Source organism: Pseudarthrobacter sp. GQ63, assembly GCF_059758765.1.
This window is the reverse complement of sequence record NZ_JCAXEF010000004.1, coordinates 1-230,686: the sequence shown is the minus strand read 5'-3', so window position 1 is coordinate 230,686 and position 230,686 is coordinate 1. Positions and strand designations below refer to the sequence as shown.

General features: G+C 66.7%; 186 protein-coding genes, 2 tRNA genes, 1 pseudogene and 1 riboswitch (1 of these 190 cut by a window edge). Of the genes and pseudogenes, 116 read left to right on the top strand and 73 right to left on the bottom strand.

Going from position 1 to position 230,686, the window contains the following annotated elements; all coding sequences use genetic code 11:
• Together AC6CHP_RS09925 and AC6CHP_RS09920 are read left to right on the top strand one after the other, a co-directional pair.
• Positions 1 to 2,107: the 3' portion of an NADP-dependent isocitrate dehydrogenase gene (locus AC6CHP_RS09925; RefSeq protein WP_498229510.1), read on the top strand. The gene continues 113 nt to the left of window position 1, outside the view; the window shows 2,107 of its 2,220 coding nt (coding positions 114-2,220); its start codon lies beyond the left edge, outside the window; it ends in the stop codon at positions 2,105 to 2,107.
• 166 nt (positions 2,108 to 2,273) lie between these two features.
• On the top strand, positions 2,274 to 4,496 hold the full coding sequence (locus tag AC6CHP_RS09920) for a catalase (protein ID WP_498229508.1): 2,223 nt from the start codon (positions 2,274 to 2,276) through the stop codon (positions 4,494 to 4,496).
• 127 nt (positions 4,497 to 4,623) lie between these two features.
• Here the strand turns inward: AC6CHP_RS09920 and AC6CHP_RS09915 are convergent, their stop codons facing one another.
• From AC6CHP_RS09915 to AC6CHP_RS09895, 5 genes are all read right to left on the bottom strand, one after another.
• Complete coding sequence (locus AC6CHP_RS09915; protein ID WP_229675350.1) at positions 4,624 to 5,130, bottom strand: hypothetical protein; 507 nt, start codon at positions 5,128 to 5,130, stop codon at positions 4,624 to 4,626.
• The gene (locus AC6CHP_RS09910) at positions 5,127 to 6,353 is read right to left on the bottom strand and encodes a serine/threonine-protein kinase (protein ID WP_498229506.1); all 1,227 of its coding nucleotides are present in this window, start codon (positions 6,351 to 6,353) and stop codon (positions 5,127 to 5,129) included. Before AC6CHP_RS09910 ends, AC6CHP_RS09915 begins: the two co-directional genes overlap by 4 nt.
• A gap of 281 nt (positions 6,354 to 6,634) precedes the next feature.
• Positions 6,635 to 8,107, bottom strand: a complete 1,473-nt coding sequence (locus tag AC6CHP_RS09905) for a beta strand repeat-containing protein (protein ID WP_498229504.1) — start codon at positions 8,105 to 8,107, stop codon at positions 6,635 to 6,637.
• Between the two features lie 85 nt (positions 8,108 to 8,192).
• Complete coding sequence (locus tag AC6CHP_RS09900) at positions 8,193 to 9,149, bottom strand: hypothetical protein (protein WP_377195091.1); 957 nt, start codon at positions 9,147 to 9,149, stop codon at positions 8,193 to 8,195.
• 186 nt (positions 9,150 to 9,335) lie between these two features.
• The gene (locus AC6CHP_RS09895; protein ID WP_377195092.1) at positions 9,336 to 10,406 is read right to left on the bottom strand and encodes a Gfo/Idh/MocA family protein; all 1,071 of its coding nucleotides are present in this window, start codon (positions 10,404 to 10,406) and stop codon (positions 9,336 to 9,338) included.
• 242 nt (positions 10,407 to 10,648) lie between these two features.
• Here AC6CHP_RS09895 and AC6CHP_RS09890 point away from each other — a divergent pair, with 242 nt between their 5' ends.
• Positions 10,649 to 12,163, top strand: a complete 1,515-nt coding sequence (locus AC6CHP_RS09890) for a pectate lyase family protein (RefSeq protein WP_498229501.1) — start codon at positions 10,649 to 10,651, stop codon at positions 12,161 to 12,163.
• 70 nt (positions 12,164 to 12,233) lie between these two features.
• Here the strand turns inward: AC6CHP_RS09890 and AC6CHP_RS09885 are convergent, their stop codons facing one another.
• The 4 genes from AC6CHP_RS09885 to AC6CHP_RS09870 form a co-directional block, all read right to left on the bottom strand.
• Positions 12,234 to 13,331, bottom strand: coding sequence for a substrate-binding domain-containing protein (locus tag AC6CHP_RS09885; protein WP_188730437.1), 1,098 nt, complete (start codon positions 13,329 to 13,331; stop codon positions 12,234 to 12,236).
• A gap of 50 nt (positions 13,332 to 13,381) precedes the next feature.
• Positions 13,382 to 14,662 carry a multiple monosaccharide ABC transporter permease gene (gene mmsB, locus AC6CHP_RS09880; protein WP_104185429.1) on the bottom strand — a complete coding sequence of 427 codons (1,281 nt, stop codon included), beginning with the start codon at positions 14,660 to 14,662 and terminating at the stop codon, positions 13,382 to 13,384.
• Between the two features lie 45 nt (positions 14,663 to 14,707).
• The gene (mmsA, locus tag AC6CHP_RS09875; RefSeq protein WP_377195094.1) at positions 14,708 to 16,270 is read right to left on the bottom strand and encodes a multiple monosaccharide ABC transporter ATP-binding protein; all 1,563 of its coding nucleotides are present in this window, start codon (positions 16,268 to 16,270) and stop codon (positions 14,708 to 14,710) included.
• A 131-nt stretch (positions 16,271 to 16,401) separates the two neighbouring features.
• Positions 16,402 to 17,592 carry an ROK family transcriptional regulator gene (locus tag AC6CHP_RS09870; protein WP_188730433.1) on the bottom strand — a complete coding sequence of 397 codons (1,191 nt, stop codon included), beginning with the start codon at positions 17,590 to 17,592 and terminating at the stop codon, positions 16,402 to 16,404.
• 202 nt (positions 17,593 to 17,794) lie between these two features.
• Here AC6CHP_RS09870 and AC6CHP_RS09865 point away from each other — a divergent pair, with 202 nt between their 5' ends.
• Positions 17,795 to 18,589, top strand: coding sequence for a nitrilase-related carbon-nitrogen hydrolase (locus tag AC6CHP_RS09865; protein WP_498229497.1), 795 nt, complete (start codon positions 17,795 to 17,797; stop codon positions 18,587 to 18,589).
• On the opposite strand, the gene AC6CHP_RS09860 is transcribed toward AC6CHP_RS09865, so the two are convergent.
• Positions 18,586 to 20,193, bottom strand: coding sequence for a PucR family transcriptional regulator (locus tag AC6CHP_RS09860; protein ID WP_498229495.1), 1,608 nt, complete (start codon positions 20,191 to 20,193; stop codon positions 18,586 to 18,588). The two genes, AC6CHP_RS09865 and AC6CHP_RS09860, sit on opposite strands and share 4 nt — an antisense overlap.
• Before the next feature lie 109 nt (positions 20,194 to 20,302).
• Here AC6CHP_RS09860 and AC6CHP_RS09855 point away from each other — a divergent pair, with 109 nt between their 5' ends.
• Positions 20,303 to 21,850: an amino acid permease gene (locus AC6CHP_RS09855; RefSeq protein WP_498229493.1), complete on the top strand. Its 1,548-nt coding sequence runs from the start codon at positions 20,303 to 20,305 to the stop codon at positions 21,848 to 21,850.
• A complete protein-coding gene (locus AC6CHP_RS09850; protein WP_498229491.1) occupies positions 21,847 to 23,580 on the top strand; it encodes a flavin monoamine oxidase family protein in 1,734 nt (577 codons plus the stop codon). Before AC6CHP_RS09855 ends, AC6CHP_RS09850 begins: the two co-directional genes overlap by 4 nt.
• Here AC6CHP_RS09850 and AC6CHP_RS09845 read toward each other — a convergent pair.
• Entirely contained in the window at positions 23,577 to 24,098 is a 522-nt protein-coding gene (locus tag AC6CHP_RS09845; RefSeq protein WP_188730423.1) for a gamma carbonic anhydrase family protein, read from the bottom strand. The two genes, AC6CHP_RS09850 and AC6CHP_RS09845, sit on opposite strands and share 4 nt — an antisense overlap.
• Before the next feature lie 105 nt (positions 24,099 to 24,203).
• Between AC6CHP_RS09845 and AC6CHP_RS09840 the strand changes: the two genes are divergently transcribed.
• Positions 24,204 to 24,782 (top strand): DUF2231 domain-containing protein, encoded by a 579-nt coding sequence (locus AC6CHP_RS09840; RefSeq protein ID WP_188730421.1) that lies wholly within the window; start codon positions 24,204 to 24,206, stop codon positions 24,780 to 24,782.
• 34 nt (positions 24,783 to 24,816) lie between these two features.
• On the opposite strand, the gene purU is transcribed toward AC6CHP_RS09840, so the two are convergent.
• Complete coding sequence (purU, locus tag AC6CHP_RS09835; protein WP_104185422.1) at positions 24,817 to 25,677, bottom strand: formyltetrahydrofolate deformylase; 861 nt, start codon at positions 25,675 to 25,677, stop codon at positions 24,817 to 24,819.
• Positions 25,678 to 25,720: 43 nt separating this feature from the next.
• A riboswitch (ZMP/ZTP riboswitch) is annotated at positions 25,721 to 25,806 on the top strand.
• A gap of 149 nt (positions 25,807 to 25,955) precedes the next feature.
• On the opposite strand from purU, the gene glyA reads away from it, so the two are divergent.
• From glyA to AC6CHP_RS09785, 10 genes are all read left to right on the top strand, one after another.
• On the top strand, positions 25,956 to 27,251 hold the full coding sequence (gene glyA, locus AC6CHP_RS09830) for a serine hydroxymethyltransferase (RefSeq protein WP_498229488.1): 1,296 nt from the start codon (positions 25,956 to 25,958) through the stop codon (positions 27,249 to 27,251).
• A 4-nt stretch (positions 27,252 to 27,255) separates the two neighbouring features.
• Positions 27,256 to 28,179, top strand: coding sequence for a bifunctional methylenetetrahydrofolate dehydrogenase/methenyltetrahydrofolate cyclohydrolase (locus AC6CHP_RS09825; RefSeq protein WP_427115366.1), 924 nt, complete (start codon positions 27,256 to 27,258; stop codon positions 28,177 to 28,179).
• A gap of 166 nt (positions 28,180 to 28,345) precedes the next feature.
• Positions 28,346 to 29,329, top strand: coding sequence for an ABC transporter ATP-binding protein (locus tag AC6CHP_RS09820; RefSeq protein ID WP_188730414.1), 984 nt, complete (start codon positions 28,346 to 28,348; stop codon positions 29,327 to 29,329).
• Positions 29,322 to 30,167 (top strand): ABC transporter permease, encoded by an 846-nt coding sequence (locus AC6CHP_RS09815; protein WP_498229485.1) that lies wholly within the window; start codon positions 29,322 to 29,324, stop codon positions 30,165 to 30,167. The genes AC6CHP_RS09820 and AC6CHP_RS09815 overlap by 8 nt, the downstream gene beginning before the upstream one ends.
• Positions 30,164 to 30,997 carry an ABC transporter permease gene (locus AC6CHP_RS09810; protein ID WP_188730412.1) on the top strand — a complete coding sequence of 278 codons (834 nt, stop codon included), beginning with the start codon at positions 30,164 to 30,166 and terminating at the stop codon, positions 30,995 to 30,997. The genes AC6CHP_RS09815 and AC6CHP_RS09810 overlap by 4 nt, the downstream gene beginning before the upstream one ends.
• 63 nt (positions 30,998 to 31,060) lie before the next feature.
• A complete protein-coding gene (locus AC6CHP_RS09805) occupies positions 31,061 to 31,621 on the top strand; it encodes a hypothetical protein (protein ID WP_104185417.1) in 561 nt (186 codons plus the stop codon).
• Between the two features lie 10 nt (positions 31,622 to 31,631).
• Positions 31,632 to 32,465: an exodeoxyribonuclease III gene (locus AC6CHP_RS09800; RefSeq protein ID WP_188730411.1), complete on the top strand. Its 834-nt coding sequence runs from the start codon at positions 31,632 to 31,634 to the stop codon at positions 32,463 to 32,465.
• A 21-nt stretch (positions 32,466 to 32,486) separates the two neighbouring features.
• The gene (gene trpS, locus AC6CHP_RS09795) at positions 32,487 to 33,530 is read left to right on the top strand and encodes a tryptophan--tRNA ligase (RefSeq protein ID WP_104185416.1); all 1,044 of its coding nucleotides are present in this window, start codon (positions 32,487 to 32,489) and stop codon (positions 33,528 to 33,530) included.
• 4 nt (positions 33,531 to 33,534) lie between these two features.
• Entirely contained in the window at positions 33,535 to 34,254 is a 720-nt protein-coding gene (locus tag AC6CHP_RS09790) for a 2'-5' RNA ligase family protein (protein ID WP_229675348.1), read from the top strand.
• A 37-nt stretch (positions 34,255 to 34,291) separates the two neighbouring features.
• The gene (locus AC6CHP_RS09785) at positions 34,292 to 35,377 is read left to right on the top strand and encodes a YihY/virulence factor BrkB family protein (protein WP_188730407.1); all 1,086 of its coding nucleotides are present in this window, start codon (positions 34,292 to 34,294) and stop codon (positions 35,375 to 35,377) included.
• Positions 35,378 to 35,459: 82 nt separating this feature from the next.
• Here AC6CHP_RS09785 and AC6CHP_RS09780 read toward each other — a convergent pair whose 3' ends face one another.
• Positions 35,460 to 37,736 carry a hypothetical protein gene (locus AC6CHP_RS09780; RefSeq protein WP_498229481.1) on the bottom strand — a complete coding sequence of 759 codons (2,277 nt, stop codon included), beginning with the start codon at positions 37,734 to 37,736 and terminating at the stop codon, positions 35,460 to 35,462.
• An 88-nt stretch (positions 37,737 to 37,824) separates the two neighbouring features.
• Here AC6CHP_RS09780 and AC6CHP_RS09775 point away from each other — a divergent pair, with 88 nt between their 5' ends.
• On the top strand, positions 37,825 to 39,126 hold the full coding sequence (locus AC6CHP_RS09775) for an ABC transporter substrate-binding protein (protein ID WP_188730405.1): 1,302 nt from the start codon (positions 37,825 to 37,827) through the stop codon (positions 39,124 to 39,126).
• A 38-nt stretch (positions 39,127 to 39,164) separates the two neighbouring features.
• Here the strand turns inward: AC6CHP_RS09775 and AC6CHP_RS09770 are convergent, their stop codons facing one another.
• The 5 genes from AC6CHP_RS09770 to sdhC all read right to left on the bottom strand — a co-directional run bounded on the left by AC6CHP_RS09770 (position 39,165) and on the right by sdhC (position 43,628).
• Positions 39,165 to 39,935, bottom strand: a complete 771-nt coding sequence (locus AC6CHP_RS09770; protein ID WP_188730403.1) for an alpha/beta hydrolase family protein — start codon at positions 39,933 to 39,935, stop codon at positions 39,165 to 39,167.
• 155 nt (positions 39,936 to 40,090) lie between these two features.
• Positions 40,091 to 40,873 (bottom strand): succinate dehydrogenase iron-sulfur subunit, encoded by a 783-nt coding sequence (locus AC6CHP_RS09765; protein ID WP_066274343.1) that lies wholly within the window; start codon positions 40,871 to 40,873, stop codon positions 40,091 to 40,093.
• Between the two features lies 1 nt (position 40,874).
• Complete coding sequence (gene sdhA, locus AC6CHP_RS09760; RefSeq protein ID WP_188730401.1) at positions 40,875 to 42,674, bottom strand: succinate dehydrogenase flavoprotein subunit; 1,800 nt, start codon at positions 42,672 to 42,674, stop codon at positions 40,875 to 40,877.
• 108 nt (positions 42,675 to 42,782) lie between these two features.
• The gene (locus tag AC6CHP_RS09755; protein ID WP_498229478.1) at positions 42,783 to 43,244 is read right to left on the bottom strand and encodes a succinate dehydrogenase hydrophobic membrane anchor subunit; all 462 of its coding nucleotides are present in this window, start codon (positions 43,242 to 43,244) and stop codon (positions 42,783 to 42,785) included.
• Positions 43,245 to 43,247: 3 nt separating this feature from the next.
• Positions 43,248 to 43,628 carry a succinate dehydrogenase, cytochrome b556 subunit gene (gene sdhC / locus AC6CHP_RS09750; RefSeq protein WP_074446982.1) on the bottom strand — a complete coding sequence of 127 codons (381 nt, stop codon included), beginning with the start codon at positions 43,626 to 43,628 and terminating at the stop codon, positions 43,248 to 43,250.
• Between the two features lie 297 nt (positions 43,629 to 43,925).
• On the opposite strand from sdhC, the gene AC6CHP_RS09745 reads away from it, so the two are divergent.
• The 24 genes from AC6CHP_RS09745 (at position 43,926) to AC6CHP_RS09630 (ending at position 68,905) form a co-directional block, all read left to right on the top strand.
• Entirely contained in the window at positions 43,926 to 45,059 is a 1,134-nt protein-coding gene (locus AC6CHP_RS09745; RefSeq protein WP_104185410.1) for a mannose-1-phosphate guanylyltransferase, read from the top strand.
• Between the two features lie 56 nt (positions 45,060 to 45,115).
• A complete protein-coding gene (locus AC6CHP_RS09740) occupies positions 45,116 to 46,315 on the top strand; it encodes an amidohydrolase (RefSeq protein ID WP_188730400.1) in 1,200 nt (399 codons plus the stop codon).
• Positions 46,316 to 46,415: 100 nt separating this feature from the next.
• Complete coding sequence (locus AC6CHP_RS09735; RefSeq protein WP_188730398.1) at positions 46,416 to 46,850, top strand: MarR family winged helix-turn-helix transcriptional regulator; 435 nt, start codon at positions 46,416 to 46,418, stop codon at positions 46,848 to 46,850.
• 49 nt (positions 46,851 to 46,899) lie between these two features.
• Positions 46,900 to 47,328 (top strand): organic hydroperoxide resistance protein, encoded by a 429-nt coding sequence (locus AC6CHP_RS09730; protein ID WP_188730396.1) that lies wholly within the window; start codon positions 46,900 to 46,902, stop codon positions 47,326 to 47,328.
• Positions 47,325 to 48,335, top strand: coding sequence for an NADP-dependent oxidoreductase (locus AC6CHP_RS09725; protein ID WP_498229474.1), 1,011 nt, complete (start codon positions 47,325 to 47,327; stop codon positions 48,333 to 48,335). The genes AC6CHP_RS09730 and AC6CHP_RS09725 overlap by 4 nt, the downstream gene beginning before the upstream one ends.
• A 254-nt stretch (positions 48,336 to 48,589) precedes the next feature.
• The gene (locus AC6CHP_RS09720; RefSeq protein ID WP_427115360.1) at positions 48,590 to 49,699 is read left to right on the top strand and encodes a BMP family lipoprotein; all 1,110 of its coding nucleotides are present in this window, start codon (positions 48,590 to 48,592) and stop codon (positions 49,697 to 49,699) included.
• 177 nt (positions 49,700 to 49,876) lie between these two features.
• Entirely contained in the window at positions 49,877 to 51,463 is a 1,587-nt protein-coding gene (locus AC6CHP_RS09715; protein ID WP_498229472.1) for an ABC transporter ATP-binding protein, read from the top strand.
• Positions 51,456 to 52,829 carry an ABC transporter permease gene (locus AC6CHP_RS09710; protein ID WP_498229470.1) on the top strand — a complete coding sequence of 458 codons (1,374 nt, stop codon included), beginning with the start codon at positions 51,456 to 51,458 and terminating at the stop codon, positions 52,827 to 52,829. Before AC6CHP_RS09715 ends, AC6CHP_RS09710 begins: the two co-directional genes overlap by 8 nt.
• A complete protein-coding gene (locus AC6CHP_RS09705) occupies positions 52,826 to 54,151 on the top strand; it encodes an ABC transporter permease (protein ID WP_498229468.1) in 1,326 nt (441 codons plus the stop codon). Before AC6CHP_RS09710 ends, AC6CHP_RS09705 begins: the two co-directional genes overlap by 4 nt.
• Positions 54,152 to 54,173: 22 nt before the next feature.
• Positions 54,174 to 54,599 carry a cytidine deaminase gene (locus tag AC6CHP_RS09700; RefSeq protein WP_498229706.1) on the top strand — a complete coding sequence of 142 codons (426 nt, stop codon included), beginning with the start codon at positions 54,174 to 54,176 and terminating at the stop codon, positions 54,597 to 54,599.
• Positions 54,596 to 55,939 carry a thymidine phosphorylase gene (locus tag AC6CHP_RS09695; protein ID WP_498229466.1) on the top strand — a complete coding sequence of 448 codons (1,344 nt, stop codon included), beginning with the start codon at positions 54,596 to 54,598 and terminating at the stop codon, positions 55,937 to 55,939. The genes AC6CHP_RS09700 and AC6CHP_RS09695 overlap by 4 nt, the downstream gene beginning before the upstream one ends.
• Before the next feature lie 6 nt (positions 55,940 to 55,945).
• Positions 55,946 to 56,575, top strand: a complete 630-nt coding sequence (locus tag AC6CHP_RS09690) for a DedA family protein (RefSeq protein ID WP_104185401.1) — start codon at positions 55,946 to 55,948, stop codon at positions 56,573 to 56,575.
• Positions 56,576 to 56,699: 124 nt separating this feature from the next.
• The gene (locus AC6CHP_RS09685) at positions 56,700 to 57,428 is read left to right on the top strand and encodes a DedA family protein (RefSeq protein ID WP_104185400.1); all 729 of its coding nucleotides are present in this window, start codon (positions 56,700 to 56,702) and stop codon (positions 57,426 to 57,428) included.
• 39 nt (positions 57,429 to 57,467) lie between these two features.
• Positions 57,468 to 58,598: an adenosine deaminase gene (locus tag AC6CHP_RS09680; RefSeq protein WP_188730387.1), complete on the top strand. Its 1,131-nt coding sequence runs from the start codon at positions 57,468 to 57,470 to the stop codon at positions 58,596 to 58,598.
• Complete coding sequence (locus AC6CHP_RS09675; RefSeq protein ID WP_498229463.1) at positions 58,591 to 59,316, top strand: MazG nucleotide pyrophosphohydrolase domain-containing protein; 726 nt, start codon at positions 58,591 to 58,593, stop codon at positions 59,314 to 59,316. The genes AC6CHP_RS09680 and AC6CHP_RS09675 overlap by 8 nt, the downstream gene beginning before the upstream one ends.
• 133 nt (positions 59,317 to 59,449) lie before the next feature.
• On the top strand, positions 59,450 to 60,730 hold the full coding sequence (gene eno, locus AC6CHP_RS09670) for a phosphopyruvate hydratase (protein ID WP_104185398.1): 1,281 nt from the start codon (positions 59,450 to 59,452) through the stop codon (positions 60,728 to 60,730).
• 140 nt (positions 60,731 to 60,870) lie between these two features.
• Positions 60,871 to 61,557 carry an FtsB family cell division protein gene (locus tag AC6CHP_RS09665; RefSeq protein WP_427115355.1) on the top strand — a complete coding sequence of 229 codons (687 nt, stop codon included), beginning with the start codon at positions 60,871 to 60,873 and terminating at the stop codon, positions 61,555 to 61,557.
• Between the two features lie 28 nt (positions 61,558 to 61,585).
• Positions 61,586 to 62,257: a DUF501 domain-containing protein gene (locus tag AC6CHP_RS09660; RefSeq protein ID WP_498229460.1), complete on the top strand. Its 672-nt coding sequence runs from the start codon at positions 61,586 to 61,588 to the stop codon at positions 62,255 to 62,257.
• Positions 62,254 to 63,201 carry a Ppx/GppA phosphatase family protein gene (locus tag AC6CHP_RS09655; RefSeq protein ID WP_498229458.1) on the top strand — a complete coding sequence of 316 codons (948 nt, stop codon included), beginning with the start codon at positions 62,254 to 62,256 and terminating at the stop codon, positions 63,199 to 63,201. Before AC6CHP_RS09660 ends, AC6CHP_RS09655 begins: the two co-directional genes overlap by 4 nt.
• 4 nt (positions 63,202 to 63,205) lie before the next feature.
• The gene (locus AC6CHP_RS09650; RefSeq protein WP_498229456.1) at positions 63,206 to 64,603 is read left to right on the top strand and encodes a S8 family serine peptidase; all 1,398 of its coding nucleotides are present in this window, start codon (positions 63,206 to 63,208) and stop codon (positions 64,601 to 64,603) included.
• Between the two features lie 59 nt (positions 64,604 to 64,662).
• Positions 64,663 to 66,144: an NAD(P)/FAD-dependent oxidoreductase gene (locus tag AC6CHP_RS09645; RefSeq protein ID WP_498229454.1), complete on the top strand. Its 1,482-nt coding sequence runs from the start codon at positions 64,663 to 64,665 to the stop codon at positions 66,142 to 66,144.
• 157 nt (positions 66,145 to 66,301) lie between these two features.
• A complete protein-coding gene (locus tag AC6CHP_RS09640) occupies positions 66,302 to 67,246 on the top strand; it encodes an N-acetyltransferase (RefSeq protein WP_498229452.1) in 945 nt (314 codons plus the stop codon).
• Between the two features lie 20 nt (positions 67,247 to 67,266).
• Positions 67,267 to 67,343: transfer RNA gene (locus AC6CHP_RS09635), tRNA-Leu, on the top strand.
• 206 nt (positions 67,344 to 67,549) lie between these two features.
• On the top strand, positions 67,550 to 68,905 hold the full coding sequence (locus AC6CHP_RS09630) for an ABC transporter substrate-binding protein (RefSeq protein WP_188730375.1): 1,356 nt from the start codon (positions 67,550 to 67,552) through the stop codon (positions 68,903 to 68,905).
• Between the two features lie 69 nt (positions 68,906 to 68,974).
• On the opposite strand, the gene AC6CHP_RS09625 is transcribed toward AC6CHP_RS09630, so the two are convergent.
• The 4 genes from AC6CHP_RS09625 to AC6CHP_RS09610 are packed head-to-tail and all read right to left on the bottom strand — an operon-like array spanning position 68,975 to position 73,106.
• Complete coding sequence (locus tag AC6CHP_RS09625) at positions 68,975 to 69,748, bottom strand: ABC transporter ATP-binding protein (RefSeq protein WP_498229450.1); 774 nt, start codon at positions 69,746 to 69,748, stop codon at positions 68,975 to 68,977.
• Positions 69,745 to 70,836, bottom strand: coding sequence for an ABC transporter ATP-binding protein (locus AC6CHP_RS09620; protein ID WP_498229448.1), 1,092 nt, complete (start codon positions 70,834 to 70,836; stop codon positions 69,745 to 69,747). Before AC6CHP_RS09620 ends, AC6CHP_RS09625 begins: the two co-directional genes overlap by 4 nt.
• The gene (locus tag AC6CHP_RS09615; protein ID WP_188730369.1) at positions 70,833 to 71,801 is read right to left on the bottom strand and encodes a branched-chain amino acid ABC transporter permease; all 969 of its coding nucleotides are present in this window, start codon (positions 71,799 to 71,801) and stop codon (positions 70,833 to 70,835) included. The genes AC6CHP_RS09620 and AC6CHP_RS09615 overlap by 4 nt, the downstream gene beginning before the upstream one ends.
• A 9-nt stretch (positions 71,802 to 71,810) precedes the next feature.
• Positions 71,811 to 73,106, bottom strand: a complete 1,296-nt coding sequence (locus AC6CHP_RS09610) for a branched-chain amino acid ABC transporter permease (protein WP_498229445.1) — start codon at positions 73,104 to 73,106, stop codon at positions 71,811 to 71,813.
• 347 nt (positions 73,107 to 73,453) lie between these two features.
• On the opposite strand from AC6CHP_RS09610, the gene AC6CHP_RS09605 reads away from it, so the two are divergent.
• Positions 73,454 to 74,353 (top strand): Bax inhibitor-1/YccA family protein, encoded by a 900-nt coding sequence (locus tag AC6CHP_RS09605; protein ID WP_188730367.1) that lies wholly within the window; start codon positions 73,454 to 73,456, stop codon positions 74,351 to 74,353.
• A 97-nt stretch (positions 74,354 to 74,450) separates the two neighbouring features.
• Here the strand turns inward: AC6CHP_RS09605 and galK are convergent, their stop codons facing one another.
• Positions 74,451 to 75,638 (bottom strand): galactokinase, encoded by a 1,188-nt coding sequence (gene galK, locus AC6CHP_RS09600; protein WP_498229443.1) that lies wholly within the window; start codon positions 75,636 to 75,638, stop codon positions 74,451 to 74,453.
• Positions 75,635 to 76,792 (bottom strand): galactose-1-phosphate uridylyltransferase, encoded by a 1,158-nt coding sequence (gene galT, locus AC6CHP_RS09595; protein ID WP_498229441.1) that lies wholly within the window; start codon positions 76,790 to 76,792, stop codon positions 75,635 to 75,637. The genes galK and galT overlap by 4 nt, the downstream gene beginning before the upstream one ends.
• Positions 76,793 to 76,892: 100 nt before the next feature.
• On the opposite strand from galT, the gene AC6CHP_RS09590 reads away from it, so the two are divergent.
• Genes AC6CHP_RS09590 through AC6CHP_RS09575 form a run of 4 tightly spaced genes read left to right on the top strand, consistent with a single transcriptional unit; the run spans position 76,893 to position 81,091 of the window.
• Positions 76,893 to 77,846 carry an aldose 1-epimerase family protein gene (locus tag AC6CHP_RS09590; RefSeq protein WP_498229439.1) on the top strand — a complete coding sequence of 318 codons (954 nt, stop codon included), beginning with the start codon at positions 76,893 to 76,895 and terminating at the stop codon, positions 77,844 to 77,846.
• Between the two features lie 39 nt (positions 77,847 to 77,885).
• Positions 77,886 to 79,220: an AI-2E family transporter gene (locus AC6CHP_RS09585; RefSeq protein ID WP_498229437.1), complete on the top strand. Its 1,335-nt coding sequence runs from the start codon at positions 77,886 to 77,888 to the stop codon at positions 79,218 to 79,220.
• A gap of 3 nt (positions 79,221 to 79,223) precedes the next feature.
• Complete coding sequence (gene ilvA, locus AC6CHP_RS09580) at positions 79,224 to 80,462, top strand: threonine ammonia-lyase (RefSeq protein ID WP_104185384.1); 1,239 nt, start codon at positions 79,224 to 79,226, stop codon at positions 80,460 to 80,462.
• Positions 80,463 to 80,470: 8 nt separating this feature from the next.
• Positions 80,471 to 81,091, top strand: coding sequence for a rhomboid family intramembrane serine protease (locus AC6CHP_RS09575; RefSeq protein WP_188730356.1), 621 nt, complete (start codon positions 80,471 to 80,473; stop codon positions 81,089 to 81,091).
• Positions 81,092 to 81,175: 84 nt separating this feature from the next.
• On the opposite strand, the gene greA is transcribed toward AC6CHP_RS09575, so the two are convergent.
• Together greA and AC6CHP_RS09565 are read right to left on the bottom strand one after the other, a co-directional pair.
• Positions 81,176 to 81,670: a transcription elongation factor GreA gene (gene greA / locus AC6CHP_RS09570; RefSeq protein ID WP_174175518.1), complete on the bottom strand. Its 495-nt coding sequence runs from the start codon at positions 81,668 to 81,670 to the stop codon at positions 81,176 to 81,178.
• 182 nt (positions 81,671 to 81,852) lie between these two features.
• Positions 81,853 to 82,305, bottom strand: a complete 453-nt coding sequence (locus AC6CHP_RS09565; protein WP_188730350.1) for a DUF4307 domain-containing protein — start codon at positions 82,303 to 82,305, stop codon at positions 81,853 to 81,855.
• A 118-nt stretch (positions 82,306 to 82,423) separates the two neighbouring features.
• Here AC6CHP_RS09565 and mca point away from each other — a divergent pair, with 118 nt between their 5' ends.
• On the top strand, positions 82,424 to 83,329 hold the full coding sequence (gene mca / locus AC6CHP_RS09560) for a mycothiol conjugate amidase Mca (RefSeq protein WP_498229434.1): 906 nt from the start codon (positions 82,424 to 82,426) through the stop codon (positions 83,327 to 83,329).
• 100 nt (positions 83,330 to 83,429) lie between these two features.
• The gene (locus tag AC6CHP_RS09555; protein ID WP_498229432.1) at positions 83,430 to 83,780 is read left to right on the top strand and encodes a hypothetical protein; all 351 of its coding nucleotides are present in this window, start codon (positions 83,430 to 83,432) and stop codon (positions 83,778 to 83,780) included.
• A gap of 64 nt (positions 83,781 to 83,844) precedes the next feature.
• Here AC6CHP_RS09555 and trhA read toward each other — a convergent pair whose 3' ends face one another.
• Positions 83,845 to 84,507, bottom strand: coding sequence for a PAQR family membrane homeostasis protein TrhA (trhA, locus tag AC6CHP_RS09550; RefSeq protein WP_498229704.1), 663 nt, complete (start codon positions 84,505 to 84,507; stop codon positions 83,845 to 83,847).
• Positions 84,508 to 84,741: 234 nt separating this feature from the next.
• Here trhA and AC6CHP_RS09545 point away from each other — a divergent pair, with 234 nt between their 5' ends.
• Together AC6CHP_RS09545 and phoH2 are read left to right on the top strand one after the other, a co-directional pair.
• Positions 84,742 to 85,503: an isoprenyl transferase gene (locus tag AC6CHP_RS09545; RefSeq protein WP_229675373.1), complete on the top strand. Its 762-nt coding sequence runs from the start codon at positions 84,742 to 84,744 to the stop codon at positions 85,501 to 85,503.
• 239 nt (positions 85,504 to 85,742) lie between these two features.
• Positions 85,743 to 87,161, top strand: a complete 1,419-nt coding sequence (gene phoH2, locus AC6CHP_RS09540; RefSeq protein ID WP_498229430.1) for an RNA 5'-3' helicase PhoH2 — start codon at positions 85,743 to 85,745, stop codon at positions 87,159 to 87,161.
• A gap of 97 nt (positions 87,162 to 87,258) precedes the next feature.
• On the opposite strand, the gene AC6CHP_RS09535 is transcribed toward phoH2, so the two are convergent.
• Together AC6CHP_RS09535 and AC6CHP_RS09530 are read right to left on the bottom strand one after the other, a co-directional pair.
• Positions 87,259 to 87,906 (bottom strand): GNAT family N-acetyltransferase, encoded by a 648-nt coding sequence (locus tag AC6CHP_RS09535; protein WP_498229428.1) that lies wholly within the window; start codon positions 87,904 to 87,906, stop codon positions 87,259 to 87,261.
• Positions 87,907 to 87,949: 43 nt separating this feature from the next.
• Complete coding sequence (locus tag AC6CHP_RS09530) at positions 87,950 to 88,744, bottom strand: hypothetical protein (RefSeq protein ID WP_498229426.1); 795 nt, start codon at positions 88,742 to 88,744, stop codon at positions 87,950 to 87,952.
• 58 nt (positions 88,745 to 88,802) lie between these two features.
• On the opposite strand from AC6CHP_RS09530, the gene AC6CHP_RS09525 reads away from it, so the two are divergent.
• Together AC6CHP_RS09525 and AC6CHP_RS09520 are read left to right on the top strand one after the other, a co-directional pair.
• The gene (locus tag AC6CHP_RS09525; RefSeq protein ID WP_188730337.1) at positions 88,803 to 89,351 is read left to right on the top strand and encodes a prepilin peptidase; all 549 of its coding nucleotides are present in this window, start codon (positions 88,803 to 88,805) and stop codon (positions 89,349 to 89,351) included.
• 67 nt (positions 89,352 to 89,418) lie between these two features.
• Positions 89,419 to 89,889 (top strand): NUDIX hydrolase, encoded by a 471-nt coding sequence (locus tag AC6CHP_RS09520; protein ID WP_498229424.1) that lies wholly within the window; start codon positions 89,419 to 89,421, stop codon positions 89,887 to 89,889.
• A 121-nt stretch (positions 89,890 to 90,010) separates the two neighbouring features.
• Here AC6CHP_RS09520 and AC6CHP_RS09515 read toward each other — a convergent pair whose 3' ends face one another.
• The 5 genes from AC6CHP_RS09515 to AC6CHP_RS09495 all read right to left on the bottom strand — a co-directional run bounded on the left by AC6CHP_RS09515 (position 90,011) and on the right by AC6CHP_RS09495 (position 95,345).
• Positions 90,011 to 91,714, bottom strand: a complete 1,704-nt coding sequence (locus tag AC6CHP_RS09515; protein ID WP_377195130.1) for an MDR family MFS transporter — start codon at positions 91,712 to 91,714, stop codon at positions 90,011 to 90,013.
• On the bottom strand, positions 91,711 to 92,376 hold the full coding sequence (locus tag AC6CHP_RS09510) for a TetR/AcrR family transcriptional regulator (protein ID WP_188730332.1): 666 nt from the start codon (positions 92,374 to 92,376) through the stop codon (positions 91,711 to 91,713). Before AC6CHP_RS09510 ends, AC6CHP_RS09515 begins: the two co-directional genes overlap by 4 nt.
• Before the next feature lie 149 nt (positions 92,377 to 92,525).
• Positions 92,526 to 93,953, bottom strand: a complete 1,428-nt coding sequence (locus AC6CHP_RS09505; protein WP_104185371.1) for a class II fumarate hydratase — start codon at positions 93,951 to 93,953, stop codon at positions 92,526 to 92,528.
• A gap of 87 nt (positions 93,954 to 94,040) precedes the next feature.
• Entirely contained in the window at positions 94,041 to 94,655 is a 615-nt protein-coding gene (locus AC6CHP_RS09500) for a carbonic anhydrase (protein ID WP_498229421.1), read from the bottom strand.
• Between the two features lie 9 nt (positions 94,656 to 94,664).
• Positions 94,665 to 95,345, bottom strand: coding sequence for a DUF4245 domain-containing protein (locus AC6CHP_RS09495; protein ID WP_498229702.1), 681 nt, complete (start codon positions 95,343 to 95,345; stop codon positions 94,665 to 94,667).
• Positions 95,346 to 95,569: 224 nt separating this feature from the next.
• Between AC6CHP_RS09495 and glpX the strand changes: the two genes are divergently transcribed.
• A complete protein-coding gene (glpX, locus tag AC6CHP_RS09490; protein WP_181038053.1) occupies positions 95,570 to 96,592 on the top strand; it encodes a class II fructose-bisphosphatase in 1,023 nt (340 codons plus the stop codon).
• A gap of 90 nt (positions 96,593 to 96,682) precedes the next feature.
• Positions 96,683 to 97,738, top strand: a complete 1,056-nt coding sequence (locus AC6CHP_RS09485) for a lipid II:glycine glycyltransferase FemX (RefSeq protein ID WP_188730330.1) — start codon at positions 96,683 to 96,685, stop codon at positions 97,736 to 97,738.
• 96 nt (positions 97,739 to 97,834) lie between these two features.
• On the opposite strand, the gene manA is transcribed toward AC6CHP_RS09485, so the two are convergent.
• From manA to AC6CHP_RS09465, 4 genes are read right to left on the bottom strand one after another with little or no spacing between them, the layout of a single operon-like run.
• A complete protein-coding gene (gene manA, locus AC6CHP_RS09480; RefSeq protein WP_498229418.1) occupies positions 97,835 to 99,085 on the bottom strand; it encodes a mannose-6-phosphate isomerase, class I in 1,251 nt (416 codons plus the stop codon).
• A gap of 41 nt (positions 99,086 to 99,126) precedes the next feature.
• The gene (locus tag AC6CHP_RS09475) at positions 99,127 to 100,776 is read right to left on the bottom strand and encodes an LCP family protein (protein ID WP_498229416.1); all 1,650 of its coding nucleotides are present in this window, start codon (positions 100,774 to 100,776) and stop codon (positions 99,127 to 99,129) included.
• A 9-nt stretch (positions 100,777 to 100,785) separates the two neighbouring features.
• Positions 100,786 to 101,370: a 5-(carboxyamino)imidazole ribonucleotide mutase gene (gene purE / locus AC6CHP_RS09470; RefSeq protein WP_188730323.1), complete on the bottom strand. Its 585-nt coding sequence runs from the start codon at positions 101,368 to 101,370 to the stop codon at positions 100,786 to 100,788.
• Complete coding sequence (locus tag AC6CHP_RS09465; protein ID WP_188730321.1) at positions 101,367 to 102,563, bottom strand: 5-(carboxyamino)imidazole ribonucleotide synthase; 1,197 nt, start codon at positions 102,561 to 102,563, stop codon at positions 101,367 to 101,369. The genes purE and AC6CHP_RS09465 overlap by 4 nt, the downstream gene beginning before the upstream one ends.
• A gap of 173 nt (positions 102,564 to 102,736) precedes the next feature.
• Between AC6CHP_RS09465 and AC6CHP_RS09460 the strand changes: the two genes are divergently transcribed.
• Positions 102,737 to 103,306, top strand: coding sequence for a GtrA family protein (locus tag AC6CHP_RS09460; RefSeq protein ID WP_104185362.1), 570 nt, complete (start codon positions 102,737 to 102,739; stop codon positions 103,304 to 103,306).
• Positions 103,307 to 103,349: 43 nt separating this feature from the next.
• On the opposite strand, the gene AC6CHP_RS09455 is transcribed toward AC6CHP_RS09460, so the two are convergent.
• Positions 103,350 to 104,048, bottom strand: a complete 699-nt coding sequence (locus AC6CHP_RS09455) for a TIGR03089 family protein (protein ID WP_188730319.1) — start codon at positions 104,046 to 104,048, stop codon at positions 103,350 to 103,352.
• 417 nt (positions 104,049 to 104,465) lie between these two features.
• Between AC6CHP_RS09455 and AC6CHP_RS09450 the strand changes: the two genes are divergently transcribed.
• Genes AC6CHP_RS09450 through AC6CHP_RS09440 form a run of 3 tightly spaced genes read left to right on the top strand, consistent with a single transcriptional unit; the run spans position 104,466 to position 110,093 of the window.
• Positions 104,466 to 104,999, top strand: a complete 534-nt coding sequence (locus tag AC6CHP_RS09450; protein ID WP_377195132.1) for a WhiB family transcriptional regulator — start codon at positions 104,466 to 104,468, stop codon at positions 104,997 to 104,999.
• Positions 105,000 to 105,028: 29 nt separating this feature from the next.
• Positions 105,029 to 108,406 carry a glycosyltransferase family 2 protein gene (locus AC6CHP_RS09445; protein ID WP_498229413.1) on the top strand — a complete coding sequence of 1,126 codons (3,378 nt, stop codon included), beginning with the start codon at positions 105,029 to 105,031 and terminating at the stop codon, positions 108,404 to 108,406.
• Positions 108,399 to 110,093: a DUF5719 family protein gene (locus AC6CHP_RS09440; RefSeq protein WP_498229411.1), complete on the top strand. Its 1,695-nt coding sequence runs from the start codon at positions 108,399 to 108,401 to the stop codon at positions 110,091 to 110,093. The genes AC6CHP_RS09445 and AC6CHP_RS09440 overlap by 8 nt, the downstream gene beginning before the upstream one ends.
• A 43-nt stretch (positions 110,094 to 110,136) precedes the next feature.
• On the opposite strand, the gene AC6CHP_RS09435 is transcribed toward AC6CHP_RS09440, so the two are convergent.
• Positions 110,137 to 110,649, bottom strand: coding sequence for a metallopeptidase family protein (locus tag AC6CHP_RS09435; RefSeq protein ID WP_082874355.1), 513 nt, complete (start codon positions 110,647 to 110,649; stop codon positions 110,137 to 110,139).
• Positions 110,650 to 110,767: 118 nt separating this feature from the next.
• Between AC6CHP_RS09435 and AC6CHP_RS09430 the strand changes: the two genes are divergently transcribed.
• From AC6CHP_RS09430 to AC6CHP_RS09415, 4 genes are all read left to right on the top strand, one after another.
• Positions 110,768 to 111,157 carry a DUF3499 domain-containing protein gene (locus AC6CHP_RS09430; RefSeq protein WP_188730308.1) on the top strand — a complete coding sequence of 130 codons (390 nt, stop codon included), beginning with the start codon at positions 110,768 to 110,770 and terminating at the stop codon, positions 111,155 to 111,157.
• A gap of 76 nt (positions 111,158 to 111,233) precedes the next feature.
• The gene (locus tag AC6CHP_RS09425; protein WP_188730305.1) at positions 111,234 to 111,470 is read left to right on the top strand and encodes a Trm112 family protein; all 237 of its coding nucleotides are present in this window, start codon (positions 111,234 to 111,236) and stop codon (positions 111,468 to 111,470) included.
• A gap of 101 nt (positions 111,471 to 111,571) precedes the next feature.
• Complete coding sequence (ahcY, locus tag AC6CHP_RS09420; RefSeq protein WP_498229408.1) at positions 111,572 to 113,050, top strand: adenosylhomocysteinase; 1,479 nt, start codon at positions 111,572 to 111,574, stop codon at positions 113,048 to 113,050.
• 63 nt (positions 113,051 to 113,113) lie between these two features.
• Entirely contained in the window at positions 113,114 to 114,352 is a 1,239-nt protein-coding gene (locus AC6CHP_RS09415; protein WP_377195081.1) for a L,D-transpeptidase, read from the top strand.
• A 2-nt stretch (positions 114,353 to 114,354) separates the two neighbouring features.
• Here the strand turns inward: AC6CHP_RS09415 and AC6CHP_RS09410 are convergent, their stop codons facing one another.
• A complete protein-coding gene (locus AC6CHP_RS09410) occupies positions 114,355 to 115,155 on the bottom strand; it encodes an RDD family protein (protein WP_498229406.1) in 801 nt (266 codons plus the stop codon).
• 72 nt (positions 115,156 to 115,227) lie between these two features.
• On the opposite strand from AC6CHP_RS09410, the gene AC6CHP_RS09405 reads away from it, so the two are divergent.
• Complete coding sequence (locus AC6CHP_RS09405) at positions 115,228 to 116,220, top strand: stage II sporulation protein M (RefSeq protein WP_377195079.1); 993 nt, start codon at positions 115,228 to 115,230, stop codon at positions 116,218 to 116,220.
• A 124-nt stretch (positions 116,221 to 116,344) separates the two neighbouring features.
• The gene (locus tag AC6CHP_RS09400) at positions 116,345 to 117,451 is read left to right on the top strand and encodes a TIGR01906 family membrane protein (RefSeq protein WP_436055557.1); all 1,107 of its coding nucleotides are present in this window, start codon (positions 116,345 to 116,347) and stop codon (positions 117,449 to 117,451) included.
• A 39-nt stretch (positions 117,452 to 117,490) separates the two neighbouring features.
• On the opposite strand, the gene AC6CHP_RS09395 is transcribed toward AC6CHP_RS09400, so the two are convergent.
• Together AC6CHP_RS09395 and AC6CHP_RS09390 are read right to left on the bottom strand one after the other, a co-directional pair.
• Positions 117,491 to 119,320, bottom strand: coding sequence for an AMP-dependent synthetase/ligase (locus tag AC6CHP_RS09395; protein WP_498229403.1), 1,830 nt, complete (start codon positions 119,318 to 119,320; stop codon positions 117,491 to 117,493).
• A gap of 66 nt (positions 119,321 to 119,386) precedes the next feature.
• Entirely contained in the window at positions 119,387 to 121,105 is a 1,719-nt protein-coding gene (locus AC6CHP_RS09390; RefSeq protein WP_498229401.1) for a dolichyl-phosphate-mannose--protein mannosyltransferase, read from the bottom strand.
• A gap of 54 nt (positions 121,106 to 121,159) precedes the next feature.
• On the opposite strand from AC6CHP_RS09390, the gene rsmI reads away from it, so the two are divergent.
• The gene (gene rsmI, locus AC6CHP_RS09385) at positions 121,160 to 122,035 is read left to right on the top strand and encodes a 16S rRNA (cytidine(1402)-2'-O)-methyltransferase (RefSeq protein WP_104185347.1); all 876 of its coding nucleotides are present in this window, start codon (positions 121,160 to 121,162) and stop codon (positions 122,033 to 122,035) included.
• A gap of 185 nt (positions 122,036 to 122,220) precedes the next feature.
• Positions 122,221 to 123,720: an NAD-dependent succinate-semialdehyde dehydrogenase gene (locus AC6CHP_RS09380; RefSeq protein ID WP_188730291.1), complete on the top strand. Its 1,500-nt coding sequence runs from the start codon at positions 122,221 to 122,223 to the stop codon at positions 123,718 to 123,720.
• 25 nt (positions 123,721 to 123,745) lie between these two features.
• Here AC6CHP_RS09380 and AC6CHP_RS09375 read toward each other — a convergent pair whose 3' ends face one another.
• The 3 genes from AC6CHP_RS09375 to AC6CHP_RS09365 are packed head-to-tail and all read right to left on the bottom strand — an operon-like array spanning position 123,746 to position 128,846.
• Positions 123,746 to 126,268 carry a transglutaminase TgpA family protein gene (locus AC6CHP_RS09375; RefSeq protein ID WP_498229398.1) on the bottom strand — a complete coding sequence of 841 codons (2,523 nt, stop codon included), beginning with the start codon at positions 126,266 to 126,268 and terminating at the stop codon, positions 123,746 to 123,748.
• Positions 126,265 to 127,710: a DUF58 domain-containing protein gene (locus AC6CHP_RS09370; protein ID WP_188730286.1), complete on the bottom strand. Its 1,446-nt coding sequence runs from the start codon at positions 127,708 to 127,710 to the stop codon at positions 126,265 to 126,267. The genes AC6CHP_RS09375 and AC6CHP_RS09370 overlap by 4 nt, the downstream gene beginning before the upstream one ends.
• An 8-nt stretch (positions 127,711 to 127,718) precedes the next feature.
• Positions 127,719 to 128,846 carry an AAA family ATPase gene (locus AC6CHP_RS09365; RefSeq protein ID WP_427115332.1) on the bottom strand — a complete coding sequence of 376 codons (1,128 nt, stop codon included), beginning with the start codon at positions 128,844 to 128,846 and terminating at the stop codon, positions 127,719 to 127,721.
• A gap of 164 nt (positions 128,847 to 129,010) precedes the next feature.
• Here AC6CHP_RS09365 and AC6CHP_RS09360 point away from each other — a divergent pair, with 164 nt between their 5' ends.
• From AC6CHP_RS09360 to AC6CHP_RS09340, 5 genes are all read left to right on the top strand, one after another.
• Positions 129,011 to 129,916, top strand: coding sequence for a TatD family hydrolase (locus tag AC6CHP_RS09360; RefSeq protein WP_427115331.1), 906 nt, complete (start codon positions 129,011 to 129,013; stop codon positions 129,914 to 129,916).
• Between the two features lie 280 nt (positions 129,917 to 130,196).
• Complete coding sequence (locus AC6CHP_RS09355) at positions 130,197 to 131,384, top strand: resuscitation-promoting factor (protein ID WP_188730281.1); 1,188 nt, start codon at positions 130,197 to 130,199, stop codon at positions 131,382 to 131,384.
• 138 nt (positions 131,385 to 131,522) lie between these two features.
• Entirely contained in the window at positions 131,523 to 132,392 is an 870-nt protein-coding gene (rsmA, locus tag AC6CHP_RS09350; RefSeq protein WP_188730279.1) for a 16S rRNA (adenine(1518)-N(6)/adenine(1519)-N(6))-dimethyltransferase RsmA, read from the top strand.
• Entirely contained in the window at positions 132,389 to 133,351 is a 963-nt protein-coding gene (locus AC6CHP_RS09345; RefSeq protein WP_188730277.1) for a 4-(cytidine 5'-diphospho)-2-C-methyl-D-erythritol kinase, read from the top strand. The genes rsmA and AC6CHP_RS09345 overlap by 4 nt, the downstream gene beginning before the upstream one ends.
• A 40-nt stretch (positions 133,352 to 133,391) precedes the next feature.
• Complete coding sequence (locus AC6CHP_RS09340) at positions 133,392 to 135,221, top strand: ABC-F family ATP-binding cassette domain-containing protein (RefSeq protein WP_188730275.1); 1,830 nt, start codon at positions 133,392 to 133,394, stop codon at positions 135,219 to 135,221.
• Positions 135,222 to 135,750: 529 nt separating this feature from the next.
• On the opposite strand, the gene AC6CHP_RS09335 is transcribed toward AC6CHP_RS09340, so the two are convergent.
• Positions 135,751 to 136,377, bottom strand: coding sequence for a TetR/AcrR family transcriptional regulator (locus AC6CHP_RS09335; protein WP_188809234.1), 627 nt, complete (start codon positions 136,375 to 136,377; stop codon positions 135,751 to 135,753).
• Between the two features lie 166 nt (positions 136,378 to 136,543).
• On the opposite strand from AC6CHP_RS09335, the gene AC6CHP_RS09330 reads away from it, so the two are divergent.
• From AC6CHP_RS09330 to AC6CHP_RS09280, 11 genes are all read left to right on the top strand, one after another.
• Positions 136,544 to 136,615 (top strand) — tRNA-Gln (locus AC6CHP_RS09330).
• A 100-nt stretch (positions 136,616 to 136,715) separates the two neighbouring features.
• Entirely contained in the window at positions 136,716 to 138,200 is a 1,485-nt protein-coding gene (gene glmU, locus AC6CHP_RS09325; RefSeq protein WP_377195071.1) for a bifunctional UDP-N-acetylglucosamine diphosphorylase/glucosamine-1-phosphate N-acetyltransferase GlmU, read from the top strand.
• Positions 138,197 to 139,177, top strand: a complete 981-nt coding sequence (locus AC6CHP_RS09320) for a ribose-phosphate diphosphokinase (protein ID WP_104185336.1) — start codon at positions 138,197 to 138,199, stop codon at positions 139,175 to 139,177. The genes glmU and AC6CHP_RS09320 overlap by 4 nt, the downstream gene beginning before the upstream one ends.
• A 244-nt stretch (positions 139,178 to 139,421) precedes the next feature.
• The gene (locus tag AC6CHP_RS09315) at positions 139,422 to 140,030 is read left to right on the top strand and encodes a 50S ribosomal protein L25/general stress protein Ctc (protein WP_188730270.1); all 609 of its coding nucleotides are present in this window, start codon (positions 139,422 to 139,424) and stop codon (positions 140,028 to 140,030) included.
• Between the two features lie 112 nt (positions 140,031 to 140,142).
• A complete protein-coding gene (gene pth, locus AC6CHP_RS09310; RefSeq protein WP_498229393.1) occupies positions 140,143 to 140,733 on the top strand; it encodes an aminoacyl-tRNA hydrolase in 591 nt (196 codons plus the stop codon).
• 123 nt (positions 140,734 to 140,856) lie between these two features.
• Positions 140,857 to 143,592, top strand: a complete 2,736-nt coding sequence (locus AC6CHP_RS09305; protein WP_498229391.1) for a LuxR C-terminal-related transcriptional regulator — start codon at positions 140,857 to 140,859, stop codon at positions 143,590 to 143,592.
• Between the two features lies 1 nt (position 143,593).
• A complete protein-coding gene (locus tag AC6CHP_RS09300; RefSeq protein ID WP_498229389.1) occupies positions 143,594 to 146,239 on the top strand; it encodes a helix-turn-helix transcriptional regulator in 2,646 nt (881 codons plus the stop codon).
• A 472-nt stretch (positions 146,240 to 146,711) separates the two neighbouring features.
• Entirely contained in the window at positions 146,712 to 148,037 is a 1,326-nt protein-coding gene (locus tag AC6CHP_RS09295) for a SufS family cysteine desulfurase (protein WP_498229387.1), read from the top strand.
• A 23-nt stretch (positions 148,038 to 148,060) separates the two neighbouring features.
• Positions 148,061 to 148,510 carry a Fe-S cluster assembly sulfur transfer protein SufU gene (gene sufU, locus AC6CHP_RS09290; protein ID WP_498229385.1) on the top strand — a complete coding sequence of 150 codons (450 nt, stop codon included), beginning with the start codon at positions 148,061 to 148,063 and terminating at the stop codon, positions 148,508 to 148,510.
• Positions 148,511 to 148,792: 282 nt separating this feature from the next.
• Positions 148,793 to 149,116: a helix-turn-helix domain-containing protein gene (locus AC6CHP_RS09285; protein WP_498229383.1), complete on the top strand. Its 324-nt coding sequence runs from the start codon at positions 148,793 to 148,795 to the stop codon at positions 149,114 to 149,116.
• On the top strand, positions 149,113 to 149,967 hold the full coding sequence (locus AC6CHP_RS09280; protein WP_498229381.1) for an IS3 family transposase: 855 nt from the start codon (positions 149,113 to 149,115) through the stop codon (positions 149,965 to 149,967). The genes AC6CHP_RS09285 and AC6CHP_RS09280 overlap by 4 nt, the downstream gene beginning before the upstream one ends.
• A 457-nt stretch (positions 149,968 to 150,424) precedes the next feature.
• Here the strand turns inward: AC6CHP_RS09280 and AC6CHP_RS09275 are convergent, their stop codons facing one another.
• The 3 genes from AC6CHP_RS09275 to AC6CHP_RS09265 are packed head-to-tail and all read right to left on the bottom strand — an operon-like array spanning position 150,425 to position 152,699.
• Positions 150,425 to 150,646 carry an SCO4848 family membrane protein gene (locus AC6CHP_RS09275; protein ID WP_188730261.1) on the bottom strand — a complete coding sequence of 74 codons (222 nt, stop codon included), beginning with the start codon at positions 150,644 to 150,646 and terminating at the stop codon, positions 150,425 to 150,427.
• Between the two features lie 3 nt (positions 150,647 to 150,649).
• Positions 150,650 to 151,147 carry a DUF2505 domain-containing protein gene (locus tag AC6CHP_RS09270; protein WP_498229379.1) on the bottom strand — a complete coding sequence of 166 codons (498 nt, stop codon included), beginning with the start codon at positions 151,145 to 151,147 and terminating at the stop codon, positions 150,650 to 150,652.
• A gap of 43 nt (positions 151,148 to 151,190) precedes the next feature.
• Positions 151,191 to 152,699 (bottom strand): SDR family oxidoreductase, encoded by a 1,509-nt coding sequence (locus tag AC6CHP_RS09265; protein ID WP_377195068.1) that lies wholly within the window; start codon positions 152,697 to 152,699, stop codon positions 151,191 to 151,193.
• Between the two features lie 269 nt (positions 152,700 to 152,968).
• Between AC6CHP_RS09265 and mfd the strand changes: the two genes are divergently transcribed.
• Together mfd and AC6CHP_RS09255 are read left to right on the top strand one after the other, a co-directional pair.
• Positions 152,969 to 156,649 carry a transcription-repair coupling factor gene (gene mfd / locus AC6CHP_RS09260; RefSeq protein ID WP_498229376.1) on the top strand — a complete coding sequence of 1,227 codons (3,681 nt, stop codon included), beginning with the start codon at positions 152,969 to 152,971 and terminating at the stop codon, positions 156,647 to 156,649.
• A 4-nt stretch (positions 156,650 to 156,653) separates the two neighbouring features.
• Complete coding sequence (locus AC6CHP_RS09255; RefSeq protein ID WP_188730253.1) at positions 156,654 to 157,469, top strand: metal-dependent hydrolase; 816 nt, start codon at positions 156,654 to 156,656, stop codon at positions 157,467 to 157,469.
• A gap of 127 nt (positions 157,470 to 157,596) precedes the next feature.
• On the opposite strand, the gene AC6CHP_RS09250 is transcribed toward AC6CHP_RS09255, so the two are convergent.
• From AC6CHP_RS09250 to nirB, 6 genes are all read right to left on the bottom strand, one after another.
• Complete coding sequence (locus tag AC6CHP_RS09250; RefSeq protein WP_188730251.1) at positions 157,597 to 157,860, bottom strand: hypothetical protein; 264 nt, start codon at positions 157,858 to 157,860, stop codon at positions 157,597 to 157,599.
• Positions 157,861 to 157,910: 50 nt separating this feature from the next.
• Positions 157,911 to 158,636, bottom strand: coding sequence for a deoxyribose-phosphate aldolase (gene deoC, locus AC6CHP_RS09245; protein ID WP_188730249.1), 726 nt, complete (start codon positions 158,634 to 158,636; stop codon positions 157,911 to 157,913).
• 112 nt (positions 158,637 to 158,748) lie between these two features.
• Complete coding sequence (locus AC6CHP_RS09240) at positions 158,749 to 159,618, bottom strand: FAD-dependent oxidoreductase (protein ID WP_498229373.1); 870 nt, start codon at positions 159,616 to 159,618, stop codon at positions 158,749 to 158,751.
• Positions 159,619 to 159,830: 212 nt separating this feature from the next.
• A complete protein-coding gene (locus AC6CHP_RS09235; protein ID WP_498229371.1) occupies positions 159,831 to 160,991 on the bottom strand; it encodes a uroporphyrinogen-III synthase in 1,161 nt (386 codons plus the stop codon).
• Positions 160,992 to 161,005: 14 nt separating this feature from the next.
• Positions 161,006 to 162,040: a uroporphyrinogen-III C-methyltransferase gene (gene cobA / locus AC6CHP_RS09230; protein WP_377195064.1), complete on the bottom strand. Its 1,035-nt coding sequence runs from the start codon at positions 162,038 to 162,040 to the stop codon at positions 161,006 to 161,008.
• Positions 162,041 to 162,042: 2 nt separating this feature from the next.
• The gene (gene nirB, locus AC6CHP_RS09225) at positions 162,043 to 164,673 is read right to left on the bottom strand and encodes a nitrite reductase large subunit NirB (RefSeq protein WP_377195063.1); all 2,631 of its coding nucleotides are present in this window, start codon (positions 164,671 to 164,673) and stop codon (positions 162,043 to 162,045) included.
• A gap of 270 nt (positions 164,674 to 164,943) precedes the next feature.
• Between nirB and nirD the strand changes: the two genes are divergently transcribed.
• Positions 164,944 to 165,330, top strand: a complete 387-nt coding sequence (gene nirD, locus AC6CHP_RS09220) for a nitrite reductase small subunit NirD (RefSeq protein WP_377195062.1) — start codon at positions 164,944 to 164,946, stop codon at positions 165,328 to 165,330.
• Between the two features lie 3 nt (positions 165,331 to 165,333).
• Here the strand turns inward: nirD and AC6CHP_RS09215 are convergent, their stop codons facing one another.
• Both AC6CHP_RS09215 and AC6CHP_RS09210 read right to left on the bottom strand, forming a co-directional pair.
• Positions 165,334 to 167,094 carry a phospho-sugar mutase gene (locus AC6CHP_RS09215; protein ID WP_377195061.1) on the bottom strand — a complete coding sequence of 587 codons (1,761 nt, stop codon included), beginning with the start codon at positions 167,092 to 167,094 and terminating at the stop codon, positions 165,334 to 165,336.
• A 93-nt stretch (positions 167,095 to 167,187) separates the two neighbouring features.
• Entirely contained in the window at positions 167,188 to 168,006 is an 819-nt protein-coding gene (locus tag AC6CHP_RS09210; RefSeq protein WP_377195060.1) for a purine-nucleoside phosphorylase, read from the bottom strand.
• Between the two features lie 106 nt (positions 168,007 to 168,112).
• On the opposite strand from AC6CHP_RS09210, the gene AC6CHP_RS09205 reads away from it, so the two are divergent.
• The 4 genes from AC6CHP_RS09205 (at position 168,113) to AC6CHP_RS09190 (ending at position 171,089) form a co-directional block, all read left to right on the top strand.
• A complete protein-coding gene (locus tag AC6CHP_RS09205) occupies positions 168,113 to 169,528 on the top strand; it encodes an NAD(P)H-quinone dehydrogenase (protein WP_174175643.1) in 1,416 nt (471 codons plus the stop codon).
• 152 nt (positions 169,529 to 169,680) lie between these two features.
• Positions 169,681 to 169,866, top strand: coding sequence for a PspC domain-containing protein (locus AC6CHP_RS09200; RefSeq protein ID WP_104185318.1), 186 nt, complete (start codon positions 169,681 to 169,683; stop codon positions 169,864 to 169,866).
• Positions 169,867 to 169,929: 63 nt separating this feature from the next.
• Complete coding sequence (locus AC6CHP_RS09195) at positions 169,930 to 170,481, top strand: flavodoxin domain-containing protein (RefSeq protein ID WP_498229366.1); 552 nt, start codon at positions 169,930 to 169,932, stop codon at positions 170,479 to 170,481.
• On the top strand, positions 170,478 to 171,089 hold the full coding sequence (locus AC6CHP_RS09190) for a hypothetical protein (RefSeq protein ID WP_498229364.1): 612 nt from the start codon (positions 170,478 to 170,480) through the stop codon (positions 171,087 to 171,089). The genes AC6CHP_RS09195 and AC6CHP_RS09190 overlap by 4 nt, the downstream gene beginning before the upstream one ends.
• Here the strand turns inward: AC6CHP_RS09190 and AC6CHP_RS09185 are convergent, their stop codons facing one another.
• The 3 genes from AC6CHP_RS09185 to AC6CHP_RS09175 are packed head-to-tail and all read right to left on the bottom strand — an operon-like array spanning position 171,090 to position 176,339.
• Entirely contained in the window at positions 171,090 to 172,649 is a 1,560-nt protein-coding gene (locus tag AC6CHP_RS09185; RefSeq protein ID WP_498229362.1) for an FAD-dependent oxidoreductase, read from the bottom strand.
• Positions 172,646 to 174,865: a molybdopterin oxidoreductase family protein gene (locus AC6CHP_RS09180; RefSeq protein WP_498229360.1), complete on the bottom strand. Its 2,220-nt coding sequence runs from the start codon at positions 174,863 to 174,865 to the stop codon at positions 172,646 to 172,648. Before AC6CHP_RS09180 ends, AC6CHP_RS09185 begins: the two co-directional genes overlap by 4 nt.
• 1 nt (position 174,866) lies before the next feature.
• Positions 174,867 to 176,339 (bottom strand): MFS transporter, encoded by a 1,473-nt coding sequence (locus AC6CHP_RS09175; RefSeq protein WP_188730228.1) that lies wholly within the window; start codon positions 176,337 to 176,339, stop codon positions 174,867 to 174,869.
• Between the two features lie 277 nt (positions 176,340 to 176,616).
• Here AC6CHP_RS09175 and AC6CHP_RS09170 point away from each other — a divergent pair, with 277 nt between their 5' ends.
• Positions 176,617 to 178,026, top strand: a complete 1,410-nt coding sequence (locus AC6CHP_RS09170; protein ID WP_174179494.1) for an MFS transporter — start codon at positions 176,617 to 176,619, stop codon at positions 178,024 to 178,026.
• Between the two features lie 151 nt (positions 178,027 to 178,177).
• Here AC6CHP_RS09170 and AC6CHP_RS09165 read toward each other — a convergent pair whose 3' ends face one another.
• The 6 genes from AC6CHP_RS09165 to AC6CHP_RS09140 form a co-directional block, all read right to left on the bottom strand.
• Positions 178,178 to 178,909: a glutamine amidotransferase gene (locus AC6CHP_RS09165; protein ID WP_498229357.1), complete on the bottom strand. Its 732-nt coding sequence runs from the start codon at positions 178,907 to 178,909 to the stop codon at positions 178,178 to 178,180.
• Between the two features lie 35 nt (positions 178,910 to 178,944).
• Positions 178,945 to 179,382, bottom strand: a complete 438-nt coding sequence (locus tag AC6CHP_RS09160) for a YybH family protein (RefSeq protein ID WP_104185311.1) — start codon at positions 179,380 to 179,382, stop codon at positions 178,945 to 178,947.
• A 15-nt stretch (positions 179,383 to 179,397) separates the two neighbouring features.
• Positions 179,398 to 181,212 (bottom strand): acetyl/propionyl/methylcrotonyl-CoA carboxylase subunit alpha, encoded by a 1,815-nt coding sequence (locus AC6CHP_RS09155; RefSeq protein WP_377195053.1) that lies wholly within the window; start codon positions 181,210 to 181,212, stop codon positions 179,398 to 179,400.
• A gap of 154 nt (positions 181,213 to 181,366) precedes the next feature.
• Entirely contained in the window at positions 181,367 to 182,011 is a 645-nt protein-coding gene (locus AC6CHP_RS09150) for a Maf family protein (protein ID WP_188730220.1), read from the bottom strand.
• A 9-nt stretch (positions 182,012 to 182,020) separates the two neighbouring features.
• Entirely contained in the window at positions 182,021 to 184,561 is a 2,541-nt protein-coding gene (locus AC6CHP_RS09145; RefSeq protein ID WP_498229354.1) for an MMPL family transporter, read from the bottom strand.
• Between the two features lie 18 nt (positions 184,562 to 184,579).
• Positions 184,580 to 185,296, bottom strand: coding sequence for a TetR/AcrR family transcriptional regulator (locus tag AC6CHP_RS09140; RefSeq protein WP_498229352.1), 717 nt, complete (start codon positions 185,294 to 185,296; stop codon positions 184,580 to 184,582).
• Between the two features lie 163 nt (positions 185,297 to 185,459).
• Here AC6CHP_RS09140 and AC6CHP_RS09135 point away from each other — a divergent pair, with 163 nt between their 5' ends.
• Entirely contained in the window at positions 185,460 to 186,017 is a 558-nt protein-coding gene (locus AC6CHP_RS09135) for a hypothetical protein (protein ID WP_498229350.1), read from the top strand.
• 123 nt (positions 186,018 to 186,140) lie between these two features.
• Here AC6CHP_RS09135 and AC6CHP_RS09130 read toward each other — a convergent pair whose 3' ends face one another.
• The 4 genes from AC6CHP_RS09130 to AC6CHP_RS09115 form a co-directional block, all read right to left on the bottom strand.
• Positions 186,141 to 187,580: a dicarboxylate/amino acid:cation symporter gene (locus tag AC6CHP_RS09130; protein ID WP_498229348.1), complete on the bottom strand. Its 1,440-nt coding sequence runs from the start codon at positions 187,578 to 187,580 to the stop codon at positions 186,141 to 186,143.
• A 252-nt stretch (positions 187,581 to 187,832) separates the two neighbouring features.
• A complete protein-coding gene (locus tag AC6CHP_RS09125) occupies positions 187,833 to 189,518 on the bottom strand; it encodes a DUF885 domain-containing protein (protein ID WP_498229346.1) in 1,686 nt (561 codons plus the stop codon).
• 69 nt (positions 189,519 to 189,587) lie between these two features.
• Positions 189,588 to 189,782, bottom strand: a complete 195-nt coding sequence (locus AC6CHP_RS09120; protein WP_104185522.1) for an acyl-CoA carboxylase subunit epsilon — start codon at positions 189,780 to 189,782, stop codon at positions 189,588 to 189,590.
• Between the two features lie 38 nt (positions 189,783 to 189,820).
• Positions 189,821 to 191,404 carry an acyl-CoA carboxylase subunit beta gene (locus tag AC6CHP_RS09115; protein WP_427115311.1) on the bottom strand — a complete coding sequence of 528 codons (1,584 nt, stop codon included), beginning with the start codon at positions 191,402 to 191,404 and terminating at the stop codon, positions 189,821 to 189,823.
• A gap of 221 nt (positions 191,405 to 191,625) precedes the next feature.
• On the opposite strand from AC6CHP_RS09115, the gene AC6CHP_RS09110 reads away from it, so the two are divergent.
• From AC6CHP_RS09110 to AC6CHP_RS09015, 20 genes and pseudogenes are all read left to right on the top strand, one after another.
• Positions 191,626 to 192,513, top strand: coding sequence for an SDR family oxidoreductase (locus AC6CHP_RS09110; protein ID WP_498229344.1), 888 nt, complete (start codon positions 191,626 to 191,628; stop codon positions 192,511 to 192,513).
• A gap of 76 nt (positions 192,514 to 192,589) precedes the next feature.
• Positions 192,590 to 193,498: a biotin--[acetyl-CoA-carboxylase] ligase gene (locus AC6CHP_RS09105; protein ID WP_188730202.1), complete on the top strand. Its 909-nt coding sequence runs from the start codon at positions 192,590 to 192,592 to the stop codon at positions 193,496 to 193,498.
• Entirely contained in the window at positions 193,491 to 194,090 is a 600-nt protein-coding gene (locus AC6CHP_RS09100; protein ID WP_498229341.1) for a PH domain-containing protein, read from the top strand. Before AC6CHP_RS09105 ends, AC6CHP_RS09100 begins: the two co-directional genes overlap by 8 nt.
• Positions 194,080 to 195,204, top strand: coding sequence for an adenylate/guanylate cyclase domain-containing protein (locus AC6CHP_RS09095; RefSeq protein WP_498229339.1), 1,125 nt, complete (start codon positions 194,080 to 194,082; stop codon positions 195,202 to 195,204). Before AC6CHP_RS09100 ends, AC6CHP_RS09095 begins: the two co-directional genes overlap by 11 nt.
• 318 nt (positions 195,205 to 195,522) lie before the next feature.
• The gene (locus AC6CHP_RS09090; protein WP_498229337.1) at positions 195,523 to 201,636 is read left to right on the top strand and encodes an Ig-like domain-containing protein; all 6,114 of its coding nucleotides are present in this window, start codon (positions 195,523 to 195,525) and stop codon (positions 201,634 to 201,636) included.
• Between the two features lie 38 nt (positions 201,637 to 201,674).
• Positions 201,675 to 202,646, top strand: a complete 972-nt coding sequence (locus tag AC6CHP_RS09085) for an AAA family ATPase (RefSeq protein WP_104185296.1) — start codon at positions 201,675 to 201,677, stop codon at positions 202,644 to 202,646.
• Between the two features lie 49 nt (positions 202,647 to 202,695).
• A complete protein-coding gene (locus tag AC6CHP_RS09080; RefSeq protein WP_377195041.1) occupies positions 202,696 to 204,027 on the top strand; it encodes a DUF58 domain-containing protein in 1,332 nt (443 codons plus the stop codon).
• On the top strand, positions 204,024 to 206,657 hold the full coding sequence (locus AC6CHP_RS09075; protein WP_498229334.1) for a transglutaminase TgpA family protein: 2,634 nt from the start codon (positions 204,024 to 204,026) through the stop codon (positions 206,655 to 206,657). Before AC6CHP_RS09080 ends, AC6CHP_RS09075 begins: the two co-directional genes overlap by 4 nt.
• Positions 206,654 to 206,734 (top strand): annotated as a pseudogene (locus AC6CHP_RS09070) (zinc-ribbon domain-containing protein); the annotation flags it as partial. The gene AC6CHP_RS09075 and the pseudogene AC6CHP_RS09070, both read left to right, overlap by 4 nt.
• 237 nt (positions 206,735 to 206,971) lie before the next feature.
• Complete coding sequence (locus AC6CHP_RS09065) at positions 206,972 to 208,222, top strand: RDD family protein (protein ID WP_498229699.1); 1,251 nt, start codon at positions 206,972 to 206,974, stop codon at positions 208,220 to 208,222.
• Positions 208,219 to 209,181, top strand: coding sequence for a PP2C family protein-serine/threonine phosphatase (locus AC6CHP_RS09060; protein ID WP_498229332.1), 963 nt, complete (start codon positions 208,219 to 208,221; stop codon positions 209,179 to 209,181). Before AC6CHP_RS09065 ends, AC6CHP_RS09060 begins: the two co-directional genes overlap by 4 nt.
• A complete protein-coding gene (locus tag AC6CHP_RS09055; protein ID WP_498229330.1) occupies positions 209,168 to 211,159 on the top strand; it encodes an FHA domain-containing protein in 1,992 nt (663 codons plus the stop codon). Before AC6CHP_RS09060 ends, AC6CHP_RS09055 begins: the two co-directional genes overlap by 14 nt.
• Complete coding sequence (locus AC6CHP_RS09050; RefSeq protein ID WP_498229329.1) at positions 211,156 to 212,904, top strand: serine/threonine-protein kinase; 1,749 nt, start codon at positions 211,156 to 211,158, stop codon at positions 212,902 to 212,904. Before AC6CHP_RS09055 ends, AC6CHP_RS09050 begins: the two co-directional genes overlap by 4 nt.
• A gap of 130 nt (positions 212,905 to 213,034) precedes the next feature.
• Positions 213,035 to 213,739, top strand: coding sequence for a hypothetical protein (locus AC6CHP_RS09045; RefSeq protein ID WP_498229328.1), 705 nt, complete (start codon positions 213,035 to 213,037; stop codon positions 213,737 to 213,739).
• Positions 213,736 to 218,181: a type VII secretion EssC family protein gene (locus tag AC6CHP_RS09040; RefSeq protein WP_498229326.1), complete on the top strand. Its 4,446-nt coding sequence runs from the start codon at positions 213,736 to 213,738 to the stop codon at positions 218,179 to 218,181. Before AC6CHP_RS09045 ends, AC6CHP_RS09040 begins: the two co-directional genes overlap by 4 nt.
• Positions 218,182 to 218,446: 265 nt before the next feature.
• Positions 218,447 to 218,914, top strand: coding sequence for a hypothetical protein (locus AC6CHP_RS09035; protein WP_498229324.1), 468 nt, complete (start codon positions 218,447 to 218,449; stop codon positions 218,912 to 218,914).
• A 24-nt stretch (positions 218,915 to 218,938) separates the two neighbouring features.
• Positions 218,939 to 221,287, top strand: a complete 2,349-nt coding sequence (gene ligA / locus AC6CHP_RS09030; protein WP_498229322.1) for an NAD-dependent DNA ligase LigA — start codon at positions 218,939 to 218,941, stop codon at positions 221,285 to 221,287.
• Entirely contained in the window at positions 221,284 to 222,093 is an 810-nt protein-coding gene (locus AC6CHP_RS09025; RefSeq protein ID WP_498229320.1) for an inositol monophosphatase family protein, read from the top strand. The genes ligA and AC6CHP_RS09025 overlap by 4 nt, the downstream gene beginning before the upstream one ends.
• Positions 222,094 to 222,157: 64 nt before the next feature.
• Complete coding sequence (locus tag AC6CHP_RS09020) at positions 222,158 to 222,661, top strand: GNAT family N-acetyltransferase (protein WP_188730179.1); 504 nt, start codon at positions 222,158 to 222,160, stop codon at positions 222,659 to 222,661.
• Positions 222,662 to 222,708: 47 nt separating this feature from the next.
• Positions 222,709 to 223,092 (top strand): RidA family protein, encoded by a 384-nt coding sequence (locus AC6CHP_RS09015; RefSeq protein ID WP_188730177.1) that lies wholly within the window; start codon positions 222,709 to 222,711, stop codon positions 223,090 to 223,092.
• Between the two features lie 10 nt (positions 223,093 to 223,102).
• Here the strand turns inward: AC6CHP_RS09015 and AC6CHP_RS09010 are convergent, their stop codons facing one another.
• Positions 223,103 to 223,765, bottom strand: a complete 663-nt coding sequence (locus AC6CHP_RS09010) for a response regulator (RefSeq protein ID WP_104185283.1) — start codon at positions 223,763 to 223,765, stop codon at positions 223,103 to 223,105.
• A complete protein-coding gene (locus tag AC6CHP_RS09005) occupies positions 223,758 to 225,485 on the bottom strand; it encodes a sensor histidine kinase (RefSeq protein WP_498229316.1) in 1,728 nt (575 codons plus the stop codon). The genes AC6CHP_RS09010 and AC6CHP_RS09005 overlap by 8 nt, the downstream gene beginning before the upstream one ends.
• 184 nt (positions 225,486 to 225,669) lie before the next feature.
• Here AC6CHP_RS09005 and AC6CHP_RS09000 point away from each other — a divergent pair, with 184 nt between their 5' ends.
• The 4 genes from AC6CHP_RS09000 to gatB all read left to right on the top strand — a co-directional run.
• On the top strand, positions 225,670 to 227,172 hold the full coding sequence (locus AC6CHP_RS09000; RefSeq protein ID WP_377195031.1) for a CitMHS family transporter: 1,503 nt from the start codon (positions 225,670 to 225,672) through the stop codon (positions 227,170 to 227,172).
• Between the two features lie 146 nt (positions 227,173 to 227,318).
• Complete coding sequence (gene gatC, locus AC6CHP_RS08995) at positions 227,319 to 227,615, top strand: Asp-tRNA(Asn)/Glu-tRNA(Gln) amidotransferase subunit GatC (protein WP_059319419.1); 297 nt, start codon at positions 227,319 to 227,321, stop codon at positions 227,613 to 227,615.
• A gap of 3 nt (positions 227,616 to 227,618) precedes the next feature.
• Positions 227,619 to 229,193 (top strand): Asp-tRNA(Asn)/Glu-tRNA(Gln) amidotransferase subunit GatA, encoded by a 1,575-nt coding sequence (gatA, locus tag AC6CHP_RS08990; RefSeq protein WP_498229313.1) that lies wholly within the window; start codon positions 227,619 to 227,621, stop codon positions 229,191 to 229,193.
• The coding region (gene gatB / locus AC6CHP_RS08985) for an Asp-tRNA(Asn)/Glu-tRNA(Gln) amidotransferase subunit GatB (protein ID WP_498229311.1) at positions 229,193 to 230,686 on the top strand (1,494 nt) is incomplete at its 3' end. The genes gatA and gatB, both read left to right, overlap by 1 nt.

Sequence of the window (230,686 nt, the reverse complement as noted above, 5' to 3'; positions counted from 1 at the left end):
CGACATTTCGCTCGCCGGCCGCATCATCGCCGTCTTCGGTGACTACCTGACCCCCGAGCAGCAGATCGGTGACGCCCTTGCTGAACTCGGTGAGCTGGCAAAGACGCCGGAAGCGAACATCATCAAGCTGCCCAACATCAGCGCTTCCATCCCGCAGCTGAAGGCCGCCATTGCCGAGCTGCAGGAACAGGGCTACGCCCTCCCGGACTACCCGGACAACCCCTCCTCGGACGAGGAGACGGCCATCCGCTCGCGCTACGACAAGATCAAGGGCTCCGCCGTGAACCCGGTCCTGCGTGAAGGCAACTCGGACCGCCGCGCACCGCTGTCCGTCAAGAACTACGCACGCCAGAACCCGCACTCCATGGGCGCCTGGACTGCTGATTCGAAGACCAACGTGGCCACCATGGGCCAGGACGACTTCCGTTCCAACGAGAAGTCCGTGGTTGTGGAGTCCGAGGGCACCATCGCCATCCAGCTGGTCCGCGAAGACGGCTCGGTCAAGGTCCTGAAGAAGGCCTTCCCGGTCCTGGCCGGTGAGGTCATCGACGGCACCGTGATGCGCGCCGCCGCCCTGGACGAATTCCTGAAGGCGCAGGTTGCCCGCGCCAAGGAAGAGGGCGTGTTGTTCTCCGCCCACCTCAAGGCCACCATGATGAAGGTCTCGGACCCCATCATCTTCGGCCACGTGGTCAAGGCCTACTTCTCCGAACTGTTCGAGACCTACGGCAAGCAGCTCTCCGCCGCCGGCATCAGCCCCAACAACGGCCTGGCCGCCATCCTGAGCAGCCTCGAGGACCTGCCCGAGGACGTGCGCGAAGGCGTGCAGAACCTCATCAAGAAGGGCCTCGAGGAAGGTCCCGCGCTGGCCATGGTGGACTCGGACAAGGGCATCACCACCCTGAACGTCCCCAGCGACGTCATCGTGGACGCCTCCATGCCCGCCATGATCCGCAGCTCCGGCCACATGTGGGGCCCGGACGGCAAGGAAGCCGACACCCTGGCCGTCCTGCCGGACAGCTCCTACGCCGGCATCTACCAGGTGGTCATCGATGACTGCCGTGCCAACGGCGCCTACGATCCCACCACCATGGGCACCGTGCCGAACGTCGGCCTCATGGCGCAGGCCGCCGAGGAATACGGCAGCCACGACAAGACCTTCGAAATCCAGGAAGCCGGAGCCGTCCAGATCGTGGACGGCTCCGGGAAGGTCCTGGTTGAACACCAGGTTTCCGAGGGCGACATCTGGCGCGCCTGCCAGACCAAGGACCTGCCCATCCGCGACTGGGTCAAGCTGGCCGTGACCCGCGCCCGCGCCTCCCAGACTCCGGCCGTGTTCTGGCTGGATGAGGAACGCGCCCACGACGCCAACCTCATCGCCAAGGTCAACGAGTACCTGAAGGAGCACGACACCGAGGGCCTGGACATCCAGATCATGTCCCCGGTCAAGGCGATCGCCTTCACCCTGGACCGCATCCGCAAGGGTGAGGACACCATCTCGGTGTCCGGCAACGTGCTCCGCGACTACCTCACGGACCTGTTCCCCATCCTTGAGCTGGGCACCAGCGCCAAGATGCTCTCTGTTGTTCCGCTGATGAACGGCGGCGGGCTGTTCGAAACCGGCGCAGGCGGGTCTGCCCCCAAGCACGTCCAGCAGCTTCTCAAGGAAAACCACCTGCGCTGGGACAGCCTGGGCGAGTTCCTGGCCCTGGCCGTCAGCTTCGAGCACCTGGCCACCACCACCAACAACGCCCGCGCGCAGGTCCTGGCCGACACCCTGGACCGCGCCACCGGGACGTTCCTGCTGGAGAACAAGTCGCCCAGCCGCCGTGCCGGCGAGCTGGACAACCGCGGCAGCCACTACTTCCTGGCCCGCTACTGGGCTGAGGAACTGGCCAAGCAGACGGACGACGCCGACCTGGCCGCCTCCTTCAGCTCCATCGCCGGTGAGCTTTCCGCCAAGGAAGAGGCGATCGTCGGCGAGCTGGCTGAGGTCCAGGGCTCGCCGGTGGATATCGGCGGCTACTACCGCCCGGACGATGCCAAGGCAACTGCGGTGATGCGTCCTTCGGCAACACTTAACAAGGTCATTGCAACCCTGAGCTAGGACTGCAGCAAAGCGGCGTTCCGGATGTCCGGAACGCCGCTTTTGTGTTTTCAGGGTAGGCGCAGAGCTTGTGGCCGCAGGAATCGTTGCTAGGGTACTAAGTACGCTTAGTATCTCGGTTTGCGCCGATGACTGCTGACGTTGCCGATCCTGAGGAGAAAAAATCGTGCCAGAAGACAGCAACATCCAGATTCCCGGCGTCCCCGCCAGCGAACCTGCCAGCCTCCAGGAACCTACCACCCCACGCGAGCCGCTGCCTCCGAAGCCGGACCAGCAGGCCCCTGAGGCTGTGTCGCCGACGGGAAGCCCCACCGGCGCGCCGGCTACTGCCCGTGCCCAGTCCGGCCAGTACCTGACCACCGCGCAGGGGCTTCGCCTTGGCGATACGGACCACTCGCTGAAGGCAGGTTCCCGCGGACCCATCCTGCTGCAGGACCATCACCTGCGCGAAAAGATCACCCACTTTGACCATGAGCGCATTCCCGAGCGTGTGGTTCACGCCCGCGGGGCGGGAGCCCACGGTGTGTTCCGCTCCTACGGGACCGGGTCCAACATCACCCGTGCGGGCTTCCTGGCCAAGGACGTGGAGACGCCCGTCTTTGTCCGTTTCTCAACCGTGCTCGGCTCCCGCGGCTCCGCGGACACGGTCCGCGACACCCGCGGCTTCTCCACCAAGTTCTACACGGACGAGGGCACGTATGACCTCGTCGGCAACAACATCCCGGTCTTCTTCATCCAGGACGGCATCAAGTTCCCGGACATCGTCCATGCCGCGAAGCCGCACCCGGACCGGGAGATCCCGCAGGCCCAGAGCGCCCATGACACCTTCTGGGACTTCGTTTCCCTGCACACCGAGGCGCAGGCCCACACCATGTGGAACATGTCCGACCGCGGCATCCCGCGTTCGTTCCGGACCATGGAAGGCTTCGGCGTGCACACGTTCAGGTTTGTGAACGCCGAGGGCAGGACCACCCTGGTGAAGTTCCACTGGAAGCCGAAGCAGGGCGTCCACTCGCTGGTGTGGGAGGAAGCGCAGATCATCAACGGCATGGATCCTGACTTCCACCGCCGGGACCTGGCCGACGCGATCGAGGCAGGCGCCTTCCCTGAGTGGGAACTCGGCGTCCAGACCTTTCCGGACACCGAGGACCAGATGTTCGAAGGCATCGACCTGCTGGATCCCACCAAGTTCGTCCCCGAGGAACTGGCCCCCGTCCAGCCCATCGGCATCATGACTCTCAACGCCAACCCCACCAACTACTTCGCCGAAACAGAACAGGTGGCCTTCCACCCCGGCCATCTGGTGCCCGGCATCGACGTCACGAACGATCCCCTGCTGCAGGTGCGGCTGTTCTCCTACCTGGACACCCAGATCTCCCGGCTGGGCGGGCCGAACTTCGCCCAGATCCCCATCAACCGCCCGCAGGCCCCGGTGAACGACATGCTGCGCGACGGCATGCACCAGCAGGCGGTCCATGGCGGAGCGGCCCCTTACCGGCCCAACTCGCTTGACGGCGGCTGCCCGTTCCTGGCCGGCCAGGATGTGGGGGCCTTCATCGACGTGCCGGAGGAGCTGGCCGCATCCATCAAGGAGCGGAAGAACCCGGCGTCCTTTGACGACCACTTCAGCCAGGCACGGCTCTTCTTCCGCAGCCTCAGCCCGGTGGAGCGGGACCACGTCATCCAGGCCTACACGTTCGAACTGGGCAAGTGCTACGAGAAGTCCATCCGCGAACGCCAGCTCGCGGCCCTCGCCAACGTGGACGCGGAACTGTGTGCCGCCGTCGCCAAGGGACTGGGCCTTCCCGCACCGGAGGCAACAGAACAGGTAGCGGACTCAGAGCCCAGCCCCGCGCTGTCCCAGATGGGCGGGACCTGGCCGGTCGCCGGCAGGGTTGTGGGCATCCTTGCGGACGCGGACAGCGACCTGGCAGCCGTGAACGCGGCTCGGAAGGCGCTGGATGCGGAAGGCATCGTCCCGCTGGTCATCGCCCCGGCGGGCGGCTTCCTTGGACCCGAGAACGACGGCGGGGTCCCCGTCCAGCGGACCTACCTCACCGCACGTTCCACCGAGTTCGACGCCGTCATCGTTGCGGCGGCCGCCCTGCCTGCCCCCGATGCTGCGCCCGGACTGGATGCCAAGGCCGGCGCTCCCGGCGGCGCCTCCGACCCGCGGGCAGTGCTGCTGCTCACGGAAGCGTACCGGCACGCAAAGGCAATCGGTACCTGGGATTCCGGCGCCGAAGCCCTGGCCGCAGCGGGCATCCCGAAGGACACCCCGGGCATCGTGTCCGCGGGCGACGCCGAGTCACTGGTCTCAGAGCTGACGGCCCTGCTGGCAGCCCACAGGGTGTGGGAGCGGTTCCCGGCATCACCGGCCCAATCCTGAGCGGTCGCGGCCGCTGACGCAACAGCCGGCTGACGCCTTTGGCTAACTCTGGCGCCGCCCGGTGATGCCACCGCCGGAGGGGAGCGCCGCCGTCGTCATGACGGGGTGCTCCCTTCCGCATGTGGCGTCAGTCGTTGCCTTTGCCCTTGCCCTCGTTGTCCTTCTTGTCGTCGTCCTTCTCACCTTCCGGCGCTGGCGCAGGGGCTGGCGCGGGGACCGGGACCTCGACGGCTGGCGGGGGAGTGGCCGCCGCGGCCTGCTCCTCAGCGATCCGTGCCTCTTCGGCCGCCTTGTCCGCCGCCGCTTTCTCCGCCGCAGCTATCGCTTCGGTGAGATCCGCCCGGACGGCCGTGGCGATCGTGGTGATGCTCCGGCGTCGTTCCTCGGAAATCTGGCCTTCAGACTGGGCGGCCTCCAGTTCGGCTTCAAGCCCCTCCAGCGCCCGCAGTGCGGCGGCGGGGTTGTTCTCCGACGACGCCTGTGTCACCTCGAGGACTCGTGCCTGCAGCTGCCGTGCCGCCTCGCGCTCAAGGCCGGCCTCCGCAGCCGCGCAGCCGCTCAGCAGCGCGGCCGCCACGAAGGCACCGGACCATGCGAGCACGGACGCGCGTCCAGCGGCAAAGCTCAGCCTCACGGTTCCACGCTCTTCTGGAGTTCCTCGAGGTGCTCGCCCAGGACACCGGTCACCGTGGGGTAAGGCACGACGTCGGGCGGCGACTGGGCTGACAGGGTCATCAGCGCTGCAGCCACCGCGGCCGCCACCACCACGAGGGCCAGGACCGCCGCGAGCCAGAACCGCTTTGTCCGCTTCTTACTGTCCTTCGCCCGGTCCTGGTTCAGGGCTTCGTGCGCGGTTCCCGGAACTTGCCCAACAGCGGGGGAAGCATTCGGGCCTGCCGCTTCCCGCAGCTCATCTACGGATTCCTCGGCGGTGATGGACGGCGGGTGGAAGGGCATCGCGGGCAGCACCCGGGTGGTCTCCGGGGCAAGTTCACCCGGCGTGGAGGCTGGTGAAACCAACGCCTGCCGCAACGCCGTTTCGATGTCCGCGGCGGCGGGCCGTTCGAGTGGTTCGATGGCGGTCATGGAGCGGATGAGGTCAGCCCATTCGGCGGGCAGGTCCTCGGGGATTTCCGGTGCGCGGTGCAGGCGCGCCACCGCAGATTCCACCGCGCTGCCCGGGTATTCCACGGTGCCTTTGATGCATTCGAGCAGCACCAGGCCGAGCGAGTAGATGTCGGTGGAGGGGCCGAGTGGCTTGCCGAGCGCCTGCTCGGGACTGAGGTAGGCAGCTGTGCCCACCATGGTTCCCGTTGCGGTCAACCGGGTTGCGTCCACGATCCGGGCGATGCCAAAGTCCGTGAGCTTGGGCCGCAGCGGTTCACCGGGGCGGATCTGGACCAGCAGGATATTGCCGGGCTTGATGTCACGGTGGATGACGCCGAGGCCGTGGACGTACGCCAGGGCGTCGGCGATGCCGGCCCCGATGACTGCCAGTTCCTCCAGCGGCACGGTGCTGTGCCGGATCCGGGCACGCAGGTCCTGTCCCTCCACGAGTTCCATGGTCAGGAAGGGCCTTGGCTCGTCAGGGATGCGGGTATCGATCCCGGCGTCGAACAGCGTCACCAGGCCGGGGTGGTTCAGGGTTGCCAGAAGCTGGATCTCCGCTTCCTGGCGCTTGAGTTCATCGGCGTCCGGGGCTTGGGGAGCGAAGAGCTTGAGTGCCACGTCGCGGCCCAGATTTTCGTCCCGGGCACAGTAGACCGACGACATACCGCCGCGGCCAATCACCTCACCCAACCGGTAACGTCCGCCGACCACTTCATTCTTGATGGAGCTAGGCGATTCCGCCACCATGACCCGTTCCTCCCGGTGCGCTGCGGCACTGTCGTACCTCAAATTATACGGGCGGTGGAGTAAACGGACGATTCACCCGGGGCCGCCGAGCTGCCGCACACCGGTGGTCCGGCGGCAAAGGTGTGCTTTCGCCGCCGGACCACCGTTCACAAGGACATGTGTGCTGAATACATGTTGTGCGTGGTCTTGATGTGGTGTTTTCCGGACCTCCTTTCCTTCAGCCCGCTCCGTTGCAGCCGCTTCAGGCGCGTGGTGCAGGCACTGTCAGCAGGTGGCCGGCGCTACGACAGCTTCCGCTTACGAAGCATCAGGAGTCCTGCCACCAGAAGCAGGAGGGCGAGGGGCGCCAGGGAGGCATCCACACCCGTGTTGGCCAAAGCAGTGGCCCCTTGGGCCGGGGAGCTGCCGGTGCCGCTGCTTGCACGGGTGTCCACTGCAATGGCACCGCCAACTGCGGTGGAACCGGCGGCAGGTGCTGTGGAGAATCCGTCGGTCAATGCGCCAGTGCCACTTCCGTTGCCCGTGGTGCCCGTAGTCCCAGTGGTTCCGCTGTCAGCGCCGGGATCCGTGGCCCCTGGGTCAACGGTGCCGACGCCGTCCGTGGTGCCGTTACCCGGGTCAGTGGTGCCGGGGTTGTCGGTTCCCGGTGTTCCCGTTCCCGGGTTTTCGGCGTCGGTCGTACCGGTGCCGCCGATGATGAGGTCAACGTTGGCATCGACAATCGCGCCGCTGCCGCCGGTGGTGCTGTTGCCGCCGATGGTGAGGTCGATGTTGGCGTCGGCGAGTTCACCGGTGGTGCCGGTGCTTCCGCCGATCGTGGCATCGACGTTCGCGTCGATGAATTCCCCGTTGCCGGTGGTGCCAATGCCGCCGATGGTCAGGTCAACGTTGGTATCCACGAGGTCGCCGCTGGTGCCGGTGCCGCCGACGGTGGCATCGATGTTGGCGTCCACGAGTTCGCCGGTGGTGCCGGAGGTTCCGTTGGCGCCGATGGTGAGGTCGATGTTGGCGTCCACGAGTTCGCCGGTGGTGCCGGAGGTTCCGTTGGCGCCGATGGTGAGGTCGATGTTGGCGTCGGCGAGTTCACCGGTGGTGCCGGTGCCGCCGATGGTGGCATCGATGTTGGCGTCGGCGAGTTCACCGGTGGTGCCGGTGCCGCCGATGGTGGCATCGATGTTGGCGTCGGCGAGGTCGCCGCTGGTGCCGGTGCCGCCGATGGTGGCATCGACGTCGGCATCTATGAGGTCGCCGCTGGTGCCGGTGCCGCCGATGGTGGCATCGACGTCGGCATCTACGAGTTCGCCGGTTGTGCCGGAGGCTCCGTTGGCGCCGATGGTGAGGTCGGCGTTGGCATTTACGAATTCCCCGGTGGTTCCGGTGCTGGACTCGTTGCCGCCGATGGTGAGGTTGACGTTGGTGTCTACGAGTTCGCCGCTGGTGCCGGTGCCGCCGATGGTGGCATCGGCGACAACGAAGGCCGCCGCGGCGAGGCCGGTGGCGTCCGTCGTCGCGCCGGTGGCGCCTCCAAGCGCAACGTCGGCTGCGACGGCAGCGTCAGCTGAAACGGACGGCGTTGGGTCACCCAGCTGGCCCAACGACGTCGAGTCAACGGACGCCGCCGCCGAGATGAGGGCGGATGCGGAAAGGTCCGATCCACTGGTGGTGTCCGCGGCATGCGCCGCAGTGCAACTGAGGGCTAGGAGCCCGCCTGCAAAGAGGGTGCCGAGCATTCCCCGGCGGAGGTTCGAGTTCATGGTGATGTCTCCTGAAAAGTTGAGTACAGGCTGCTCAGCAGCAACCCGGATGGCCGTTTTCTGCCGCAATGGCAGGCGGCGTCAACTAGTCAGGAGATGAACCGGGGTCGAAAGACACCGGTGCGGGGGCATGCTCGGAGAACTCACCGGCAAGGACAACACCGGTGGTAGGAAGCTTGAGGTCGAAGGGGCTTAGCCATGCCGCCGCCCCGGCGGAGGCAGCCGACGTTGTGCTGCTTCCCGTGGCGGAACCAGGGGCGAGAGGAGCCTGGGCAGGGGCGGTCGATGGGTCTGCCGCCCCCGGCTGCTCCTCGCTGACATTGGGTACCAAAACCGCAGTTTGAAGTGCCGCGTAAGTGGTGGCTACGTCCACCGGACCCGCTGCGGGGGTGTCGGTTCCCAGGCCCTCAAAATGGCCGGTGGCAGCTAGTTCAGCCGACACCGCAGGTGCCGCCGCCACAGCCACGCTGGTTGCAGCAAGGGCCCGTACCGCGCCGGGCACGGCTGCAGACGGCACCACATCATCAGGGACCGCCACGGGGAGCTCCGGAAGCTCTGGCCCGGCGGATACCAGGTCTTCAACGGGCTGCAGGGCCGGCTCGAGGACCGGAAGTACTTCGGTCACAGGTGGAATAACAGTTTCCACTGCTTCCGCCACCGCCACGTCCACGGATTCGGCGATTGGAACAGCTATGACGGACACCGTTCCCGCAGGGATAACGTTGTTGACGACCGGTACCGACGAAACAATCTGGTCCGCAAGCCCGGAAACCTCTCCCGTCAGGGGCTGGAGCAGCCCCGTCGGCGAGTCTGGCGCCGGTGCCGAGGTGGCGGGTGCGGGATCAGCAAGACTGGCTACGGAAAGGGGCAGCTCTTCCGCCACCGAAGATACTGAACTGGTGACGCCCCCCAACAGGGAAGTTGCATCCTGCAGCGTGTCTGCCGAAGCAGCTGGCGCCGAAAAGGTCAGCCAGGTGAGGGTGGCGGCGCCTGCAAGGAACACAGGACGGAGGGCACGCCACGGCGAGCGACTACCAGCCATGCGTACCACCCCCAGTACTGATGCATTCGACGATGGCTACAGCCTAAGACCGAATGTTGCAGGAAGTCTAGGGTCTGCTCAAACAACTCGACAAAACTGAAAACTTCACATCTCAGGGATTACAGAGCCGCCGGAACTGGTCATATGTCATACGTGACGTTGGGGCGAAGCTTCCCGTTGCGAAGCTCAGTGCCGGTCGTTCGGATAGCTGACACCGAGCTGCGCACGGACGCCGTCAAAGAGCCGCATTGTATTCAGGGTGTCCTCCAGCGGCATCACCGGGCTTTCCGTTAGCCCCTGCTGGATGCAGCGTGTTACTTCGCGCAGCTCGTACACGTATCCGCGGCCCACTGATTCAAAGGCTTCGGTCCTGCGGGAGTCCCAGCCCGTGGATACCGTCAGTTCACCGGGATTATTAATGGAGCCCACGCTTTGAAGGAAGCCGAGGCTTCCGGCCACTGTGGCGGTCCGGGGACCATGCGCCAGCAGCGAGGACGTAAGCTGCACCTGCGCCCCGTGGTTGTATCCCAACGTCAGCGCGTTTTGCGCGTCCACACCGTCGTCATTGATGAACCCGGTGGCACTCACGGTCTGCGGAAAGCCGAGCGTGCCCAGCGCCCACAAAAGGGGGTACACCGATAGGTCCAGCAGGGCGCCGCCGCCGTCCTTCCTGGCCCACAACCTGGCGGTAGGGGAGTAGGGGGCCGGGAAGCCAAGGTCTGCCGTGACCCAATGGATGTCGCCGAGCTCGCCGGACGCGGCAATCTCGAACGCCCGCTGCATGCTCGGCAGGAAGCGGCTCCACACCGCTTCCATGAGGAACAGGTTGCGGCTCCTGGCAACGTCGATGAGCTCGGACGCTTCCCGGGCGTTAATGGTGAAGGCCTTCTCGCACAGGACGTGCTTGCCGGCGTTGAGCGCGGCGAGGACGATTTCATGGTGCTGGGCATGAGGCGTCGCCACGTAGACGACGTCCACCTTCTCGTCCGCGAGCAGCCGCTGGTAGCCGGGCACGCCGCCGTCGTCACCGTAAGCCTTCGCGAAGTCGTACGCCACCGCAAAGGCATCCGCCGTGTCCTGGCCCCGTGAACTGACGGCATACAGCTCCGCGTCCGCCAGCAGGGCCAGGTCCTGCGACACCGAGCGGGCGATACCGCCCGTGGCGATGATCCCCCAACGCAGGGGAGAACCGGTAGCGGAACGGGGGTCCTGGTCGGACTGGCTGGACAGCCACGGCTTGGCGATGGGAGCACTCATGGTGACCATCCTCTCATTGAGGTGGGCGAGGGTTCGGTTATGACCTGCAGTAAGTGCAAGAGCGCCGGGTAACTACTGAAATGCCGAGCAGCCGGGTGTGACAAACCCTTGACAGCATTGTCGCGGGAGACATATGAATAGAGAACCGCCATTAGAAACCGTTTTCTTGCGCGGCAGCTACCCTTCCATGATCCGCACCCACCTAGGCATGTGGTCTGTTTGGCATGCCGGAAAAAAGGCCAATGACGTCCACAACACACACCAGACCTACTACCCCAGCCGTCCCGAGCAGATTCCGCATCGGAGCAGGAGTCACCGCCTCCGCCTCCGTGCTTGCGCTCGCAGCGGGGCTGGCGGTAGCCGCCCCGGCAGCCGCGGGTATGGCGCCCGCCAGTCCGGCACCGACCGGAGGAGGCATTATCCGGGCGGACGACGCGGCACCCACGGGGTGGGCCGCCGTCGGCAGCGGTACCAACGGCGGTGCGGGGGCACCCGCTGAAAGCCGCTACGAAGTCAGCACACTCGCCGGACTTAAGGCTGCCTTGGCCAACAACGGCGAATCCAAGGCCCCCAAGATCATCTACGTCAACGGGACCATCGATGGCAACCAGGCGCCTGATGGCCGCATCCTGGGGGAGCAGGACTATGCGCCGGGGTACGACATCCACAAGTACATATCCTGCTTCGGACCGGAGGGAAAGGTCTGGAGCGACCAAACCTATGAGTACTGCAAGAAGCAGAGGCAGCTCCGGCAGACCGGCAGCAACAACATGAAGCGGCAGATCGAAGTAAGCCTGCCCAGCAACACCACCCTGATTGGCCTCGGCGCTGATTCAGGTTTCGTTGGGGCCAACATCGTGATCCTCAGCGCCACCAACGTGGTGATGCGCAACCTGAGCGTCGAGGCGCCGGTGGACTTCTTCAGCACCTGGTCCCCTGACGACGGCGATGGTGCCTGGAACGCGAGGTTCGATGCAGTCTCTTCCGTTACCTCTGACCATCTGTGGATAGACCACGTCCGGCTGACCGATGGGAGGTTCCCTGACAGCGAGGCGCCGATCGGACCCGACGGCAAGCCGGCCAACCGGCACGACGGCCTCCTGGACCTCAAAGACGGCACCGATTATGTGACCATCTCCAACAGCAAGCTCTCCAACCATGACAAGACCATGCTGCTCGGGTCAGGTGACGAACATGTGGGCAAGGACGGCGGGAAACTGCGCGTCAGCTACATTGGCAACCACCTCGAAAACATCCAGCAGCGCGGTCCGCTGGTACGGTTCGGGCAGGTGCATGTGCTGAACAACTACTTTGTGGCCAGCACAGAACATCCGCAGTACCCCATGATCAGCGAGGGCCAGGGCGGTAACAGCTACTTCCTGGGTGCAGGCTACGAGTCGCGGATCTTCTCCGAGCGCAACGCCTTCGACTACACCGGACCCGGGGCTGACGAATCAATCATGGTGAGCAGCTACAACGGACACCGCTTTAAGGACATCGGGTCCTGGTTCAACGGTGAGGAGGCTGACCTCAACGCCGTGGCGCAGGCATCTTTCGAGCAGAACCGCGCGGAGGCCCTGGCGGAGGCGGAGTTCAACGGGGAGCCGGCCCCGGACTGGACGGGCTGGGACTTCAGCACCGACGTCGGCTGGGACCCTGCGGATGCATACAACTACAAGGCATTCGCAACGCCCCAGGCGGTACGGAACCACGCGCTGCACTTCACGGGTCCGGGGATCCTCACCGTTAAGCAATAGATCGAAGGACAGCCAGGCACAAGGAACGCCCGGCCCCCAACGGGGGACCGGGCGTTCTGCTTGCAGATGGCTACTTGGTGATCGGTTCGAGAACCGGGTCGCCTTCGTAAGCGGTCTTGACGTTCGCAGCGGTGACGATGACCGGCTCCAGCAGGTAGGCCGGAACAGTCTTCACACCGTTGTTGTAGGAGTTCTCGTCGTTGATTTCCAGTTCGTTGCCGGCCTGGAGATCCTTCACCATGGTGATGGCGTGCTCAACGAGCTTGCGGGTGTCCTTGTTGATGGTGGAGTACTGCTCGCCCGCCATGATGGACTTTACGGACTCAACCTCGGAGTCCTGGCCGGTGACGACCGGAAGCTCCTTGCCGGCTGCCTTGACGGAGGTCAGGACTGCGCGGGCCAGGGTGTCGTTCGGGGACAGGACGCCGTCCAGGGACTCGCTGGAGTAGCTGCCGGTGAGCAGGGTGTCTGCGCGGCGCTGGGCGTTTTCAGCCTTCCAGCCCTGGGTCACAGCCTGCTCGAAGCTGGTCTGGCCGGAGAGGACCTTGAGTGTGCCGTCGTCGATCTTCGGCTGCAGGACGCTCATGGCGCCGTCGAAGAAGACCTTGGCGTTGGCATCGTCCGGGGAGCCTGCGAAGAGTTCGACGTTGTAGGGACCCTCGCCCTTCTTCTCCTCGAGTCCTTCCAGCAGGGCCTGGCCCTGGAGTTCGCCCACCTTGAAGTTGTCGTAGGCCACGTAGTAGTCCACGTTCTCGGTGTTCAGCAGCAGGCGGTCGTAGGCGATGATCGTTGCGCCGGAGTCTTTCGCCTGCTTGAGCTGCGTGCCCAGCTGGGAGCCGTCGATGGCACCCACGATGATGACCTTGGCGCCCTTGGTGACCATGGCGCTGATCTGGTTCTGCTGTTCGGACACGCCGCCGTTGGCGAACTGTACGTCAGGCTTGAACCCGGCCTCGGTGAGGCCCTCGTTGAACAGCTTCTCCGCGAGGACCCAGTTTTCACTGGTCTTCTGCGGAAGCGCGACGCCGATGGCGGAGTCCTGCTCGAAGCCGCTGGCGCCCTCGGTGCCGCCGCCTGTGGAGGTCTCAGACCGTCCGCAGCCCGTCAGCGCCAGTGCTGCGATGGCAGCGACCGCTGCTGCCTTTCCTGCTTTACCAATCATTCGCATTGTTGGTTCTCTTTCTTTGTGGTGGTGTAACGCTATTCAGGCCGCAAGGCTCAGGCTTCCCTGGCGATCGCTTCCTTCGTGGAGGTGGTCTCGTCCGGCTGGTTGGGGTTGGAGGGCCCCTGCCTGCGGTTGAAGTTCTGGGTGAGCAGGCCGATGATCGACTTCTTGCCCTGGCTCTTGTTGTAGACGTCGAAGGCGACGGCGATCAGGAGCACCAGGCCCTTGATGATCTGGGTGAGGTCGGCGCCGACGCCGAGGAGCTGGAGGCCGTTGTTCAGCACAGCCATGACCAGGCCGCCGATGATGGAGCCGACGACGGTTCCTACGCCGCCGGTCACTGCTGCGCCGCCGATGAAGACGGCCGCGATGGCGTCCAGTTCCCAGCCGACCCCGTCAAAGGGTCCCGATGCGGTGGAGCGTCCTACGAAGATCATGCCGGCCAGGCCGGCCAGGATGGACATGTTCATCATGACCAGGAAGTTGACCTTCTTGGACTGGACGCCGGAGAGTTCGGCAGCGTGGCGGTTTCCGCCGACTGCGTAGACGTGGCGGCCCAGGACGGTGCGGGAGGAAATGAAGCCGTAGATCAGCACCAGGACGGCGAGGATCAGGCCGGGAATCGGGAATGACGTGCCGGGCCGGCCGGTGGCGAACAGGTACGTGGCGTAGAGGATGGCACCGCAGATCAGGACCAGCTTCAGCGCGGTGACCCACATTTCCGGAACCTCGGCGCCCAATGCCTTGGCCCGGGCACGGGACCGCAGTTCGCCAACCACCACGAATGCCGCGGCGGCGATGCCCAGCAGCAGGGTCAGGTTGTTGAATCCTGTGTTGGGTCCCACTTCCGGGAGGTAGCCGGAACCGAGGTACTGGAAGTCGGCCGGAACGGGGATGGTGTTGGACTTGCCGACGAACTGGTTGAAGCCGCGGAACAGCAGCATACCGGCGAGGGTCACAATGAAGGCGGGTATCCCCACATAGGCCACCCACCAGCCCTGCCAGGCGCCGATCAGCGCTCCGAGCGCCAGGCCCAGAAGCACTCCGGCATACCAGGGGATGCCCCAGTCCCGGATGGCCAGGGCAACCGTGACCCCCACGAAGGCTGCAATGGAGCCCACGGACAGGTCAATGTGCCCCGCGATGATCACCAGGACCATGCCGATGGCGAGGATCAGGATGTAGGAGTTGCCGTTGAAGAGGTTGATGACGTTGCCGGGGGTGAGGGTCCGGCCGTCGGTGGCGATCTGGAAGAAGACGATCAGTGCAACCAGGGCGAAGATCATGCCGAATTGGCGGGTGTTTCCGCCAAACAGCTTCTTGAGGGCGTTCATGGTGTCAGTCCTTGTGTCCGGAAGGTTCTGGGATGATCCAGAGGGTCAGGCGGCGTCGGCTTTGCGGGCGGAGGTCATCAGTTTCATCAGGCTTTCCTGGCTGGCCTCGTCTTTGTTCAGGACACCTGTGATGGCGCCTTCGAAAATCGTGTAGATGCGGTCGGACAGGCCCAGGAGCTCGGGGAGTTCCGAGGAGATGACAATGACTCCCTTGCCCTGGTTGGCAAGCTGCTGGATGATGCCGTAGATCTCGTACTTGGCGCCAACATCAATGCCGCGGGTCGGTTCGTCCAGGATCAGCAGGTCGGGGTCGGTGAACATCCACTTGGCGAGGACCACCTTCTGCTGGTTGCCGCCGGAGAGCTTGGCCACGCCTTCCTCCACGGACGGGGTTTTCGTGCGCAGTGACTTGCGGTACTGCTCCGCCACAGTGAATTCCTGGTTCAGGTCCACCACTGAGTTGTGGCTGATCTTCCGCAGGTTCGCTGCCACCGTGGTGGTCTTGATGTCATCGAGCAGGTTCAGTCCCAGGGACTTGCGGTCCTCGGTGACGTAACCCAGCCCCGCGTCGATGGCCTGGCGCACGGTTTTGAGGGTGATCTCCTTGCCGTCCTTGTAGATGTGGCCGTCGATGAAGCGGCCGTAGGAGCGGCCGAAGACCGAGCGGGCCAGCTCGGTGCGGCCGGCGCCCATGAGCCCGGCGAAGCCGACGATTTCCCCGCGGCGGACGAAGAAGCTTGAGTCCTTGCACACCAGCCGGTCCGCCACGTTGGGATGGCCCACGGTCCAGTCCTTGACTTCGAAGAACACCTCGCCGATGTTGGGCGTATGGTCCGGAAAACGGGACTCCAGCGTGCGCCCCACCATGCCCTTGATGATCCGGTCCTCGTCCACGCCGTCAGCCTTGACGTTCAGTGTTTCGATGGACTTGCCGTCACGGATGATGGTGATGGAATCGGCGATCTGCTCGATCTCGTTCAGCTTGTGGGAAATGATGATGGACGTGATGCCCTTGGCCTTCAGGCCGAGCATCAGGTCCAGCAGGTGCTGGGAATCAGACTCGTTCAGCGCAGCGGTGGGCTCGTCCAGGATGAGGATCTTCACGGACTTGTTCAGCGCCTTGGCGATTTCCACCAGCTGCTGCTTGCCGACGCCGATTTCCTTGATGGGGGTATCGGGGTCCTCGCGCAGGCCCACCCTGGCCAGCAGGTCCAGGGAGCGCAGCCGGGCTTCGGCCCAGTTGATGACGCCGCGCTTGGTGGGCTCGTTGCCCAGGAAGATGTTCTCCATGATGGACAGCTCGGGGATGAGCGCCAGTTCCTGGTGGATGATCACGATCCCGGCGTGTTCGCTGGCCCTGATGTCCTTGAACTGCTGCACCTGGCCCTGGTACACGATGTCGCCGTCGTAGCTGCCGTACGGGTAAACGCCCGAAAGGACCTTCATCAGGGTGGACTTGCCTGCACCGTTCTCGCCGCAGATTGCGTGGATCTCCGCGGCTTTGACCCGCAGGCTCACGTTGTCCAACGCTTTAACGCCCGGGAATTCCTTGGTGATGGACCTCATCTCAAGGATGATCGGTTCCGTTTGCGTGGTCTGGGACGTCATGAACCCTAACCCTCCAATGCAATGACTTCTTTGTCCGGCCGGCAAAGCGCAGGGCCGTCTGATCCAAAAGTAAACTGGATCACGCCTATTGTCGTCAAGTCTTTAACGCAATCGGCGGGTAACGAAACGGTCTAGGTTTTCCGTATCCCGGCGTGCTGGAACACCAAGGCGGCCGCCCCGAGGGCCTCGGCACGGTCGCCCAGGGAGGACATGGCCAGGGTTGTGGTTTCGCCGATCACCGGGACGGCGTGCCTCACCAGGCCGCGCCTGATGGGGTCCAGCAGGATGTCGCCAAGACCCGCGAGTGGACCTCCCACGACAATGACTTCGGGGTTGATCAGGTTGGCGACGTTGCCCAGTGCCCGGCCGACCGAGAGCCCGGCATCGTCCACCACCCGGAGCGTCGCGGCGTCCCGGTTGAGGGCCTTCTTGACGATATCCGCGGGCGTCAGGGGCCTGTCCTCCCCCCGGCTGAGGAGCTCGATCATGGTGGTGGTGGAGGCAATGGTCTCCAGGCATCCACGGTTGCCGCAGCGGCACACGAGGCCCTGCTCGTGGATGGTGGCATGGCCTATTTCGCCGGTGATGCCGACGTTTCCGTAATAGGGGGCCCCGTTGAGGATCAGGCCCGCGCCGATGCCCGAGCCGATCTTCAGGAACATGAGGTTGCTGACCCCCGAATGCTGTCCCCACGTGACCTCGGACCAGGCGCCCAGGTTGGCGTCATTATCAACGAACACGGGGATCTGCAGCGTCTCCTCGAGGTGCTGGAGGATGTTGATCCCCACCCACTCCGGGAGGATGGCGCCTTGGGCCACGGTTCCGGTGCGCCGGTCTATAGGGCCGGGAATTCCGACGCCGGCACCCACCACGGCGCTGCGCTCGATGCCGCTCTCCCGCAGCAATTTTTCCAGCAGGGCCACGGCGGCCCGGATGCCTTCTTCGGCCTGGTGGCCGAGCGGAAGCATCACGGATTCCTCGGCGATGACGTGGTAACTGAGCGAGGCCAGCACCACCCGGAGGTGGCGCCGCCCGAAGTCGATTCCCACAGCGACGGCGCCGTTGCTGTTGAGCCTGACGTTCAATGCGCGGCGGCCGGAGCTGGTGATTGGCTCTGCCGAGGCAAGGCCGGAGTCCAGCATGATTTTGACGATGTTGGAGACCGTCGCGGTGGAGAGGCCGGTCTGCCGGGCGAGTTCAGCCTGCGTGGCCGGTCCGCCCATCAGGGTTTCGATGATCCGTTGCTGGTTCAGTTGGCGCAGCGCGGACTGCGATCCCGGATTTTGTTGCTTGCTCCTCGTTGAGCGCGGGGTTGCGGACATGCTAAGAAGATTGCCCTATCCCGGCTCTTGTAGTCAAGAAGTTAACGCAATGGGCGGTTTCGGTCCGGAATGTGGGAGCCGGGACAATCCGACCCCGCAGCCGCCCGAAGGGGTGCAAACAGCCCCGATTGCGCCAACGGGGCCTCGCTAGGCTGGAGGAAGGCCCAATCCGCGGCCGCTCCAACGAGGGAAGGTGGTAGCAGTGCTGCTGGCACTCCTGCAGGAAAACTCTGTGGTCCTTGACGTGGAGGCGAACTGCCGCGTGATCGCCGCTGCTGCCCGGACCGCGGCAGCCCGCGGGGCGGCCGTCCTGGTGACGCCCGAGCTTTTTCCCGTGGGCTATGCTCCCCGCAGGGTGCGTTCCGGCCTGGATCCTTCCCTGCTGCCGGCACTGGAGGAGCGGCTGGCGGGCATTGCGCGCAGCAATCGCATTGGGCTGGTCTACAGTCTCCCGCGGGTTACCGGGCAGGGTGACTGGCAGATCAGCGCGACCCTCCTGGACGCCAGCGGTGCCTCCCTGCTCAGCTATGGCAAGGTGCACCTGTTCGGCGATGACGAGCGGGCGGCGTTCAGCCCCGCCCGGGAGGCTCCCGCCGTCGTGGACTTCAACGGCATCCCCACTTCCCTGGTGATCTGTTACGACGTCGAGTTTCCGGAGTCCGTCCGCGCCGCTGCGGTCAGGGGCGCGGAACTGCTGCTGGTCCCCACCGCCCTGGCGCACGGCTTTGACGACGTGCCCCAGGTCCTGCTGCGGGCGCGTGCGCTGGAGAGCCAGCTGACGATTGCCTACGCGAACCACTCCGGGGAAGAGGATGACTGCAGGTTCCTGGGCCGCAGCGTTGTTGCCGGGCCCGACGGCGGATTGCTGGCCGAGGCGGGCGGGGAACCACAGCTTCTCTACGCGGAGGTGGATCCGGGCGCCGCCGCCCGTGAGCGGCAGAATGTGCCGTACCTGGCAGAACGCCGCCCTGACCTCTACCGACTGTGGGGCCCCTAGGCAGGGTCCGCCGGCTCGGCGTCATCCACGTACTGCAGCGCAATCCAGAGCTCGGCCCGGGCCTGGGCCTGCCCCAGGTCAATGCCCAGCAGCTCTGCCACGCCGTTGATCTGGCGGCGGACGCTGTTCCGGTGCAGTCCCAGGTCCTTGGCGGTTGCATCCCAGCTCCCGTGCGCGCCCAGCCAGGACCGGAGCACACGAAGCTGTGACGCCCTTCGCTCGGCGTCCAGCTCCAGCACCGGCGCCAGGAGCCGTGCGGCCAGCAGCGCGCCGGCATCGCTTCCCAGCAGGCCGGTTACCGACCACGTCAGCTCCTCCTCCCGGAGGCTCTCGCGGGCGGTCGCCACGCGGGGGCGCAGCGCGCTGGCGCGCCGGTAGGCGGCGGCCAGCCCAGGCAGCTCAGTGGGTTCGCCCACCACCAGGCGCCAGCCCAGCTGTTCCACCTCTGCCAGCAGGGTTTCATCCACTTTGAGCCGGGTCACGGCCGCGAAACCGTAGTCCGTCAGCTCCACCATCTTGGTGTCGAAGAGCCTGCGCCACTGGAGCAGCTCCCGGACCGGGCCATCGGTGATGGCGGTGGATGGTTCCGCGCGCACGCCCTGCACCACCCGGACCGGTCCTGGCCTGGTTCCGGAAACGCTCTGGGCCAGCAGGTCCTGGAGGCTGTTCAGCTCGCGGCTATTGCCCCCGGACAGGCTCTCCGGGCGCAGCAGCAGGGCTGTGGCCAGTTGGCTGGGGGCCAGGGAGCCGCTGGTCCGCTGCCGGACCAGTAACTCCAGCAGTCCCACCACCGACGAAACCACGTTGTTCTGCGCCGGGGTGAGGGGCTTTTCCGTCCCAAGCACCAGGCTTCCGAGGGTGGCGTCCCGGGTGCTTCGCAGCGGGTGGCCGAACACCAGCACCGGCCCTCCGGCTGCTTCCAGGGTTTCCGTTTCCACGCGCGGGCCGCTGCCGCCGAGGAGCTTCTTCAGCAGCGGCTGGAGCTGGGAAAGTCCGACGGCGGCGCCCGCCCGGGCGCGTACCCTCCCGTCCGAGCCCACCAGCACAGCCCACACTGGAACGCGCTGGATCAGCGCCGCCAGCAGTTCATGTTCCGGACGGGCGGAGAGGACCGCCCGCATCAGGTGGCGGTTGGTCTCCGCCAGCTGCCTGAAGACCCGTGCGTTGCCGGATTCGAGAAGCTTGGAAAACTCGAGCCCCAGCGCAGCGAACGGAACGCTGGCCGGAACCTCCACCAGCGTGAGCCCGTGCCGCCGGCAGGCCTGCACCAGGTGGTCCGGTACGGCGTCGTAGTACGGCTCCAGGCCGAAGCCCAGGGCCGCGACCCCGGCCGCCACGAGCCGCCGGACGTATCCGTCCGCCTTCGCCTCGCTGCTGCCGCCGCCGCGGAAGGGCAGGCCGGCCGTCAGGACGAATTCACCGTCCATCAGATAGGGGGTGGGGTCCTCCAGCTCGCTGGGCTCCACCCAGCGCAGGGGGACCTCGGCGGCGCCGGCGTCGTTCACCACGGAAACTTCCGGAGGAAGCGCACCGAGGAACTGCCCCAGCGTGACGGCGTCGAGCTGATCCTGGGTGCCGTCCTTGACTGGTGCATTGCGTCTCATGGATGAACACTATAGGTCATTCTGCACACTGTGAGATGCCGCTCACACACCTACGCTGGGTGAGGGGAAAACCAGACCAACCAGCCAACGACATGAACGGACGTCAACGATGACTGTGCCTACACTTACCGGCCCGGCAACGGGCGGCCCCGGCGGAACCCAGGCCCGTCCCGCCCTGGGAGCGCAACTATTGCGCCGCAAGCCGATCGCCCAGATGGTCAGCGAGGCCGAAAACAACGGCGGCGGCCCCCGCCTGGTCCGGAGTTTCGGTATCCTTCAGCTGACCATGATCTCCGTGGGCGCCACGCTGGGGACCGGAATCCTGGTGATCCTGGGGGAGTCCGTTCCACTGGCCGGACCGGCCATCTGGATCTCCTTCGCCATCGCCGGCCTGGCCGCCCTGCTGTCCGCCGTTTCCTATGCGGAGATGGCCGGCATGGTCCCTGCGGCCGGCTCCAGCTACTCCTACACCTACGCCACCATGGGCGAAGGCATGGCCTGGATCTGCGGCTGGTGCCTGGTGCTGGAGTACGCCGTCTCAGTGGCCGCCGTCGCGGTGGGCGCGGGACAGTATGTCAATGAGACCCTGGCGGTGTTCGGTTCCGTCCTCCCGGACGCGGTGTCACAGCCCCCCGGCGCCGGCGGTGTGGTCAACATACCGGCCATGGTGATCGTGGTGCTGGCAACCATCCTCCTGGTCCGCGGAGCGAAGGAGAGTGCTTGGATCAACACCACGATCGTCGTCATCAAGGTGGGCATCCTCCTCTTCTTCTGCGCCGTGGCGTTCACCGCCTTCAACGCGGGCAACTTCGAGCCCTTGCTGCCGATGGGTGCCGCCGGCGTATCGGCAGCCGCCTCCACCGTCTTCTTTTCCTACATCGGCTTCGACGCCGCCTCCACTGCCGGCGAGGAGGCCCGCAATCCCAAGCGGGACCTGCCGCGTGCCATCATGCTGTCCATGCTGATCGTCACGACCATTTACGTCCTGGTGGCAGTAGCGGCGATCGGCGCCCGCCCCTGGGGCTGGTTCGATGGAACCGATGCCGCGCTGGTCCGGATTCTCGAAGAGATCACCGGCCAGCCGTGGATTGTGCTCGTTTTCGCTGCCGGAGCAGTGCTGGCGATTGCGAGCATCGTGCTGATTGTCCTCTACGGCCAGACGCGTATCCTGATGTCGATGTCCCGCGACGGCCTCATCCCCAGCATCTTCGGCCGCGTTTCCCGCCGCACCGGCACCCCTGTCGCCGGCACGCTCCTGGTGGGAACCGCCGTCGCGCTCACTGCCGGGCTGGTGCCCCTTGGCGCGCTCGCCGACGCCACCAGCATCGGTACCCTGTTTGCTTTCGCCCTGGTCAACGTTGCCGTCATCTACCTGCGCCGCACCCGGCCGGAGCTGGAGCGGACCTTCCGGGTGCCGCTCTTCCCGCTCACGCCCATCCTTGGGGCCGCGATGTGCGCCTACCTGATGGCCAACCTCGGCGCTGACACCTGGGTGGTGTTCGCCGTCTGGATGCTGGTGGGCGTGGCCGCCTATTTCGGCTACGGACGCCGGAACTCCAGGGTGGCTGCCATGAGCAACGAGGATTACCGTGAGTTGTCCGGTCGCCAACTTCCAACCACACAAGCCCCCGAAACGACGAAGGCAGAAATCTCATGACCATCGCCACCGAACTGCCGGCCTCAGACCCGTCCAGCACCTCTGCCAGCCCGGCTGCTCCTTTAACCGCAGGCGGCGCCGCAGCCGGTCCCATCACTATGCTGAACCCGGATTTTCCTTTCAGCTACGACCACTACCTGGCTCACCCGGACGGCCTGGGATCCGTGCCGGCCGAACTGCTCGGAACCGAGGTTGCGGTCATCGGAGCAGGGCTCTCCGGCCTGGTCACGGCGTACGAACTCATGAAGCTGGGCCTGCGGCCGGTTGTCTATGAGGCGGACCAGATCGGCGGACGCCTCCGCACGGCGGCGTTTCCCGCGGCGCCCGGAGTGGTGGCCGACCTCGGCGGCATGAGGTTCCCCGTGTCCGGCAAGGCGTTCTACCACTACATCGACCTGCTGGGCCTGGACACCCAGGAGTTTCCCAACCCGCTGTCCCCGGCCACGTCCAGCACCGTGATCGAACTGGCGGGCAAGAAGCACTATGCGGAAAAGCCGGGGGACCTCCCGCCGTTCTTCCGGGAGGTGGCGGAGGCCTGGAAGGCCGCTGTGAATGACGGCGCCAGGTTCGTCGAGATGCAGGATGCCATCCGGTCCAGGGATACCGCCCGGATCAAGGAACTGTGGAACGAGCTGCTGCCCCTGATGGACGAGCAGACCTTCTACGGCTTCATCGCGGCCAGCGACTCCTTTAAGAAGGCAGGGTTTGCGCACCGGGAGGCCTTCGGCCAGGTGGGCTTCGGCACGGGCGGCTGGGATACGGACTTCCCGAACTCTATCCTGGAGATCCTCCGCGTGGTGTACACCGACGCCGATGACCAGCACCGGCTCATCAGCGGGGGAGCGCAGCGGCTGCCCGAGGCACTTTGGCGGCACGCGCCGTCGGGCATGGTGCACTGGCCGGACGGAACGTCCCTGGCGTCACTGCACTCCGGTTCGCCCCGCGGTGCCGTGGGAAAGATCAGCCGCGACCCCGACGGCAACCTGCGCATCCGTGAACGCTGGGGCCGCGAAGCCAGGTACCCCGCGGTGGTAACCACCTGCCAGTCCTGGCTGCTCTCCACCCGGATCCACACGGAAGAGGCGCTGTTCCCCGCGGAGCTGTGGACCGCCATCGAGCGCTCGCACTACATGCAGTCGTCCAAGACCTTCGTGATGGTGGACCGGCCGTTCTGGAAGGACATCGATCCGGACACCGGCAACGAGGTGCTCTCCATGACGCTGACGGACCGGCTCAACCGTGCCACCTACCTGCTGGACAACGGGCCGGACCAGCCCGCCGTCATCCTGCTCTCCTACACCTGGAACGATGACGCGCTCAAGTGGCTGGCGTTGGATGCCGACGAACGGGTGGAGCTGATGCTGCACTCGCTGGAACAGATCTACCCGGGAGTGGACATCGCCAGCCACATCGTGGGCCAGCCCATCACGGTGTCCTGGGAGGCCGACCCCAACTTCATGGGCGCCTTCAAGGCCAACCTGCCGGGGCACTACCGCTACCAGCAGCGGCTCTTCACGCACTTCAAACAGGATGCACTGCCCGAATCACAGCGGGGCATCTTCCTGGCCGGCGACGACGTCTCCTTCACCGCCGGCTGGGCCGAGGGCGCCGTAACCACCGGGCTGAACGCGGTGTGGGGCGTGGTGAACCACCTGGGCGGTTCCTCCGCTCCGGGCAACCCGGGTCCGGGCGAACTGCTGGATGCCATCGGGCCTATCAGCCTGGACTAGGAGGCGTGCAGGTCGCGGTGGGCGGCGGCCAGTTCGCGGTAGCGGGCGGCGTTGGCCCGGACGCCGTCGTACTCCTCCTCGGTGAGTTCCCGGCGGACCTTGCCCGGAACTCCGGCCACCAGCGAGCGGGGCGGCACCACCGTGCCTTCCAGGACCACGGCGCCGGCCGCAACCAGCGAGCCGGCGCCGATCACCGCACCGTTGAGGACGGTGGCGCCCATCCCGATCAGGCAGTCGTCCTCCACAGTGCAGCCATGCACGACGGCGGCGTGCCCCACGCTGACGCGTTCGCCCACCGTGCAGGGGAAGCCGGGATCCGCGTGCAGCACCACGTTGTCCTGCAGGTTGCTGCCTTCACCCACGGAGATGGCAGCGGTATCGGCCCGGACGGAGACGCCGTAGAAGGCGCTTGAATCCCGGGCGAGGGTGGCGTTGCCGATGATCGACGCCGTCGGGGCAACAAAAACGGAGTCGTGGACGGCCGGGGTGGTCCCGGCGAAAGGATACAGAGGAGCCATGGGCCAAGCCTAGGACACCGCGCGCACCGGCGTCCGGATGTCCGCTCCCCGGGGGGGACCTTGGGCCTGATGACGGGGCAGGTCCCGATGGCTACGATGGGCCCCATGGAACTACGGCAAGCGGGTATTCCGGGCCTGCACCTGCGGACGGCCGGGCGCGGCAAAACCAGTCGGTTCCGCCAGCTCATGGGAAGCATTGAGCGGCTCAAGGCCCTCGACATACCTGTTGATGCGGCCAGGCCGCTGGCCGGACGGCTCGTGCGGAATGAGCGCCTCCGGAACGTGCTGCACGGCCAGGCCACCGGCATACCGCTGCACCCTGTCCTCACCGACGTTCCCTTCGGGGCCTGGTTCATGGCCGTCTTCCTCGATCTGTACCCGGATGCCGGCACGCAGCGGGCGGCCACCCGCCTTGTTGGACTCGGTGTGCTCTCCGCGGTGCCCACGGCGCTGAGCGGATGGGCGGAGTGGGCTCTTGCCGACAGGAAAACGCAGCGGATTGGCGTGGTGCATGCCGGCTTGAACGCGTCAGCGGTGCTGATCTTTGCCGGGTCCTGGGCTGCACGGCGGCGGGGCAGGCGCCGGCTGGGTGTCGGGCTCGCGCGGCTCGGGGCAGTGGTGCTGATTGCGGGAGGCTTCACCGGCGGCTACATGGGCAGGGACCGGCAGGAAGACCGGACCTAAGGTCCGGCCCGCCTCCCCGCGGTGTACATACCCGTCAGTTAAAGACCACAGTCCGGTTTCCGTCCAGCAGCACCCGGTGCTCCGCGTGCCACTGGACGGCCTGGACCAGTGTGCGGCCCTCCACGTCCCGGCCCATCTGGACGAACTGCTCCGGGGTGCGGGCGTGGTCCACGCGGATGACTTCCTGCTCGATGATGGGGCCCTCGTCCAGTGCCGCCGTCACGTAGTGCGCTGTGGCACCGATCAGCTTCACGCCGCGCGCATGGGCTTGGTGGTACGGCTTGGCGCCCTTGAAGGAGGGCAGGAACGAGTGGTGGATATTAATGGCCTTGCCGGTGAGTTCGGTGCAGAGCTCGTCGGAAAGGATCTGCATGTAGCGGGCCAGGACGGTCAGCTCGATGTCGTGCTCGGCGATGAGGGCACGGAGCTTGTCCTCAGCCTGGACCTTCGTGTCTTTGGTGACCGGGATGTGGTGGAACGGGATGCCGTAGAACTCGGCCAGCCCGGCCAGGTCCTGGTGGTTGGAGACGATGGCCGGTATCTCGATGGGGAGCGTCCCGGACCGCTGCTGGAAGAGCAGGTCGTTCAGGCAGTGGGCGGAGGTGCTGGCCATCACCAGGGTGCGGACCTTCTGTCCCACCGCGTTCAGGCTCCACTGCATGCCAAAGGCCTCGGCGACCGGCTCCAAGGCTGCCCGGAGCTCTGACGCGGGGGCCGCCGTGGTCACCTCCACCCGCATAAAGAAGTTGCCGGTGGCGGGGCTGCCGTACTGCTGCGAATCCGTAATATTGCATCCCGCCACCAACAGGGCGCCGGCCACCGCGTGGACGATTCCCGGGCGGTCCGGGCAGGACAGGGTTACTACGTACGCTTGCTTCAGCTGCTCTTCACTCACGCCTCATAGCCTACCCGCGCAGCAGCCCCCGGTTTTGGTACGCTGTGAGGGTCGCAACTGGCGTTGGGTGGCTAACCACCAGGGAGCGGCAATCACGAAGACCACGGATCGTACGCCTGGGCCGAGGGTCATGTCTTGCCGGATTTGGGGCTGCACCTGCGTCAGTACTGCAGCGCCATGCCCGCAGCTTCCACGCGCTGTCATCAGTGCGGCGTGAAGGTGCGCCAGCCGGTAGCCTGACCTTAGCAGTGCCCGTACGCCTAGCCAGGAGTTCTTTCGTGACTACAGCCACCTCCACCACCGCCGTCAGCAACCAGCCGCTGGCCGAGCTTGACCCCGAAATCGCAGCAGTCCTTGACCAGGAGCTCGGCCGCCAGCGCGGCACCCTGGAAATGATTGCCTCCGAGAACTTCGCCCCCCGCGCCGTTATGGAAGCACAGGGCTCCGTCCTTACCAACAAGTACGCCGAGGGCTACCCGGGCCGCCGCTACTACGGCGGCTGCGAATACGTTGACGTGGCAGAGCAGCTGGCCATCGACAGGGTCAAGGCCCTCTTCGGCGCCGAGTACGCCAACGTCCAGCCGCACTCCGGTGCCCAGGCCAACGCCGCTGCACTCTCCGCCATGATCACCCCCGGCGACAAGATCCTGGGCCTGTCCCTGGCCCACGGCGGCCACCTGACCCACGGCATGAAGCTGAACTTCTCCGGCAAGCTCTACAACGTGGCTGCCTACCAGGTGGAGGAAGACAACTTCCGCGTGGACATGGACAAGCTCCGTGAGCAGGCCATCGCCGAAAAGCCTCAGGTCATCATCGCCGGCTGGTCCGCCTACCCGCGCCACCTGGACTTCGCCGCCTTCCGCTCCATCGCGGACGAGGTTGGCGCGCTGCTCTGGACCGATATGGCGCACTTCGCCGGACTGGTTGCCGCCGGACTGCACCCCAGCCCGGTGCCGCACTCCGACGTCGTCACCTCCACCGTGCACAAGACCCTCGCCGGCCCGCGCTCCGGTGTGATCCTGGCCAAGCAGGAGTGGGCCAAGAAGCTTAACTCCAACGTCTTCCCGGGCCAGCAGGGCGGCCCGCTCATGCACGTCATCGCCGCCAAGGCCGTGGCCTTCAAGATCGCCGGCACCGAGGAGTTCAAGGAGCGCCAGGAGCGCGTCCTGGAGGGTGCGAAGATCATCGCCGACCGCCTCAACCAGGCCGATGTTGCCGAAGCCGGCGTCTCCGTCCTTACCGGCGGCACGGACGTCCACCTGGTCCTCGTTGACCTGCGCAACTCGCAGCTGGACGGCCAGCAGGCCGAGGACCTCCTGCACTCGGTGGGTATCACCGTGAACCGCAACGCCGTTCCGTTCGACCCCCGCCCGCCGATGGTCACCTCCGGCCTGCGCATCGGCACCCCGGCGCTTGCCACCCGCGGCTTCGGCGCCACCGAGTTCACCGAGGTGGCGGAGATCATCGCCACCGCGCTGAAGGCCGGCAACAGCGCCGACGTGGAGTCCCTGCAGGCCCGCGTGGACAAGCTCGCCGCCGACTTCCCGCTGTACCCGCAGCACGAGCAGTGGTGATCACATGACTGAAATGACCAAGACCGCACGGATCCTGGACGGCAAGGCAGCCGCTGCCGCCATCAAGTCCGAGCTGGCTGAACGCGTGGCCGCGCTCAAGGCCAAGGGCGTCACTCCCGGCATTGCAACCGTGCTCGTGGGTGCAGATCCGGCCTCGCAGCTGTACGTGTCCATGAAGCACAAGCAGTCCGAGGAAATCGGGATGAACTCGATCCAGCGGGAGCTGCCGGCGGACGCTACCCAGGCGCAGGTTGAGGCCCTCATTGACGAGCTCAATGCGGACCCCGCCTGCCACGGGTACATCGTGCAGCTGCCGCTGCCTAAGCACCTGGACACCGACGCCATCCTTGAGCGCATCGACCCCGCCAAGGACGCGGACGGACTGCACCCCACCAACCTTGGCCGGCTGGTGCTCAACGTCAACGGGGAGATCACCTCGCCGCTGCCGTGCACGCCCCGCGGCGTCATCGAGCTCCTGGAGCGCAACGGCTTCAGCCTTGCCGGCAAGCACGTAGTGGTGGTGGGCCGCGGTGTCACGATCGGCCGTTCGATCGGACTGTTGCTGACCCGGCGGGCCGTGAACGCCACCGTGACCCTGACGCACACCGGAACCAAGAACCTGTCGGAGCTGCTGCGGCAGGCTGACGTGATCGTGGGCGCGGCGGGTGCCAAGCACATCGTCAAGGCTGCGGACGTAAAGCCGGGTGCCGCCGTGCTCGACGTCGGTGTCACCCGCGAAACCGACCCCGAGACCGGCAAGAGCAGGGTCTTTGGCGACATCGATCCCGCCGCTGCCGAGGTTGCCGGCTGGATTTCGCCGAACCCCGGAGGCGTCGGTCCCATGACCGTGGCGCTGCTGATGACCAACGTGGTGGAAGCCGCCGAACGCCAGGTGGCACAGGCAAGCGGCCCGGCCACCGCCAGGTAGCCAGGTAGCCCCTTTTCATCGCCCGACGGCGGTACCGCACCTTGTTGGACAAAGGTGCGGTGCCGCCGTCGTCCTTTAAGCGAAAAGCTTGAGCGCAGAAGTGGAAGTCCCCTTCCACCTGCCCGCCGGCTCTACTAGTCTGCGGAGGGTGCACAACAAAGCCACCATGTCCTCCGGCGGCGCAACCGGCGCCGTCCAGCCAGCCGATGAGCCTCCCACCGAAGCCCGCCCGACCGTCATCACGGCAGAAAACCTGACCAAGACCTACGGCGACGTTGCCGCCGTGGACGGCATTTCGTTCAGCGTCCCCGCGGGGGAGTCCTTCGGCCTGTTGGGGCCCAACGGCGCCGGCAAGTCCACCACCATGAAGATGATCGGCGGCGTCACCCGGCGCACCTCCGGAGCCCTCCACATCATGGGACTCGACCCCGACTCGCACGGGCCCGAGGTTAGGGCGCACCTGGGCGTGGTGCCGCAGCAGGACAACCTGGACGAGGAACTCCGGGTCCGCGATAACCTCCTGGTCTACGGCCGGTACTTCGGCCTGCCCATGAGCTACCTGAAGCCGAAAGCCGATGAACTGCTGGAGTTCGCCCAGCTGACGGATAAGGCAAAGTCCAAGGTGGACGCGCTGTCCGGCGGCATGAAGCGGCGGCTGACCATCGCCCGTTCGCTCATCAACGAACCCCGGATCCTCTTGCTGGACGAACCCACCACCGGGCTCGACCCCCAGGCCCGGCACATCCTCTGGGACCGACTGTTCCGGCTGAAGGAACAGGGCGTCACCCTCATCCTGACGACCCACTACATGGACGAGGCCGAGCAGCTCTGCGACCGGCTGATCGTGGTGGACAAGGGCAGGATCATGGCTGAGGGATCGCCCGCGCAGCTGATCCGCGAGCACTCCACCCGCGAGGTGGTTGAGCTCCGGTTCGGATCCGAGCGGAACACCACCATCGCCTCGGAGCTGCAGGGCGTCGGGGAACGGCTGGAAGTCCTGCCGGACCGGGTGCTGATTTACGCGCACGACGGCGAGTCCGCCCTTGAGCAGGTGGCGTCCCGCGGCCTGCGGCCGCTGACATCGCTGGTGCGGAGGTCCTCGCTGGAGGACGTGTTCCTGCGGTTGACGGGCAGAAGCCTTGTTGACTGACGGCACGGCAAGGGAGGCGTTGCGGGCCCACAGCCCGGACATTGCGGCTGCCAGGGCACGGCGGTGGGGCGCGTTCTATTACGCCGAGCAGGTCCTGCGGGTGATGAAGGGCTACGGCTGGTCCATCATCATGTACAGCGTGGGCCACCCGGTGGCGTACCTGTTTGCCATGGGCGTGGGCCTGGCCACCCTGGTAGACGCGCAGGGCGCGGAGGCCTTCGGGGGAGTGGGCTACGTGACCTTCGTGGCCCCGGCGCTGCTGGTGTCCGCGTCCGTGATGACGGCCACCAACGAGTTCACGTTCCCCGTGATGGACGGGTTCAAATGGCGCCGCACCTACTACGGGCCGCACGCCTCGCCGCTGACTCCCCAGCAGATCGCGGCGGGCCACATCATGGCGGTAACCCTGCGCCTCCTGCTGCAGTCCGCCGTCTACTTCGCCGCTATTGTCCTGTTCGGTGCCGCGCCCGGCGGCTGGGGCTGGGCCACCATCCTGGTGGCAACGCTCGCGGGCCTTTCCTTTGGCCTGCCGCTGATGGCGTACTCGGCCTCCATCACCGAGGACAAGGGCCAATTTGCGCTGGTGATGCGGTTTATCGTGATGCCGCTCTTCCTGTTCTCCGGGACCTTCTTTCCGCTGGACAGCCTTCCGCTGGCGGTGCGCTGGGTGGGCTGGATCTCGCCCATCTGGCATGGCACCGAACTGGGACGCGTCTTCAGCTACGGGTACCAGCAGCCGCCGCTGCTGACCGTCCTCCACGCGGTGGTGCTCGTGGCTCTTGCAGTGCTGGGCTGGTTCCTGACCCGGCGGCAGTTCGCGGCAAGGATGGGCAAGTGAGCGCCGGCCTGCCAGTGGAAAGCGCACCGGACCAGGCCCGCAGCAGGACGTTCGGGCCGCTGTATTCGCGCAACGCCAGGGCCGTCATTTCGCGCGGCCTGCTGGCCACCCGGAGCACAAACTGGCTGGTGATGCTCTCCGGGTTCTTCGAGCCGGTCCTGTTCCTCATCTCCATGGGGGTGGGGCTCGGCGCAATCGTGGGCTCCGTCCAGGGCCCCGGCGGCGGGGAGATCAGCTACGCCGCATACATTGCCCCGGCCCTGCTGGCAGTCTCGGCGATGAACGGCGCGGTCTATGACTCCACCTGGAACGTGTTCTTCAAAATGAACTTCGCGAAGCTGTACCAGGGCATGCTGTATACCTCGCTGGGGCCGCTGGACGTTGCCCTCGGGGAGATCTTCCTGGCGCTCCTGCGCGGCCTGCTCTACGCCACGGGTTTCACGGCGGTGATGGGGCTTATGGGCTTGATTACCACGCCCTGGGCGCTCCTGATGGTGCCTGCCTCCGTGCTGATCGCGTTCGGGTTCGCGAGTATCGGGATGGGGATCACCAGTTTCCTGAAGACCTTCCAGCAAATGGACTGGGTCAACTTCGTGATGCTGCCCATGTTCTTGTTCAGCGCCACCTTCTACCCGCTGAGCGTCTACCCGCAGGCCATCCAATGGCTGATCCAGGCCATGCCGCTCTGGCACGGTGTCGAGCTGCTGCGCCAGATCAGCGTGGGCACCTTCACCGCGGCCACCCCCGTCCACATCGGCTACTACCTGATGATGACCGCCGTCGGCATGCTGCTCACGACTGTACGGCTGCGGCAGCTCTTCCTGAAGTAGGGGTGTGTTCGCCTCGGGTGGAAGGCGGCGGGAGCATACTCCGGCATTTGAGAGAATGGGTGCATGCAATCTCTGGGCAGCTCCAAGTCATCCTCCAAACCCGCCAGGGGCGGATTCTCCATGTTCCGCATCAGCGGGCCGGGACTGATGGTCCTCGTCACCGCCTTCGTTGTGGCCGTCATCTTCGCGGCAAACCAAAACGACGTCGTGGGCTGGGTTGTTGCCATCATCGCCGCCTTCTGGCTGGCGCTGGCCTGCTTTGTTGTCTTCAGCATCCAGAAGGCCGCCAAGAAGGCAGGAGCAAAGCTGACGGAAGCCCAGAATGCCTTCAGCACCGCTGCAGGGCGGGGTCCGTACGCCTCGGCCGACCAGGGCGGAACCCGGGTGGTTGCCGAGCGCAGCCAGGCGGACGAGGTCCGTGACCTTAAGCTGGACCACTCGTTCAAGATCGTCCAGGTGCAGATCCGCGTGGTGGAAGAGGAACGCGCCAAGGGCGCCGCTGCCAACCAGGACACCATCAACCGGGCCCTGGAAACCATTGAGATCACAGCCACCAATGCACGGGACATGATCAAGTCCTCCGGCGGCAGTGGAGAGCCGGTCACCGGAACCATCATCGACTAGAGTGGAGCGGGTGATCTCGGCATTGAAGAAGGACCACCTTCGCATCGCGTCCGTTAATGTCAACGGCCTCCGGGCTGCCTACAAAAACGGAATGGCGGCGTGGCTTGAGCCGCGCGGAGTGGACATCCTCTGCCTGCAGGAAGTCCGCGCCCCTGACGCTATCGTCCGGCAGCTGCTGGGCGAAGGGTGGCACATCCTGCACGCCGAGGCTGAAGCCAAAGGCCGCGCCGGCGTCGCAATCGCTTCCCGGGAGGAACCCCTGGCAACCCGTAACGGCATTGGCGACGATTACTTTGCCACGGCCGGACGCTGGGTGGAAGCCGATTTCCGTTTCGCAGATGCCGCCGGACACCCGGTCCAGCTCACTGTTGCGAGCGCTTATGTCCACTCCGGTGAGGTAGGCACGCCCAAGCAGGATGACAAGTTCCGGTTCCTGGACGTCATGACCACACGGCTGCCGGAACTGACCAAACACAGCGACCACGCCCTGGTGGTGGGTGACCTCAACGTTGCCCACACACCGCTGGACATCCGCAACTCGAAGGCCAACCTCAAGAAGGCGGGCCACCTGCCGGAGGAACGCGCCTACTTTGACCGGTTCTTCGGCGAGGAAATCGGCTGGCAGGACGTCCACCGCAACCTGGCCGGCCCGGTGGACGGTCCCTACACGTGGTGGTCCCAGCGCGGAAAGGCGTTCGACAACGACACCGGCTGGCGCATCGATTACCACCTGGCCACCCCGGCCCTGGCGGCGGCCGCCATCTCGGCCGTGGTTGACCGGGCACCCTCGTGGGACACCCGCTTCTCCGACCATGCCCCGCTGGTAGTGGACTACCAGCTCTGAGCCCCGAAGGTTTCCTCTCCCATGACTAGCCAGATCTCCCCGGCAACCAAGAAGCGCATCCTCTCCGGCGCCAAGCCCACAGCCGACTCCCTGCACCTGGGCAACTACATCGGAGCCGTCCGCAACTGGGTTGACATGCAGGCGGAGTACGACGCCGTGTTCTTTATTCCGGACCTGCACGCCATCACGGTGGACTTCGATCCCGCTGAACTGGCCAAGCGCACCCGGATTGTGGCCGCCCAGTACATCGCCGCGGGCATCGATCCGGACAAGAGCATCTTTTTTGTCCAGTCCCATGTGCCGGAGCACGCGCAGCTCGCCTGGGCACTGAACTGCATCACCGGATTCGGCGAAGCCTCGCGGATGACCCAGTTCAAGGACAAGACCCAGAAGTCCGGCGCCGACGCCGCCACCCTGGGCCTGTTCGCCTATCCCACCTTGATGGCCGCGGACATCCTGCTGTACCAGACCGACCTGGTGCCCGTGGGAGAGGACCAGCGCCAGCACCTGGAACTCACCCGCAACCTGGCCCAGCGGTTCAACACCCGGTTTGGCCACACGTTCACTGTTCCCGAGGCGACCATCGTCAAGGAAAGCGCCAAGATCTACGACCTTCAGAACCCCAGCGCCAAGATGTCCAAGACGGGGGAGTCGCCCAACGGAGCCATCCAGCTTCTGGAGGACCCGAAGGTCGCGGCCAAGCGCATCAAGTCGGCAGTGACCGACGCCGGAACCGACATCCGCTTCGACGCTGAAGAAAAGCCGGGCATCTCAAACCTGCTGACCATCTACTCGTCCCTGACGGGCAAAACCATCCCTGAGCTCGAAGCTGAATACCAGGGCAAGATGTACGGCCACCTCAAGGTGGATCTTGCTGAGGTCATGGTTGAGTTCGTTACGCCGTTGCGGAACCGCACCAATGAGCTGATGTCCGATCCTGCGGAGCTGGACAGGCTGCTCGCACACGGCGCCGAGCGCGCCCGCGAGATCGCCTCGGCCACCCTCGCGCAGGTGTACGAGCGCATGGGCTTCCTTCCGTCCCTCAGCCTTGCCGGAGTCCGTTAGCGCCATGTCGTCCAGCAAAGTCGCGGCAAGGGAAGCTGCCCGTGCCACCCGCCGGGTGGCGGGAACCCCCGGCGGTTCGCACGCAGACCCTGCGGATCACCGTGCTGCGGCTGCCAGCCCCGTGTCCCGGCCGGAAGACATCAGCGTTGGCGTCATCCTGGGTTTCCCGGCCGACATTGCCGAAGAGCTGCAGCGCTGGCGGGCATCCTTCGGCGATCCCCTGGCGGACGTCGTGCCGGCCCACATCACGTTGGTCACCACCACCACCACGCGGGACTGGGAGGGCACGCTGGAGCATGTCCGCGAGGTGGCCCGCCAGCAAAGCCCTTTCGACGTCACCATCGCAGGCACGGGGACGTTCCGCCCTGTTTCCCCGGTGGTCTTCATCAATGTGGAGGACGGGTTCGAGGACTGCGTCGACCTCCACGAAAAGCTCCAGCAGGGCCCCCTCCACCGTGAGCTGCCGTTTGCGTACCACCCGCACGTCACCATCGCGCACGATGTGGCGCCGGAAAACCTCGATGAAGCCGAAACGGTGCTGAGGAACTACAGGGCCACCTTCCCCGTGGTTAGCATGGGACTTTACGAGCACGATGCCAACGGCATCTGGCAGCTACGGGAAGAGCTGGACTTTGGGACCCAAACTGACAACGACGGCACCAGACCCGCGGATTCCGCCCCGGGCACAGCCGAAACAGGCGGGACAGCAACCGCTTCCCACTGACCAGGCCCACCTGAAGCTGGCCGCCATCCAAAAACGGATGGAATGGAACAGGGCCCGCAGGGCCGGCGGTGGACCCGTAGCCGGCCTAATGGCCATGTCCCAGTGGCTGCTTGCACGCCTGAACGCTTTCCGCCCCATGCGTGCCTTCCGGCACTACAGCCTCCAGCACGGCCCGCTGATGAGTGCAGGCATCGGGTTCAATATGTTCTTCTCGATCACCGGCCTCCTCGCCACCGGCTTTTCCATTGCCGGGCTGGTCCTGAGGGGGCAGCCCGTACTGCTGGAGACCATTATCGGCAGCGTGGCCCAGAGCGCGCCGGGCCTCCTGAAGGTCAACGGCAGTGAAGGATTGGTTGACCCCCAGGACCTTCTGAATCCGGACGGACTGGGCTGGACGGCGGCCATCGCGGCAGCCGTTACCGTCTATACGTCGCTGCGGTGGATTGCGAGCCTGCGGGACGGCCTCCGCGGCGTGATGGAACTGCCCCCGTCACTGGTCAATCCCATCCTCCTGAAACTGCGCGACGCCGGAACCCTGCTGCTGCTGGGCGTGGCCCTGGTCATCAGTGCCGGCGCGTCCCTCGTCTTTGGCACGGCCGCGGGATGGGTCGCGGACTTCCTGCGGCTCGACGACGCACTGGCTGTCCCGCTGAGCACCTCCATCAAAATTGGCGTGCCCCTCGTTTTGAACTGGGTGACCGCGCTCGTCATGTTCCGGCTCGCAGCGAACTTGAAGCTCTCGCGCCGCGCACTGCTGGAAGGCACCATCCTGGCGGCGTTGGGCACCACGGTCCTTCAGATCTTCAGCACCGAGCTTCTCGCCGGTGCCGGCCGCAACCCCCTCCTGGCACCATTCGCCATCATCATCGGACTGTTGATCTGGTTCAACCTGGTGAGTCAGGTGTACCTCGTTTCCGCAGGCTGGTCCGCGGTCCGCGAGGCTGACCACGGCATCTCATCCTCCGGCCACGAGAAGGGAACCTGGGGCGCCCGGCAGGTCCAGCCGGGAAAAGTGCCGGTACAGCCGGGCAAAGTGCCGGCACAAGCTGAGGCCGGCATGCGGAGCCCGGCCCGTGCCGCAGCTGCCCGGCGCAGGGGCAACGGGCGCACGCGGCAGCGCTGACCCCTGCCGCCGCCCGCCGCCTCAAGCCCTGCGCCGCCTCAAGCCCCGCGCCCGGAATTGCTGCCTGACCGCCTGGACGTTGCTACGGTGCAGCCACCAGTCCTTCCCAGGCCACGGTCCAGCCGGCGGGAAATCCGGGTGCATGCCGGTCCGGTCCGCCGTCCCAGCCCGCTGCCATCAGCGCGGCAGCGGCAAGCAGTCCGCCGTTGCCGGGGAGGTACAGCGGCAGCGAATCAGTCTGGCGGTTGTGCCCGTTGGGCAGCACTGTATTCTTCCCGGCGTCCAGCAGGAGGGCGTTGACGGCGGCTTCCGGGTCCTCAAGGCGCGCGGCGGTCATGGCCATCACCGGATAGTCCCAGCCCCAGGTGCTGTCCCAATCCCAGTCGGCAAGGACGCTGGCGAGCGTTGCCCGCATGGTGTCCTTGTCGATCAGGTCGGTTGCGGGCAGGACGCCCAGTGCGCACAGCATCGAGGGGTGGTCCGTCCGGATGGTGAAGGGGTCCACGTCAATGGCCGCGTAGACGCCGTCCCGTACCCGTGGCTTCACCAGGTGGCTGGCTACTTCCTGCCACGCCGGAACGGGCTCAAGCCCCAACCGGTCCCGCCAGGCCGCTGCAACCCGCAGGGCCCACTGCCAGTAGGCCAGTTCGAAGGTGGGATTGGTGACAGACGCCCGGATGGAGCCGTAGCTCTCCTGCGCGGGAATCAGGGGCGGGCCCAGCTCAAATCCCCGCGGCGTCGGGTGCGCGAAGCTTGCCATGAACGCGGCTGATTCGAACACGATCTCCGCAAACTCCTCGAGCACCTCCCGGCTGGGGTTGGCGCGGTAGGCAAGTTCCGCCAGGTGGATGGGATGCGGCTGCTGCCAGACCAGGAAGGTGCCGATAGGGCTGGGGCTCTCCCTCCCGTCCGGACCTACCTGCTTGGGCCAGCGGACGCCGTCGAAACCCTGCGCCCTGGCGGTCTGCCGCGATGCCTCCATCACGGTGGAGTACCAGCGCAGCGACGGGAGCAGGTGTTCCACACGGTTCCAGTGGGCGAAGTGGGCGGCGTGCCACCAGTGCATTTCCAGGTGGAAGCGCCCCCGCCAGGAGTTGCACACCAGCCCGGTTTCCTGCGGAGGCAGGGACCCGGAGCAGTTGATGGCCGTCAGGTACTGCGAGAGGACGATCCTGCGTTCCAGCTCCTTGGCCCGGGGGTCGTCCGTCGCGGCAAGCTCGATGGCGCCGCCGGACTGCCAGAAGCCGGGCCAGTACGCCTCCGAGGCCGCTGCCACGCTGCTGCCCGCTGCAGGGCCTGGCGTGCCGGAAAGCACGACGGCGGGCCCGGCTGGCGTGCCCGCGCCCGGCTTGGCTGCGGCCAAGGTAGCACCGGTTTCACCGCGGGGGACGCAGTCCCCGTCCCCGGCGGAGACGAAAGCAATAGCCAGGTCCATCACGCCCTGGCCCTCGCTGCCGCCCGGGTTGGGGCATATCCGGAGACGGTGCTGCCCGCTCTGCAGCACGGCGAGGTCGCGTGCACTGATCACAACCTGGTAGCGGGATCCATCCAGCTCACGGTGGGCGGTCCAGGCGGTGGATCCGGCATGCAGTCCAGAGGCGGCCGGTTCCCCGAGCGTGGTGGTATGGGAGTCCGGGCTGGTCCAGTCCGCGGCGTCGTGCCATGCCTCCGAGCCGTAGGGGAAGTCGATGGTGATGGCCAGGCGGCCCTGGAGGCCCGCGGACTCCACGCGGATGCCGAGCTCGTCGCGTTCGGGGTGGCACGCCGTTATGACCGTCACCGGGTGGCCGGCCAGCGTGAAGCGGCTCGTGACTGTCCCCGTCCACAGGTCGAGCATCTGCTCGGCGTCGGTGACGTCCCCTTCGGAAAGGGCATGGTCTCGTCCTGCATCCACCAGCCTGAAGCCGATGCGTCCCAGATCCAGGCGGTGCGGGTTGGCCCGCAGCCACGTTTCGGCGAGGGACGTCCCGGTTTCGCGGTCGTTGACGATGCCGCCCACCATGTCCACGTAGGGCACAGGTCCATGCGGTGAGTCATAGAGGACCGTGGAGCCTGACAGTTCATAGGCCTGGGCGGGCGGTGTGGCGTGCCATGCCCACTGGGCCTGCGTGCCAAGGAGTGTTCCCGGCGGCAGTTCGTCCCTTGCCCCCACAGGATAGGAGCCAGGGAGTGACTGGAGGCCGGTGAGGTCCATCGTGAAGGCGAATTCACCATTGCCTACGGACACAGGGCTCCGCGGGTCCAGGGACTGCTGGCGGACGTTGTGGCGCCGGACGAGTGCGTTCCTGTCAATGGGGCCGCTTAGGTGTATCCCCGGGGACGGTGCCGCAGGCCTGGAGGTGCTGTTGGTGTTGCTCACTGTGTCCGCCTTCCTGGCGTTGACGCTTCGGCAGCATCTTGATACGTTTCACGAAACCGTTTTCTGATGCCAGAAGGAAGCATACCCAATGGAGCGTAGCCTTTTCCGGTCATTGCGTACATCAGTTGCAGCCATCGCTGCGATAAGCCTGGTGAGCCTCACCGCAGCCTGTTCCAGTGCGCCGTCCGACGAAGCGCAGGACGGGCCCGTTGAAATACGTTTCTCCTGGTGGGGCAATGAGGGGCGTGCGCAGCTGACCACCAAGGCCATCGCGGAATTCGAGGCCGCCAACCCGGACATTAAGGTCAAACCCGAATACGGCGATATCAGCGGCTACTTTGACAAACTGGCCACGCAGGTGGCCGCCAACGACGCTCCCGACGTCATCACCATGGGCGGGGCCTATCCCGCCGAGTATGCCAACCGCGGCGCACTGCTTGATCTGTCCAAGGTCGGCGGGTCGCTGGACCTGTCCACAATGGACCCGGGAGCCCTGGAAAACGGCCAGGTCCAGGGCACGCAATACGGGGTTTCCACTGGTGCCAACGCCCTCGCCATCGTTATCAATCCCACTGTTTTCGCCGCAGCCGGGGTCCCGCTTCCGGATGACAGCACGTGGGGCTGGGACGACTTCGCGAAGACCGCCGCGGACGTGACGGCCAAGAGTCCCAAGGGGACCTACGGAACGGCCACCGTCCTCACCCACGATTCGCTGGATGCCTTTGCCCGGCAGCGGGGTGAATCGCTCTACACGCAGGACGGCCAGCTGGGCCTGGGCAAGGACACCGTGCAGGACTACTTCGACTACTCGTTGAAACTGAGCGAGTCCGGGGCAGCGCCAAATGCGTCCGAAACGGTGGAGAAGTTGAACGTCAGCACCGAACAGACCCTCATGGGCATGGGCCAGGCCGGCATGATGCTCACCTGGAGCAACTCGCTCTCCGCGCTCAGCAAGGCCTCCGGCGCCGACCTGAAGCTGCTCAAACTCCCCGGCGAAACACCCACCGCGGGCATCTGGCTCCAGTCATCGCAGTTCTACACCATCTCGGCCCGCAGCAAGCACACCGAAGCTGCGGCAAAGCTTGTGGACTTCCTGGTCAACGACGAGTCCGCCGCCAAGATCATCCAGAGCGACCGTGGCGTCCCCAGCAATTCCGGCATGCGCACCGCCATCCAGGACCTGTTGACGCCGCAGGGGAAGGTGGAGGCGGAGTACATCGACCAGATCGGCAAGATGGACTTCGCCCCTACCTACATCGGACCCACCGGATCAACGGCAGTCTCCGAGATCACCGCCCGCATGAACACCGACGTCCTCTTCAAGCGGCTCTCGCCCGAGAAGGCTGCCGAGCAGTGGATCAGCGAAAGCAATGCCGCAATCGGCAAGTAGGCGCCGGAGCCGGGCAGGAGGCGGCACCCAGCAACCGGTTACTGCCCGGCGTCGAGGTACTGGTCCGCCCAGGCGGCGATGATCCGGGCAGCCCGCGCCGCCTGGCCCTTTCCGGTGAGGAGATGGTCGCTTCCCTCGAGGGAAACGAAGTTCCTGGGGTGGCGGGCTGTCTGGAAGATGGTGCTGGCATTCTCGATCCCCACGGTGTTGTCCGTGGGGGAGTGGAGCACCATCAGCGGCTTCTGCAGCTGCTTGATGCAATCCGTCAGGTCCGCGTTCTCCAGGTCTTCCACGAAGTGCTTGCGGATCTCCACCCGTTTCCCGCCAAGGTCCACTTCGGCGCTGCCCTCACTCAGGATCTTGTCCAGGGCTGCGTCAAAGACGTGTGCCACGTGCTTCGGCGAGAAGGGGGCGCCAACGGTAGCTACGGCGTCGAGCTCCGGGATCTCCCGGGCCGCAGCCAGGACGGCCGCGCCGCCGAAAGAATGGCCCACGAGCAGGGAAATCTGCTTCCCCTCGGCGCGCATGAACTCAGCAGCCTTGACGGTGTCCGCCACCTTGTGGCTGAAAGATCCTGCGGACCACTCACCGGCGGATCCGCCCAGGCCCAGGTTGTCGAACCTCAGCATGCCCACGCCACTGTCCGCCAGCGCCTTGCACATCCGCGAGGCGGACGGGCTGTCCTTGCCGAGCGTGAAACCGTGCGAAAAAACGCCCCAGCCCTTGACCGGCCCTTCAGGGACATCGATGATGCCGGACAGCGTTTCGCCGGTGGAGCCTTCGAAGGTGACTTTTTCGGAGCGGGACACGGCGTCCCCTTTCGTTTGGTACAACTGGCTGTGGGCCCACGCCCGCCGGGTTCCCTGGCCGAGCTTGCGAGGTCAGGGGGCGGGTGGGGAGAAACAACGACGGCGCCGCATCCCCGCAGTGGGGAGGGGCGCCGTCGTCCGCTGGATCCGTGTGGTCAGATCTTGCGGGAGAGAATCGCCTGCTTGACCTCGGCGATGGCCTGGGTCACCTGGATGCCGCGCGGGCATGCTTCGGAGCAGTTGAAGGTGGTGCGGCAGCGCCACACGCCTTCCTTGTCGTTGAGGATCTCCAGGCGCATGTCGCCGGCGTCATCACGTGAATCGAAGATAAAGCGGTGGGCGTTGACGATCGCGGCAGGACCGAAGTACTGGCCGTCGGTCCAGAACACCGGGCAGGACGACGTGCACGCGGCGCAGAGGATGCACTTGGTGGTGTCATCGAAACGCTCACGGTCCTCGGCGGACTGCAGGCGCTCCCGGGTGGGCTCGTGGCCCTTGTTGACCAGGAAGGGCATGACCTCGCGGAACGACTGGAAGAACGGTTCCATGTCCACGATCAGGTCCTTCTCCACCGGAAGGCCCTTGATCGGCTCGACCGTGATGGGCTTGGACGTGTCCAGGTCCTTCAGAAGGGTCTTGCAGGCGAGGCGGTTGCGGCCGTTGATGCGCATGGCATCGGAGCCACAGACGCCGTGCGCACAGGACCGGCGGAAGGAGAGGGTGCCGTCCGTTTCCCACTTGACCTTGTGCAGGGCATCCAGGACGCGGTCCGTGCCGTACATGGTCAGGTGGAAGTCGTCCCAGGTGGCTTCCTCGGAAACCTCCGGGTTGTACCGGCGGACGCGCAGGTGCACATCGAACGTGGGGATCTCGCCGCCACCACCGACGCCGGCAGGCAGTTCGATCTTTGAGGCTGGCTCAGCAAGTTCAGCTGACATCTTAGTACTTCCTCACCATCGGCTCGTAGCGGGTAAAGACGACCGGTTTGGTGGCCAGGCGGATGCCGGCGATTGACTCTGCCGATCCGTCTGCCGGCGCGTGGTCATCCTTGTACGCCATGGAGTGCTTCATGAATTTTTCGTCGTTGCGGTCCGGGAAGTCCTCGCGGAAATGTCCGCCACGGGATTCCTCGCGGTAGAGGGCTGCAACGGTCATCACCTTGGCCAGTTCCAGCAGGAAGCCGAGCTCAACGGCTTCGAGCAGGTCAAGGTTGAAGCGCTTGCCCTTGTCCTGGACGTTGATCCGCTTGTACCGCTCCTCGAAGGAGGCGATGTCGCGCAGGACCTGGTGCAGGGTTTCCGCCGTGCGGAACACCTGCATGTTGGCGTCCATGGTGTCCTGGAGTTCCTTGCGGATCACGGCCACCTTTTCGTCGCCGGTGCCGTTGCGGGCAATGTCCAGCAGTTCGGTGGTGTAGGCCAGCGGGTTCTCCGGCAGTTCCACGAAGTCGGCCGTCTTGGCGTACTCGGCCGCCGCGATGCCCGCGCGCTTGCCGAACACGTTGATGTCCAGCAGCGAGTTGGTGCCCAGGCGGTTGGAGCCGTGCACCGATACGCAGGCCACTTCGCCGGCTGCGTACAGTCCGGGGACCACGGTGTCGTTGTCCTGCAGGACCTCGGTGGTGATGTTGGTGGGGATGCCGCCCATGGCGTAGTGGGCAGTCGGGAACACGGGAACCGGCTCCGTGTACGGCTCGACGCCGAGGTAGGTGCGGGCGAACTCGGTGATGTCCGGCAGCTTGGCATCGATGTGCGCCGGCTCCAGGTGCGTCAGGTCCAGGAGGACATAGTCCTTGTTGGGGCCGCAGCCGCGGCCTTCACGGACCTCGTTGGCCATGGAGCGGGCAACGATGTCGCGGGGCGCCAGGTCCTTGATGGTGGGGGCGTAGCGCTCCATGAAGCGCTCACCCTCCGAGTTGCGGAGGATGGCACCCTCGCCACGGGCGGCCTCGGACAGCAGGATGCCGAGGCCCGCGAGGCCTGTCGGATGGAACTGGAAGAATTCCATGTCCTCCAGGGGGATACCGCGGCGGAAGGCGATGCCCATGCCGTCACCGGTGAGGGTGTGGGCGTTGGAGGTGGTCTTGAAGACCTTGCCCGCGCCGCCGGAGGCGAACACCACGGACTTGGCCTGGAAGACGTGCAGTTCCCCGGAGGCGAGGTCGTAGGACACGACGCCGGCAACACGCTTCTGCTTGTAGGGCGTGCCGTCCTCGCGGACAGCATCCTCTTCAACCGTCAGCAGGTCCAGGACGTAGTACTCGTTGTAGAACTCGACGTTGTGCTTGACGCAGTTCTGGTACAGGGTCTGCAGGATCATGTGGCCGGTGCGGTCCGCGGCGTAGCAGGCACGGCGCACGGGGGCCTTGCCGTGGTCGCGGGTGTGTCCGCCGAAGCGGCGCTGGTCAATCCGGCCCTCGGGCGTGCGGTTGAACGGCAGGCCCATCTTCTCGAGGTCCAGCACGGCGTCGATGGCTTCCTTTGCCATGACCTCCGCGGCGTCCTGGTCAACCAGGTAGTCGCCGCCCTTGACGGTGTCGAACGTGTGCCACTCCCAGTTGTCTTCCTCGACGTTGGCGAGTGCTGCACACATGCCACCCTGCGCGGCACCTGTGTGCGAGCGGGTGGGGTAGAGCTTGGTCAGTACTGCTGTGCGCGCGCGCTGACCGGATTCGATCGCGGCGCGCATGCCAGCGCCACCGGCACCGACGATGACGACGTCGTACTTATGGACCTGCATACCAGACGCTCTTTCTCTCAAAATTCGCTATAAAACAACGGGCCGGCGTTGCCTGCTCCGCAAAACAAGGCCCGCGGAGATGCCCGCGGGCCCGAGGTGGTGCCGGTGCTAGGCAGGGCAGAAACCGCCAGGCAGGGGCACACCGTCAACGACGGGGCAGGGATCGAAGGTGAAGATCACCAGGGTGCCCAGGACGATGATGACGGCGGTGGCCGAGTAGAGGACCGTCTTCAGCCAGCGGCGGGTTGAGTCCTTTTCGGCGTAGTCGTTGATGATGGTGCGCACACCGTTGGTTCCGTGCAGCATGGCCAGCCACAGCATTGCAAGGTCCCAGAACTGCCAGAACGGATCGGCCCACTTGCCGGCCACAAAGCCGAAGTCGATGGCCTTGATGCCTTCACCTACCAGGAGGTTCACGAAGAGGTGCCCGAAGATGAGCACCACCAGGACCACACCGGAGAGGCGCATGAAGAGCCATGCGATCACCTCGAAGTTGCCCTTGCTGCCGCCGTGGCGGCGGTACTCGGGTGCGATCCGCCCACTGCGTGGATTTTCGATGGTTGCACTCATGGACTAGTGACCTCCCAGGGCGAGGGACAGGTGGCGGATGGAGAAGGCGACCATGGTGACCAGCCACAGGCCCAGGACTGCCCAGAGCATCTGCCGCTGGTACTTGGCGCCCTTCTTCCAGAAGTCAACGGCGATGATGCGCAGGCCGTTGAACGCGTGGAAAACAATGGCGGCAACAAGGCCGGTCTCGCCCAGGGCCATAAGGGGGTTCTTGTACGCACCGATCACGGCGGTGTAGGCCTCGGGTGACACCCGTACCAAGGAGGTGTCCAAAACGTGGACCAACAAGAAGAAAAAGATCACTACACCGGTAATGCGGTGTCCTACCCAGGACCACATGCCTTCACGGCCGCGGTACAAGGTGCCAGCTGGTTTTGTCGGCACTGATAAACCTCCCTGCAACACAGCGGCGCTGGCATGAGATCCACGCGGGGGGAACGCCTGCTGCGAGAGCACTCGTAGCTCAGGCCTAAATTTAGGCTCCGCTCACAGCTTATTCAATTTAGGAGCTCCTTGGTGACCAGCAGTGGCGCGGATCTTCCTAATTTATGAGACAAAGGACACACTGCCCGCCAGCAGGTGCGCTGTGCAGGACTACTGTCCCGCCGGCGTTCGTGCGCACCCAGGGGCGGAAACTGCCTCCGAAGGCGCCGCGCCGGGGTTCCGCTAAAGTAGGCGGTGATGAGTACAGACAAAGTGACAAGCCCGGCATCACCCCTTGACCGCTTCATTGCGGTGATCCCGGCCGGCGGTGTGGGGACCCGCCTCTGGCCTCTGTCACGCGCCGCAGCTCCCAAATTCCTTCACGACCTCACCGGATCGGGCAGTACACTCCTGCGCGCCACCTATGACCGGCTGCAGCCGCTGGCCGGGAGCAAGGTGCTGGTGGTAACCGGAAAGGCCCACCGGGACGCCGTGTGCCGGCAGCTTCCCGAAGTCCAGGATTCGGACCTCGTCCTCGAATCCGAGCCTAAGGACTCCGCCGCCGCGATCGGCCTTGCCGCTGCAATCCTGCACGAACGCGACCCGGACACCATCATGGGTTCCTTCGCGGCCGACCAGGTGATCAGTCCGGACAACCTCTTCCAGCAGGCCGTCCGGGAGGCCATCCACACGGCCGCGGCCGGCAAGATCGTGACCATCGGCATCAAGCCCACCCACCCGTCCACCGGGTTCGGGTACATCCGGTCCGGCCAGGAACTGCACATTGATGGCGCACCCAGCGCCCTTGACGTGGTGGAGTTCGTGGAAAAGCCGGACGAGGAAGTGGCCCAGCAGTACGTGGACAGCGGCAACTACGTCTGGAACGCCGGGATGTTCGTGGCGCCGGTGGCGCTGCTGCTCAAGCACCTGGAAGCCAACCAGCCCGAACTGTTCCGGGGCCTGCAGGAGATCGCCCAGGCCTGGGACACCCCCGCCCGCGAGGAGGTCACCGCGAGGGTGTGGCCCACCCTGCCCAAGATCGCCATCGACTACGCAGTGGCCGAGCCTGCCGCCGAAGCCGGGGACGTCGCCGTCGTGCCCGGTTCCTTCCGCTGGGACGACGTCGGGGACTTCGCCTCCGTGGGCCGGCTCAACAGTGCCAAGGAAGTGGATGACGTCACGGTGCTGGGCGAAGGCGCACGCGTCTTCACGGAAAATTCCAGCGGTGTGGTGGTTACCGACACCAAGCGCGTCATTGCCCTGATCGGAATCCAGGACGTCGTCATCGTCGACACGCCGGACGCGCTCCTGGTGACCACCATGGCAAACTCCCAGCGGGTGAAGGCCGCCGTGGACGCCCTCAAGGCCAGCGGAGACACCGACGTCCTTTGATGTAATCCTGCGACCGTGATGGCCGGTAATCAGCTGACCCTCGCTAGAGTGAAACAGTGCGCAATTACACTACTGAAGCCGAGCCCACCGACCTGGTGGCTCCCTGGCTCGAGCCCCTCCTGCCGGAACTGATCGACTTCCGGCGGGACCTGCACGCGCATCCGGAACTGTCCTTCAAGGAGTTCCGCACCACGGACAAGCTGGCGGAGCGGCTCGAGGCTGCCGGACTCGCGCCCCGCCGCCTCGAGGGAACCGGCCTCACGGTGGACGTGGGGGAGGGACCTATCGCCACGGCTCTCCGCGGTGACATCGACGCCCTGCCCATCATCGAGGAAACAGGGCTGCCCTTCGCTTCGAAGAATCATGGTGTCACCCACGCCTGCGGCCATGATGTCCATACCACCACCATGCTGGGCATCGCCCTGGTGCTGCACCGGATGCACCAGGAAGAGCCGCTGGGCGCCACGGTCCGTATCATCTTCCAGCCCGCCGAGGAAACCATGCCCGGCGGCGCCCACGCCTGCATCGAGCAGGGGGTGCTGGAGGGCGTTCCGCGGATCCTGGCACTGCACTGCGATCCGCGGATCGAGGTGGGCAAGATCGGCACCCGCATCGGCGCCATTACCTCAGCGTCCGACACCATCCGGATCGAGCTGTCCGGGCGCGGCGGGCACACCTCCCGCCCGCACCTGACCGAAGAGCTGGTGTTCGCACTGGCGCAGATCGCGGTCAATGTGCCCGCCGTCCTCTCGCGCCGGGTGGATGTCCGCAGCGGAGTCTCCGTGGTCTGGGGGCAAATCTCCGCAGGATCCGCACCCAACGCAATTCCCGGCACCGGCTACATGGCGGGAACCATGCGCTGCCTGGACCGCGATGCCTGGCACGAGGCCGGCGAGCTCCTGGACGAGGTGGTCCACCAGGTGGCGGCACCCTACGGAGTGGATGTCCGGCTCGAACACACCAGGGGAGTGCCCCCGGTGGTCAACTCCGAACATGAAACCGCCATCATCGAGGCGGCCGCCCGCGCCGAAATCAGCGAAGATGCCGTGGTCCTGACGCCGCAGTCCATGGGCGGGGAGGACTTCGCCTGGTTCCTCGCCGAACTTCCCGGTGCCATGATGCGGCTGGGCACCAAGACTCCCGGCGGCGAGGAATATGACCTGCACCGCGGTGACTACATCGTGGACGAGCAGGCCCTCGGCCTGGGGATCCGGGTCCTGACCGCGGCGGCGCTGCGCACCATCCGCCACCGGTAGTCGCACGCCGCCCGCCGTCGTCGGGCTTTCACCTCACACCAAACTGTTCGCATCCCCATCTAAGTTGTGCACAACTTACTTGTGTACTATCGTTTTCTTCATGACCGATGCACCCAGGCTGGACCACCAGGTCTGCTTCGCGCTCTACTCCGCCTCCCGGGCCGCCACCGCGGTGTACCGCCCGGTCCTCGAGGAGCTGGGCCTGACCTATCCCCAATACCTCGTGATGCTGGTGCTGTGGGAAAACGAACCCCGCGGCGTGAAGGAGATCGGCGAAGAGCTCGGCCTGGACTCCGGCACCCTGTCGCCGCTGCTGAAGCGGCTGGAGGCCCTGGGGCTGTGTGAGCGCCGCCGTTCGGGCGAGGACGAGCGCCGCGTCGCCATCCACCTCACCCCGGCGGGGCGGGAGCTGAGCAGCAAGGCCGGTTCCATCCCGCAGCGGCTCGCGCAGGCGGCGGGGCTCACCGCGGAGGAGCTTGACCAGCTGCGCCACACGCTTGGGCGCCTGACCGCCGCGCTGCACGACGCGCACTGACGGCACCGGTCCGGAACTTTTCATCCCACCAACAGGACGGATACAACCCGTGAAAACTCTTTACACTGCCGAGGCCCTCGCCTCGGGCGAAGGACGCGACGGCACCGCGCGGACCAATGACGGCAAGCTGGACGTCGCACTGTCCAGTCCCGTCGAACTTGGCGGAAACGGCCAGGGGACCAACCCCGAGCAGCTCTTCGCCGCCGGATATGCGGCCTGCTTCCACTCGGCCCTCCGGCTGGTAGGCCGCAAGGAACGGGCCGACCTGACCGACTCCGCCGTGGCCGCGAAGGTTCACCTGGGCCAGCTGGACGGCGCCGGCTTCGGGCTTGCCGCGGAGCTGCAGATTGCGCTGCCCGCCCTGGACCTGGCCACTGCAGAGGCGCTGGTCGCCAAAGCCCACCAGATCTGCCCGTACTCCAACGCCACCCGAGGCAACATTTCCGTAGACATCAAGATCCTGGAGTTCGCCGCATGAGCCTCCCCTCCGTAACCCGCGAAATCCAGCTGGCCTCCCGGCCCGTGGGCCGGCCCGTTCCGGAGAATTTCCGGCTGGCCGAGTCCTCGCTGCCGGAACTTGGCGACGGCCAGATCCTGGTCCGGAACCTGTTCATCTCCGTCGATCCCTACATGCGCGGCCGCATGAATGACGTGAAGTCCTATTCCGCCCCCTTCGCCCTGGACGAAGCGCTCGACGGCGGCGCGGTGGGCGAGGTGCTGGCGTCCCGTTCCGGACAGTACAAGGAGGGGGACGTCGTCGTGCATTCCCTCGGCTGGCGGGAGTACGCGGTGGTTGAGGGGAAGGCGGCCACCAAGGCCGACACCGGGCTGGCACCGGCGCCCGCGTTCCTCGGGGCCCTGGGGATGACCGGCCTCACGGCGTATGCAGGGCTGCTGAAAGTTGCGGAGTTCGCGCCGGGAGATGCGGTATTCGTCTCCGGGGCGGCCGGAGCCGTGGGCTCGCTGGTGGGCCAGATTGCCAAGGCAATGGGCGCTTCACGCGTCATCGGCTCGGCTGGCTCGCCCGCCAAGGTGGCCCGGCTGCTGGAGCTCGGCTTTGACGCAGCTTTCGACTATCACGACGGGCCGGTTCGGGAGCAGCTGGAAAAGGCTGCGGGCCCCGGCGGAATCGACGTGTACTTCGACAACGTGGGCGGGGAACACCTGGAAGCCGCCCTGGCCGTCCTCAACGTGGGGGGACGCGTGGCCATGTGCGGCGCGATTGCCCAGTACAACTCCACCGAGCCGACCCCGGCGCCCCGCAACCTGATGCTCGCCATCGGCAAGCAGCTCACCCTTAAGGGGTTCCTGGTGGGCGGCCAGCGGCAGCACGCCGCGGAGTTCGCCGGGAAGATGGCGGGCTGGCTGTCCGACGGCACTGTCCGGTACGACGAGACCATCGTGGAGGGCCTGGACAACGCACCGCAGGCCTTCATGGACCTCCTTGACGGTGCCAACACCGGAAAAATGCTGGTCCGGCTCTAAGCCTGACCGGCCCGAACAACCAGGAGGGGCGCCGCTTTCACGCGGCGCCCCTACTGGTTGGTAACAACTTGTAAACAATCTTCGGGATACCCTGCCGCCGTGCTACGGGCACGTGGCGCAGGCCACTAAAGTTGGTGCCATCAGTGCGCTCCGGCGCAGTGCTGCGTGCCCTCAGTGAAAACAGAATTTCAGTGCAGAAACGGACACTCATTGAATTCGAGCCGTAGCGCCTCTCTCTTCATCCTGGAGGAAAATTGAAGAACTCACTGCGTGCAAGTTTCAAGCGGGGTTCAATGGCCGGCGTGGCTACCCTCGGTGCTTCGGCGCTTCTGTTGACCGCCTGCGGCGCAGCGCCCGAAGCCGGAAGCACCTCAACGGCGGAAGCCAGCGACTACACCGGCTGCATCGTCTCCGACTCCGGCGGGTTCGATGACCAGTCCTTCAACCAGTCCTCCTACGAAGGACTGAAGAAGGCCGAGACCGACCTGGGGATCAAGGTCAACCAGGTCGAATCCAAAACCAACAACGACTTCGAGCCGAACCTGCGCGCCATGGTCAGCGCCGGCTGCGACCTCACCGTCACGGTGGGGTTCCTGCTGGGAGACGCCACTAAGGCCCAGGCCGAGGCCAACCCGGACAGCCACTTCGCGATTGTCGACTTCGGTTACGAGACGCCTATCGCCAACGTCAAGCCGATCATCTACGACACCGCCCAGGCCGCGTTCCTTGCCGGGTACCTCGCAGCCGGCACCACCAAGACTGGCACGGTTGCCACCTTCGGCGGCATTAAGCTTCCCACCGTCACGATCTTCATGGACGGCTACGCGGACGGCGTCAAGTACTACAACGAGCAGAAAGGCAAGGACGTCAAGCTCCTTGGCTGGAACAAGGAAGCCCAGGACGGCAGCTTCACCGGCGACTTCGAGAAGCAGGACGTCGGAAAGCAGCTCACCCAGAACTTCCTGGACCAGGGCGCAGACATCGTGATGCCCGTAGCAGGTCCGGTGGGCAAGGGCGCCGGCTCCGCACTCAAGGAAGCCAAAGCTGCCGGCAAGGACGTCAAGCTGATCTGGGTTGACTCCGATGGCTACCTGACGGCTCCCGACTACAAGGACATCATGCTGTCCTCGGTCATGAAGACGATGGGCGACGCCGTGGAGGCCGTGGTGAAGGATGACAAGGAAGGCAACTTCGACAACACCCCGTACGTGGGCACGCTGGCCAACGAAGGCGTCCAGCTGGCACCGTTCCACGACCTCGACTCCCAGGTCCCCGCAGAACTGAAGTCCGAGCTTGAGCAGATCAAGAAGGACATCATCGACGGAAAACTGACGGTCGAATCCGAGGCAAGCCCGAAGGCCTGATCCCTGCCTGAGCGCCACCCCCGGCCGGTTACCGACTGGCCGGGCGGTGGCGCTTTTTGCTGGCTGCCCCGCACCGGACCGCAGCCCGCGTATCCCAGGACTGCACCCACTAGGCTGGTGCTGCAGCCACATATCCCGTCCGGTCGATCACTGGACGCTTCGAGATTGGTCAGAGTTTTGAAACTTGAACTCAGAGGGATCACTAAACGATTTGGCACCCTGCTTGCCAACGACCACATCGACGTGGTGGTTGAGCCCGGACAGATCCACTGTCTCCTGGGTGAAAACGGGGCCGGCAAATCCACCCTCATGAATGTGCTGTACGGCCTTTATGAACCGTCCGAGGGCGAGATCCTCGTCGACGGCAAGCCCGTCTCCTTCCGAGGGCCCGGTGACGCCATGGAGGCGGGCATCGGCATGGTCCACCAGCACTTCATGCTGGTCCCGGTCTTCACCGTCGCGGAGAACGTGGCGCTCGGCGCGGAGCCCACCAAGGCCGCCGGCTTCCTCAACCTGGACGAGACGCGCCGCCGGATCAAGGAAATTTCCGATCAATACGGCTTCGACGTTGACCCGGACGCCCTGGTGGAGGACCTGCCCGTGGGCGTCCAGCAGCGGGTGGAAATCATCAAGGCGCTGGTCCGCAACGCCCAGGTCCTCATCCTGGACGAACCCACGGCCGTCCTGACACCCCAGGAAACCGACGAACTGCTGGACATCATGCGGCAGCTCAAGTCCGGCGGGACGTCCATCGTCTTCATTTCGCACAAGCTGCGGGAAGTCAAGGCAGTCTCGGACACCATCACCGTGATCCGGCGCGGCAAGGTGGTGGGGACGGCTGACCCGGCTGCCTCCACCACCGAACTGGCGTCCATGATGGTTGGCCGCGCCGTCAGCCTCACCCTGGACAAGGCCCCGGCACAGCCCAAGGAGAAGACGTTCGAGGTCCGGGACCTCACCGTCATCGCCCCCAACGGCCAGCACGTCGTGGACGGACTCAGCTTTGACATTGCCCGCGGGGAAATCCTTGCGGTAGCCGGCGTGCAGGGCAATGGCCAGACGGAACTGACGGAGGCGATCCTCGGCCTCCAGGAACGCGTCCACGGTTCCATCCTGCTGGACGGGCAGGAGCTCCGGGGCCGCACCGTCAAAGAGGTGCTGAACGCCGGCGTCGGCTTTGTCCCCGAAGACCGCTCCGTTGACGGCCTGATCGGCACCTTCTCCATCGCCGAGAACCTGATCCTGGACCGGTATGACCAAGCGCCCTTCGCCAAGGGCATCAGCATGAGCCCGGCCAGGGTGCTGGAGAACGCCAAGAGCCGGATCGACGAGTTCGACGTCCGGACCCCGTCGGGTGCACTGGCCGCCGGAACACTGTCCGGCGGCAACCAGCAGAAAGTTGTGATGGCCCGCGAGCTGTCCCGCCCGCTGCGCCTTTTCATTGCCTCCCAGCCCACCCGCGGCGTGGACGTGGGATCCATCGAATTCCTGCACAAACGGATTGTGGCCGAACGGGACCAGGGCACGCCGGTGATGATCATCTCCACCGAACTGGACGAAGTCATGGAACTGGCTGACCGTATCGCCGTGCTCTACAAGGGCAAACTCGTGGGTGTGGTCCCGGCCGGCACCAGCCGCGACGTCCTGGGCCTCATGATGGCCGGCATCCCGCCGGAGGAACATGTCCGTACCACCCAGGCCGGAAAGGCCGCGGACGCCGCCACCATCAGCACCTCCGACGCCGAAGGAGGCGACCATGTCTGAAAAGCACCCACCCAAGCACGCTGGAGGCGAGCCCGCCGGGCGGGCGGAGCAGCCCACCCCCGCGGCGGAGGAGACCGCCGCGATCGTATCCGTTGATACCGCCGGCGGCGCCATGGAACCCTCGGCCGTCCCTGCAACGGCCCAGAGCGGCCAGCTCCCGGGCGGTCCCGACACCCTGCTCCGGAAAATCTTCACCGGCAGCGGCATGGTCTCGGTCCTGGCGGTCCTGCTGGCCCTCATCATCGGCGGGCTGCTCATTGCCAGCACGGACAGGCAGGTTGCCACCACGGCCACCTACTTCTTCGCCCGGCCCACCGATTTCCTGGCTGCCGTCTGGAACGCGGCAACACGCTCCTACATTGCCCTGTTCCAGGGCTCGGTCTTCAACCCACGGGGCAACGGGGTGGCAGCCCAGTTCGCGCCCTTCATGGAAACCCTCACCATCGCCACGCCACTCATCACGGCCGGCCTGGGCGTTGCCCTGGCCTTCCGAGCAGGTCTGTTCAACATCGGTGCGCAGGGCCAGATCATCGTGGCCGGCATCCTGGCCGCCTGGGTGGGATTCGCGCTCGACCTGCCGATGGGCCTGCACCTGCTCCTGGTTCTGGTGGCCGGCATCATCGGCGGTGCCTTCTGGGGCGGACTCGTCGGCGTCCTCAAGGCCCGCACCGGCGCGCATGAGGTCATCCTCACCATCATGTTCAACTACATCGCGCTGTATTTCCTGCGGTACCTCCTGAACACTCCCGCCTTCCAGCGGCCGGGGGAGTCGAACCCCATCTCGCCCATCCTGGACCCCACCGCCGTCTATCCGCAGATCTTCGGCAGCCAGTACCGGCTCCACCTTGGCTTCCTCCTGGCCATAGCGGCCACCGTCCTGGTGTGGTGGCTCCTCAACCGCTCCACGGTGGGCTTCGAGTTCCGTGCCCTGGGGGCAAACCCCAAGGCAGCGCAGACTGCGGGCATCAACGTGTCCCGCTCCACCATCCTGGTCATGGCCCTTGCCGGCGGCCTCGCCGGCATGTCCGGCGTGGCACAGGTGGCGGGTACGGAGAAAGTCCTCACCGACGGTGTGGCCGCCACGTACGGCTTTGACGCCATCACGGTTGCCCTGCTGGGGCGTTCGACGCCGTGGGGCACTTTCGCGGCAGGCCTGCTGTTCGGCGCCTTCCGCGCCGGAGCGGTCCAGATGCAGATCCAGACCGGAACCCCCATCGACATTGTCCTGGTGGTCCAGTCCCTGATTGTCCTGTTTATTGCGGCTCCGCCGCTGGTCCGGGCCATCTTTGGCCTGAACCCCCGCCGCCGGAAGCCCGCCCGCCCGGCCAAGTCCCGCGAGGCAGCAACCACCGGAGGTGCAGCATGAGCACGACAGTATCCTCATCAAGGCCCGGCAACCCGCAGCCCGGAAACACCGGCAAGGATGCTGCCGCCGCCACTGTCTCCGCCAAGCCGGTGGGCTGGAAGACGCCGGTGTTCCTGGCTGCCTTCGCGCTGATCGCCCTCGTGTTCTTCGGGCTGCTCGCACCCAACCAGACCGCAAGCTTCGGGATCTCCACGGGCAGCGACTTCTTCCAGTTGCCGGCCATCCAGGTGAACGCTTTCGCCGGCGGCCTGGTGCTGTCCATCCTCCTGCTGGGACTGGCGGCCTACGCCATCTACCTCAAGACCAGGGACAAGTCCGTCCCTGGCTGGCTCACCGTGGCGTTCATCGTCCTGTTCGTGGCCGCGTTCCTCATTTGGGTGGTGGGCGGCGCCCGGACCCCCAGCATCTCCCTGGCCGGGCTCATCGCCGGGTCGGTCACCCTGGCGGTTCCGCTGGTGTTCGGATCACTGTCCGGCGTCCTCTGCGAACGGGTGGGCGTGGTGAACATCGCCATCGAGGGCCAGTTGCTGGGCGGAGCGTTCACCGCCGCGATCGTCGCCAGCATCACGCAGAACCCCTTCGTGGGGCTGCTGGCCGCCGCCGTGGCAGGTGCCGTGGTTTCCATGGTGCTGGCACTGTTCAGCATCAAGTACCTGGTCAACCAGATCATCGTCGGCGTGGTCCTGAACGTGCTGGTCTCGGGCGTGACAGGCTTCCTGTTCAGCACCGTGATGCAGGCCAACAAGGCACAGTTCAACTCCCCGCCAGGGCTGGACATCATCGAGATTCCCATTCTGTCCAGCATCCCGGTCATCGGTCCCATCCTGTTCCGCCAGTCCCTGGTGGGCTACCTGATGTACATTGCCGTCTTTGTGGTCTGGGTGGGCCTCTTCAAGACCCGGTGGGGACTCCGCGTCCGGGCTGTCGGCGAGCATCCGCAGGCCGCGGACACTCTGGGCATCAACGTCAACGCCACCCGTTTCTGGAACGTCACCCTGGGCGGGGCAGTGGCCGGCATCGGCGGGTCCTTCTTCACCCTGGTGGCCATCGACAGCTTCACCAAGGAGATTTCCGGTGGCCGCGGCTTTATTGCCCTGGCGGCCCTGATCTTTGGCCGGTGGAACCCGATCGGAGCTTTCTTCGCCGCGCTGCTGTTCGGATTCGCTGACAACCTGCAGAGCATCGTCACCATCATCGGCACGCCGGTTCCCAGCCAGTTCATGGCCATGCTCCCGTACCTGGTGACGGTCCTGGCGGTGGCGGGGCTGGTGGGCAAGTCCAGGGGACCCGCGGCCAGCGGCATTCCGTATGTCAAGGGCTGACGGCGTGGACGGACCTGCTGGCATGCGCGGCGCCGCGGACAGTGGCGGGGCCCAGCCGGTTGACTGGGAGGCATTGAGGGCAGCCGCCGTCGCGGCGATGCACCACGCCTACGTTCCCTATTCGAAGTTCCCGGTGGGGGCCGCGGCCCTCACCGGCGACGGCCGGCTGGTCAGCGGCTGCAACGTGGAGAACGCCAGCTACGGCCTCACCCTCTGCGCCGAATGCGCTCTGGTGGGCAACCTGCACATGACCGGCGGCGGACTGCTCCGCGCGTTCTATTGCGTGGACGGGGACGGCCACATCCTGATGCCCTGCGGGCGCTGCCGGCAGTTGCTGTACGAGTTCCGCGCTCCGGACATGGAGCTCATGACCACCCAAGGCATCAAGACGATGGACCAGGTGTTGCCCGACGCCTTTGGTCCCCAACACCTGGAGGAAACACCGTGACTGACAAGGTGGCAAAGACCCACGCAGTGGACAGCAATGCCGAACCGTTCGACGCCGTCGATATCATCCGCGCAAAGCGGGACAAAGGTGCCCTGAGCCCGGAGCAGATCGACTGGACCATCGACGCCTACACCCGCGGTGCGATCGCCGACGAGCAGATGGCGGCCCTGAACATGGCCATCCTGCTCAACGGCATGAACCGCACGGAGATTGCCCGCTGGACAGCGGCGATGATCGCCTCCGGCGAGCGGATGGACTTCTCCAGCCTGCGCAGGCCCGACGGCGGCCTGAAGTACACGTCGGACAAGCACTCAACGGGCGGTGTGGGGGACAAGATCACCCTGCCGCTCGCGCCCCTGGTGGCGGTCTTCGGGGTGGCTGTCCCGCAGCTCTCGGGCCGGGGGCTTGGCCACACCGGGGGCACGCTGGACAAGCTGGAGTCCATCCCGGGGTGGCGTGCTTCCCTCAGCAATGACGAGATCCTTGCGCAGCTCCAGGACGTGGGCGCCGTGATCTGCGCCGCCGGTGCAGGCCTGGCGCCCGCTGACAAGAAGCTCTACGCGCTGCGGGATGTCACCGGCACGGTGGAGGCCATCCCCCTGATCGCCTCGTCCATCATGAGCAAGAAAATCGCCGAAGGGACCGGCTCGCTGGTCCTGGACGTCAAGGTGGGCAGCGGCGCGTTCATGAAGGATGAAGCCAGGGCGCGCGAGCTTGCCGAGACCATGGTGGCGCTGGGCAAGGACGCGGGCGTGAACACCGTGGCGTTGCTCACCAACATGGACACCCCCCTGGGACTGACGGCGGGCAACGCCATCGAGGTTGAGGAATCCCTGGAGGTGCTGGCCGGCGGCGGTCCCAACGACGTCGTGGAGCTGACCGTGCGGCTCGCCGAGGAGATGCTCGCCTGTGCGGGAGTTACCGACGCCGATCCCGCCGCCGCGCTCAAGGACGGCCGTGCCATGGACGTCTGGAACCGCATGATCGAAGCCCAGGGCGGCGACCCCCGGGCCAAGCTGCCCGTTGCCCGCGAGTCCGAGGTGGTGTACGCCCCGGCGGACGGGGTGCTCGTGGAACTGGACGCCCTCGCCGTCGGTGTCGCAGCCTGGCGCCTCGGGGCCGGACGTGCCCGGAAGGAGGACGCGGTCCAGGCAGGCGCCGGTGTCCGGATGCATGCCAAGCCCGGAGCCCTGGTCCGGGCGGGGGAGCCGCTGATGACCCTCCTTACGGACACCCCGGAGCGGTTTGCGCGGGCCAAGGAAGCGCTGGAACATGCAGTCGTCATTGCACCGGAGGGATCCAGGCCGGCACAGCGGTTGATCATCGACCGAATAGCATAGGGATCCATGCAGGCCATCAATGACTTCATCCTCGCCGCGGCCGGACAGCCCTGGGTGCTGTTCGTCGTGCTTGCGTGCTGCATCATTGACGGCTTCTTTCCGCCCATTCCCAGCGAATCGGTGGTGGTGGGCCTGTCCGCAGTCGCCGCCACCGCCGATGTTCCCAACCCCTGGCTGCTGATGCTGGTGGCCGCGCTTGGTGCCTTCTCGGGTGACAACATCGCCTACCTGATTGGCCGCCGGGTGGGTACCCGGCGCTGGGCGTGGATGCGCGGACCTCGGATGCAGAGCGCCTTCCGGTGGGCCGGCAGGGAACTGCGCAAGCGGCCGGCGTCGCTGATCCTGGTGGCGCGGTTCGTCCCGATCGGCAGGGTGGCGGTCAACCTCACCGCCGGCGTAACGCACTACCCGCACCTGCGTTTCGTGGGCCTGACACTTCTTTCAGCGACCCTCTGGGCCGGGTACTCGGTGGGAATCGGGCTGTTCTTCGGCCAATGGTTCGAGGACAACCACCTGCTGGGGGCGGTCATCGCCATTGTGTGCGCGGTGGCGCTGGGGATCGTGGTGGACCTGGTCATCAACCGCGTCAGGCGGCGGCCGCCAATGGTGGAGCGGATGAAGGAACCCGAAGCGTAGGTGAAGCGTTGTTCCAGCAGGTGGGGGCGTAGCGAAGGCGCCCTGGCCATGGGACACTTAGACACGATTTCCGCCTGGCTGGGCCACTGACGGCCACGCCAAATTGCATAGGAGCAAGACCCGCGTGGAGTTTATTAATGAGGCCGTGCTCCATGCAGCGGGTCAGTGGTGGATCTACCCGCTCCTGCTGGTGTTCTTCTTCGTTGACGGCTTCGCCATGGTGGTTCCCAGCGAAACCCTGATCGTGGCCCTGGCGGCCTTTTCCCGGCACAGCGGCGAACCGAACCTCTGGATCCTGGGCTTCACCGCCCTGGTTGGAGCCATCGCCGGGGACAACATGGCCTTCATGCTCGGCAGGCGCATCGGCCTGAAGCGGTGGAAATGGATGCGGCGCCCCAAAGTCCAGAAGGCCTTCAGCTGGGCCCGCTACGAGCTGGACAAGCGCGGCGCCGTGCTGATCTTCACCGCCCGCTACATTCCCTGGGGCCGGGTTGCCGTCAACTACGTTGCAGGCAGCACAGGATTCCCGCACCGCCGCTTCTTCCTGCTCGACGCTTTCGCCTGCATCACCTGGGTGGGCTACTCCATCGGCATCGGGCTCCTGGCCAGTTCATTTCCGTGGCTGCACCACAATCCGCTCCTCAGCGCCGGCATCGCGGTGGTCTTCGCCATCGTGCTGGGCGTCCTCCTGGACCATGTGCTCCGGCTGTGGCACAAGCACCTCGCCCGGAACGACGCCCAGGAGGTTGACGGGTGGCTCGACGGCGGCCCGGCCGGCGCCCGCGGTCCACAGAACGGCAGCGCGGCGCACTTTGCTTCCGCGGCCGGGGACGGCGAACCGGCAGCCAAGTAGCGGCTGGCTTTGGACTCCTGCCCACCCTAAGGTGGGAACGTGACTGAGCCCATTGTTGACGCTGCCCCTGCCATCGATTTCGACCTGAAGAACCTGCCCAAGGTCTCCCTCCACGACCACCTGGACGGAGGACTGCGCCCGGCCACCATCATCGAGCTGGCGGAAGCCGTTGGGCACACGCTGCCTTCCACCGATCCCGTTGCTCTGGGCGAGTGGTTCCGGGAGTCCGCCAACTCCGGTTCGCTGGTCCGTTACCTGGAAACCTTTGACCACACCGTCGCCGTCATGCAGACCCACGAGGGCCTGGTCCGCGTGGCCAAGGAGTTCGTTGAGGACCTCGCTGACGACGGCGTGGTGTACGGCGAGGTGCGGTGGGCGCCCGAGCAGCATCTCCAGAAGGGCCTCTCACTGGATGAAGCCGTCGAGGCCGTGCAGGAAGGCCTTGAAGCCGGTGTCGAGGCCGTGGGGGAGAGCGGGCGCGAAATCCAGGTGGGCCAGCTCATCACCGCCATGCGCCACGCGGACCGCGGCCAGGAGATCGCCGAACTCGCCGTCCGCCACCGCAACAAGGGTGCCGTAGGCTTCGACATCGCCGGAGCCGAGGACGGCTTCCTTCCCTCCCGCTTCCGGGATGCCTTCACCTACCTTGCGCAGCACAACTTCCCCGCCACCGTCCACGCCGGCGAGGCCGCAGGGCTGGAGAGCATCCAGTCCGCGCTGGTGGACGGCCGCGCCCTCCGCCTGGGCCACGGCGTCCGGATCGCCGAGGACATCATGGTGGAGTTCGAGGACGACGCCGAGGACACGGTCGGCCTGGTTACCCTGGGGGACCTTTCCAGCTGGATCCGGGACCGCGGCATCGCCCTGGAAATCTGCCCGTCCTCCAACCTGCAGACCGGTGCTATTGCCGGCTTCGGCGAGGGTATCGAGAGCCACCCCCTGGACATGCTGTACCAGCTCGGCTTCAACGTCACCATCAACACCGACAACCGGCTGATGAGCGGCGTTACGCTGACGGACGAGTTCGACCTCCTGGTGGAAACCTTCGACTACGACCTCGACGACCTGCTGGAGCTGACCCTCAACGCCGCCGAGGCATCCTTCCTGCCGCTTGAGGAAAAGGAAGCCCTGGTGGAGTACATCAACGACGCTTACGCCAACCTTGGCTAGCCAGCCGGACGCGGGCAGCATCCCGGCAGGGGAGGTGCAGGAGCTTCTCTATGTGATTGCTGCCCTGCGGGAGCACTGCCCCTGGATGGGGGCGCTCACCCACGCATCCCTGGTGGAGTACCTGCTCGAAGAGGCCTTTGAAGTGGCCGAAACGATCGAGGCCGCCGCGCCCGCCGAAGAGCAGGACGCGGCCGGGCCGGTGAATGTCCAGGGAATCGACGACGCCGAGCTGCTGGGTGAGCTGGGCGACGTCCTGCTGCAGGTGGTGCTGCACGCCCGGCTCGCCGAGGAACGCGGCGCTTTCACGTTCGACGACGTCGCACGCGGCCTGAGTGCCAAAATGGTCCGCCGGAACCCCCATGTCTTCCTTCCGGACGGCTCACTGCAGGACACCTTCCCCGCAACCGTCCAGGAGATTGTGCAGAAGTGGGACGCCGTGAAGCGGGCCGAGCGGCCTGAACGGCGGGACCCGTTCGCAGGGATTCCCCAGGCGCTCCCGGCGCTCGCCCGGGCACAAAAATCCATCGACCGGGCAGCACGGGCCGGAGTTGCCTTGCCGCCTGCGGTTCCCGTCCCCGGCACGGAAGAAGAGCTCGGGGAGCTGCTGCTCGCCGTCGTGCATTCCGCCCGGACCAGCGGATTCGATGCGGAGCGTGCCCTGCGCGGCGCCGTCCGGCGCTACCAGCAGCGCGTCCCCCAGCCGCACCACCAGGGATAGCCGCGCCATCATGACGTCCGGGCGCTGGATAGGTTTCCGTAACCCGGACCACTCTCGACTACGCTGGTCTCTGACGAGTACGTCGAGTCTTTCTGTTAGATCCCCCCGTTAATCGCCCATAAGGAGCAAATTCATGGCGCTTATCGATGCCATCCACGCCCGCGAGATCCTCGATTCCCGTGGCAACCCGACCGTAGAAGTTGAGGTCCTGCTCTCCGACGGCCAGATCGGCCGCGCAGCAGTTCCCTCCGGTGCCTCCACCGGCGAGCACGAGGCCGTTGAACTGCGCGACGGCGACAAGGGCCGTTACCTCGGCAAGGGTGTGCAGAAGGCCGTTGACGCGATCATCGACCAGATCGCCCCGGCCCTGACCGGCTTCGACGCCACCGACCAGCGCAGCATCGACCAGGCCATGCTGGACCTGGACGGCACCCCGAACAAGGGCAAGCTGGGCGCCAACGCCATCCTGGGCGTGTCCCTGGCCGTTGCCAACGCAGCCGCCGCGTCCGCCGACCTGCCGCTGTACAAGTACCTCGGCGGTCCGAACGCCCACGTGCTGCCCGTCCCGCTGATGAACATCCTCAACGGTGGCAGCCACGCCGATTCCGACGTCGACATCCAGGAATTCATGGTTGTCCCGCTGGGTGCCGAGACCTTCTCCGAGGGCCTCCGCTGGGGCGTTGAGGTCTACCACGCCCTCAAGTCCGTCCTCAAGGAAAAGGGCCTCGCCACCGGCCTGGGCGACGAAGGCGGCTTCGCGCCGAACCTGCCGTCCAACCGTGCGGCACTGGACCTCATCCAGGAAGCCATCAAGAACGCCGGCTACACCCCGGGCAAGGACATTGCCCTGGCCCTGGACGTTGCCTCCTCCGAGTTCTTCACCGACGGTGCCTACCAGTTCGAAGGCAAGTCCCTGACCTCGGCCGAGATGAGCGCCTACTACGCCGAGCTCGTGGCCGACTACCCGCTGGTGTCCATCGAGGACCCGCTGGACGAGAACGACTGGGACGGCTGGAAGACCCTCACCGATTCCATCGGCGACAAGGTCCAGCTCGTTGGCGACGACCTGTTCGTCACCAACCCCTCCATCCTGCAGCGCGGCATCGATACCAAGACCGCCAACTCGCTGCTGGTCAAGGTCAACCAGATCGGCTCGTTGACCGAGACGCTGGACGCCGTCAGCCTGGCCCAGCGTGCAGGCTATACCACCATCACCTCGCACCGCTCCGGCGAAACCGAGGACACCACCATCGCCGACATCTCGGTGGCCACCAACGCCGGCCAGATCAAGACCGGCGCTCCGGCCCGCTCCGAGCGCGTCGCCAAGTACAACCAGCTGCTGCGCATCGAAGAGGAACTCGACGACGCCGCACGCTACGCCGGCCGCGCTGCCTTCCCGCGTTTCAAGGGCTAGTAGCCGCGTAAAACAATCAGCGGTGGCTATGGTTGAAAGACCATAGCCACCGTTGCTGTTTGAGCAGCACGTGTCATAGCAGTACGTGTTCCAGCCCCGATAGTGGCGGCCCCAGGCAGGCTGCGCGTTTCAGGAGTATCATGGCTACCCGCCGTCCCAAAGTCCCCAAGGTTGCCCCAGCCCGTTCCGCACAGGAAGCTTCCGGCGACGCGGACGTCATCCGCGCAGACTTCGGCCCGGGCAAGGACACCAGCTCAGGCGGGACACCACGGGAATCCGCCGGTGCGCCGTCCGCCGCATCACCGGCAGGACGCCGGGAGCCGCACGGCCGCAAGGACGCCGGGCAGGCAACCCGCCGCAAGGGGAGCAGCGCCACCTCGGGCACGGCACAACGTGCCGGCACCGGAGCCGCAGACGAAACAGCAGAAGACCAGCAGCCCGTTCCGGCCAAGGCGTTCTCCGGACGGATGCTCGCACTGGCCGTGGTGATGGTTGCCATCACCATCATGCTCGCGCCCACAGTCAAGATCTTCTTCGACAAAAAGGCTGAGATCGACGCGCTGAACGCCGACATCGCCGCCCGCCAGGCCGAGGGCGACGCCCTCCGGCAGCAGGTCTCGCGCTGGCAGGACCCCAACTACGTGAAACAGCAGGCACGCGACCGCATTAACATGGTTATGCCGGGAGAAACCGGCTACTGGGTTTTCGGCAGCGACCTGCCGGCCGGAGAAACCAGCAGCCAGCCCGGTGCAGCAGCACAAGACCCCGCCGATCTGCCGTGGGTGGATTCCCTGTGGGAGTCCATCACGCGCGCGGCTACAGACTGAACCGCAACAGGAAGGACGGCCCGCCACAGTGGAACACAACACGGCAGCCGCCCGGGACGAATCCCGCCAGCCATCAGCACACGACCTTGAAGTACTGAGCCGCCAGCTGGGACGGCCGGTCCGTGACGTGGTGGAGATTCCTGCACGCTGCATCTGCGGCAATCCGCTGGTGGCCGCCACCGCTCCGCGCCTCAGTAACGGAACACCGTTCCCCACCACGTTCTACCTGACGCATCCGGTCATCACCTCAGCGGTCTCGCGGCTCGAAGCCGCGGGCGTCATGAACGAGATGAATGACCAGCTGGCCGCCGACGACGACTTGTCTGCTGCCTACCGCTCGGCCCACGACGCCTACCTGGAAGCCCGCAACGCCATCGGCGAACGCTCGGGGATTGGGCCCGTCCCGGAGATCGACGGCATCTCTGCCGGGGGCATGCCCACCCGCGTCAAATGCCTGCATGTCCTGGTGGGCCATTCGCTGGCCGCCGGCCCGGGGGTCAACCCCCTGGGGGACGAAAGCCTGGACCGGATCAAGGAATGGTGGACCGCTGACAGGTGCTACTGCGAGGGAGCCTGGGACACCTCCGGTGAAGCCCCCTCGCGGGACCTCAGCCGCCATGGACCCCAGGGCCTGCCGGACATTGTCGGCCGGCCCGCTCCCGTCCGGAAATCCGCAGCCACGGCGGAGGCCCCGGAATGACGCGCGTTGCAGCCATCGACTGCGGCACCAACTCCATCCGCCTCCTGATCGCAGACATCGAACGCAGCAACGGGACCACCGCACTGCATGACGTGGTGCGTGAGATGCGCGTGGTCCGGCTGGGCCAGGGAGTGGACGCCACAGGGGAACTCGCGCCGGAGGCCCTGGAACGCACCTTCGCCGCTACCGCGGATTATGCGCGGCTGATCCGGGACCATGGGGCAACAAAGGTCCGCTTCGTGGCAACCTCTGCCAGCCGGGATGCACGGAACAGGCACGTTTTCGTGGACGGAATCCGGAACCTGCTGGGCGTGGAACCGGAAGTGATTTCCGGCGACGAGGAAGCAGCCCTGTCCTTTGCCGGCGCCAGCAGCGTCCTCCCCATCCTGGATGGCCAGGAAGTGCTGGTGGTGGACCTGGGCGGCGGCAGCACCGAATTCGTCCTGGGCACGGCCAGCGGGGTCACGGCCGCAAAGTCCGTAAACATCGGATGCGTCCGCCTTACCGAACGGCACCTCCGGGACGATCCGCCCACTGCCCAGCAGATAGCAGCCGCGGAAGCCGACGTCGACGCAGCCATCACCCGCGCCCGCCAGGACGTTCCGCTGGAACGCGCCACCGCCGTCGTCGGTGTTGCCGGCTCCATCACCACCATTACCGCGCATGCGCTCGGACTGGCCGAATACTCGCCCGACGCGATCCACGGCGCCGAACTGCCCCTGGACACTGTCCGTGCCGCCTCGACGGGCCTCTTGGAAATGCCCCGGTCCCGGCGGGCCGCCCTGCCCTACATGCACCCCGGACGGGTGGACGTCATCGGCGCCGGCGGGCTCGTGTGGCGGCGCATCCTTGAACACATGGGTGAGCTCACCGGCGGCCGCATCACCACCGCCACCGCCAGCGAGCACGACATTCTCGACGGCATCGCCCTGAGCATCGGCTGACCGGATGTACCCCGCTCTTCTCCGGACGGCCCGCCTGCCCCGCGCCGCAGCCTCAGCCCTCCTGGCACTGGTCCTTGCGGCGTCCTGCCTGGGCTTCGGCCTTTACTCCGCGCCCGCCGCGCAGGCGGATGAGTGGCGGGACAAACAGTACTGGCTCGCCGAGTCCGGCATCACCAAGGCCTGGGAGGTCTCCAAGGGCGCGGGCGTCAAGGTGGCCGTCATCGACAGCGGTGTGGACGCGGAGCACCCGGACCTGTTGGGCGCGGTGGCCGGGGGCTATGACGCGTCCGGTGCGGGCCGGCCGGACGGACAACAGGGCGTGGGCATCAAGCCGGAACACGGCACCCTCGTGGCCACCATGCTGGCAGGACGCGGCCACCAGCCGGCCAGCCCCAGCCCGAGTCCCAGCGCCAGCCCCACAACTGCCCCCTCCAATCCGGCGCCCGACGGCATCGTGGGTGTTGCCCCGGAAGCCCAGATCCTCTCCGTCTCCACCTGGCTGGGTTCAGCCAATCCCTCGGGCAAGAGCGACCAGGACCAGATCCCCGAAGCCGTCCGCTGGGCTGTGGACAACGGCGCCAGGGTCATCAACATTTCATTGGGTAGCACCACTCCGCAGTGGCCGCAAAGCTGGGACGCGGCGTTCCTCTACGCGGAGCAGAAGGATGTGGTCATCGTTGCCGCTGCCGGAAACCGGGTGGGCGGCAATATCCAGGTGGGGGCTCCGGCCACCATCCCAGGGGTCCTCACCGTTGCAGGGCTGGACCGGCAAGGTGCAGCAAGCGTTGACGCGTCCTCGCAAGGCATCAGCATCGGCGTGGCCGCTCCGGCAGAAAACCTGCTGGGCGGCCTTCCGGGCGGCGGCTACGCCGAATGGGCCGGAACTTCCGGCAGCGCTCCGATCGTTTCCGGCGTGGCTGCGCTCATCCGCTCCAAGTGGCCGTCCATGAGCGCGGAACAGGTGATCAACCGCATCGTTTCCACCGCCAAGGATGCCGGTGCCCCCGGCAAGGACCCGCTGTACGGCTTTGGCGTGCTGAACGCCGAGGCAGCCCTGAAGGACACGGTCCCGGAGGCTGCCGGCAACCCGCTGGGCTCCATCGCGGAATGGATCCGGGTACACCGCAGGGGAAACCTCGCCACTCCCGCCCCGCTCCCCACCACGGACGTACCCAGCGCCGTCCCCACACTGCCCGAAGCAACGGTGCCCGCAGCGGAGCCGCCGTCCCAGCGCGACAGCGCCATTGGCGCCTCCGTCGTCATCGGCTTTGGTGTGCTGTTCGTCGCCATTGTCGGGGCAGCAGCGGTCCAGCTGCGGCGGGCCGCCAGGAACCCTACACTCCCCGGGGAGGACGCTGAGACCGGTGCCACGGAGACGGTGGAAACCGGCCCTAAAACGTAGCGTGCGGGCCTCCCAGCCAGTTAGTGAAGATTTTCACAAACTGTTGTATCCTTAAACCCATGGCAACCACCCCAGAGCTCCAGGACCGTCCCAGGGTACTCGTCGTCGGCGGCGGGTACGTCGGCCTGTACGTAGCACTCAAACTGCAGAAGAAGATCGCGAATGCCGGTGGCATCGTCACCCTCGTGGATCCACTGCCCTACATGACGTACCAGCCCTTCCTCCCCGAGGTAGCAGGCGGCAACATCGAGGCCCGCCACGCCGTGGTATCCCACCGCCAGCACCTCAAGCAGACCGAACTGATCCAGGGCCGCGTCACCTCGATCGACCACGCCAACCGGACGGCCGTCGTGGCGCCCGCTGACGGCGGCGCTCACTTTGAGGTTCCCTACTTCGACGTCGTGATGGCCGCAGGTGCCATCACCCGCACCTTCCCCATCAAGGGACTCGCGGACAAGGGCATCGGCCTGAAGACCATCGAGGAAGCCGTCGCGCTGCGCAACAAGGTCCTTGAGCGCATCGAGGTCGCCTCCACAATGACCGATCCTGCCGCCCGTGCACGTGCCCTCACCTTCGTAGTGGTGGGCGGCGGCTTCGCCGGCATTGAGTGCATCACCGAAATGGAAGACCTCGCCCGGGCCGCCGTCCGGAACAACCCGCGCGTCAAGCAGGAGGAAGTCCGCTTCGTCCTGGTGGAGGCCATGGGCCGGATCATGCCGGAAGTTACCGCAAAGCAGGCGGAATGGGTTGTGGAGCACCTCCGCAGCCGCGGCATTGAGGTCCTCCTCAACACGTCCCTGGACAACGCCGAGGGCAGCCTGAAGCTCATCAACCTTCCGGACAAGACCCCCGCGCAGGAGTTCGAAACGGACACCCTCGTGTGGACCGCCGGCGTGCAGGCAAACCCCATGGTCCGCTCCACCGACTTCCCGCTGGAGCCGCGCGGCCGCGTCCGCGTCCTGCCGGACCTCCGGGTTGCCGGCGACGAAGGCATCATCGACAACGCCTGGGCAGCCGGCGACGTCGCCGCGGTGCCCGACCTGACCGGCAAGGGCCTCCCGGACGGCACCTGCGTCCCCAACGCCCAGCACGCGCTCCGCCAGGCCAAGCGCCTCGCCAAGAACCTGTGGGCCTCCCGCTGGGACAAGCCGCTGAAGGATTACAAGCACAAGAACCTGGGTGCTGTGGCCGGCTTCGGCCAGTGGAAGGGCGTTGCCAACATCAACCTGGTGGGCAGCATCGGACTCAAGGGTGCACTCGCCTGGCTGGCACACCGCGGCTACCACGGCATGGCGATGCCTACCTTCGAGCGCAAGTTCCGCGTGATCTTCAACTGGATCATCAGCTTCTTCACCGGCCGCGACACCACGCAGCTGATGGACCTGGACAACCCCCGCGGAGCGTTCGTAGCAGCAGCCACCCCGGCCCCCAAGCCGGCTGCCGCTCCGGCGCCGGCCCCGGTGGGCAGCGGTTCCGGTTCCTCTGCGACCTCCCCGGCCACTGCTGAGGCCAAGGAAACGGTCTCGGCGAAGGCCAAGTAAAGGGCTGTACCGCCCCTGCGCTGCAATATACGACGGCGGCTGTCCCCTCCGCGGGGCGGCCGCCGTTTGCGTTCCCAGGCGTGTGCATCTTCAGCAGGGTGGCTTCCTGTTGCAGCGCTACCGACCGAGGCCGACCGGCGCCTTCTAGACTGGCACCATGACTGGCGAAAAGAACCTCGAGGTGCTGCTGGCCGCGATGCATCCGGTGCAGCGCGGCGGCGAGTACGTCTATGCCATGTGGCCTGACGGACGGCCGCTGGTGCCGGGCGTCGAGGCGGCGGTCCGCGAAGCCGAAGGCCTGACGGTGGTGCTGCCCCGGGCGGTGGCTGACAGGGAAGGCCTTGCCTATGACTTCGTGGGCGCCTGGATCACCCTGGAGGTCCACTCCGCACTGGAGGCGGTGGGCCTGACGGCCGCCGTCAGCAAGGCGCTTGCCGAGGCCAGGATCAGCTGCAACGTGCTCGCCGGATTCCACCACGACCATCTGCTGGTTCCCGTCGCTGACGCGCCCCGGGCACTGGAGGTCCTGGCCGGGCTGTCGGCAGACAGCAGGCAGCTGCCGCGGCCCGAGTTGCTGGCTCGCAGCGAGGCGCCGGAGGACCGCAAGGCCATCCTGGCCCTGACGGCCGGCGCCTTCGCGGTCTCCCCGGCCACCGGCCTGAAGGTGGAGGGCGAACCTGTGGAGGTGAGAGTGCTCCGCGGTCTCTTCGGGTCCAAGGACTACCTGCCCGAATTCAGCGTGGTGGCAGTCCTGGACGGCGAAGTGGTGGGCCACGTCATCAGTACCCGCGGCTGGGTGGGCGGCCATGGACTGCTGGGGCTGGGTCCCCTGGGCGTCACGCCCAGGCACCAGCGCCACGGTATCGGGTCAGCGCTGATGAAGGAGACCATTCATCGGGCAAACGCGGCGGGGGAGAGCGGCATTGCCCTCCTGGGCAGCCCCGGCTACTACTCGCGTTTTGGTTTTGTGCCTGCCACTTCGCTGGGGGTACTTCCACCTGACGATGCCTGGGGCGACTACTTCCAACTGCTGCCCCTGGCCCTCTGGCCCGGCGGCGTCCACGGCACATTCCGGTATGCCGAACCCTTCGCACTCGCCTGACGGGATACCATTGACCGGGCGCCCCAGTAGCCCAATTGGCAGAGGCAGCGGACTTAAAATCCGCGTGTTGTGGGTTCGAGTCCCACCTGGGGTACCAAGCATCGTGAACAAGGCCAGGATCGGAAGCCGTCCGCACAGCGGGCGGCTTCTTCCATTTAATTCCACATATGCAACTACTGTTATAAGGATGTGACCTCAGTCACTTATCTTCGGCTCCGATTTGCATTAGCTTGAAGCTAAATCAGGAACACCTGATTTTTCGCGTCAAAGGCCGTTCGCACCTTTAGATCGAGGAGCTCGTAAATGACTTTATTCCCCCAGGCGGGAACCCGTGTTGCCAAGCTGACAGCGCTTGGCATCGGCGTCGCCTTTATGGCAACGGCTTGCGGCGGTTCGTCCACACCCACGGCAACCGAATCCTCTGCCACCGCAGAAGCGGCAGGAATTGCTTGCCCAGCAACCGAGGGCAGTGGAGGCGCTGCCGCCAGCCAGCCTGCGGAGACCCCCTCGGTGCCGCCGTCAACCGGCTCGACTGAAACGCCGCTGCGGATTGGTTCGCTCCTTCCCACCACCGGTTCCCTGGCATTCCTCGGCCCGCCCGAAATCGCCGGCGTCAACCTTGGCATCGACGAAGTCAACAAGGCAGGCGGCGTCCTGGGCAAGCCGGTCGAAGTGATCCACCGCGACTCCGGTGACACGAAGACGGACATCGCCACCCAGTCCACGTCCGCGTTGCTGGGCCAGGGGGTCAGTGCCATCATCGGTGCGGCGTCCTCAGGCGTTTCCAAGACGGTCATCAACCAGATCACCGGCGCCGGCGTCATCCAGTTCTCACCCGCCAACACGTCCCCGGACTTCACCACCTGGGACGACAATGGCCTGTACTGGCGTACAGCACCCTCCGATGTCCTGCAGGGCAAGGTGCTCGGCAACTACATGGCCACCTGCGGCGCGCAGACCGTGGGCATGATCGTCCTGAATGACGCGTACGGTACCGGCCTTGCATCCAACATCAAGTCGGCCTTCGAGGCGGCCGGCGGCCAGGTTGTGGCGGAGGAACTTTTCAACGAGGGCGACAGCCAGTTCAGCAGCCAAGTGGACAAGGTCATTGCTGCCCAGCCGGATGCCATTGCGCTGATCACCTTTGACCAGGCGAAGAGCATCGTTCCGCTGATGACCGGCAAGGGGGTAAAGCCCACCCAAATGTTCCTGGTGGACGGCAACACCTCCGATTACAGCAAGGACTTCCAGCCGGGCACCCTGAAGGGCGCACGCGGCACCATCCCGGGCACGTTTGCGCAGGACGAGTTCAAGAAGAAGCTGCTGGCCATCGACCCGGCACTCAAGGACTACAGCTACGCCGGCGAGTCCTACGACGCCGTGAACCTCATCGCGCTGGCCGCAGAGGCGGCACAGAGCACCAAGGGCGTGGACATTGCGGCCAAGCTCAAGGAAGTCTCTGAGGGCGGCGAGAAGTGCACGTCCTACGCTGCCTGCGTCACGTTGATCAGGGAAGGCAAGGATGCGGACTACGACGGCCAGTCCGGCCCCGTGACCTTCTCCGACGCCGGTGACCCGACCGAGGCCTACATTGGCATCTACGAGTACCAGGATGACAACAAGTACACCGCAGTGAAAGAAGAGTTCGGCCAGCTGTAACCGCCGGACCTGAAACACAAGGAAGCCCCCGTCCAGCCGGACGGGGGCTTCCTTGTGTTTGCCCTGGCCTTACTCGGCGGTTTCCGCCAGGGTGCCCAGGTAGAGCTGGATGACCTTGGGGTCCTTCATCAGTTCACGCCCTGTGCCGGTGTACGCGTCCCGTCCCTGGTCCAGGACGTAGGCGCGGTCACAGATCTGCAGGCAGCGGCGGGCGTTCTGCTCCACCATGATGACGGAGACGCCCGCACGGTTGATTTCGTGGACGCGCAGGAAGGTCTCATCCTGCTTGACGGGGGAGAGGCCGGCGGACGGCTCGTCGAGGAGCAGTACGGCAGGGTCCATCATCAGCGCCCGGCCCATGGCCACCATCTGGCGTTCGCCGCCGGAGAGCGAGCCGGCGCGCTGCGCGCGCCGCTTGCTCAGTTCCGGGAACAGGCCGGCCACGAAATCGAACCGTTCGGCGAAGTCCTTGGGCCGCTGGAACATGCCCATCTGCAGGTTTTCCTCGATGGTCAGCGTGGCGAAGACGTTGTTCGTTTGCGGGACGAAACCCACTCCCCGGGACACCAGCTTGTTCGCTTTCAGTCCGGTGATGTCCTGGCCGCGGACCACCACCGTCCCGGAATGGATTTTGACCAAACCGAACATGGCCTTCAGGAGGGTCGACTTACCGGCACCGTTGGGGCCGATGATGCCGATCAGCTCGCCCTTGCGGGCTTCGATGCTGCAGCCATTGAGGATGTTCACTCCCGGCAGGTAGCCCGCCACGAGGTCGGTGACCTTGACCACCGAGCCATCGTCGGTGACTGGCTGTGCGGCCGGTGCCGCGCTGGTGCTGCTCATTGCCTGTCCTTGTCTGTGGTGCCTGTGTCCGTGCTTCCGTGGCGGCCATGCGCGCTCTCGCCCTGGTGCCGGCCGCCGCTCCGGCGTTCCGGTTCCGCCTCTCCCGCCACAACGTCCAGCGAGATGATTCCGGCGTTCTCGGTTCCCACAATCGATTCCTCGTCCGCCACGAGTTCGGCCGCGAGCTCCTTCAGGCCCTCGGAATCTGCCAGGTCGACGTCGTGGTGGGCGCCGAGGTAGGCGTCGATGACCGCAGGGTTCTTCATGACCTCGCCCGGCGGGCCTTCCGCCACCACCTTGCCTTCAGCCATGACCACCACCCAGTCGGCAATATGCCGGACCATGTGCATGTCGTGCTCGACGAACAGCACCGTCATGCCCTCGGCCTTAAGGTTTTTGATGTGGTCCAGGAGGGACTGGGTCAACGCGGGGTTGACGCCTGCCATGGGTTCGTCCAGCATGACCAGTTTGGGCCGGACCATCAGGGACCGGGCCATCTCCAGGAGCTTGCGCTGGCCCCCTGAGAGGGACGCCGCATAGTCGTCCTTTTTGGCGTCAAGCTTGAACTTTTCCAGCAGGACGTTGGCCTCGTCGGTGATCTGTTTTTCCCGGCCGCCCCACATGCCCTTGAAGAGCGCTTTGGACAGCCGCTCGCCGGGCTGGTTTGATGCGCCGAGGCGCATGTTTTCCATGACGGTCAGCTTGCCCATGACCTTGGTGAGCTGGAAGGTGCGCACCATTCCCATCCGCGCCACCTTGTAGGGGGACACGCCTGCGAGGCTCTTGCCTTCGAACTGCCACTTGCCCGTGTTCGGTGTGTCAAAACCGGTCAGCAGGTTGAAGAGGGTGGTCTTCCCTGCGCCGTTGGGGCCGATCAGTGCCGTGATTTTGTGCCGGGGGATCTCGAGGTACTCCACGTCCACGGCGTTGATGCCGCCGAAGCTGCGCGTCACGTTCTCCGCCACGACGATAGGGTCGCGCTTCTTGCAGCCGGGTACTGCCTCGCCCGCTGCTATGGGCCGGGTGTCGGTCATGTAGTCCACGCCAACCTCGCCTGGGGTTGCGGGTACTTCGCTGTGCATGCTCATGCGAACGCCAGCTCCTTCTTGTTTCCAAAGACGCCCTGGGGCCTGAAGATCATCAGCAGCATCAGGGCGACGCCAACCAGGATGTAGCGCAGCTGCCCGGCCTGGACCGTATTCAGCCACGTGATGGCTCCTGACTCGATCAGGCCGTACAGGATGCCCTGGGTCAGGGACAGGACAACCCAGAAGATCATGGCGCCGATGACCGGACCAAGCACGGTGCCCAGGCCGCCGAGCAGGAGGCAGGTATACAGGAAGAACGTCAGCTCCGTACCGTAGTTGGCCGGCTGCACCGCTCCACGCGGAAGCGTGAAGATCATGCCGGCGAGTGCTCCGAGAACACCGCCGATAATGAGGGCCTGCATCTTGTAGGCGTAAACGTTCTTTCCCAGGGACCGGACGGCGTTCTCATCCTCGCGGATGCCTTTGAGGACACGCCCCCACGGGCTGCGCATCAGCAGCCATACCAGGGTGCAGCAGAGGGCGACCAGCGCCCAGCCCACCACGCGGATGAAGAAATCGCGGTTGTTCATGCCGAAGTAGGAGCCTTCAGGGAAGGGGTTCATGCTGTAGAACCCGCCCTCGAAGGCTGCCAGGCCGTTTGCCGATCCCGTCACGGAGGTGAGCTGGTTGGTGGTCACGATGTAGCGGACAATTTCCGCTGCGGCGATGGTCACGATGGCCAGGTAGTCCGCGCGGAGGCGCAGGGTGGGTATACCCAGCAGCAGGGCGAAGACGGCAGAGGCAAGGATGGCGATCAGGAGCCCTACGAAGAAGGGGACACCAAAGGTGAGGGTGGAGATGGCGAAGCCGTAGGCCCCCACCGCCATGAAGCCGGCCTGTCCGAAGTTCAGCAGGCCGGAGTAGCCGAAGTGCACGGCCAGGCCAAGCGCGGCCAAGGCGTACGCCGCCGTGGTCGGGCTGAAAATTTCACTGGCAGCGCTGGAAAGAATGAATCCAAAGTCCACGGCTGTCTCCTAACCCACGCGCTCGCGCCGGCCCAGGATTCCCTGGGGCCGAAACAGAAGGACAACGATCATGATGAAGAGGGCGCCCACGTACTTCAGGTCCGCGGCGAGGCCGAACACGGTGGTCAGCTCCACGAAGATGCCCACGATGATGGAACCGATCAGGGCGCCGAAGACTGTGCCGAGGCCGCCCAGGGTAACGCCGGCGAAGATGAGCAGCAGGATGGCGGAGCCCATGTCGAACGTTACGCCGGGACGGTAGTAGGCCCACAGGATGCCGCCGAGGGAGGCCAGCATGCCGCCCGTGATCCACACAATCCGGATGACGGAGTCAACGTCGATGCCCGAGGCCGCCGCGAGGGCCGGGTTGTCGGCTACCGCGCGGGTGGCCTTGCCCAGCCTGGTCTTCAGCAGCACGATGCCGATCAGGGCGATCACCACGGCGCTGATGCCCAGGGACCAGAGGTTGTTCGGTGAGATGGAGACAGGTCCCAGCTCGATTTCGGGGCTCTGCGCGTACGGCAGCTGCTGTGTGGCGCCCCCGAAATAGAACTGGATGACGTAGCGGACTGCCAGTGCCAGGCCGATGCTGACGATCATCATAGGGACGAGCCCGGTGCCGCGGCGGCGCAGCGGCCGCCACAGCCCTCTGTCCTGGGCGTACCCGAAGAGGCCGCCGCCGAGCAGTGCCAGCAGGATGGCGAGCCAGAAGGGAAGGCCCAGGGCGTTGAAGGCGAACACCAGGACCGCGCCCAGCGTCACCATCTCGCCATGGGCGAAGTTGGTGAGCCCGGTGGTGCCGAAGATCAGGGACAGCCCTACCGAGGCCAACGCCAGGAGGAGGCCGAAGCTCAGTCCTGCGACGAGCCGGTTCAGCAGGTTTTGCCCGAAGTCCTGCTGCTGCACCACGATGCCTTCGCCGAACGCGAAGATGACCGAGAGGTTCGAGGTCTGGCTGAAGGTGACGTCGCGGGGGTTTTCCTGGCCCTCAGCCAGGGCGATTCCCTCAGGCAGGGTGGACTCGTCCAGCTCAACGGTGTAGGTGCCTTGTTCGGGCACCCCGATGTTCCAGGCTCCGTTCGCGGAGGACGTGGCCGTGCCGGTGAAGTCATCCTTCGTGGCAGTGATGGTCACGCCCGCCAAGGGTGCGCGGCTGTCATCACGAAGGAATCCGCTGATGTTGTTTTGGAAGGTCTGGTTCGACGGGGATGGTGTCGGAGACGGGGAAGTGGCCTGGGAAGCCGGTGCTGCCACGAGGAGGATTGCCAGGATGGAAGCGCTGATGGCTCCCAGTAATCTCAGCAACCCTCGCCGTGCGCCGGCCGGCGGGCCTTGGGGTGTACTTCTCAATTGGTAAACCTCCACTTGGGGGCGGTCTCGGCTGCGCCATTGCAGCCGCTGCGAACGGATGCAGGGGTAGGATGGTGCCATCAGGCCGGCCCCGCCACATATGTGAGTTCCGTCACCCTGCTTGGCTTATGCTACAGCGCGGAAGTACCGGTAAATGCCGAGGTCCAGGCGCCGATGGTAGCGATCGGATAACAACTCCAGGCTCCTGTTTCCACCGGGGAACTATTGCGGGTGCAATTACGTGAGAATTGGTAGCGTAAACCTTAAGGTTCACAACACATCCCATATGGAGGAATCCCGCAATGGCACTTGGCGGCAACCCGATCTTCAACGGAAAGAGCTTCCGTGGAGCCACCCAGGCACCGCCTGTTCCGCAGGCTCCCTACGGACACCAGCCCTACGGCCAGCAGCCGTATGGCCAGGCACCTTACGGTCAGGCCCCGTATGGCCAGCAGGCTTACGGCCAGCCCCAGAACATGACTGACGAGCAGCTGCGGCAGATGTACAACCAGCCCGCTGCAGGTCCCGCTGACACAGGCCGGATGACCTACGACGACGTCATCGTCAAGACTGCCGCCTGCCTCGGCGTGCTGCTCGTTGGTGCCGGCGTGACAATGTTTGTCGGCCTGGGGCTCGCCTCCATGCTGATGATCGTCGGTGCGCTGGGCGGCTTTGTGCTGGCGCTCGTGAACACGTTCAAGAAGCAGCCGTCGCCGGCGCTGATTCTTGCCTACGCAGGCCTCGAGGGCCTCTTCCTCGGTGGCCTTACCCGCGTTCTGGACACCATGTACCCGGGCGTAGGGCTCCAGGCCGTGATTGGCACGCTGTCCGTCTTCACCGTGACGCTGCTCCTGTTCAAGAGCGGCAAGGTACGCGCCACCCCCAAGGCCATGAAGTTCTTCATGATCGCTTTGGTCGGCTATGCGCTCTTCTCCGTCGTGAACCTCGTCATGATGCTGACCGGCCTGACCTCGGAACCCTTCGGGCTGCGCAGCGGCATCATCGGTGTTGTCATCGGCATCCTTGCAATCGGCCTGGCCGCATTCTCCCTGGTTATGGACTTCACCAGCATTGAGGCGGGCGTCCAGAGCGGCGCCCCGCAGCGCTTCTCCTGGACGGCAGCCTTTGGCCTGACGGTGACGCTGGTATGGCTCTACGTGGAAATCATCCGCCTGCTGGCCATCCTGCGCGGGGACGAATAACACCCACGCCGGCTCCCGCCGTCGGACCTTCTTAACAACTAAGGGCCCCACCTCGCGGTGGGGCCCTTAGTTGTTAAAGCCGCAACTCAGGAGCGTGCTACGCGATCCGGCGGGCTCCGGCCGCCGGGGACACCGTGAAGATGTCCGGCGCCTTGTAGCCGGCCTCTGCGAATGCCTTGACGACGGCGTCACGCACCGCCTGTTCCTGCCCCACCGGCGTCAGCGCGATGGCTGCACCGCCAAAACCGCCGCCGGTCATGCGGGCCCCGATGGCGCCGCTGCCACGGGCAGTGCCGACCGCCAGGTCCAGTTCGGGGCAGGAGATCTCGAAGTCGTCGCGCATGGAAGCGTGGCTGGCGTCCAGTAGGGCGCCAATGGCGGCCGGTCCCTCGCTTGCCAGGAGCTCCACGGTCTGGAGCACGCGGTCGTTCTCGGTCACCACGTGCCGGACGCGCCGGAAGGTGACTTCATCCAGGAGGCCGCTGGCTTCCTCCAGGTCACCCACCTGTACGTCCCGAAGCGCCTTGACTCCAAGCACCTCGGCGCCCAGTTCGCAGGATGCCCGCCGGGACGCGTAGCCGCCGTCGGCATGTGAATGCGAGACCTTGGTGTCAATCACCAGCATCACCAGATCCGCAGGCTGGGTCTCAAACGGAACAAGGCGGGCGTTCTGGTCCCGGCAGTCCAGGAAGACAGCGTGGCCTTCAGAGCCCCGGAGCGAGGCGGACTGGTCCATGATGCCTGTGGGGGCACCGACGAACTCGTTCTCCGCCCGCTGCGTGGCCAGCACCATTTCCTCCGCGTCGAGGCCGGCGCCCGTCAGTTCGTTCAGCGCAGAGATGACCGCACACTCAATGGCATGCGATGACGAAAGCCCGGCTCCGAGGGGAACGTTTGAATCGAGCAGGAGGTCCACGCCCGGAACCTCGATGCCGCGCTGCTTCAGCGCCCACATCACGCCGAGGGGGTACTTGGTCCAGCCCTTGGCGGAGCCCGGCCGCAGGGAGTCAAGTGTTGTGCCAACGACGCCCTGATCCCCGTAGGTGGAGAGCAGCCGGACAGCGGAATCCGGGCGGACCCGGACGGCAACCCGGGCGGTCCGGTCAATGGCGAAAGGCAGGACGAAACCCTCGTTGTAGTCCGTGTGCTCGCCAATGAGGTTCACCCGTCCCGGCGCCTGCCAGATACCGTCCGGGGCGCCGCCGAACTCCTTCGCGAACCGGGCGGCAAGGTCCTCAGTCCCTGCCGGCGCACGGGTGGCCAGGGGGTCGGGTGCGGCGTTCAAGCGTGGGCTCCTTCGGGTGTGGCCGCCAGGGCGGCGGGGTGTGCGGCGGGGGACGGAAGGGTGACTTCCCGGAGGCGCTCCGCCACACTCTCCGGGGTTGTGTCGTTGATGAAAGCGCCCATGGCTGCCTCCGATCCTGCCAGGTACTTGAGTTTATCGGCAGCCCGCCGCGGGGACGTCAGCTGGAGATGAAGGTATCCGGAGGGCCGCAGGACCGGGTCCAGGGGGGCCTGGTGCCAGGCCGAGATATAGGGCGTGGGCGTGGGGTAAAGGGCGTCAACCCGCTGGAGAAGGTTGAGGTAGACGGACGCGAGCTCATCCTTCTCCTCGCCGCTCAGCGCCGCCAGGTCCGGGACCTGGCGGTGCGGCACCAGGTGGATTTCCAGCGGCCAGCGGGCAGCAAAGGGAACGTAGGCGCTGAAGTTTGCGCCCTCCAGGACCATCCTGCTGCCGTCTTCCCTTTCAGAGCGCAACAAGGACCCGGTGAGTGTTTCCCGGCCCTCGTGGGCGTCATGGAACTTGCGGGCCGCGGCCCCCAGGACTCCCGCGCGGGGCGTGACGTAGGGGTAGGCGTAAATTTGCCCGTGGGGGTGGTGGAGCGTGACGCCGATGTCGGCACCGCGGTTCTCGAACGGAAAGACCTGCTTGATTCCGGGTAGGGCATTCAAAGCCTCCGTGCGGTGCGCCCACGCCTCGATGACGGTGCGAGCACGGGCTTCCCCCAGTTCACTGAAGGAACCGGTGTGGGACGGGGTGAACGCCACTACCTCGCAGCGGCCGTACGCGGGTCCCTTCGTTCCCCATGCTGTTTCCTCCGGAATCGGGCCCAACGCCGGCCCCAGCGACGGGAACCGGTTCTCGAACACCACCACGTCATAGTCCGACGCAGGAATCTCGGAAGGATTGCCTGCGGTGGTGGGGCATATCGGGCACTGGTCCGCCGGGGGAAGGTGCGTGCGGGTTTGGCGGTGCGCGGCCACGGCCACCCACTCGTCGGTCAGCGCGTCGTAGCGGACCTCGCCGGGTTCACCCCTCGGGGGAAGGCCCCGCTGGTCCGTGGTGAGTTCGGCGATGCGCGACTTGGGCGCTGCAGCATCGTCGAAATAGATCAGCTCCCTGCCGTCGGAGAGTCTGGTGCTCGTGATACCTGTCATGAAAAAAGTGTGGCACAGTCGATCAAAAAAGAATAGTTAACAACAAAAAGTCACAAAGCGGTGCTGCGTGTGAGGACCGCCCCGGGGTACGGTATTGCTCATGACTTCACGTTCACCCCAGGAACCCGGGCCGGCCATGCAGGGCTATGCCACCGGCAGGCAGTATGAACTCCGCCGCGGCGACGCCTCGGCCGTGGTTACGGAGCTGGCCGCCGGCCTCCGTTCCTTCAGCAGGGGAGGAACCCTCCTGACGGAGACCTACGGCGACGACGAGATTGCCCCCGGTGCCGCCGGCATCACGCTGGCGCCCTGGGCCAACCGCGTGGAGGACGGAATCTGGTTCCTGGACGGCAAGAAACAGCAGCTGGACATCACCGAGGTTGCCCGGAATAACGCCAGCCACGGCCTGCTCCGCAATTCCGCCTACGCGCTGGTGGATGAGTCGGAGCACTCCGTGACGCTGGAGGCCACCATCTTCCCGCAGCACGGTTATCCCTTCCTGGCCCGGCACCAGGTGCAGTACGGGATCGACGGCGGCCTCGGGCTGGTGGTCCGCCAGACCCTGCTGAACGACGCCAGGGAGCCCGCACCATTCGTCCTGGGCGCCCATCCCTACTTGAGGCTGGGCGATGTTCCCATCGAAGAGCTGGTCCTGACGGTAGCGGCCGAGACACTGCTGGTGGCCGATGACCGCCTGATTCCGCGCAGCTCCGCCCCGGTGCAGGGGGATTCGGACTTCAGGACAGGGCTGAACATCGCTGCGCTGGACGTGGACGTCGCGTTGACGGACCTGCGGTACGAGGAAGGCAAGGCCCGCCACACACTGTCGGCCCCGGATGGCAGGCGGGTAAGCCTGTGGCAGGATGAAGCCTGCCGCTACGTCCACGTCTTTGTCAGCACCCAGTATCCGGGCCGCAGCCGGGCCGTGGCCGTTGAGCCCATGACCGGCCCGGCCAACGCCTTCAACTCCGGTGACGGCCTGCGCTGGCTAAGCCCTGGCGGTTCCTTCACCATCGAGTGGGGCATCGACTACACCCCGGGCGACGGCGGGTAGCGGTTTCCGAATCAGCTTCCGCTGGGGAAGTATTGGGCTATGACGCCAGCAGAGGATGCCGTTACCTCCACCAGCCTTAACGCAGGCCCGCAACGGCCTGACTCCACCCAGCCTGTCCGGGTCCTCGCAGACCGTGAACTGGACCGGGACATACCCTACGGCGTACGAATCGCAGCCTCTTGGGCCTGGCGCGTGGGGCTGATCCTCCTCGTGGGAGGCGCGCTCGTCTGGCTGCTGAGCCGGATCAGCTTCCTCATCATCCCCGTCATGGTGGCTGCGCTCCTCGCCGGACTCCTCAGCCCGGTGGTGCGGTGGCTTAGGCAGTACAGGCTGCCTGCCGGAGCGGCCGTCGCCGTCACCGTTGTGGCCTTCATCGGCCTGATCGGCGGGTCGCTTGCCCTGGTGGGACGGCAGCTGGTTTCAGGCTTCGGCGAACTGTGGTCGGAGGCGCTGGCAGGGGTCAAGCAGATCCAGGACTGGCTGTCCGACGGGCCGCTGCACCTGACCGCCGCCCAGATGGACCAGTACCTGCAGGAAGCAACCACCGCGCTGCAGGACAACACCAGCAGCATCGTCAGCGGGGCGCTGTCGTTTGGCAGCACGGCCGGGCACTTTGCCGCCGGGCTCATCCTGGCGCTGTTTATCCTGATCTTCTTCCTGCTGGAAGGGGACCGGATCTGGACATTCCTGGTGCGGCTGCTTCCCAGGAAAGCCAGGGCGGCAGCGTTCGGCGCCGGGCGCAAGGGCTGGACATCCATGGTCAGCTACGCGCGCATCCAGATGTTTGTGGCCTTTGTGGACGCGGTGGGAATCGGCGCGGGCGCCGCCATTATCGGGGTACCCCTGGCGCTGCCGCTGAGCGTGCTCGTCTTCATCGGTTCGTTCATCCCCATCGTCGGCGCCCTGGTGACGGGTGCTATCGCCGTCCTGCTGGCACTGGTGGCGAACGGCCCCATCAACGCCCTGATCATGCTGGGCATCGTGCTCCTCGTCCAGCAGCTGGAGAGCCACATCCTGCAGCCGCTGATCATGGGCAAGGCAGTGGCCCTGCATCCGGTGGCGGTGATCCTATCGGTGGCGGCAGGGTCCTACCTCGCAGGCATCCCCGGTGCCCTGTTCTCGGTGCCCATCCTCGCCGTCGCAAATTCCTCCATTCGCTACATCGCCGCCAGAACGTGGGAACATGAACAAGTGCCGGCTTTAGCCGGAGGACCCACGACGGCGGGCGCCGGACCGGACAACACCTTCCGGGACGTCCGGCCGCCAGCGGCACTCAAACGCGGCAAGGGCGCCGCCGCCGGCACCACAGCAGAACTGCCTGATGCCCCTCCCACTGCGGAACCGGGCGCAGGGGCCGAATCCAGAGGAGAATAGTCCGTGAACATCCTTGAAACCCTTCCCGTCACGCTGGACGATGTCCTGGAGGCGCAGAAGCTGCTCGACGGGATTATTGCGCGTACACCGGTGGAATCGTCCCGCGCCCTCGGGAAGATGGCCGGCGGGGATGTCTACTTCAAGTGCGAAAACCTCCAGCGGGCCGGATCGTTCAAGGTGCGCGGCGCCTACGTCCGCATGGCGAAGCTTTCCCCCGAGGAGAAAAAGCGCGGCGTGGTGGCAGCCTCCGCAGGCAACCACGCCCAGGGCGTCGCCGTGGCCGCCAAGAGCCTTGGCATCAAAGCCCGCATCTACATGCCGCTGGGCGTTGCGCTGCCCAAGCTGGCCGCCACCCGCAGCCACGGTGCGGAGGTCATCCTGCATGGCCACAACGTTGACGAGGCGCTCGCCGAAGCCCAGCGGTACAGCAACGAGACGGGAACCGTCTTTGTGCACCCTTTCGACAACGTGGACGTCGTGGCAGGCCAGGGAACCCTGGGGCTTGAGATCCTTGAACAGGTACCCACTGTGGACACCATCCTCATGGGCGTGGGCGGCGGCGGGCTCCTGGCGGGGGTCGCCGTCGCCATCAAGGCCCGGGCCAAAGAACTGGGGCGGGAGATCCGCATCATCGGGGTCCAGGCGGAGAACGCTGCTGCCTACCCGCCCTCGCTGGCCGCTGACGCGCTGGTGCCCCTGAAGAAGGTGTCCACCATGGCGGACGGCATCGCCGTCGGCCGTCCCGGGCAGCTCCCCTTCAGCATCATCCGGGAACTCGTGGATGACGTCGTGACAGTCAGCGAAGACTCGCTGGCACGTGCCCTGATCTTCCTGCTGGAGCGGGCCAAGATGGTGGTGGAACCGGCCGGTGCCGTTGGCGTGGCGGCGCTGATGGACGGCAAGATCGAAAACCCGGGAACCACCGTGGTGGTCCTCTCGGGCGGCAACATCGACCCCATGCTGATGCTCAAGGTCATCCAGCGGGGCCTTTCCGCTGCCGGGCGCTACATGACCGTCCGCATGATGCTCGATGACCGGCCCGGTTCACTGGCCACCATCGCCAGGATCATCGCCGAGAACGATGCCAACGTCACCGGCCTGGACCATACCCGGGTGGGCGGCTCCATCAGCATGGGCGACGTGTCCATCACCGTGAACCTGGAAACCAAAGGCCACCAGCACGGCGAACAGGTCCTCAGCGCCCTGCGCGCCGAAGGCTTCCAGCCCATCGTGGTGCACTAGGAAAAGCCATGTCCGGACTGACGGGAAACGGAAACCTAGGGCAGCGCAGGACCGTGGCCGCGCGGGCCAAGGGAGGCCTGCTGGTGCTGGGGACCTTTGTGGTTCTCCTCTTTGTTATCGAGCTGTTCAACATGGTGATGCTGCGCTCGCTCAATGCGACGTTCGGGCTCCGGCCCAGGAGCGCTGACGGGCTGCTGGACATCTTCACTTTCCCGCTCCTGCACGCGAACCTGAACCATCTGCTGTCCAACAGCCTGCCGCTGATCATCTTCGGGTTCCTGGTGTTCCTTTCGGGCCTCAGGGTGTTCCTGACCGCCCTGGCGTTCAGCTGGCTGGGGTCCGGCCTCACGGTCTGGCTGATTGGCGACGGCGGCGTCACTGTGGGTGCCTCGGGACTGGTTTTCGGGCTGTTTTCGTTCCTGCTGGTCCGCGGGTTCATCAATCGGAGCTGGCGCCAGATCCTCCTGGCGGTTGTCCTCTTCATGGGCTACGGGAGCATCCTGCTGGGCGTCCTGCCTATCGCAGCCGGCTACATTTCCTGGCAGGCCCATCTGGGCGGCGCAGCCGGTGGGGTGGTGGCGGCCCTGCTGCTGCGGCGCCGCAGCCGCGCCCCCGGTGCGGCGCTGTAGGTATCTGGCCCTTAACGGCAAACGCTGGCCGCCCCTTTCCGGGGCGGCCAGCGTTATATGTGTGCCACTGCGGGCTGGAAGCAATCAGGCGGCGTACGGCTTGGCGGAGAGGATCTCCACCTTGATGTCCTTGCCGTTGGGTGCCGCGTAGCTGAGGGTGTCGCCTTCCTTGTGGCCAAGGATGGCCGCACCCAGCGGCGACTTCTCGCTGAAGACGTCCAGGTCCGAGTCGCCGGCAATTTCACGGGAACCGAGCAGGAAGGTCTCTTCGTCGCCGGCGATCCTGGCCACGACGATCATGCCGGGCTCCACGATTCCGTCGTCTGCAGGAGCCTCGCCCACGTGGGCGTCGCGGAGCAGTGCAGTGAGCTGGCGGATGCGGGCCTCAATCTTGCCCTGCTCCTCCTTGGCTGCGTGGTAGCCACCGTTCTCCTTGAGGTCGCCCTCCTGCCGGGCTGCTTCAATCTTCTGGACGATCTCTGCCCGGCCAGCGCCGGAAAGGTGGTCCAGCTCTGCCTTCAGGCGGTCAAAAGCTTCCTGGGTGAGCCAGGCTGCAGCTGCGCTGTTGGTGGTAGACACGGACTTCTCCTCTGGTGGTCCTACATGCAAAAGACCCCGCCACGGTGGCCACTTGTGGAACAGTAACCAGCTCAGCGGGGTAAAGGTATTGCTCCATTGTAGTCAATCCCTTGGACATAACCCAACAGGGAAGCGGCGCACGTCACAGGCCCAGGCCTGTTTCCGGGCCCGCGCTTCAGGTGCTACGTGCCTGCCGCCCAGCAGCTGTCCACCACGCCGGACACCGGCAGTGATTCGGTGCGCACGGTTACGCGCTGGGCAACCGTGCGGCCGCCGTCGGCTGTTTCCGTGGCCTCGGCGGGAGGAATGTCCACAACCTTCCATCCCACCACCGCAAACTTCGAGTCCAGTGCCTTGACCGCGCACTTGACGGCGGTTCCCGGCTCGCGGGTGACCTGGAAGTCCACCTCCGCCAGCGTGGCGTCCGTGGTGCTGTAGCCAATGTCTTTGAACGTCACGTCGGACAAGGACTGGGACGTGGAAACCCACGCCAGGAATCCGATTCCTGCGGCCAGCGCCGCCCCGCCAATAACGCGTTTGGCTGTTGGCGTAAGCGTGCGCTTTTTAGCCCCATATCGATTGGCTAGGCTAGTGTCTGCGGGCGCGGGTTGGGCCGGCTGGTCCGGGGAAGTCACCTCACCAGTTTAGTGCCCTTTCCGGAGGCGGCCTGTCAGCAGCCCCGCCAGGCATCCGCCCGTTCAAGCCATCCGATCAGCAGCCACAGGCAGCAGAAGAATAAGGAGCCGTCCTTCGATGACAGCGTCCAGCACCACCCCGGCGCCGCTACGGCTGCTCGCAGTCCATGCCCATCCGGATGACGAGTCCAGCAAGGGCGCTGCGACGATGGCCAAGTATGCAGACGCCGGCGTCGACGTCCTGGTGGCCACGTGCACCGACGGCTCCAGGGGGGACATCCAGAACCCGGCCGTTGAGGGGGAGCCGCACCCCAAAAGGGATATGGCCGGCGCCAGGCGCCTGGAGATGGAACGGGCGGCGGCCATCCTCGGCGTCAGCCAGCGGTGGCTGGGTTTCGTGGATTCCGGGCTGCCTGAAGGTGATCCGCTTCCTCCCCTTCCTGCGGGTTCGTTCGCCACCCTGCCCCTGCAACGCGCGGCGGCGCCCCTGGTGCGGCTGGTCCGGTCCTTCAAGCCGCACGTCATCCTCAGTTATGACGAAAACGGCGGCTACCCCCATCCGGACCACATCATGGCGCACCGCGTTGCCGTGGAAGCCTTCGAGTCCGCCGGTGACGGGTCGCGCTACCCGGACGCCGGGGAGCCGTGGGAACCCAGCAAGCTCTACTACGACAGGGCCTTCAGCCCGGAGCGCTTCCGGGCCCTCCATTTCGCCCTGGAGGAAGCCGGGCTCCAGTCCCCGTACGCCGAGCGGCTCGCCGCCTGGCTCGAAGCGGACGCCGAGGGCCACACGCCGCCGCCCGCCACGCATCCCACCACCACGCAGGTGGACTGCGGCGACTTCTTCGAAGTGCGCGACGACGCGCTCCGGGCCCACCGCACCCAAGTGGATCCCCTGGGGTTCTTTTTTGCCGTGTCCCCGGAGATGCAGCGGCGGGCCTGGCCGTGGGAAGACTACTCACTCATCCGCTCCCGGGTTCCCTCCGAACTCCCGGAGCGGGATCTGTTCGCAGGGCTAAGATAGAAGCAGCCGGCAATTTCTATGTCGCGTAGAAGTTAGGGTCTGGCGCTTTCGCCGTCCCTTCCGCGACCCCTGCCATCCGCTCCACAGAAGGTATATAACCGTGCATCACCTGCTCTTCAGTTTGGCCACCACCCCGACGCCCCTGCCGACGCCAACGCTGCGTGAGGGGATTTCCGAGGACCAGGTGACACCCGGCCTGCTGGGCTTCATTATGACGGCGTTCTTCGTGGTTGCCACTGCGCTGCTGATCGTGGATATGGTGCGGCGCATCCGGCGCGTGCGTTACCGGGCGCAGGTGGAGGAGGACCGCACGGCTGCCGCTGCCGCGGCGGACGTTGAGGCAGCGGAGGCTGCTGATGAGGGGGCGCCCGGCCAGCAGGCTCGCGGTGGCGCCGTTCAGGGAACGGCCGACGGCGGGACGGACCCCGCGCAGGGCGACCAGCGGCACTGACACATTGACGTCGTCGGACTTGCGCGGCTGCGCCGGCTGAGGACGTCCGGGGCGTGCGGCCCCGTCAGCTGAGGACGGCCGTGGCGATCGCCACGAAATGCGCAGCGAAAGCCACCACGGTCAGGGCATGGAACAGTTCGTGGAACCCAAAGTGGTGGTAGCTGAAATTCGGTTTCTTGAGGGCGTAGAAGACTGCCCCGGTGATGTACAGGATGCCGCCCACGCAGATCAGGACAGCTGCCAGGACGCTTGCCTGGAAGAACTGCGGCAGGTAAAACAGCGCGCCGCAGCCCAGGGCGATGTAGATGGGTACGTAGAGCCAGCGGGGGGCGTCCGTCCACAGCAGCCGGAACAGGACACCGAGGATGGCCCCGGACCAGATGACCCACAGCAGCAGGACTGCCTGGGGCCTTTCCAGGAGGGTCCAGGCAAGTGGGGTGTAGCTGCCGGCGATCACCAGCATGATGTTGGTGTGGTCCAGCCGTTTGAGGACGATCTTGACCCCGGGTGACCAGTTGCCCCGGTGGTAGACGGCACTGACTCCGAAAAGCAGGACGCCCGTGGCCGCGTAAATGGCGGACGTGATTTTGCGGTCCGGCGTCGGCGCAAGGGCCACCAGGATGATCCCTGCCGCCAGGGCCAGGGGGGCTGTGACGGTGTGGATCCAGCCGCGCCACTTCGGCTTGATCATCAGGAGTTCGGCCAGCCGGACTGCGGCCTCGTCCATGGCCTTGTTGCCGGCGCCGTTTTCGGTACCGGGACCGTCCTTCGGCTGCGGCGTCCGGGGGGCCTCCGGGGTGTCGCTGTTCATGGTCCCAGAATAACTTACGGATCGGTAAGTTACCGAAGGGTAGGTTTCTGGCGATCGCTGGTCCTGGCAGGTGGAGCGGGCCCTGGGCGCTTCGGACGGTAGCCTAGGATGTGCAAGTACGTACAGCGAGGAAGTCAGGTGAGTGGACGCGTGGAGTTGCCCGGGTTCCTCTATGGCTTCTATGAGCGCAGGCTGCTGAAGGACCTGGCCCGCGACCGCATTCCCCGCCACATCGGCGTGATGGTGGACGGCAACCGCCGCTGGGCCAAGCAGTTCAACGCCCCCACCAGCCAGGGGCACCAGGCCGGCGCCGACAAAATCCACGAGTTCCTTGGCTGGTGCCAGGAGCTGGGGGTCAAAGTGGTCACCCTGTACATGCTCTCCACGGACAACATGAACAGGTCCAGCGAGGAACTGGACCTGCTGATGGGCATCATCGCCAACACCCTGGACCGGCTGGACGAGGACGCCAACATCTCCGTCCACGCGATGGGTGCTCCCGAACTACTTCCGGACTACCTTGCCGAGCGCCTCAACAAGCTGACGGCGCGCACCCCCGTCCTGGAGAAGATCCATGTCAACGTGGCGGTGGGATACGGCGGCCGCCGGGAAATCGTGGACGCGGTGCGCGAGCTCCTCCATGACGCCGTGGCCAGGAACAAGGACATCGGCAAGCTTGCGGACGAGCTCTGCGTGGATGACATCTCCCGCTTCCTCTACACCCGCGGCCAGCCGGACCCGGACCTGGTGATCCGGACGTCGGGGGAGCAGCGCCTCTCCGGGTTCCTGATGTGGCAAAGCGCCTACAGCGAGTTCTACTTCTGCGAGGCGCTGTGGCCCGCGTTCCGGAAAGTGGACTTCCTGCGGGCCCTCCGCGACTACGCGGGAAGGCAGCGCCGCTTTGGCTCCTGACAACTCCGGTTCATCACAAGTTCACACCACTGCAACAGGAATCGCCGCGTAATGGTTGCGGAAACTACCTGGGGTGGATTTACGTTATATCCATCAGCTGGCAAAACCGCCGGCTGATCGGGGAGGCCAGTACATGGAGCGAATCATCGCACCGGTTGTATGGGAGGCCGGACCCGGCCTCCCGGCCGAGCCGCCTCACCACTAACAATTCCGGGCTGGTGCCCGGGGCTGGAGTCGATGTGGCTACTTCTGAACAACTGCCCGAGGTCGTTATTGACCAGGGAGGGAAAGCTACCTCTCGCGCCACGCGAGCCACCTCACAAACCGGTTCAGCAGCGGATGCTGCGGCCGGTTTTGCTGTCTCCGGAAGGGAAGCCGCCATTAACACCTTCGTCATCGACACCTCCGTCCTGCTGTCAGACCCCCGCGCCCTGCTGCGCTTTGCGGAGCACGAGGTCATCGTTCCGATCGTGGTGATCACCGAACTGGAGTCCAAACGGCACGACCCCGAGCTGGGCTATTTCGCCCGGAAAGCGCTGCGGCTCCTCGACGACCTCAGGGTCAAACACGGCGGACTGAACCAGCCCATTCCCATCGGGGACGACGGCGGCTCCCTCATGGTGGAGCTCAACCACATCTCCTCGGAGGTGCTGCCGCTGGGCTTCCGGAGCGGGGACAACGACAGCCGCATCCTCGCCGTCGCCAAGAACCTCGCCAACGAGGGCAGGAACGTCACCGTGGTATCCAAGGACCTGCCCATGCGGGTCAAGGCCTCGGCCATGGGGCTCACCGCCGACGAATACCGCAACGAACTGGTGAAGGACTCCGGCTGGACCGGCGTTGCAGAGGTCGAAGCCAACGAGCAGGAGATCTCAACCCTCTACGGCCACGAGCCGGTGTTTATCCCGGCGGCAGCGGAAATGCCGGTCAACACCGGCCTGGTCCTGCTGTCCAACCGGGGGTCTGCCCTGGGCCGGGTGGGCCCGGACAAGCAGGTCCGCCTGGTCAAGGGCGACCGTGACGTGTTCGGCCTGCACGGGCGCTCCGCCGAGCAGCGGCTGGCCATCGACATGCTGATGGATCCCGCCGTCGGCATCGTGTCCATCGGCGGCCGGGCCGGCACCGGCAAGTCGGCCCTGGCGCTGTGCGCCGGCCTGGAAGCCGTCCTGGAACGGCGCGAGCACCGCAAGGTCATCGTGTTCAGGCCCCTCTACGCCGTGGGTGGCCAGGAACTCGGCTACCTTCCCGGCTCCGAGTCCGAAAAAATGAACCCCTGGGCGCAGGCCGTGTTCGACACGCTCGGTGCCCTGGTCAGCCAGGAAGTGGTGGAGGAGGTCATGGACCGCGGCATGCTCGAGGTCATGCCCCTCACCCACATCCGCGGACGGTCCCTCCACGATGCCTTCGTGATCGTTGACGAGGCCCAATCGCTCGAGAAGAACGTCCTGCTGACCGTCATGAGCAGGATCGGCCAAAACTCGAAGATCGTACTCACCCACGACGTCGCCCAGCGCGACAACCTCCGCGTCGGCCGCCACGACGGGATAGCCGCCGTCGTCGAAACCCTGAAAGGACACCCGCTCTTCGGCCACATCACCCTGACCCGTTCCGAAAGGTCTCCGATCGCAGCGCTGGTGACCGAACTCCTCGAGGGCTAAGCGGGGGTGCTCGGGTGCCCCTTCCTCTGCGTGCTGGCTCCTCCGTCGCCTTTGACGCACGCTGCCGGAAGGCGCACCCGGGCACCAGGTCCCGGCACTAGCTGATGTTCAGGAAGTTCGCTGCAGCCTCGTGGCCCCCTACCTTGAGGGTCCAGTCAGGGCGTTTGAAGGAGTCCGGCGTGAGGCGGACGTGCTGGACCGTTTCCACCTTGGTGCCCCAGGCTTTTCGGGTGGTTCCGTTCAGCTCGTAGCCGAGGGAGCGGGAGACGCCCAGGGAGGCCGCGTTCCAGTCCGCGGCTTCGGACTCGGCGACTTCTGCACCCAGCCAGTCGAATGCGTAAAGCGCGACGGCGGCGCGCATCTCCCTGCCAAGGCCGCGGCCCTGCGCGGACTGCTTGAGCCAGGATCCGGTGCTGACCGTCTTGAGGGTGGCGAAGTCCTTGGCCCCGACGTCCTGGCAGCCGATGAACTCACGGTTGTGCCAGATGCCCAGGAGTAGTGTCCAGGACTCGGGGGTGCATTCGGCGCGGCAGCGCCAGTACCAGCGGGCCATGTTCGGTCCAAGCTCTTCGGCCGGAAGTTCAGTCCATGGAGTGCTGAACGGATTCCTGCCGGGCTCGTGGATACCCGTGCGCGCTGCTGCAACTGCCGCCGAAATCTCATGATCCTGGATGGGGCGCAGCTGCAACCGGGGCGTGGCCAGCGTGAGACCGAAGAGCGGCCACACGGCGTTCAGTGAAGTCATCCGCGAAGCCTAGCCGATGGGCCCCGGTTGTGGCCTGTCACAGTCAGGCGGGAACGTCCCAGCTGATGTGGCGGCGGACGTCGGTGAGGTTCATGGATTCGGCCAGGAAAAGGTCGTCCAGCATGTATTCGTCCACGGCAATAATCCGCAGCCAGTGGCCGTACCGGTCCGTTTCAGGTTCCAGTGAGCGGCTGGACACACAGACGCCGGTCCCCAGGTCCACCCTGATCATGGAGCGGCCCGGCATGCACAGGGGAGCGGCGGGATCCGCGGGATGGTAGGCGGCGGTCGGGGCCACCACCGCCTCAAGCGCCGGCCGGCCCTCATGCTCAACACGGCGGACATCCTGGACCTCCACCGGGTTGCTGCCGGGGAACTCGAGGGGCACGGGCGCGTTGCCGGCAAGCTCCACCGGATCCAGCGCCGCGGAGAAGCGTCCGTTGCCGAAGCCGGGCTCCCCGTAGGCCGCCTCGGGCCGCCGCCGCACCAGGCCGAGGTCGTCATAAACGGGCGTCACCAGGTGGGGCGGCAGGAGCCAGGATTTCCGCGTGGAGCTGATGTAGAGCCCGTCCCTGGAGTCGTTGATCCCCGTGGTGCTGTGGAGGACCAGTCCTTCAGGGCTTTCCAGGCGGAGGGCTCCGGGGCGCCGCAGCCAGGCGCGGACCAGGGGAGCTGCAGGGCTGGGAGCTTCCGCGAACGGTTCGTTCCAGTACTCGAAGCGCAGCGACTGCCATTTCCAGGGGGAGGACCGGCACAGGTTCCGGAACATCGCTGCAAGGTCCGTGGGGGCAGCTCCACTGTCCGGATCCGGCCGGTGCCGGAAGTCCCACGTCGCCATCTCCACAGTTTACGCGCGGGCCGTGCGTGGGCGGGTGGAAATCCAGTAGCATCCGAGGGTGATCCATCGACTGGGCGAACTATGGCAGCACACTCCGCCGGCCTTCTGGCTGCTGCTTGCCGCGTGCGCCTATTTCACGGTGATGGCCGTCCGGCTCACGGTGATCGACGTCCGGCACCACCTGCTGCCGAACAGGATCGTTTTTCCGTCGTATGCCGTGGCCGGCGTCCTGCTCCTTGCGGCGGCGGCCTTGGCCGGGGCGGGCTCCGGCCAAGGGCCCGCCGGTCCACTCGCAGGCCTTGCGTCCCAGCCGGTGCTCCGGGTCGTGGCCGGGGCGGCCATCCTGTGGCTCTTCTACTTCCTCCTGCGGCTGGTGTACCCGCCGGGTATGGGCTTCGGGGACGTGAAACTCGCCGGAGTCCTGGGAATGTACCTCGGCTACCTCGGGTGGGGGCATCTGTTTGCAGGCACGTTCCTGGCCTTCCTTTTGGGCGGTCTCTGGTCCGTCGCACTCCTGGCGGCCCGCAAGGGAACGCTTAAATCGTCCATCCCCTTCGGCCCGTTCATGCTCGCCGGAACCGCCGCAGCGATGCTGCTGCCGGCCTGACTTTCAGCGGCCGGGATCGGGGAGTTCAGGCAGCCGACGTGGAGAAACAGTTCGATAGGCTGGCTCAATGCCTGCGCCTGACTATGTCCTGAAGCTCCGCAAGAAAATCGGCAACGATCCGCTGTGGGTCCCGGGGGTGCGGGGCGTGGTGGTGGATGCCGCGGGCCGCGTGCTGCTGGCCCAACGGGCAGATAACAGGCAGTGGGCCCTGGTGAGCGGCATGCTTGAGCCGGGCGAACAGCCGGCCCGCGGGCTGGTGCGGGAAATCTTTGAGGAAACGGCGGTGGTGGCCGAACCGGAGCGCGTGGTGTCTGTGGGGGCCGTGGGGCCCTTCACCTACCCCAACGGCGATGTGTGCGAGTTCCTGGACGTCGTGTTCCTCTGCCGCTACGTCTCCGGGACTGCCCGGGTGAATGATGACGAGTCGGTGGCCGTCGGCTGGTTTGGAATCGATGAACTGCCCGAACTCATGGCCGGATACCTCACCAGCATCCACCGTGCCCTTGCATCCGCCGAAGCCGCGCACTTCGAACCCTGATCGAACCATCGCGGCCTCATCATAAGGAAGCACAACAGGGGCGCCGCAACCCCAAGATTGCGGCGCCCCTGCCCACGTGCCCGGCAGCCCTGCAGAGTGATTGCCGGCAGGACGACGGCGGTCAGTTGCGCTGGGAGACCAGCTCGCCGTCGTCGTCCTTGACGCTCTCCACAGCCCCGGCATCCGGTGCCCTGTCCGCACCTGCTGTTGCTGGTGCCGGCCCGGGAAGCCCCGCGGCGAGCCGCTCGGCTTCCTCGCCGCCCACGGCCTCGCCGCGGGCCACCATGCCCGCAGTGTCCGAGAGCGGGATCTGCTTCAGCGTGATGGCCAGGACCAGGGCCGCCGCAATAAAGGGGATCAGGTACCAGAACACCGGGGCAAGGGACTCGGCGTAGGCGTTGACGATGGCGCCGCGCAGCTGCTCCGGAAGCTGGCTCAGGGCCTGCGGATCCAGCGTGCTGGTGGACTGGGCCGCCTGGTCTGCCGACGCGCCGGCGCCGGTAAAGGCACTGGTGAGGGACTCCGAGAGCCGGTTGGTGAAGATCGCGCCGAAGACGGCCACACCCATGGCGGCGCCCACTTCGCGGAAGTAGTTGTTGGTGCTGGTCGCGGTGCCGATCTGGTCGGCCGGGACAGAGTTCTGCACCACCAGGACCACAACCTGCATGATCAGGCCCAGGCCGGCGCCGAAGATGAACAGCTGGACGCAAATGACCCAGATGGGGGTGCTGGCGGCGAGGGTGGTCATCCAGAGCATGGCGGCCATGGTGAGCGCCGCGCCGAGGATCGGGAACATCTTGTACTTGCCGGTCTTGGAGATCCGGATGCCGGAGTAGATGGATGTGCCCATCAGGCCGGCCATCATGGGCAGCATCAGCAGGCCGGATTCAGCCGCGGAGGTGCCCGAGGACATCTGCAGGAAGGTGGGCACGAACGCAATCGCGGAGAACATGCCCAGCCCAAGGGTGAAGCCGATGGCCGTAGCGTTGACGAAGATGCGGTTGCGGAACAGGCTCAGGGGAATGATGGGATCTTCGGCCCGGCGTTCCACCATGATAAAGGCGGCCGCGGATAGGACCATGCCTGCACCGAAGGCCCATGTGAGGGGGGAGTCCCAGCCTTCGTCCTTCTTTCCGCCGAAGTCCGTGAAGAAGATGAGGCACGTGGTGGCGGCGGACAGCAGGACGACGCCCAGGATGTCGATCCGCTTGTCTGCCTTCTTGTTCGGCAGCGTCAGGGTGAACCACGCAACGGCGAACGCTGCGATGCCGATGGGGATGTTGATGTAGAAGGCCCATTCCCAGGTCAGGTGGTCCACAAAGAAGCCGCCAAGCAGGGGGCCGGCCACGGCGGAGAGGCCGAAGACGGCGCCCAGCGGGCCCATGTATTTGCCGCGGTCCTTTGCCGGCACAATGTCGGCGATGATGGCCTGCGAGAGGATCATGAGGCCGCCGCCGCCCAGGCCCTGGATGGCACGGAAGATGACGAAGCCCCAGAAGTCGGTGGCCAGGGCGCAGCCCACAGAGGCCAGGGTGAAGAGGGCGATGGCTGTCAGGAACAGGTTGCGCCGGCCCAGCACGTCACCGAATTTGCCGTAGATGGGCATCACGATGGTGGTGGCCAGCAGGTATGCGGTGGTGATCCAGGCCTGGTGTTCCACGCCGCCCAGCTTGCCCACGATGGTGGGCATGGCGGTGGAGACGATGGTCTGGTCCAGGCTGGAGAGCAGCATGCCGGCAATGAGGGCGGAGAAGATGATCCAAATGCGTTTCTGCGTCAGCAGCAGCGGGCCGGCTGCTGCCTTGGCACTGGCGGCGGTGCTCATGAGTGTCCTTCTGCGGGTACCGGGAGTTCGAATGGCTGTGAAAAGAGCTCGCTGGCGGCAGAGATGTTCTCCATCAGCAGCTCGGCGTACGGGCGGGTGTTGCCTTCGGAGAAGTAGGCCATGCTGCTTTTCCGGGCGATGGTCCCCAGCAGGACCACAGCCATCTGGACCACGGGGTGGTCCGGGGCCACGCCTTCGCGAAGTGCGACATCCCGGGCGAACTGGGCTTCCCGCTGCTCGGTTACTCCGATGATCCGGAGGATCAGCTGCGGCTCCTTCTTAATGACGCCGATCAGCTGGCGGGTTTCCTCTTCCGAGGCGGCCATGTGCTCGGACAGTTTCAGGGAAAGCCGGACGAGGTCCTGGAACAGCGTGGGGGAGATTTCGCCGGCGGGCGATGCGTGCCCGCCCGCGATGAATTCCTCCAGGACACCTGCGGGAATGTCATCGTCGATGTGGCCGAGGACGGCATCTTCCTTGGTGGGGAAGTAGTTGAAGAACGTCCGGCGGGAAATGTCGGCCTGCTCGCAGACCTCCTCCACGGTGTAGCCGTTGAGGCCGCGTTCGGCGGTCAGCTTCCGGGCGATCGAGGTGATTGCGGAGCGCGTTGCTGCCCGTTTGCGCTCGCGGAGGCCGCCCGCTATTGCTGCACTTTCATTCACAAAGTACAGTTTTGCACTCCATGCCACTTAGTGCAAGTTTCTGGAACTCCTCAGCACGACGTCGGCCGCCCGCCTTCGCTGGGAAGGTGGGCGGCCGCCGTCGTGCTTTGGCAGGGGCCTTTCGCCGGTGGACCGGCGGTGAAAGGAGACTAAGCCTTGTGCGCCGGAGCCGTCATGGTGGTGACATCCAGTGCCTTGTCCAGGTCCGCTTCGGAGACCTGGCCCTCGCCGTCACCGACGAAGCCCAGCTTCTCGGTGGCCTGGCGGACGGTCAGGCCCTCCGCGACGGCGGTCTTGGCGATCTTGGCCGCGTTCTCGTAGCCGATGTACTTGTTCAGCGGAGTCACGATCGACGGGGATGCCTCGGCCAGGAAGCGGGCACGCTCCACGTTCGCGGTGATGCCGTCGATCATCTTGTCTGCCATGACCCGGCTGGTGTTGGCGAGCAGGCGGATGGATTCCAGCAGGTTGGACGCCATAACCGGGATGCCGACGTTCAGCTCGAACGCGCCATTGGTGCCGGACCAGGCGATGGCGGTGTCGTTGCCGATGACCTGGGCTGCCACCATGATGGAGGCTTCGCAGATGACCGGGTTGACCTTGCCGGGCATGATGGATGAGCCGGGCTGCAGGTCCGGGATGGCGATCTCGCCAAGGCCCGTGTTGGGGCCGGACCCCATCCAGCGGAGGTCGTTGTTGATCTTCATGAAGGAGATGGCGATGTTGCGCAGCTGGCTGGACGCCTCGATCAGGCCGTCGCGGTTGGCCTGCGCCTCGAAGTGGTCGCGTGCCTCGGTCAGCGGCAGGCCCGTGTCCGTGGCCAGCAGTTCGATGACGCGCTCCGGGAACCCGGCCGGGGTGTTGATGCCGGTGCCCACCGCCGTGCCGCCAAGGGGAACTTCGGCCACGCGGGGGAGCGAGGCGTTAATGCGCTCGATGCCGTAGCGGACCTGGGCCGCGTAGCCGCCGAACTCCTGGCCCAGGGTCACCGGCGTGGCATCCATCAGGTGGGTGCGGCCGGACTTGACCACGTCCTTGAATTCAACAGCCTTGCGCTCCAGCGATTCGGCCAGGTAGCCGAGTGCGGGAATGAGGTCGTTGATCAGGGCGGAGGTTGCAGCAACGTGCACCGACGTGGGGAAAACGTCGTTGGAGGACTGCGAGGCGTTGACGTGGTCGTTCGGGTGGACAACCTTGTCGCTGCCGGCCGCCTTGAGGGCACGGGTGGCCAGCTCGGCGATCACCTCGTTGGTGTTCATGTTGGAGGACGTGCCGGAGCCGGTCTGGAAGACGTCGATGGGGAAGTCGCCGTCGTACTTGCCCGTTGCGACCTGGTCCGCGGCCTCTGCAATGGCTTTGGCCAGCTCGCCGTCGAGCACACCCAGTTCAGCGTTGGCCTGGGCGGCAGCCTTCTTGACCCGGGCCAGCGCTTCAATGTGCGCAGGCTCCAGGGTTTTGCCGGAAATCGGGAAGTTCTCCACTGCCCGCTGCGTCTGCGCGCGGTACAGTGCGTTCACGGGGACGCGGACTTCGCCCATCGTGTCATGTTCAATGCGGAACTCTTCAGTGGAAGTCATGGGGCTAGCTTAGGACGCCCGGGCGCCGCACCGAAAACCGTGAACTGCTTGCTACACGCTGCCAGCGGAGCCTTTCCGGAACGCCCCTTAGAGCTCGCCGATTCCGGAAACAAGGTTCGCGCGGCCCTCAGCCAGGCTGTACGAAAGGCCGATCACGGCGGCCTTGCCTGACCCGATTGCGTCGGAAATCACACGGGAGCTGTCCACGAGCCGTTCCGAGGTCTGCTTGACATGCTCCACCACCATGTCGTTGACGTCGGTCTGCTCGTTGCGCAGCGATGTCAGGACGGAGGGCGTGATCCGTTCCACGAGGTCCCGGATGAAGCCTGCCGGCATATGTCCGGTTTCCACGGCCGACTTCGTGGCGCTCACGGCACCGCAGCTGTCGTGTCCCAGGATCACGATCAGCGGCACGCCCAGCACGCCGATGCTGTATTCGAGGGACCCCAGGACGGCGTCGTCGATCACCTGGCCTGCGGTCCTAACGACGAAGACGTCGCCCAGGCCGACGTCGAAAATGATTTCAGCGGCGAGCCGGGAATCGGAGCAGCCGAAGATCACGGCGAACGGGTGCTGGTTCTCCACCAAAGAGGACCGGCGCGACGCATCCTGGTTGGGGTGCGAAGTCTCACCGTTGACAAAACGTTCATTGCCTTCGCGCAGCCGGCGCCAGGCGAGTGCGGGAGTCAGGTAGGTAGTCACGCGCCTACCTTACGGCGCTGCGGCGGGGGAGGGTGAAACTGTGACAGCCGGGTTGCTTTCCAGGGACGTGACGACGGCGGCCGCCAGTGCGGCGAACTCGTCCAGTTGGGCCTCCCCGGACAAGACGACGGTGGTCCCGCGGTAGTCCAGCACCAGGGACTTCTCACCCTTGCCGGTGTCCCGAAGTTTCCATTCCTGCCCGCCGGCGCTCCGGGAGCCGGTGACGGGTGCGTTGCGCGTCTGCTGCAGCAGCCAGGTGGGGTTCGCGTTCCTGGTCTGGACCAGCCCGATGAAGGACTCCTTAGGCGTCAGGTATCCCACTTCCCAGGTGGGGACGCCGTTGCCGGTTCCGGCTTCCCACCGGGCGTAGTTGGGACGGAAGCTGTCGCCGGTGTCCGGCGCGACGGGTGTGAATCCTGCCACATCCGTGGCATTCCGCGAGACGGCTGCCACGTCGATGTTCGGACGGTAGCCATCGCTCTTGGGCAGCGGATTCATGAGGATGATGGGCAGGAACGCGGCAATGCTCACCACCAGGGCGATGATCATTCCGATGACCGAGGCGTTGGCGCGTTTTGCGGCAGCAGCCGGAATGACAGGCTTTATCGGCGCATTTCCTGCCGCGGCGCCGGGTCCGCCGTTGCCCTCGGATCCGGCCGGCTCGGGGCTGGGACTGGTCTTTTCCTGCATGTCATTCACCCCTCTATAGTCGCCCATTCCGGCAGCCGACTTCCATTTGGGCGCATCAGGCCCCTGGTCGCCGTCGCCGGTACATTGCGCGGGCGCGTCATCCGCCACCCCGTTGAGCGGCTCGCGACTATGATCGGTAGCAGAGGAATCACCGCGCTGCTGCACCGGCGGGGCGGGTTTTATGATCGCCACTCGAAGAAGAGGTTCACGTGTCACCAGCGTCCATGACCCAGAAGTACTCCACGATCTCCCCGTCGCTTGCCGTAGGCATTGACGAGCCGGACCGCAACCTTGCCCTCGAGCTTGTCCGCGTGACTGAAGCCGCAGCCATCGCCGGCGGCCACTGGGTAGGCTTCGGCGACAAGAACAAGGCCGACGGCGCAGCGGTCGACGCCATGCGCTCCTTCCTCCAGACCGTCCACTTCAACGGCGTTGTGGTCATCGGTGAGGGCGAGAAGGACGAGGCCCCCATGCTCTTCAACGGAGAGCGCGTCGGTGACGGCACCGGCCCAGAGTGCGACGTTGCCGTGGACCCCATCGACGGAACCCGCCTGACTGCCCTGGGCATCAACAACGCCCTGGCCGTCCTCGCGGTGGCCGAGCGCGGCTCCATGTTCGATCCTTCCGCCGTGTTCTACATGGAGAAGCTCGTCACCGGCCCCGAAGCCGCGGACATGGTGGACCTCCGCCTCCCGGTCAAGCAGAACCTGCACCTCATCGCCAAGGCGAAGGGCGTCAAGGTCAACCAGCTCAACGTCATGATCCTCGACCGGGACCGCCACAAGCCGCTGGTGGAGGAAATCCGTGAAGCCGGTGCGCGCACCAAGTTCATCATGGATGGCGACGTCGCCGGTGCCATCGCCGCAGCGCGGACCGGCACAGGCGTTGACGCGCTGATGGGCATCGGCGGCACGCCGGAAGGCATCGTTACAGCCTGCGCCATCAAGTCCCTGGGCGGTGTCATCCAGGGCCGCCTCTGGCCCACCAGCGACGAAGAGAAGCAGAAGGCCATCGACGCCGGCCACGACCTGGAACGGGTCCTCTCCACCAACGACCTCGTCTCCAGCGACAACTGCTACTTCGCCGCCACGGGCATCACCGACGGCGACCTGCTGAAGGGCGTCCGCTACTCCAAGGACAAGGTCCTGACCCAGTCCATCGTGATGCGTTCCAAGTCCGGCACCATCCGCTTCGTTGACGGCGAGCACCGCGCTGACAAGTGGGAGGGCTACGCCCGCAAGAGCTGACGCCCGGCGCGCTAATTCGCCAGGCCCCCGGAGTGCGCAGCGCACTTCCGGGGGCCTGGCGTTTTAAGCGCTTGGTATAGGGTTGAAGCCATGATTCCTGCTGTTGTGCCCTGTACTGACCGCGCCCTCTGGGACGACCACGTTGACCGGTTCCAGGGACATCCGCAACAGTTGTGGGGCTGGGGCGAAACCAAGGCCATGCATGGCTGGACCGTTGACCGCGTGCTCATCAACGACGCCGGCAACACCATCGGTTGCGCCCAGCTGCTGGTCCGCCGCCTTCCGCTTCCCTTCCGGGCCCTGGTCTACATTCCGCGGGGGCCCATGTGCGCCCCGGAGAACGCGCAGGCGGTCCTGAACCGGCTCGCCGAGCATGCGGCAGTCCGGCACGGTGGCGTTGCCCTGAGCATCGAACCCGACTGGGACCAGGACTCTGTTTTTGCAGGAGCCGTGGCAGCCGCAGGATTCCGTCCGTCCGCCAACACGGTGCTGATCCCGCGCACGCTGATCCTTGACCTCACCAGGTCCGACGACGAGCTCATGGCGGACATGTCCAAGTCCACGCGTGCGAACATCCGCAAGGCGATGCGCAGCGACGTTGAGTTCCGCAAGGTGAAGAACGACGCCGAACTTGAACAGGTGCTCGCGATCTACCACGAGACCGCTGAACGCGCCGGGTTCGGGATCCACGAGGACCAGTACTACCGGGACATTTTCCGGAACATGGGGGATGGCTCACCCATCATTGGGGCGTTCGACGGCGAACAGCTGCTGGCGTTCGTCTGGCTCGCCAGGAGCGGCTCCACTGCCTTTGAGCTCTACGGCGGCGTGTCCGCGGAGGGACAGAAACAGCGCGTCAACTACGGCGTGAAGTGGGCGGCCCTGCAGGCTATGCGGGAGGACGGCTGCCGCCGGTACGACTTCAACGGACTCCTCAACGACGGCATCTCCGACTTCAAGAAGCAGTTCGCCAAGCACGAAAACATGCTCATGGGAACCTGGGAGAAGCCGCTTTCGCCGCTGTACCCCGCCTACGCCCAGGCCATGCCCCTGGCGCGTCGGGGACTCCAGACGGGACGGCGCGTCCTGAAGGCCGCTGCCGGCCGGGTGCGCCCCCTGCTCCAGCGGCTGCGCCCCGGCAGCTAGCTTCACCCCAGCTGCGCTCAGCAAAGGGCGACGGCGGCACCCCGCCCGGGTGCCGCCGTCGCCCTTTGCCGTTGCTGCCTGGAGCGCCGCCGGCTGCTAGAGGCCGGTGGTCACGGCAAAGGCAAGCGCCTGCTCCGTGCTGCCGGCCACGGGGTGGACGTTGACCGGAGCCTCGGCGGCCGCCAGGAAGGCGCTGCCGCCCCTCGACAGCTGCAGGTCGCCCTTGGGCGAGTCCAGGTAGATATCTCCTGCCACCACGATGACAACGGCTGCCCCGGACTGCGCCAGAGGGACCGGGGCCGCGCCCGGCGCGAGCTCGATCCGCTGGAGCTGGAACTCCTCGAACGGCGGGCGGAACACTTCCTGGTCCAGGGCCGTCCGCTCGGCGGCCAGCATGGGCACCGCAACAGGCTGGAAATCAACGGTGCGGAGCAGTTCGGGTACGTCCACGAACTTCGGCGTGAGGCCGCCGCGCAGGACGTTGTCCGAGGACGCCATGACTTCCACGCCGAGGCCGTGCAGGTACGCATGGATGTTTCCGGCCGGCAGGTACACAGCTTCGCCCGGCGCCAGTGACACCCGGTTCAACAGCAGGGAGATCAGGACACCGGGATCCCCTGGATACTTCTCGTTGAGGCTGATGACGGTTTTCAGCTCGGCCTCATGCGGGGCCAGGGCGGCTTCGGACAGGAGTGCAGCCACCACCAGCGCCGTATCCTCAGCCACGGACCGGCCTCCGGTGATGAGGCGCTCGAAGGCCTTCCGGAGGCCCTGCCCCTCGTCGCTGGCGCCGAGGTCCTCCTGCAGCTCTCCCACCAGGGCGGGGACCCCCGCTTCGCTGGAACCACAGGCTGCGGCGACGTGCGCCAGGATCTCCCGCGTTTCCGCCACCGGACGGAATCCGCACAGCGCCTCAAACGGGGTCAGGGCGAGGATCATCTCGGGTTTGTGGTTGTCGTCCCGGTAATTGCGGTTGGGGGCGCCCGCCGGCACCCCTTCCGCGTTCTCGCGGGCAAATCCGGCGCGCGCCTGCTCCAGGCTGGGGTGGACCTGCAGGGACAGGGGCTGGGCTGCGGCGAGGATCTTGGCCAGGAAAGGCAGCCGGGGGCCAAAACGGGCCACGGAGTCCGCGCCAAGGTAATGGTCGGGATCGCTGGAGATGAGGGCATCCAGCGCGGTCCCCGCCGGCCCGTCCCCGGGGACGCGGGCGGTGGATGGCGAATCGGGGTGCGCGCCGATCCACAGTTCGGCTTCCGGGCGGCCGGACTCGGGCCGGCCCAGGAGGGCCGCGATGGCCGTCGTCGAACCCCAGGCGTAGTCGCGCAGGACGTTCTCAATCTCGTACAAAACCGGTTCCGTTCCCTAGGTCTGCTGGATGAAGTGTGCGGCTACAGCGGAGCGCACTGGCCGTTGGTTGCCACGAGCCCGGCGATGGCCTGCTCGTTGCCCTCAAGCTTGAGCTGGGTCAGCATCTCTTCGGTGATCAGCTCGCCATCTGGCGTGGTGGTCACCGGAGTGAAGTCCGACGGCGCCGGCGACTGCTGTGCCCGAACGGAGCCGGCAAGGGGGAAGATGCCGGCAGGCCTGGCTGCCGCGGCCTGGAGACGGCCCGGTGCGGCGCCCGTTTCCACCATGGTGTCGTCCTGCACGCCTGCCGCCTGGGGCGAGGACGCGGACGCCAACAGCTGGTCCACGCGGTTGTGGATCTCGTCGAAGTCCGGAACCGTGGAGAACGAGGCATCAAAGTCAGGCGGGCCGATGGTCAGCCGTTTGATGTCCTGGCCCTTGGCCTTCATGGCAAGGTCCACAAAGCTCCCCAGCTGCGAGGAGGAGATGTTGGAGTCCACTACCTTGGTTCCAGCGTCGGCGATGTCCTCGAACTTGGCCAGCAGGGTGGCGGGGTCCAGTTGCTTGAGCATGGCCTGCTGCACGCACTGCTGGCGCTGGATGCGCGAGTAGTCGTCCACATACTCCCGTGACCTTCCGTACCAAAGTGCCTGGTTGCCGTCGAGGGTTTGTTCACCGGCCGGGATCCAGCCCAGCGGCATGCCGTGGGTCTGTGTGAAGTCGTCAAAGTAACCGCTCATGGGAACCCACCCGCCGGCTTTGATCCTGATGCCGCCCATCGCGTCGATGAGCCTGGAGAAACCGTCCATGTCCACCAGGACGTAGGCCTGCACCGTGAGCCCAAGCGTCCCGGATACGGCTTCCAGGGTGGCCTGCGCGCCGGGGTCGGCCACTCCGGGGTACAGGTCGGCGTACTCGTTCGTCACCTCGGTGTTGATGGCATTGATCAGGCACTCGTCCCCGCAGTCGTAGCCGTCCGGGTAGATGGCCCGCATGGGGGAGTCCTCGCTGAACTGGGCGTTCTGGAGGTTCCGGGGCACGGAGATGATGGCCGTCTGCCCCGACTTGGCATCCACGCTGAGGACGGAAAGGCTGTCCGGGCGCCTCCCGGTGCGGTCCTCGCCGGCGTCCCCACCCATCATCAGGAAGTTGTAGCGGCCTTCAACGGGATCGATCGTGGGGCCGGAGGAGAAGATGCTCCCGATCGCATTACGCCCCACATTGAGCAGGTAGGCAGCATAGCCAAGGGACCCGCTGCCCAGGACCATGGCCAGCACCAGTGCTATCCCCACTGCGGGCCGTGCCCGGGGTGCCAGCAGTGTGGGGCGGATGAGCCGGAGGGTGTTGAGGAAGAGCAGTGCCCAGGCAGCTGCCAGGGCTGCCAGCAGGATGACGATCACCAGGGAAGTGACGGGATGGGTGATGATGTTGATCAGCAGGGTCCGGTTGAAGAGCAGCAGGAGCACCGCGGCGGCCAGGGTTGCCCAGACGCCGAGGGTTACGCGCAGCGCGGCACGGCCGAGTTTGCGGCTGCCGGCCACGACCTGGGCGCTGCCCGGAACCAGGAGGGTCAAAAGGATGAGGACGAAAGCCCGTTTCGTGCGCACAGGAGAGGAAGCACTGGCTGGGTAACGGACCGGGTCGGTCATGGAGGTGCCGGGGGCGGCCTGCCGCATTTTGCTGCTGGACATACGCGCCGCCTAGCGGCCGCTCCGCAGGGCGCCGTTGCCGTCTGCGAAGACCTCGCTGACTTTCTGGCGCAGGTTGGCACCCTTGCGGGTGGCGACTGCGTTGAGGTCTGCTGCGAAATCAAGGAGGTCCGCGCGGAGCGACGCTGCGAGCTCGTCCGTGCCCGCAGCGAGCATCCGCACGGCTAGAAGCCCGGCGTTGCGGGCTCCTGCGATGGACACGGTGGCCACCGGGACGCCGGCAGGCATCTGGACGATCGACAGCAGGGAATCCATTCCGTCCAGGGTCTTGAGCGGAACGGGAACCCCGATCACCGGGAGCGGGGTGACGCTGGCCAGCATTCCCGGCAGGTGGGCTGCGCCGCCGGCCCCGGCGATGATGACCCTCAGGCCGCGTTCATGGGCTGTCTGCCCGTAACGGATCATTTCGGTGGGCATCCTGTGGGCTGACACGACGTCGGCCTCGAAGGGAATGCCGAACTCCGCCAGCGCGTCAGCCGCAGCCTCCATAACGGGCCAGTCGGAGTCGGATCCCATGACGAGCCCCACCAGCGGGGCGGCCTCCGAAGCTGTGGAGGGGGTGGTTGGGGCGCTCATGGCTTCTCCTCGAAAGTGCTTGGCAGTTCTTCTGCCGGTGCCCGGCCGTCGCGGATGATGCTTGCCACCATCGTGGCACGGCGGCGGACGGAATCAACGTCCGCCGTGGATGAACCCACCAGGTTTACGTGGCCGATCTTGCGGCCCGGGCGGACGGACTTGCCGTAGCAGTGCACCTTTGCGGCGGGTTCGCTGGCAAGCGCCATCGGGAAGGCAGAAAACAGGTCCTGGTTGTCGCCGCCCAGGAAGTTTTTCATTACCACCACGGGGCCAAGCACATCGGTGGCGCCCAGGGGAAGGTTCAGTACCGCCCGCAGGTGCTGCTCGAACTGGCTTGTCACCGAGCCGTCCTGCGTCCAATGCCCTGTGTTGTGGGGGCGCATGGCGAGTTCGTTGATCAGGAACCCTGCCCCGACGCCGGGGGTCTCAAAGAGTTCAACGGCCAGCACGCCCGTGACGCCAAGTTCACCAGCAATCCGCAGGGCAGCGTCCTCCGCGGCAGCAGCGACCTCCACCGGGATGTCCAGGGCGGGAGCTATCACTTCATCACACACACCATCCACCTGGATGGTGTGTACCACCGGCCAGGCGCGGGCTTCGCCGTCGGGTGTCCTCGCAACGAGTGCTGAAAGCTCCCGCGTGAATTCCACTTTGGCCTCAGCGAGGAGGGGGCTCATGGCGTCAAACCATTCAGAGGTTTCGGCAGCTTCTTCTGCAGAGGCGACGATCCTGACACCCTTGCCGTCGTACCCGCCGCGCGGCATCTTCAGCACAACGGGCCAGCCTGTTTCATCGCCGAAACTGACCAGTGCCGCCACGTCCGGCACGGAGGCCCAGGCCGGGTTGGGAAGCTCCAGCCGGTCGATGGCGGCGCGCATGACCAGTTTGTCCTGGGCGTTCACGAGTGCATCAGGCCCGGGCTGGACGTTAACGCCGGCGTCCTGCAGCGCGCGGAGGTGGTCTGTGGGGACGTGTTCGTGGTCAAAAGTCATAACGTCCAGGCCTTGGGCAAAGTCCAACAGCGTCTGCAGGTCCTTGTAGTCGCCCACCGGCGAGGAGGACACTGCCGAGACGGCAGAGACGTCGTCCCCTTCGGCGAGGACACGGAGTTCGAAGCCGAGGGCAGTTGCTGCAGGGGCCATCATTCGGGCAAGCTGGCCGCCGCCAACTACGCCTATTACTGGAAAAGTCACATGGGCCAGCCTACCGAAGACCGTCCGGTATCCCGCGCTCCGGTCCGGCGGGCCGGGAGTATTTCAGCGGCTGGGGTACCCCTTTCCGCCGGTTGGGAAGGCTGACTCACAGGTTTGGGGGCTAAAATGGGCTCCGGCCCAATGGCCCACAGTTCACACAGCCATGGAGGGCCATGTTCACCACACTTGCAGACCGTATCCGGGGGCTCGCCTCGCTTTTTTGGCGCGAAGTGGCCAAGTTCGGAGCCGTGGGCGGTGTGGCCTTCGTGATCGACAACGGTCTCACGTACTACCTGATGCACGGTCCGATGACCGACAGCGAGGCCAAGGCGCGGTTCGTTGGCGCTTCCGTAGCCACGGTCTTCTCCTGGATCGCCAACCGCCTCTGGACCTTCCGGCACCGCCGGCAGGCCAACGTGCTCCGCGAATTCCTGATGTTCGTCCTCATCAACGGGATAGGCATCGGGATCTCCACGGGCTTCACAGCCCTTGCGAAATACGGGATGGGCATCACGGACAAGAACATGTTGTTCCTGGCCGGAGTGGCGGGCATTCTTGTGGCTACCGTGGTCCGCTTCTTCGCCTACCGGTTCCTGGTCTTCAACCAGGAACTGGACCAGGAACCGGAGTTCTCCCACGACCACGAGCTCATCGAGCTTCACCACCGCCACAAGGAGCACGGCTCCGGGGTGGAGCGCGAAGCGGAGCCCGAGCCTTCGACCGACGGGCGCGCCAAGCCGTAGCTGGAGAACGTGGGGCGCCGGCGGGCGTAAGGCCCCGGCTTTCCTAGCTGCCGTGGATGCGCTCCGCTGTGAGCAGCTTGTCCGTCAGCTCCACCTTTGGATGCGTCATGACCACCGATCCACCGTGCTGCCAGGCGCCCAGGGCATTGGACAGCGCGCCTTCCAATCCGTTCCCGGCAGGAACATGAAGGCGTACGCCTTCATCATGGCGGGCGGCGAAGCTGCTGAGCAGGTCCTGATGGGAGTGCGTCCGACCGTCCCCCGCCACGAGGGCGCACCCTGCGGGATCAGGCTCGGCATGCGCCATGAAGACGTCCCCGTGGGAGCGGACTTCGGCGGCGTAGTCCAGGCAGCCGGCGGCAAGCGCACCCGGCCACCGCATCGCCAGCGCAGGCAAGGCCACGGCGATGACGGCGTCGTACTTTCCTTCCACTGCCTCGGGATCCGCCGTGGCCAGGTAGTCCGCAGTGCCCCCGTCAAGAACCGTCTGCAGCCCCACCTGCCAGGCGGCCAGCGCCCAGACCATCGACTTCCAGTGCGCGGGTAAATCCATGCGCAGGCGCATGCCGGGGGTGGCATCCAATTCGTCCTGGAGCAGGTTGCTCGTCTTGGCAACCCAGTTGTCCAGCACCCTGCCGGAGAGCTCCACCCGCTCATCGTCAGGGCCGTACCACGTAAGGCGGGGAGCCGTTGAATTGCCCGAACGGAGCGTTGACATGAGTTCAGATAGCGGGGTGCCCATGCCACCATCCTGCCACCGGGAGGATGGCCAGTCACGGTGGACGTGGGACCGGCTGACGTGGGACACGCTTGGCAGATGAACCGGACCCCCACAAGGTGGAGTGACATTAATCACAGGGGATGCTCAGCCTGCTTGCTATTTTGCGTTTTTGCCGGTAATTTTCCCGCCGTTGGTGGCGAAGTGGGCCGCCGCCCGGAAGTATTCGGAGTTCCTCGCCAGCCGCGCCGTGCCGTCGTTATCAATTCCCGGGCGTGGCGTACGCCGCGTTCGCCATCCGGAGTGATTATTATCCGGCGGCAGCTTGACTCGTCCAAGTTACACACGTGTAATTAGATACCTAAAGGCAACTGCGTAAATGCCGGCACACAACCGAGTGCCGCGTATCCAGGCAGTAGCTGCAAATCAGGAGGGTCGCCGATGGGGCAAGCAGAGCGTATCCAGGAAGATGCCGTCGTGGCCGGTCAGGCAACGGCAAAGTACCGCGCCCGGGGGGTGCCAAGCGATTGGTACGTGGACCCCGCCGATCCTGATGCTGCCGATCGGTACAACAAGAATGCGGGCGGCGTCCTGGAGGACCAGGCCACTGCATTCCTCGCCGCCCATGAGGCGCTGCTTGACGGTGGCCCGGAGTCAGAGGATGACCTCGACCCGCCCATGGAACTTGCAGCCGGTGGCGCAAGTCAGCCGGTGTGGATCGGGCTGCCCTTCCAGCAGGATTTCGACGACGAAGGTGAGCTCGGCTGGCAAACAGACGCCTTGTGCGCCCAGACTGACCCCGAGGCATTCTTCCCTGAAAAGGGCGGCTCCACGCGGGATGCCAAAAAAGTCTGCGGAGCCTGCAATGTGCGCTCGCAGTGCCTTGAATACGCGCTGGCAAACGACGAACGGTTCGGCATCTGGGGAGGCCTTTCCGAGCGTGAGCGCCGGCGGCTTAGGAAGCGAGCAATCTAATTCACCAGGATGTTCACGTCACTGCCGTGGTGGTCGCCCACAACGGCAGTGCCTATCTGCCCAGGACACTTGCAGCCCTGGCGGGCCAGACCCGGCCCGCGGACTATGCAATCGGCGTCGACGCCGGATCACGGGATGACTCCAGGGTCCTCCTGCAGCGGGCCCTGGGCGAAGCCAATGTGATCAGCCAGCAGCGCGGCAAAGGCGGCATGGGGGCGGCCGTTTCCGCCGTGCTCGCCGAACTGGCTCCATGGCGGGGGAGTGCCGCACCGGACAAACCGGAGTGGATCTGGCTGCTTCACGATGATGCAGCACCTGCTCCGCAAGCACTGGCCGAACTGCTCAGCGCTGTTGAACGGGCGCCCTCGGTCACGGTCGCAGGGTGCAAGCAGCTGGACTGGCACGCGGAACGCAAGCTCATCGACGTCGGCCTGTCCACCAGCCGGTGGGCCGAGCGGCTCACCCTGATCGACGCCGACGAACTCGACCAGGGGCAGTACGACGGCCGCAGCGATACCTTCGCCGTCAACTCCGCGGGCATGCTTGTCCGCCGTGACATTTGGGAGCACTTGGGCGGTTTCGACCCTGCCTTGCCTGGCAGCGGCGACGACGTCGACTTCTGCTGGCGCAACCGGCTGGCCGGGCACCGCGTCGTTGTGGTGCCCGCGGCCCGCATGTTCCATGTTGCGCACCGGCCTCAGGCACTTGGCAACGCGGCGGCGGCCCGGAAAGCCCAGGTCCACCTGCGCCTGAAGCATTCACCACCATGGATGGTGCCGGTCCATGGGGCCGGGGCACTCCTGGGCAGCCTCTTCAAACTCGTGCTGAGCATCCTGATCAAGGATCCTGGGCACGGCCTGTCACAGGTGGTTGCCACCTGCGGGGCCCTCGGAAGGCCGCGCGCAGTGGCGAGGGCCCGCCGCAGTGCCCGCCGGACCCGCCGCATCCGCCGTTCCGTGATCCGCAAGCTCCAAACCCCCAGGCGCGAAGTCTGGAGCCACCGGCGGTCCCTGATGGAGGCGCTCGGCTCGGACACTTCCCCGACGGACGAGCTTGAACAGGATCCGTTGGCGCACCAGCCCACTGGCGATGCCTCGGACGACTTTGCTGCCTTGGCTACCACAAAGCGCGGATGGGTGGGCAACGGCGCCCTGGCTGTGGTCATAGTTTCGTCCGTGGCCTCGCTCCTGGGCCTGACCGGGCTCTTCCGTGCCGACGCCGTTTCCGGCGGTGCGCTCATTCCTGTCGCCGCCAGCCTCGGCGACATCTGGCACCACGCTTCCAGCTGGTGGATCACCCTGGGGGCAGGGCTGCCCGGGCGGGGAGACCCCTTCGGCTACGTCCTGTGGATCGTCGGGATCCTGGGCGGAGGCGATGCCAACCCCGCCATGGCCTGGCTGCTCCTGCTCGCCACGCCGCTGTCCGGGCTCACGGCATGGTTCGCCGCTGGCGGGCTGACTGTCCGCCGCCGGCTCCGGCTGGCGGCCGCCCTCCTCTGGGCTGCGGCACCTGCACTCCAGGTCGCGCTCAACCAGGGCAGGGCAGGGGCGCTGGTTGCCCACATCATGCTTCCCCTGGTGGTCCTGGCGCTGCTGCGGGCCACCGGCTCCGCAGTTGGCCATGGCCGCTTCACGCTGCCTTCCCCCGCCGAAGGCCGTCCCGGCGAGAGGCCCCCCGTCAGGCCCGGTATCAACGGCACGCCATCCTGGACGGCCGCGGCCGCGGCCGGCCTTGCGCTGGCAGTCGTTGTTGCATCGGCACCTTCACTCCTGCTTCCGGCTACCGTGGTGGTCGTGCTCTGCGGCCTCCTGCCCGGACGCCGCGGCCGGACGGTCTGGTGGGCCCTGCTGCCCACTGCGGCCTTATTCATCCCTTTCGGACTCTCCGTCCTCGACAGACCCCGGGCCTTACTGGCCGATCCCGGCCTGCCGCTTGCCTTCGACGCAGCGCCGCTGTGGCAGCAGGTGCTGGGCCAGCCGCTGCGGTTTGACCCGCAGGGCGGCCTCGCCGGGCTTCCGTCCTTTGCCGGCGGCACAGTACCGTGGGCGCTGGTGCTGGCACTCCTGGTCGCCGCCCCGGTGCTGGCGCTGGCCGTCGCCGGACTGGTGGTACCCGGGCACCGTGCCGCGATGGCGAGAGGTTTTTGGGTGGCAGGGATCCTTGCCCTGGGAGGCAGCTGGCTGGCAGGCCACGTGGCCACTGCCGTCAACGCCCAGAACCTGGTCACGCCGTTCACTGGGCCGGCAGTGTCTGCTGCGGCTTTCGCACTCTTGGCGGCAGGCATCCTCGGAGCGGAGCGTCTGCTTTCCATGGCGGACCGTGGAGGGGCCAGCGGCAGCGCCAAGCGCCGGGCCGCCCTTCGGTCCGTCACCGCCGTCGGCATGGTCATCCTGCTCGCGGGGCCCCTGGCCGGAATGGCTGCATGGTCAGCCCAGAACCTGCTGCGCCCTGCCACGGCGTCCGCTGCCGGCACGGGGACGGCCTCCCCGGGCGCCGAAGCCCCAGACAGCCAAACCCCCGAAGCCGCCGGCCTGCTCGGAACCCCCCGGTTGGTGGAGGCCACCAACCCGCGCACCCTGCCTGCCACCGCCATTGACCGCGGAACCGGGCCTGAGCAATCACGCACCCTGCTGATCAGCACACGGGACAACGGGACGTTCGACGCATCACTGATGCGCGGCGCCGGAACCACCCTGGACAGCCTCTCCACGATTGCTTCCGCGCGGAACATCATCGGAAACCCGGGTGCCGAGACCATTCGCGACGACGACGATGTCACCGCGGCCGTGCGCCGTGTGGTGGCAACGGTCGTCGCAGGCCAGGGCGTCGACCCGCGGAACGACCTCGAACAGCTGGGCGTAGGGTTTGTTGTCCTGCGCTCCGCTGACACGGCTGCCCAGCTGACGGCCAGCCGGGTGGACGCGGTACCGGGCCTTGTTGCCGTGGGCCAAACCGATGTGGGCTGGCTCTGGCGGATCACCCCGCTGAACCAGCCGGCCCTGCAGGCCGCAGACGTTGCACACCGGGTACGTATCGTCGATGGAAGCGGTGCTGCCATCGGCCTGGTTCCCTCCGGCTACAGCGACGTGGACGCCCCGGTTCCGGCCGGTCCTGAAGGCCGCCTCGTGGTGCTTGCCGAACGAGCCGATGCCGGCTGGACCGCCTGGCTTGACGGCCGGAAATTGACTGCGACCACGTCAGGCTGGTCGCAGGCCTTCACGCTTCCCGCAACAGGTGGCCAGCTCACCGTCCGCTATGAAAACCCCTGGGCCCTGTGGACGGCCATTGCACAGATCACGGTGATCGGCCTGACGGTCCTGCTCGCCATACCAATGCCGGCCAGGAGGCCACGGACCGGCATCTCCCGGGACGAGGGCTCCCTGCGTAAGGAACACCAGAATGCATGAGCACATTACGCCGCCGGCGTCGCCGGAGGCCCAGTCCTCCGGCGACGCCGGCAAGCCGCTGGAGGACGCAAGCACAGCGCACCCGGAAACCACGGCGGATACAGGTCAGCGGCCAGTACCGCGGGGACGCAAAACGGCGTTCGTGGGGCTGGCGTCCGCGGCTATGATCCTCGCCGGCGCGGGGGCGGTAGTGGCGGGGGGATCGCTGCTGCCGCCGCCGGAATCGAGCCGTGTGGTAGCTGCCGCAGCGGCAGCCGTCCCTGCCGGGGCGAGTGTGGGCGTTTGTCCGGGACCGGCCCGGCTGCTGGAGGGCACAGAAGCAGGCACCGACCCCCAGTTCAGTCCGGTTTCAGCCACCGCGGCCAGCGCAGTGACGGGCGCGGTGCTCGGTGCGGCAGGGGTCCTGCCGGCCAGCCGCCTGTCCCAGCTGGACGGAACAACCGCCGTGGACATCTCCGAAGGGCCAAGCCAGGGTGCTTCCGCCGGGGCGCCGCAGGAACTCCTGGCGGGCGCAGTGGTGTCCCGACCCGTGGAGCAGGTGAGCGTGCTGAGCGCCGACGCACTGGCGAACCAAAAAGCCTCAGCTGCAGCGGTGATGAAGTTCACCGCCACCGATGGCGACCTTCAGGGCACTGCGGCCTCGAACTGCCACCAGCCCTCGAACGACCAGTGGATCGCGGGGGCAGGCACCACCGTGGGCCGGGCATCAGTGCTGGTGTTGACCAACGCCTCCACCACCCCCGCCACGGTGAGCCTGGAACTTTTCGGCGCAAAGGGCCAGATCCAGGCACCCGGCAGCAGGGGCCTGCTGGTTGCGCCAGGCAGCTCGCGGGCCGTGGTCCTTGCCGGTCTGGCCCCGGGCGAGGCGCAGCTGAGCGTCCGTGTCCGAAGTGCCGGAGGCCCCGTGGCTGCCGTCATCCAGCAGAGTGTCCTAAGGGGCCTCACCCCCGGAGGAGTCGACTTCATTGCCCCGGGAGCGGCTCCGGCCGTGCGGCAGGTCATGACGGGTGTGGACATCCAGGACCCTGCAGGACTGGCCCAACTGATCGGAAAGCCAGGATACGAGGACGCAGGACCGGCGCTCCATCTGACAGTTCCAGGCCCTTCGGATGCAGTGGTGGAAGTCCGGATGTACGGGCGTGACGGACAGGAGGCCCTGCCTTCGGGCGGGGTCATCACCGCAAAGGCCGGCGCCGTCACCGAGGTCTCCCTCGCAGGTGTCCCGGCCGGGCAGTACACGGTGGCTGCTTCCTCGGACGTTTCGTTTGTCGCCGCGGCCCGTGTCACCCGCGGGCTCCAGGAAGACCAGGCCTCGGACGTTGCCTGGGCGGCCGCCGGAGTGCGGCTTGGCAGCCAGCACGTCGTTCCGGTTCCCCAGGGCGGGATCCGCAGCCTGGTGTTCGGTGCCCTGGACGCCAGGGCAACCATCACGTACTCCGCCATCACGTCCGACGGAAAAGTAAGGGCACCGGCCACCGCCGATATTGCCGGTGGGACAACGTCCTCCATCGCAGTGCCGGAAAAGGATGACGACGCCGACGTCGTGGGATACGTGGTGTCAGCGTCAGGGGACGCCGCCTATGGCTCCGTGCTGGTCCAGCAGGACGGAAGGAACGATATCTCCACGCTGGCGTTCCTGGCGGCGGCGGCCGGCCAGGAAACAGTGCCCGTCACCCTTAGCTACTAACGGCCCCAGCCGCTGAACCAACTTCCGGCCGCTGCAGTCCGGATCAGTACCGGCGGCGGTAGACGGGGTCCAGGGTTTCCGGAGCCACTCCGAGCATCTCGGCCGTGTGCTCCACCACAACGTCATGGACCAGGTCCTGGAGCTCTTCGGGGCCGGGGCAGCCCTGTTCCACCACGCGCCGGTACACCGTGATCATGGGCCCTTCGCCGTCCGCGGCGGGAGTGTAGGACCCCATGGGCGCCGACGCGGAGTTGGCGGCCAGCTGTTCGAGGTCGGGCGGGATCTCATCGACGCCGAACCGGACGCCGTCGAGCGTCTTGCCCCAGATGTCGTGCAGCCGCTGCGCGGAATCCAGCACCATGTCATCAAACCGGTCCGAGCGCGTCCGGTATCCGGGGTGTGTGGGGAGCATGACCTCCCCGCGGAGCCCGCGTCCGTGGCGATTCCGGCGGCGCATCATGAAGCTTTTGCCGGAGGAGCCGGTGCCCGGATTCCCGGGGGCATCCGGACCAGCCAACCGGACCGTGAAACCTGATTTCTGGTTCGATGACTGCATACATCGACTCTAAACCCGGGGGAACATTTATGCGATATATTCTCCCCGCGGCAGGGACGCGTCGGGTCGGGCGGGCAATGCACGGTTTTGGCGCGGACACCGAGTAGTCTGTGATGTCGTGGGAGCTATCCGTCAGTGTTCAAGATCTGCCTGCCGCCAGTCAGCGGTGGCTACCCTGACGTACGTCTACGCAGACTCCACCGCCGTCCTTGGCCCCCTGGCCACTTTCGCGGAGCCGCATTGCTACGACCTGTGCGAGCAGCACGCTGACTCGCTGACCGTTCCCCGTGGCTGGGAAGTCCTCCGGCTTGCCATGCCGTCAACGCCCCAGCAGCCCGGCCCCGACGACCTCCTGGCCCTTGCCAATGCGGTGCGGGATGCCGCGGCCCTCCCGGCCCAGGGACAGCAGCCGCCGGCGCAGCGCGCGCCCCATTCCGCGCTGGAAGCACCGGCCGGCGCCGAAGGCACCCGCAGGGGGCACCTGCGCATCCTGCGTGAACCCTCCTGACATCCTCTGGCGGTAGGCTGGTAGCTGCACACCAGTCCGCTACCGGCGCGAGCGCGCCCGCCAGGGAGCACCAAGAATGCCACATATCAGTCCTGAGCTGCTGTCCGTCCTCCGCTGTCCCGTCACGGGTTCGGCCCTGGTACAGGAAGGCGAGGAACTGGTGGCGGCCGCCGCCGGGGAATCCGGAGTGAAGCCGCGCTACGTTATCGAGGACGGCATACCGCTCCTTCTGCCGCCCGAGCTGCTGGCAGCAGCCACCGCGGCAGGATCGGACCAGCACGATTCAGCCCCCGGAACGGGCCAAGCCACGTAGCAGCGAACGGGCCGGCCGGAACGCAGGCGCCACGGCCGCCGTCGAACTTTACACAGCAACACCGGAACCAACAGCACTCCGGACAGGACGAAGGATTACCCATGACTTTTGATTACAAGGTTGCCGATATCACCCTGGCGGAAGCCGGCCGGCACCAGATCCGCCTTGCCGAGCACGAGATGCCGGGCCTGATGTCGCTCCGCGCCGAATTCGGCCCCACCCAGCCGCTCAAGGGCGCCCGGATCGCCGGATCCCTGCACATGACCGTGCAGACCGCCGTGCTGATCGAGACGCTCACCGCTCTTGGCGCCGAGGTCCGCTGGGCCTCCTGCAACATCTTCTCCACCCAGGACGAGGCTGCCGCGGCCGTGGTGGTCGGAAACGGAACCGTCGAGGACCCCCAGGGTGTGCCCGTGTTCGCCTGGAAGGGCGAGACGCTGGAGGAGTACTGGTGGACCGCCGAGCAGATCCTCACCTGGCCGGGCGCGGACAGCAACCCTGACCTCGGCCCGAACATGATCCTCGACGACGGCGGAGACGCCACCATGCTGGTCCACAAGGGAGCCGAATTCGAGGCCCTTGGTGCCGTCCCGGCCGCAGCCGACGACGAGTCTGAGGAAGGCCGCGTTTTCCTCGAGGTGCTGCGCGCCTCGCTGCAGGCGGACCCGCAGAAGTGGACCCGGATCGGCTCCCGCCTGCTGGGCGTCACGGAGGAAACCACCACCGGCGTGCACCGCCTCTACCAGCTCGCGGAGCAGGGCAAGCTGCTGTTCCCGGCCATCAACGTCAACGACTCCGTCACCAAGAGCAAATTCGACAACAAGTACGGTATCCGGCACTCCCTGCCGGACGGCATCAACCGCGCCACAGATGTCCTGATGGGCGGCAAGATTGCCGTCGTCTGCGGCTACGGCGACGTCGGCAAGGGCGCGGCGGAGGCTTTCCGCGGCCAGGGTTCCCGCGTCATCGTCACCGAAATCGATCCCATCTGCGCACTCCAGGCAGCCATGGACGGGTACCAGGTCGCCAAACTGGAATCCGTCCTCAGCGAGGGCCACATCTTCATCACCACCACCGGCAACAAGGACGTCATCCTGGCCGAGCACATGGCCGCGATGCGCGACAAGGCGATCGTGGGCAACATCGGCCACTTCGACAACGAGATCGACATGGCCGGACTGGCACGTATCCCCGGCATCCGGAAGGTGGAAATCAAGCCGCAGGTGCACGAGTGGGTGCTGGACGAGGGAACGGGCCGGGAACGGTCCATCATCGTCCTCTCCGAAGGGCGCCTGCTGAACCTCGGCAACGCTACCGGCCACCCTTCGTTCGTGATGAGCAACTCCTTCGCCAACCAGACGATTGCGCAGATTGAGCTCTTCACCAAGAGCAGCCAGCCGGAAGGGGAGCGCGAGTACGGGAACCAGGTTTACGTGCTGCCGAAGATCCTTGACGAGAAGGTCGCCCGGCTGCACCTGGACGCGCTTGGCGTGGAACTGACCGAGCTGTCGAAGGAGCAGGCAGCGTACCTGGATCTCGACGTCGCAGGTCCCTACAAGCCCGAGCACTATCGTTACTAAGAAGTAAAGCGCCCGGGTGCCCAGAGCGCCCGGGCCGTTACTTTCTGCGCCTAGGATCAAAATATGGAGCCCGAAGTCCCGTCCCGCCGTCCCGGTCGAATGAAAAAGATCCTTGTGGTGGCAGCCGTCTGCCTCCTCGCTGCCGTCGGCGGGGTCTTCGCCGCCGTCGCGCCGGACATCGCCCGCAGCACCATTGAGTCCGAGGCCAGCTCATCCGTGAGGACAACCCCGGGCATCGCAGCTCCAGTGGTGGCTCCGGTCACGTTCGACGCTGCGCCGGCCAACGGGGCGAAGCAGGTCAACCCGGCGGCTCCGGTGTCCCTGAAGGTCAGCAACGGAACCATCGAACGCGTCACCCTCACCAGCACCGGCGGCGAGACCGTGGAGGGCGCCATCGACTCCCAGGGAACCGGGTGGACCGCCGCGGGCCCCCTGAAATTTAACACGGACTACAGCTACACATACGTGGTCAAGGACGGTGCGGGGCGGGAGACCAGTACAACGCAGTCTTTCAGCACCGTCTCCAGCTCCCATGAGGCGGACGCCGCCATCTACCCCCTCGACGGCATGAAGGTGGGTGTCGGCCAGCCGCTGCAGGTCATCTTCAGCGAGCCCGTGGTCAACCGTGAGGCCGTGGAGAAGGCCATCACCATTACCAGCAGTGCCGGCCAAACAGGCGCCTTCCACTGGCACAGCGACACCATGGTCCGGTACCGCCCCGAGAACTTCTGGGCCGCCAACTCCACCATCGCCATGGACATGAAACTGTTCGGCGTTGACCTCGGCAATGGGCAGATCGCCAACTTCAACAAGAAGGTGAACATCTCCATCGGCGACAAGAAGGTGGCGGTGGCAGACTCCGCCGCGCACACCTTTACGCTGAGCGTCAATGACCAGGTGGTCAAGACCCTGCCCGTCAGCATGGGGGACCAGCGCTTCCCGTCCGCACGTGGCTACGGAGTGCTGATGGAAAAGAAGCGCTACGACCACTTCCGGGCCTCAAGCATCGGGCTCAAACCGGACGATCCCGCCTACTACGGGGACGTGGACGTGGAGTACACCATCCGCCTCACCCTCAGCGGCGCCTACATCCACCAGGCCCTGGAGTCTGCCTATCCGTTCATCGGCAACGCGAACGTCTCGCATGGCTGCATTGGATTCGCTCCCGACGGCGCCGCCTGGGTCTTCGACAACATGGGCACCGGCGACGTCGTACAGATCGTGAACACCGAGGGGGACTACGCCGCCCATGATGACGGGTTCGGCGACTGGAACATCCCGTGGAGTGAGTACGACAACTAACGTCAGCTGCCGAAGGGCAGCCGCTGCAGCCGCTCGCCGATCTCCGTGTTGCGCCGGCGTGCCTGCGTCAACCTCGCCAGCTCCCTGCTCCGGCGTTCAGCGATGACGGCGGCAAGGTAGTCGTCCGGGCTGGTCCCCGGGGGCGGCGGCGGGGCCACATGCGCGGACAGTTCCGTGGCGATGGCCCCGGCCATCCCGGCCCGGGACAGGGGCGCCATCCTCCCCGCCTGCCGGATGAACTGGGAGGCCCTCCGCACAGTCGCATCGGGAATCCTTCCAATGTCGGCAGCCGCGGCCCACGCCCGGAGCCGCGGCGGCACAAGCACCGGAACCGGTTGCTCCACCGGCACGCGGGTGCGGACGGCATAGGTTCCGGCCATCAGGTCACCCAGCCGCCGCGACCTGTCATTGAAAAGCGCAACCGTCAGCGCCACGCCGCCGAAGGTCAGGTAGATCTCCAGGAACCCGGTCAGTCCGCGGATGACGGCGTGCCGGAAGCGGATGGCACCACCGTCGTCCCTGACCACCCGGAGGCCGGTGGCGAGCTTCCCCAGGGAGCGGCCGCGGCTCAGCGTTTCAACGGCCACGGGAACGATGACCAGGCAAAAGACCACGCTGGCCAGGGTCAGGGCACGTGCGGCAGCCTCATCGAGGTCCTCGCCGGCAGCGGCAAGTCCGATCAGGATCGCCACGAGCAGGACGATATTGAAGGCCACATCCAGGAGCAGCCCAAGAGCACGGGCGGCAAAGGACGCCGGCCTCAACTCCAGGACCACGGCCTCGCCGGTGATGATCGAACTCACTGTTCTTCCCCGTTCCACCGCCCTCCCGGTGCGGTCGCTCAAAGTCTAGTGTGGTGGCGCTAGGCTGGTCGCGTGGATATGGACGCGTTTTCCGCAGCCAACGCGGACAAGTGGGCACGGCTGCACGAGCTCGCCTCCAAGGGCAGGCTCAACGGGCGCGAGGCCGATGAGCTGCTGGCGCTGTACCAGTCCACGTCCTCCCACCTCTCCCTGATCAGGTCCATCGCGCCCGAAAGCGGACTGTCCGCCTCGCTCTCCGCCACGCTGGCGCAGGCCAGGACCCGCTTCACCGGGGCCAGGTCCAACGTGCCGGCGGACCTGGCGCGCTTTTTCGTGGTGGCCCTTCCGGCCGCGTTGTACCGGTTGACCTGGCTCACGCTGGCCTGTGGTGCGGTATTCATCCTCATTGGCGCGGCGTACGCGCTGTGGATCGGCACGTCGCCTGAGGCGCTGCGGGCAGTGGCCACCGAGGCGGCGGCCAGGCAATACGTCGAGGAAGACTTCATCAACTACTACTCGGAAAACCCGGCCGCCTCGTTTGCCGGTGCAGTCTGGACCAACAACGCCTGGATCAGCGCACAGGCCGTAGCGCTGGGGATTACGGGTTTCTGGGTGCCGATGATCCTGTTCAGCAACGCCCAGGGGGTTGGCGTTGCGGCCGGAATTTTCGCCGCCGCCGGCAAGAGCGACGTCTTCTTCAGCTACATCCTGCCGCACGGACTGATGGAACTCACCGCCGTGTTCATCGCCTGCGCGGCCGGCCTTCGGATCTTTTGGGCCATGGTGTCACCGGGCCCGCGGACCAGGGGACGGGCTGTTGCCGAGGAAGGCAGGTCCCTGATCACCGTGGCCCTGGGCCTGGTCCTTGTGCTGTTTGCCTCCGGTCTGGTTGAAGGCTTCGTCACCCCCAGCCCGCTGCCGGTGTGGGCCAAGATCGGGATCGGAGCCGCTGTCCTGGCCGCGTACTGGTTCTATGTGCTGAGGTGGGGCAGGCCCGCCTATCTTGCGGGAGAACGCGGGGACCTGCGGCGCGAGGACGCGGGCTACACGGAAATCGCTGCCTGAATCGTTGTAATTCCGCCGGGGTGGTTCCTCGTCCAGCCCAATGCCCGGACGGTAGGCTCGACACCAGATAAGCGCGCCAGCTGAGCCCGGCCCGGCGCGGAATTTCGACGGAAGTGACGCTGCTGTGAAAGACGAAACACCGGCCCGCGCCAAGAGCGCCGAGCCGCAGCCGGAACCCCACCTGGACACGTCCGGGGACTCCGACGAGCCCGCGTTTTCCTGGCTGACCCCCGCCGGGAAGGGCTCCGGTTCAGCAGCAGGGTCTTCCGCGTCACCCGCTGCCCCTTCGCCTGCTGACAGCCCGGCCGCTGCATCTTCCACCGCCGGCGGCGGCTCCACCGTGAACGGGTCCATCCAGCCGGAGAGCAGGGCGGACCGGAAAGCCGCCGAAGCCGCCGCTGAGGCGCCCGGGGAGGACAGTTCCCCGGTTTTCAAGGAACCGCTCCCTACCTCCGCGCTGCAGGTCCGCCCGCCGGAGGAAGAGGTGGAACGCCGCAATGCCCAGCGGGAGAGTGCCGCCAACGCCAAGCCTGTGGCGCCCCGGGTGATGCAGGTGCTGCTCGCCGTCTTCTTCCCGCTGGTCCTGCTCATCCTGGCTGTCCGGGCGGTGACCAGCCCGCTGTTCCTGTGGGTGGAGTACAACCGGCCCGGGTTCCCCGGCGACGGGTACGGGTTCAGCACGGACGACCGGATGACCTACGGCTCCTACGCCGTGGACTACCTGAGCAACTGGTCCGGCCCGCGCTACCTCGGGGACCTGGTGCACCGCAGTGGCGACAAGCTGTTCAAGGACGGCGAGGTGAGCCACATGGCGGACGTCAAACTGGTGATCCTGTCCACGTTCGGTGCCGGCGTCCTGCTGGTCCTGTTCAGCATTGTGGCCATCCTTTACCTCCGCAAGCGAAGCACGGGTGGAGTCCGGAGGGGCCTGTTCGCCGGCTCCATCGTCACCCTGGTCATCATCCTGGGCCTGGGCACCCTGGCAGTGCTGGGCTGGCAGCAGTTCTTTACCGAGTTCCACCGCATCTTCTTCGCCGACGGGTCCTGGACGTTCAGCCTGGACGACACCCTGATCCGGTTGTTCCCCGGCCAGTTCTGGATTGATGCCGGCATGGTCATAGCAGGCCTGGTGCTGCTGGTTTCACTCGTGACCCTGGTCCTCACCTGGCCCACCCGCCGGCGGCGTGGCCTGGCCAAGGACGCGGCAGCACCGGCGGCGGTTGAGGAGTAGGCCCCGCAGCGTTGCGGGCGCGGCCGGGGGGACTGCGCCCTAGGCGTAGAGTTTGGCGATCTCACCGGCGTAGTCGCGCACGACGGCGGCCCGCTTCAGTTTGAGGGACGGCGTCAGGTGTCCTGACTCCACGGTGAACTGGACGTCAAGGAGCGAGAAGCTGCGGATGGACTCTGCCTTGGACACGAGCAGGTTGGCGTGGTCCACCGCCTCCTGGACTGCCGCAAGGATTTCCGGATCGCTGACCGCGTCACCCGCTGCAAGGGCGGGCAGGCCGCGTTCGGACCGCCAGTTGTCCACGCCCTCCGGGTCCAGCGTCACCAGGGCCGAGACAAAGGGTTTGCCGTCGCCCACCACAACGGCATGGCCTACCAGCTGGTGGGCACGGATCGTCTCCTCGAGCGGGCCCGGCGCCACATTCTTGCCGCCTGCGGTGACCAGCAGGTCCTTCTTGCGGCCGGTGACGGTGAGGAACCCCTGCGCATCGAGTTCCCCGAGGTCACCGGTCCGGAAAAACCCGTCAACGAAAGCCTCAGCGTTCGCGGCCCGGTTGTTGTGGTACCCCTTGAAGACGCCAATCCCCTTGACCAGGATCTCGCCATCTCCCGCCACCCGGATGGTGGTGCCCGGGACCGGGATGCCCACTGAGCCCACGCGCGTCCTGGCCGGTGTGTTGGCCGTGCACGGTGCCGTGGTTTCGGTCAGTCCGTAGCCCTCCAGCACGGGGATCCCGGCGCCGCGGAAAAAGTGGGCGTCATCAAGGGACAGGGGACTGGCACCGGATACGGTGTACCCCACCTGCCCGCCCAGGGCCTGCCGAAGCCGGGGATACAGCAGCCGGTCGAAGAGTGCGTGCCGTACACGGCAGAGCAGCCCGGGCCCGTCGCCCTGGCCACGGTTGCGCAGGTCTTCTTCCCGCGAGTACTCCATGGCGGTCTCTGATGCAGCCTTGAACAGCCGGGCCTTGCCCGCCAGCGCTGCCTTGTGGGCAGCGGTAGCCCGGACTTTCTCGAAGATCCGCGGCACCACCAGCAGGAACGTGGGGCGGAACGAGCCCAGGTCCTCCAGGAGCTGCGCCGCTCCCGGTGTGTGTCCCAGGGTGGCCCCGGCGGTGAGGCAGACCACCTGCACGGCGCGGGCCAGGACGTGTGCCAGCGGAAGGAACATCAGGGTGCGTGCCTGGTCCTGCAGCAGCAGCTCCGGAAGGAACGCCACGATGTTCTTTGCCACCAGGGCGAAGTTCCCGTGGGTAATCTCGCAGCCCTTGGGATTGCCTGTGGTGCCTGAGGTGTAAACGAGGGAGGCGACATCGTCCAGCCCCGCTTGGCTGCGGTGTCGTTCAAGCTCCGCGTCCGTGACCCCGGTGCCGGCGGCGGCGAGGCTGGCAAGGTCCGGCGCATCGCCGTCGTAATCCATCCTCACCACGTTGACGAGCCGGTCCCGAAGGACGTCGGAGCCGGCCAGAACATCGGTGACCAGGGCCACAAGGCTGCGGTCCCCGGCAAAGACGCGGCGCACCCCCGCGTCCTGGATGATCCACTCCACCTGGCGGGCGGAGGAAGTTTCGTAGATGGGGACCGTCACCGCGCCGGCGAACCAGATGGCGAAATCGACCAGGGTCCACTCGTAGGAGGTGGGTGACATGACCGCCACCTTGTCGCCGGGCTCGATGCCGCCGGCAATCAGGCCCTTGGCCAGGGCGCTGACGTCCTGCATGAACTTCGCGGCCGTGACATCCACCCAGCCGTTCGGGCCCTTTCGCCGGTACAGGGCATGGGCAGGGTTGGCGGCATGCTGCTCCAGGAGCAGGTCGGTCACGTTGCTGGCGGCGTCAAGCTCAACCAGCAGTTCGGTGCTTGCTTCTCTCACAGCAGGTCTCCGTTCCGCTGCCACGCCGCGGCAGCGGCTCAGTTGGGGGTCTGATGCCATCCTGCCCTAGATCCAGGACGGCATCCACATCCGGACTTTCCAGGCGTCGTAGGGAATGGTTTCCGCGGCCCAGACAGGATAGAAGAATGCCGACAGCAGGATTGCCGCAGCGATGAACAGTGCCACCAGGTACAGCCCTGACCGGCGGCGCCAGGGCGGGTCGGAGGCCCTGCCCAGGACGAGGCCCAGGCAGTACACGAGTGCCAGGATCAGGAAAGGCTCGAAGGACACCGCGTAGAAGTAGAACATGGTCCGTTCGGGGTACAGGAACCACGGCAGGTAGCCGGCGCCCACGCCGGCCAGTATGGCGCCGGCACGCCAGTCCCGCCGCCCGGCCCACCAGAACAGCAGGACCACCAGGGAAATGACGGCGCCCCACCAGACCAGCGGGTTTCCCACGGACAGGATGGCCGAGGTGCATTTCTCCACCGCGCACCCCGGGCTGCCCTGCGGCGGCGTTTCGTAAAAGAACGACGTCGGCCTGCCGAGTACCAGCCAGCTCCAGGCGCTTGCCTCGTACGGGTGGTCCGATCCAAGGCCCTGGTGGAAGGTGTAGGCCTCCCGGTGGTAGTGGGCCAGCGAGCGGACAGCGTCCGGAAGCCAGTTCCATTCGGCAGAGGGGTTGCTTTCCGCCCACCGGCGGAAGTAGGCATTATCGGACCGGAACCAGCCTGTCCACGATGCCGCGTACACCAGCCCCGCCACCGGCACCATACTGAGGAACGCCGGAATCCCGTCCTTGATGATGCCGCCACTGATCCAGCCGCGGATGCCGGCAACCCGCCGGGCGTTGAGGTCCCACAAGACAGTGAGGAGTCCGAACCCGGCAAGGAAGAACAGGCCAGACCATTTGGTCCCGACGGCGAGCCCCAGGCAGAGTCCCGCCGCCACGCGCCACCAGCGGATCCCCAGCCACGGACCGGACAGCAGCTGGACCGCCGTCGGACGCCCTCCGTTGTCTGCGGCGGCCCGCGCCAGCCGGAGCGCCAGCCGCCGCCGGCCGCTGTCCCGGTCCAACAGGAGGGCCCCGAAGGCGGCCAGGACCCAGAACATCAGGAAGATGTCCAGCAGCGACGTCCGGGACATCACCAGGTGGTGGCCGTCCACCGCAAGGAGGAGCCCGGCGGCCCCCGCCAGGGGAAGCGACCGGAAGAGCTTCAGGGCAATCAGGGACAGGAGCAGGATGGACAGTGTGCCGGTCAGTGCTGCCGCGAAGCGCCAGCCAAAAGGGTTCTCCGGGCCGAAGATCCCCATGCCGGCGGCGATCATCCATTTGCCCACGGGCGGATGGACCACGTACTCGGGGGAGTCCAGCAGCACCCCCGGGTTTCCGGCGTTGAACGCGTCATTGGCTTTGTCCGGCCAGCCGCGCTCGTAGCCGCTGACCAGGTAGGAGTATGCGTCCTTGACGTAGTACGTTTCGTCGAAGACCAGCTTCGGTGGGGCCTCAAGCCGGACAAACCTGAGGATTCCGCCGGTAAGTGCGGTCAGGACGGGGACCAGCAGGAACCACAGCCTCAGCGACGGCGGGTAGTCGCGCCATCCGCGGGCGCTGCCCAGGAGCCGTACCAGCAGGGATTCGACCGTGAAGGCGTCGGCAGGGCGGCTGACCCAGGGCCGGCTGGGGGAACTGCCCGAACTGCCTGCTGTCCTCCCGGTTTCAGCTCCGGATGCCGCGGGGGCGGCCTGTCCGGTCCCGCCCGGCCGCGTCGAGGTCTGCGTCACCAGCCCATGCTAGCGTTTGCGGCCGGCGGTCCCCGGCAGCAGTAGGCTGGTGGCGTGGACCCTAACCCCAGCACCCTTCCTGATTCCGGCCCGGCACCTGCGGGGCGCATCGTGCTCGCGGCCACCCCGATCGGGAACACCGGTGACGCTTCCGCGCGGCTGGTGGAACTGCTGGGAACCGCGGACATCGTGGCAGCCGAGGACACCCGCCGCCTCCACCGGCTGGTCCAGAGCCTGGGCGTCACCGTGGCCGGGCGGGTCATCAGCTACCACGAGCACAACGAGGCCACCAAGACGGCCGAGCTGCTGGCACAGGTGCAGGCAGGAAGCACCCTGGTCATGGTTACCGACGCCGGGATGCCCTCGGTTTCGGACCCGGGCTTCCGCCTGGTTGAAGGGGCGGTCGCGGCCGGCCTCACAGTGACGGCCGTCCCGGGGCCGTCAGCGGTACTCACCGCCCTGGCGTTGTCCGGCCTGCCCACGGACCGCTTCTGCTTTGAAGGGTTCCTTCCGCGGAAGGCCGGTGAGCGGGCGTCGCGCCTGGCCGAGCTTGCGGGGGAGCGCAGGACCATGGTGTTCTTCGAGGCACCGCACCGGCTGGAGGTAATGCTCCGGGCGCTGCGCGACCGGTTCGGACCGGACCGTCCGGTGGCCGTCTGCCGTGAATTGACCAAAACCTATGAAGAGGTCATCCGCGGCACCCTCAGTGAACTTCTGGTGTGGGCGGAAAGCACGGAGATCAGGGGCGAGATCGCTGTTGTCCTCGGCGGGGCGCCGGAAAAGGCGCCCGGGACGCCGGAGGACCATGTAGCAGCCGTGAACGAACTCGTGGCCCAGGGCATCCGGCTCAAGGAAGCGGTGGCAGCGGTGGCCGAGGACGTCCGGGTGAGCAAGCGGGAACTGTACTCCGCCGTCCTTGCGGCCCGCTGACGGTTCCCGCACACGATGCCTGGGCTGCTGTGCAGCTGCACAGCAGCGCCGTGATGCGGCAGTGCGCAACGGCGTAGACCAGCCCGAAGCCGCCGCAGTAGTCTGGCAGTAATTCAGCCTGTATGGGCCCGGTCACTCCGGCCGCCGCCAAGGGCTGCACCAACCCTACTGACGAGGGAGTCATCGTGACTGTCACTGCACAGCCGGCCGTTTCCGCAGACCGCGAAAGCGCCCTTCTGGCCTCTGTCCCCACTGGCCTGCTCATCAACGGTGAATGGCGGGACGCCATCTCCGGGAAGACCTTCGACGTCGAGGATCCTGCCACCGGGAAGGTGCTGTTGAGCCTTGCCGATGCCGGCGCCGAGGACGGTAAGGCAGCCCTGGACGCTGCCGCCGCGGCGCAGGAGTCCTGGGCAAAGGTGCCGCCGCGCGAACGGGGCGAAATCCTGCGCCGCGCGTTCGAGCTGGTGACCGAGCGCGCTGAGGACTTCGCGCTGCTGATGACCATGGAGATGGGAAAGCCGCTGGCCGAGGCCCGCGGTGAGGTCACGTACGGTGCCGAGTTCCTGCGCTGGTTCTCCGAGGAGGCCGTCCGCGCGTTTGGCCGCTACTCGGTCTCCCCGGATGGCAAGTCCCGGCTCCTGGTGACCAAGAAGCCGGTGGGACCGTGCCTGTTGATCACGCCATGGAATTTCCCCCTGGCCATGGCCACCCGCAAGATCGCCCCGGCCGTCGCTGCAGGCTGCACCATGGTCCTGAAGTCCGCGAACCTTACCCCGCTGACCTCCCAGCTGTTCGCCGCCGTCATGATGGAAGCCGGCCTCCCCGCCGGAGTCCTGAACGTCATCCCCACCTCCACCGCAGGCGCCACCACCGGCCCGCTGATCAAGGATTCCCGGCTCCGCAAGCTCTCCTTCACCGGGTCCACCGAGGTGGGCCGCCGCCTGCTCTCCGACGCGTCCGAAACTGTCCTGCGCACCTCCATGGAACTCGGCGGCAACGCCCCGTTCCTGGTCTTCGAGGACGCCGACCTCGACGCCGCCGTCGCCGGGGCCATGCTCGCCAAGCTCCGCAACATGGGCGAGGCCTGCACGGCCGCGAACCGCTTCATCGTGCACGAATCCGTCGCGGCCGAGTTCGCGGAGAAGTTCGCCGCGAAGATGAAGGACATGACCACTGCCCGCGGCACCGAGCCGGAGTCCAAGGTGGGCCCGCTGATTGACGCGAAGAGCCGGGACAAGGTCCACGAACTGGTCTCCGACGCCGTTGCCTCCGGCGCCACGGCCGTCCTGGGCGGCGGGCCGGTGGAAGGTCCGGGCTACTTCTACCAGCCCACCATCCTTTCCGGAGTCACCGAAGGCACCCGCATCCTGTCCGAGGAGATCTTCGGACCGGTGGCACCCATCATCACCTTCAGCTCCGAGGATGACGCGGTGCGCCTGGCCAACAACACCGAATACGGACTTGTGGCCTATGTCTTCACCAAGGACCTGAACCGCGGCATCCGGATGGGCGAACGCCTCGAAACGGGAATGCTCGGCCTGAATGCCGGCGTCATCTCCAACGCCGCAGCACCCTTCGGCGGTGTCAAGCAGTCCGGCCTGGGACGCGAGGGCGGCCTCGAAGGCATCGAGGAATACCTCTACACCCAGTACATCGGCATCGCAGACCCCTACGCCGGGTAACGCCCGGATCAGGCAAAGCGGCCGGTCAGCCGCCGCTTTGCCGCCGAACGCCGTCGCGCACTCCCTGCCTGGAAGGACCAGGACGGGAGCGTGCGGCGGCTTTTGCCGTCCTGCGCAGGAATCGCCCCGCGGCCAGGAACGGTGCGGCCAGCAGCCGGCCCAGCCGTCCCATGACGGACGGCGGGATCCAAGCCGCCTGAAGCCGCCGCGCCAGCCCCGCATTGGCCTGCAGGGACGATTCCACCGCCGCAACCTGCGCTGCCACGGCGCCGCCGGTGCCGCGGGCTGGACCTGGCTGTCCGTCGTCAACCGCCGCCTCCGGGACGGCGCCGGACGGGCGGCCATAGCTGTGGCGTTCGAAGCCTGCCGTGAGCGCGGCAACAGCCTGGTGCGCCGCCCGGTCCAGGCCATCGGGATCCCCCAGCAGCGCGCCGCGCAGCCGCGCTGAATAAGCGCGCGGCGTTTCGCTGGAACCGGGGGGAACGCCATAGTCGGTGCCGAGGTCCAGCAGTTCACGCCAGCCCAGGGGTACCGCATTTCCGGGATCCTGGGGCCTCAGCCGCCTGGCCCTGATGCCCGTCCTGATGAGCCGGGGCGCGGCCACCAGCAGTGCCATCCCCAGGACGCCGGCTGCGCCAAGCAGCCACGGCAGGAGCTGCACTCCCGAACCGGCGTTTCCGCCGCCGCCGGGGGCGGGCAGCGCAGTGGCGCTCGGCGCGGGGGTGGGAGCCGGGGTGGCGTCGGGAAGCAGGTCATCATTGTTGTCCAGCACGTCAGGGGCGGCGGCGGTGGACGATTCCGTGGCATAGTCGGGAACCACGCCACGGGAGGGCGTGGGCTCGAAAGGCACCCAGCCCAGGCCTTGGAAGTAGAGCTCCGGCCAGGCGTGGGCATCGCGTGCGTCCACCTCATATTCCGGCAGCGCTCCCTGGCCTGCCACCGAAACTGTGGCTCCGGTGAGCCTGCCGGGTGCGTAACCCACCGCGATGCGGCTGGGGATGCCTTCCAGCCTCGCCATCACAGCCATCGCGGACGCGTAGTGGATGCAGTAGCCGCTCTTTTGTTCCAGGAAGTCGGCCAGGACCGACAGCCCGTTGCCGTCGTAGCCACCCTGCACCGGAGACTGCAGGGAATAGGTGAACTCCGCCGAACGGAGGTACTTCTGGATGGCCATCGCCTTCGCGTAGGGGGTGCCTGTCCCCGCCACGGTATCGGCGGTGCTGCGGACGATGTCCGGAACGTTACCGGGAATCCTGGTGAAGTCGTCCGGGATCCCCTGGACGGCGGCTGAGGACTGGGCCAGGAGCCCTGCCGTCAGCCGGGGGGCGGTGGACGTCACCAGGTACTCCTGCCGCCGGGACGTGGTGGTGTCCGAACCTTTGATGCTCAGGGTGGCCGGGTCCCAGGTCCACCGCCCGCTGAGTCCCCGTACCGATTCCGGGGCATAAGGGGCAGGGAGATAGGGGCTGGTGAAACTGCCGGCGTCGATGGCTGTGACCAGCCGCTGCTGCTCGTCCGCCAGGACCGTATAGCCGGGATCGATGCGCCCGCCCAGGGGCAGCCGTGAGGCGTCACGGTCGTCCGGGCCCCAGGAGTCACCGTCGAAATTGTCCACCGTGACGGAGCGCAGGTACAGCGGGGTGGAGGCACTCGTGGCGTAGGTGATCCGGCCGCTGCCGTCAGGTGTCCGCAGGCTGTTGCCCAGCGTGATCATGGGGTTGAGTCCAGTGGAGGTGCCCCAGGGGTTGAGCCGGGAACCCTGCGGAAACGTTCCCTGGTCAAAGCCGGGAATTGCCATGGGCACCACCAGCGTGGCGGCCAGTGCGACAGATCCCGTGAGCACGGCGCGCTTCATCTGGCCAGGGCTCCTGGCGGAATCAGTCTGGAACCGGGCGCTGGGGGCGAAATACTGGCTGCACGCGAGGATCGCCAGGTACCCCGCCACCGTGAAAGCGAATCCCCAGAAGCCCACGCTCTGCGGCTTGATCATTGCCGGGACCACCAGGATGGCCAGCAGCCCCACCCCGGAAGCAGCGGGTATGCCGAGCGGCAGCGCAAGGGCGTCCACCAGGATCACCGCCAGGCCCAGGACAGCGCAAATGACCATGACAATGCCCACATTGGGCGCCACGGGCGCAGTCTCGGAAAGGACAGTTTCGCTGGCCCTCCGGATCAGGCGGTCCAGCTCCACCAAGGTTCCGCCGGTAGGGATGAAGCCGGCCACGCTGGAGCCGCGGAAGAAGGTCAGGGTCAGGACGGCGCCCAGGGAGATGAATCCGCCGGCCGTCACCAGCAGGGGCTGGGCGCGCACGGACCGCAGGGCAGCCAGCGTGAGGCTGACCACCAGGACGGTGGTCAGGACGGGCCAGTACCAGCCCCAGCCGCGGAGCACCCCGTTCAGCGAAAGCGCGGCACCGGAGACAGCTACGGCGATGGCGGCGGCCATCACCCAGGGATAGGGGCCCACCCGTTGCCGGGCGGCGGTCTTCTCCTGCCGGCGTCCGGACTGCCTGCTGGCTCCCGGACTGCGTGTTGGTGCCGCTGTCACAGCGCAGCCCCGGTTCCGCGGCGGACCTCCGCTGAGGGAGCGGGCACTGCCACGTCCTGGTCGAACTGGCTCCAGGCCGATGCCACGGGGACGGCTGGCGCAACGGCCACCGCACGCCAGCCTCCCTGCCGCAGCACTTCCAGGACCTCGGCTGACTCGCCGGGCTTTTCCGTCACGATGACGGCGAAGGCATTGGTGGCGTAGCCCGCGGCAGGGGCGAGGGCCAGGGCCTCCAACCGCGAGAGTGTCCCGAGGACTGCGATCACCGGTCCCCTCATGCGGTGTGCGGAAAGCTTGTCCATGAGCAGGTCATCAAACGCCTCAGGGCCAGCGTCGAGGGCAGTGCGGTCGTTGGATGCACCGACCCGGCCCGCCCATTGCTGGAGGGCATTGTCACGGTGTGGATGGTGGGGCCCGGTCAGCTGTATGGCGGCAAGGCTTTCTGCGATGGACTGGAGTCCGGCTGCGCCGCTGTATTCCTCCACCTCAGGTTCCGGAGCCGACGGCGATTGCAGGAAAGCGGGACTGCCCCCCGTGTCGAGCAGGCGCAGCGCATAGTTCCGTTCAGCCAGGTGTGCACTGATGGACATAACTGCCACGACCGACCATTCGAAGGTTCCGCTGGTGGCCATGGGGTGCCCGTCCGGGCCTGCCTGCCCCGCCGGCCCGCCGCCGGAACCTCCGGAAAACGCACCGTACCTGTGGTCCATGATGACCGTGGCCTCCGGTGTGGTGACGGATTCCTCCTGGCGCACCATGAGGTCGCCGTGGCGTGCGGTGGCAGCCCAGTGCACCCGCCGCATCGGGTCGCCGTGGCGGTACTCGCGGGTCATCACGTCGTCGTCGCTGGGGTTGGCGCGGATCCTGGTTGCCGTCACGCCATCGTTGCCGCGCGCGCCGGCCAGTCCAGTGAGGGGAAGGACGACGGCGGCGGGCGTCACGGTGAGGATGTCGCCGTCGTCTATTGCCTGCCGGTGCAGTGACAGGCCAAACGGATCCGTGAATTCGGCTGTCACCGGGCCGATGAGGAACTGGCCGCGCTGGGCCGAACGGAGATGGTATTCATACCGGCTGGTGCCCCCGGCGGCTGACCGTGAAGGGAACCGGAAAGCCGGCGATTCGCCGAACCGGGCAGGCAGCCGCTCCTCCATGGTGGCGCTTCCGCTGCCGCTGCCCGTCCGTGCCACCGCGAGCCGCACGCTTGTGGGTGCGGACGTTTCCACGGGAGACGGAGTGAACTCCCGGTACACCTGGAAGCGGGGCTTGACCAGCCGGATCCCGGCGAGGGAAACCAGGGGGAGGACGATCAGCAGTACCGCCAGCGTCAGCAGGTCCCTGCGGCCCATAACGTGTGCGGCGCCCACTGCGACCCCGCCGGCGGCGATCATGCCCCAGCCGCGTTGAGTGAAGAGGTGCCGCGGTAGCCTGTCCGGCAGCGCCATGGGTTTTCCTACTTGTTCCTGCTCAGGCCGGTGACCGGGGCCGCCGTCCTGCCGGCAGGTGCCGCATTCCGGGTGCCGGTGCCGGCAGTCTCCGAAGTGACAGGCAGGCGGGACAGGATGCCCCTCAGGACGCTGTGCGGGGTTTCCCCGGACCCTGCAGCCTTGCGGTCCAGGATGATCCGGTGCGCCAGGACGGCTTCGGCAACGTGGACGACGTCGTCCGGCAGAACGAAGTCCCGGGCGTCCAGGGCAGCGGTGGCTTTCGCTGCCCGCAGCAGCTGCAGCAGGGACCGGGGGCTGGCGCCGAGCCGCAGCAGCGGACTTTCCCTGGTGGCCCTGCCCAGCGATACCGTGTACTCCTTGACGGCCTTGGACACGTAGACCTGTTGCACGGTGGTGATCATGGCGGCCACCTCCGCCGAAGTGACCACCGCGGAGACCTTGGTCAGTGGCGAGGTGGCCTGGTGCGTTTCGAGCATCTCAATTTCGGCGTCCTTGTCCGGGTAACCCATGGAGATCCGGGCCATGAACCGGTCCCGTTGCGCCTCGGGCAACGGATAGGTCCCTTCCATTTCGATGGGGTTCTGGGTGGCCACCACCATGAACGGCTCGTCGAGCCGGTACGAGGTGCCGTCAACCGTGACCTGGTGCTCTTCCATGCATTCGAGCAGCGCCGACTGGGTCTTGGCGGAGGCCCGGTTGATTTCGTCGCCAATAACAATGTTGGCAAAGACCGCGCCGGGCCGGAACTCGAAGAGCCGGGAGGACTGGTTGTAGATGGACACACCCGTCACGTCTGACGGCAGCAGGTCGGGGGTGAACTGGATCCGGTTGACGGTGCAGTCGATGGTGCGGGCAAGGGTCTTCGCGAGGAGTGTTTTCCCGACTCCGGGCACGTCTTCGAGCAGCAAGTGCCCCTGGGCCAGCAGGACGGTCAGCGCCAGCTTGGCGGCGTCGGATTTCCCATCGATGACGGTATTGACAGACGAGAGGATGCGCTGCGTTGCCGCGTGGAAACCTTCCGCGTCCATGGCGGCGGGGCGGTGCCCGTTCAGTTGGCTGACGGGATCAGCGAGCCCCGCCAGAGTGCGGTTCGCAGCGCTCACATCGTTGGCAGTGCGTCGGTGGGATTCCATCGGCAACCTTTCAGCCCGGGGTTTCACCTGGACGGGACAACAAGCCTGCCGTCGCCCGGCGGTGGGCGTTCGCATGTGTTCGTACCAGACTACTAACACAACTGCCGCAGCTGACAGAGAGTTCCGACAAAATTGGGGAAGGGTTCCGCAGCTAGGCTGGATGGATGTGCACTTCGCTTCCTCCTGCCGCTTACCAGGACCCTGCTGCCGATGACGCGCAGGAGCCGCGCAGTTCCCGGCAGAAAGCCTTCCCGCCCGCTCCCGAGCCCCTGCCGGTGCCGGTCATGGACAACCACACGCACCTTGACTTCCCGGATGGCAAGGCTCCCGTTGGAATATCGGCAGCGTTGGATGCGGCCGCCGCCGTGGGCGTCCAGGGTGCGGTGCAGGTGGGCTGCGACCTTGAGTCGTCACGGTTTACCGTCCAGGCCGTGGACCTGGACCGGCGGCTGTTGGGGGCCGTGGCGTTGCATCCCAATGACGCCCCCCGCTACGCCGCCCGCGGCCAGCTGGAGGAGGCGCTGGCAGAAATTGAACAGCTGGCCGCCCACCCGCGGATCCGGGCCATCGGCGAGACCGGCCTGGACTTCTTCCGCACCGAAGGAGAAGGCCTGGCGCACCAGCGGCACTCCTTCCGCCGCCACATCGACATCGCCAAACGCCTGGACCTGACGCTCCAGATCCACGACCGGGACGCGCATGACGACGTTGTCCAGGTGCTCCGGGAAGAAGGGGCACCGGAACGCGTGGTCTTCCACTGTTTCTCCGGTGATGAGGACCTGGCAAGAACCTGCAACGAGGAGGGGTGGTGGATGTCCTTTGCCGGAACCCTGACCTTCCGCAACGCCGCCAACCTGCGTGCTGCGCTCGCGGTGGCTGACCCCGAGCTCATCCTGGTGGAAACCGATGCGCCGTTCCTTACGCCGCACCCGCATCGGGGCCGGCCAAATGCCAGCTACATGGTCCCTTACACGGTCCGGGCGATGGCCGAATTGACAGGAACTGACCTGGCTGGTCTGTGCGCCGGAATCGCGGCCAATACCGTGAAGGCATACGGAAGCTGGGACTGAAAGTCCGATGTCCGGGCGTTACATAATGAATACCCGGTATGCACATTTCTTGGCGGCTTTATAACGCTACGGTTACAGTGGACATTTATTAGCCGGGGTCGGGGAAGGCCAACGGGTAATTTCACTTCTTTCTGCAGCAGGATTGCTGGGCTCTGTCCCGGCTTGCCCGTTGCGCGGAGTGTGGCGGCGCAACGGTGCCCGGACTGCCTTTGCTGGCGGTGCCGGGCCTTTTATTGCGCGATTTCCCCGTGCCCGGAAGGACCTAAAGTTACGGGCAAACGTGAGCAAGTTCTTCACATCGGACGGCAAGTTCAGCTTCGTCAAGGTTGGTGCCCAGCTTCTGGTGCTGTGCGCGCTCGTGGTGGGCCTCGTAGCCTTTGTGGGCAATAACAAAACCATCACGCTCAACGTCGATGGGAAGGTCTCGTCCGTGCAGACGTTCGGCGGAACCGTGGGGCAGGTGGTCAAGAGCGCCAACCTGGAGCTGAACCCTGCTGACCGCGTGTCGCCGTCGGTTGATGCCTCGGTCCAGAACGGCACCGTGATCAACGTCAACAAGGCGAAGGAAGTCAAGGTCAGCCTCGACGGCTCCGAGAAGACGGTCAACACCACGGCCCAGGACGTCGCCGGCCTGGTCACTGAACTCGGCGTCGCCAGCGCTTCGTCGGTTTCCGCCCCCAAGGACGCCCAGCTGTCCATCGCCGGGTCCTACGTCTCCATCTCCACCCCCAAGACCGTCAGCCTCGTTGCGGACGGCAAGGTGGACACCGCCACCACCACGGCATCGACCGTGGGCAAGGTCCTCGAAGACGCCGGCCTGGTCCTGGGTGCCAACGACCGCTCCTCGCAGCCGGTCAACGCCCATGTGGTCAACAACATGGTGATCAAGGTGTCGCGCGTTGACACCGGCCAGACCGCAGTCTCCACCGAGGACGTTCCGTTCGAGACCGTCACGAGCGAGAGCGGCGAGCTGCTCAAGGGGGAGAAGGAAGTTACCCAGAAGGGCGCCGCAGGCAAGCTCGAGAAAACCTACAAGCTCGTGCTGGTGGACGGCCGCGAAGCCTCGCGCACCCTGGTATCGGAAACAGTAGCCGTCCAGCCCGTGCCGGAGAAGGTCACCGTTGGCACCAAGCCGAAGCCTGTTGCCCAGGCGGCCCCCGCGGCAAAGGCCGCTACCCCTGCAGGTGCGGGTGCCAACACCGGTGCCGCTGCTCCGGCCATGATGAACGAAGCCATGTGGGACAAGATCGCCCAGTGCGAGTCCACCGGAAACTGGAGCATCAACTCCGGTAACGGCTACTATGGCGGCCTTCAGTTCGACATCCGGACCTGGATCGGCGCCGGCGGCGGGGCCTACGCCCCCAACGCCAGCCTTGCCACCAAGGCCCAGCAGATCGACATTGCCAACCGCGTGTACGCGCAGCGCGGCCTTCAGCCGTGGGGCTGCGGCTGGGCTGCCACCAGCTAACCCCCACGATTGCGTGCCCGTCAGGGCGCTGCGGCCGGGCACGGACCTCCGTGCCCGGCCGCAGCCGTTTATTCAGGCTGTTTATGGCGCCTGTTTCTCCCTGCGGGGCGGATGTGCCGCGCGGGATAGGATACCTAGGTGACTGAACCAATCCCCGCGCCCGCACCGCTCTTTGGTGCATCCGACATACGCCGGCTCGCGGAGGAGATCGGAATCCGCCCCACCAAGACCCTCGGCCAGAACTTTGTGATTGACGGAAACACCATCCGCAGGATCGTGGCCGCCGCAGACGTTGGACCTGACGAGACGGTGTTGGAGGTGGGCCCGGGGCTGGGATCCCTGACCCTCGGACTGCTCGATGCCGCAGCGTCCGTGGTGGCAGTGGAAATCGACCCCGTGCTGGCCGCCAAGCTCCCGGCGACGGTCAAGGAGTGGCGGCCGTCTTCTGCTGCACGTTTCCATCTGGTGCACGCCGATGCCATGAAGGTCACGGAGCTCCCCGTGCAGCCCACCGCGCTGGTGGCCAACCTGCCCTACAACGTCGCGGTCCCGGTGGTGCTCCACCTGCTGCAGCATTTCCCCAGCCTTCAGCACGGGCTGGTGATGGTCCAGGACGAGGTGGCTGACCGGCTCGCCGCCGGCCCCGGATCCAAGACCTACGGTGTGCCGTCCGTCAAAGCCGCCTGGTACAGCCAGATGCGCAAAGCCGGCGTCATTGGGATGAACGTCTTCTGGCCTGCGCCGAAAATCCATTCCGGGCTGGTGGCGTTTACGCGCCGCGAGCCCCCCGCCACCACTGCAACCCGGGAACAGGTCTTCGCGGTGGTGGACGCCGCCTTCGCCCAGCGCCGCAAAACCCTGAGGGCTGCCCTTGCCGGGTGGGCAGGCGGGGCACCGGAAGCCGAGCGCTGCCTGGTTGCTGCGGGCGTCGACCCCACTGCCAGGGGTGAGGTCATAGATATCCGGGCCTTTGCCAGAATCGCAGAAGCCAAGCAGGCGTTGGCATGAACGCCCTGCCAGGCCGGTTCGCCGCCAGGACAGTCCGCGTCAAAGCACCCGGCAAAGTCAATGTCTCCCTCGAGGTAGGACCGCTCCGCCCCGACGGCTACCACTCCGTCGCGAGCGTGTACCTCGCCGTGTCCCTCTATGAGGAAGTCGCGGCCACAAGCACCGAGGCGCCCGGGATCACCGTCAGCCTGAGCCGGGCGAGCACCGTTGACCTTGATGCCGCCGACATCCCCCTGGACGGGAACAACCTGGCCTACAAGGCCGCAGCCATCATGGCGGACGTTTCCGAACGCCCTACCGGGGTCCACCTGGAGATCACCAAGCGGGTGCCCGTGGCCGGCGGCATGGGCGGCGGATCGGCTGATGCTGCCGCAACCCTCCTGGCGTGCGACGCACTGTGGAACAGCGGCCTGTCCCGGGAAGAACTCGCGCACCTTGCCGCGGAACTGGGCGCCGACGTCCCGTTTTCCCTCCTGGGCGGCACGGCGGTAGGGCTGGGGGTGGGCGACGAACTTTCCCCGGCACTGGCGAAGGCACAGACCCACTGGGTCCTCGTCACGGCAGATTACGGCCTTCCCACTCCTGAGGTTTACAGGACCCTGGACCGCATCAGGGAAGCCGGCGGCATCCAGGCGGCCGAACCCACCGGGGTTGATCCCAAGATCCTCACCGCCCTCCGCGGCGGAGACGCCGAAGCATTGGGCCGGGTCCTGGTCAATGACCTCCAGCGGGCATCCATTGAACTGGCGCCCGCCCTGCGCGATACGCTGGGTATCGGGGAATCGCACGGAGCCATCGCGGGGATCGTCTCGGGATCGGGGCCCACCGTGGCCCTCCTGGCCGACGACTCGGTGGCGGCGGAAGGCCTGGCCACCGACCTGCGGCATTACGGCCTGACAGCCCTCGCTGTCCACGGTCCGGTGCCGGGCGCGCGCATCATCTCCGACACCCACCTCTAAGTCTTACAGTCCCTCCCTCAGCAGCAGAAAGCAGTTCCTTGTGGCACACCTTCTTGGCGGCGAGAACCTGACGGTCTCCTACGCGACCCGCACCGTCCTGGACGGCATCACCCTGGGACTCGAGGAGGGTGACAGGATCGGCATGGTAGGCCGCAACGGTGACGGCAAGTCCACGTTGATGCGCCTGCTGGCCCTGCGCGCCACCCCTGATTCCGGCCGCGTCACCAAGCGGGGCGACGTCAACGTGGGTTACCTGGACCAAAGCGACGTGCTCGACGGCGACCTGACGGTAGGTGCGGCGATCGTGGGGGACCAGGCGGACTACGAATGGGCCCGCAATCCCCAGATCCGCGAAGTCATGGGCGGGCTGGTCTCCGACGTCGACTGGCACGCAAACGTCCACGCGCTCTCCGGCGGGCAGAAGCGTCGGGTGGCCCTGGCCAAGCTCCTGATCGAGGACCACGACGTCATCATGCTTGATGAGCCGACCAACCACCTCGACGTCGAGGGTGTGGCGTGGCTGTCCCGGCACCTGAAGACCCGGTGGCGCGCCAACCAGGGTGCATTCCTGGTGGTCACCCACGACCGGTGGTTCCTCGACGAAGTCTGCAACAAGACCTGGGAAGTCCACGACGGCATCGTCGACCCCTTCGAAGGCGGCTACGCGGCCTACGTGCTGGCGCGCGCCGAGCGTGACCGCTCCGCATCGGTCATGGAAGGCAAGCGGCAGCAGCTGGTCAAGAAGGAACTGGCCTGGCTCCGCCGCGGCGCTCCCGCCCGGACGGCAAAGCCGAAGTTCCGCATTGAGGCCGCCAACGCCCTCATCGCCGACGTGCCCGCCCCGCGTGACTCGATGGCCCTCAGCAAGATGGCCACCGCACGCCAGGGCAAGGATGTGCTGGACCTGGAAAACGTCTCCCTCGACTTCCAGGGCGCCGAGGACGGGCGGAAGCTCTTCGACAACATCACCCTGCGGCTTGCCCCCGGCGAACGCCTGGGACTGGTGGGCGTCAACGGCGCAGGCAAAACCACCCTGCTGAAACTCCTCAACGGACAGATCACCCCCGACGCCGGGAAGGTCAAGCGGGGCAAGACCGTGGTCACCGCGGTCCTCAGCCAGGAGGTCAAGGAGCTCGACGACGTCGCAGACCTTCGCGTGATCGAGGTCATCGAGCGTGAAAAGCGTTCCTTCAATGTTGGCGGCAAGGAATTCAGCGCCGGCCAGCTGGTGGAACAGCTTGGCTTCACCAATGAGAAGCAGTGGACCCCGGTCAAGGACCTCTCCGGAGGGGAGCGGCGCCGGCTGCAGCTCCTGCGGCTGCTGGTGGGGGAGCCCAACGTCCTGATGCTGGACGAACCCACCAACGACCTTGATACGGACACCCTCGCTGCCGTGGAGGACGTGCTGGACGGCTGGCCGGGAACCCTGGTGGTTGTCAGCCACGACCGGTACCTCCTGGAGCGCGTCACCGACCACCAGATGGCGCTCCTCGGAGACGGAAAGCTCCGCGGCCTGCCCGGCGGCGTTGACCAGTACCTCGAGCTGCGCGAATCCGCCCTGGCAGGGTCCACTGTGACCGGCGGCGGCAACCCCGTCACCAGCGCCGGGTCCGCGCCGGCAGCCGCTGCTCCCGCCGGTGCCTCGGAGGCCGAAAAGCGCGACGCCCGCAAAGCCAAGAACCGCATCGAGCGCCAGCTTGGCAAGCTCGAACAGCAGGAAAAGAAAGTCCACGACCAGATGGTCAAGAGCACCGAACAGTCGGACTTCGACGCCCTGGCCGAACAGAACAAGAAACTCAAGGACCTCGCAGGAGAACGCGAAGCCCTCGAACTCGAATGGCTTGAGGCTTTGGAAGTCCTCGGCGAATAGCCCGTTCAATCCGCGGGGCTGTGCTGGGTTGGGTGCCGGAGCCAGCCCTTCGGCGTCCGCCCGGCTTGGGTGCCGGAGCCGGCCCTTCGACGTCGCTTAGACACGCCGCGTAGAGGACGTTCCGGTCGCGGGCGACCTCCACGCCCTGACGCGTCGCGATGCGCTCCTTTTCGAAGGACCGGCTCCAACGAGCGGATGTCCCCTTCCCGAAGGATCACCTCCCAACGAACGTCACCTCACGCCGAGGAGCGGCAGGCAACTCGCGCGGAACCTTCGGCAGGTGGTTGTGCCCGCGTGTGCGTGGAGACGTGCCGAACGGAACGCTAGGCACCAGCGGTGCGGGGGGCCTTCGCGTAGGAGCGCATCGGGGGCCATCGGGCCCATGAGGTCGCTCAGCGACCGGTGGGCCCTTTTGGCCCGTGTCTAAGCGACGGCGAAGGTCTCCTGCGCCGCGAACCTGGCCACGGCCGCCGGCAAAGGGCTCCTGCGCCGCGAACAGACCACGGGAGCTCGCGAAGGTGACAGGAAACTAACCCTCGGACATGAGTTCCGGGTCCCTTTTGAGGCCGGTCAGGCCGTTCCAGGCGAGGTTGACCAGGTGCGCGGCGACGGTGTGCTTGTCCGGCTGGCGGCTGTCCTGCCACCATTGGCCGGTCATGGCCACCATTCCCACGAGCATCTGGGCGTACATGGCGCCGTCCTCGCCACTGAGGCCGCGGCGGGAGAATTCGTCGGAGAGGATGTGCTCAACGCGGGCGGTGACGTGGGAGAGCAGCGTGGAGAAGGCCCCCTCAGGCTGCGACGGCGGTGCGTCCCGCATCAGGATCCGGAACCCTTCCGTGCGGTCCTCGATGTAGGTCAGCAGTGCGAGGGCGGCCCGTTCCACCAGGACCCTCGGTTTCGCCTCCTCGGTCAGCGCGGCGTTGATGGCGTCGAGGAGGAGCCGGAACTCGTGGTCCACCACCTGGGTGTACAGGCCTTCCTTGGAACCGAAGTGCTCGTAGATCACCGGCTTGGACACCCCGGCGCACGCCGCGATTTCCTCGATGGTGGTCCCGTCAAGGCCCCTGGCCGCGAAAAGTCCGCGTCCGACGTCGATCAGCTGGCTCCGCCGCTGCAGGCCGGTCATGCGTGTCCGCGGAGGGTTGTTGCTCACATTTCCATCATGCACCACCGGTCGCGGGCAGGCCTGCAGCGCGACGGCGGGCGGACCGCGGGACGCGAAACCGGAGGGTTAGGCCGGAGTGACCGTCCCGTGTCGCGCAGCGCCTCTAACCCGTGGCAAAATAACTACTTGTGCCCGGCCGCGCGCCACGGCACGGTCCGCTCTGGTGTAATGGCAGCACCCCGGCCTTTGGAGCCGTGGAGTATAGGTTCGAATCCTATGGGCGGAACTGCTGCGCGTGGAGCGTTCAGTAGGATGACATTCGGTGCCGCCCGCACTTCGGCCGGCCACCGTCAGCGCCAGCGTAACCAAGCAAGGAGAGCCCGTACGTGATCCCCGAGAACACCGGCCCGGCCGCAGTAATCGTCCTGGCGGCAGGCGCCGGTACCCGGATGAAGTCGCGTACCCCCAAGATTTTGCATGAGATCGGCGGCAGGTCCATGGTGGGCCATGCCCTGCTGGCGGCCCGCAGCGTCAACCCCCGCCAGTTGGCCATCGTGGTCCGCCATGAACGCGACCTGGTGGCACGCCACCTCGCGGACGTGGATCCGGCGGCCGTGATCGTGGACCAGGACGACATCCCGGGCACCGGCCGTGCCGTGGAAGTGGCCCTCCAGGCCCTCGACGCCGACCAGCACCTGACGGGCACCGTGGTGGTGACCTACGGTGACGTGCCGCTGCTCTCCGGTGAACTGCTTGCGGAACTCGTGGCCACCCACGAGCGCGAGGCCAACGCGGTGACCGTGCTGACCGCCGTCCTGGACGACGCCACCGGCTACGGCAGGATCCTCCGCGGGGAGGATGGAACGGTCACCGGCATCCGGGAGCACAAGGACTCCTCCGAGGCAGAGCGGCTCATCCGGGAGGTCAATTCCGGCATTTACGCCTTCGACGCAGCAGTCCTCCGTGACGCCCTGGCCCACGTGACCACCGATAATTCACAGGGCGAGAAGTACCTGACAGACGTCCTGGGCCTGGCCCGCGAGTCGGGCGGCCGGGTGGCCGCCGTCGTCACTGCTGACCGCTGGCAGGTGGAAGGCGCCAACGACCGCGTCCAGCTCTCCGCCCTGGGCGCCGAGCTGAACCGCCGCACCGTGGAGGCCTGGATGCGTGCCGGCGTCACGGTCGTCGACCCCGCCACCACCTGGATCGACTCATCGGTGACCCTGGACGAGGATGTCCGCATCCTTCCCAACACGCAGCTTCACGGCACCACCACCGTGGCGAGGGACGCCGTCGTCGGACCTGATACCACCCTGACGGACGTCACCATCGGCGAGGGCGCCACGGTGACCCGCACCCATGGTTCCGGGGCCGTCATCGGCGCCCGGGCCGCCGTCGGGCCCTTCACCTACCTTCGCCCCGGCACGGTGCTGGGTGAGGCCGGCAAGATCGGCGCCTTCTACGAAACCAAGAATGTGACCATCGGCCGCGGCTCCAAGCTGTCCCACCTCGGGTACGCCGGAGACGCCGAAATCGGCGAGGACACCAACATCGGCTGCGGCAACATCACGGCGAATTACGACGGCGAGAAGAAGCACCGCACGGTCATCGGCTCGGGCGTCCGCACGGGTTCCAACACAGTCTTCGTTGCCCCGGTCACCGTGGGGGACGGCGCCTACAGCGGCGCCGGCGCGGTGATCCGCAAGGACGTGCCCGCGGGAGCGCTCGTGCTGACCGTTGCAGCGCAGCGCAACACCGAGGGGTGGGTGGCGGCGAACCGCCCCGGAACCCGCTCCGCTGAACTGGCCCAGGCAGCCACCAAAGATTCCTCAAGTACCCCGGCATCTACAGAAGAGGGCAACCAACCATGAGCGAAATTACGGCGCGCGGCGAAAAGAAGCTGGTGCTCGCCACCGGGCGGGCCCACCCCGAGCTGGCCCGGGAAATCGCCAAGGAACTGGGTACCGAGCTGCTGCCGGTGGACGCATACGACTTCGCCAACGGCGAGATCTACGTCCGCGCCGGCGAGAGCGTCCGCGGCACCGATGCCTTCGTCATCCAGGCCCACCCGGCACCGCTGAACAACTGGCTGATGGAACAGCTGATCATGATCGATTCGCTGAAGCGCGCCTCCGCCAAGCGCATCACGGTGGTCTCGCCGTTCTATCCCTACGCCCGCCAGGACAAGAAGGGACGCGGCCGCGAACCCATCTCCGCCCGGCTGGTTGCGGACCTGTACAAGACGGCAGGCGCGGACCGCATCATGAGCGTGGACCTGCACACCTCGCAGATCCAGGGCTTCTTCGACGGCCCGGTGGACCACCTCATGGCCATCCCGCTCCTCGCCGACTACATCCGCACCCGGGTGGACGCCGAGAACGTCACCGTTGTCTCCCCGGACACCGGACGCGTCCGGGTGGCGGAGCAGTGGGCAGAGCGGCTGGGCGGCGCACCGCTCGCGTTCGTGCACAAGATGCGGGACCTCACCGTGCCCAACCAGGCTGTTTCCAAGACGGTGGTGGGCCAGATCGAGGGCCGCACCTGCGTCCTGATCGACGACATGATTGACACCGGCGGAACCATTTCCGGTGCCGTCCAGGTGCTGAAGAACGCCGGGGCAAAGGACGTCATCATCGCGGCCACCCACGCGGTCTTCTCCGATCCCGCCGCCAAGCGCCTCTCGGAGTCCGGCGCCCGCGAGGTAGTGGTCACCAACACCCTTCCGCTCACCGGATCCCAGCGGTTCCCCCAGCTGACCGTGCTCTCCATCGCGCCGTTGATCGCCCGGGCCGTTCGTGAGGTCTTCGACGACGGCTCGGTCACCAGCCTCTTCGACGGCAACGCCTAAGGCAGGCCCGCCGCGGCGCCGGTCCCGTTTTCAGTAAACGAGACCGGCGCTGGTAGGATTGTCAGCGATACCTTGGCGAGGGAGAGCGCCGGTCACCGTTCACGCGGTCACCGGAGTGCAGGTCTCCGTTATCGACTGGGTCTGAATCTCCCTTCAAGATGGGCACGGCTCCGGCCGCCTGGCGTTGAAGGTCGCGACAGACCTCTGCCCTTGCTGAACACCGTTTAGTTTCAAGGAGATTTCCATGTCTGAGCAGAAGCTCGCAGCAGAAGTACGCACCGAATTCGGCAAGGGCTACGCCCGCCGCGCGCGGATGGCCAACCTCATCCCCGCCGTCATCTACGGCCACGGCGCAGACCCCATCCACATCACCCTGCCGGCGAAGGCCACCACCCTGGCCGTCCGCACCGCCAACGCCCTGCTGTCCTTGGACATCAACGGCGAAGGCCACCTGGCCCTGGTGAAGGACGTCCAGCGCGATCCCATCAAGCAGATCATCGAGCACATCGACCTCCTGACCGTCCGCCAGGGCGAAAAGGTCACGGTTGACGTTGCCGTCCACGTTTCCGGCGAAACCGCACCCGGCACCGTGCACAACCTCGAGCTCACTGTCGTGTCCCTCGAGGCCGAGGCCACCCACCTGCCGGAATCCGTTGAGGTCAGCATCGAAGGCCGCGCCGCCGGCGAGCACATCCACGCTTCCGACCTGGTGCTGCCGAAGGGCTCCGTCCTGCTCACCGACGCCGAGGCGCTCGTGGTGAACATCTCGGAAGCTATCGAGATCGCCGAAGAAGAAGCTGGCGAGGGCACCGAAGAGGCTACTGCAGCCTCCGAGGAAGCAGCAGCCGAGTAATCAGCCGCATTCCCCGCCTGTGGCCGGATCCCTGTGGGGGTCCGGCCATTGGCATGTCTAGTGCGTTTCACCGGCGCCGGGCGCGGCAAACCCCCCACCCTAGGATTGATTCATGACTGATACCTGGCTCATTATTGGCCTCGGAAACCCGGGAGCTCAGTACCAAGGCAACAGGCACAATGTCGGCCAGATGGTGCTCGACGAACTCGCCGGCCGGATGGGTGCCGGTTTCAAGAGCCACAAGGCCCGCGCCCAGGTGCTCGAAGGACGCCTGGGCATTGGCGGACCACGCGTGGTGCTGGCAAAACCGATGAGCTACATGAATGTTTCCGGCGGCCCTGCTGCCGCGCTGGCAAACTTCTACGGCATCGCCCCTGACCATGTGGTGGCAGTCCATGACGAAATCGACATCCCGTTTAATACGGTAAAGCTCAAGATCGGCGGGGGAGAGGGCGGCCACAACGGGCTGCGGGACATCTCCAAGGCCTTGGCCACCAAGGACTACCTCCGCGTCAGGGTAGGGGTGGGACGGCCGCCCGGGCGCATGGAAACGGCCGACTATGTCCTGCGCGACTTCGGTACTGCCGAGCTCAAGGAACTCCCCTTCCTGCTGGACGAATCAGCGGACGCAGTGGAGATCCTGGTCCGTGATGGCCTGACCGCGGCGCAGCAGAAGTTCCACCCCGCGAAGTCCGAACGCTAGCAACATGAAAACTTAAAGGCCCTTTGCCCTGTCTCGTTGTCTGTGCACCGGGGTAGTCTTCTTCCTATGCGGGGGAGCAATGGGGCTACATCCCGCTATCGCGGGGATGTAGGGGAAAAGTTCATGTCAATCGAGCCACTCAGCTGGGGACGTGGGTCAACACCCCACGACGTTGGGCTGAACAGGGATGCCTCCGGCAAGCGGGAGGGCCAGCTGTGGTCTGCCCCTGCCCGCGGCGCAAACCTCGAATCGGTCCGCACGGCCCTCACCAGCGCCGATTCCCTCGGCGTGGTGATCACCGGGGGACGCGGCGTGGGGAAGTCCTCGCTGGCCCGGGCAGCGGTCATGGACCTGGGCCCGGACGTGTGGTCGCTGCAACTCCGCAGCGGTCCGGCCGGTTCCACCACGCCGTACGGCTGCCTTTCCTTCCTCCTCGCACGGCTTCCGCAGGCCTACATGGGCTCTCCCACGGCAATACTGCGCGGCATCACCTCCCTGATCCGCAGCGATGCGGCCGGCCGCCCCTGCGTGATCACCCTGGACACCTGCGGAAGCATTGACGAGATGAGCGCGGGGGTACTGCTGAACGTACTCCTGACCGGCACGGCGAAGATCATTGCCGTGGCGCCTAAGATCAGTGACCTGCCGGCGGACTTCCACTGGCTGCTGACGGACCGGCGCCTCGCTGAAGTCCGGCTCAGCAACCTCAACGAGCTGCAGACCCGCCAGGTCCTGTTGTCCCTCCTGGGCCACCGGGTGTCGGCATCCCTGGTGGGCACCTACCACCACATGGTGGGCGGCAACCCGCTGTTGCTGAAGGCGCTCGTCACCGAACAGCAGCTGTCCGGGAACCTCGTCCTGTCCGACTCCGTCTGGACGCTGCGGGACAAAGTGGTGCTCGATGGCGCGGCCAGCCTCGACGACATCGTCCGCTCCCGCTGGTCCAGGGAGACGCCCGAAACCCGGGAAGTCATCGAGATGCTGTCCTGCGCGCGCCGGGTGGAACTCTCAAGGCTTACTGCCATCTACAGCGCCGAAGTTGTGGCGGACATGGAAGACGGCGGGTTGCTGGAGATCGACGCCTCAGACCACCGCTGGGTGTCGTTGCGCGAAAAGTACATTGGGGATGTGGTTCGCACCTGGCTGAGCATAGCCCGGCGCAGGGAGCTGCGGAGCGTGCTCCTGGGCGGCACGGAACCCGATCCCGGCGGGATGACGGTTGAGGAACTGATGGCTTTCGCCGCCTGGACCCACGAGTGCGAGGCGGACCTGAGTCCCGCCCTTGCACTCGCGGCAGCCGACGCTGCCGTCCAGCTGTTCGACCCACGGTTCGCCCTGACCTACGCGGAGATGCTTCGCCGGACGGACAGGGAATGGGTGGCCGGCCAGCGCCAGAAAGCCGCCGCCTACCTCCAGCTGGACATGCCCGTCCAGGCCATGGCCGCACTTGATGACATCTCGCAGCCTGAGCTTGACGGCCTCGATGTTGAGGAGTACTCCCACGTCATAGCCGCCAAGTCACACGTCATGATGTGGCTTCCGGAAGCAGCTGCCAAGGTGCCGGACCTGCTTGCGAAAGCCCGGCAGCGCCTTGAGCAGGCGCCGGGCCGCACGGCGTGGCCTGAGCCTGCTGCTGCGGCGGCCAACCGCGTGGCGCTGAGCGAGTTCGAATACCGGGCCTTCGTGGGCGACTACGCCGCCATCATCCCGGCCCTTGAAAAAGCCTCGGATCCGGCTGTGAATCCGGATACCGGGCACCGTATGAATGCAGCTATCCTGCTGATGACCGCCCTGGCCTTGACAGGGCGGGAAATGGATGCGCTCAGCGTTATGCGGCAGCTGGGAGGCCAGATCAGTGACGCCTCCCATATCGTCGGCCTGCGCGAACGGTACACCAAGGAGGCCTATCTGGTGCTGCTGACCGCGGGGCAGTGGCGGCGGTGCATCGACCTCCTGGGTCCGCAGGCCACGGACGAACCGCACAGCCTTCCCTTCCGGAGCGCCGCGACGGAGCTTGCGGCCGGCATCGCCTATGTCTATTCGGGCCGTGGCGCCGCTGCCTTGGACCCCCTGATCTCCGCGGCAGCACAGCTGGAGCTCCAACCCGTCCAGGCGGCACTCCGCTGCGCGTACGCAGCCATTGCACTTGCCCATGCCCAGACCGGCAATGCCGCACAGGCACGCAAATACCTGGGCAAGCTTCAGAGGACGTCCGGAAACTCCAGCTTCATTGCCGGGAGCATGGCGGAATTCTGTGCCCTCGTGGCGGGCCGCTGGCTGGGCGATCCCGACGCTGTTGCCGGGCTCAAGCAGTCCGCCCGCAGGGACATGGAGGCAGGGCGCTTCACCCTGGCCGGGATCAACCTTCTCGCGGCCACCGTGAACGGCAGCGACGCGGACTTCCGCCTGCTGGAGGAGATTGCGGGCCACCGCCAGGGTCCGTTGGCAGAGATCTCCCGGCTGATCGCCGTCGGCACCAGGACCAAGGACGCCAAGACCCTCCTCGCGGGCGGCGAGCTTGCCGCCACCCTGGAGCTGGATGCCGTGGAGGCACGGTGCATGGCCCTTGCCGTGGATTTCGCACGCCAGGACGGCGACTCGCTCACGGCACGGACAGCCCAGGCCCGGCTCGATATCCTGGCTGCCACCGTGGCCAACCTTCCCATCGTGCCCAGCAGCGGAAGCCCGCTGCTGACCAGCCGGGAACGCCAGATTGCCCGGCTGGCAGGACGCGGCGCTTCGAACCGTGACATCGCCCTGGAGATGGGCGTCTCAGTCCGCACCGTGGAAGGCCACCTCTACCAGGTCTTCACCAAACTCGGCGTTACTTCCAGGGGTGATCTGACTGGACTCGTCTAACGTGCACAAGCCCAACACCGCGCAGCGTTTCCTCACGGGGCGGAAAGAGCCGCTGGACCGGATCTGCAACATTGTCCGGAACCGCGCCAGCCAGGCTGTTTTTATTATGGCTGGCCCCGGCATTGGAAAATCCTCCCTCACTGAGGCCATTTCCGAGCGTCTTACCGGGGAAATGAATGTGCTGCAGATGCATGGCAGTACCGCCCTCGCTGCGGTCCCTTTCGGTGTCCTGACTCCATTCACCGGTGACCTGACCGCCGAGGATTCGGTCTCTCCTGTCGCCGTCCTGCGGTCCATGTGGAGCTATTTCGAGGAAGTGAAAGCAGGCAACGGGGCGCCCGTCCTGCTCATCGTTGATGATGCGCACTACCTGGACGAGGATTCCGCCGGCGTGGTGGCGGAGCTGATTTCAGCAGGTTGGGCAACCGTGGTGGCGGCGGCGAGGCCGCGGCCAGGCCTGCCACAGCCGCTGGACCAGCTCTGGTACGACGGCCTGGCCGAACGCGTGGACCTGCGCCCGCTGAACCGGGAACAGATCGAAGAAGTCCTCGCCCACGTCCTGGACGGCACCGTCCCTGACGCCACCGTGGACGCCGTCTGGAGCGCCTCCGGAGGCAACCCGCGCGTCCTGGATGCCCTGCTGCATGACGCCGCGGAGTCCGGGGTACTGGCCAAACGGAACGGAATCTGGGTCCTGCTGGGCTCCTTGCCAACGGACGGGGTGCGCCTCACGGCCGTGGTCACCAAGGATCACCTCCGGAGGCGGGCGGAGGAACAGGAAGCCCTGAAATTCATCGCACTAGCCGGACCCGTGGGCCGGAAAGTGATCGAAGACATTTGCGGGGCGGCAGTTGTCCGCTCCTTGCTGGACCAGCAGATGGTCGTCGAAAACTCCGGCGTCCCCTCCGAACTCACCATCTGGAACGGGCTGTTCGCAAAGGCCATCAGGAACACCATTTCCGTGTCCCGAAGCCTGCAGCTTCTGGAGAAAATCCGGGAGCACCAGGACCCTTCAAGCCTCCGCGGGGAAGGCCGGCTGCGGTTTGTGGAATGGTCCCTTGAATGCGGCCTGCGGGTGTCCGACGCCGACATGCTGGACGCCGCACGCGAGGCACTGGCCCGCTTCCGGAACCACAGCGCCCGGTCCATCGCTGCCAAGGTGCAGGACCCTGGGCTTGTCCACCTTGCGCACGCCGTGCAGGCGCGCGCCCTGTATAACGAGGGCACCTACGCAGAAGCTGCCGCACTGCTTGACGGCAGCTGGCTGCAGCTGGCCGAAGACCCCCACGGCATCTCGGTCCTGCTGCTGTGGACCTCAGCCCACCAGGCGACTGGCCGCCCTTTGGCTGACCTGGCGGAGGAGGTGCGGGAGCGCCACCAAGTGTTGCCGGAAGCAACACGGACGGGGCAGGAAGAGCTGTTGCAGCTGCTCCAGTCCGGTGCGGACGTCAATGTGCAGGCGCTGTGCAGCCGTGTGGCGGATATCAGGAACCGCAGCTCCACGGGAAACGCCGGCGAGCCTTTGAAAGCCATCGGCGAGGCGCTGCTGGCGCACGCCCTTGCCTCGGCCGGACGGGCCTCGGAAGGTCTCGACTCCGCGCTCCTTGCCGCGTCCGAGCTGCCGACGCTGGAAGACGACGTGTTCTTCTACTCCGAGTTCGTCCTGGGGCGGCTGGTCATCGACTACCTTGCCATGGGCGAGTGGGAATCCGCCGAGCGGGAACTCGAAAACTATGCGGCAGGACATGCGGCCGGAACCGGGACGTTCAACGGCAGCCTGCAGGTGCTGCGCGGCTATTCGATGCTGCGGCAAGGCCGGATGGAACGGGCCTACCAGCTGTTGCTGCCTGCGGTGGAAGCCCTCAGGCTCAGCGATCCACTGCAGCTGTTCCGCTTCGGTTCGGCCCTCGGCTTCTACGTCGCCGCACGGCTCGGCGACACCGCCCAGGCAAAGCGGCTGGAGCAGGACTGCAAAGACGCGGTGGCAGGAGGCCCCGCCCATGAATTCCTGGCAGACGCCTACGGTGCCGCCGCCTCAGAGTACCTGGCCCGCGACGGCAAGGGCCTCGCGGCGCTGCACACCCTGGTGACCACGACGGAGGCCTCGTCACGGGCCGGCACTTTGCTGGAGCTCCTGTCGCTGTGCTGGGACCTGGGCGATGCCTCGGTGATCCCCATGGTGCATAACGCGGCCCGCGCCGTGGAAGGCCGCTGGGCTGCGGCACTGCTGAAGCTGGCCGCCGACTGGGAGGCCGCTGACGGGGATACCCTGATGGAAACTGCCGCGGCGCTGGAGGACTCCGGCTTCGTCAACCTTGCCCGTGAGGCCTATGCCCGCGCCAGCACGGTACTGGACCAGGCAGGGGAGCGGCGGCGGTCCAGGCAGGCGGTCGCCCAGCGCGAGAAGTGTGACCACGAACTCGGCGAGCGGTTCCGGGAAGGCCGGTTCATTGCGGCGGCACCCGCGGTCCATCTCACCCGCCGTGAACAGGACATCGTTGAGCTCGCCGTACAGGGCCTCACGGACCGCGAGATCGCCCAGCGCCTGATGGTCTCCGTCAGGACAGTGGAGGGGCACCTGTACCGCACTTACGTGAAGCTGGGCGTACGCAGCCGGGACGAGCTGGACTCGGCACTTCCCAAGTAGCCGGCACCCGGACATCGACGCCTCCATGCTGCTCAAGTGGACGCAGCCCGGTGTCCTCCTGCCCTTTCCGTGTTTGCTTGTGGCGCCCGCCCACGGTTTGAAGCATGCCTACCGGGTATCAGCCCCCGGTCCCGGTAGTACCCGGTCATGGAATTCGAGTACTGCCTACTCGTGTACGTCGGGGCCCCGCAGGCTTTACTTAAGGAGGTGAAGGAAGCGGCCGGTACACAGGCCGCGAACCCAGCCTGAGAAGTTCAAGGTCTCGCAAGCTTCCGGTCACGGTGACCGGGCCAGACGGGGCCGGCGACGTCAGAGTCTTCTGAGACCGAGACTCTCCCCCCAGCCGTCGCCGGCCCTCCAATCCGCGGGGCTGAAGCCCGGAGCGGACGTGGCGGCTGCCCTTCCCGGGCGGCCGCCACAGCCGTGCTGTGGGACAATTGAGTGTCATGGTTGGCATCTCAAGGAGTACGTCTTGGCCGTAGTATCAACGCCGCCCACGCTGGAGCGCGCCCTGCCGGTCATGGATAACGCCGAGGTCCTCCGCATCCGCAATGACTTTCCGGTCCTGAACCAGCTGGTCAATGGCCGGCCGCTGGTCTACCTCGATTCCGGGGCCACCTCCCAGAACCCCCTGAGCGTCATTGAAGCCGAGCAGGAATTCTATGAGCAGCGCAATGCTGCGGTGCACCGTGGCGCTCACCATCTCGCCGTGGAGGCCACCGAGGTGTTCGAGGATGCCCGGCAGACCATTGCTGACTTCATCGGCGCTGACTACGCGGAAACCATCTGGACCTCGAACGCCACCGAGGGCCTGAACCTGATCAGCTATGCCTTGTCCAATGCAGGCTTGTGGGCTGCCCAGGGCCGGGGTGACGCAGGGCTCAAAGAGCTTGCCCTGAACCCGGGCGATGAAATTGTGGTGACGGAAATGGAGCACCACGCCAACCTGATCCCCTGGCAGGAACTGGCGTTCCGCACCGGCGCCACCCTGCGCTACATCCCCATCGACGACGCCGGATCACTCCGCATGGACCTGGCCGGTGGCATCATCGGGAGCCGGACCCGGGTGCTGGCGTTCACCCATGCTTCAAATGTCCTGGGGACCATCAACCCCGTCGCGGAGCTTGTCGGGCTGGCCCGGAAAGCCGGCGCGCTGGTGGTCCTGGACGCGTGCCAGTCTGCCCCGCACCTGCCCCTGGACGTCAAGGGACTCGATGTCGACTTTGCTGTCTTCTCCGGCCATAAGATGCTTGCCCCCACAGGAATCGGGGTGCTGTACGGGAAGCAGGAACTGCTGGACATCCTGCCGCCCTTCCTCACTGGCGGCTCCATGATCACCACCGTCACCATGGAACGGGCTGAATACCTTCCCGCCCCCCAGCGCTTCGAGGCCGGTACCCAGAGGATTTCCCAGGCCGTGGCGCTCGCCGCAGCGGCGAACTACCTGACGGAAACGGGCCTGGACCGGATCCACCAGTGGGAAGCCGGGCTCGGCCAACGCATGGTTGCCGGACTGGAGTCCATCCCGGGGATCCGGGTCCTGGGTCCGGCCGCCGGAGAGGAACGGATCGGTCTTGCCGCCTTCGATGTCGAGGGTGTCCATGCCCATGACGTGGGGCAGTTCCTTGACTCGAAGGGAATTGCCGTGCGCGTTGGCCACCACTGCGCCCAGCCCCTGCATCGCCGGCTGGGATTGACGGCCACCACCAGGGCTAGCGCCTACCTGTACAACACAACGCACGACGTCGACCAGTTCCTGGATGCCGTCGCCGGCGTGCGGGCCTATTTCCGCGCCTAGCAGGGAAGACCAAAGGTAACACCATGAGCCTTGACCAGCTGTACCAGCAGATCATCCTGGACCATTCCAAGGCCCGGCACGGCAGCGGCCTTGCAGGAACAGTGGCGCCTGAGGGCGCGAACACCGGCCAGTCGCACCAGCTCAACCCGGTGTGCGGGGACGAAGTCACCCTGAGGGTCGCCGTCGAGGACGGAAAAGTGGCCCAGGTTTCGTGGGACGGGGCGGGCTGCTCCATCTCCATGGCGTCCGCATCGGTGCTCAGTGAACTGGCCGAGGGCATGACGGTGGCGGAGCTGCACCAGGCCATTGACAGCTTCCGCGAAGTCCTGCGCTCACGCGGGAAGGTCTCCGCGGATCCTGACCTGCTGGGGGACGCTGCGGCGTTCGAAGGCGTTGCCCGCTATGCGGCCCGGGTCAAGTGCGCCATGATTTCCTGGGTTGCCGCGGAGGACGCACTCAACCAGGCCGCCTGAGCCCGGAGTCCCCCCTCGGGGTTCCCTGGAACAACAAAAGGCCCTCCTCCGGACTGAACTGCTCCCCGAAAGTTGGACTGAAAATTCAGTTTCGACTTCCGGGGAGCAGTTTTGCGTTCAAGTAGTTCTTTGTCGGCCGATCAGCGCGCAACGGCTGTAGCGTGGTTCGAGAAAGGCCTTGCTTACACGGCGACAGCCACCATGCTGGGTATGTCTCGTGAGTCTCGTGGGCCTGTTAAGAGGCTGTATCGGCGGTGGAGGATCCATGGTCAAGGTGCGCTGGTGACGAAGCCTGCTCAGTCGTACACGTTCGAATTCAAGCTCGCCCTGGTGCAACGGTTCCTCGCGGGCGAGACCGCGCCGGACCTGGCGGAAGAGGCCGGCTTATCATCAGCCGTGCTACTCAAGTCGTGGGTGCGTACCTACCGTCGTGAAGGCGTGGACGCCTTACGCCCAAAGCCGAAGGGCAGACCCCGGAAGCCCGGCTCCCCGCCGCCTGCCGAAGTATCCGAGCTAGAACGGCTACGGCGGGAGAACGAGCGCCTGCGGGCCGAGGTCGCGTATCTGGGAAAATTGCGAGCCTTGGGGGCTCCAAAACAAAGGTGAAGGTCCAGGCCCTCATCGCCCTCAAGGCTGACTTCCCGCTTCCGCTTCTTCTTCAGGTCTCAGGCCTTGCACGATCCACGTTTTTCTATCACCAGGCGCGCCTTCAAGCCCCTGACCCACAAGAGGAGCTCAAGGCCTCCATCAGGGACATCTTCAAGAAGAACCATGGCCGATACGGGCACCGGCGTGTGCACAGTGAACTGCTCAATCTCGGCTGGGCAGTTGCAAAAAAGACCGTGCTGAAGTTGATGCGGACACTCGGCCTGTTCTGCAAGGTCCGGCGCAGGAAGCGCTACAACTCCTACCAAGGCGAAGCCGGCGCCATTGCACCGAACCTCCTGAACAGGAAGTTTGACGCCACTGCACCCAACCAGAAGTGGGTAACTGACGTGACAGAGTTCAGTGTCGGAGACCGCAAGCTCTACCTCTCGCCTGTCATGGACCTCTTCGACCGGCAGATTATCTCCCACAGCATCAGCACATCCCCGAACCTGGATCTGACTAACAATTCACTGCGTGCAGCCTTGGAATGCTTGGAGCCCGGGCAGCAACCACTCGTGCATTCGGACCAGGGGTTCCAGTACCAGCACGTCTCGTGGCGCACCCTTTTGGCGCACGCCGGCGCGGTCCAATCAATGTCCCGCAAAGCCAACTGCTACGACAACGCCGTGATGGAAAACTTCTTCGGACACCTCAAGGAAGAACTCTTCCACCGTGTCCGCTTCCTCAGCACGGAAGCCCTAACGGCAGCACTGCACGAATACATCCGCTGGTACAACACCGAACGAATATCCACCAAGCTCAAGGGCTTGAGCCCGGTACAGTATCGTGCTCAGGCCCTCGCCGCATAAGCCTGTGATGTAACACCACCATTTTCGAAGGCTTACGGAGCCAGGTAGCCGTGTGGGTTCGTCTTCCGACCGTTGCATTGACCTGGCCGTTAGGCTCAAGCATGGACACGTGGTGGTTATGGGCCGTACTCGCATTGGTCGTTGGGGTCGTTTGTTTCGTTCTCTTGTACCGAACAACGAAAGTGGATCGAGCCAACCGCAAACGACTCTTGCTTCAGACATGGGCGCTGATTGGAGTCTTCGCAGTTTTGATCGTCTTATCAGTCGCGCTATAGCCAAATAAGCCAAAAGGCTCCGTCCCGCAGGGACGGAGCCTTTCCGTGAAGATCCGACCACTCCCCACTAGAGTGGGACCTCGTACATTACGAGTCCAACTTTCGGGGACCAGTTCAGACGGGACGAGGGCCTTCCATCATGCACTTTATGAGTGCAGTGCGGTTACTGCCGGCAGGCCCGCTCAGCCGGCCATCGCCATGATGCCGATGACGGCAGTGGCGGCGCCCAACACCATGGAGATGCTGACCAGCACCACATGGACGGTAAGGAACTTGGTGGCTTTCCCGGCCGAGTTCCGGGCACGCGGATCCTTCATGACCCGGCGCAGGAACTGCGGCCAGACCACCAGGGACCAGACTCCCGCAATGATGAGGACCAGTGAGGCGAAAACGGGCAGTTCCACGGGTTAGTGGCTTTCCAGCCAGGCCTGCGCCTGCTTGGCCTGGAGGTTCAAGGCCTTGGCCACCATCGGCTCCGCAGCGTCGGCGATCTTCCCGCCAAGGAACGGCACCGAGGACTTTACTGCGCCTTCAAGCTCAACACGGGTGCCGCCCTCGGCAGCCACGAGCCGCTGCACGGCGGTGACGTCAACGGGTGCGCCGGCAATCTTCAGCGAGATGTTGCTCTGGCGGGAGCCGTCCGCAGCTGGGGCGTCCCAGTTTTCCACCTGGGTGACCTTGAGGTGCTCACCCACGAACTTCCGGGCAAACTCGGGGAGGCGGGTGGTGGGCAGGGTCCGCACGGAAGTGGCGCTGAAGGCTCCGGCAACGTCTCCGTCCACGGTGAACGACTCCAGTGAGCCGCCCACGAGCTGGCTGACGTGGCGCTGGAAATCCTCGTTCACCAGGACAGCTGCCACGTTGTCGACGGAGTGCGGAAGGGTGGTGGTTGCGCTCAGGGCCATGTGTCCTCCTGGGACGTGCGGAACGGTTTTAACTCCACACATCCTACGGGCTTTGCTCTGCGTGCTCCGCATCCGCGATCTTTTGGGCGGCGGTGGTGATGTTCCGTGCCATGGCCGGGAAGATCAGGCTGTGGAAGGGAAGCACGGCCAGCCAGTACAGCCTTCCGCTGAGCCCCTTGGGGAAGAAGATGGCACGCTGGCGGTAGCGGCTCCCGGCTCCGTCAGGCTCCACGGAGAGCTCCAGCCAGGCACGCCCCGGAGCCCGCATCTCGGCCCGCAGCCGCAGCAGCTTCCCGCGGTCGATCCGTTCCACACGCCACCAGTCAACAACCTCCCCGGTGGCCAGGGTGTGGGGATGCCGCCGCCCGCGCAAGAGCCCGGCGCCCCCCGTCAGCTTGTCCAGCCAGCCGCGCACCTGCCATGCCAAGGGGAGGGAGTACCAGCCGTTCCGTCCGCCTATGCCTTCGATCACTGTCCACACGTGGGCAGGGTCTACGTCGCCGTGGAAGGTCCGCTCGTCGATGTAGACCTTGTGCCCGGCCCACTCGGGGTCGCTGGGCAGGGGATCGGAAGCAGCCCCGGCATTGGCCCACGTTGTTTGCACCTGGCCGTCGCGTTCCTTGCCGAGGGCCAGGGCGACGGCGGTGCGGTAGGTGGTCAGTCCTCCCTCGGGCTGCGGGATGTACTGGTCGATGTCGTGCTCGTCGGACACGGCATCGTGCTGGAGCGACTGGACCAGCGGTACGGCCATGGATAACGGGATGGGGGTGGTCAGGGCAACCCACATGCCGGCAAGCTTGGGCGCCGGGACGGGCAGCGCCAGCACCACCCGGTAGGGGAGCCCGGCTTCGGCCGCGTATTCCTTCATCATCCCGGCATAGGTGAGGACCTGCCGGCAGCCGATGTCGAACGTGCGGTTGATCGGCCCCTCAAGGGACGCCGCCGAGACAAGGTAGTACAGGACGTCCCGCACCGCGATGGCTTCGATCCGGTTGCGGACCCAGCTGGGTGCCGGCATCAGCGGCAGCGTCTCGGAGAGGTGGCGGATCATTTCGAAGGACGCCGAGCCTGAGCCGATCACCACACCGGCCTGGAACACGATGGCGTCCACCGGGCTGTCAAGGAAGACTTTCCCCACCGCTTCGCGGGAGCGCATGTGGGTGGACAGTTCGACCCCCGTGGGGTGCAGCCCGCCGAGGTAGACAATCCTGCCGACTCCCGCGGCCGCAGCGGCCTCCGCAGCCGTCCGCGCCATGGACTGCTCCTTGGCTTCAAACCCTGACCCGGCCGCCATGGAATGCACCAGGTAGTAGAAGACGTCGACGCCGTCCAGCGCCTTCCGGAGCGCCCCGCCGTCGTCAAGGCTGCTTTCCACGACCTCCACCTGGTCCCGCCACGGCACTCCTGCAATCTTGTCCGGGGAGCGCACCAGGACCTTCACCGTGTGGCCGGCCTCCAGGAGCTTGGGCACAAGCCGGCCCCCGATGTAGCCGGTGGCTCCCGTTACCAGGACAGTCCTGGAGGTACGCGGGGTGCTGCTGGTTTCAGTCATGGTGGCTCCTTATCGTCCACAGGCCATTCGGAGCGGCCCGCGGTCTGGACGGCTGCTTTCGTAGACTGCTGCCGGCATCAACTGCCGGACTCGGCCGTCCCTGCCCAGCCTAGTCCCGCGCCAGGGCGCCAGCCCTGTGCCAGCGCGCTGGTCCTGTACCAGCACGCATTGTCGGAGCTGCGCGGTAGGCTGGGTTTACCCGGGATTCGCAGCGAATTTCGGGTTTTCGCGTTGCCTGCTTTTTCCGTAACACCACAGGAGCTTCTGCCATGAGCCTTCCCGGCCCGTCCACTCACGGTCCGTCCCTGGACGGACTCCGCCGCGCACTCGCCGCGGACCAGACCTTCGCGCGCGTCCGCGCCGAGGCTGCCCGCGGGTTCGCGGTCCGCGGCCAGGATTACCAGATCAGCGCACCCGCCGGGCTGCGGGCTGTGCTTCTGGCCGAAATGGCGGACGGCATAGCCGCCGGCGCAGGGCACGACGACGGCGGGTCCGGTGTGGTCCTGGCCGTCACCGCTACAGGGCGGGAGGCCGAGGACCTGACGGCGGCGCTGCGGGCCTACCTGCCGGCGGACTGCGTGGCCGAGTTTCCCAGCTGGGAGACCCTGCCCCACGAGCGCCTCTCGCCCCGTTCGGACACCGTCGGCCGGCGGCTCTCCGTGCTTCGCCGCCTGGCGCATCCGGAAACGTCGGCGGCGGGCCCGCTCCGGATTGTGGTGGCTCCCGTCCGCGCCGTGGTCCAGCCGGTGGTTGCGGGCCTTGGCGAGCTGGTCCCGGTCACCTTGAAGGTGGGCCAGGAACGGCCCTTCACCGAGGTGGTGCGGAGCCTCTCCGACGCCGCCTACGCCCGGGTGGACATGGTGACGCACCGCGGTGAATTTGCTGTCCGCGGCGGGATCATCGACGTCTTTCCGCCCACCGAAGACCACCCCATCCGCGTGGAATTCTTTGGCGACGAAGTGGACCAGATGCGCTGGTTCGCCGTGGCAGACCAGCGCTCGCTGTCCTCGCCCGGACTGCACCACCCCACCGAGCTGCACGCCCCGCCCTGCCGCGAAATCCTTATCACCCCGTCCGTGATGTCCCGGGCAGCCACCCTCAAGGCGCAGCTCCCGGCAGCGGCAGACATGCTTGAGAAGATCGCCGGCGGAATCGCCGTGGAGGGCATGGAATCCCTGGCACCCGTGCTGGTAGACGCCATGGTCCCGTTCGTGGAACAGCTGCCCGCAGGCTCCATCTCGGTGGTCATCGAACCCGAGAAAGTCCGCACCCGTGCCCACGACCTCGCCGCTACCAATGAGGAATTCCTCGAGGCCGCCTGGTCCACGGCGTCCGACGGCGGGACGGCACCTTTGGACCTGAGCTCCCAAGCCAGTGCCGCACTGCACTCCGCGAGCTTCCGGTCCCTGGCAGAAACGCGCAGCTCCGCCCTGGACCACGGGGTCTCATGGTGGTCCATCACGTCGTTGGCGCAGGACGAGGAACTGCTCCCGGATATTGACGTCCTGAACCTGCATGCCCGGGAACCGCGGGGCTACCAGGGCGATGTGGCCGAGATGATGGAATTCATCGGTTCCCACGTCCGGGACCAGTGGCGGATCGTCGTCGCCACTGAAGGCCCCGGACCTGCCCAGCGCCTGGCAGAGCTGTTCCATGAGAACGACATCCCCTGCGCCAGGGTGGACAGCCTGGACCACGAGCCCCAGGCGGGCATCATCGAGGTGACCACTGCCGCCGTCGGACGCGGTTTTGTCCTGGACGGGCTCAAACTGGGCCTGCTCACCGAAGCCGACCTGTTGGGCCGTACCTCCGCCGGATCCACCAAGGACATGCGCCGCATGCCCTCCAAACGCCGCAATGCCGTGGACCCGCTGCAGCTCGTGGCGGGCGACCACGTGGTCCATGAGCAGCACGGCATAGGCAAGTTCGTGGAACTGATCCAACGCAAGATCACCGTCGGCGGCTCGAAGGATACAGTCGGGGTGCGCGAGTACCTGGTGCTGGAGTACGCCCCGTCCAAGCGCGGCGCGCCGGGGGACAGGCTGTTCGTTCCCACGGACCAGCTGGACCAAGTGACCCGCTACGTGGGCGGCGACACCCCCGTCCTGAGCAAGATGGGCGGCGCGGACTGGGCCAGCACCAAGTCCAAGGCGCGCAAGGCCGTCAAGGAGATCGCCGGGGAGCTCATCCGGCTGTACTCTGCCCGGATGGCGTCCCGCGGGCACGCGTTCGGCCCGGACACCCCCTGGCAGCGGGAACTCGAGGAAGCCTTCCCCTACGTGGAGACGCCGGACCAGCTGACCACCATCAACGAGGTCAAGGCGGACATGGAGCGTGAGATCCCCATGGACCGGCTGGTCTCCGGTGACGTGGGCTACGGCAAGACGGAGATCGCCGTGCGGGCCGCGTTCAAGGCAGTCCAGGACGGCAAGCAGGTGGCCGTGCTGGTGCCCACCACGTTGCTGGCCCAGCAGCACTACGAAACATTCACCGAACGGTTCTCCGGCTTCCCCCTGCGCGTGAAGCCGCTGTCCCGTTTCCAGGCGTCCAAGGAGGCCAAGGAAACGGCGGAGGGCGTCAAGAACGGCACCGTGGACGTGGTGATCGGCACGCACCGGCTCCTGTCGAAGGATTTCGAGTTCAAGGACCTTGGCCTGGTGATCGTGGACGAGGAACAGCGGTTCGGCGTGGAGCACAAGGAAGCGCTCAAGAAGATGCGCACCAACGTGGACGTGCTCGCCATGAGCGCAACCCCCATCCCGCGCACGCTGGAGATGTCCCTCACCGGCATCCGGGAAACCTCCACCCTGGCCACGCCGCCGGAGGAACGGCACCCGGTCCTGACATACGTGGGCCCCTACACAGACAAGCAGACCTCCGCCGCCATCCGCCGCGAGCTGATGCGCGAAGGCCAGGTGTTCTTCGTCCACAACCGGGTGTCCACCATAGAACGGACGGCCGCCAAGATCCGCGAGCTGGTGCCCGAGGCCCGGGTCGAGGTGGCGCACGGCAAGATGTCCGAAAGCCGCCTGGAACAGATCATCGTGGACTTCTGGGAGAAGCGCTTTGACGTCCTGGTGTGCACCACCATCATCGAAACGGGGCTGGACATCTCCAACGCCAACACCTTGATCGTGGACGGTGCGGACAAGTACGGACTATCCCAGCTGCACCAGCTCCGCGGCCGCGTGGGCCGCGGCCGGGAACGCGCCTACGCCTACTTCCTCTACCCGTCGGAGAAGCCGCTGGGCGAGGTGGCCCTGGAGCGGCTCAAGGCCGTGGCCACGCACAACGAGCTCGGCGCGGGAATGCAGCTGGCCATGAAGGACCTGGAGATCCGTGGTGCCGGCAACCTGCTGGGCGGTGAGCAGTCCGGCCACATCCAAGGTGTCGGATTCGATCTGTACATCCGCCTTGTGGGCGAGGCCGTGGCGGACTTCCGCGGCGAGGCCGAGGAAAAGGCGGCAGAAATGAAGATCGAACTGCCGGTGAACGCCCACCTTCCGCACGACTACGTGCCGGGGGAGCGGCTGCGCCTGGAGGCGTACCGCAAGCTCGCGGCTGCGCTCACCAACGAGGCCATCGACGAGGTCCTGGCGGAACTGGTGGACCGGTACGGAGAGCCGCCGCTTCCGGCCCAGAACCTTGTGTCCGTGGCCCGCTTCCGCGTGGGCGCCCGTGAGGCCGGCCTGTCCGATGTTGCCCTGCAGGGCAACTTCATCAAGTTCTCGCCGGCCACTCTTCCGGAATCCAAGGTCATGCGGCTGAACCGGATGTATCCGGGGTCCCAGTCCAAGCCGGCTCTCGATGCCGTGCTGGTTCCCAAGCCGAAGACGGCAAGGATCGGCGGGCGTGACCTGCAGGATGCCGAAATCCTGGAATGGGCCAACGGGGTCATCCGCAACATCTTCTCCGACGCGCCGCTCGCCGCCCCGGCAGTCAGCGGATAGCCGCATGATGGGAGGACACCACGCCGCGTCGGGAGCCGCGGCGTGGGTGGCTATTGCCTCGACAGGCCCCTACACGCTGGGCTGGTACCCGCTGGATGCCACCGGGATTTTGATCGGCGGAATGGCGACGGCGGGAACAGCCCTGGTGTGCGACTGGGACCACCGGCACAGCACAGTAGCGAATTCCCTGCCGCCGCTGTCCAACGTGATTGCCGTCGGGATTGAAAATGCCAGCGGCGGGCACCGCCAGGGGACGCACTCCGTCCTTGGGGCGGCTTTCTTTGTCCTGCTGGCCACGCTGGCGGGGCAGGTCCAGTTGCAGACGGACTGGGGCCTGCTGTCCGTGGGCGCCGGGCTGCTGTGCATGTTCATGATCAACATTGCGGCCAAGGCCTTGAAGCTGTTCCCGAAGGCGGGGTTCATCAGCAACTGGATCTTCGCGCTGACCATGGCGGGGCTGGTCACCTGGTTCGCGCCGGACCAGTGGACCTGGCTTCCGGTATCCATGCTGACGGGCGTTGTGGTCCATATCGTGGGGGACCTGGTCACCACCGGCGGTGTTCCTTTGTTGTGGCCCCTGGTGGTCAGGCCGCCCAAACCCCTGCGCCGGGTGCCGCTGCTGCGCCAGGTGTGGCGGCCCAACGGTGCGCTGTCCCTCCCGCTGCTGGGACGGGCCGGATCAAAACGCGAGTGGCTTGTCCTGATCCCGGTGAGCGCCTACGCCATGGTGGGCCTGAGCGCAGCCGCCTGGTCCTTGGCCAACGCTCACTGGGGCCGCGCGGCCGATGCCGCGGTGGCGTGGGGGCGCATCTGGTTCTGAAGCTGAAACACAAAGAACCCTTGGACCGTTCAAGTCCAAGGGTTCTTTGCGTTTCATTATCCCAACTTGGTAGCACTAAGTGTCGTTTTGGCGCTTCATAACGACACTTGGCGCTACGTGGTTGGGCTTAGTGTTCGCCGGCGGAGTCCGAGCGTCCCAGGATGCTCTGCGGAATCCAGAAGGCCAGGGCAAACAGCCCAAGGCACACTGCCATGGGCCAGGGGTTGTCCAGCGTCAGGAAGGAGAGGGAGTACACGGATCCCAGGAACAGCGCGATCATGACCACAAAAAGGAGGATGCTCGTGCCGAGCTTGTTCTCGTTCTGCGGGGTCTGGATGGTCCCTTCCTGGGCAGATGAGCCCTGGCTGGACGCCGTGATCTTGCTGGACATAGTTCCTCCTCGGCCCCGCGGGGCTCAATCTGTGGCGGCTTCCGGTGCCGTCAGTACGACGATGAACCCTGTTCACCCTTGACAATGGCAATTCCGGAGCTGGCACCAATACGTGTTGCACCTGCTGCAATCATAGCCTGCGCATCAGCAAGGGACCGTACCCCGCCGGAGGCCTTGACGCCCAGGCCGGGCCCCACCGTGGCGCGCATCAGGGCGATGTCCTCCGCTGTTGCACCCCCGCCGTTGAACCCGGTGGAGGTCTTCACGAAGTCCGCTCCGGCCTCCACGGCTGCCTCGCAGGCCGTGACCTTCTGGCTGTCGGTGAGCAGCGCGGTTTCGATAATGACCTTCAGGATCGCACCGCTGGCGTGCACTGCCTCAGCCACGGAGGAGATGTCCTCGATGAGCGCGCCCTTGTCCCCGGCCCGGGCAGCGGCGATGTTGATGACCATGTCCACTTCATCGGCCCCGTCCAGCACCGCGCCGCGGGCTTCGAAGGTCTTGACGTCGGTCGGTGTGGCACCGAGGGGGAACCCCACCACCGAACACGTGAGGACGCCGGTGCCCCTCAGCGCGGTCTTGACGGTCTTGACCCAGATGGGGTTGACGCAGACGGACTTGAAACCGTATTCCGCCGCTTCCGCGCACACCTGGAGGACGTCGGTTTCCCCAGCCTCAGGCTTCAGCAGCGTGTGGTCGATGTAGGACGCTATGCTGCCGGAACCTGCGGCGCCGGTGGCTGTGGTCTGAACGGAAGGGGTGGCTTCGTTGCTCATGATGGTCCTCTCCAGGGGCCTGTGGGCCGGGCGTTGTAACGCCCATGACTCGTTTCGGAACCATCTTGCCACAGCCCGGATCTGCGCCTGCCTGAGGACGGGCGGCCTCCGGTCAGGCCGCGGCCTGCAGCGGGACGGCGCCCGAGTCAGCCGAGGCCGCGGTCAGCAGCTGGGTGGCGCAGGCGCCCGCAGCGGAAGCCGCAGCAACCAGCAGGCCCAGCCGGACGCCGTCGAACGCTGCGGCATCACCGAGGGCCCAGATGCCGGGGACCGACGTCCGGAAGTCCTGGGTGATGACAATCCCTCCGCTGGGGGCGGTCCGCAGGCCGGCGGAGGCGGCCAGTCCGTCCCGTGAGACCCGCTCCTCCGCCAGGACCACCAGGTCCCCGTTCATGCTGCTGCCGTCCTCGAAGATCACCGCGGACGCAGCCAGGCCGGACGCGGACGTACCGGGAACGACGGCGGCCGGGCGGGCCGTGGTGCGGATCGGGCGGACCCCCTGGGCGCGGAGCACGGCCTCAGCCTGGCCGGCCGCCGTGCCGTTGCCCACCAAGATGCCCAGGGGGCGGCGGCCCAGCTTCCTGGCTACCTCGCTGACGGCCTCCCCGATCCGGGCGGCATCGTCAATGGTGGAGTAGCTCAGGCACGCGTCCGCCCCTTCCACCGGGCTGGCCACGGGTGCCGATCCGGTGGCGATGACCAGTTGGTCGTAGGCGAATTCCATGCCGTCCGCGGTAGCCACGGTGCGGTTGACGGCGTCGATGTGGCTTGCCGGCTGGCCGAACCGGACCGAGACCTGCGGCAGCAGCGCCAGCTCCAGCAGTTCCTCCGGGGTGTCGTCCCGATTGCTCAGCACGGTGATGGTGCCGGTGAAACGGGCCCGGTCCAGCTGGCTGACAAGCGCCTGGGCGGCAGGACCGGCCCCCGCGATGACTATGCGGGTGGCGGCGGAGGTGGATGGGGAGGGTGCCGGAGCGGACATGTGCTGGCCCTTTCGCTGGCGGCCGGAAACGGCCGGAACTTCGTGATGGAACCCAGCGTAGGCCCGTGCCTTTTCCGGCGTGTTTCCCGGCAGTTGCTGTTTAAAGGCCCGGTGTTCGCCAGTGTTTACCGGCCGGTAACAGAACCCGTGACCTGCCTCTCATTCGCCAGTTGACCGACACATTTGCCCTGTGGTGCTGTCCGTCCCGGTTCCTAGACGCGGATACGGTAGCCGCGCTTCACCACCGTTTCCACCAGGCGGCCGTCAGGCAGCGAAGAGCGGAGACGGCTGACGGTCATGTCCAGGGCGTGGACGGAACCGCGGAGTTCCAGCAGATCGGACAGCGATTCCCGGGACAGGACCGCGCCGCCGGCACCGAGCAGGGCCCGCAGGAGCAGCAGCGGTGCAGGGGCGAGTTCCACCGGCTGCCCGTTGATGCGCAGGCTGCGGCCGCGCAGCTCGATGTTGCCGGACCTGGTGTCCAGCCGGCGCACGTGGTTGAGCGCGAGGTGCTCGCACACCAGACGGATCAGTGCACCCATCCGGAACCGTTCCGGGATCAGCGGGGTCACGCCGGCATCCAGCAGGGGCTGCGCCGTGACCGGGCCCACCACCGCCGTGGTGACGTTGGTCTTCAGGCTCTCGATCAGCTGCTTGTAGACGCCCATTTCGTGGGCGGTGCTCCACATGGCATCCACCGCGGGTGCGCTGGTGAAGGTGAGGACGTCCAGGTTCCCGCTGCAGGCAGCCTCGATGAGCCGGGGGAGCCGGTCCTCGCCGTCGGGCTTCACCCAACGGTACGGCGTGACTGTCAGGACGGTGGCGCCGGACATGCGCAGGCGTTCCAGCTGCCGCACATCGGTGTAGCCGTGCAGCTGCACGGCAACGGTCTTGCCGCGCACGCCCTCGGCCAGCAGCATGTCCACCAGTGTTGCGGTGGTTTCATCGCTGCTGATTCCGACGTCGGCGAGGCCGGCGGCGCGCACCGCACCGCGGGCCTTGGGTCCGCGGACGAACATCCGGCAGGCGCCCAGGGTTTCAAGTAGCTGCTCGCCAATACCGAAGGAATCCGCGGCCTCGCACCAGCGCCGCATCCCGTAGGCGGTGGTGGCGATGCAGAGGTCCGGCCGCGCCGCGATGATGGCACGGGTGTCCTCGATGACCCGCATGTCCTCCTGCACGGGTGCGATTTTCAGGGCGGGGGCGTGCAGCACTTCCGCTCCGCGGCGTTCCAGCGCCTCGATCAGGTCCTGGGACCGCCGGTGCGAGGTGACACCGATGCGGAAACCCTCCAGTGGAGCCTCTGCGGCGTCAGGTGCTTCTTCAGGCGTTCGTTCGACCTGCGGTGGTTCGGCCGGTGCAAGTGCAGTCATGGGGGTCAATCCTTTCACGAACCCAGCAGCGAGGCCGCCAGCCTGTCCAGGTCGGCTGCGGCCTCGGCATGCCCGCGGTTGGCCTCAGCCACGCGAACCACCTCACCGATGACCAGCACGGCGGGGTTGCTGCACCCGGCGGCGGCGGAGGCGATGGTGCCCAGGTCCGCGATGGTGGTGCGCTGGCCGGGGCGGTAGCCGCGCTCCACCACGGCCATGGGCATGTCAGCCCGCATTCCGGCCCGGCGGAGTCCGGCAGCGAGCTGGTGGAGCGTTCCGATGCCCATTAGCACCACGATGGTCCCGCCGAGGCCGGCAAGGTGCTGGTGCTCCTTCTCGGTCAGCGGGGCGTGGCCGGACACCACGGTGAACATGTGGCTGACTTCGCGGTGGGTAACGGGGATGCCCGCGGCAGCCGGGACGGAAATAGCGCTGGTGACGCCGGAGATGACGCGGACCTTGACGCCGGCGGCCACGCAGGCGGCAACTTCCTCTCCGCCGCGGCCGAAGACATACGGGTCTCCGCCCTTGAGGCGGACCACGTTGTTGCCGGCCAGGGCGCTTTCTACCATGAGCTTCTCAATGTCGCCCTGGCTTACCTTGTGGTGGCCGGGCTTCTTGCCCACGTCCACGAGTTTGGCCGAGGTGAGAGAGGGGAGTTCCTGGTACGGGGCGAGCCGGTCGTAGAACACCACGTCGGCGTCGCGGAGGGCCTTGACGGCGGCGACGGTGAGGAGATCGGTGGTGCCCGGGCCGCCGCCCACCAGGGTGACGTGGCCCGGGGCGCCGGCAGCCGGCTCCACAGCGACCGGAATGCCCGTGTCCCGGCACCGGCCAAGGAGGGAGTCCCAGCCGGGCTGTCCGTCCTCCACAGCTGCAACCAGGAAGGGACGTTCGGGCAGCGGGCCGTCGTGCGCCGCGCCCTGCGGAGTGCTGAGGCGGTAGACGACGGCGCCGGCGGCTTCGTAGCGGCGGACCGCCTGGCGGGCAGCGTGCTCCGAACCCGTCACCAGTACTTCACGGCCGGTGAGATCAATGCTGAGCTGCATGCCTATACCTCGTTCTCGTTGTTTGACCGGACCGGGATGGAAGCCCCGATGAGGACTTTCCCTTTTTCCTCCGCCGTTGCCGGGCGCATCTGGCCGCGCTCGTCCGGGACGAAGGTAATGGAGTCGTCCTTCTGGTCGGGTGCGTTGACGAAGGAGCGGAAGCGGCGCAGCCGCTCGGGGTCCTTCAGGGTGTCAGCCCACTCGTCGATGTAGGTATCCACGTGCTTGGCCATGGCCGCCTCGAGGTCCGCGGCGATGCCCAGGGTGTCCTTGACCACCACGTCCTCAACGTGCTTGATGCCGCCGTCGAGCTCTTCCTGCCACCGCGCAGTGCGCTGCAGCCGGTCTGCGGTGCGGATGTAGTACATGAAGTAGCGGTCGATGTACCTGATCAGCGTTTCGCCGTCGAGGTCCTTGGCGAGCAGCTGGGCGTGGGCGGGCGTTGCGCCGCCGTTGCCGCCGACGTACAGGTTCCAGCCGTCCGCGGTGGCAATGACGCCCACGTCCTTGCCGCGGGCCTCGGCGCATTCCCGGGCGCAGCCGGAGACGCCCATCTTGAGCTTGTGCGGGCTCCGCAGGCCGCGGTAGCGCAGTTCCAGCTGGATGGCCATGGCCACCGAGTCCTGGACGCCGAAGCGGCACCAGGTGGAGCCGACGCAGGACTTCACGGTACGAAGGCTCTTGCCGTAGGCCTGGCCGGATTCGAAGCCGGCGTCCACCAGCTCCTTCCAGATTTCCGGCAGCTGCTCCAGGCGGGCACCGAACATGTCGATCCGCTGGCCGCCGGTGATCTTGGTGTACAGGTTGTACTTTTCGGCGACGGCGGCGATCACGCCGAGCTTCTTGGGGGTGATTTCGCCGCCGGCGATGCGGGGGACAACGGAGTAGGTGCCGTCCTTCTGCATGTTGGCCAGGGCGCGGTCGTTGGTGTCCTGCAGGGTGCCGCGGCCGGCGTCCAGCACGTAGGCGCTGTTCTGGCTGGCCAGGATGTTTGCGATGGTGGGCTTGCAGATGTCGCAGCCTGCGCCGGTGCCGTACTTGGCCATGATCTCTTCGAAGGAGGTGAGTTCCAGGACGCGGATGGCGTCGAAGAGTTCCTGGCGGGACAGCTCGATGTGCTCGCAGAGGGCCTTGGAGACTTCGACGCCGGACTTGGTGAGTTCGGTTTCCAGCAGCTTCTTGAGCATCGGCACGCAGGAACCGCACTGGGTGCCGGCGCGGGTGCAGCCCTTCAGCTCACCCAGTTCCTGGACGGGGGCGTTGCCCTCGCAGGCGCCGCAGCCGTTGATGGCGTCGCGGATACTGCCGGCGGTGACGTTGTTGCAGGAGCAGAGGGTGGCGTCGTCCGGAAGTTCCGTTTCGGGGGCTTCGCCGCCGCCTGCCGCGGTGAGGAACGCTCCGGGTTCGGCGGGAAGTTCGCGGCCGAGGAGCGGGCGGAGGCTCATGTACGGTGAGGCGTCGCCCACGAAGATGCCGCCCAGCAGGGTCTTGGCATCGTCTGTGGTGACGATCTTCTGGTACACGCCGCGGGCGGGGTCGGCATACACGATTTCGAGGGCGTGTTCGGTTTTGGCGAACGCGTCGCCGAAACTGGCCACGTCCACGCCGGACAGCTTGAGCTTGGTGGCAGTGTCGAAGCCGGGGAACGTGGCGTCGCCGCCGTGCAGCCGGTCGGCCACAATCTCCGCCATGGTGTTGGCGGGGGCAACCAGGCCCAGGCACATGCCGCCGAAGTTGGCTACCTCGCCGATGGCCCAGATGCCGGGCACTTCGGTTTCGCAGTAGTCGTTGATGACCACGCCGCCGCGGGGACCCAGGCTGAATACCTGTTCCTCGCCCTCGGCGGCGCGGAAGAGTTCGTCACGGGGCCGGACGCCGATGGCCACAATGACCATGTCTGCTTCGATGATGCGGCCGTCCGCCATGAGGACGCCGGTGACCTGGCCGTCGTCGTCGGACAGGACTTCCGACGGGAAGACGCCGCCGTGGACTTCGAAGCCCTTCGCCTTGATGAGCCGTCCCATGGCCTGGCCGGCGCCTTCGTCCAGCTGCGTGGCCATCAGCCACTGCGATCCGTCGATGACGATCGGGTTGGCGCCCAGCTGCTCCGTGCCGGCGGCGGATTCGAGGCCAAGGAGGCCGCCGCCGATGGTGACTGCGTTGACCTTGCGGCCCAGCTTCTCCTTCAGCCCGGCGATGGCCTCATTGATGGCCCATACGTCTTCGAGGGTGCGGTAGACGTGCGTGTGTTCGGCGCCCGGGATGGGCAGGCGTGCGGCGTTCGAGCCGGTGGCCACCACCAGCTCGTCGTATTCGAAGGTGTTGCCGGCAGCCGTCGCCACGGTCTTGGCTTCGGCGTTGATCTTGATGACCCGCTCGCCGGTCTTGAGCTCCAGGGACGGGTGGTCCCACATGGCTGCAGTTCCCAGCGTAAGGTCCACGTCTTTGTCCGTGAGGGCCTTGGAGAGGGCAACGCGGTCGTAGGGCAGGTGGGCTTCCTCAGTGAGGACCGTGACATGCCAGCCATCGAGGCCACGGGCATGCATTGCGTCCGCAAAACGGTGGGCCGCGGGGCCGCCGCCGGCGACGACGATGCGGCGCGGAGTCTCTGTGCTTGAAGTCTGTTCGGTCACTGATGGCCTTTCGCATGGGCCGCAGTGGAACTGCAGCCTTCTCTGTCGAGCTGTCCATCCAGACTAGGGAGACGCAGTTTCGCTTCAGTTTCCCAATTGTTTCGTCAACTTAACTTCTGCATCACGAACGCATTTCCGGCCGTGTGAGGTGTCTTTTACGCGCCGGACACATTCACTGCACGCCTCTGAAACACCCGCAGCCTAGCGTGGTTCACGGCTGCAAAGGCGGCCCACTGACAAGGATTACCCGCACAGGGAGAGGAGCCGGACATGACGGCAACACTGGAACTTGGGGCACTCGAAGCCGGCCTTGACGAGGCGGTATCCGGGATCACGGGCGGCTGGCACAGCGTGTGCCCGGTGGAGGACCTGGAGATCGCCTGGGGCGAGGCAGCCCTGGTTGCGGGACGCCAGATTGCCCTCTTCCGCACCGGCGCCACCGAGGTTTTCGCGGTAGCGCACGAGGACCCTGCCACGGGAGCACACGTCATGGCGCGCGGGATCCTGGGCTCACGCGGCGAGCGCCCCACCATCGCCTCGCCGCTGCACAAAGAGGTCTACGACCTTGAAACCGGTGAATGCTTCAGCACGCCCGGCCTGGCCATCGCCACCTTCCGCACCCGCATCAGCGACGGCACGGTCGAGGTTGAGCTGTAGCGGCTAGAGCCCCAGCGCTTCGCTGACGTCGCGGAGCACGTCGTCCAGCGCCGCCCGTACCGACTGCCGGGCGGCCGGCAGTTCCGCGGCGGAACCCACGTGCTGGATTACTTCGAGGTAGCACTTGAGCTTGGGCTCGGTGCCGCTCGGACGGATGATCACGCGCGTCAGGTCCCTGGTGACGTACAGCAGCCCGTCCGTGGGCGGCAGCTGGTCGCTGCCCTGGGCCAGGTCCGTGTACACCTCAACAGCGGATGATCCGAACGTTTCCGGCGGGGAGACCCTGAGCCGGTTCATCATCGCGTCCAGGAGCCCCAGGTCCGCAACCCTGATGCTGAGCTGGTCGCTGGCGTGCAGGCCGTGCTGCAGGTAGAGCTCGTCCAGGGTGTCAAAGACGGTCTTGCCGTCAGCCTTGGCGGCCGCGGCGAGTTCCGCGATCAGCAGTGCAGCCGAGATCCCGTCCTTGTCCCGCACCAGATCCGGCGCCACACAGTAGCCCAGGGCTTCCTCGTAGCCGTACACCAGTCCGGGAACCCGGGAAATCCACTTGAACCCGGTCAGCGTCTCCTGGTGGGCATAACCGGCTGCTGTGGCGATGCGGGCCAGCAGCCGGGAGGACACGATCGAGTTCGCGAACACTCCCTGGGCACCTTCTTCCGCGCCGCCGTCGTCCTTTGCCTTGCCCGCGGCGATCCGGGCGGCAACGTGCGCTCCCAGGAGCGCCCCCACCTCGTCCCCGCGGAGCATCCGCCAAGCGCCGGTGTCAGGGTCTTTTGCCGCAACGGCCGCCCTGTCGGCGTCGGGATCGTTGGCAATCACTATGTCTGCCCCCAGCCGTTCGGCGGACTCCAGTGCCAGGTCGAGGGCGCCGGGTTCTTCCGGGTTGGGAAAGCTGACGGTGGGAAAATCCGGGTCCGGCTCGGCCTGCTCCGCTACCAAGGTGATGTCCTTGAAACCTGCGGCGTTCAACACCGCCAGCGCGGTCCCGCCGCCCACGCCGTGCAGGGGAGTCAGGACGATGCTGAGGTCACGGGCAGGGAACTCGGCGGGCATGGTCAGCGCGGCCGTGGAGCGTTCGTAGTCGGCTGCAAGGGACCCGTCCAGGACGGTCCAGCCGGAGGGGGCAAGGGCGATCGAGTCCAGCGGTCCCACCGCGTTGATGCGGGCGGCGATGGCGGCGTCGTATGGGGCGACGATCTGTGCGCCGTTGCCGTTCTCCGGAACGGCATGGCGGCCCAGGTACACCTTGTACCCGTTGTCCTGCGGCGGGTTGTGGCTGGCGGTCACCATGACCCCGCCGTCGCACTCCAGCGCCCTGACGGCGAAGGCCAGCAGGGGAGTGGGCAGCGCCGAAGGCATCAGGAACGTCTCTATCCCGGCTGCCGTGAAAATTGCTGCAGTTTCCTCGGCAAAGATGTCCGAGTTGTGCCGGGCGTCGTAGCCGACGACGGCGCGAGGCCGGGTTCCCGGCGATGACTCGCCCACCGCCGAGAGCAGGAAGTCCGCCAGGCCTGCGGCGGCCCGGCGCACCACCACCCGGTTCATCCGGTTCGGGCCCGGACCCAGGGCCGCCCGGAGCCCTGCCGTGCCGAACTGCAGCGTCCCGCGGAAGCTGTCCTCGAGTTCCTGGCGGGCTGCCGGAACGCCGTTCTCCACCTGCCCGATGAGCTCGAGGAGGGAGGTCGACGTCACCGGATCCGGGTCTTGGGCAGCCCACGCGCGGGCATCATTGAGCAGGCGGATTTCGGCATCGGAAGACGTCATGGGCCTAACGCTATCGTTATTGGCCCGCCACTTCTTCCAACCCCGGCCGCGAAATGCCCTTGGCAGGGGCGCCGCGCGTGACCGCGCCGCTGGTCAGAGCCGGCCGATGATCTCTGCCAGCAGCTTCGAAATCCGCGGTCCGGCAGCCTGCCCGGACTCGATGACCTCCTTGTGGCTCAACGGCTGGGGGCTGATGCCGGCGGCAAGGTTGGTGACCAGCGAGATGCCGAACACCTCCATTCCCGCGTGCCGCCCCGCGATGGCCTCCAGCGCCGTGGACATGCCCACCAGGTCGGCCCCGATGCGCTTGGCGTACTGCACCTCGGCGGGCGTCTCGTAGTGGGGGCCGGGGAACTGGGCGTAGATGCCCTCTTCCAGGGTGGCGTCGACCTCGCGGGCCAGGCCGCGGATCCGGGCCGAATAGAGATCCGTCAGGTCCACGAACGTGGCGCCCTCCAGCGGCGAGGCGGCGGTGAGGTTGATGTGGTCGCTGATCAGCACCGGGGTGCCCGGGGTCCAGTTTTCCTGCAGCCCGCCGCAGCCGTTGGTCAGCACCAGGGTTTTGCAGCCGGCGGCTGCCGCGGTGCGGATGCCGTGCACCACCGCGCGCACGCCCTTGCCTTCGTAGTAGTGCGTCCTTGCACCCAGCACCAGTGCCCGCTTGCCGCCCGTGGTCAGGACCGAGCGGATGGTGCCCACGTGCCCTTCCACCGCCGGGGCGTGGAAACCGGGGACCTCGTCGGCGGACAGGGTGGCGGTGGTATCTCCGATCAGGTCGGCTGCCTCGCCCCAGCCGGAGCCAAGAACCAGGGCGACGTCGTGGCTGTCCACGCCGGTTTCCTCGGCGATGTAGTCGGCTGCGGCACTCGCGGCGGCAAAGGGATCGGTGTTCAGGAAGTCAGTTGTACTCACTGGTACAAGCTATCCTGCCGTCCGTCACGCCGCCCACCCTGGGCCGGTTTTCGTGAGAGACCGTTTTCTTTGGCCGTGCGGGGGAGTTGCAGGAGAATGATTGTTTGTGACTACGCATCCAGATTTCAGTTCCCCCCGGATCGCAATCCTGGGAGGTGGTCCGGGCGGGTACGAAGCCGCCATGGTGGCCGCCTCGCTGGGGGCGCAGGTCACCATCATCGAGCGCGCAGGACTGGGCGGATCGGCCGTGCTGACCGACGTCGTCCCCTCCAAGACCCTGATCGCCACCGCGGACCTGATGACCCGCGTGGGGGAGGCGGGCGAGCTGGGAGTGAAGTTCGACGTCGACGGGGGCGACTTTGTGCCCGTGATGCGCGCCGACCTCAAGCACATCAACGACCGTTTGCTGAACCTGGCCCGCAGCCAGTCCAAGGACATCCATGACGGCCTGGAGAACCTGGGCGTGCGGATCATCACCGGGTCCGGCCGGCTGCTGGATGACCGGACCATTGAAGTCCTCACCGCTGACGGCACCGAAACCGTCGAGGCGGACACCATCCTGCTCGCCGTGGGCGCCCATCCGCGCGAGCTTCCCACGGCACGGCCGGACGGCGAACGGATCCTCAACTGGACGCAGATCTATGACCTCGATGAGCTGCCCGAAGAACTGATTGTGGTGGGTTCCGGTGTTACCGGGGCCGAATTCGCCTCCGCTTACAACGGACTGGGATCCAAGGTCACGCTTATTTCCAGCCGTGACAGGGTGCTTCCCGGATCCGACGTGGACGCGGCAGTAGTACTGGAGGAAGTCTTCGAACGCCGCGGCGTCCGGGTCCTCTCGCGCTCCCGTGCCGAGACCGTGGAGCGGACGGACGACGGCGTGGTGGTCACCCTCAGCGACGGTTCCAAGGTGACCGGCAGCCACTGCCTGCTGTGCCTGGGCTCCATCCCCAACACCGCAGGGATCGGCCTGGAAGAGGCCGGCGTGGCGGTCAGCGAAAGCGGCCACATCAAGGTGGACGGCGTATCACGCACCTCGGCTCCCAACATCTATGCCGCCGGTGACTGCACCGGCGTGCTGCCGCTGGCTTCCGTGGCGGCCATGCAGGGCCGCATCGCGGTGGCGCACTTCATGGGCGACACCGTCACCCCGCTCAAACTGCACCAGGTGGCCTCGAACATCTTCACGTCACCGGAAATCGCGAACGTAGGCGTCTCGGAAGCTGAGATCGATTCGGGCAAATACCAGGGCGACATTATCAAGCTCTCGCTGCGCAGCAACGCCCGCGCCAAGATGCGGAACCACCGCGACGGCTTCGTGAAGATCTTTGCCCGGAAGGGCTCCGGAACCGTGATCGGCGGGGTGGTCGTGGGGCCTAACGCCTCGGAGCTGATCTTCCCCATCTCCATCGCGGTGAAGCAAAAGCTGCACGTGGACGACGTCGCCAGCACCTTCACCGTCTACCCGTCCCTCAGCGGCTCCATTTCGGAGGCGGCCCGCCGCCTGCACGTCCACCTGTAGGGACGCGTAGGAATCCACCGGCTTCCAGGGGCTCGTGAGTCTGGACCACTCCGTGCCGCGTGCATAGACTCCTCAAAGGAACGGCCGGGAATTCCATCAGCGGATTTTCCCGGCCGTCCCTGCACCAGCCATCGGAAGGGTAGGCGGAAGAAATGTCAACAGCACTCGTGAGGCCGCGCAGCGGCAAAATCATTGGCGGGGTGTGCGCAGCCCTGGCCGCCCGTTTCGGGCTTCCAAAATTCTTGGTCCGGTTGGGCTTCGTGATCTTTGGCCTGGTGGGGGTCGGCGAACTGGCCTACATCGTGCTCTGGATCCTCATTCCCAAGGCCCCGGCCTGAGTTTGTGCGTACCGGGGACGTTGTGCCCTACTGCTCCACCGCACCCTGCAGGCACAGTGAAGCATGGCTTCTATTTACATTGCCTACGGCAGCGTTGAAGGGCAGACGGCCCACATAGCGGAGTACATCGCCGATGTGATCCGGGCGCACGGGCACCACGCTGAAACCGCGGACCTCAAACAGGCTCCGGACGGCATTCCGGACGGGCAGGACGCCGTCATCGTGGCGGCGTCGGTGCATATTGGCAAGCACGAGGGCTACGTTGCGGACTTTGTCCGCAAGAACCGCAGCGAACTTGATCGTTTGCCGTCCGCCCTGGTCTCTGTCAGCCTTGCCGCCCAAGGGGATGAAGCCAGTGCGGAGGGCTACGTGGAAAAGTTCGAGGAGGAGACCGGCTGGCACCCCCGCCATGTAGCGATGTTCTCCGGTGCGCTGATGTACACCCACTACAACTTCCTGAAACGCCAGATGATGAAGAAGATCGCCAAGGACAGGGGCTCCCAGGACCTGGACACGTCCCGCGACTACGTCTACACCGAGTGGGACGGCGTGAAGCGCTTCGCCGAGGACTTCCTGGCCGGGGTTCCGGGATCTCCTCCTGGCGTCAACAAGTGAGAACCCCGGCAGCCGTACCCGTCCTGTTCCTTGCTGCGTCCGCTCTTCTTGGCGGGTGTTCGCAGCCCGGGAACCAAAACACTCCGGAGCCTGCACCCAGCCCCTCCACCGGTGGGACCAGCCCTGCCTGCGACCTCATCACTCCTGAAATTGCCGCGAAAGTCGTACCCGGGATCATGCCTGCAGGCCAGAACAGCAGTGACAGGCCGCCCGGAAGCAAGGCCTATCTCTGCACGTATTCGAGCAAGTCCATGGACGGAGGCATCACGGCCCTGTCGGTGGCACTCACCTCGCCCGCCTCGTCGCAGGACATCTCCACAGCGAAGTCGGCGCCCGACTGCTCACCCGTCACCGGAATCGGTGACTTCGCCTGCCTGCAGTGGACCGGCTACTTCCGGGGCGAGGCCGGGGGCGCCTCCGCGAACGTTGTCCTCACAGCTGTCCGGGGCGACGAGACGCTCGAAATGCCGTACGTCACCTCCGCGCCCATGAACGGCGCTCCCGCTCCCGACGGCGATGCGATGGCCCGTGCGCTCGCACAGGCAGCAGTGGACGCCGGCTGGGGCAACGGCACCCCGCTCGGCGTTCCCGTGGTCCCCGCTTCCTAGTCAGGCGGCCTGGACCGCCCGGAAGTGTTTTTCGATAAGCCCCTTGATGTCCTCATGGCAGCCGCCGCAGCCGGTTCCGGCACGCGTTGCCTTGGACACCTCGGGCACCGTGGAGCAGCCCTCCTCAACGGCGCCCTGGATGGCGGCTCCACTGACTCCGGCGCACCGGCAGACGGTGCCCGCGGGATCGGCGGCACCCGTGCCCGGCAGCTGGTCCGGCCCGTCGAGGCGCAGCAGCAGGGACCGGTCAGCCGGAAGTTCCGCGCCGCGTTCGAACAGCCCCACCAGCTCGGCCGCCGTGCGGGGCATGCCCACCGCCACCAGGCCCTCCAGGACGCCGCCGCGGGTGGTCATTTTGACGTAGCGGCCGTGTTCCGGGTCCGCCCACTGGGAAACCTGGAGGCGCGGGCGCCCGTTCACCGCGCCGGCAGCAAGGGCGTCCTCGTCCCAGGGTTCTGCGGAATTGTCGCCGGCCACGGCCATGTTCATGCCGCGCGCCTTCAGGACGATCACGCCCGGCTGCTCCGCCGGGAGCGCCGGCAGCAGGGCGACGTCCTCCCCGCCGTCCGCCAGCAGGGTCAGGTACCCGGCCAGCCACTCGGCCTGCCGCCAGCCCGGCCCCACCAGGCCGGAGGGCCCCTTGGCGTTGCGGCAGGGTGCGCAGTCCGGATCCGGGCAGCGCACCTCGGCGCAGTCACCGATGGCAAAGATGTGCGGCTCGTGGTGCGCGCGGAGTTTGTGGTCCACCAGGATGCCCGCGGACGTGGAGAGCCCGCAGCCCTCGGCGAGCTCAGTGCGGGGGCGGACGCCGCAGGAGAGCACCAGGAGGTCGCCGTCGATCGCGGACCCGTCGTCGAGCAGCAGCGCAGAGAAGCCGCCGTCGGGCGCGTTGTGCTCCACGCCCGTGGAGCGCGCGTTGCCGGCCATGCGCACGCCGCAGCGGCGCAGGCTCGCCGCCAGTACGGAGCCGCCGCCGCGGTCGATGGTGCGTCCCAGCGGATGCGGGCCGTTGTGGACCACCGTGACGGTGGCTCCTTCTTCCGCTGCGGCCAGGGCGGTCTCCAGGCCCAGGACGCCGCCGCCCAGGACCACCACCCGCTTGCCGCCGGTCACGGCCCGCCGCAGCGCCTCGGCGTCGCGGATGTCGCGAAGGGCGGTGACGCCGGCGGGGAGGACAGGGTGGGTGGGGTCGGGGTTGATGCCGGTCAGGTTGGGAATGACCGGGCGCGACCCCGTGGCAAAGACCAGGCGGTCGTAGTGGACGGCACCGCCGTCGGACAGGAGGACCTGTTGCCGGGCCCGGTCCACACGCTTCACCCGGACGCCCAGGCGGATGTCGGCGCCCTGGGCGGTCAGCTCCGCGGCGTCTGAGAGGGCCAGGGCCTCGGCGGTGGTCCTGCCCACGCCGAGATCGGCCACGAGCACGCGGTTGTAGGCTGCCTCAGCTTCCTCGCCCACCACTGTCAGGCCCACCTTGCCGCTGCGGACGGCAGGCAGGAGTTCGTCAACCAGCCGGGACGCCACTGGGCCGAATCCCACAATGACAATCTGCTCGCTCATGAGGCCTCCGTCGTTTGAAGCACGTTGGTGGAAAGGGGCGCGGCTACGGGCCGGACCCATACGGTGTTGAATTTGAACTCCGGCATCCCGGAGATGGGGTCTGTGGCCGCTTCCGTGAGGCGGTTCGCACTCTCGAGTTCGGGGAAGTGGAACGGCAGGAAGATGGTTTCGGGACGGATGGCGGTGCTGAGCTGGGCCCTGCACTGCACCTCGCCGCGCTCATTGGTCACGGACACGAGCGCCCCCTCGGTGATGCCCATCGATGCCGCAGCCGCCGGATGGATCTGCACCTTCGCTTCCGGCTGCGCCGCCAGCAGCTCCGACACGCGCCGGGTCTGCGCCCCGGACTGGTAGTGCTCCAGGAGGCGGCCGGTGATGAGGGTCATGGTTTTCGCGGCGGTGCCATCCCCTGCAGGTGGTCCGGCAGGAGTACGACGGCGGCGCGGCGTCACCGGGGTCATCACGGCTTTGCCGTCCGGGTGCGCGAACCGGTCCTGGAACAGCCGCGGTGTTCCCTGGCTGCCGGCGGGGTAGGGCCAGTAGGCGGCTTCGCCGCGATCCAGCATGGCGTAGTCGATTCCGGAGTAGTCCGCCAGTCCGCCGGCAGAGGCAAGGCGGAGTTCCTCGAACACGGTCTCGGGGTCCTCGCTGTAGGTGGAGGGGGCGTCAAGGGCTTCGGCCAGCTGCGCCATGATCCACAGTTCACTGCGGGCGCCGGCCGGCGGAGTGAGGGCCCGGCGGCGGCGCAGCACGCGGCCTTCGAGGTTGGTCAGGGTGCCCTCTTCCTCCGCCCACTGCAGGACGGGAAGGATGAGGTCCGCCTCAGCGGCCGTCTCGGACATAAAGAAGTCGCAGACCATCAGGAAGTCCAGGCTCCGGAGCCCTGCGATCACGGTGTTGGCGTCGGGGGAGGCCACGGCGATGTTGGAGGCGTGGACAAAAAGGCAGCGGACGCCGTCGGGCTTGCCCAGCGACTTCAACAGCTGCACGGCCGGCAGGCCCGGCCCGGGAATGAGGTCCTCCTCCACGCCCCAGACTTTCGCCACGTGGGCGCGGGCGGCGGGATCGGTGATCTTGCGGTAGCCGGGGAGCTGGTCGGCCTTCTGGCCGTGCTCACGTCCGCCCTGGCCGTTGCCCTGGCCGGTGAGGGTGCCGTAGCCGCTCCGGGCCGAGCCTGGCAGGCCCAGCAGGAGGCTCAGGTTGATCGCTGCCGTGGCAGTGTCGGTACCGTCCACGTGCTGTTCCACGCCGCGGCCGGTGAGGATGTAGCTGCCGCCGTCGCGTGCGCCTCGGGCCAGCCGGCGGGCCGTTTCGCGGACAAGTTCAGCCGGGACGCCGGTGAGGGACTGCACCCGTTCGGGCCAGAAGGAGTTGACGCTGCGGGCTACGGCGTTGTAGCCGGACGTGCGGTCAGCCAGGTACGCGGTGTCCACCAGGTTCTCGTGGATGACCACGTGGGAGATGCCCAGGAGGAGGGTCAGGTCGGTGCCCGGCAGGGGCTGGAGGTGGAGGCCGCCGCCGTCGGCCGTGAAGGCGGCCGTGGCGGAACGGCGCGGATCCACCACGATCAGCCCGCCGGCGTCGCGGGTTCCCTTGAGGTGCTGCACGAACGGCGGCATGGTTTCGGCGACGTTGGAGCCGAGCATCAGGATGGTGCTGGCGGTGTCCAGCGCTTCGAGGGGAAAGGGGAGCCCGCGGTCAACGCCGAAAGCCCGCATCCCGGCCGCCGCGGCCGAGGACATGCAGAACCGGCCGTTGTAGTCGATGCGGGAGGTGCCCAGGGCGAGCCGGGCGAACTTCCCCAGCATGTAGGCCTTTTCATTGGTGAGGCCGCCACCGCCGAACACGCCGACGGCGTCGGCACCGTACCGGGCGCGGGCGTCCTTCACGGCAGACACGGCGAGGTCCAGGGCCTGGTTCCAGCTGATGGGCCGGTGGACGCCGTCGGAGCCCTTCAGGAGCGGCTCCGTGATCCGCCCGGGGTGGTTCAGGAGGGAGGGGGAGGTCCAGCCCTTGCGGCAGAGGCCGCCGCGGTTGGTGGGGAAGTCCCGGCCGCTGACTTCAAGGGGTGCGGCCAGGGGGATTCCGGGGGCAACAGTTCCCGGCACGGGGACTGACCCCGGCCGGGAAGCCGGGGTCAGTGCCGTGGGAGACGTGAGCGTCATGGCGCACTGCAGGGCGCAGTAAGGGCAGTGCGTGTCGGCGCTTTTGGTCATGTTAGACGTGTCCCATCGCATTTCGGTTGGCGTTGCGGATGTAGCAGGCCCAGCACACCACCAGCATCAGGACGTACGCCCCGACGAAGCCGTAGAAAGCGGGGGTGTAGGAGCCGCTGGCCGAGTTGGAGGCGTTGAGCACCTGCGGGATCACGAACCCGCCGTAGGCGCCGATGGCGGAGATGAGGCCCAGGGCGGAGGAAGCGAGGCGCTGGGTGGCCACCGAGCTGGCACCGTTCCGGGCAGCGCGGCTGTTGGTGGCAAAGATGATGGGGATCATCCGGTAGGTTGCACCGTTGCCGAAGCCGCTGGCGGTGAAGAGCATCAGGAAGAGGACAAGGAAGAGCCAGAAGTTCTTCAGCGGCAGGGTCCAGATCATGGTGAGGGTGATGACGGCCATGGAGGCGAAGGCGGCCACGGTCATCCGGGCCCCGCCCATCCGGTCAGCCATGCGCCCGCCGTACGGGCGGGCCAGGGAGCCCACCAGCGGGCCGAGGAAGGCCAGCGACAGTGCCACGGTGCCCACCCCGATGGAGGAGAAAGCCGGGAAGTAGTCCTTGATCAGCTTGGGGAAGACACCGGCGAAGCCGATGAAGGAGCCGAACGTGCCGATGTAGAGCAGCGCCATGATCCACAGGTGCGGTTCCTTCAGCGCTGCGATTGAGCCTGCCACGTCACCCTTGGCGCTGGTGAGGTTGTCCATGTACTTCCAGGCGCCGAAGGCGGCGATCAGGATGAACGGGACCCACATCCAGCCCGCCAGGGGCAGGTTGACCGTGCCGACGGCGAGGAGGGTGATGGCAATCGGAACGGCCAGCTGTGCGACGGCGGCACCCATGTTGCCGCCGGCGGCGTTCAGGCCCAGGGCCCAGCCCTTTTCGCGGGCGGGGTAGAAGAAGGTGATGTTGGCCATGGAGCTGGCGAAGTTGCCGCCGCCGAAGCCTGCCAGGGCGGCCACCAGGAGCATGACGCCGAACGGGGTTTCCGGGTTGGAGACACACAGGGCCAGGCCGATGGAGGGAATCAGGAGCAGCAGGGCGGACACGATGGTCCAGTTGCGGCCGCCGAAGCGGGGGACCATGAAGGTGTAAGGGATGCGCAGCGTGGCACCCACCAGGCTGGGCATGGAGATCAGCCAGAATATTTCGGAGGTGGAGAAGTTGAAGCCGGCTGCGGGGAGCTGGACCACCACGATGGACCAGAGCTGCCATACGACAAAGCCGAGGAATTCGGCGAAGATTGACCAGTTCAGGTTGCGGCGTGCAATGGAGCGGCCTGCGGTTTCCCACTGTTCCTTGTTCTCGGCGTCCCAGTTGGCGATCCAGCGGCCGGGGCGGTGTTCAAGGGCGGGGGCGTCTGTGGTGCGGGTAGGGCCGGGCTGTGCGCTGGCGGATGCGGCGGTTCCGGGCAATGCGGAGTCTTCGAGATCAACGGAACTTCCGGTGCCGGCATCGGCGGTGCGGTCAACAGTCACGGGGTACCTCCTTCTGGGGGATGTTGTTCCTCCAAGGTAGGGAAGCCGCGTTTCGTGGACGGACGCCAAGTGTTAACGCGCTGTGACATTTGCCTATCGGCACACCTCGCCGGGTGTGAGGCGGGCGGCGTGGACCACACAATGAGACACACCCCACAGGTCCGCATGCTGGACCTTTCGTCCATTGACTGGACGGAGGGAACTAATATTGAACTCTGATTATTTCGAGCCGTTCCCTTACCCCGGGTCCGGCCGGTCCTCACGAAAGCGTTTACCTATGTCATCCACCCATACCTCCACGGTGTCCGGGTCCCAGCCGGTGAACTCACGCGGACGCGTGATCGTTGCCAGCCTGATCGGCACCACGGTTGAGTTCTACGACTTCTACGTCTACGCCACCGCCGCGGTGCTCGTTTTCCCGCAGCTGTTCTTCCCCAACCAGAACGAAACCACCCAGCTCCTGAGCTCGTTTGCCGTGTTCGGCGTGGCGTTTATCGCCCGCCCCCTCGGCTCGATCGTCTTTGGCCATTTCGGCGACAAGTTCGGCCGCAAGGGCACCCTGGTGGCATCCCTCCTGACCATGGGTATTGCGACCTTCCTGATCGGCTGCCTGCCCACCGCACTGGTTCCGGGCTGGGAGTTCTGGGCTCCGGCCCTGCTGGTGGTCATGCGTTTTGCCCAGGGCCTGGCCCTGGGTGGTGAATGGAGCGGCGCCGCGCTGCTGGCCACGGAGAATGCCCCGGCCAACAAGCGCGCCATCTACGGGACCTTCCCGCAGCTGGGCGCCCCCATCGGCTTCATCATCGCCAACGTCATCTTCCTGGTGTTCAGCTACGCGCTTTCTCCGGCGGACTTCCAGGCGTGGGGCTGGCGCGTGCCGTTCCTGCTCAGCGCCGTCATGGTGATCATCGGACTGTACGTCCGCCTGAAGCTGATCGAAACTCCTGCCTTCACCAAGGTGATCGAGTCCAACGAGGTGGCCAAGCTGCCGCTGGGCCGGGTGTTCAAGACCAGCTGGCGCCAGCTCATCCTTGGCACGTTCATCATGCTCGCCACGTATGTGCTCTTCTACCTGATGACCACATTTACCCTCACCTACGGCACCCGTCCCGCCACGCTGGACGCTGCCAGGGCCGCGGCTGAAAAGGCCGGAAAGCCGATGTCGGAAGCGGCCGCCGCGGCGTTCGTCCCCGGCCTGGGCTACACCCGCAACGACTTCCTGTGGATGCTGATTGCCGGCGTCGTCTTCTTCGGCATCTTCACCCTCGTCTCCGGACCGCTGGCCGAGAAGTACGGCCGCCGCAAGATGCTCCTGGCCGTCACCGGCGGAATCTTCGTCTTCGGCCTGCTGTTCGTCCCGCTGTTCAGCGGCGGGTTCGTTGGCACCATGGCGCTGCTGGTGATCGGGTTCTCCCTGATGGGCCTGACGTTCGGGCCGATGGGCGCGCTACTGCCCGAACTGTTCCCCACCAACGTCCGGTACACGGGGTCGGCAGTGAGCTACAACTTCTCCAGCATCCTGGGCGCAGCGGTGGCCCCGTTCATCGCCGTCGCGCTGTGGGAACTCGCGGACGGCAGCCCCGTGCTGGTGGGCGTCTACCTGACCTCCATGGCCGTTCTGACGCTCATTGCCCTGTTCGTGAGCAAGGAAACCCGCGACCTGGACTACGAGAACAACGTGGCCTAGGAAAACGGACTGTACGTTCCAGCCCGGTTCGTGGCTGCGGTGCCCGGTGCGTTCCCCGTCAACAGGGGAGTGCGCCGGGCACTTTTGCGTCCAGGGCCGGAGCAGGCGGGCAGGAACGCACGACGGCGGCGCTTCGGGGCCGCCCGCGGTGTCATCGGGCGTAGCGGTCCACGAAGTTCCGCAGCACCTTCATGGGTTCGGTGACGGTGAACTGCCGGGCGTTCTCCATCAGGTCCTCAGCCGATTCCGGCGGGAAGTAGCCGGCGTGGCGGTAGATGTCGATGCGGGTGATAAGGCCGTCCACGTCCAGTTCGGGGTGGAACTGCGTGGCGTACAGGTTCGTCCGGATGCGGAACATGTGCACCGGGCAGGCTTCGGAGCGCGCAAGCAGCACGGCGTGCGGCGGCAGGGCGGTGCAGGCCTCCTTGTGGCCGGTGAAGGCGGTAAAGGTGCGCGGCATCCCCTTCAGGACCGGGTCCTCGAGTCCCGCGTCCGTGAGTTCTATCTCCACTCCGCCCAGCGGTTCACCATAGGTCCTGTCGATGAGGGCGCCCTGGTGCGTGCCGAGGGTGCCAACGCCGTAGCAGGCGCCCAGGAACGGGAAATCCCGGGCCACCAGCCTATCCAGCAGCCCGGACAGTTCACGTTCCACCCGCTGCTGGACGGCTGATTTCTCTTCCGCCGGATCGCTCGAGGTGAAGGGGCTTCCGCCAACAATGACCCCCGAGTAGTCCGCGAGGTCCAGGTCCGGCAGCGGGGCAGCCTCGAGCCTGACCCGGCGCAGTTCCCGCTCTTCGAGGCCGCCATAGCGCAGGTAGGCGTCGTATTCGTCGTCGGCGGCAGCGTCCTCGGCCCGGGAGGCCAGGAGCAGGAAAGGCAGCATCTGCTAAGTGTGCCGGTTTGGGCCGGAGCTGTCAGCTAGGCCGGGGGCTGGGTGAGGGAGCGGCGCGACTGCGGGCGCGCGGCAGGGTCCGCATGCCGGTGCACGAGCTTCCAGTAGCCTTCCTCGCGCCGGAAGATGCTGGTCACCCGGAGGGCGAACTCCTCGGCGACAGCCGCACCGTCCAGTCGGGCCTGGAAGTGTTCGGTCTCCACCAGGTAGGCGGTGTCCCGTGCGGTGTAGGACGTGATGGTGTCGAACCCCAGCATCTGGCCGTCCTGGAACTGCCGGGCAGCCTGGTCCAGCCTCGCCTCCACCTGCGCCCAGCCGCGGGCGATCCCGCCAAAGGGGTTGGCCAGCGTGACGTCGTCCAGCCGAGAATAGAGTTCCTTGACGGGCTCGGGATTGCCCCGGGTGATTTCGGGGACGGCCAGGTGGTACCTGCCCACTTCTTCCTGGAAACTGGGTGCGAGCATGGGTGCCTCCGGCGCTTACTGGTCTTCGATCATGGCGATGATGGCGCCGGCAGACACTGTTTCACCGGAGGACGCCTCCAGCCCGATGACGATTCCGGAGCGGTGCGCCGTCAGGGGCTGCTCCATCTTCATCGCCTCGAGGACCACCACCAGGTCGCCCTCGGAGACGACGTCGCCGTTGGCAACAGCCACCTTGACGATGGTTCCCTGCATGGGGGAGGTCAGGGCATTGCCGGTGGCCGCTGCAGGACCGCCGGAGCGGGAGCGCTTCTTCGACTTTGCCGGCTTCGCGGCCGCCGCCCCTCCCGTTCCCAGGGAACCCAGGGATGCGGGCAGGACCACTTCCAGGCGCTTGCCGCCCACTTCGACCACCACGCGCTGGCGGTCGTCGGCCGCGCCGTCCGCGTCGGCGGAGCCCTCGGGCGTCCAGGCCGGAAGGTTGTTGACGAATTCTGTTTCGATCCACCGGGTGTGGACCGTGAACGGGCCCTCGGCCGGGGCGAACGCAGGATCGGACACCACCGCGAGGTCGAACGGGATAACCGTGGGGATGCCCTCCACCACCATTTCCTCAAGCGCGCGGCGGGCACGCTGCAGGGCCTGGGGACGGGTGGCTCCGGTGACGATCAGCTTGGAGAGCATGGAGTCGAAGTTGCCGCTGATCTCGTCACCCTGCTCGATGCCTGAGTCGATGCGGACTCCCGGGCCGGTGGGGTTCTTCAGCACGCGCACGGTGCCGGGCGCCGGCATGAAGTTGCGGCCCGGGTCCTCGCCGGTGATGCGGAACTCGAAGGAGTGCCCGCGCACCTCGGGGTCGCCGTAGCCGAGCTCTTCGCCGCGGGCCAGCCGGAACTGCTCGCGCACCAGGTCGATGCCGGTGACTTCCTCGGACACGCAGTGCTCCACCTGAAGGCGGGTGTTCACTTCCAGGAAGGAGATGGTGCCGTCCTGTCCCACCAGGAATTCGCAGGTGCCGGCGCCCAGGTAGCCTGCCTCCTTGAGGATCGCCTTGGAGGACTCGTAGAGCCGGCGGTTCTGATCTTCGGTGAGGAACGGCGCCGGGGCTTCTTCGACGAGCTTCTGGTTGCGGCGCTGGAGCGAGCAGTCGCGGGTGGAAACCACCACGACGTTGCCGTGGGCGTCCGCCAGGCACTGAGTCTCGACGTGCCGGGGAGCGTCCAGGAAGCGCTCGATGAAGCACTCGCCGCGGCCGAAGGCAGCGGTGGCCTCGCGCACGGCGGATTCGAAGAGCTCGGGGATTTCCTCGCGGGTGCGGGCCACCTTGATGCCGCGCCCGCCGCCGCCAAACGCAGCCTTGATGGCCACGGGCAGGCCGTGCCGGTCCACGAACTCGAGGATTTCCTCGGCGGATTCCACCGGGTCGGCGGTGCCGGGGACCTGCGGGGCGCCGACCTTTTCCGCGATGTGGCGGGCCTGGACCTTGTCGCCGAGGGCGGAGATGGCTTCGGGGGAGGGGCCGATCCAGGTGATGCCGGCGGCGATCACCTTCGCGGCGAACTCGGCATTTTCGGCCAGGAAGCCATAGCCGGGGTGGATGGCGTCGGCGCCGGACTGGCGGGCGGCGTCGATGATCTTGTCCATGACCAGGTAGGACTCGGCCGCGGTGTTGCCGCCCAGGGCGTAGGCCTCGTCAGCGAGGCGGACGTGCAGGGCGTCGCGGTCCGGGTCCGCATAGACGGCCACTGAGGCGATGCCTTCGTCGCGGGCGGCCCGGATGATGCGGACGGCGATCTCACCGCGGTTGGCGATCAGCACCTTTGTGAGGGTCGACTGCGTGGTTCCTGCGGACTGCTCCAAATTTGCTGACAAGGCGTCTCCTTCTTTCCTTCAGGGAGCCTAGCGCGGTTTTGAGGGTTCCGCCGATATTACTTGCGGAATCCGCGTGTAAACGGGTCAAGCTTTGTAGGGAAGCTACAAGACCCTGCTAATTGCGGCGCTTTTGTTGCGGGCGCTGCAGGAACCGTCAGCCGCGCCAGAGGTCGGTGATGCGCACGTTCGCGGCGGCAAGGAGGCTGCGGAGGGTGGAGACGGAAAGCCCGACGACGGCGTGCGGGTCGCCGTCGACCTTCCGGATGAACGCCCCGCCCAGGCCGTCGATGGTGAAGGAGCCGGCACAGTGCAGCGGCTCGCCCGTGGCGATGTAGGCGTCGATTTCTGCCGGGTCCATCTCCAGGAAGGCGACCTCGGCCGAGGCCACCGTCCCGAGGGTGGCGCCGGTACCGGTACCTTCGCCGTCGTCGTCGGAATGTGTGTCCCGGCAGTCCACCAGCCAATGGCCCGTATGCAGCACCCCGGTGTTGCCGCTCATCCGCAGCATGCGCTCGCGGGCGATCTCGGCGGTGTACGGCTTGCCGTGCGCCTCGCCGTCGAACTCGAACACAGAGTCGCAGCCCAGCACCAGCGCGCCCTCAGCTTCCGGCAGCGCAGCCACCGCCTCGGCCTTGGCCCTGGCCAGCAGCAGGGCGGTGTCGTGCGGATCGGTGACGCCGTAGCGGGCCTGGACGGCGTCTTCGTCCACGTCGGACACCAGGATGGAGTGCCGGATGCCGGCCTCGGCCAGGAGCTTGGTGCGGGCGGGGGACTGGGATGCAAGAATCAGGCGGACCACAAATCCAGCCTAATTGACCGGCCCGGCCTGGTGGACCAGTTCCCCGGGAACCGGTGCCGCCTCGGACCGGTTGAGCTTGGCGCCCTCCACGTCCACGTCAGGCAGGATCCGGTCCAGCCACCGGGGCAGCCACCAGGATTTTTCACCCAGCAGGTACATTACGGCCGGGACGATGGTCATGCGCACCACGAAGGCGTCCAGGAGCACGCCGAACGCCATCGCGAAGCCCAGCGGCCGGACCATGGTGAGGTGGCTGAAGATGAAGCCCGCAAAAACACTGACCATGATGATCGCGGCGGCGGTCACCACAGCTGCCGCGTGGCGGAAGCCCACCCGGACGGCCTCCTTGGCGGTGGAACCGTGCATGTAGGCCTCCCGCATGCCCGAGGCGATGAACACCTGGTAGTCCATGGCCAGGCCAAACAGCACACCGATCAGGATGATGGGCAGGAAGCTCAGCACGGCGCCGGGGTTGGCGACGTCGAACACGCCGCCGAGCCAGCCCCACTGGTAGACAGCCACCACGGCGCCGAAGGCTGCGGCGAGCGAGAGGAGGAAACCCCCCGTGGCCAGCAGCGGCACCACGATGGAGCGGAAGACCAGCAGCAGCAGGATCAGGGAAAGTCCGACGACGATCGCCAGGTAGGGCGGCAGGGCGTCACCCAGCTTGGTGGAGACGTCGATGTTGCCGGCCGTCTGGCCGGTCAGGCCCATCGCCACCCCGTGCTCGGACTGGATGTCATCATTGAGGCCGCGGAGCTTGGACACCACGTTGACGGTGCTGGCGCTGGCCGGGCCTTCCTCGGGGATGACCTGGAAGACTGCGGTCCGGCGGTCCTCGCTGAGGGCGACCGGCACGGCGGCCACCACATTGTCCACGGCGCGGAGCTTGTCGGCCACGTCGTACTGCAGGGTCTGTGCCTGGGCCTCGTCGAGGCCGGCCGGGAACTCGCCCACGGCGACGATGGGGCCGGTGACGCCCTCGCCGAAGCTGCGGGCCGTGAGGTCGTACGCCTGGTAGGCCTCGGAGTCCACGGGTTCGGAGCCGCCGTCGGGCAGTGCGAGCTGCAGCTGGGTGGCTGGCAGCGCGAGGGTGCCCAGGAGGAGCACGCCGGCCAGGAGGGCCAGGATGGGGTGGCGGGTGACCAGGCCGCCCCAGCCACGGGTGCTGCGCTCGCGGTCCCTGGCCTCATCTGCTGCTTCGTGGCCGGGCTCCGCGTTGTGGGCATCGGCTTTGGCCCAGGCCCGCCGGGAGATGATGCGCCGGCCGATCAGGGACAGCATGGCGGGCGTCAGGGTGATTGCCACCAGGACGGCCACGGCAACGGTGCCGGCCGCGGCGAGGCCCATGACGGTGAGGAACGGCAGGCCCGGCACCACCAGTGCGGCGAGGGCGATGATCACGGTCAGGCCGGCGAAAACCACGGCGTTGCCGGAGGTGCCAGTGGCCCGCGCCACGGATTCCTCCGGGTCCATCCCGGCCAGCAGCTGCGTCCGGTGGCGGTTGACGATGAACAGGGAGTAATCGATGCCCACGGCCAGGCCCAGCATGAGGGCCAGCATGGGGGAGATGGAGCTCATGTCGAAGAGGCCGGACAGGGCGAACGTGATGCCGACCCCCACGCCGACGCCCACCACGGCCATCAGCAGCGGCAGTCCGGCGGCAACCAAGGTGCCCAGCATCAGGATCAGGACCAGGGCCGCCACCGCAATGCCGATGATCTCAGCGGCGCCGAAGAGTTCCGAGATGTCCTCGGTGATTTCCTTGCTGGCGTAGGCGGTGACGCCGGCGCCGGACGTCTCGTGGGCGATGTCCTGGACTTGCTGGCGGACCTCGGGGCTCAGGCCGTTGATGGAGGTGTTGAACTGGACCTGGGCGACGGCGGCGCGGCCGTCTTCGGACACGAACCGAATGGCCGAGGACGCTTCTGCCTGGCGCTTGCCGAGCTCGAGCTTTGCCTTGCTGGTGTCCAGCTCCCGCGCGCCGGCCTCAAGCCTTGCCTGGCCCTCGGCCAGTGCCGCCTTTTGCTGGCCGAGCTGGGCCTCGATGAGCGCGGCAGGGGCGCCGGCTGCCGAAAGCTGCTGCTCTGCTGCGGCCAGCTGTGCCTGGCCGGCTTCCACCTGGGCGCGGGAGGCGTCCAGTTGGGCCTGGCCCGCGGCAAGCTGCTGCTCGCCGTCGGTGATGGCCTGCCCTGCCTGGTCAACCTGGGCCTGCGTGGCGAAGGGATTCACGGTGCCGCGGACGTCCGGAACGGACTCAAGCTTCTTGAGCGCATCCGTGACGGCGGTCCGGCTTTCGGTGGTAAAGCCGGCGTCGGGCGCCTCAAAAACGATGGTGGCGGTGCCTCCGGATGCTGAGGGAAGCTCTTCCTTCAGCTTGTCGGCGATCCGCTGCGTCTCCGTGCCGGGAATCTGGAAGTTGTTGGACAGCGTGCCGTGGAACGCTGCGGCGGCGCCGCCAACGGCCAGCAGGGCGGCAAGCCAGAGGGAAATGACCAGCCAGCGCCGGCGGTAGGAGAACTTGCCCAGGCGGTAAAGGAACAGTGCCATGTGAGGGGACCGATCTGATCAGGAGGAACGGGAGGCTGAGGATGAGGGGGCGGGCGTGCCGCCCGTGGTGAAACCGGAACCGAGCAGGGCCATGGCGTCTATCAGGAGCTGCCTGAGCTCCGCGAGGGAAGCCGGTGAGAGGTCGGCGCCGCGGCGGGAAAACCAGACCTCCATGGCGGCCTTGCCGCAGGAAATCACCGACCCCGCCAGGGCGCGGAGGTAGAGCTCGTCCGCTGCACCGGGTGTGGCGGACGCACGGTTGCGGGCCACTGCGGTGATCTGTTCCCGGCAGTGGTCCCAGGCTTCCAGTTCGGAGTGGGACATCAGGCTGCTCTGCTGGGTCAGTGTGAACAGTTCGGCCAGCGGGGCCACCGTCATCGGGTCCGCAAGGGCCATCAGTGCCTCTTGGGCGGACTGGAGGACGGGCTCGTCCGCGGGCCGGAGTTTGAACTGCTGGATGGCGTTGTCCAGGAAGCCGTGGGTGACGGAGGCCAGTGCGGCGTCGGTGCTGCCGAAGTAGTTGAAGAAGGTCCGGCGTGAAATTCCGGCGGCGTCTGCGATGTCCTCCACGGTGAAGTTCCCGGGCCCGCTGCTGCGCAGGAGGGTCAGAGCGGCGTCTGTAATGGCCTGCCGGGTGGCGGCTTTGTTCAGCTCCCGCCGGGATGTCGGCGCGGATGGCTGGTCGCCAGGTTGCCCGGAGGCTTCCGGCGGGGTGGGGTCTGCGGAAACTGTCACGCTTTTACACTACGTGCAAGTTTGCACTCTGGGCAACTTACTTTCACAGCAGAATGAAAGGTTCCCAACAGCTCTTCCATGAGTTACTTGCCGATGCTGGAAATGTCCCGAAAAGGACTAAGGATCAGCAGCCGTCCCGGACGGCAGTACCAGGAGACAAGAAATGTCACGCACAAAGAAAATGACCCTCGGCCTGTCAGCCACGGCGCTGGCCCTTGGCGCCGGAATCGGCGTTGCCGGCATGGCCTCCGCCACCACGACACCCACCCCCAGCGCGAGCTCGAGTGCCTCTGCAGACGCCAGCGCCAGCACCGCGCCCGGCGGCGGCATGGGCAAACACGGCGGCCGGGGCGGTGAGCGTGGAATTGCCCAGGCGTCAGCACTGGCGGAGAAGCTGGGCGTTGAGGAAGCAAAGGTGACCGAGGCCCTGCAGGCCTTCCGCGAGGCCAACAAGCCCGCCGGTCCTCCGGCGGAGGGGGAGAAGCCTGATGCAGCTACCCGCGAGGCCGCCCTTGCGAAGTCGCTGGCTGAATCGCTCGGCATCGAGGAATCCACGGTCACCACGGCGCTGGAGGAGCTCCGCAGCGAACGGCAGGCAGAGAAGGCGGCGGGCCTGAAGGTCCGGCTGGACCAGGCCGTTGCGGACGGAAAACTGACCCAGGTCGAGGCGGATGCCGTCACGAAGGCGGTGGAGAGCGGCGTGATCGGCGGCGGGCACTGACCGCACGCCTGGCCTCACTCCTGCTGGGTAGCGCCTGAGACAGAGTTGGCGCTTCACACAGAAAGAAGTCCCCGGGAACGGTTGGTTCCCGGGGACTTCTTCGTGGTGGGTGAGCAGGGGCCCTTAGGCCTTCGCATCCTCCAGGTGGCGCGGAGCGGTGTCCGTGGTGGTGCCGTCCTGGGGAGCGGCGTCAGCGTCGAAGCTGTCGTCGACAAACGGCGTGCCGTTGCGGGGCGCGTTGTACAGCTGCTCGTCCAGGATGCCCTGGCGCTTGGCCACAATGGTGGGAACTAGGGCCTGGCCGGCCACGTTGACCGCGGTGCGGCCCATGTCCAGGATCGGATCGATGGCCAGGAGCAGTCCGACGCCGGCCAGCGGCAGTCCCAGCGTGGACAGCGTCAGCGTAAGCATCACCACGGCGCCGGTGGTGCCGGCCGTGGCCGCGGAACCAAGCACGGAAACCAGGGCGATCAGCAGGTACTGGGTGAAGTCCAGCTGGATGCCGAAGAACTGGGCCACGAAGATGGCTGAGATCGCGGGGTAGATTGCGGCGCAGCCGTCCATCTTGGTGGTGGCTCCCAGCGGCACGGCAAAGGAGGCGTAGGCGCGGGGGACGCCCAGGCTGCGCTCGGTGACGCGCTGGGTCAGCGGCAGGGTGCCCACGGAGGAGCGGGAGACGAAGGCGAGCTGGACGGCGGGCCACACGCCCGAGAAGTACTGCTTGACCGAGAGGCCGTGGGCGCGGACCAGGATGGGGTACACCGCGAAGATGACCAGGGCCAGGCCCACGTAGATGGCGAAGGTGAACTTGCCCAGGGAACCGATGGTGTCCCAGCCGTAGACGGCAACGGCGTTGCCGATGAGGCCCACGGTGCCCAGCGGGGCGATGCGGATGATCCACCACAGCACCTTCTGGATGACGGCCAGCGCCGAAGCGTTCAGGCTCAGAAAGGGTTCGGCAGCCATGCCCACCTTGAGCGCGGCAACACCGACGGCGATGGCGATCACGAGGATCTGGAGCACGTTGAAGCTGACGGAGGTGGTGACCGCGCCGGATTCTGCAACGGTGGAGCTGGCGCCGAGTCCCAGGAAGTTCTTGGGGAAGAGGCCCACCAGGAAGGCCCACCAGTCGCCGGACTTGCCGGAGTACTTGGCTTCCTCTGAGATGCCGGTGTTGGCACCGGGCTGCAGCAGGACACCCAAGCCGATGCCGATCAGCACGGCGATCAGGGACGTGATGGCGAACCACAGCAGGGTGTTCCAGGCGAGCTTGGCGGCGTTGGAGACCTGGCGCAGGTTCGAGATGGAGCTGACTACTGCGGTGAAGATCAGGGGTACGACGGCGGTCTGCAGCAGCGACACGTAGCTGGAGCCGATGGTCTGCAGCGTGGCGCCAAGGGCGTTGGGGCTGGCCTTGGTGCTGCCGGTGTACTTGGCCAGCAGGCCGAGGCCGAGCCCCACGATGAGGGCGGCGATGATCTGGAAGCCGAACGAGCCAGCCCATTTGGGCAGCTGGAAGCCGGTCTTTCCTGCGGGAGAGGGGGTGCTTGTCTGAGTGCTCACCCGAATACGCTAGGGCCACCCCGCATACCACGGCGAACGAACATTGAGAAATATTACGCCCCCCAAGTTTCCACAGAAGCCAAAAATCCCTGTGGGACAAGGGTTTTAGCCCTTTATGTTAAGTATTCCCGGTCCGGGTGTGCTTAACATCTCGCGCAGCGGCGGCAACGAGGGGCCCGTCCGGCAGCGCGCGTCAGAGCGACGAAGGAGCAGCGCGCCGAGGACGGGCCCCTTGGGGCCGCGAACTCAGAGCTAAGAAAGCAGCGCCCGCCGGAGCGTGTCCAGTCCTACGGAGCCGATGTTGAGTGCCCTTGTGTGGAACTCTTTGAGGTCGAACCCGGGGCGTGCCTCGAGTTCCGCGCGGATTTGTTCCCAGAGCCGCTGGCCCACCTTGTAGGACGGCGCCTGGCCCGGCCAGCCCAGGTAGCGCGTGAACTCGAAGTTGAGTTGTCCTTCGCTGATGGGCAGGTTCTCCTTCAGGAATTCATAGCCTTTGTCCGGGGTCCACGTGCCGGTGCCCCAGCGCTCGGGGACCTCCAGTTCAAGGTGGACGCCGATGTCGAACACCACGCGGGCGGCCCGCATCCGCTGCATGTCCAGCATGCCCATGTGGTCGCCGGGATCGTTCAGGTAGCCGAGTTCCTGCATGAGGTTTTCGGCATACAGCGCCCAGCCTTCGCCGTGGCCGGAGGTCCAGCAGACGTTGCGCCGCCATTTGTTCAGCAGTTCGCGGCGGTAGGTGGCGGTGGCCACCTGGAGGTGGTGGCCCGGCACGCCCTCGTGGTAGACGGTGGTGGTTTCGGCCCAGGTGGTGAAGGTGTCCTCGCCGGCGGGGACGGACCACCACATGCGGCCGGGGCGGCTGAAGTCATCCGAGGGGCCGGTGTAGTAGATGCCCCCTTCGTCGGTGGGCGCGATCAGGCATTCCAGCTTCTTCATGACGTCCGGGATGTCGAAGTGGACGCCGGCGAGTTCGGCCACGGCTTTGTCTGAAAGCTCCTGCATCCATTCCCTCAGCGCCTCCTTTCCTTTCAGCTGGCGCGCGGGGTCGTTGTTCAGGATCTCCTTGGCCTCGGCGATGGTGGCGCCGGCCTTGATGGTGTCCGCCACCTGTTCCTGCCGTGCGATGAGCCTGTCCAGTTCCTCCACGCCCCAGGCGTAGGTCTCTTCCAGGTCAACCGTCGCGCCAAGGAACGAGCGGGAGGCGAGGGCGTAGCGCGCCCTGCCCACGGCGTCCTTCTCGGGCGCGGCGGGCAGCAGCTCCGCGCGGAGGAACTCCGCCAGCCCGCTGTACGCTGCCCGGGCGGCGGCAGCGCCGGCGTCGAGCTCTTCCTGGACGGCGGCGGGCAGCGGCCCGGCGGCCGTGGCTGCCCCTGCCGCGAGCTTCGCAAAGAAGCCGTCCCCGGCGGCGTACTTCGTGACCTGCTCAATGACGATCCTGACCTGGCGCACCGCGGCGATCCGGCCGGCGTCCTTCGCCTGGCGCAGGGATTCGGTGTAGCCGGCGATGGCTGCGGGAACGTTGGACGCGCGGCCGGCAATGTGCTGCCAGTCCTGCACGGTCTCCGTTGGCATGAGGTCGAAGATGGCGCGGATGTCCTGAGCCGGGGAGGCGATGTTGTTCAGGTCGGCGTAATCCCAGCCCGAGGCGTGGATCAGCAGCTGCAGGCCCAGCCGCTCCTGCATGGCGTCGAGTGTGACGGCGTCAACATCGTCCTCCGGCACGAGGCCCTCGAGGTCGGTCAGCGCCTTGCGTGCGGCCTCGGCGAATTCGGCGATGCCCGCGGGGGAGAAGTCCTGGTATTCGGTTTCGTGCCCGGGAACGCCGAGGGTGGTGGCGAAGGACGGATTAAGCCTGATCAGGGTGTCGGTGTAGTCATCTGCGACGGCGTCGATGCGGGTATGCGGGCGGGCGGCAGGAGAGGTGTCTGTAATCACCCTCAGAGACTAACGGCGCTGCGGCTTTTCCGAACAGGCCCACGCCGCCGGAGCGTGCGGCCAGTCCCGCTAGCCGCGGCTCCGCTTCCACGCGCCGGGACCCGGGGTGGGATCCAGCCTCAGCCGCTGGCGGCGGACCCAGTGCCGGACCGGCGGCTTGTCCGTCCCGGTGTGCTGGACGCCGCCAAGGGAGAGTACGACGGCGGTCAGCGCCGCCAGCTCCTCGGCTGTCGGCTGCCCCTTCACCACTGAGAGCAGGGGCATGGCGGGTGCATTGCTGTCGTCAGCAGGCTCGGTGGGGGTCACAGCGGGATGTTCCCATGCTTCTTGGTGGGGAGGCTGGCGCGCTTGTCGCGCAGGGCGCGCAGGCCCCTGATGATCTGCAGGCGGGTTTCGGAGGGGGCGATGACGGCGTCAACGTACCCGAGTTCCGCCGCCTGGTAGGGGTTAAGGAGCTCCTCCTCGTACTGCCGGATCACCTCGGCGCGCCGTGCCTCGACGTCGCCGCCGGACTCTGCCACTGCGGCGAGGTCGCGCCGGTACAGGATGTTGACGGCGCCCTGGGCGCCCATGACGCCGATCTGGGCGGTGGGCCAGGCCAGGTTCAGGTCGGCGCCGAGCTTCTTGGAGCCCATCACGATGTAGGCACCGCCATAGGCCTTGCGGGTGATCACGGTGAGCTTGGGAACGGTGGCCTCGGCGTAGGCGTACAGGAGCTTGGCGCCGCGGCGGATGATGCCCTGGAATTCCTGGTCCTTGCCGGGCAGGAAGCCGGGGACGTCCACCAGGGTAATGATGGGAATGTTGAACGCGTCGCAGTGCCGGACGAACCGGGCCGCCTTTTCCGACGCCGCGATGTCCAGGGTGCCGGCGAACTGCAGGGGCTGGTTGGCAACGATGCCCACCGTGTGGCCTTCCACCCGGCCGTAGCCGATCATGACGTTAGGCGCGTACAGGGCCTGCATTTCCAGGAAGTGTCCGTCGTCCACGATCTGCTCAACCACCGTGCGCATGTCGTAGGGCTGGTTGGCGGAGTCGGGGATGAGCGCATCCAGGGCGAGGTCGTCGTCGTCGAGTTCCAGCTCCTGCGTGTGCTCCAGGACGGGCGCCTCGGACAGGTTGTTGGACGGCAGGAAGTCCAGAAGTTCGCGGACGAACTCGATGGCATCCCCTTCGTCGGAGGCGAGGTAGGTGGACGTTCCTGTAGTGGCGTTGTGCTGCCGGGCGCCGCCGAGGGTTTCCATGTCAACATCCTCGCCGGTCACCGTCTTGATGACGTCCGGGCCGGTGATGAACATGTGGGAGGTCTTGTCCACCATCACCACGTAGTCGGTGAGGGCGGGGGAGTAGGCGGCACCGCCGGCTGAGGGGCCCATGATCAGGGAGATCTGCGGGACGACGCCGGAGGCGTGGACGTTGTTGCGGAAGATGTCCGCGAACATCGCCAGGGAGGCCACGCCTTCCTGGATGCGGGCTCCGCCGCCGTCAAGGATGCCGACGACGGGGCAGCCGTTGCGCAGCGCAAACTCCTGCACCTTGACGATTTTTTCGCCGTTGACCTGGCTGAGCGAGCCGCCATAGACGGAGAAGTCCTGGCTGTACACGGCCACCAGGCGGCCGTCCACGGTGCCGTAGCCGGAAACCAGGCCGTCGCCCAGCGGCTTCTTCTTCTCCATGCCGAACGCGGTGGAGCGGTGCACGGCCAGGGCGTCGAACTCCACGAAGGAGTCTTCATCCAGCAGGAGGCCGATGCGCTCCCGGGCGGTGTTCTTGCCCCGCGCATGCTGCTTTTCGATGGCTTCAGGGCCGGAGGGCTGTTCGGCACGCGCCTGGCGGTCGCGGAAATCGGCGATTTTTCCCGCTGTCGTTGTCAGATCGTGGCTCATCAAGTGTCTCCGGCTCTGTAGCAGATTGATTCTGTGGTGCTGAGTTGCTGGCCGGCCGTTGTGCAGGGTTTAAGTAGCTTCCACACAAAAGACGAACCCTGCTGGCAAGTCTAGTGACGCGTCCGGCCGCCGCAGCTGTAGGGAACCTACAATTTTCTGCGCCGCGATCACCAGCAATGTCATGTTACTCGCCGGTAACTTAGCTGGGTTAGAGTGGTGCCATGACTTCGAGCAATGATGCTTTGCACGCCCCCGCAGGCCCCTACCGGGCCGCCTCCTCCCTCCGCGGACGGACCCTCGTGATCTCCGGCGGAAGCCGCGGCATCGGCCTGGCGATTGCCCTCCGGGCGGCCCGGGACGGCGCCAATATCGTCCTGATGGCCAAGACCGGAGAGCCGCATCCCAAACTCGCCGGGACCGTCTACACCGCCGCCCGGGAGATCGAAGACGCCGGCGGGCAGGCCCTGCCCCTGGTGGGGGATGTCCGCAACGATGACGATGTGGCCCGCGCGGTCTCCTCGGCGGTGGAGAACTTTGGCGGAATCGATGCCGTCATCAACAACGCGTCCGCCATCGACCTCTCCCGCACCGATGACGTGGACATGAAAAAGTACGACCTCATGCAGGACATCAATGTCCGCGGGACGTTCCTGCTGTCCAAGCTGGCGCTGCCGGCGCTGCGGTCATCGGACAGTGCCCACATCCTCACACTCTCGCCTCCCCTGAACCTCGATCCCCACTGGGCGGGAAAACACCTGGCCTACACCATGGCCAAGTACGGCATGAGCCTGACGACCCTTGGGCTCGCCGAGGAACTGAAGGCGGACGGTATCCGGGTGAATTCGCTGTGGCCGTGCACCCTGATTGATACGGCGGCCATCAGGAACATGCCCCACGGGGAGAGCATTGCCCAGGCAGCGCGCGGCCCGGAGATCATGGCGGACGCGGCCCACGCCGTGCTCACCGGCAGCAACCTGGAAAGCGGCGGCCGGCCCAGCGGGAATTTCTACACGGACGAGGCAGTGCTCACGGCTGCTGGAGTCACTGATTTCCGGCCGTACAGCCTGGGGGCTCCGGAAGACCGCCTGGCGCCGGACATTTTCCTGTAACCCGGCCCTCCGCCGGTCCCGCAGGGTGCACCGGCTGCGGGCAGCCGGGGCCGGGCCGGGTCGGTAGAGTTTAGGTATGGATGACGCACATGCCCCCGGTACGCCGCTGAACCGGAGCGACCTCGCGGACCAGGACTTCCTGTCCGCCACCGGCATCGCACGGCTCGAGGTGGTGGACTCCACCGGGTCCACCAACGCGGACCTGCTCCGGTCGGTGACCGTGGAGCCCTCGGCGTGGCCGGACATGTCGGTGCTGACGGCGGAATACCAGACGGCGGCCCGGGGACGCCTGGACAGGCACTGGGAGGCGCCGCCCCTAAGTTCCGTCTCCGTTTCGGTGGTCCTGAGGCCCGCGAACGCGGAAGGCAGGCCGCTCCCCACCCAAAGCTATTCCTGGCTGTCCCTCATCGGAGCCCTGGCGCTGCGCGAAACCCTGCTGGAGACGGCCGGCCTCCCCGCGGAGCTGAAGTGGCCCAACGACGTCCTGGTGCGCGGAAAGAAAATCGCCGGAATCCTGGCCCAGCTGGGTCCCATGGTGGACGGCTCGGTGCCGCCCGTCATCCTCGGAACCGGCCTGAACGTCACCCTCCGGGAGGAGGAGCTCCCCGTGCCCACCGCCACGTCCGTGGTCCTGGAAGCGCCGCGGACAGCGGACCGGACCGAGTTGCTGAAGAGCTACCTCTCGCACTTTGCCGTGCTCTACCGCAGCTTCTGCAATGCCGACGGCGACCCCGCAGCGGGCCTGGCCGGCGGCCCGTCGCTGCATAAGCGGGTGGAGGCCGTCATGACGACGCTGGGAAAACAGGTGCGGGCGCAGCTCCCCGGCGACCACGAGATCATTGGCCACGCATCCCGGCTCGACGAGTACGGCTCACTGCTGGTGGTTGACCGGGAGTCCCGCGAGCACGTGGTGACCGCCGGCGATGTGGTGCACCTGCGTCCGTGGACCTCCCCGGATGAATCCGGCCAGGGCGGATATGCGTAAAGACCTCGTCCCGGGCGAGCAGGTGATAGTCACTACCCGCCCGCAGCCGAGGAAGCTGGCGGGGGCAGCCGCAGCCTTCATACTCTCACCGGCACTTGCCGCCTTTGCTGCCGCATGGGTGGTCCGCGGGGAAGCGGTGAGGGTCATCCCCGGCCTCGAGGCGCGGTGGACGCCGGCGCTGGTGGCCGGATGCATCCTGGCCGCGGCCGGCGTCTGGCTGGGTTACTGCCTGCCCCGGCTGCTGCGGTGGCAGGGCACCCGGTATACGCTCACCAGCCGGAGGCTCATCTCCAGGTCCGGCCTGGTGCGGCGGCAGGACCAGCAAGTAAACCTTGCATCGGTGCGCCACCTGACTGTCCACGAGTCGGTACTCCAGCGCCTGTTGCGCTCGGGGAATATATCCTTGGAAACCGGGTACCAGGGCGTAGTGACTTTCCGGGACGTGCCGGAGGTTGCCAGGTTCCGGGATTTCATCCTTGACGCCCTCGAGGAACTGCCCGACGAACGCGACGGCCAGTCCGGCGGGGCGCTGGATTACCCTGCCGGAGCATTGCCATGGGAACTGAGAGAAGGTGGACGGGATGAACGATGAGGACCAGCAGGAACGCGCGGACTCCATCACGCCCCCGCCCGCGATGGACGCCCACCCCGCCACGGGCACCATGTCAGCCGAACGGCTCGCCATGAAGGCGCTGGAAGCCCGGCTGCTCGGCGGCGAACGCAAGCTCCGCCGTCGTGAAGTGGCCGCCGGCGCAGGGTTGTCCCTGCTGTCCGCCCGCAAGCTGTGGCGCGCCCTGGGCTTTCCCAACTTCGGCGACGAGGACGTCGCCTTCACCGAGCGGGACCAGGCCGCCCTCTCCACCGTGGTGGACCTGGTGCGCTCCGGCAAGCTGACGGAGGAGGCCGCCATCTCCGTCACACGCTCCATCGGGCAGATGACGGACCGGATGGTGGTGTGGCAGATCGAAGCCCTGGTGGAGGACATGGTCCACGAGCAGGGTGTCACGGACGCCGTGGCGCGCAAGCGGCTGGTCAACGAACTGCCCGCGCTGGTGGACGCCCTCGAAGAAGTACTGGTGTACTCCTGGCGGCGCCAGCTCAACGCCGGCGTGCAGCGGCTCGCCGTCCGGGCGGAGGCCGGGCTCCAGGCCAGCGAGGAAGGCCGGGAAGGCGACGAGGACGACGCGCCGCTGCCGCTGGCACGAGCCGTCGGTTTTGCGGACCTGGTCTCCTACACCAGCCTGTCCCGGCGCATGAACGAAAAAACCCTCGCCCGGCTGGTCCAGCGCTTCGAGAACAAGTGCGCGGAAATCATCTCCGTAGGCGGCGGCAGGCTGGTGAAAACGGTGGGGGACGAAGTCCTGTACATCGCGGAAACCCCCGCTGCCGGCGCTGAGATCTCCCTTGCCCTGGCCCAGGCCTTCACGGAGGACGAAATCCTTCCCGAAGCGCGGGTGGCCATGGTGTGGGGAAGGATCCTGTCCAGGCTTGGTGACATCTACGGTCCCACGGTGAACCTGGCGGCCCGGCTTACCACCCTGGCCGACCCCGGGACTGTGCTGGTGGACTCGATGACGGCCTCGGCCCTGGAGCACGATGAACGGTTCGTGCTGGAGCCACAGCCGCCCGAAAACGTCCGCGGCTTCGGCGAGATCCGCCCGGTGCGTTTGGAGCGGGGGCTTGGCAAGGGGCTTGTGCTGGACTAGGACGCCTGATTCTTCAGCCGGAATGACAAGCCCAAAATAGTTTCTCCAGTTGTTGGTCAATCACGATATAGTCGGTGCGGCGGCAAAGGACGGAGCACTGCCGTGGGCAGGGCTCCCCATCGCGGCCAGATGTGGCCGTGGGTATGCTTGCCACCGGGCAAGCTATCTTGCCGGCACTCGGCGCCACGCGTGGCCGGGTGTCCTTATTTTTGTCGGGTCTCAGCTGCTTCCTGCCAGGAGCAGCACAACATCAAGGTCCGGGCGAGTCCCGGCCGGGCAGCTGCCTGCGGCAGCGGTAATTTCAGGGGATATCAAGCTGTGACAAGTCTGCTGGGGAAACTTGGACTGAATCGGCGCCACAAAAAAATGGTGACGGGCACTGCTTTCAGTGCCGCTGTTGCTGTTGTGGTGACGGGGGCAATTCTGTATCCGGGGTTCAAAACCACCGAGGTGGAATTGAACGACGGCGGCGTGTGGGTGGTGTCCAAGTCCAAGAACGCAGTAGGCCGGTTGAATTATCCTTCCCGGGTCCTTGACGGGGCGGTGACGCCGGCGTCCACGACGTTCGACATCCTGCAGGACGCGGGGGATGTGTTCGTTGATGACGAGACCGGGTCAACGTTGAACCAGGTTTCGCCGGCGAACATGCGGCTGGGCGGGGACAAGCAGCTGCCGGGGTCCGCGGATGTGAGTTTCGGATCCGAGGTGATCTCGGTGACCGACGCAGCGTCAGGCAAGGTGTGGGCGGTGTCTCCGTCCACGGTCAACGGTTTTGACGAGGAAGCCTCCGAGCCCGTCATGGTGGGCTCGGAGGGCATTGTCTCGGCGGTGGGGGAGGACGACCGGATCTATTCGGCGGATCCCAAGTCCGGTGCGGTGACGGTTACCGGTGTTGACGCCAACGGGGAAGTAACGTCCTCGGAGACTGAGACCTGGGCGGACCTTAAAGGTGCGGGGGACCTCCAGATCACGGTGGTGGGGGATAAGCCTGTGCTTCTTGATGCGGCGGCGGGGAGGTTGTTCCTGCCCGGCGGGAAGCGGCTCCAGGTGGAGAACGCGCGGGATGCGAAATTGCAGCAGGGCGGGCCGGGCAGTGATTTTGTGGCGGTTTCGACGCCCAAGGCGCTGCTGAAGCAGCCGCTGGACGGGTCCACGGCCAAGACGGTGACGTTCGACGGCGAGGGTGTGCCGGCTGCCCCTGTCCAGCTGGGCGGGTGTGTGCATGCGGCGTGGTCGGGGGCGAACAAGTATGTTCGGGACTGCGTGAACGATGGCGATGACAAGAACGTGGACGTGCCCAAGGCGAGCGCCTCGCCGTCGTATGTTTTCCGGGTGAACCGTGACCTGGTGGTCCTGAACGACGTGAACTCCGGCAACGTGTGGCTGGTCAACCAGAACATGCAACTGGTCAACAACTGGGACGACGTCGTCCCGCCCAAGAACGAGTCCGACGAACAGGACCAGGAGTCCGCGGACAACAACACCATTAACGTCCTCCCGGACCGCACCAAACCCAACCGTCCGCCGGAAACGAAGCCCGACGCCGTCGGCGTGCGCCCCGGCCGCACCACCATCCTCAGCGTCCTGGACAACGATTCGGACCCCGATGGCGACGTGCTCACCGCAGCTGTGGGGGACTCAGGACCCCAGGCCGGAAGCCTCCAAAATATCTACGGCGGCACCGCCTTCCAGATCTCCGTTCCCGCCGACGCGAAACCCGGCACCGAAACGTTCAGCTACAGCGCCTCCGACGGCCGAGGCCTGTCCGCCGGCGGGCAGGTCACGCTCAGCGTGGTTGGGCCCGACGAGAACAAACCTCCGCAGTTCAAGCGCGGCGACAACACCACCACCATGCTGGTGGAACAGGGCAAGACAGTCAGCCAGAACATCCTCACGGACTGGATCGATCCCGACGGCGACGACCTGGTGCTCCTCGACGCCAAGGCGGACAACGACCAGGACCAGGTGAAGGTCCGCCGTGACGGCCTGCTCACCTTCCAGGACTCCGGCGCGACAGCCGGCAAGAAGACCGTGGAGGTCACCATCTGGGACGGCCGGGACACCGTCACCGGGAAAGTCGTGGTCAACGTCCAACCGCCGGGAGCCCTGGCACCGGTGGTCAACGCCGACCACGTCACTGCCGTGGTGGGCCAGGACCTGGTCATCTCACCGCTGAAGAACGACGTGGACCCCAACGGCGGCGCCCTCCGGTTGGCACAGGTGGAGGCCAACGGCCCCGCCGAGCTGGGTCCCGTGACCGACGGCGGCACGTTCACGTTCCGCAGCACCACCCCCGGCCCGGTCTACCTGACGTACATCGCCAGCAACGGCCCGCAAAGCAGCCAGGGGCTCATCCGCGTTGACGTGGAATCCGGAGATGAGGCCGGTGACCCCGTCGCCGTCCATGACGTGGCGCTCATGCCCACCGGCGGCAGCGTGCTGCTGGACCCGCTGGCCAATGACTCCGACCCCTCCGGTGGCGTCCTGGTGCTGCAGTCCGTGAAACTGCCCGAAAACTCGACCGCGTCCGTCAGCGTGATCAACCATGGTGTCCTGCGCATCACCGACATCCTGGGCACCAAGGACCCGATCCTCTTCGAATACACCATGTCCAACGGGAAGAAGGCCGCCACGGGCAGCGTCTCCGTGGTCCCCGTCCCTGCGCCCGCCGTTGTGGAAGCACCCCAGCCCAAACCGGACGAGGTCAACGTCCGGGTCAACGACGTCGTCACCATCCCCGTCCTCGAGAACGACACCCACCCGCAGGGCCAGGAACTCACGGTGGATCCTGTCCTGCCGCAGGGCGTGGATCCCGTGGACGGAAAGAGCTTCGTCTCCGAGAACACCCTGAGGTTCATCGCCGGCCCGCAGCCCAAGACGGTCCGTGCCATCTATAACGCCGTGGACCCGCAGGGCCAGAAGAGCGCCGCCGCGGTGACCATCCACATCCTTCCGCTCGAAGGCGCCGAAAACTCGCGCCCGCAGCCGCGCAACCTCACCGCCCGTGTGGTGGCCGCCGGCACGGTGCGCATTCCCGTACCGCTGGACGGCATCGATCCGGACGGCGATTCGGTCCAGCTGACCGGCATCGACAGTACGCCGTCGATGGGAACGGCTGCCGTGGGCAGCAACTTCATCGACTTTACGGCTGCCGGTGACGGCGCCGGAACCGACACGTTCCGCTACAAGGTGGTGGACCGGCAGGGCGCCGTCAACACGGGCACCGTCACCGTGGGCATTGCGCCGCGCGGTGAGGTCAACCAGAAACCTACTCCCGTGGACGACGAGGTCCGGGTCCGCCCGGGCCGCCAGATCGCCGTGGACGCCACCGGCAACGACACCGACCCCGACGGTGACCTCATCCGCATCCTCAGCGACGGCATCGAAGCCGACCCCGCGCTGCAGGCCACGGTAAGCAAAACCAGCGGCCGGATCATCCTGCTGGCGCCGGAAGAAGCCGGAACCGTCAACGTCCGCTACACCATCGCCGACGACCGGGACGCTACCGCACAGGCCACCATCCGCGTGGTGGTGGACAACGAGGTGCCCCTTAAGGCGCCCGTCGCCCGTGATGACCGGGTCACCTCCGCCCAGACCATGGGGAAGACCGCCGTGGATGTCCCCGTCCTGAAGAACGACGAGGACCCCGACGGCGTCGGGGAAAACCTCAAGGTCAGCACCGAGGCCACCACCGCCCGGCCGGGCGCAGACGGCACCATGATTGTCGACCTGACGGAGCAGCCGCAGCTCATCCCTTACAACGTGGAGGATGTTGACGGCCAGCAGTCGACGGCGGTGATCTGGGTGCCCGGCCTTGGTCAGCAGGTGCCCACCCTGGCCAAGGACGAAGTCATCGAGGTCGTCGCCGGACAGTCCGTGGACGTTGACCTCGACGAGTGGGTCAAGGTGCGTGAAGGCCGCTCGCCGCGGCTCACCCAGACCGACCGCATCAAGCTCATCGGCGCCGACGGCGGCGACCCCGTCATCGGCGACGGCACGGGCCTGAAGTACACGGCAGGAACCGACTATGTGGGTCCCGGCTCGCTCACCTTCGAGGTCACGGACGGGACCGGCCCGGACGACCCGGAAGGCCTCAAGTCCACCCTCAGCATCCGCACCAAGGTCCTGCCCGACCCCAACAAGAACAATCCGCCGGAACTCCTGGGCGCAAACGTCGACGTGCCCAAGGGCGACTCCGCCAGCACCGACCTGGGCAAGCTGACCTCGGACCCGGACGCCGACGACGTCGAAAAGATGAAGTACGAACTGGTGGGCGGAGCGCCCGCCGGATTCAACGCGAGCATCGACGGCAGGACCCTCAAGGTCTCCGCGGCCGACTCAAGCGGCTCAGGAACCACCTCGGCCGTCCAGGTCAAGGCGAAGGATCCCCGCGGGCTCGAAGCCACCGCCACCTACCAGCTGAAGGTGACCGCCTCCAACCGGCCGAAGCCGGTGGCCAACGACGACGTGCAGGACAACGTTGCCGCGGGCAAACCCGTGACGGTCAATGTGCTGGCCAACGACGCCAACCCGTTCCCGGAGACCGCGCTGAAGATCATTGCGGCCGCCGCGGAAACCGGCAGCGGCAACGTGGACGTCAACGGCGATTCCATCACCGTCACGCCTGCGCCGGGCTTCACCGGCACCATGGTGGTGTCCTACACCGTGGCGGACAAAACGGAGGATCCGTCGCGCCAGGCAACAGCCCGTGTCCGCCTCACCGTCAAGGACAAGCCCCAGGCGCCCACCACCCCGCAGGCGCAGAGCGTAGGGGACCAGACGGCCCTCCTGAACTGGACGGCGCCCGCGGACCGCGGCTCACCCATCACCAAGTACACCGTGTACGGCGAGGGCGGATTCCAGCAGGACTGCCCCGCCAACACCTGCACGCTCAACGGGCTGGTCAACAACACCAAGTACCACTTCCAGGTCTCGGCCACCAACGAGTTTGGTGAATCGGACCGGTCGCCTGCCTCTGCCGAGGTGCGCCCTGACGTGAAGCCCGATACCCCGCTGGCGCCGTCGATGAAGTTCGGCGACAAGGAGCTGTCCATCAACTGGTCCGCCCCTGCAAGCAAGGGCTCGCCGGTGAAGTCCTACGACCTGGAGATCTCACCCCCTCCGGCCGGGCAGAACGCCCAGATCCAGAACCTGGCAGCGGTCAGCTACGTCTGGAAGGGACTGCAGAACGGCGTCTCCTACAAAGTCCGGGTCCTGGCGCGCAATGATGCCAAGGAACCGTCCGAATGGAGCCCGTACTCGGCAGCCGAAGTGCCTGCCGGAGTCCCGGCCACCCCTGCTGCACCATCTGCGGCGCAGGCGGGTTCCGTGGGTTCGCAAAGCCAGCTGAAGGTGAGCTGGACGGCGCCTAACAACAACGGCGACGCCATCTCGGCCTACACCCTGACCACCCTCCAGGGCGGTGCCGTCGTGGCCAGCCAGCAAGTCACCGGTACGTCGCAGAACGTGACCGTGGACAACTCGGAAACGAACTACACCTTCACGGTGTCCGCCACGAACAAGGCGGGTACCAGCGGGACGAGCGCCCCGTCGGCCGCCATTCGGGCTTCCGGGAAGCCCGGGCAGGTCAGCGGCGGTACCGTCGCCGACACCGGGAACAGCGGTCAGCTCCAGGTCACGTTCACGCCGCTCACCGAGGCCCAGCGCAACGGCTCCACCGCCAGTGAGATTGCCTACTCCTACCGCGCATCAACCGGGCAGTCCGGGCCGATCAACGCGCCTGGCGGCAACATCAACGGCCTGCCCAACGGACAGAACATCACCATCAACATCATTGCCACGTCCACCAGGAACAACATCTCGGGTGATGCACAGGCGATTGGCGCCGGCAACCCCTACGGACCTGCGAACGCGCCCAATATCGATGGCGGCACGTCCGCCAAGGGCGACGGCGACGTCCACTGGACCTGGAACAACCCCAACACTAACGGCCGGCCCCTGAGCCATTACGAGGTCAGCTACGAGGGAGGCGGCTGGATCAACGTAGGCAAGGCCACGAAGTACGACCGGTCCGCGGGCGGCTGGGACCAGCCCCGCCAGCTTCGCGTGCGTGCCGTGACAGCCGTCAACGGTGCAATTGGCGGACCTGTGACGTCCAGGTCCGGTGCCGACCCGACTCCGCCGCCGCCCAGTTCCTGGAGTGTCACCGCTCCCGTCCGGACATGCACGGAGCCGCGGTACGGTACGGACAGCTACAGGAACACGAACCCCGACCAATGCATCAGCCCCGGCATCTGGTTCAATTCGGGACGGGTTGCCCAGGCGGATTTCTACGTGGTCTGGTACAAGACCTCGAACAACCCCAGCGGCATCTGGTACCACCTCTCCACCGGGGAAGCAGCCGGCAACTATGCCCGGTGCGATACCGTCTCGCTCGGCTGCAACCCGCCGGACAGAATGCCCAAACGCTGACCCGCCATCATTCCCAAGCCCGAGAGAAAGAACATTTCATGACCATGACCCCCGAGCAGGCCGCCTGGTTTGCAGACACGTTCGAGAAGCTCGTTGCCAACGTGGGACAGGCCGTGCTGGGCAAGGAACACGTCATCCGGCTCACCTTCACGGCCATGCTGGCCGAGGGCCACGTGCTGTTCGAGGACGCCCCCGGCACCGGCAAGACCTCCCTGGCCAGGGCCCTGGCCGCCACCGTGCAGGGCTCCAACAACCGCATCCAGTTCACCCCCGACCTGCTGCCCTCGGATGTCACCGGCGTGACCATCTACGACCAGAAGACGCAGAAGTTCGAGTTCCACAAGGGCCCGATCTTCAACAACATCGTCCTCGCGGACGAGATCAACCGTGCCTCGCCGAAGACCCAGTCGGCCCTGTTGGAGGTCATGGAGGAATCCCGGGTCACGGTGGACGGCGTCACCTATGAAGCCGGACGGCCGTTCATGGTCATGGCCACGCAGAACCCCATCGAGCAGGCCGGCACCTACCGCCTGCCCGAGGCGCAGCTGGACCGCTTCCTGATCAAGACCTCCATCGGCTACCCGGACCACGCCTCCACCGTCCGGCTGCTGGGCGGCTCCAACCTCAAGGACCGGTCCCAGGAACTGTCCGCCGTCATCACCACCCAGGCCGTGGCAGACATGGCAGACCTGGCGGCCACCGTGCACGTGGACACCGCCGTGCTGGAGTACATCTCCAGGCTCTGCGAGGAGACCCGCAGTGCCCCTGAAACCCGGCTGGGCGTCTCGGTGCGCGGTGCCCTGGCCATGGTCCGGGCGGCCAAGGTCTGGGCAGCCGGGCAGGGCCGCAACTTCGTCCTCCCGGACGACATCAAGGAACTGGCTCCCGTGGTGTGGACCCACCGCTTTGTCATGGACCCCGAAGCGGAGTTCTCCGGAGCAACCGCCGAGGCAGTGCTGACGCGGATCCTGGCGGACATCGCGGCTCCCCAGCAGCGCACCAACGCCTGACGCCCCGGCCAGGACCCCACCACTTCCACGCAACAACGAAGGCACACATATGTCCAGCGGCACCCCGTTGACCCGGCTCACGGAGCGTCTGAAACAACCCTTCGCCAGGAACGGCAGTCCCGGCGCCCTGCACCCCTCAGCCGTCTGGGCCGAGGCAAGGAACACCGCAGCCATGGCATCGGCCCCCGCCTGGCGTGCCGTCCGTCGAGCCTGGCTGACGTACGCCTGGCCCGTGCTGTCAGTGGTCAGCGTCCTGGGCTGGTCAGTCCTCGCTGCCGCCATCCTGCTCTGGGCAACAGGGCAGGCGTTTGGCTGGCAGGAGGCGAAGGCCGCGGCCATCGCCGCGTTCGTCATGTTCGTGATCGCGGTGGGGTTCGTCCTGGGCCGGTCGTCCTATGGCGTGGTCCTTGACCTGGCCCGGACCCGCGTGGCGGTGGGGGACAGCGCCGTTGGCAGCATCGCGGTGTCCAACACCTCTGCCCGGCCGCTGTTGCCCGCCGCCCTGGAATTGCCGGTGGGCAGCGCCACCGCCGTGTTCCACCTGCCGCGGATGAAGCCGCAGCAGGTCCACGAGGACCTCTTCACCATTCCCACCGCGCGCCGTGCCGTGATCGTCGTCGGCCCCGTCAGGTCGGTCCGGGCAGACCCCCTGCACCTTTTGCGCCGCCAGGTCCTGTGGACCGAACCGGAGGACCTGTTCGTCCACCCGCGCACAGTGGCCCTGGCCGGTTCGGCGGCCGGATTCATCCGGGACCTCGAAGGCATGCCCACCACGGACCTCTCCAGCGCGGACGTGTCCTTCCATGCGCTGCGCGACTACGTGCCGGGGGATGACCGGCGGCACATCCACTGGAAAACAACGGCACGGACCAACAAGCTCATGGTGCGCCAGTTCGAGGAAACCCGCCGCGCCCACCTGGCCATTTCGCTGTCCATCAACACTGACGAGTACGCCTCGGAAACCGAGTTCGAGATGGCCGTCTCCGCCGCCGCCTCCATCGGCAGGCAGGCCATCCGCGAGCAGCGTGAGCTGGACGTCCTCACCCAGAAAGGCCCGCTGCGCTGCGAAACCGGGCGGAACCTGCTGGACGACATGACAAGGATCATCGGCGCGCCCATGCGCCGGACCGCCGTCGACCTTGCCAGGACCCTGGCCGACACTGTTCCCAACGCCTCCGTGGTGTTTTTTGTGGTGGGCAGCCACGTGACCGCCACGCAGCTGCGTTCCGCCGCCGCTTCCGTGCCTCCGGGCGTCCGCAGCCTCGCCGTCCGGGTCGAGGCCGGCGCCTCTCCCACGCGGGCGAACATCGCAGACCTCACAGTGCTGACGCTCGGAGACCTGACTGACCTGGCCATTGTGCTGAGAAAGGCCGCAGCATGACCTCCACGGAAGGCCTGCGCCCGCGCAGCACGCGCCCCCGCGCCAACCAAACCCGCACCGCACAGCCGCGCACCATCCGCACCGCACCCCGGGACCAGGCAGACTCCGCCTTTGCCAACGGGCAGCCGTTCTGGCACTTTGTGCTCGACGCCGGCGCACTGACGGTGCTGCTGGGGCTGGGCCTGCTCGGGTTCGGGCTCAGTTTCGGCGGCGACCCCTACTACCTGCTGTCCGGCTTCGGCGGAATCTTCCTGGGGCTGGCCCTGGGCGCCTTGAACGCACACCTGCGCCTCGGGCTGCTCATCACCACGGCACTGGCCCTGGGCGCCTACCTGGTCTTCGGTACCCTGCTGGCGGTTCCGGATTCCGCCATCGCCGGCTTCGTCCCCACCCTGGACTCGCTCCGCATCCTCCTGCTGGGGATCGTGTTCGCCTGGAAGGACATGCTGACGGTCGGCGTCCCCGTGGGCACCGCGGGCGGTGTGCTGATCGTTCCGTTCCTGAGCTCCATGATCACCGCGCTGGTGGCCGCCATCCTGACCTGGCGGCTTCGTAGCCCCTACTTCCCGCTCCTGCCGGTGCTGGTCCTGTTCGTCACCGGCATCGCCTTCAGCACCAACGCCGCCTTCCTTACCGTGGAACGCGGCATTGGCCTTACCGTGCTGGGGATCGGCTGGGCCACCTTCCGCAGGGACGCGCTCCGGAAGAACTCCACCCGGAAGGTTTCCGTCAACAACCCGCAGACAGATACCGCCACTGCGCAGCGCGCCAGGCTCCGCCGGCTGGGAATGGCCGCCGGCGTCATCGCCGTCAGCGTGGCCGTCACCGCGCTCGCCGCACCCCTGGTCACGGCGGGCAACGACCGGAAGGTCCTCCGGAACGTCGTGGTCCCGCCGTTCGATCCCAAGGACTACATCACACCCCTCGCCAGCTTCCGGACCTTCGTCAAGGACAAGAAGGACGACACCCTGTTCGTGGTCCAGGGCCTGCCCCGCGACGGCCGCGTCCGGCTGGGTGCCCTGGATTCCTTCAACGGCACCAACTACACGATGGACCCCAACGGCTCCGGCAACTTCAGCAAGGTGGGAGACACCGAATCGATCAACACCCTGGCCGATACCTCCGGCGTTGTTCCCACCAACGACTACGCCATCAACATCACCGTTGAGGACTACCAGGGCTTCTTTGTCCCCGGCGGCCGCAAGACCACCGGGCTGAGCTTCGACGACACCGCTTCTGCCGCGGCATCCGGCCTCTACTTCAACTCCGGCACCGACACCGCCGTCACCACCAACGGATTGTCCCGCGGCGACTCCTACCGGGTGCAGGTCTCGGACCCCGTCAAGCTGGAACACGGGCAGCTGGCGCAGTACGACTTCGCGAAGCTGTCCCTTCCCGACGCCGTGGAAGTGCCGCCGGTGGTGGGATCACAGGCCAACGACCTCTCCTCCGACGCGCCCACGCCCATCGACAGGGTCCGCCAGCTTGAGGCCCATTTCCAGAAGACCGGGGCCTTCAGCAACGGGCTGGTCAGCGAGGGCCAGCTGCCCAGCGTCTCCGGCCACGGATCCGCCCGGATCAGGAACCTCCTCACGGCCAAGCAGATGCTCGGCGACGACGAGCAGTACGCCGTGGCCATGTCCCTGATGCTGCGCCACCTCGGCATCCCGTCCCGCGTGGTGATGGGCTTCTACCCTGAGCCCACCAGCCCCGAGAACGGTGCGGGCGAGGTCAGGATCACCGGCAAGAACGTCCACGCATGGGTTGAAGTGGCGTTCGAACGGGTGGGCTGGGTGAGCTTCGATCCCACGCCGCCCAAGGACAACATCCCCATCCCGCCGGACCCGGAAAACAAGTCCAAGCCCAAACCGCAGGTGCTGCAGCCGCCGCCCCCGCCGCAGGAGCCGGCGGACCTCCCCCCGGACTCGTCACCCGACGCGCTGGATGCGGATGAGAAGAAGAACAACCCCTGGCTCTTCTGGGGCGCCCTGCTGGGCGCCCTGGGAATCGCCCTGATCCCGCTGGCCGTCCTTGCGCTGCCGCTGCTGCTGATTGCCCTGCTGAAATCCCGGCGGCGGAAGTCGCGGTTCAGCGAAGGCCACCCTGCGCAGCGGGTGGGAGGCGGCTGGAGCGAGGTGGTCAGCCTGGCCACCGACATGGGTGCCGCCGTTGACTCCCGGGCCACCCGCCGCGAAAGCGCTGCGGTCCTTGCCGAAGCGTTCCCCGCCGCGGGCAGCACCACCACACTGCTGGCAAGGCGCGCGGACGCGTCCATCTTCGGCGCGGGCCAGCCAAGTGAGGACGAGGTGCGCGAGTACTGGACCATCGTGGACAGCTCCCTGCAAGAGATGACCTCGACGGCCGGCTTCTGGCGCCGGCAGCAGGCGAGGTTCTCGCCGCGGTCGCTCATGGCCGATGCGCGCAACGCCCTGGCCCTGCGGGGCCCGCTGGCACTTCCGTCCCTCAAGGCACTCAACCCGGCGTCCCGCCGTCGTACGGGACCGGCGGCCACAGGTCCGGGTGGGACGGCGCCGCGGGGGAATGAGCCGCAGGGGAATACTGCGGAAGGGACTGCGGAGCAGGACCGCACGACGCCGGAACCTCCCCAGCAGGGACCCGCGGCACCGTGACGGCGGACCTTCAGGCCTGCCCCCGCTGCCGGCAGTCCATCCGCGCGGGGGCGGCTTTCTGCACGTCCTGCGGGGCGCCCCTGCCCAACCGGGCGGCGCGCAGCACCCGCACCCTGCTGCCCGGCGGAGCCCCGGGCAGCGAACAGTTGCCCGGGGCTCCGGCTGCCCACGGAACGGGTATTCCCGGTACTATCCCGGTAGTACAAAGATCCCCGGCTGCCCAGGCCGCGGATCCACTCAACGCAGGCACCGGGCGGGGGAGCGCCGGCGGTTCCACCGCGCAGTCGGGGGCCGTCCCAGGGGGAGGAACGGGTATGGGAGTGAACCTTCAGCTTGCCCCGGCTACGGCCGGCAAGCGGCTTGGCGCTGCCGTCATTGACTGGCTGCCTCCGCTGGCCGTCCTGGTGGTGACGTTCGCCATCGGCTTTGCCGGGATCACGCGTAGCCGCAGCGGCCAGTTCATCACCTATGACACGGCGTCGCTGGTGCTGTCCGGCGGCATCGGCCTGGCGCTGACGGCTGTGTACCTTTTTACTGTCATGGGGATCGAAGCCAGGACGGGCAAGACCCCCGGGAACCTGCTCATGGGCATCCGCAGCGCGGACAACGACGGCTATGCGCCGGGCGCCGGTACTGTGTTCCTCCGGGGACTTATCACCGGTGCCGGGATCATCCTGGCACTGCTGGCGGCCATCCTGGTGGTGGTCTTCCGGTGGTTTGAGCCCGCCCTGTTCATCCTTGCGCCGCTGGTGTTTGCGGGCGCTGCCTGGGCCGTGCTGGTGGTGGTCTCCAACCACTGGGACAAGAACAGCGGCCTGCGCGGCTGGCACGACAAAGCAGCCAAGGCCCTGGTTTTCGATGTGAAGGCAGGCCGGAACCCCATCACCACCGGCGGCATCCAGGGCCCTTACAGCTTCGCGCCGCTGGACCTTCCCCCGGTCCAGCAGGTGCTCTCCCCGGTGGCAGGCCCCCCGGCAGCCCCGGCGCAGCCCGGCCCCGTGGCGGCGTCCGCGCCTGCCCCGACGCCGTCCGCCCCGACGCCGCCGTCGCAGACCACGCCCTACGCCGCGCCGGCGTCCTTCGCGCCGCCGGCTGGCCAACCTGTTTCCGGCGGCGTTTCTATGCCTGCTGCCCCGTCCCTTCCTGTCCAGGGCGGGCAGGGCACGCAGCACCACGTGGACGACGACGTCGAACGCACCCAGGTGCGGCCGGGCGCAGGCGGTCCGGCGCCCGTCGCTGTGCTGCGGATCCGGCTGGACGACGGCCGCGACTTCCAGCTGGACCGGAGCGTCCTGGTGGGCCGCAACCCCGTGGGCCAGGCGGGCGAACAGCATGCCCAGCTCCTCGCCGTCGACGATCCCGGCCGCTCCATCTCCAAGACGCACCTCCACCTGCTGACCGATGGCGCGGGGATCTGGGTGACGGACCGGAACTCCACGAACGGCAGCGCCGTGACCACCCCCAACGGCGCCAGGACGCCGCTCGCGCCGGGGGTCCCCACTTTTGTTATCCCGGGATCCAGTGTCCACTTCGGAGACCGGACCTTTTACCTAGGACAGGCATGAACCAACAGCCCGCCAGCGTTCCCTCCACCTTCCAGCCGGGCCTCAGCCTGAGCTACGGCTACGGGACAGACCGGGGACTCCGCCGGGAGTTGAACGAGGATTCCTACATCGCCTCCGATCCTGTGTTCGCCGTGGCAGACGGGATGGGAGGCCATGAAGCAGGCGAAGTGGCGAGCGGCATGTGCGTCCGTGCCCTCGCTGCCATCCCGCAGCTCGCCACAGGTGAACGGACCGTCACCGCAGCCGTCTTGCAGCAGTACCTGGTCCAGGCGGACACCTCCATCCGCGAGGCCACCGGGGCGCGGGCCGGAACCACCCTGGCCGGTGCCGTGGTGGTGGAACAGATGGGCATGCCCTACTGGCTGGTCATGAACATCGGCGATTCCCGCACGTACCGCCTTAGCCAGGGACGGTTTGTCCAGATCAGCGTGGACCACTCCGAGGTGCAGGAACTCGTGGACGCGGGGGAGATCACCGCGGCACAGGCCACCGTCCACCCGCGCCGCCACGTGGTGACCCGCGCGCTTGGCACGGGAGACGAGACCGAGGCCGACTACTGGCTGCTTCCCGTGGAGGAAGGCGACCGGGTCCTGGTCTGCTCGGACGGCCTCACCGGCGAGCTGACGGACGAGCACATCCTCCGCATCCTCAGCACGGTGGGTGACCCCCAGGAAGCCGCCGATGCCCTGATCCAGGCCGCGCTCCGGAGCGGGGGGAGCGACAACATCACGGTGATCGTGGTGGATGCCAGGAATGTCCTGAACGACGCCGGTGCCGCCACCACCGCACCTCGGCGCGACCCTGATGTGGTGGATGAAGACACGCTGCCACGGTTGCAGGCGGCACAGAAGGCCCAGGCCGAACAGGGACAGAAGGCAGAGGCGGCGCAGGCTGCGCCCCAAACCGGCAGCCAAGCAGCCGCGCACCAGGACGGGGAGCCTTCCGATGACCGGCACTAGCTACGTTCCGGGCACCTGGCTGGGAATCGTCCGTGGGAGCACGGCCGTCATCCTGGGCCCGGATTCTCCGCCGGCACTGGCTGGTGCGGTGTGGGACCTGCTGGGCACCGGTCCCGAAGTCCACGAAGTACTCCACGCGGTGACCAGCAGCTCGGGAGGATCGCTGGCGCAGATACCGTCCTTCGGCATCCTCGAGGCCACCGGTCCCTTGCGGGTCTTCCTCCGCGGCGACCTCGACCTCGCGGTGGAGCTGCCCGACGGGCGCGTGGAGCTCGACGGCCGGGACGTCACCACCTGGAACGAGCGCCGGTTCGCCCTGCCGGGCGCATGCCGGCTGGCCATTCCGGCTGCCGGCTCGGCAGGGCAGCAGGAACTGCCGCTGGGGGAGGGTGTTGTCCTGCTGCAGTCCCTGGCGTTCGTGCTGGCCCCGCGCCAGCCGGAACTTGGACCTTCCGGAGCCGCTCCGGCCTCGGTTGTGGTGGACTCCGCGGGCATCGCTGACGTCCGGGACGCCGCGCCCGATGCTGATGCCTCGGCAGAGATGACCATCGTCCCGGACCGCGCTGCCTCAGTGGAGACCGTCGCGCCGGAACACGGTGCCTCGGCCGAGACCGTTGTCGGCGTGCTCGACGACGACCTGCTGGCCGACAACGACCTGCTGGCCGACGACGACCTGCTGGCCGACGACGACCTGCTGGCCGACGACGGCCTGCTGGCCGACGACGGCGATCAGGAGGACCAGGACGGCGACCTGGAGCAGGAAGACGGCAACGCGCACGTTGCCGTGACAGGTTCCGGTCCGGACTCCGGCGCGGATTCCGACTCTCACGGTGCTTCAGCTGACGGCTCCGCGCCGTCAGAAATTATCTCCTCGGAGGTACGTCAGGCGGACGTCCACCCGGCAGAATCCGCTCCCGGTGAGCCGGTACTTCCCGCCGGGCGGGCAGCCCCCGCCAGCGACCACACGAGCTCCTACGACCACCTCTGGGAGAGGACCGTTGTGCGGAGCATCGAGGACGCGGCAGTACGGGACGACGGCGAGGCGGAAATCGACGGACCTCCCGACGGGGAGGAGCCGGCAGATCCCCCAGTTAACGCACAGCCTGACGGACAGGAACTCCCGACGCCGGCCCCGATGCCCGCGGCAGGGCCGCCGGCAGCCCCTGCTTCTCCGCTGCCCCTTGCTTCTCACGTGCCCGCTGCATCTCCCGCCCCTGCAGGGGGGCTCATTGACTCCGTTCCGTGGAAGAAGGGTGCGGACGCCGCCGTGCAGGGCAGCGCCCCGCAGGTACCCGCCCCGCAGGGCAGCGCCCCGCAGATCCATGTCCCGCAGGCGAATGTCCCGCAAACCGGCGCTGGGCCACGGGCGGTCGTGGCCGCGCCGGCCGCTGCCGCGCAGCAGCCCCATGCTGGCAGCGCCGCCGTCGACACTGACCACGACGGCCAGACGGTCATGAAGAGCAGCATCCCCACGTCAGCCGGACAGCCCGCCACACCGGTTGCGGAGGATCCGGCGGCCGGGCCCACCGTCCTGGCCCGGGTCTGCCGCCAGGGCCATGCCAACCCGCCCACCCGGGCGCAGTGCGCCGCGTGCGGGGCGGGGCTGCTCCCGGACGCCGTCCAGGTGCCGCGCCCCCGGCTGGGCAGGGTGCGTGTGTCCACCGGGGAACTCCTGGACCTCGACCAGTCGCTGATCATCGGACGGCAGCCGTCCGTGTCCCGGGTCCAGGGCGGCGTCATGCCCAGGCTGGTTCAGGTTCCAAGCCCCGAAGGTGACATCTCGCGGTCCCATGTGGAGGTCCGGCTGGAGGGCTGGCACGTCATGCTGTGCGACCTCAAGGCCACGAACGGTACCGTCCTGGTGCGTGAAGGCCAGTCTCCCCGCCGCCTGGCACAGAACGAGATGGCCATCCTGCTGGACGGTGACATCGCTGAGCTGGGCGACAACATCTCGCTGCGTTTTGAGGAGATTCCTTGAGTTCCAAACGGCCCGTCGCGCCGCCTCCCCGCATCCAGGGGTTCACCTATATCAGCCTGCTGGGCTCCGGCGGTTTCTCCGACGTCTACCTGTACGAACAGGACAGGCCGCGCCGCAAGGTTGCAGTCAAGGTGCTGCTCTCGGACCTGAAGACGGAGGGTGCCCGCCGCAGGTTCGAATCCGAGGCGAACCTGATGGCCCAGCTGTCCTCGCATCCGTACATCGTGACGATCTTCGAAGCGGAAGTGACCGACGACGGCCACTCGTACCTGGCGATGGAGTACTGCTCCAGGCCCAGCCTGGACGTCCGGTACCGCAGGCAGCGGTTCAGCGTGGATGAAGTCCTGGCCGTCGGCATCCAGGTGGCCTCCGCCGTCGAAACCGCCCACCGTGCCGGCATCGCCCACCGCGACATCAAGCCTGCCAACATCCTGGTCACGGACTACAACCGTCCCGCCCTTACCGACTTTGGCATCTCCGGCACGCTCGCCGGGGACGCCGACGACGACTCAGGAATGTCCATCCCCTGGTCCCCGCCCGAGCAGTTCACCGACGGCGCGGTGGACGGGGTCATGGTGGATGTGTGGGCCCTCGGTGCCACGCTCTACACCCTGCTGGCCGGCCGGTCGCCCTTTGTGATGCCCGGGGCGGACAACTCGCAGCGGGAGCTGATCAGCCGGATCAGCAACACGCCGGTGCCGCGCCTGGGCCGCGCGGACGTCCCCGAATCCCTGGAACTGGCCCTCTCCACGGCCATGGCAAAGTCGCCGCAGTCCCGATACTCCTCAGCGCACGCCTTCGCCCTGGCCCTGCAGCGCATCCAGGCGGAACTCAACCTCTCCGTCACACCCTTTGAAGTGCTGGAGGAGCCGCACCACGAGGACAGCCAGCCGGACGACGGCGTCGAGGAGACGCGGGTCCGGAGCATCGCGGCGATCGATCCGGAACGGACCGGCAGCGCCCCCACCTTTCCGGCACGCACGTGGCCCCAAGCCGGCGGCAGTCAAAGCGGTGTTGGCCACGGCGCTGGCAACCAAAGCAGTAACGGCCAGGGCCCCGCAGCGGAGGCTCCGCCGTCGCGCTTTACCCCGACGGCTTCCGCGGGCTCCCAGCCGGCACCAGCCCCTGCGCCGCAGCCGCAGGAGTGGGCGGACGCCACAGTCCTGCGCGGTTCCGGCGGCAGCGCCGGTGCAGCCCAGGACGAGGGCACGCTGCCTGAAAGCCGCCTTGGCTCAGGCGCTGACGCCGCGGACACCACCGTCCACCGGCCGGCAAGGGTGAAGGAGCCGGCTGCTGCGGCTCCGGCTCTCGACCACGGCCGGCGCAACCTCTGGCTGGCAATCTCGGGCGGCACCCTGTTGGCCCTCACTGCGGTGGTGGGCCTGGTGGTGGCCAACGCCTCGCCCGAAAAACCCGCGGCGGTAGAGACCCAGCAGGCCAGCAGGCCGCCGGCCGATGCGCTGGACAACGGAACCGTGCCGGACGTGGAAGGCCTCACCGGGACAGCGGCAGGGGACGGCAACGCCTCCTTCACCTGGGTGAACCCGCAGCCCAAAGAGGGAGACACCTACAAATGGCGGGTCTACACCATAGGTGGCGGCGGCGAATACCAGTCCATCGACCAGCCGCCGGTCAAGTTGACGGCGAATCCGTCGGGGGAGACCTGCATCCAGGTCATGATCGTGCGCTCTGACGGCGCGTTCTCCCCGATGGAGGAAAGCTCCATCGGGTGCACCGGCTCCTGAGCCGCGGACCATCCCAGCAGCATTACGACGACGAAACGCACCATATGGCCGCACGACAGGTTGTCGAACGGCAGGTTGTCCAACGAAAAGTTAGCCCGGTGAAATTTTGCCCAACGAGGAGGCACAGAAAATGGGGGATCTAGCAATAGATTTCTGTGGTGAGTGGTACGAGCCATCGGACGAGGACGTCTTCAACATCGGACGCGAAGGCGACCTTGAAGTCGATGACAACCCCTACCTGCACCGGCAGTTCCTGCAGGTGGCCCGCTACGACGGGATCTGGTGGCTCAGCAACGTGGGCAGCATGCTCTCGGCCACGGTGGCGGATGCCTCCGGCGGAATGCAGGCCTGGCTGTCACCGGGCGCCCGGATCCCGCTGGTCTTCAGCCACACGAACATTATCTTTACCGCCGGTCCCACCACCTACGAGTTCGCGGTGCACCTGAGGACCCCGTCTTTCCGGCATGAGTCACGCGAGGGCGACAGCAACGGTGACACCACCATCGGCCCGGTGGTGTTTACAGACTCCCAGAAAGCCCTCATCGTGGCGCTCGCCGAACCCATGCTCCGGCGGGAAGGAACCGGCTTCAGCGCCATTCCCTCCTCGGCCGCGGCCGCCAAGACTCTGGGCTGGGCCCTGACCCGCTTCAACCGGAAGCTGGACAACGTCTGCGACAAACTCGACCGCGTGGGGGTGGTGGGCCTGCGCGGGGGCGGCGGCAAACTAGCCACCAACCGCCGTGCCAGGCTGGTTGAGCACGCCGTGACGTCGCACCTGGTGACCCCTGAGGACCTGTACCTGCTGGAGAAGATGAGGGGCGTGGACGAAGGATGAGGATCCGCCTGACCCTTCGCCGGGATCCTGCCGAGTCCAAGGACCTGGCCGTCACAGTGGACGGCCTGGCCACCGTGGCCGATACCGCTGCCGTGCTCTGGGCCGCGGACCCGGGCCGCAAGGGCACCCCGGCCCCGGACAACCTCTCCCTGCGGATCGAGGAAGCCTTCGTGGGCGCGGGCCTGAGCGGAAACATGCTCACCCGGACCGACAACCTCCTGGAGTCCGGCCTGCGCCCCGGCTCCGTGGTGTCACTGGCACAGGTCAGCACGCAGTTCGACGTGCCCGGCGCCGGCCGCGGTCCCGCAGCGGCCACCCTCCGGGTTCTTTCCGGGCCCGACGCCGGCCGCGAGTTTTCGCTGCCCACCGGCACCAGCTACATCGGCCGGGACCGTGACGTGGACATCCGCCTCTCGGACCCCCTGACGTCCAAGCGGCACGCCCGGATCACGGTGGGCGACGGCGTGGAAATCGTGGACACCAACTCCGCCAACGGGCTCCTGATGGACGGGCTTCCGGTCACCCGGGCCACCCTTAATTCCTCGGACACGGTCACCTTGGGCGACACCACCGTGACCGTGGTGCCGCTGGGGCACAACCACGCGGCAGCCCCGACGTCGCCCCTGGTCAGCTTCAACCGTTCACCCCGGGTGGTTCCCCGCTTCGAGGAGCCAAAGCGCGTGGTCCCGTCCGGGCCCAAACGGCCCGAGGACAACCCGTTCCCCTACATCATGATGATCACCCCGCTGCTGATGGGCGCCGTGATCTTCGCCGTGACCGGCAACCCGCTCTCGGTGCTGTTCATGCTGATGATGCCGCTGTTCGTCGTGGGCCATTACGTGGACCAGAAGATGCGGACCAGGCGCCAGCAGAAGGAACAGCTCAAGCAGTTCCGCGCCTCCATGGCCGATTTCCGCCACGACCTCACCGAACTGCAGCAGGTGGAACGCGCCGTCCGCCTGCAGGAGGCACCGTCCGTCAGCGACACCGTTGACGCCATCTACAAACTGGGTCCGCTGCTGTGGACCCACCGTCCGGAACACCGCTGGTTCCTTGGCCTTCGGTTCGGCCTGGGCACCGCACCCTCGCGGGTCCTCCTTGAGGAACCGCAGAACAACGACACCGAAGTCCAGTACGCCCGGGAAATCCAGGACTGCCTGAAGCAGTTCCGCGACATTGAGGGCGTTCCCGTTGTCTCGCAGCTGCGGAGCTCCGGATCCCTGGGCATTGCCGGTGCCCGCGGCCTGGTGGATGACGTGGCCCGCGGCATGGTGCTGCAGCTCGTGGGGCTCCACTCGCCCGCGGAGGTGGTCCTCGCGGCCATCACGTCAGCCCAGTCCCGGGAACGGTGGAACTGGCTGCAGTGGCTTCCCCACGTGGGCTCGGGGCACAGCCCCCTCGCCGGCGACCACCTGGCGGCTGGCTCAGCCGGTGGGGCATCGCTCCTGGCCCGGCTCGAGGACCTCCTTGACGCCCGGGAGGCGGCGGCCAAACGCACCGGCGCCGACCTCCGGCCGGAACTGGACCCCGCCAAGCAGGAGGTGCCGGAACCGGTGCTTCCGGCCGTGCTGGTCATCGTGGAGGACGACGCCCCGGTGGACCGAGGCCGGCTCACCCGGCTCGCAGAGCGCGGCCCCGACTCCGGCGTCCACGTGATCTGGGTTGCCACCGACATCCAGTCGCTTCCCGCAGCCTGCCGCGACTTCATGGTGGTGGACGGCGACCATGGCACCACCACGGGGCAGGTCCGCCTGGGCAGGCACACGTACCCGGTCAGCTGCGAAAGCGTTGACGCGGAGCTGGCCGCCCAGCTGGCCCGGATGCTGGCGCCCGTCATGGATGTGGGCAAACCTGTGAACGACGACTCCGACCTTCCGCGGGCCGTGTCCTATGCCACCCTGATCGGCAAGGACTTCCTGGACAACCCCCAGTCCGTCGCCGAACGCTGGACGGAAAACAACTCAGTGCACGCGAGCGCCGTGGCCAACCGCAAGGACAACGGCACCCTGCGTGCCCTGGTGGGCTCCAAAGGCATAGAACCGCTGTACCTTGACCTGAAGAACGAGGGGCCGCACGCCCTGGTGGGCGGCACCACGGGCGCAGGCAAATCCGAATTCCTGCAATCCTGGGTGATGGGAATGGCCGCCGCCTACAGCCCGGACCGGGTCAGCTTCCTGTTCGTGGACTACAAGGGCGGGGCCGCCTTCGCCGACTGCATCAACCTGCCCCATACCGTGGGCCTGGTGACAGACCTTTCGCCGCACCTGGTCCGGCGGGCCCTGACCTCGCTGCGCGCCGAACTCCACTACCGGGAGCACCTGCTGAACCGGAAGAAGGCCAAGGACCTGCTGGCACTGCAGCGCGAGGCCGACCCGGACGCGCCGCCCTACCTGGTGATCGTCGTCGACGAGTTTGCCGCGCTGGCCAGCGAGGTGCCTGAATTCGTGGACGGTGTTGTGGACGTGGCAGCCCGCGGACGGTCCCTGGGGCTGCACCTCATCCTGGCCACCCAGCGCCCGGCAGGCGTCATCAAGGACAGCCTGCGCGCCAACACCAACCTGCGGGTGGCCCTGCGGATGGCTGATGAGGATGACGCCACGGACATCCTGGGCGTGCCGGACGCCGCGTACTTTGATCCCTCCATCCCCGGCCGCGGCGCCGCGAAGACGGGCCCCGGCCGGATCCAGGGCTTCCAGACCGGCTACGCGGGCGGCTGGACCACGGAGAAGCCGCAGCGGCCGCAGATCGACGTTGTCGAGATGGCCTTCGGCTCGGGGCCCAGCTGGGAAGCACCGGCACCGGAGAAACCCGAGGCAGCAGAGCCCACAGGCCCCAACGACATCGCACGGATGACCGCAACCATCGTCCGGGCCGCCGACACGCTGTCCATCCATGCCCCGCGCAAGCCCTGGCTGGACGAACTGGCCAAGACCTACGACTTTTCCAGGCTGCCCAACCCCCGCACGGACGAACAGCTCCTCCTCGGCGTTGCCGACGACCCCGCCCGCCAGTCCCAGCCCACCGTGTTCTACGAACCGGACAAGGACGGGAACATGGCCATCTACGGCACCGGCGGGTCAGGAAAGTCCGCAGCGCTGCGCGGCATCGCCATTGCCGCGGCCATCACACCGCGCGGAGGGCCGGTGCATGTCTACGGCATCGACTGCGGCTCCTCCGGGCTGAGGATGCTGGAAGAGCTTCCCCACGTGGGCGGCATCATCAACGGCGACGACGTGGAACGCGTCGGGCGCCTGCTGCGCCTGCTGAGGGACATCGCGGAGCAGCGCTCCGCCCGGTACGCGGAAGTCCGCGCCGCCACCATCGTCGAGTACCGCAAGCTGGCCAACAGGCCCGACGAAAAGCGCATCTTCGTGCTGGTGGACGGCATGTCCGCGTTCCGTGAGGCCTACGAACACAGCAGGCTGTCCGCCCTGTGGGACATCTTCCTCCAGCTGGCCACTGACGGCCGCGCCGTCGGCATCCACCTGGTGGTCACCGGTGACAGGCCGAACGCCGTGCCCGCGTCACTGCTCGCTTCCATCCAGCGCCGCCTGGTCCTGCGGCTGTCCTCCGAGGATGACTACATTTCCCTGGACGTGCCCCGGGACGTCCTCAACGCCGCCTCACCTCCCGGACGCGGACTCCTGGACGGGCTCGAAGTCCAGCTGGCAGTCCTCGGCGGGAACTCCAACCTGGCGCTGCAGGCCCGCGAGGTCCACAAGCTCAGTGAAGCCATGCAGCGCCAGGGGCTGGACGCCGCCCCTGTCATCGAGAGGCTTCCGGAACAGGTGGACCTGGAGGTCCTGCCCGCCGGCAGCCAGGGCCTTCCGGTCATTGGCGTTGACGACGAAACCCTGCAGCCCGCCGAGATCCTGGCCAGGGGACCGCTGCTCCTTGCCGGCCCCCCGGGTGCAGGCCGCACCGTCGCCCTGGTGACACTCGCCTATGCCCTGCGCCGGTCCAGCCCGGACACGGAGCTGGTCTACGTAGGATCCCGGCGCTCCGCCGTCGCGTCCCTGCCCATCTGGAACCGGTCCATCGTGGGCGCGGACGACCTCGCCGAGGTGGTGGAGGACCTGGTTGAACACTCCTCCGGGAATCCCGGGGCTCTGGGCATCTTCATCGAAGGCCTCACAGAGTTCACCGACACCCTGGCGGAATCGGGAGTGGCCCAACTGGTGACGGCATCCATCAAGGCTGACCAGTGGGTGGTGGGGGAATCCGAAACCTCCACCTGGTCCTCTGCCTGGTCCCTTGCCCAGCCGTTCAAATCCGGCCGGCGCGGGCTGCTGCTGAATCCCGGCGACATCGAAGGCGAGAGCCTGCTGAACACCTCGCTGGGCCGTGTCAGCCCGGACTTCATCCCGGGCCGCGGCTACGTGGTGGGCCGCGGCAAGGCCCGGAAAATCCAGGTGGCACTGCCCCCTGAAAACAGGGTCTGACGCATCGCGCGCGTGGAGGGCCGCAGGTCCGGTGGACTTGCGGCCCTTCGTCGAGGTATAGAAAACTACCGGGGACACCAGAAAGCCGCAGTGGGGGGACTGCGCGCATCGAAAGGTAGCGAATGTCCCCGTCCTTCCCAGCACTCCGCGCTGTCCCGGCGACGGCGTCGGCCGCCGTCCTGGCGCTCGCGGTAAGCCTGTCCGCGGCCGGGGCCGCAGCGGCGGAAACTCCGGACCCCACGGCAACCACCATCACCAGCCCCTCGTGCGGGGCAGCCTGTCCGCCGGAGCCCACCGAAACAAACCCGGCGAAGGCCGGGCGGACAAACCAAAGGGACCCGACGAGCCGCCCGGCCAGCCAGGTGGCCCTGAGCCGGCGCCCCCGGCGACGTCCCAGCCAATTGCGGCCTCCTCTCCGGCACCCCCGCCCGCCGAGTCCATCGTTCCTGCGGCACCTGCCCCCACGGAGGACTCGCCTGGCGGATCCGCCACCCCGGAAGCGACGCATACGGAACCCGGCACCACGTTTTCGGCCACTGCCTCCACCGAATCGAACTGGACCAAACCCGTCACCAGGCCGGCCAGGCCAACCCAGGCCGCGGCCGTTGCCCCCGCCGGCGGTCCGGGACCGGAAGGGCCGGACCCCCTGACCATCACGGCCGGCGTCCTGCTGGTGGGCACCGCCGGGCTGGCTTTCGCCTGGTGGGGCAGGAGCCGGTTCCGGGCACACTGACGGGCGGTGAGGCAAGATAGGTCTGTGACTACAGGACCAGGCCCCGCAGAAAAGACCGCCTCGATGTCTCCGCACCGGACTCCCGGTGCCGGAACAAGCACCGGCGGGACACCAAAGGAAGCTGAGGCCGTCCCCACCGAATCCGTCCGTGAGGAATACGAGAACCTGGTGGACCTGGTCAGGAAGTACCGGTTCGCGTATTACCAGGAAGATGCGCCGCTGGTCTCCGATGCCGAATTCGATGACCTCTTTCGGCGCCTGGAGGAGATCGAGGCGCTCCACCCCGAACTGGTGGCGAACGACTCGCCAACCCAGGAGGTGGGCGGGGAAGTCTCCGCCGCGTTCGAGCCCGTGGAGCACCTGCAGCGGATGTACAGCCTCGAGGATGTTTTTTCCCTTGACGAACTGGAGGCCTGGCTCGCCAAGGCCGAGACCGGCATCGGCAAGCTCGGCGACGGCACCCCTGCCGCGGCCTGGCTGACGGAGCTCAAGATCGACGGCCTGGCCGTCAACCTCCTGTACCGTGACGGGAAGCTGGTCCGCGCAGCCACCCGCGGGGACGGCACCACCGGTGAAGACATCACGCACAACGTCCTCACCATCAAGGAAATCCCGCAGCAGCTCCAAGGCGGGGATTTTCCGGCCGAGATGGAAATCCGCGGGGAAGTCTTTATCCCGTCCAAGGCTTTCGCCGAATTCAATGAAGCACTGATTGAAGCCGGCAAGGCGCCCCTGGCCAACCCCCGCAACGCTGCAGCCGGCTCGCTCCGCCAGAAGGACCCCGCTGAAACAGCCAAGCGCCCGCTCAAGATGTTCGTCCACGGCATCGGCGCCCGCGAAGGGCTGCAGGCGCGCAGCCAGTCCGAGACCTACGCCCTGCTGATGGAATGGGGCCTCCCTGTCAGCCCCTACTCCGAGGTGCTCAAAAGCGTCGGAGAAGTCCTGGACTTCATCAAGCGCTACGGGGACCAGCGCCACAAGCTGCTGCATGAGATCGACGGCATCGTCATCAAGGTGGACGACTTCGCCACCCAGCGGGCACTTGGCTACACCACCAGGGTCCCGCGCTGGGCGGTGGCCTACAAATATCCGCCCGAGGAAGTGCACACCAAGCTGCTCGACATCCTGGTGAACGTGGGCCGCACCGGCCGCGTGACGCCCTTCGGCATGATGGAACCGGTCAAGGTAGCAGGTTCAACCGTGGAAATGGCCACCCTGCACAACCAGGACGTGGTCAAGGCCAAGGGCGTGAAGATCGGAGACATCGTGGTCCTGCGCAAGGCGGGCGACGTGATTCCCGAGATCGTGGGCCCGGTCCTTGCCCTCCGCGACCAGCAGGACCCGCCGGTGCGGGATTTTGTGATGCCCACCGAATGCCCCTCCTGCGGTACACCGCTGGCTCCGGCCAAGGAGGGCGACGTGGACATCCGCTGCCCTAATGCGAAGTCCTGCCCGTCCCAGCTGCGCGAGCGCGTGTTCCACCTGGCCGGCCGGGGAGCCTTCGACATCGAGGCCCTCGGCTGGGAAGCCGCCATTGCGCTGACCCAGCCGGCCGAGCCGGAAGTTCCACCGCTCACCTCCGAAGCCGCGCTGTTCGACCTCACCCGCGAGGACCTGGCCGGCGTCCGCATCCGGCGGGAGAAGCGGTCCAAAGGCGTCCCGACGGGCGAATACGAGCTGGTGCCCTACTTCTACAGCAAGGGCACGGCCAAGTCACCGTCCAAGCCCACGGCCACCACGGAAAAACTCTTCAAGGAATTGGAGAAGGCCAAGGCCCAGCCGCTTTGGCGGGTGCTGGTTGCGCTGTCCATCCGGCACGTGGGCCCGCGGGCATCCCGTGCTCTGGCAACCGCCTTCAGCACCATGGACGCCATCCGCCAGGCGTCGGAGGAGGACCTGGCGCACGTCGACGGCGTAGGCCCCACCATCGCTGCGGCACTGAAGGAATGGTTCGCGGAGGACTGGCACCAGGAGATCGTGGACCGCTGGGCGGCCGCGGGGGTCCGGATGGCGGACGAACGCGACGACTCCATGCCCCGCACGCTCGAAGGACTGACGGTGGTAGTCACCGGCTCGCTGCCGAACTTCAGCCGGGATGAGGCCAAGGAAGCCATCCTGGTCCGGGGCGGCAAGGCGGCCGGTTCCGTCTCCAAGAACACCAGCTACCTGGTGGCCGGTGAAAGCGCCGGTACCAAGCTGGACAAGGCCGAGCAGCTGGGTGTCCCCGTGCTGGACGAGGACGGTTTCCGCAAGCTCCTGGCCGGCGGGCCGGCAGCACTGGAGGGCGGGGCTGAACTGGAGGTTGGGGCTGAAGTAGAGGGGCCTGAGCCTGCGGCCCCGGCAGAACACACTGACGCGGAGGTAACGGCATGACCAGTCCTACAGACCTGCTGGAGGTGGCCAAGGCTGCAGCGGCGGCGGGAGCCGCGGTGCTGGCCGGCCGCAACGCAGAGGCCCTGCAGGCCAGCAACAAGGGCGACGCCGGCGACTGGGTCACGGCGTTCGACGTCGCGGCCGAGCACGCCGTCCGGGACGTCATCACAGCGGCCCGCCCGGGGGACGCCATCACCGGCGAGGAACACGGCACCACCAGGCCGGCCGAACCCACCGGCTACCGCTGGTCCATCGACCCGCTGGACGGCACCACCAACTTCATCCGCAACATCGTCTACTACGCCACCTCCGTGGCAGTCGCCGATGCCGACGGCGCCTGGCTGGCCGGCGTCGTCAATGCCCCTGCGCTGGGCCGCGTCTACTACGCCGCACGCGGCGAGGGCGCCTGGCTGGAGGAAGCGGGGAGGGTGACCCGGCTGGAGGGTCCCGTCCCGGGCCGGAAGGGCCAGATCCTGGCCACCGGGTTCAGCTACGATCCCGGGGTCCGGGCCGAGCAGGCCGTTTTCCTGGCCGGACTGATGGACGGCTTCGCCGATGTCCGGCGCCTGGGATCCGCCGCCCTGGACCTGTGCCTCGTGGCCGACGGGACCCACGATGCGTATGGAGAGCGTGGCCTCAACGAGCACGATTTCTCGGCAGGTGCGCTCATTGCAGAGGAAGCCGGCTGCTGGGTCCGGCGGCCGCGCCTGGCCAGCCCGCTGGAGGGCGGGCCTACGGACGCCGACCGCCTGGAGGCCTGGACCTGCGCCGGCGGCCTGGAGCTTTCGGGCAAATTTCCGCTCTGATAGTTCGCTCACGAAAAGCGCAGGTTGGCCAGGTGCTACCGGCCAGTACCACTACCATTGACGGGTGCAGCCGCAGATAACAGTCCGTCCCGCCGTCGAAGCAGATTACGACGCCGTTGCCCGCATTACGCGTGATTCCTACCTCGCCGCGGGCTACTTCGAGGACGCCGACCACCCCTACATGCGCAAAGTCCAGGACGTGGCGCTGCGGGCCGGACACGCCACCATCTGGGTGGCCGAACGGGACGGCCAGGTTGTCGGTTCGGTGACACTGGCGCGGGCAGGGGAGCCGTACGCGGACATCGCCCTTGAAGACGAGCTCGAGTTCCGCATGCTGGTGGTGGACCCGGTGGTCCAGCGCAGCGGCGCGGGCAGGGTCATGGTGGACGCCATCCTGGAGTATGCCAGGCAGCTGGACGGCATCAAGGCTGTGGCCCTCACCACCGGACAGACCTGGGAAAGCGCCCATGGCCTCTACCGCAAGACGGGCTTCCGCCGGGTGCCCGAACGTGACTGGCTGGTCCCCGGAACTGACATAAAACTGCTGGTTTACCGCCTCGACGTGTAGCAGCCCTACAGTGGTGCCGAACCCCCTCCAGCACTGAAAGGCCCACCATGCGCAAAACCTTCGGCACCGGCTCCGTCTGGGAACAGACCCTCGGCTACTCACGGGCCGTCCAGGTGGACAACACCCTCTACATCTCCGCCACCGCGGCCAGCGGCGAGGACGGAATCGTCGGGGACGATTTCTACACCCAGACCCAGTACATCCTGCAGAAACTCGGCACAGTCCTCGCTGACGCCGGCTTCGGTTTCGAGGACGTCGTCCAGTCCAAGCTCTACCTCACGGACATCAGCAAGTGGGAAGACGCAGGCCGGGCCCACGGCGAGGTCTTCGGCGACATCCGCCCCACCCTGTCACTGGTGCACGTCCTGCCGTTCCTGGACCCCAAGATGCTCGTGGAGATCGAGCTCGTGGCGCAGAAGGGCAGCAACTAGGAGCACCGGCTCACGTGGCGGGGAGGCCGTAGCGGTGCTCCGGCCTCCCCGTCGTTCCGTACCGCAGCTGGATGTCCACGGCGCCGTCGTCCGCCAGGGAGGACAGGTACCGCTGCGCGGTGGCGCGCGAAACCCCCACCCGCCCGGCCACTTCGGCGGCCGAGTACTGCTCGCCGGGTACCAGGGATTCCAGCACTGCCGCCTCGGTGGCCGAGCGGGGTTTTGACGACGGCGTGACGTCGCCCGGGATCAGGGCGCGCTTGGCGCGCTCCACCGCCTCCTGGTCCAGAGCCCCGGGCTGCGCCAGCAGGCGGCGGTACCGGGCATACGAGCGCAGCTGCTGGGAGAGGGCTTCCGACGTAAAAGGCTTCAGGAGGTAGCCCAGCGCGCCGCGGCGGAAGGCCACCCGGACGGAAACGGCATCGGAGGCTGCTGTCAGCATGATGGTGTCCACGTCCAGCTGCTGGAGCAGGTCCAGTCCGGACGCGTCCGGCAGGTAGACGTCAAGCAGCACCAGGTCCGGCCTCAGGCTGTGGATGGACTGCAGCGCCAGCGACGCGGTGCCCACTGGTGCCAGCGCCATGAATCCCGCCACGGAATCCACGTAGGCGGCGTGGAGCTTGGCCACGTGGAAGTCGTCGTCCACGATCAGCACCCGAAAATCTTCAGGCATGGGTATCCTTTCCGGCTGTCCCTGTGCTTGTCCTGCCCGCCGTCCCTGCCGTGGTCCCCGGCAGGGTGGCCATGAATACTGCGCCTGGTCCGCCCGGACTGCCAGGCTCCAGGACTCTGACGTCCCCGCCGCGCCGCCGGGCCAGCTGGCGCGCCAGGGCCAGCCCAAACCCCTGGCCGCCGCTGCCGTTCCGGGCCAGCGGTCCGGACGCCGTGCTGAAGCCTTCCGCGAAGATCGCCTCCGGGTCCGTTCCCTCTGCCAGCCCGTCACCCGAGTCGGCGACGACGATGTGCAGCGTGCCGCCGTCATCGTCCGGCTCGTCCAGCACCTCCAGCTCCACCCAGCGGTCCGTGGCGGAGCCTGCCACCGCGGCGTTGACCGCGTTGTCGATCAGGTTGCCGAGCACTGTGGTGACGTCCTGGGCCTCCGCCACCTGCCCGCGGACCAGGGTCTCGGGGCCGATCCGCAGGGCCACCCCGCGCTCGTCCGCCTCGACGCCCTTCGCACCCACAAAGGCCTGCAGGTACGGGTCCTGGAGCAGCTCGGCCTGGTCCACCGGGAATTTCAGCGGCCCGGTGGCTGCCAGCCGTGCCAGGTACTCCCGGGCCTGCTGGTGCTGGCCGATGCTCATGAACCCGGCTATGGTGTGCAGCTGGTTGGCGAACTCGTGGCGCTGGGCCCGCAGCGCCGTGGATATGGTTCCGACAGCATCCAGCTGCCGGGTGAGCTGCTGGAGTTCCGTGCGGTCCCGGAGCATCACCACCCAGCCGAGGTCCTCGCGCCGGTGCAGGGCCTTGCGGGCGTTGGCCACCAGCACCCGCCCGCCGGCCACCAGCTCAACCGCGCCGGGGCTATTGGAGCCTGCACGGGTGAGGGACTTCACCTGGTCCGGCACCGGAGCATCCTCCCAGCGGCTGCCGGCCAGGTCCGGCAGTTCCAGCAGCCGTTGGGCGGCCGCGTTGAACACGGTGATCCGCCCGTCGGCGGAGACGCCAACCACGCCATCGTCCACGCCCTGGAGGACCGCCACCTGGTCGTGGACCAGCGTGCTGATCTCCTCGGGTTCCAGCCCCAGGGTGACCCGCGTCAGCCGGCGGCGCAGCAGGAACGAACCCAGCACGCCCGCCAGCAGCGCGCCGGCTGCGGTGAGGGCAACGGGGCCGATATCCCGCGCCACGCTCTGGCCCACCGTTTCCATGGAGTAGCCCACGCTGACCTCGCCCACCACGGTGGTGCTGTCCGGCGCATAGACCGGAACCTTCGCCCCGGCGGAGGGCCCCAGTGTTCCCGTGTTCCGGGTGGTGACCTCCCGGCCGGCCAGGGCCTCGGACGGGTCGGTGCTGACCTTTTCGCCCAGGCGCTCCGGGTCCGGGTGGGCAAGCCGCAGTCCGGTCTCGTCCGTGATCACCACGAACAGGGCGCCGGTCCGGGTCCGTGCCGCTTCGGCCGCTTCCATCAGCGGCCCCGCCGCGAGCTCGGCAGGCGGGGGAGTGCCGGGCTGCTGGCTGATCGCCAGCACGTCAGCCCGCACCGAGGCGTCCGAGGCCACCGTCCGCGCCAGCGTCAGGGCCTGGTTCTCAGCCTCGCTGCCAACCCTGTCGTAGGTGAGCCAGGCGTGTACAGCGGCGCTGAACAGGACCACCAGCAGCACCACGGACAACTGGAGCAGGAGGGTCTGGGTGGAGAACCGCAACGGCCGGCGGGGCACGGAACGCTGCATGATCCTCCTTGATTAGGGCGGGCAACCGTGGACACCAGCAGCCGTGAGCACAATGAGCAAAATGCTCCCAATAAGCAGTATGCCAATCAATTGAGCCAAAGGCACGGCCGTGACGGCCGCCACCCTACAGTCTGTAGCACGCGTCACACCGCTGTGCCGCTGTTCACATAGTAAGGAGCCGGCCGTGCTGGTATTACTTGGATTCGCAATGATCGCGGTATTCATGGTGCTGATCATGACGAAGAAGTTGACGCCAGTGCTGGCGTTGATCATCGTCCCCACCGTTTTTGGCCTCTTCGCCGGTGCAGGCCTTGGCATTGGCGACATGGTCATGGAGTCCATGAAGTCCATGACCTCAACCGCAGCCCTGCTGATGTTTGCCATCATCTACTTCGGCCTGATGATCGACGTCGGGCTGTTCGACCCCCTGGTCCGGTTCATCCTCCGCAAGCTCGGCAACGACCCCGCCAAGGTGGTCCTGGGAACCGCCGTCCTCGCAGCTGCCGTATCCCTCGACGGTGACGGCTCCACCACCTTCATCCTCACCACGGCGGCCATGCTGCCCATCTACCTCCGGCTGAAGATGAGCCCCGTGGTCCTCACCTGCGTGGCCGGCCTGGCCAACGGCACCATGAACATCGTGCCGTGGGGCGGCCCCACCGCCCGCGCCGCCAGCGCCCTGAACATCGACGTCAACGACGTCTTCGTCCCAATGATCCCGTCCCTCCTGGCCGGCATCGTCGTCGTCTTCGCCTTCGCCTGGCTGCTCGGCCTGCAGGAGCGCAACCGCCTCCGGGCAACCCAGCCGGAGATCTGGTCAGTGCCGTCCACGGCAGAGCCCTTTACCGCTGAGGCGTTCGACGGCGGCACGCACCCTTCCGGTGGTGCCAGTGGTTCAGGCGCCGGCCGCGGACCCAAGGCGGCCAACCCCGGCGGAGCAGCCCCCGCCGTCGGCGGCGTCTCCACGGACGGCTCATCCGTTGCCGTCCTGGAACGCACCGAGGACTTGGTGGACGAACACGACAGCGCCATGGCGGACACCGCCCTGGACCCCAACCGCAGCACCCTGCGTCCCAAGCTGCAGTGGTTCAACCTGGGCCTCACGGTCGCCGTCATGGGTATGCTCATCGCGGACCTCGTGCCCCTGCCGTACGTCTTCATGGTGGGTTCCGCCATCGCCCTGCTGGTCAATTTCCCCAAGGTCAAGGACCAGGCCGCGCAGATCGTGGCCCACGCACCGTCTGTTGTCGCCGTCGTCAGCATGGTCATGGCCGCCGCAGTCCTGACCGGCGTCCTGACCGGCACCGGCATGGTGGAAGCCATGTCAGCGTGGCTGGTGCAGATCATCCCCTCCAGCATGGGCCCGCTCATGGCCGTCATCACCGGTGTCCTGAGCATCCCCATGACGTTCTTCATGAGCAACGACGCCTTCTACTTCGGTGTGCTGCCCGTCCTGAGCGAGACGGCCGGCCACTACGGAATCAGCGCCGCCGAGATGGCCCGCGCCTCCATCACCGGCCAGCCGTTCCACATGCAGAGCCCGCTGGTTCCCGCCATCCTGCTGCTGGTTTCGCTGGCCAAGGTTGACCTGGGCGACCACCACAAGAAGGTCCTCTGGCGCAGTGCCGTGGTGTCCCTGGTCATGCTGGGAATCGGCATGCTGACCGGAGCCATCGGAATCGGTTAGTCTATAGCTGCCGTGCTGCCGCCACACGTTGGCGGAACCCGGCATCAAGGTGCCCGTCTGACGCCCGCTGGGGGATGTCAGACGGGCATCATTGTTTCCCCACTAGAATGGATCGGAAATCAATTCGAACTTTGCAGGGGAGATCCATGGCTGCGATCAACCGTGACGACGTCGCGCATCTCGCGCGGCTCGCTCACATTGAGATGAGTGACCAAGAGCTGGACAGGATGGCCGGAGAACTCGCCGTCATCGTTGATTCGGTCAAATCCGTCAGTCAGGCCGCCGGGGACGACGTCCCGGCCACCTCACACCCCATTCCGCTGAGCAACGTGTTCCGCGAAGACGTTGTGGGCCACACCTTCACCGCGGAACAGGCGCTCTCCGGCGCACCGGACTCCGACGACAACCGTTTCAAGGTCCCGGCAATCCTGGATGAGGCATAACCCATGACTGACACCAACACACTGATCCGCCTCTCAGCCTCACGGCTCGCGGAAAAGCTGGCAGCTGGCGAGGTGACCTCCGTCGAGGTCACCCAGGCCTACCTGGACCGGATCGCGGAGGTTGACGGCGGGGAACGCGGCGTCAACGCCTTCCTGCATGTCAATGCCGAAGAGGCGCTGGCCGTCGCCGCCGAGGTGGACGCCATCCGCGCCGCCGGCGGCGCCGAAGCTGAGGCGCTGCACGTCCTGGCCGGCGTCCCTATCGCCGTCAAGGACCTCATCGTCACCGTTGGCCAGCCCACCACGGCCGGCTCCAAAATCCTCGAGGGCTGGCACAGCCCGTACGACGCCACCGTGGTGGAGCGCCTGCGCGCCGCGAAGATGCCCATCCTGGGCAAGACCAACCTTGACGAGTTCGCCATGGGCTCCTCCACCGAGCACTCCGCCTTCGGCCCCACCCGCAACCCGTGGGACCTGGACCGGATCCCCGGCGGTTCCGGCGGCGGGTCCGCGGCAGCCGTCGCGGCGTTCGAGGCGCCCCTCGCGCTGGGCACGGACACCGGCGGCTCCATCCGCCAGCCCGGAGCCGTCACCGGCACGGTGGGCGTGAAGCCCACGTACGGCAGCGTGTCCCGGTACGGCGCCATCGCCATGGCGTCCTCGCTGGACCAGATCGGCCCCGTGTCCCGGACCGTCCTGGACTCCGCGCTCCTGCATCAGGTCATCGGCGGGCACGATCCCCGCGACTCCACTTCGCTCCCGGACCCGCTGGCCGATCTCGTGGCCGCAGCGAAGACAGGCAACGTTGAGGGCATGCGGATCGGCATCATCAAGGAGCTGCACGGCGAGGGCTACCAGGCGGGCGTCGAAAACCGCTTCAATGACTCCCTGGAGCTCCTCAAGGAAGCCGGCGCCGAAATCGTTGAGGTTTCCTGCCCCAACTTCCAGTACGCCCTGGGCGCCTACTACCTGATCATGCCCTCCGAGGCCTCCTCCAACCTCGCCAAGTTCGACGGCGTCCGGTACGGCCTGCGCGTCCTCCCCGAAGACGGTCCCATGACCATCGAACGCGTCATGGGTGCTACCCGTGCCGCCGGCTTCGGTGACGAGGTGAAGCGCCGCATCATCCTGGGCACCTACGCGCTGAGCGCCGGCTACTACGACGCCTACTACGGCTCGGCCCAGAAGGTCCGCACCCTGGTGCAGCGCGACTTCGATGCCGCCTTCACCGTGGCGGACGTGCTGATTTCGCCCACCGCCCCCACCACGGCCTTCCGCCTCGGCGAAAAGCTGGACGATCCGCTGGCCATGTACCTCAACGACGTCGCCACCATTCCTGCCAACCTGGCAGGTGTGCCCGGCCTGTCCCTGCCCGGCGGCCTGGCGGACGAAGACGGCCTCCCCGTGGGCATCCAGCTGCTGGCACCGGCCCGCGAGGACGCCCGCCTGTACCGCGTGGGCGCCGTGCTCGAATCGCTGCTGGAGGCCAAGTGGGGCGGACCGCTGCTGGCGCAGGCGCCCGAGCTTGCCGCCGCCGGGCCCGTCGAAACCCTTGTTGGAAGCCAGGAGGCAAAGTAATGAACACAGAGGCAATCCTGAGCTTCGAAGAAGCCATGGAGAAGTACGATCCCGTCCTGGGGTTCGAGGTCCACGTGGAACTCAACACCAAGACCAAGATGTTCTCCTCCGCGCCCAACGTCTTCGGCGACGAGCCCAACACCAACGTCAACGAGGTGGACCTCGGCATGCCCGGCGTACTGCCCGTGGTGAACAAAACCGCGGTGGAGTCCTCCATCAAGATCGGCCTGGCGCTCAACTGCAAGATCGCCGAGAGCTGCCGGTTTGCCCGGAAGAACTACTTCTACCCGGACACTCCCAAGAACTTCCAGACATCCCAGTACGACGAACCCATCGCATACGACGGCTACCTGGACATCGAACTGTCCGACGGCACCGTGTTCCGGGTGGAGATCGAGCGCGCCCACATGGAGGAGGACGCTGGAAAGCTGACCCACATGGGCGGCGCCACCGGCCGCATCCACGGCGCCGACTTCTCCCTGGTGGACTACAACCGCGCCGGCGTCCCGCTGGTGGAAATCGTCACCAAGCCCATTGAGGGGGCAGGCTCCCGGGCACCCGAGCTGGCCAAGGCCTACGTGGCTGCGGTCCGGGAGATCGTGAAGAACCTGGGTGTTTCGGACGCCAAGATGGAACGCGGCAACGTTCGCTGCGACGCGAACGTGTCGCTGCGCCCGCACGGCCGCGAAAGGTTCGGCATCCGGTCCGAAACCAAGAACGTGAACTCGCTGCGCGCCGTCGAACACGCCGTCCGCTACGAGATCCAGCGCCACGCCGCCGTCCTGGACGCCGGCAACCCGGTGGTCCAGGAAACCCGCCACTGGCATGAGGACACCCGCACCACCACGTCCGGCCGGCCCAAGTCCGACGCCGACGACTACCGCTATTTCCCGGAGCCGGACCTGGTTCCCGTGGTGGCGTCGCGTGAATGGGTTGAGGAGCTGCGTGCCACCCTGCCCGAGCCGCCGGCCGCCCGCCGGAAGCGCCTGCAGGCTGACTGGGGCTACTCGGACCTCGAGTTCCGCGATGTGGTGAACGCCGGCGTCATGGACGAGATCGAGGAGACCATTGCTGCCGGGGCCTCGGCCTCCGTGGCCCGCAAGTGGTGGATGGGCGAGATCGTGGGGCGTGCGAAGAACGCCGACGTCGATCCCGGCCAGCTCGGCGTCCAGCCCGCCACCATCGTGGAGCTCGCACGCATGGTGGAAGAGGGAAAGATCAACAACAAGATGGCCACGGAGGTCCTGGACGGCGTCCTGGCCGGCGAGGGTACCCCCGCGGACATCGTGGAGAAGCGCGGCCTGGCCGTGGTCTCCGACGACGGGCCCCTGCTTGAAGCCATCGATGCCGCGCTGGCTGCCCAGCCCGGCGTCGCGGACAAGATCCGCGGCGGCAAGGTCCAGGCCGTCGGCGCCATCGTGGGCGGAGTCATGAAGGCCACCCGCGGCCAGGCCGACGCCGCCCGTGTCCGGGAGCTGATCCTGGAGAAGCTG

Coding starts and splice junctions, on each gene's coding strand:
- AC6CHP_RS09910 (WP_498229506.1), bottom strand. CDS start 6,353: ATGGTGGCGGAATCGCCTAGCTCCATCAAGAATGAAGTGGTCGGCGGA.
- AC6CHP_RS09905 (WP_498229504.1), bottom strand. CDS start 8,107: ATGAACTCGAACCTCCGCCGGGGAATGCTCGGCACCCTCTTTGCAGGC.
- AC6CHP_RS09900 (WP_377195091.1), bottom strand. CDS start 9,149: ATGGCTGGTAGTCGCTCGCCGTGGCGTGCCCTCCGTCCTGTGTTCCTT.
- AC6CHP_RS09895 (WP_377195092.1), bottom strand. CDS start 10,406: ATGAGTGCTCCCATCGCCAAGCCGTGGCTGTCCAGCCAGTCCGACCAG.
- AC6CHP_RS09890 (WP_498229501.1), top strand. CDS start 10,649: ATGACGTCCACAACACACACCAGACCTACTACCCCAGCCGTCCCGAGC.
- AC6CHP_RS09885 (WP_188730437.1), bottom strand. CDS start 13,331: ATGCGAATGATTGGTAAAGCAGGAAAGGCAGCAGCGGTCGCTGCCATC.
- mmsB (WP_104185429.1), bottom strand. CDS start 14,662: ATGAACGCCCTCAAGAAGCTGTTTGGCGGAAACACCCGCCAATTCGGC.
- mmsA (WP_377195094.1), bottom strand. CDS start 16,270: ATGACGTCCCAGACCACGCAAACGGAACCGATCATCCTTGAGATGAGG.
- AC6CHP_RS09870 (WP_188730433.1), bottom strand. CDS start 17,592: ATGTCCGCAACCCCGCGCTCAACGAGGAGCAAGCAACAAAATCCGGGA.
- AC6CHP_RS09860 (WP_498229495.1), bottom strand. CDS start 20,193: ATGAGACGCAATGCACCAGTCAAGGACGGCACCCAGGATCAGCTCGAC.
- AC6CHP_RS09855 (WP_498229493.1), top strand. CDS start 20,303: ATGACTGTGCCTACACTTACCGGCCCGGCAACGGGCGGCCCCGGCGGA.
- AC6CHP_RS09850 (WP_498229491.1), top strand. CDS start 21,847: ATGACCATCGCCACCGAACTGCCGGCCTCAGACCCGTCCAGCACCTCT.
- AC6CHP_RS09845 (WP_188730423.1), bottom strand. CDS start 24,098: ATGGCTCCTCTGTATCCTTTCGCCGGGACCACCCCGGCCGTCCACGAC.
- AC6CHP_RS09840 (WP_188730421.1), top strand. CDS start 24,204: ATGGAACTACGGCAAGCGGGTATTCCGGGCCTGCACCTGCGGACGGCC.
- AC6CHP_RS09825 (WP_427115366.1), top strand. CDS start 27,256: ATGACTGAAATGACCAAGACCGCACGGATCCTGGACGGCAAGGCAGCC.
- AC6CHP_RS09820 (WP_188730414.1), top strand. CDS start 28,346: ATGTCCTCCGGCGGCGCAACCGGCGCCGTCCAGCCAGCCGATGAGCCT.
- AC6CHP_RS09805 (WP_104185417.1), top strand. CDS start 31,061: ATGCAATCTCTGGGCAGCTCCAAGTCATCCTCCAAACCCGCCAGGGGC.
- trpS (WP_104185416.1), top strand. CDS start 32,487: ATGACTAGCCAGATCTCCCCGGCAACCAAGAAGCGCATCCTCTCCGGC.
- AC6CHP_RS09790 (WP_229675348.1), top strand. CDS start 33,535: ATGTCGTCCAGCAAAGTCGCGGCAAGGGAAGCTGCCCGTGCCACCCGC.
- AC6CHP_RS09785 (WP_188730407.1), top strand. CDS start 34,292: ATGGAATGGAACAGGGCCCGCAGGGCCGGCGGTGGACCCGTAGCCGGC.
- AC6CHP_RS09775 (WP_188730405.1), top strand. CDS start 37,825: ATGGAGCGTAGCCTTTTCCGGTCATTGCGTACATCAGTTGCAGCCATC.
- AC6CHP_RS09765 (WP_066274343.1), bottom strand. CDS start 40,873: ATGTCAGCTGAACTTGCTGAGCCAGCCTCAAAGATCGAACTGCCTGCC.
- sdhA (WP_188730401.1), bottom strand. CDS start 42,674: ATGCAGGTCCATAAGTACGACGTCGTCATCGTCGGTGCCGGTGGCGCT.
- AC6CHP_RS09755 (WP_498229478.1), bottom strand. CDS start 43,244: ATGAGTGCAACCATCGAAAATCCACGCAGTGGGCGGATCGCACCCGAG.
- AC6CHP_RS09745 (WP_104185410.1), top strand. CDS start 43,926: ATGAGTACAGACAAAGTGACAAGCCCGGCATCACCCCTTGACCGCTTC.
- AC6CHP_RS09735 (WP_188730398.1), top strand. CDS start 46,416: ATGACCGATGCACCCAGGCTGGACCACCAGGTCTGCTTCGCGCTCTAC.
- AC6CHP_RS09725 (WP_498229474.1), top strand. CDS start 47,325: ATGAGCCTCCCCTCCGTAACCCGCGAAATCCAGCTGGCCTCCCGGCCC.
- AC6CHP_RS09710 (WP_498229470.1), top strand. CDS start 51,456: ATGTCTGAAAAGCACCCACCCAAGCACGCTGGAGGCGAGCCCGCCGGG.
- AC6CHP_RS09705 (WP_498229468.1), top strand. CDS start 52,826: ATGAGCACGACAGTATCCTCATCAAGGCCCGGCAACCCGCAGCCCGGA.
- AC6CHP_RS09700 (WP_498229706.1), top strand. CDS start 54,174: ATGCGCGGCGCCGCGGACAGTGGCGGGGCCCAGCCGGTTGACTGGGAG.
- AC6CHP_RS09690 (WP_104185401.1), top strand. CDS start 55,946: ATGCAGGCCATCAATGACTTCATCCTCGCCGCGGCCGGACAGCCCTGG.
- eno (WP_104185398.1), top strand. CDS start 59,450: ATGGCGCTTATCGATGCCATCCACGCCCGCGAGATCCTCGATTCCCGT.
- AC6CHP_RS09665 (WP_427115355.1), top strand. CDS start 60,871: ATGGCTACCCGCCGTCCCAAAGTCCCCAAGGTTGCCCCAGCCCGTTCC.
- AC6CHP_RS09655 (WP_498229458.1), top strand. CDS start 62,254: ATGACGCGCGTTGCAGCCATCGACTGCGGCACCAACTCCATCCGCCTC.
- AC6CHP_RS09650 (WP_498229456.1), top strand. CDS start 63,206: ATGTACCCCGCTCTTCTCCGGACGGCCCGCCTGCCCCGCGCCGCAGCC.
- AC6CHP_RS09645 (WP_498229454.1), top strand. CDS start 64,663: ATGGCAACCACCCCAGAGCTCCAGGACCGTCCCAGGGTACTCGTCGTC.
- AC6CHP_RS09640 (WP_498229452.1), top strand. CDS start 66,302: ATGACTGGCGAAAAGAACCTCGAGGTGCTGCTGGCCGCGATGCATCCG.
- AC6CHP_RS09630 (WP_188730375.1), top strand. CDS start 67,550: ATGACTTTATTCCCCCAGGCGGGAACCCGTGTTGCCAAGCTGACAGCG.
- AC6CHP_RS09625 (WP_498229450.1), bottom strand. CDS start 69,748: ATGAGCAGCACCAGCGCGGCACCGGCCGCACAGCCAGTCACCGACGAT.
- AC6CHP_RS09620 (WP_498229448.1), bottom strand. CDS start 70,836: ATGAGCATGCACAGCGAAGTACCCGCAACCCCAGGCGAGGTTGGCGTG.
- AC6CHP_RS09605 (WP_188730367.1), top strand. CDS start 73,454: ATGGCACTTGGCGGCAACCCGATCTTCAACGGAAAGAGCTTCCGTGGA.
- galT (WP_498229441.1), bottom strand. CDS start 76,792: ATGACAGGTATCACGAGCACCAGACTCTCCGACGGCAGGGAGCTGATC.
- AC6CHP_RS09590 (WP_498229439.1), top strand. CDS start 76,893: ATGACTTCACGTTCACCCCAGGAACCCGGGCCGGCCATGCAGGGCTAT.
- AC6CHP_RS09585 (WP_498229437.1), top strand. CDS start 77,886: ATGACGCCAGCAGAGGATGCCGTTACCTCCACCAGCCTTAACGCAGGC.
- AC6CHP_RS09575 (WP_188730356.1), top strand. CDS start 80,471: ATGTCCGGACTGACGGGAAACGGAAACCTAGGGCAGCGCAGGACCGTG.
- mca (WP_498229434.1), top strand. CDS start 82,424: ATGACAGCGTCCAGCACCACCCCGGCGCCGCTACGGCTGCTCGCAGTC.
- trhA (WP_498229704.1), bottom strand. CDS start 84,507: ATGGACGAGGCCGCAGTCCGGCTGGCCGAACTCCTGATGATCAAGCCG.
- AC6CHP_RS09535 (WP_498229428.1), bottom strand. CDS start 87,906: ATGACTTCACTGAACGCCGTGTGGCCGCTCTTCGGTCTCACGCTGGCC.
- AC6CHP_RS09530 (WP_498229426.1), bottom strand. CDS start 88,744: ATGGCGACGTGGGACTTCCGGCACCGGCCGGATCCGGACAGTGGAGCT.
- AC6CHP_RS09520 (WP_498229424.1), top strand. CDS start 89,419: ATGCCTGCGCCTGACTATGTCCTGAAGCTCCGCAAGAAAATCGGCAAC.
- AC6CHP_RS09515 (WP_377195130.1), bottom strand. CDS start 91,714: ATGAGCACCGCCGCCAGTGCCAAGGCAGCAGCCGGCCCGCTGCTGCTG.
- AC6CHP_RS09505 (WP_104185371.1), bottom strand. CDS start 93,953: ATGACTTCCACTGAAGAGTTCCGCATTGAACATGACACGATGGGCGAA.
- AC6CHP_RS09495 (WP_498229702.1), bottom strand. CDS start 95,345: ATGCAGGAAAAGACCAGTCCCAGCCCCGAGCCGGCCGGATCCGAGGGC.
- glpX (WP_181038053.1), top strand. CDS start 95,570: ATGACCCAGAAGTACTCCACGATCTCCCCGTCGCTTGCCGTAGGCATT.
- AC6CHP_RS09485 (WP_188730330.1), top strand. CDS start 96,683: ATGATTCCTGCTGTTGTGCCCTGTACTGACCGCGCCCTCTGGGACGAC.
- AC6CHP_RS09475 (WP_498229416.1), bottom strand. CDS start 100,776: ATGTCCAGCAGCAAAATGCGGCAGGCCGCCCCCGGCACCTCCATGACC.
- purE (WP_188730323.1), bottom strand. CDS start 101,370: ATGAGCGCCCCAACCACCCCCTCCACAGCTTCGGAGGCCGCCCCGCTG.
- AC6CHP_RS09460 (WP_104185362.1), top strand. CDS start 102,737: ATGTTCACCACACTTGCAGACCGTATCCGGGGGCTCGCCTCGCTTTTT.
- AC6CHP_RS09455 (WP_188730319.1), bottom strand. CDS start 104,048: ATGGGCACCCCGCTATCTGAACTCATGTCAACGCTCCGTTCGGGCAAT.
- AC6CHP_RS09450 (WP_377195132.1), top strand. CDS start 104,466: ATGGGGCAAGCAGAGCGTATCCAGGAAGATGCCGTCGTGGCCGGTCAG.
- AC6CHP_RS09440 (WP_498229411.1), top strand. CDS start 108,399: ATGCATGAGCACATTACGCCGCCGGCGTCGCCGGAGGCCCAGTCCTCC.
- AC6CHP_RS09435 (WP_082874355.1), bottom strand. CDS start 110,649: ATGCAGTCATCGAACCAGAAATCAGGTTTCACGGTCCGGTTGGCTGGT.
- AC6CHP_RS09425 (WP_188730305.1), top strand. CDS start 111,234: ATGCCACATATCAGTCCTGAGCTGCTGTCCGTCCTCCGCTGTCCCGTC.
- ahcY (WP_498229408.1), top strand. CDS start 111,572: ATGACTTTTGATTACAAGGTTGCCGATATCACCCTGGCGGAAGCCGGC.
- AC6CHP_RS09415 (WP_377195081.1), top strand. CDS start 113,114: ATGGAGCCCGAAGTCCCGTCCCGCCGTCCCGGTCGAATGAAAAAGATC.
- AC6CHP_RS09370 (WP_188730286.1), bottom strand. CDS start 127,710: ATGGCGCTGCCGGACAGGCTACCGCGGCACCTCTTCACTCAACGCGGC.
- AC6CHP_RS09365 (WP_427115332.1), bottom strand. CDS start 128,846: ATGGAATCCCACCGACGCACTGCCAACGATGTGAGCGCTGCGAACCGC.
- AC6CHP_RS09360 (WP_427115331.1), top strand. CDS start 129,011: ATGTGCACTTCGCTTCCTCCTGCCGCTTACCAGGACCCTGCTGCCGAT.
- AC6CHP_RS09345 (WP_188730277.1), top strand. CDS start 132,389: ATGAACGCCCTGCCAGGCCGGTTCGCCGCCAGGACAGTCCGCGTCAAA.
- AC6CHP_RS09320 (WP_104185336.1), top strand. CDS start 138,197: ATGAGCGAAATTACGGCGCGCGGCGAAAAGAAGCTGGTGCTCGCCACC.
- AC6CHP_RS09315 (WP_188730270.1), top strand. CDS start 139,422: ATGTCTGAGCAGAAGCTCGCAGCAGAAGTACGCACCGAATTCGGCAAG.
- pth (WP_498229393.1), top strand. CDS start 140,143: ATGACTGATACCTGGCTCATTATTGGCCTCGGAAACCCGGGAGCTCAG.
- AC6CHP_RS09305 (WP_498229391.1), top strand. CDS start 140,857: ATGTCAATCGAGCCACTCAGCTGGGGACGTGGGTCAACACCCCACGAC.
- sufU (WP_498229385.1), top strand. CDS start 148,061: ATGAGCCTTGACCAGCTGTACCAGCAGATCATCCTGGACCATTCCAAG.
- AC6CHP_RS09270 (WP_498229379.1), bottom strand. CDS start 151,147: ATGGCCCTGAGCGCAACCACCACCCTTCCGCACTCCGTCGACAACGTG.
- AC6CHP_RS09265 (WP_377195068.1), bottom strand. CDS start 152,699: ATGACTGAAACCAGCAGCACCCCGCGTACCTCCAGGACTGTCCTGGTA.
- mfd (WP_498229376.1), top strand. CDS start 152,969: ATGAGCCTTCCCGGCCCGTCCACTCACGGTCCGTCCCTGGACGGACTC.
- AC6CHP_RS09255 (WP_188730253.1), top strand. CDS start 156,654: ATGATGGGAGGACACCACGCCGCGTCGGGAGCCGCGGCGTGGGTGGCT.
- AC6CHP_RS09250 (WP_188730251.1), bottom strand. CDS start 157,860: ATGTCCAGCAAGATCACGGCGTCCAGCCAGGGCTCATCTGCCCAGGAA.
- deoC (WP_188730249.1), bottom strand. CDS start 158,636: ATGAGCAACGAAGCCACCCCTTCCGTTCAGACCACAGCCACCGGCGCC.
- AC6CHP_RS09240 (WP_498229373.1), bottom strand. CDS start 159,618: ATGTCCGCTCCGGCACCCTCCCCATCCACCTCCGCCGCCACCCGCATA.
- AC6CHP_RS09235 (WP_498229371.1), bottom strand. CDS start 160,991: ATGACTGCACTTGCACCGGCCGAACCACCGCAGGTCGAACGAACGCCT.
- cobA (WP_377195064.1), bottom strand. CDS start 162,040: ATGCAGCTCAGCATTGATCTCACCGGCCGTGAAGTACTGGTGACGGGT.
- nirD (WP_377195062.1), top strand. CDS start 164,944: ATGACGGCAACACTGGAACTTGGGGCACTCGAAGCCGGCCTTGACGAG.
- AC6CHP_RS09215 (WP_377195061.1), bottom strand. CDS start 167,094: ATGACGTCTTCCGATGCCGAAATCCGCCTGCTCAATGATGCCCGCGCG.
- AC6CHP_RS09200 (WP_104185318.1), top strand. CDS start 169,681: ATGTCAACAGCACTCGTGAGGCCGCGCAGCGGCAAAATCATTGGCGGG.
- AC6CHP_RS09195 (WP_498229366.1), top strand. CDS start 169,930: ATGGCTTCTATTTACATTGCCTACGGCAGCGTTGAAGGGCAGACGGCC.
- AC6CHP_RS09185 (WP_498229362.1), bottom strand. CDS start 172,649: ATGAGCGAGCAGATTGTCATTGTGGGATTCGGCCCAGTGGCGTCCCGG.
- AC6CHP_RS09180 (WP_498229360.1), bottom strand. CDS start 174,865: ATGACCAAAAGCGCCGACACGCACTGCCCTTACTGCGCCCTGCAGTGC.
- AC6CHP_RS09170 (WP_174179494.1), top strand. CDS start 176,617: ATGTCATCCACCCATACCTCCACGGTGTCCGGGTCCCAGCCGGTGAAC.
- AC6CHP_RS09165 (WP_498229357.1), bottom strand. CDS start 178,909: ATGCTGCCTTTCCTGCTCCTGGCCTCCCGGGCCGAGGACGCTGCCGCC.
- AC6CHP_RS09160 (WP_104185311.1), bottom strand. CDS start 179,382: ATGCTCGCACCCAGTTTCCAGGAAGAAGTGGGCAGGTACCACCTGGCC.
- AC6CHP_RS09145 (WP_498229354.1), bottom strand. CDS start 184,561: ATGGCACTGTTCCTTTACCGCCTGGGCAAGTTCTCCTACCGCCGGCGC.
- AC6CHP_RS09135 (WP_498229350.1), top strand. CDS start 185,460: ATGTCACGCACAAAGAAAATGACCCTCGGCCTGTCAGCCACGGCGCTG.
- AC6CHP_RS09120 (WP_104185522.1), bottom strand. CDS start 189,782: ATGCCCCTGCTCTCAGTGGTGAAGGGGCAGCCGACAGCCGAGGAGCTG.
- AC6CHP_RS09115 (WP_427115311.1), bottom strand. CDS start 191,404: ATGAGCCACGATCTGACAACGACAGCGGGAAAAATCGCCGATTTCCGC.
- AC6CHP_RS09110 (WP_498229344.1), top strand. CDS start 191,626: ATGACTTCGAGCAATGATGCTTTGCACGCCCCCGCAGGCCCCTACCGG.
- AC6CHP_RS09105 (WP_188730202.1), top strand. CDS start 192,590: ATGGATGACGCACATGCCCCCGGTACGCCGCTGAACCGGAGCGACCTC.
- AC6CHP_RS09100 (WP_498229341.1), top strand. CDS start 193,491: ATGCGTAAAGACCTCGTCCCGGGCGAGCAGGTGATAGTCACTACCCGC.
- AC6CHP_RS09095 (WP_498229339.1), top strand. CDS start 194,080: ATGAACGATGAGGACCAGCAGGAACGCGCGGACTCCATCACGCCCCCG.
- AC6CHP_RS09085 (WP_104185296.1), top strand. CDS start 201,675: ATGACCATGACCCCCGAGCAGGCCGCCTGGTTTGCAGACACGTTCGAG.
- AC6CHP_RS09080 (WP_377195041.1), top strand. CDS start 202,696: ATGTCCAGCGGCACCCCGTTGACCCGGCTCACGGAGCGTCTGAAACAA.
- AC6CHP_RS09075 (WP_498229334.1), top strand. CDS start 204,024: ATGACCTCCACGGAAGGCCTGCGCCCGCGCAGCACGCGCCCCCGCGCC.
- AC6CHP_RS09065 (WP_498229699.1), top strand. CDS start 206,972: ATGGGAGTGAACCTTCAGCTTGCCCCGGCTACGGCCGGCAAGCGGCTT.
- AC6CHP_RS09060 (WP_498229332.1), top strand. CDS start 208,219: ATGAACCAACAGCCCGCCAGCGTTCCCTCCACCTTCCAGCCGGGCCTC.
- AC6CHP_RS09055 (WP_498229330.1), top strand. CDS start 209,168: ATGACCGGCACTAGCTACGTTCCGGGCACCTGGCTGGGAATCGTCCGT.
- AC6CHP_RS09045 (WP_498229328.1), top strand. CDS start 213,035: ATGGGGGATCTAGCAATAGATTTCTGTGGTGAGTGGTACGAGCCATCG.
- AC6CHP_RS09040 (WP_498229326.1), top strand. CDS start 213,736: ATGAGGATCCGCCTGACCCTTCGCCGGGATCCTGCCGAGTCCAAGGAC.
- AC6CHP_RS09025 (WP_498229320.1), top strand. CDS start 221,284: ATGACCAGTCCTACAGACCTGCTGGAGGTGGCCAAGGCTGCAGCGGCG.
- AC6CHP_RS09015 (WP_188730177.1), top strand. CDS start 222,709: ATGCGCAAAACCTTCGGCACCGGCTCCGTCTGGGAACAGACCCTCGGC.
- AC6CHP_RS09010 (WP_104185283.1), bottom strand. CDS start 223,765: ATGCCTGAAGATTTTCGGGTGCTGATCGTGGACGACGACTTCCACGTG.
- AC6CHP_RS09005 (WP_498229316.1), bottom strand. CDS start 225,485: ATGCAGCGTTCCGTGCCCCGCCGGCCGTTGCGGTTCTCCACCCAGACC.
- gatC (WP_059319419.1), top strand. CDS start 227,319: ATGGCTGCGATCAACCGTGACGACGTCGCGCATCTCGCGCGGCTCGCT.
- gatA (WP_498229313.1), top strand. CDS start 227,619: ATGACTGACACCAACACACTGATCCGCCTCTCAGCCTCACGGCTCGCG.